Genomic DNA, 230686 nt, shown 5'->3' on the forward strand with positions numbered 1-230686 from the left:
TCGCCGCTGAGCAGTTCGTCGAGTTTCAGACCCAGTTCTTTCAGGTGCGGACCGAAGTGCGCGACGTCACGGGCAGCGTTCTGCTCGTTGCGGCGGGCACGCAGGAACCAGCGCGTGGCGCGACGGCCCAGACGCATCAGCTCGTCCATCAGCTCCAGCTGCACGTCAGCGGAAACCTGGTAGTCCAGCGCTTCGATCTGACGGAACCAGTGCGGGAGGTGGAAGATGTCACGCACGATCACGTAAGCGCCAGCCACATTCGCCGGGCTCATGCCGGTCGACTCTTTGAGTCGTTGCACGAAGGTGATGCCCATGTGGTTGACCAGATCGTTGGCGATCTGGGTGCTGACGATCTCGCGCTTCAGACGGTGACGGCGCATGGCTTCGGAGAACTTGCTGACCAGGGTCGGCGGGAACGCCGTTTCCATGTCGCGGGTCAGGTAATCGTCGTCCGGCACCAGCGAGCCCAGCAGCTGCTCTTTCAGGTCGATCTTGCTGTAGGAAATCAGCACCGACAGCTCAGGACGGGTCAGGCCGTGGCCCTCAGCGACGCGCTCGGTCAGTTGCTCTTCGGTCGGCAGGAACTCGATGGCACGGTCCAGCTTGCCACGACCTTCCAGATCGCTCATCAGACGCTTGTACTCAGCGATGCGCGCGTAGGCACGGCGCGCCGCCAGGGAGAGGGCCTGAGTCTGCTTGTAGTTGTTGCCCAGCACCAGATTGCCGACTTCGTCGGTCATGCTCGCCAGCAACTGGTTGCGTTGCTTGTCGGTCATGTCACCGGCCTGAACCACTTCGTTCAGCAGGATCTTGATGTTCACTTCGTGGTCGGAGCAGTCCACGCCACCGGCGTTGTCGATGAAGTCGGTGTTGGAACCGCCGCCATTGAGACCGAATTCCACACGACCCAGTTGGGTCATGCCAAGGTTACCGCCCTCGCCCACGACTTTGCAGCGCAGCTCGTTGCCGTTGACGCGCAGTGCATCGTTGGCCTTGTCGCCGACATCAGCGTGGCTTTCGGTGCTGGCCTTGACGTAGGTGCCGATACCGCCGTTCCACAACAGATCCACCGGCGCCTTGAGCAAGGCGTTGAGCAGTTCGGTCGGGGTCAGCTTGTCAGCCTGGATGTCGAAGCGTTCTTTCATCTGCGGCGAGATCGCGATGCTCTTCGCGCTGCGCGAGAAGATACCGCCACCTTCGGACATGATGCTGGTGTCGTAGTCGGTCCAGGCCGAACGCGGCAGGTCGAACAGACGCTGACGCTCGACGAAACTGGTCGCCGGGTTCGGGTTCGGGTCGATGAAGATGTGCATGTGGTTGAACGCAGCCACCAGTTGCAGCTTGTCGGACATCAACAGGCCGTTACCGAACACGTCGCCGGCCATGTCGCCGACGCCAACTACGGTGATGCTGTCTTCCTGAACATTGATGCCGCGTTCGCGGAAGTGGCGCTGCACGCCTACCCACGCGCCCTTGGCGGTGATGCCCATTTTCTTGTGGTCGTAACCGGCCGAACCACCGGACGCAAACGCGTCACCCAGCCAGAAGCCGTAATCGATGGCAATGCCGTTGGCGATGTCGGAGAACGTCGCAGTGCCCTTGTCCGCCGCGACCACCAGGTACGGGTCATCGTCGTCATGACGCACGACATTGACCGGCGGCACCAGTGCGCCGTCCTTCAGGTTGTCGGTGATGTCCAACAGACCGGAAATGAAGATGCGGTAGCAGGCGATGCCCTCGGCCGCGATCTCGTCACGGCTGCCGCCCAGTGGCAGACGACGCGGCAGGAAGCCGCCCTTCGCGCCCACTGGCACGATGACCGAGTTCTTCACTTGCTGGGCTTTTACCAGGCCGAGCACTTCAGTACGGAAGTCTTCTTCACGGTCGGACCAGCGCAGACCACCCCGAGCAACGTTGCCGAAGCGCAGGTGCACGCCTTCGACGCGTGGCGAGTAGACGAAGATTTCGAACTTCGGCACTGGCTTGGGCAGCTCAGGGATGGCATGCGGGTTGAACTTGAAGCTGAAGTACGACTTGTTCTGGCCGTTGGCGTCAGTCTGATAGAAGTTGGTGCGCAGGGTGGCTTTGATCAGGTCGAGGTAACGACGCAGGATGCGGTCTTCGTTGAGCACCTGAACATCGTCCAGTGCGGTCAGAATCGCTTGTTCCAGACGCAGTTGCTTGTCTTCCAGATCGTCGCTGCCGAGCTTGCGCGCCAGGTAGAAGCGGGTCTTGAACAACCGGGTCAGTTCGCGAGCGATGTCGGTGTGGTTGTTCAAGGTGCTGGCGATGTAACCCAGGTCGAAGCCCAGACGAATCTGCTTCAGGTAACGGGCGTAGGCACGCAGCAGCGCGACGTCGCGCCATGGCAGACCGGCGGTCAGCACCAGGCGGTTGAACGCATCGTTCTCGGCATCGCCACGCACGATGTGCACGAACGCGTCCTGCAGGGTGTCGTTGAGTTGCTGGATGTCGAGGTCCAGACCTTCAGCGGCGGTGAAAGCGAAGTCGTGAATCCAGAATTCGCGGCCGTTGGTGTGGCGCAGACGGTACGGGAATTCACCCAGTACGCGCAGGCCGAGGTTTTCCAGAATCGGCAAGACGTCGGACAGCGCCAGCGGCGTGTCGGCGTGATACAGCTTGCAATGCAGCTCGCGCTGGCCGGAGACCTGACCGAGCGGCTGATAGAAGCTCATCACCAGCGGATTTTTTTCGTTGAGGCTCAGCAGGTGCTGCATGTCGACCACAGCCGAATGCGCGGCAAAACGCTCGCGGTAACCGGCCGGGAAGCCTTTCGGGAAGTCGGCCAGCACGTTGGTGCCGTGGGCTTCGCCGAAGCTTTCGACGGTCAGTGCGGCGTAGTCGTCCTGCCAGCTGCGGCAGGCCTGGACCACTTCTTTTTCCAGCAGCAGCGGGTCGATGTCGAGGCGGTTCTTCGGATCGACACGCAGAATCAGCTGCACGCGGGCCAGCACGGATTCCGAGAAGAAAGTCCAGAATTCGCAATCGGACGCCTTCAGGCGCTCCATCAGCACTTGCTGGATCTTCTGGCGCACTTCAGTGGAATAGATGTCGCGCGGCACGTAGGCCAGGCAGTAGCAGAAGCGACCGTACGGGTCTTTGCGCAGGAACACGCGGATCTTGTTGCGCTCCTGGATCTGCACGATCGACATCACGGTGGTGAACAGTTCGTCGACCGGGGTCTGGAACAGGTCGTCACGCGGCAGCACTTCGAGGACCTGTGCCAGTTCCTTGCCCAGGTGAGCCTTGGACTGGAAGCCGGAGCGGCGCTCGATTTCTTCGACCTTGCGGCGGATGAACGGGATGACCCGCACGCTCTCGCCGTACACCGACGAGGTGTACAGGCCCATGAAGCGGTGTTCCTTGATGACTTTGCCGTCGGCGTCGATCTCACGGATCGACACGTAATCCGGGTAAGCCGGACGGTGTACGCGGCTCGGGTGCGCAGCCTTGGCGAACGACAGCAGGGTCGGTTCGCGCAGATAGGACACGGCGTAGTCTTCGATGCGCAGGTCTTCGTAGGTCAGGCCGGTGCGCAGCAGTTTGGTCAGGCCGAGGAAGGAGTTCCGGTCGTACTCGATGTGGCCGCCATCGGCCTGATCGGTGACCACGAACTCTTCGTAGCCAAGGAAGGTGAAGTGGTTGCCCACCAGCCATTCCAGGAAGCTCTTGATTTCGTTCTTTTCGTCGGCATCGACCGGATAGGCGCTGTTGTCCAGCTGGGTGAGGATGTCCTGCACCTTGGCTTTCATCGGCTCGAAGTCAGCGACGGCGACGCGCACTTCACCGAGCACCTGCTCAAGCTCTTTGCTCAGCACATTCAGCTCGGCCGCGTTGGCGCAACGGTCGATTTCCAGGTACATCAGCGATTCGTGCAGCACGCCTTCGCCGGTGCTGCCCTTTGGCAGGACTTCCAGCAATTCGCCCTTGCTGCCACGACGCACGCTGAGCACGGTGGTCTGCAGGGTATGGATGCTGTAGCCGCGACGGTTCAGCTCGGTACGCACCGAGTCGACCAGAAATGGCAGGTCGTGGTGCAGCACTTCGACCGCGGTGTGGGTCGACTGCCAGCCGTGGCGTTCGTAATCGGGGTTGTAGACACGCACTTGCGGTTGCGCGTGATCGAAGCGCTCAAGCAGGCGCCACGCAGAGAGAGTACAGCCAGCGAGGTCGGAGAGACGACGTTGAGTCAGCTCGTCCAGGGAAATGATGCCGAAGAATTGTTCAGCGAACAGCGCCACTTGTGGCAGTGCCTGTTCACTGATGTGCTGCGCCAGTGCCGCTTGCAGTTGGTGCTGGAAGTCGGCTTTGCTGGCTGCGGTGAAGAACGCCATCTGTGGTACTCCGCTTAAGCTTGTTATTGATGGAAAGCGTCGCGTGCAACACCCCTTTCGGGGCTGGTGTCGCCCTGTTCCTGATTCTCGGGCAGAGGAAACAGGGAGACAGGTGGGTGAAGCTGGACGGGACACTCAGGTCACATTCACCTTCCATGAATGAGCATCTGCAAAAGCGACTGCCAGCACTGCCGACAATGCCTTTACGGGTGCTCATCCGTTGCGCAGCTTAATGGGTGCGACAATGTGTCTGCTTGCGGTGCTGCGACATATTCGGTCATTGGCACGTAAATGCAGGGTTTGGCCTGCATCAACACTAGCAGGCGTGCGCCGAAATGCAGGTTCGAAACCCCGGTTTCACGGGACTTTCGTGCCAGGTCGGTCGCCGAGGACGTTACATATCCGGAAACGAAAACGCCCAAGGCCCTGTTATCGACCCTGAGCGTGGCATCCGGTTCAGCGCTGGCGGTTGACGCGGATCAGTCCGGCAGTTCCTCAAAGGCTCTGAATTTGCTCACCGTGGCGCAGTCGTAGCACATCGTCTGCAGGATCTGCTTGTCCATGCTGGCGTCAATGTTGCTCGAATCGCATTCGCGGCAGAAGAGGCGCAGATTGCCCAGCAAGTCGCTGTCGAACGCTACGGCGCTGAAGAATTGCGGAACCAGTTCGTCGCGCCAGTACATGCCCGGCGATTTGGAGAATCCGGCGCCGCTGTCCTTCAGCACCACGTCGTAGAGCAGTCGCTGCAGGGCCGTTTGCGGTACTCGCGCATCGCGATGGGCGTTCTTGCGCCAGTTACGATTCAGCGCGTCCTGCGCCGTGCCGAGCATGTTGCGCGGAATGGTGTTGGAGGCGTGACTGCGCCCCTTGGAATTGCCGGTGGCATAGAAATGCGCGGCGTTTCTCACGGCCAGCCGGGCAAAGTAATACAGCTGACTGACCGAGAAGTCCTGCAGCAACTGCCCGACCACCTCGTCGGCACGGGCTTCGGCCGTGAAGGCGAAATCCACCTCACTGGCCAGCACACGAATGTATTGAAGCGACTCTTCGCGGGCGAGACTGAAGACCAGGGAATAGATTTCGCTCTTCCATGCAGCCTTCACGCTGCCCGACAATTCCTGATACAGCGCCAGATACAGATTCTCTCGGTTACTGCGCGCCGCGCCATCCAGCGTGACGTTGGGCAGCCAGCGCACGGCGCTGTACTCGCGAATACTGCAGCCCTCGCTGCGATCGAAGGCGTTGATATCGGATTCGGTGGAAACCGCCAGCACCCCGGCTTCGTGCAGGTCTTTGAGCAACTCTTCCCGCGCCTCGAAGGTCAGGTCGAGCAGCTCCTCTCGGGATGGCGCGTTCAACGGCGCAATCCATTCAACGTTTGCGCCGTAGCCATCATCGAGCAAGGCGAGCAACGTCAACTTCTGCACAAAGCCCAGATTGGCGTAAGGCACTGCGGGGAGTTGCGCGCCATATCTGGCCTGCAACTCCAGACGGTCCCGCGCTGCCCGAGCGGCCAGTTGCTGCTGGCGAACCTTGAAACATTCTGTGCAGTTGCACGCTGTGTGGCGGCCATTGGCGCCGGGGACACTGTGCTGGTGCTCACAGCGGACGCATTTGAATGCACTGCGCAACGAAAGCGGAGTTCCCCTGGCGTAGCGGCGCATCCACATCGGCAGTTCACAGTAAGGACAGGTGAGGTCTGTGCTGACGATCGGTGGCAGAACCTTTAGCAGACTGCGCACCGTGGAAGGAATCTGGAATTGCTCCATCAGCTGCGAAGTTTTCTCACCTTCCAGATAGCGCTTGTAGATCTCTTCGATCTGTTCATCAGACAGGTGGCGAATTTCTTCGGCGCGTTCGAAATATCGGGTCATGGCAAAGGTCCTTTTTTGGGGTTTTGGTAACGCACTCCGTTGCGCAAGAGCGGCGAAACTAACGGCAAATTGGTGGCGATCACAAGCGAAAAATCGCAATTTCGGGTGGATTTTGCGCATCCGGTAATTGCCTTACGCTGGCGTCGGATTTTCCCTTCTCGCTACTCGGAACCGGGCGACGGAAATGTCCTGCTTTGCGACTTTTTGCCGATGCAGGCAGCGCGAACGAGCAGAGACTGGCAAAATCGCGCCTTCGAACAGATTCACCGCCGCCACTGCCCAGGATTTCCCCCATGCAAATGACCACCGCCCTACTGATCGTCAACCCGTGCGACGACGAAGAAGACAACATGGCCATGCTCTGCTGCCACAGCGACAAGGGCGAGATGTTCCTGATGAGTCGTTATCCGGATGAGGATGAGCTGGAGATCACGCTGGATGGCGAGCCGTCGACGCTTGACGGGGTGAAGGTCACGCTGACGTCGAAACTGCTGAAGATCGAGATTGCTGCGGCGGATGCCGATGCGTTGAATGGCGATGATGTGCTGGAGATCAGTTTTAATCCGGACATGGTGGATATGGATGAGGTTGTTGAGACTTTGAAGAATATTCTCGATGGGACAGGAACTTTTGTAATTAATCTGGAATAACCAGTTCGGCTCACATGGCAAGAAAATTGACGACGGCATTTGATCACCCCTTATGCCATCGTCATTAATTCTACGCTGATCGATACCTCTACAAGTTCTAAACAGCTGCAAACCATAATTTGCGCTGATTTTCCGCATAGAACGCCGCCGTGTTTAACAGCACGAAGTTCGATCCTACTACTCCTCAAGACGCGCCCTACGCAATCATCGGAAGCCGTCTGATTGCGGGCCCAACCCTCCCTTGTTATTACTCGTTCCGCTTGCAAAAAAACATGCAGGCTCGGCGCACGAAAAAGTGCCGACAACGTGATATTCAATGGAGTCATATGTAATGGGTAGAAAACGTTCTGAAATAAACACCTTCGATGATTTGCCTTATGGCTCGGGCCACTTTGAAGGTTTCCTGGCGACGGAATTGGACTTCTTCGCGTCACTGACCCGCTGACTCGGCCTCCCGATCAGCCAATCCTGAAAATGCCGAAAGTCGATCTTTCGGCATTCAAGCCTACGAGGTTCACCATGTCAGAGCGTGAGATTTCATCCAGCGAAGCGTTTGTCCGAATAAACAATGTTATCCAGACACTGGGTTTGAAAGCGCGAGTGCGCTATGTCGATGACGGTAATCTGGTCGCTACTGCCGAACTCTATAACGAATACGACACGCTGATTGAATCAGGCGCAGGCAAAGGTCCCGACGCGCTTGTAGGTGCACTTGCTGAAAGCCTTGAGCACTACGCGATGTTTCACGCCGAGCCGCCATTTTGCACAACGCTTGGTTGCAGTGACATCGCTTCGCAGAACGGGGTCGAGTCGGACGGCATTTTCACAAGTCTGCGAAAAAACATCGAGCCTCTACAGTGTCTGCAGCTTGCAGCACTCGACGGCTGCGCCGGGCTTTTTGTGCCATGCGCCCTGCTGTATCCGGTCAAAGATGAACGTAAAACAACGAGTCAACCGACGCGCTTTTTAAATCGCTACGCCTCTAACTCAGGAACTGCTTTCGGCTGCACGAAATCAGAAGCACTGCTGCACGGTACCTTGGAACTGATTGAGCGACACCTGTTGTCCCGGTTTTTCATGGCCGTCTGCAGACTGATACCTGCGATAGATCTCTACTCACCGTCGGCGCCCCTGCTTGCGCAAGCCCTGTTCAACAACTCATACGCGCTACGGGCTGCCGAAGCTTTGCAGATCATCATTATCAAAGACGAGTCAGAAGTTTATCTGGCGGTTGCATTCCCACGAACCGGCCCCGGCGACCGACATATATCCGCAATCGGCTCCGGCTGTTCTTTGGACATATTTATCGCCATCCAAAGAGCGGTAACGGAGCAATTCCAATCAAACGCCTTATACGACGCCAACGATGAAATCGCGGACCGAAAGGTACTTGATGTGCTTTGTCAATCCGAGAAACTGAAACAGCTGATAGACTTTGCACCCGTTAAAAACTTGAAACTCAATACCCTGGCGCCGCCAAAAAGCCTGCTTGCACTCTCTGTTCCTGAACAACTTGCCTTGCTCCGAAAAAACCTGAGCGGTATGAACAAAGTCCTATTTTTCAGAACAGTCATGGAGTACCCGGGGACCAACGTAGTTACCCAGACTTATATCCCGGGTCTCGACCGATTCAACATAATCAGAAATGGCCAACCCGTAGCTCCTCAGCACATTTTGCTCGGCACCAGGAGCACGCCAACGGCGTGATCCAAAACGACCACAGGCCCATACTCATGCAGACATTTATAAGAACAGCCTGCGAGAAACATCGACTCCTGCTGGTGATGACAATAGGCGCGACCATCACCCTGAAAATCCTGGCCCTGGCCCCTCCTTTGTTATTGGGCAAGATCGTCGATTCACTAAACGATGCCGATCACACAACGCTGCGTACGCTGCTTTTTTTCACCGCAGCTTTTACGCTGGCCGGTTGCATTCAGTCGATGACCACCCCCCTGCAAACGCTGCTGCTCTCAAAGCTCGTCCAGCGAATTGTCATGGATGCTTCCATCAATTGGATGGCGCGGTTGATGGGCAAGGATTTTTCCCAGTTTGGCACGTGGCGAGTAGGACACTTCATCAAGTCGGTCGAGCGCGGAATCACTGCCCACGAACAGTTGCTGATGTTCTTCGTCACTACGGGTTTTCCCCTGTGCCTGGAATTTCTTATTGTGGCCGGCGCATTCTGGTATATGGGCGGAGCCTGGGTTTTCTGCGCGCTAGCTGGCCTCGGTGGCTGTTATCTCTATGCAACTCACCGGATCATTCGATGGCGCAGAAAACACATCGATGCTGTTAATGACCAGGAGGATGAGCTGAGTGCAACCTTGGTCAATACTTTGAGGGCTGGTAAATCGATAAAACTGGAACGCGCCGAACGCACGGCCCTGCAACCCTTGAACCGAGCGTTTGAGCGCTACGCCAATGCTGCGGTGACCGTAGCAGGCTCGGGCGGACTGTTGAGCGCGGCGAAGATTTTGTTTATCAGCCTGTCCACCGGCGGTTTGTTGGCTTGGGGAGTCATGGATCAGACGTCCGGACAAGCAAGTATCAGCGTCGGTCAGTTGGTGGCCATTTCCTCTATTGCTGGTACGTTCCTGTTGAATGTATCGGCGCTGACCGAAGGCTATCGGGTGCTGGATCAATTTTCGGCTGATCAACGGCGACTCAAAGAATTACTTGCAACTGCTGACTTCGATAACGATCGCCGCAATGACTCTGATGCGTTGCATAACCTATCAACATTACGGCTCGAGCCCTGCGAGATCACCCATAACGGTGTTGCGCAGCTATCAATTGCCAGCCAGATCAGCTTCCGACAGGGCCAATCCGTTGCGATCATCGGGCCCAGCGGCGCTGGCAAATCGACGTTACTCGAAGCGCTGGCAGGACTGGATTTTTCGGTGCGGCCCCGGCTGTTCATCGACGAGCTGTGCATAGATCGCTTAAATGCGCGCGTTCATCTGGAAACGGTGCGTTACAGCCCCCAGTCTCCGCAGTTCCTGGAAGGAAGTTTTGAACAGTCCGTACTTTTCGGTGTTGAGCAGTCGAAAACATTGAACGAGGCAATTCAATGCCTCCAGCTTGATGAAATCATTGGCCGAGGTCACATCGCTGAAAACGCCACCAATATCTCCGGAGGTGAAGCGAAGCGGCTTTCGTTGCTGCGACTTCTGAATCGACCGGGCAAATTCAATCTGTTTGATGAGCCGAGTGCTTCGATTGAACCGAAACTCGCTACACCAGTGTGGGATTTGCTATTCAAGACATTCGCTGGACAGGGCTTTATATGTGTCACCCATGATGTTGAACATCTCCATCGTTTTGACCGCGTGCTCGTCATGCAGCAAGGCGTCATCGTTGATGAAGGCAAATGGTTCGAACTGCTTGAGCGCCCCGCCATCAAGGTCATATTGCACAGCTTGCACACGCAGACCTGAATCGCAAAAACGTCCAGAAACGGCCCCACACAGTGCAAACGAGGGCCGATACTGACAAATCGCGCAAATGCCGTTAGTCGCCGCCCCCCACGATGGATTAAAGTAACGCCCCCAGCCCCGGCGTTATCCGAACGCCCCGGCCACCCCCTTTCCAGGAACAGTCACCGATGGAACATCGTGAAGCGCTGCTGGCGCTGCGAACCTTTCTTTCAACGCAGATTCTCGGCCAGGAAAAACTCATCGAGCGCTTGCTCATCGCCCTGCTCGCCGACGGCCATATGCTGGTCGAGGGCGCTCCCGGTCTGGCCAAGACCAAAGCGATCAAAGAACTCGCCGAGGGCATCGAAGCCCAGTTCCATCGAATTCAGTTCACCCCCGACCTGCTGCCGGCCGACATCACCGGCACCGAAATCTACCGTCCGGAAACCGGCAGTTTCGTCTTCCAGCAAGGGCCGATCTTCCACAACCTGGTGCTGGCCGACGAAATCAACCGCGCGCCGGCCAAGGTGCAATCGGCCTTGCTCGAAGCGATGGCCGAGCGTCAGGTCAGCGTCGGGCGCAGCACCTATGAGCTGTCGCCGCTGTTTCTGGTGATGGCCACGCAGAACCCGATCGAACAGGAAGGCACCTATCCGCTGCCGGAAGCTCAGCTCGACCGTTTCCTCATGCACGTGAAAATCGGCTTCCCCGACGCCGCTGTCGAAAGGCGCATCCTCCAGCAGGCCCGTGGCGAGGCGTTGAACGGTGAGACCAAGCCCGAGCGTCGGGTCAGTCAGCAGGCGATCTTCGCCGCGCGCAAGGAAATCCTTGGTTTGTACATGGCCGACGCCGTGGAGGAGTACCTGGTGCAACTGGTCATGGCCACGCGCAACCCGGCCAAGTTCGATCCGGAAATGGCCGAATGGATCGCTTACGGTGCCAGTCCGCGCGGTTCGATTGCCCTCGATCGCTGTGCCCGCGCCCACGCCTGGCTGGCCGGTCGCGACTTCGTCAGCCCGGAAGACATTCAGGCCGTACTGTTCGACGTGTTGCGCCATCGCATCATTCTGTCGTTCGAAGCCGAAGCCGCTGGCATCGATCAGGATCGCGTGGTGCAGCGGATTCTCGGCGTCGTCGCCGTCGCTTGACCCCCATGAACGCCGCCCTGCCCTCCGAACCCGGTATCCGCATCAGCCTCGCCGAGCTGATCGAGATGCGTCACCGCGTGCGCGAGGTACAGCTGTTTTCCACGCCGAGTCAGCGCAGCCCGCTGATCGGCCTGCATCACTCGAAATTCCGTGGGCGTGGCGTCGACTTCGATCAGGTGCGGGTGTATCAGGCCGGTGACGATGTGCGCACCATCGACTGGCGCGTCACCGCGCGCACGCAGGAACCGCACACCAAGCTGTTCCACGAAGAGCGCGAGCGACCGATTTTCATCATGGTCGAGCAAAGCACGCGGTTGTTTTTCGGCTCGGGGCTGATGTTCAAATCGGTACTGGCGGCGCAGGTCGCGGCGTTGATCGGCTGGGCCGCGCTGGGGCACAACGACCGGGTTGGCGGGTTGGTGTTCGGCGACAACGAGCACTACGAAATCAAGCCTCGCCGCAGCAAGCAGAGCCTGTTGCAATTGCTCAACCGTCTGGTCAAGGTCAATCAGTCGCTGCACAGCGAGCGCGAGCCGGATCGCGATGCCTTCGGCGTGGCCCTGCGCCGCGCGCGGGAAGTGCTGCGTCCGGGCAGTCTGGCCATCGTTATTTGCGATGAGCGCGCGTTGTCCGACAGCGCCGAGCAGCAGTTGAGTTTGCTGGCGCGGCATTGCGATCTGCTGATGTTGCCGCTGTCCGACCCACTCGATCACGCCCTGCCCGCCGCCGGCCTGCTGCGCTTCGCCGAACGTGGCGCGCAGCTGGAAATCGACACGCTGAACTTCGACCTGCGCCAGACCTACCGCGCCCAGGCCGAAGCGCGCATCGCTCGCTGGGAATTACTCGCACAAAAGCTGCGGGTGTTGCTGATGCCGTTGAGCACGCAGAGCGAAATGGTCGAGCAGATGCGCGAGTTCCTCAACCCGCAGCGTCCGGGGAAAGGTCGATGAACGGCCTCGAACAACTGCAACCGCTGATCTCGCCGCCGCCGATCGCCTTCTGGCCACCGGCGCCGGGCTGGTGGCTGCTGCTTCTGCTGTTGCCGCTGCTGGGTTTTGCCGTGTGGAAGCTGCGCCGTTTCATTCCGATGAAAGAACGCCCGGTGGTGCGCGCCGAGCAACCGCTGGACCCGGTACGCATCGCCGCGCTCGCCGAACTGGCGCAAATGCCCAAACCCTACGACGGCGCTCCGGCCGGCGCCTGGCTACAACAACTCAACGGCCTGCTCAAACGCCTGTGCCGCAACCACTATCCGTACAGCCAGAGCCACACCCTCAACGGGCGCAAATGGCTGGCCTTCCTCGATAACCGCTGCCCCGCTGCTGGCCTGACGCGCTGGATGGTGCTGGTCGAAGGCGCGTACAAGCCGGAATGCAAACTCGACGACAAAGCCATCGCCGGCCTGACCCAAGCGGTCGACACGTGGATTCGCAAACATGTTTGAGTTCGCCTGGCCGTGGATCTTCGTGCTGTTGCCGCTGCCGTGGCTGATGCGTCTTGTCCTGCCGGTGGCCGACAGCGGCGAGCCGGCGCTCAAAGTGAGTTTCCTCGCCGACCTCGAAGGCCTCGCCCGCCGCCGCGCCCGCGCCAACTTGCCGGCCTGGCGGCAGCAGGCGCCGTTTATCTTGCTGTGGCTGATTCTGCTGATCGCCGCCGCCCGCCCGCAATGGCTCGGCGAACCGCTGCCGATTGCCGCCAGTGGCCGTGATCTGCTGGTGGCGGTGGACGTGTCCGGTTCGATGGATTTTCCCGACATGCAGTGGCAGGACGAAGAAGTCAGTCGCCTGTCGCTGGTGCAGCACTTGCTCGGTGATTTCCTCGAAAGCCGCGACGGCGACCGCGTCGGCCTGATCCTGTTCGGCAGCCAGGCCTACCTGCAAGCGCCGCTGACCTTCGATCGGCGCACCGTTCGCATCTGGCTCGACGAAGCGCGGATCGGTATCGCTGGCAAAAACACCGCGATCGGCGATGCCATCGGTCTGGCCCTGAAACGTCTGCGTCTGCGCCCGGCGCAAAGTCGCGTGCTGATTCTGGTCACCGACGGCGCCAACAACGGCGGCGAAATCAATCCGCTGACCGCCGCAAAACTGGCCGCCAGCGAAGGCGTCAGAATCTATCCAATCGGCATCGGCGCCAATCCCGAGGACAGCGGCTCGACCGGCCTGCTCGGGGTTAATCCGAGCCTTGATCTGGACGAACCGGCGCTCAAGGCCATCGCCGAAATCACCGGCGGCCAGTACTTCCGCGCCCATGACGGCCTGGAGCTGCAAGCGATCAAGGACACCCTCGATCAGCTGGAACCGGTGACCCAGCAACCGACTCAGGCACGCCCGGCGCAAGCCTTGTATCAATGGCCGCTGGCCTTGGCGCTGTGGTTGAGCCTGTTGCTGGTCGTCCGTGAGCTGTGGCCGGACAATCCGCTGCAACGCCTGTTTACCAAGCAACTGTATTTGCAAAGTCCACTGCCGGACTGGCGTCAGCGCTTGCAGCGTTTGCGTCTGCGGAGGCGCCGATGATCGCGCTCTGGCCGCACTGGTTCCGCCCTTGGTGGCTGTTGCTGTTGCCGCTGCTCGGCTGGCTGCTCTGGCAACTCTGGCACCGACAGAAACGCGCCGGTCGCTGGCAGATGATTCTGCCGCCGGCGTTCCATGCCGCGTTGCTCAGCGGCGGCAGCGGTCGCCAGAGCAAACTGCCGTGGATCGCCCTTGGTGTGGCGTGGTTGCTGACCATTCTGGCCTTGCTCGGGCCGAGCTGGGAGCGCGTCGAACAGACCAGCCAGAAACCCGCCGACCCGCTGGTAGTCGTGCTCGAACTGACCCCGGAGATGCTCGCCACCGACTCGCCACCGACGCGTCTCGAACAGGCGCGGCGCAAGCTGTTCGACCTGTTGCAGGCGCGCAGCGATGCGCAGACCGCCATCGTCGTTTATGCCGGCAGCGCGCACACGCTGGTGCCGCTGTCGGATGATCTGGCCACCAGCCGCAACCTGCTCGACGCGCTGAAGCCGTCGCTGATGCCGGAAGCCGGCCACCGCGCCGATCTGGCCGTGGGCAAGGCGCTGGCCTTGCTCAAGCAAGGTGCGCTGGGACAGGGACGGATTCTGCTGATAGGTTCGTCGCTCAATGAAGAAGAACGGCGAGGCATTCGTCGCGCGCTCAATGGCGAGTCGACGCAACTGCTGATGCTCGGCATCGGCACCGCCGAAGGTGCGCCGATTGCCCAGGAGGACGGCAGTTTCCTCAAGGACGAGCAAGGCGCGATCCGCGTGCCGCAACTCGACAGTCCTGGTCTGGCGACATTCCTCAACAGCGTCGGCGGCGAGTACCACCCGGCGCGACTCGACGAGGCCGATCTCGGCGCCCTTGGCCTGCTCAACGGCCCGCGCAGCCTGCGCGACGACGGCCAGACCGTGCGCCTCGATACGTGGGCCGATCAGGGCTATTGGCTGCTGTTGCCGCTGTTGCTGCTGGCTGCGTGTGCCGGGCGCCGTGGCTGGCTGTTCTGCCTGCCGCTGCTGTGGTGCCTGCCGCAACCGAGCTACGCTTTCGACTTCGAAGACTTGTGGTTGCGCCCCGACCAGCAAGGTTTGCATCTGCTCAAGCAGAAACGCCCGGCCGAAGCCGCGCAGCATTTTGACGATCATCAGTGGCAAGGGGTGGCGTTGTATGAGGCCGGCGACTACAGTGGCGCCGCTCAGCGTTTTGCCGAGGGCAGCGATGCCCGCGCCCACTACAATCGTGGCAACGCCTTGGCCAAAGGCGGCGAGCTGGAAGCGGCGATCGATGCCTACGAACAGGCGCTGGAACTGCAACCGGATCTGCGTCCGGCGCAGACCAACAAGGCGCTGGTGGAAAACCTGCTGAAGCAGAAAAACGCCCCGCCGCCGCCCGAGCCGGACAACCAGCCGAACGAACAAAGTCTGCCCGGCGATGAGCCCTCGCCCACCACCGCGCCCCCTCCGGCGGTGAGCAGTGAAACCCAGAGCGAGGCGCAACCGGCCGAGTCGGCCAGCGAACCGCCGCCGACCGCCCCGCCGCTGCCAGGCCCCAATGAAATCCCCGGCAGCAACGAGGAAGAGGAAACCGACACGGTGCCGACCCTGCGCCCGAGCGAGAACAACCTCGAAGGCGAGCAGCGTCAGGCGCTCGAGCAATGGCTGGGCAAGATCCCGGACGACCCGGGCGAACTGCTCAGGCGCAAATTCTGGTACGAACAGCAACAACATCAGGATCAGGAAAACAATCGATGACCCGCTTCGCCGCTCTCTTGCTGCCCCTGCTGATCTGCACGGCCACCGCTCAGGCGGCCGAGCTGACCGCCAGCGTGGATCGCAGTCGCCTGAACTCCGGCGAGACGGTCGAGCTCACCCTCGAAACTGACGACGTCACCCAGTTCGGCAAGCCCGATCTGTCGGCACTGGAAGCGCTGTTCGAAGTGCGCGGCACGCGCCAGGTCAACCAGCTCAACACCCTCAACGGCGACAACCGCGCGACCACACGCTGGATCATCACCCTGCTGCCGAAAGAGAACGGCAGCGTAGTGATTCCGCCGCTGCAACTGGGCGAAGCGCAGAGCCAGCCGATCACCGTGCAGGTGATCGCCAGCGATAACCGCGAAGACAACAACAGCCTTGATCCGGTGTTCATCGAAGCCAGCCTCGATCAGACCAGCGTTTACGTGCAGGCCCAGGCCATCCTGACCCTGCGCATCTATCATTCAGTCTCGCTGTACGACGACAGCAGCCTCAGCCCGCTGCAAATCGCCGATGCGCGCATCGAGCAGCTCGGCGACACGCGCACCTACGAGAAAGACATCAACGGTCTGCGCCACGGCGTGATCGAGATGCGCTACGCGATCTATCCGCAACACAGCGGCCTGCTGACGATCGCCCCGCAGACTTTCAGCGCCACGCTGGTCGATACCGCGCCATCGGCAGACGCCTCGGGGCCGAAGCCCGGCAAACTGATGCGCGTCAGCTCGGCGTCGATTCCGCTGACGGTCAAACCGAAACCGCTGACCTACCCGGTCGATGCACCCTGGCTGCCGGCGCGCAACCTCAGCCTCAGCGAAAGCTGGAGCCCGGAACCGGATCACACCCAAGTCGGCGACTCACTGACCCGTAGCCTGACCCTGAAAGTCGAAGGCCTCGCCAGCTCGCAACTGCCAGCCCTGCCCGCCACCGACGTCAACGGCCTGCGCCGCTACCCCGACCAACCGGTGCTGAGCAACCAGAGCAGCGATCGCGGGATCATCGGCAGCCGCGAAGAACGCGAAGCCCTGGTGCCAAGCCGCAGCGGCGCAATCGACCTGCCAACCGTCGACGTGGTCTGGTGGAACACCTTCGAAGACCACCTCGAACACAGCAGCCTGCCCGCGCGCACCCTGCAAGTGGCGAACAACCCCAGCCTGCAGATCGACACCCCGGCCGGCACCCTGCAACCGAGCACGCCCGACAACGACACCCTGTGGTGGTGGAAACTCAGCACCCTGATCCTCGCCTGCACCACCCTGCTCGGCTTCGGCCTCTGGTGGCGCGCCCGCTGGCAACCGGCAATCCACCGCGCCGCCCAGACCGGCCCGAGCCCACGCACCCTGCTCGACGACATCAAACGCGCCAGCCAGGCCAACGACCCCCACGCCACCCGCCAGGCACTGGACGCCTGGGCGCGGCAACAACCGGAGACACTGGCAGACATGGCCGCGCGGTTCGTGCCGTTGTCGGATGCACTGGATGGGTTGAATGGTGCGCTGTACAGCGAGACCGGGCAGCACTGGCAGGGTGAGGATTTGTGGCGGGCGATTCGAACTATTCCCGCGGCGGAACGGGTGCAGGATCCGGTGGGTGATAGTGGATTGCCGCCGCTTTATCCGAAGTGAAAAGCGAAAGATCGCAGCCTTTGGTAGCGCCTACGGATTGTGTAGGGGGCTGCCGAAGGCTGCGATCTTTTGATTCTCATAAATACTGATCCATGAGTACCGTCGAACCTAGGGGAGCTTGACCAGCACAATTTCATCGGACCCCTTTGGCAATTCCAGCAAATACTTCCAGCTTTCAATAATTTTCTTCCACTCTTCCAAGCTGAATTTGCTTTCAGGCTGACCGATCCAGTCATCGTTTATGTTTATATCGACCTGTACACCACTCGCATCAATATTCAGGACAACATCATTTCCGCCTTCACAGACTGATAGCTGAGTGCCGTTCATTACTGACGTTAAGGACTCAAGCAGGCGATCACAAGCCCCGGAGTATTGGGCAATAGCGCCAAGAACAGAGCAGACATATAGCTCATACCGTTGAACTCCCTCTTGACCTGGGCTCACTTGCGCCATGTCATGAAAAACCTCACCCAATACTGGGTGAGTGCCAGCCCTATGATAAAAAAATTGCAATTCTATAAATGCGTTCTCAGCGAGTAATTAGGGAAAGCTACGCAGTCCCAGAAGATCTATGAGCCTGATTTTCTGGTGCGTCTTACACGGACAACTCTACGTAGACAGCCTCAACGATGGCGTCGCCTTCATCGAAATCAGGCACATAAAACCTTAAACCCACGCCAGTAACACTGAAGCCTGAATTATTGAAAACCAGAACCTCTCCTCGCTTGGCCAAAAACTGTCGAACCACAAGCGCATTCTCACCGACCAGTTTCTGGTTGTCCCAAACAAGCTCACTCCATTTCAAAAACTCAACGCCAACGACCCGGTAGCGCTCATCAAAGTAAATGTGCACGCCTAAATCATCGTAAGCGTCAGTCGGAACTGTCGAATCTTCGGCTTTGTAAAACGCCTCAAACCGACCACCAAGCGCCTTCCTTGATTCTTCTCGGGACATGCCAGCGTGAATCAACCCCAGATCACCGCGACTTGACAGATCAAACACCAACATCACTTCCTTTCAAAATCAACTGGGCACGGAACAATGTCCAACTCGTCCCACAGCATCGACAAGCCTATGCTTTCCATATAAGTCCCAAAATCCAGAAAAGGCGCAACGCCGATCGCCTCAACTGAAAACCAGGTAGCGTCGCACTCTGGGCACATGAATAACTCTTTCCCAGTGGCCTTGACATGGGCACAGACAATGTAATCCTGCTGACATCTTGGGCAGATGATCATCTCTGGCTCCTGTTAGAGCACGACGCCGTTGAATGAATTTTCGCGGCGCAGATTGACATATAAAGTGGTGATCAAGTCGTCGTCATCGTCAACGTAAAACCCCATACCCAACTCACCGACTTCAAATCCGTCATCGTCAATGACGGGATCAATACCGTGGCGACGAAACAAAGCCAACACGTCCGTGGATGTTTCGCCTACCAGCTTGTGGCCGTTCCAGGACACCGTGCTTCTTTCGAAAAACTCTACCCCTTTAACCATATCTCGCGCGTCGTAGTAGACATGAAGGTCGAGCTGAAAATAAGCATCCGTAGTATTCAGGGAGTCAGCGGTTTTCCAGAACACTTCGAAACCGGGCCCAAGAATGTCGCGCACTTGACCTTTGGACAACTTTCCATTCAAAGGGCCGACCGCTCCGTACTCCGCAATTGAAAAGTTCATTTGAAGCCTCTTGCTGGCGAATAATCCGGTTTCCACTCTTTCTCCGCAACGCATGTGGGCGCGTCCTAACGTACTTCCTTGGTATAGGAAGAAAATTGACCGCCACCTTGATCAATATGTAGCCGATCGCATTTATTGCAGCGATAAACAGTAGTAGCACCCGCACCTATCTGCTGATAGAACTCTTCCTCAGACAACCAACGATCTGCCAAGGCAGCACCCAGCTCATCTATCTTTCGCTCGGCAACTATTGAAAACTCTAACTCGGACGTACCATGAGACAAATTGATTATCTGACCGCACACACAGGAAAATTTAGGCATTGTATTGGTGGCTCAGCTCAAGAAACGTAAAAGCTCGCCCACGCTCTTGAGGTGGGCGCATCAAGACAAAAAATCTTTTATCAGCGAGGCATTGGGAAGGGATCAATCATTGTTTCACCTGATAAAACGTAACCACCGGGCCGTAATTCTCATCCGAGTTCGACACCTCGACAGTGAATAATGTGTCCGGGAATTTCTCCTTCAACACCATTCGCCAGGCAAACCCGATCATCTCGCACAGCTGAAGAAATATTCTGGGCAATACACCATTTCCGTATTGGCCAAAAACATCATAAATCTTCACATAATTCATAAGCCGCTCAACCTCCGCCATGTCGCCAGCGGCCAGGTTCACGCAGCGCGCGAACGCTTCGTGTGAAAAATTTCGCTCGAGGAAGACGCCTCCCTCAGACACGATGAACGTCGGGAACAGCAACGTGGAAAACATCAATATCTGTTCCGGGTGGCATTGGTCGTTGATATACGAATGAATATCCAGGCCTTCCTGATTTGCCCATTGCTGCTTCCACGCGTCATAGGGTTCAGTGTCGATGACGAAGGGTAAAGAGTTGATCAGATGCATTGCATGGGCTCCAGACACGATTTTCCGCCACGGGGGACCTCGGGGGGACAGACCTCTGTTTATCAGAACTTGTTTTGTCCCTGGTTCTGCTCCATTACCCGCACGATCCAGCGAGATACTGGGATTGGCAACGACGATGCCATCGGACTGCGCTCATAGTGGCTGCAAGACCATGATGTTTGCCAGCAGGAACGTCTGTCCGCGCTTGGGCATGCCAATGAACTGATGAGTTCGCCCACAGGGGCAGGAGACTGGTGCGCGAGAAATACGTACGACGAACGTCCATGTAGAAGATCCTGCAACGGGCAATAATCGGTCTGATCAGGTGCCATGCTCGGCCGGACAGCGGCGCGGATGAGCGCAAAGAGTCGCTGGCGTCTCTGCACTAGCGCACCAGCCGACATGATATTAGGTGGCCACCTTTTTGGCGTCAATCAATGGATTGGTTGAACAATCGGTTTCGATGAGCGGTACAGCTCGTATCCTCGGGCAATGCGCCTGTTAAAGGCTCTGTTTGCCCTGCGTCGGTTTGCGAGCGCGGGTACGCCTTCAGCGTTACTCACGATTCATCCGAAGTAACCTCTGTAAGATTTCAGACGATCCCTCGTAGGTTTCATCCCGAGTGTTCGATTCCTACGCAATACACAGAAAGATCTGACTGCTGTCGTTTTCCAGATACACGCACATTTCTCCGTCACAAACAGACACAGGGAAATGTGCTCAATGATGCACCCCGCCAACCTCGCGGCAGCTGCCGCCTCGAAAGCGCCCATTGGTGCACCCGCCGCCTGCCCCTTGCGCAACACCCACGTGCAACTGCTGCCCCTTGCGTACGGCCTGGTGGAAAAACCCTTCGACCCCAGCACCGAAATCACGCTGCCTTACACCCTGACCACGCGTCCCATGGGCATCCGCCGCCTGCGCGATGGTTGGCTGTACATCGTCGACAGTCTCAGCGGTGAGCTGTACGAATACCGCGTGCTCGACGGCGTGATCAGCGCATTGCTGCATCGCGGCAAAAGCGTCAGCGAGGATCAGCGCAGCGCCATCGAAGAACGTCCGGCTTTGATCTTCTCGCGTAAAAGCACCCTCTACGTGACCTTCGCCGATGTGCAGTTGAGCGCGGCGAAGTGCCGACAGGTGCTGGACAGCGCGGAGGAGCGCGAGCACTTCATGCAGGCGGTCGATCTCGGCCCGGTGCATTGTCTGATCGGCGGCGAGCATCTGCTCACCGTGGCCCAGGCCAAACAATGGCTGGCGGAAGTGGCCTGCACAGCGAAACCGCTGGCCGAGGCGGACGCCACGCGGATGCCGACGGTGCAGGTCAGCGACGCGCCGGAGCACGAACGCGAACCCTATCTGTGGGAAAACCCGCGACGTTTTCGCGAGGCGCATATCGGCGAATTTCTTGGTCGGGTGCGCGGACCATATCAGGACGACACGCTGTTTCTGCTGGTCCACGACGACCTCGGCGTGATGCGCGATCTGGCTGATTATCAGGACCTGGTGGTCGGCTGGATCGAGCAGTGGAGCAACACCGACAACAACGAGCGCGACTATCTGCTGGCCAGTTACATCGAGTCGCTGAGCCAGCTCGGCGCTCAGGATTTCGACTCCTTGGCCAAGGCCAGCGACGATCCGCGCGCCCAGGCATTGTTTGCTGAACTGGAGCAATTGCCCGAGCCGGATCGGGAAAATACCCGGCAGGCGCTGCTCGACTATTTGAACAAGGGTGGTGAGGTCGAGCCAGTTGCAGGCGAAGCCACGCCTGAGTTGCAACAGCTTCGCGAAAAGGCACTGGACGAGTCGCTGGCGCTGAACCGTTTCGACGGCGTCGCCCCGGATTTCACCGCACATGCTCGCGTCACCGCCGAGGCGGACCGACGCTTTTATACCCGTGAATATTTTGCTGAAGTCGCCCCGGCCGATTTCGTCGAGCGCCACCTCAGCACACTGGTCGAGCTCGGCAAGGATCAGAGCCGGCGCATGAAGGACGTTCTCGACGGCCCGCTGCTCAGCGGCAAGCGCGGCATCAACGACCTGATCGACCGCCCGGCCATGGACGAGGTGCTCAACAGTCATCGCGACAACCTCGGACGCTGGAATCGCCTGCTCGAACGCATCACCGCCGATCGCGCGCAACTGCTGTGCGCCGGGCGTTTCCATCGCTCGGCTTGGTATTTCGACGGCCAAGCGCAGATCGATCAGGCGCTCGCCAGCGAATACGCCTGCCTCAAGGACATCGGCCGCAGCGACGCGGCCAACGAACAAATGCTCGATTACCTCGAACAACACCCGCAACTGACCCGCCCGTTGTTCTACACCTTGTCGCTGCGTTTGCAGACCGAACAGGCCGGGCAATATTCAACGCTGTTCAACGCCGGCATGGCGATGTTCAACAACCTGCCGGACTGGCTGGCCAAATTGCAGAGCATCGAGCAGCCGCAGCTGCCCGCGCTGGATGATCTGCCGGCACACAGCCGCGTCCTCGCCGATGCCGTGCAGGACACCTACAGCCCGGCGCTGAACCTCGGCCTGAGCCGGGCGCTGGAAGGCTTTGATCTTGCCGGCGAGAAAATCCCCGACCTCGACGAACTGTTCCAGCGCTTGCCCAAGGCCCTGCGCCTGCGCGTCTTCGACGCCGCGCGAACCAGCGGCGTGACCTTCACCGTGTCCACCCCGGCGGAACAAGCGGCGCTGCAAGCCACGATCAAGGAAGTGCTGCGCGAACGCGACTACCTGAAAACCCTCAACCGCGAACGCAACCAGCTCACCCACAACAAAAACCGCCAGGGCCACAAAACCGCCCGGGCGGTGGAATTGCAGCAGGAAATCGTCCGCGTGCGCACGCAATTGGCGCTGTTCGAAGGCCGCCTCGCGGCGGCGTTGAGCCCGATTGACGAACTGCCGGATCGCTCGGCACGGCTGTACGGCGCCACCCCGGCGAAAGCGGGATTGACGGTGGTGTTTCCGCCGGCGCAGCACGGGGAATTGCGTGGGTTGCTGGAGAATATTCGCGCGGGGGTGGCGGGGGTTTCGAAGGCGAGTCTGGTGCGGACGGAGGGGATGGGGTTGTTGGTGGTGTTGGTGCAGGTGGTGAATTTGGCAGCAGTTTTCCATGAGTTGCGTAGGCAAACAGCGAATAAAAGGGTGTGGGGACCTTTCGCCAATGCGCTCGCTGCTACGGGGGCTGCTGGATTCACTGCAGGGCAAAGCCTTGCCAATACTGCGTTGCAGGCTCGTAGCGATGCGCTGATTGCCAGGGTTCAGCACGAGGCATTGCAAAGCGTACACATACAAATGGGCAAGTTGCACATCGGACTGGGCTTTCTTACCTACGGTCTGGGGTTGGTAACCTCAGCAGTCAATCTCGCAAAACAACTCGAAAATTGGCAACAGTCAATTCGCAGTGGTAATCCGTCGGCACAGAGGGCCGCCGCGCTCGCAGTTTTAGGCGCAAGTGGAATGACGTCGGCTAATGCCTATGGTCTGGGACAAACTTTGTCTGCAAGCTACAAGGTACTCACTGCATCAAACAGCGCTGCGAGAACAACTGCATGGGCCGCCGCCGGAACCCGTCTCTCTACAGTCTTTTTCCGGTTTAATCTTGCCGGCGCGTTGTTCACCTTGCTTGAGTTGAGCGGGGCCTGGCTGTTCAACCGCTACAACATCAGTGCTCATGACAAATGGTTACGGATCACACCATGGGGTAGAGATGCCGAGATGCGTGGCGATCATACACTTCACGACTATCAAAGTTATTTAGCCTTTCTGATCAACGCTCCCTATGTTCAGATCGGTTCGAACCAGGACGTGTCATGGTTGAGAAAACTGTTGCTCACACCCAAACCCGGCGATATCCATCTAGTCATACCCAGCCTGACACTAAGTGAATTACTGCCACCCTTTGGCGGAAAATCCAAGCACCGTTTAGGTATAGGAGCGCATCGTATTTCCGTTCCGCTGCATAGCCGAGGAGTGCTACGGGAAGAGCGAGAAGTTATCAGCGACGAGATTTTAGCCAGTCTAAGTATCGCTAAGTCTGATTCCGATGGATTAGTGCTGTGTCTTAAGTATCCAGTCAATCTCGATTCTGAATACACGCCCGCGAAAGAAACCCTTGAGTTGGCAGTTTGCATTGAGTCAACGAATGAAAAAGGTGAGGGGATATCGCGAACTCGTATCATTCAACTTGATCCACGGGGAAAGGGCCACTTTCCGGTGGTAGGAGCCCAGCAAATAAAAACGAAACCACCAATACTGCTGGTCGAAGTCCAGTTTCTTGAGCGGGCTGACCATGCAGATTAAACCCCACAAGCCGATTAACACGACGATCTGTGAGCAAGCCAGAAAAGCTGGAAGCATCAAACCATTTTCGAGTGGAAAAATCACTTATCTCGCACCACTTCCATTACCAACTTCCATACCCCCCTATGGGCCTCATATAGGCGAACTCAGTCAGGTCTACATGGATCTTGGCACAGGCTCACCACAGATATTTTCTTGGCAGATGACCTTGGGCGGTCCTTTCAGTCTTGCTTTCTGGTTCGTCTGTCTGACACCTGTGGCAGGAGGCATTCTTGGGCTGGCGTCCGGAGACGGGTGGGAAAGTTGGACCTACGTACAAGAGATTTTTCGAGAGTCCAAAATACTTGGCTTAAAGGTTTTATTTCTCACTCTAACAATCAGTCTAGGCGTCTGGCACCACCACCACAAAAAACGCCTCCACCTCATCCCAACCCGCTTCAACCGCCAACGCCGCGAAGTCTGCTTCATGCCCGAAGGGGCCTCCGAACCAGTCTTCGTTCCATGGGAATCGCTCAGCGCCTGGATCATCGAAGCCAAAGGCGCCACCCAGTTTGGCATCCACCGCCAATACGGCATGGGCATCGGTTTTCACCACGGCGAAACCCTCACCAGCCTCGAATTCCAATGCGCCGGCCTGGAGCTCGCGATCAGCCATTGGGAGGCGATTCGCGGTTACATGGAGTACGAAGTCAACGACCTCAAATCGATTCAGGACTTGCAGGATCTGCAAGGCCCGGACGACCCGCCTCACGAAGGCCTGCACACTTTCCGTAACGCCCGCGCGCGGATGCATCAGCAGATCCGTGAAGGCCGGCGCTCGCGGCTTTCGGGGTTCTTCTGGTACCTGTATCACGTCATGACCTTATGGACGATTCCAAACCGTTTGGTCGAATGGGAAGTACGGCGTCTGGAAAGGATCGGCAAACAGGCGCTGCCGGAAGTCATGCGCGAATGGTCCGAGCCATTGCCGAAAGAGCAAAGGGCCAAGCCGAGCGAAGAGTTGTTGCGGCTGAGCGAACAAGTGCGGCGGATGCACAAGCGTCAGCCGCATCGGCCGATTACGCAGATTTTCGCTGAGGTTTGCAGGCGGGCTGTGGACTGATGCAGAGCAGTTTTGTGACCAGAGGGAGGGAGGTTTTTTGCCTGTTTGCGCGCCTTCGCGAGCAGGCTCGCTCCCACAGGGGACCGCGTTGGATGCGGATGTTTCGGTTGATCTTGGCCGAGGTGGGAGACCCTCGGGGCGGCCATTTTTCGGTTGTTGCTACCGGGTCGGTCAAGGAAAACCCTCCGGTACTGCTGGTAGAAACTCAATACCTCGAATGGGCTGACCATGCTGAATAATCACAATGAGCCTGTTGTTGATGCGCAATGTGAGGTGATCAGAAAAGCGGGCGATGTGGAGCCGTTTCCAAGCGGAAAGATCACCTATCTCGCACCGTTGCCATTGCCTACCGTACAGCAACCCTTTGGACCGCAAATCGGTGAACTGAATCACGTCTTCATGGAATTCGGGATAGGACCGCCGCAAGTGTTCATGTGGCAGGTAACAGTAGGGTTGCCCTTTAGTGCAACCTTCATGATCACGTTCCTTTTTCCCGCAATTGCTGGTTTTATGTTTTTTCTGGCAGGTTCGGGGTGGAATGACATATGCGGCGCCATCGAAGGAGTTTTCGATGCTTTGATTGGTACGGGCTCTTTGACCATTTTTTGTTGTTTGTGTATTAACCTGGGCGTCTGGCACCACGTCCACAAAAAACGCCTCTCCCTCATTCCAACCCGCTTCAACCGCCAACGCCGCGAAGTCTGCTTCATGCCCGAAGGCGCCACCGAACCAGTCTTCGTTCCATGGGAATCGCTCAGCGCCTGGATCATCGAAGCCCAAGGCGCCACCCAGTTTGGCGTCCATCGCCAATACGGCATGGGCATCGGTTTTGATCACGGCGAAACCCTAACCAGCCTCGAATTCCAATGCGCCGGCCTGGAGCTTGCGATCAGCCACTGGGAAGCGATTCGCGGTTACATGGAGTACGAAGTCAACGACCTCAAATCGATCCAGGATTTGCAGGATCTGCAAGGCCCGGGCGACCCACCCCACGAAGGCCTGCACACTTTCCGTAACGCTCGCACGCAGATGCATCAGCAGATCCGTGAAGGCCGCCGCTCGCGGCTGTCGGGATTTTTTTGGTACCTGTATCACGTCATGACTTTATGGACGATTCCCAATCGTCTGGTCGAATGGGAGGTGCGCCGTCTGGAAAGAATCGGCAAGCAGGCGCTGCCGGAAGTCATGCGCGCCTGGTCCGAGCCGCTGCCGAAAGAGCAATGGGCCAAGCCCAGTGAAGAGTTGTTGCGACTGAGTGAACAAGTGCGGCAGATGCACAAGCGCCAGCCGCATCGGCCGATTACCGAAATATTCGCCGCTGTCGGTGCAAGCAGACACACGACAAGGCAAGGGGCGTGATTTGCCAGTAAACTCCCCTCCTCTCGCCGCCCTTTGTTCCTCGCGGCCACCCTCTTGATCAAAATGCGGAGTCCACCTTGCGTCTGTTCCACACCTCCGACTGGCACCTTGGGCAAAACCTGCACGGCCAGGAGCGCGATTTCGAGCACGCGTGTTTTCTCGAATGGCTGCTGCGCCAGTTGCACTTGGCGCAGCCGGATGTGCTGCTGATCGCCGGGGACATCTTCGATACGGTCAATCCGCCGGTCAAAGCGCAGGAACGCCTCTACGACTTCATCGTCAGCGCTCACGAACAGCAGCCGTTGCTGACCATCGTGATGATCGCCGGCAACCATGATTCCGGTTCGCGGATCGAATTGCCGGCGCCGTTGATGCGGCGTTTGCGCACTCACGCGTTGGGTCGGGTCTTGTGGCTGGATGACGGGCAGCTCGACGCCGAACGTTTGTTGCTGCCGCTGCCGAATGCGCAGGGAGAAATCGCCGCGTGGTGTCTGGCGCTGCCGTTCTTGCGCCCTGCGGAAGTCACTGGCGCGCATCTGGGTGACAACTATCTGCGCGGCATCGGTCAGGTGCATGAATGGCTGATCGCGGCGGCGAATGCCAAGCGTCAGCCCGGTCAGGCGTTGATCGCTATCAGCCACGCGCACATGGCCGGCGGTTCGGTGTCGGAGGATTCCGAGCGCAGCCTGATCATCGGCAATGCAGAGGCGCTGCCCGCCAGCCTGTTCGGCGAAAGCATCAGCTATGTCGCCCTCGGCCATTTGCACAAGCCGCAGAAGGTCAACGGTGAGGAGCGCATCCGCTACAGCGGCTCGCCGATTCCGCTGTCGTTCTCCGAAATCGGTTATCAGCATCAGATTCTCGATGTGGTCCTCGAGGGTGAAACTCTGATCAGCGTCGAGCCGAAACTGATCCCGCGCTCGGTCAATCTGCAGCGCATCGGCCCGGCGCCGCTGGCCGAGATTCTGCTGCAACTGGCCGACCTGCCGAACATCGATCTGCTCGCCGAAACCCAGCGCCAGCCCTGGCTCGAAGTGCGCGTGCGCCTTGACGAGCCGCAGCCGGATCTGCGGCATCAAGTGGAAACCGCACTGCAAGGCAAAGCCGTGCGACTGGTGCGCATCGCCGCTGAATACGCCGGCAATCGCGGCGCCGATGGCAGCGATGACGGCAGCACGCTGATCGAACTCGACCAGCTCACCCCGCAGGAACTGTTCAGCCGCGCCTGGCTCGACAACTACGGCAGCGAGGTCGACGAGCAGACGCTCAAGGACTTCGCCGAACTGCTGCAGGACGTGCAACTGGAGGGCGAGCAGCCATGAAAATTCTTGCCATTCGTTTGAAGAACCTGGCCTCGCTGGCCGGGCCATTCGAGATTGATTTCACCGCTGAACCGCTGGCCAGCGCTGGTCTGTTTGCAATCACCGGCCCGACCGGCGCCGGCAAAAGCACGTTGCTCGATGCCTTGTGCCTGGCGCTGTTTGGCGCTGTGCCGCGTCTGAACAATACCGGCCGTGATGCGAAAGTCCCGGATGCCGACGGTGAAATCGCCACTGGCGACCCGCGCACCTTGCTGCGACGCGGCACCGGTGAAGGCTATGCCGAAGTGGATTTTGTCGGCGTCGATGGCCGTCGCTACCGCGCGCGCTGGGAAGCCAATCGTGCTCGCGAGAAGGCTGGCGGCAAACTCCAGGCCAGTCGGCAGAGCCTGCGCGACATCGATCAGGATCAACTGCTCGCCAGCCAGAAAGGCGAATACAAAACCCAGCTGGAAGCCGCGCTGGGCCTGAACTTTGAACAGTTCACTCGCGCTGTGCTGCTGGCGCAGAGTGAGTTCAGCGCGTTCCTCAAGGCCGACGACAACGACCGCAGTGAACTGCTGGAAAAACTCACCGACACCGCGCTGTACACCCGCCTCGGCCGCCGCGCCTTCGACAAGACCAAAGAAGCCCGTGAAGCGCACAAGCAGTTGCAGGATCAGGCCACCGGTGTGACGCCTTTGGCGCCGGAAGCGCGCGCCGAACTCGACGAGCGTTTCAACACCGCGCAGCAACAGATGAAGGCGCAACAGGCGCAGCTCAAACAACTTGAGCAACAACACGTTTGGCTGAAGGATTTGCGTCTGTTGCAGGAAGCGCAGCAAGCGGCCAGCGAACAACTGCAAGCCGCGCAACAGCAATGGCAGACACTGGCCGGCGAGCGGGTAAAACTGACGCGTCTGGAACAGCTTGGCCCGCAGCGTCATCAGTTCGCGCGCAAGGCTGAGCTCGATGCGCTGCTGACGCCACTGGCGACACAGATTGCCGCGCACACCCAACAACACGCGACGCTGGGCGAACGCCAGACGCAGCTGGAACAGAACCTCGACGCTGCCAAAGTCGCCCTCAGCGAAGCGCAACAGCGCCAGAGCGAAAACACGCCGCTGTTGCGTCAGGCATTCGAAGAGCAAAGCACCCTCGCCCGTCTGATCAAGGACACTGCCAGCAGCGCCGAAGCCCGACAAACCGCCGAGCAAGCGTTCAAGGATGGCCAGAGCGCGATTCAGGCCTTGCAGGAAAAACAGGCTGAGGTCGCCGAGCGTTTGCAACGCATCGCCACCGAGCTTGAGCAGAGTGCGCATCTGGCGCCGTTGAGCGATGCTTGGAGCGCCTATCGCGACCGTTTGCAACAGTTGATGCTGATCGGCAACCGCTTGAACAAAGGCCAGACCGAACTGGCGTCCCTCGAACAGAACGCCGCGCACAGTGCTGAGCAACTGGCCTCGCACAAGCAGCAACTGGAAGTGCTGTTCAAAGAGGCTGGCGCAGAGCCGGACGCAGTCGCCGAACAGATCGGCCTGCTCGGCACATTGCTGCAGGACAACCGCAAGCAGCTGCGCGCAATCGAAGACCTGTCGCGCCTGTGGGCGTCTCAACAGGATCTCGACAAGCGCAGCGCTGAGTTGCAACAACGTCAGCTCGACGCGCAGCAGCAACGCGAACGCCTGACCCAAGACGGGGTGAAAACCAAGGCCGAACTGACCGTCGCCGAGCAGACCCTCAGCGTCACTCGCGAACTGCTTGAACGTCAGCGGCTGGCGCGCAGCGCTAGTGTCGAAGAGTTGCGTGCGCAGTTGCAGGACGATCAGCCCTGCCCGGTCTGCGGCAGCAACGAGCATCCCTATCACCAGCCCGAAGCGCTGTTGCAAAGCCTTGGCCGTCACGATGAAAACGAGCAGGCCAACGCCCAGCAAGTGGTCGATCAGCTCAAGGAAAAACTGATCGAGCTGCGCGGCGAAGTCGGTGGCGTGATCGCACAACAGAAAGAGCTGCTGCAGCAACAGGAACAACTCGCGGCGCAGCAACAAGCCCTGGCCCCGAGCCTCGACGCGCATCCGCTGGCCGCGCAACTGTTCAATCAGGACGCCGACAAACGCGACGCCTGGCTCAGCCGCCAGACCGAGCAGTTGAACCAGAGCATCACTCAAGACGAACAACGGCAAAGCGCCCTGCTCACCTTGCAACAGGACGCGGCGCGCCTGTCGCAACAATTGCGTCAGGCCGAAGTGGCGCATCAGCAAGCGGCGCAACAGCTGAGCCATCAGCAGCATGAACTCAACAGCGATCGTCAGCGCCTTGAAGAAGAACTCAGCGCGTTCGGCCCGCTGCTGCCCGCCAACACACTTGAGGCATTGCGCCTGGAGCCGGCGGCAACGTTCATGCAGCTGGACCGGCAGATCGCCGAGCGTTTGACCCAGCTCGAACAGCAAAAGGAAGAGCTGAGCGAACAGCAGCAACGCCAGCAAACGCTGGAGAAAGAACAGGATCGCCAGCAGCTGCGCACTCAGCAGCTGCACAGTGCCGAACAGCAATTCACGGCGTTGACCGAGCAGCAGCAAAGCTGTCAGGAAAAACTCGCGCAGTTACTTGGCGAGCACAGCAACGCCGAGCATTGGCAGCAGCAGTTGGAACACGCGGTGGAACAGACGCGTAGCGCCGAAACCCGTACAGCTGAGGAGCTGCAAAGCGTGCGCACGCAGCTGGTGCAAATCGCTGCAGAGCTCAAGTCTCAGCAGGAACGCCTGCAAGCACTGCAAGCTGAAGACCAGGCACTCGCCGGCAAGATCGCCGATTGGCGCGCCAGCCACCCTGAGCTGGATGACGGCGGCCTCGACGACTTGCTGCGCTTCGATGACGCTCAAGTCGCCGAACTGCGCCAGACCCTTCAGCACAACGAAAAAGCCATCGAACAAGCCCAGGTCCTGTTGCAGGAGCGCGATCAGCGTCTGCTTGATCACCAGGCCCGGCAGGACGGCAATCTTGACGCCGAACAACTCGACAGCGCCCTCGCCGAGCTGCAAAACCAGTTCGCCGTCAGCGAGCAGCAATGCGCCGAACTGCGCGCCGAGCAGGTTGAAGACCAGCGCCGACAGAACGCCAATCAGGCGCTGGCCCAGCAGATCGCCGACGCCTATGCCGAGTACCAGCGCTGGGCGCGACTCAGTGCCTTGATCGGCTCGGCCACCGGCGACACCTTCCGCAAGATCGCCCAGGCCTACAACCTCGACCTGCTGGTACATCACGCCAACGCGCAGCTGCGCCAACTGGTCAAACGCTATCGCCTCAAACGTGGCGGCAGCATGCTCGGCCTGCTGGTGATGGACACGGAAATGGGCGACGAACTGCGCTCGGTGCATTCGTTGTCGGGCGGCGAGACGTTCCTCGTATCACTCGCCCTTGCGCTGGGTCTGGCCTCGATGGCGTCGAGCACGCTGAAAATCGAATCGCTGTTTATCGATGAAGGCTTTGGCAGCCTAGATCCGGAATCCTTGCAACTGGCCATGGACGCGCTCGATGGCTTGCAGGCACAGGGACGCAAAGTCGCGGTGATTTCCCATGTGCAGGAAATGCATGAGCGGATTCCGGTGCAGATTCAGGTGCGGCGCCAGGGCAATGGTTTGAGCACGCTGGAGGTGAAATGAACACGCTGTTTTCCTTCCGCCGCTGCCCTTACGCGATGCGTGCGCGAATGGCGCTGCGTTATGCGGGCGTGCCGGTGGAGATCGTTGAGGTCAGCCTCAAGAACAAGCCGGCGGAAATGCTCGCGCTCTCGCCCAAGGGCACCGTGCCGGTGCTGAATGCCGATGGTGTGGTGATTGATGAAAGTCTGCAGATCATGCGCTGGGCGTTGGCGCAGAATGATCCGGATGATTGGTTGCTGGCCGGCGACTCGTTCGCAGCGCTGTGGATGGAAAAACTGATTGAGGGTAATGATCAGATTTTCAAATCGGCATTGAATCGCTACAAGTACGCCGAGCGCTACCCCGAGCAGCCGATGGAAGCTTATCGAGCTGAAGGTGCGTTGTTTCTGCAGAAACTGGATGAGTTGCTTGAAGGACGTGACTACTTAATGGCCGAGCATCCGAGCCTCGCCGACATCGCCCTGCTGCCCTTCGTCCGACAGTTCGCTCATGTTGATCGCGAGTGGTTTGCGCAGACACCTTACGTTCGCTTGCAGGTGTGGTTGCAGCGCTTGCTCGAATCCGAGCTGTTCATCTCGATCATGAAGAAGTAACCCTCTCCCCCTCTTGATCGTTCCCACGCTCCGCGTGGGAATGCAGCCGGGGACGCTCTGCGTCCCATTGGAACGCGGAGCGTCCCTTGAGGCATTCCCACGCAGAGCGTGGGAACGATCATTAGGCCAGTGCTTGGCACATGCCCAGCGCCATGCAATCCACTTCGAACGGTCCGAGGAAATCCACCGCGACCTTGACCGGTGGATTGCCGGCCATCAGCCCCAGCGTGTTGGCGCGTTCAATGTTGTGCGCGATGTTGTGGTTGGCCTCTATGGCCCGGGCCAAACCGCCCACCGAGCCCTGGCCAAATCCCAACAGTGAGGCGCCGTTGGTCATCAGCGCGAGGCTGGCGATGACCCAGAGTCTGTAGCCTTTCATGCGCCGCCGACTCCTGCGAGTTCGGCCCTGTCGACCATCGCGCTTTGCGAGCGCAGTTCGAACTGGATGCCGGGATGGGCGACGTCGATCGGGGCGTCGAAGCTGTGTTCCATTTGTGCGCCGATGCTGACAAACAGCACCACGGCCAGGTACAGACCGATGGCCAGGTAGGCGCCGCGTTTGGCGGAAGTGAGGATTGCGCTGGCCATGGTGTTCTCCGTGGGCAAAGGTTTCGATGGCCACAGAATCAATCAAAAAATCCGAAGCAACCACTCAGGGTTTGCAATGGTGAATATCAGCTTCGTTGATTATTTAGCGGCTCTATTTGCCCGCGAGAGAAAACCTATGAGTGGGGAACGCGTACGCGCGTAGGAGCTGCCGAAGGCTGCGATCTTCTGATTGATCGTTCCCACGCTCCGCGTGGGAATGCCTCAAGGGACGCTCCGCGTTCCAATGGGACGCAGAGCGTTCCAATGGGACGCAGAGCGTCCCGGGCTGCGTTCCCACGCAGAGCGTGGGAACGATCAGGTTACGCGCGCGCGTAGGAGCTGCCGAAGGCTGCGATCTTTTGATTTTGCTTTGCAGCCCGTGACGCTCCGCGTCACTGGACGCGGAGCGTCCCTAGAGGCATTCCCACGCAGAGCATGGGAACGATCAAGATCGCAGCCTTCGGCAGCTCCAACAAGGAGATGGCAATTTCAGGCTTGGGTTTTGTGATCCAGCGCGGCGTAGAAGTTGGCGCTTTGTTGCAGGTATTTCTGGGTGTAGCTCTGGGTATGGGATTTTTTGCTGGCGATTTCGACGTTGGCACCGGCTGGCAATACCACGGTGGCAGAAATGGCGGACGCGGCGATGACGGAGAAGAGATTGAAGTTCATGGCGGTAACCCTCGTGTTCGTTTGCTTGGTTTGCCCGGTCGGGCTGTGAAACAAACGTAACGCTCGAGGGTTGCCTCCTTGAAATCTTTTGTAGCATTAGCCGATATCAGTGCAATTAATACAACGATGCAGGCCCCGTAGAACGGGGCCTGTGGCTTATTGTCGCACCAGGAATTTCAGATCGCTTGGCGCGTCCATCGGCAGTTTTTGCACGGTTTTGCCCAGCAGACCGGTCTTGGCATCGCGTTCGACGACGACAATCTGGTTGCTCTTCTGGTTGGCAATCAAGACGAATTTACCGCTCGGATCAAGGGCAAACTCGCGCGGGTGATCACCTTCGACCGAGCGCTTTTGCAGCTCTTTGAGCTGACCGGTCGCAGGATCAATGCCGAACACTACGAGCTGATTGGCCGTGCCGCGATTGCTCACGTAGAGAAACTTGCCGTCAGCCGAAGCATGCAGCGCCGCGCCGGCCTTGTCCGAGGTTGGCTGGCCCGCCGCGAGATCGACCAGTTGCGTCTGGGTCAGCACGCCGTCGTTGTAGTCGAACACCGCAACCTGTGCACTCATCTCCATGGTCAGCCAGGCGTGTTTGCCATCAGCGCTGAACAGCAGATGACGCGGACCACTACCGGCCGGCAAGGCTACCGAGGCGGTTTTTGCCGGGGTCAGCGGCAGGTGTGGATTGGCCTTCGGGTCGTACTGATAGATGAAAACCTTGTCCGCGCCCAAATCATTGGAGAACACATAGCGCCCGTCCGGCGACGACACCGTCGAGTGCACATGATTGGAAGCCTGACGCTCAGGATTGACCCGGCTGGCCGGGTGGCCGCTCATCTGCACGACCGGTTTCAGCTGGCCGTCGGCATCGACCGGCAATACCGCCAGGGTGCCGCCCGGATCTTCCATCACCGAATAGTTGCTGACGAACAGGTGTTTGGCATCAGCGCTGAGGCTGGAATGGGTAGGCTCGTTGCCCAGGCTATGCACTTGATTGATCAGGCTCAGCGCATGGGTCTTCGGGTCGATGGCGAAGCTGCTGACGCGGCCGACCGGATCGTTCTGGCCCGGGCCGTTTTCGTTGACCACGAACAAACGCTTCTGGTCTTTCGAGAGGGTCAGCCACGAAGGGTTTTCGGTCTTGACCACTTGCAGTGGCTTGGCGTCGATCTGGCCGGTGGCGCTGTCGAACTGCATGCGGTAGATGCCCTGGCTGGAACCGGCGGTGTAGGAGCCGACCAGCAATTGCAGGGTTTCGGCAGAGGCGCTGGAAAGCCCCATCGCGCCGACGCTGCCGGCCATCAGCAAAGGCCAGAAGTTACGCATTTTCATTATTGTCATCCTCATCGTCGCTGCTGCTGACTACGTCGCCGAGGCACACCAGACGATGCTCGCCCGTGGTCTTGGTGTCGCTGGCGTAACCGGTGATCAGCCAGCTCTGCAGCGTCTCATCGAACGTCGCCGCCGCGACCTGCGCTGGGGTGAATTCCCAGTGTTTGGCTTCACGGCCATCGATGCATTCGATGTGCAGGTTATCGTCCTCGTCGAGGGCGAATTCGAAGGCGTGCAGGCCATCGATTTCGACCATACCGCAGTGTTCGAGGGCGTTGAGAAGGGCTTGGGCAGTCATGGCAAACAGTCTTTCTAGGGGGAAAGGGCCAATGATAGCCCAATGTGATCCAGAGGCCCCTGCTGGAACCTCTGTGGGAGCGAGCTTGCTCGCGAAGACGGTGTGCCAGCTGATCGTTCCCACGCTCTGCGTGGGAATGCCTATAGGGACGCTCCGCGTTCCAATGGGACGCAGAGCGTCCCGGGCTGCATTCCCACGCGGAGCGTGGGAACGATCAACTGGCTGATATTCCGCGTTCGCGAGCAGGCTCGCTCCCACAGGGGACATCGGCTTGGCGTTAGATCGCCTCACGCGATGGCTTGCCATCCACCAAACGCTGAATCCGCAGTGGGTTGGCGTTTTTCAGTGGTTCGGGCAGCAAGCTGTCCGGGTAGTTCTGGAAGCACACCGGGCGCAAGAAGCGATCGATCGCCAGCGTGCCGACCGACGTGCCGCGCGCATCGGACGTCGCCGGGTATGGCCCGCCATGCACCATCGAATCGCACACTTCGACACCGGTCGGATAACCATTGAGCAGGATGCGCCCGACTTTCTGTTCCAGCAGCGGCGTCAGCTCGGCGAATTGCTCGAAGTCCGACGGCTCACCAATGATCGTCGCGGTCAATTGACCGTGCAGGCCGTGCAGCGCCGCGCTCAGTTGTGCCTGATCGGCCACTTCGACGATCACCGTGGTCGGGCCGAACACTTCTTCCTGCAGCACTTCGTCACCGTTGATCAACAGGCTGACATCGGCCTTGAACAACTGCGGCTGCGCCTGATTGCCCTGCTGCGGATTACCGGCCAGATGCTCAATGCCGCTGTGCGCCAGGAGTTTTTCCAGGCCTTTGCCATAGCTGCCGAGGGTGCCGGCGTTGAGCATGGTTTGCGCCGGTTGATCACAGATTGCAGCGGCGACTTGTTGGACAAACGCGCTGAACTGCGGAGAGCGAATACCGATGACCAGACCTGGATTGGTGCAGAACTGACCGCAACCCTGAACCACCGAAGCGGTGAGGTCACGCGCAACGGTTTCCGAACGCGTGGCCAGTGCCTGCGGCAGCACGATCACCGGGTTGATGCTCGACATCTCGGCAAACACCGGGATCGGTTGCGGACGTGCGGCTGCCATGTCGCACAGGGCGCGACCGCCTTTCAGCGAGCCGGTGAAACCAACGGCCTGAATCGCCGGATGCTTGACCAGCCATTCACCGACGCCGCCACCGTAGATCATGTTGAACACGCCGGCGGGCATGCTGGTTTTTTCAGCCGCGCGAATGATCGCGTCGGCGACCAGTTCAGCGGTGGCCATGTGGCCGCTGTGGGCCTTGAACACCACCGGGCAACCGGCGGCCAGTGCTGCTGCGGTATCGCCACCGGCAGTGGAGAACGCCAGCGGGAAGTTGCTGGCACCAAACACGGCGACCGGGCCGAGGCCGATGCGGTACTGACGCAGATCCGGACGTGGCAGCGGCTGGCGATCCGGCAATGCCTGATCGATCCGCGCGCCGTAGAAATCACCGCGACGCAGGACTTTGGCGAACAGACGCATCTGCCCGCTGGTGCGACCGCGCTCGCCCTGAATGCGTCCGGCCGGCAGCGCGGTTTCGCGGCAGACCACAGCAACGAAATCGTCGCCAAGCGCATCCAGCTCATCCGCGACTGCGTCGAGGAACTGCGCGCGACGTTCGGCGCTGAGGCTGCGATAGGTCGGGTAAGCCGCAGCGGCGGCCTTGGCGGCGGCGTCGACTTCTTCGGCCGTGGCCTGAATGAAATCATGCGGCAGGGCATCGCCCGTGCTGGCGTCGACCGAGTGCAGTTTGACGCTGCCGGCGGCGCTGCGCTGACCGCCGATGTAGTTGTGACCGAGAATCTGAGTCATGGGATCTCCTTAAAGGGTGCCGATGCTGTCCGGTTCAAAAGCCGCTTTGACCGGTGCGATACCGTTGACCAGCGCAGCGCCAAAATCGGCCTGGCTGATCTCGAACGTGTCGCCCGGCTGGGTGCGGATGCCGTCGGCAAACGACAGGGTCGCTGTACCGAAAAAATGAATGTGCACGTCGCCCGGACGCAGGAACTGACTGTATTTGAAGTGGTGGTACTCGAGGTTCGCCAGGCTGTGGCACATGTTGGCCTCGCCACTGAGGAACTCGTTCTGCCAGAGCACTTCGCCGTCACGCAGGATTCGGCTGGTGCCGGCAAGGTGTTGAGGCAATTCACCGGTACGAAGTTCCGGGCCATAACTGCAACTGCGCAATTTCGAGTGCGCCAGGTACAGGTAATTCTTGCGTTCCATGACGTGATCGGAGAACTCGTTGCCCACCGCGAAACCGAGGCGATACGGCTTGCCATCGTTGCCGATGACGTACAGGCCGGCCATCTCCGGCTCTTCGCCAGCGTCTTCGGCGAACGGCGGCAGCGGGAACGCCTGCCCCGGACGCACGACAATGCTGCCGTCGCCCTTGTAGAACCACTCTGGTTGCACGCCGGCCTGCCCCGCCGCCGGTTTGCCACCCTCCACGCCCCACTTGAAAATGCGCATGGTGTCGGTCATCGCCGCTTCATCGCCGGCCTGCTGGTGCATCTTGTCGCGGGCCGAAGCACTGCCCAGATGGGTCAGGCCGGTACCGCTGACCAGCATGTGTGCCGGGTCCGGGTGATCGAGTGGCGGCAGGATGCGCAGGTCTTTGAGCAACTGCGCGTAATCGTGGCTGGCACCGAGGCCGAGGCTTTGCACTTGCTGCTCAAGGGAGCTGCCGGCCTCGATTGCAGCCAGGGCCAGATCACGGACACTGCGGGCGTCCTCGACTTCGCGGACCTGACCGTTGTCGACCACGCCGACCCGGCGCTCGCCGTTGGGTAATTCGAATTGAACCAGATGCATATGTCCTCTCCTTTATCCAAAATTCCGAAACACCGCAAAACCCTGTGGGAGCTGGCTTGCCAGCGATAGCAACCTGTCTGACACATCAATGTTGGATGTGCCGCCGTCATCGCTGGCAAGCCAGCTCCCACAGGGGTGGTAATTGATCCATAGGTGTCAGGTTCGGGTCGCGCCACGGGCGCTGGCGGCGAACTGGTCGACGGGCAGCACGTGCTTGCGTTCCAGCACGCGGTAGACGATGCCGGTCAGAATCAGCCCGAACACCATCACGCCCGAGAGGAAGTACAACCCCGAAGCCAGATTGCCGGTGTATTCCTTCAACGCGCCGATCACGAACGGCCCGATGTAACCGCCGAGGTTGCCCACCGAGTTGATCAAGGCAATCCCCGCCGCCGCACTCGCGCCAGCAAAGAAGCGTCCTGGCAAAGTCCAGAACACCGCCGTGCACGAGAACAACGCAAACGCCACCAGACACAGCGCCGCCAGTTGCGCCACCGGCAGCGACAGCCAGGCACTGAGGAACAGGCCCAGCGCACCGAGTACATAGAGCACCGCCAAGTGGCCGTAGCGATCGTTCAAACGGTCGGAGCTACGCGGAATAATCAGCAGGCCGATGATCCCGAAAATGTATGGCACCGAAGAGACGAAACCGGTCACCAGATCGCTGCCGCCGAACTGTTTGATCAACGTCGGCAGCCACAGGCCGAGGCCATAAATGCTCAGGGTCACCGGCAGATAGAACAGCGCCAGCAGCAACACGCGTTTGTCTTTCAGCGCATGCAGCGGATTGCCGTGACGGGTCTGGCCGTATTCCTGCAGATCCTTTTTCAGTTCGCCGGTCAGCCAGTCTTTTTCCGCCTGATCCATCCACTTCACTTGCTGCGGGCCGTCCGGCAGCCAGCGCAGGACCGGCCAGGTCAGCAGGATCGCCGGGGTGCCGATGACGATGAACAGCCACTGCCAGCCATGCAGGCCGAGGATGCCGTCCATGCCCAGCAAGCCACCGGACACGGGACCTGTGATCATCATCGCGATCGGTTGCGAGAGGATGAACAGGCCGAGGATCTTGCCGCGATGGCGCACCGGGAACCATTGGGTGATGTAGTACAGCACGCCGGGGAAGAAGCCCGCCTCGGCCGCGCCGAGCAAAAACCGCATCACATAGAAGCTGTGCGGCCCTTGCACGAAGGCCATGCCGATCGTGATCGCGCCCCAGGTGATCATGATCCGCGCGAACCAGCGCCGCGCGCCGAAGCGTTCGAGCATCAGGTTGCTGGGAATCTCTAGAAGAAAGTAGCCGATGAAAAACAGCCCGGCACCGAGGCCATAGGCGGCGTCGCCGATGCCGATGTCGGCGCCCATGTGCAGCTTGGCAAAGCCGACGGCGGAGCGATCCACATAGGCGATCAGGTACAGCAGGATCAGGAAGGGAATCAGTTTCAGTGTGATGCGCCGGACAAGCCGCAATTCCTGGCTCATGAGATCGGTCTCCGATTGTTGTTTTTATAGAACCTCGGGGGACGCCTCTCGCCAAAACAGCCAGGGCCATCCCTCCGTCGAAAACGACTATATAGTAATACTAATTACCCAACAACACTTCCAAAGCGTCGATTTTGCGCTTAGATTAAGCGTCAGCCCGCAAACAATAGTCTTACAATAAGAGAATCGATCATGTCTGATAAGAAACCCACCCTGCGCTCCGCCCAATGGTTTGGCACGGCCGACAAGAACGGCTTCATGTACCGCAGCTGGATGAAGAATCAGGGCATCGCCGACCATCAGTTCCACGGCAAGCCGATCATCGGCATCTGCAACACCTGGTCGGAACTGACCCCGTGCAACGCGCACTTCCGCCAGATCGCGGAGCACGTCAAACGCGGGGTGATCGAGGCTGGTGGTTTTCCGGTGGAATTCCCGGTGTTCTCCAACGGCGAATCGAACCTGCGCCCGACGGCCATGCTCACCCGCAACCTGGCGAGCATGGACGTTGAAGAAGCGATTCGCGGCAACCCGATCGACGGCGTCGTGCTGCTCACCGGTTGCGACAAAACCACTCCAGCACTGCTGATGGGTGCGGCCAGTTGCGACGTGCCGGCCATCGTCGTCACCGGCGGGCCGATGCTCAACGGCAAGCACAAAGGCAAGGACATCGGTTCCGGCACCGTGGTCTGGCAGCTCAGCGAACAGGTCAAGGCCGGCACCATCACCATCGATGACTTCCTCGCGGCCGAGGGCGGCATGTCGCGTTCGGCGGGCACCTGCAACACCATGGGCACCGCGTCGACCATGGCCTGCATGGCTGAAGCGCTGGGCACTTCGCTGCCGCACAACGCCGCGATTCCGGCTGTGGATGCACGCCGTTATGTGCTGGCGCACATGTCCGGCATGCGTGCGGTGGAGATGGTTCGCGAAGATTTGAAATTGTCGAAGATCCTCACCAAGGAAGCCTTCGAAAACGCTATTCGTGTCAACGCTGCCATCGGCGGTTCGACCAACGCCGTGATCCACTTGAAAGCCATCGCCGGGCGCATCGGCGTCGAGCTCGATCTGGACGACTGGACCCGCATCGGTCGCGGCATGCCGACCATCGTCGACCTGCAACCGTCCGGGCGTTTCCTGATGGAAGAGTTCTACTACGCCGGTGGTTTGCCAGCGGTGCTGCGTCGCCTCGGTGAAGCCAATCTGATCCCCAACCCGAACGCACTGACGGTCAACGGCAAGTCCATCGGCGAAAATACCAAGGACGCGCCGATCTACGGCGAAGACCAAGTGATCCGCACCCTCGACAATCCGATTCGCGCTGACGGTGGCATCTGCGTGTTGCGCGGCAATCTGGCGCCGCTGGGCGCGGTGCTCAAGCCGTCCGCCGCTAGCGCTGAACTGATGCAGCATCGCGGTCGCGCGGTGGTGTTCGAGAACTTCGACATGTACAAGGCGCGGATCAACGATCCGGAGCTGGACGTCGATAAAGATTCGATTCTGGTAATGAAGAACTGCGGGCCGAAGGGTTATCCGGGCATGGCTGAAGTCGGCAACATGGGCCTGCCGGCCAAGCTGTTGGCAGAAGGCGTGACCGACATGGTGCGCATTTCCGATGCACGCATGAGCGGGACCGCGTACGGCACGGTGGTTCTGCACGTCGCCCCGGAAGCCGCAGCCGGCGGGCCTTTGGCGGCAGTTAAGGAAGGCGACTGGATCGAGCTCGATTGCGCCAGCGGCCGTTTGCATCTGGACATTCCGGACGCGGAACTGGCCGCGCGCATGGCCGATCTGCAAGCGCCGCAGCAGTTGTTGGTGGGCGGTTATCGTCAGCTGTACATCGACCACGTGCTGCAGGCGGATCAGGGTTGCGACTTTGACTTCCTGGTTGGTTGCCGTGGTGCCGAGGTTCCGCGCCACTCTCACTAACAGCGCAATTCCCCTGTGGGAGCGAGCCTGCTCGCGAAGAGGGAGTGTCAGTCGACATCTATTTGACTGATATGCCGCCTTCGCGAGCCGGCTCGCTCCCACAGTTGCTTTTGCGTATCGCCTCAAATCTGTGCCGTGCCTGCTATGATGCGCGGCATCTCCATCGCTCAGGATCGCGCCACTCCCCATGGATTACCGCAAACCTTCCGACCGTAAAAGCATGCACTCGCGCATCGTCCAGGAACTGGGCATGCAGATCGTCTCCGGACGCTTTTTGCCCGACGACAAACTGCCCGCCGAAGCCCTGCTGTGCGAGGAGTACGCGGTCAGTCGCCCGGTGTTGCGCGAAGCCACGCGGGTGCTGGTGGCCAAGGGTCTGGTGTATTCCAAACCGCGCGTCGGCACCGTGGTCAAGGCTCGCCGCGAATGGCACATGCTCGACCCGGACGTGCTGCACTGGTTGATGCAGAGCAGCCCGCAAAATGAATTCTTCAACGTGCTGACCAGCGTGCGCAGCATCATCGAGCCGGCAGCGGCCGCCCTCGCCGCTCAGCATGCAACCGATGCCGACATCGCCGCGATCAACGAAGCCTACCAACGCATGGAAGCCGCGCCGACTCCGGAAGCGCTGTTGCAGCCGGACCTGGACTTCCACAGCCGCATCGCCGATGCCACGCACAACGACCTGCTGGCGAACCTGTGCAACATGTTGGCGGTAGCGATCGCCGAGGCGTTGAAGCATTCCAATCAACGGCCGAATCTGCATGAACTGGCGTTGCCAAGACACAAGGCGATCCTGACCGCGATCGAGAACCGCGATGCTCTGGGTGCCCGGCATGCGACGCTGGTGCAGTTGGATGATGCGCGTAGTGCGTTGAGTGTGGTGCTGGGCGCTGAGCTTTCTTAGGGCTTGAGACCGCTTGCCCTCACCCTAGCCCTCTCCCAGAGGTAGAGGGGACCGATTGGGGAATATTTGAGATTTACGCCGACTTGAACGTTCTGCTGTGAATCCATAACCGACTCGGTATCTCAGGCCGATATATCTAGCCGCACCCCTCGGTCAGTCCCCTCTCCCTCCGGGAGAGGGCTAGGGTGAGGGGCTCTTGATCTTGATTCATAAAAAAAGCCGCAACCCCTCAAGGTTGCGGCTTTGTCGTTTCAGGCCTTCAGATCAGTGGGCAAACAGCGAATTGCCCTTCTGCCCTGCCAGCTTCTCAGGCTTGATCAGGAACTTCGCCAGCGCTGGCAGCAGCCACAGCGCACCGAACATGTTCCACAGCAGCATGAAGGTCAGCATCAGGCCCATGTCGGCCTGGAACTTGATCGCCGAGAAGATCCAGGTGCACACGCCGATCGCCAGGCACAGGCCGGTGAACAGCACCGCTTTACCGGTGGACTTCAGCGTCTGGTAATAGGCTTCCTGCAACGGCAGCCCCGCACGCAGGAAACTTTCCAGGCGGCTGTAGATGTAGATGCCGTAGTCCACGCCGATCCCCACGCCCAACGCCACCACCGGCAGCGTCGCGACTTTCACGCCGATGCCCATGAACGCCATCAGGGCGTTGCCGAGCACCGAGGTGAGTACCAGCGGCAGGACGATGCACAGGGTTGCTGCCCATGAGCGGAAGGTGATCATGCACATCACTGCCACGCAGATGTACACCAGAATCAGGATGGTCAGCTCAGCCTGTTTGATGACTTCGTTGGTGGCCGCTTCGATCCCGGCGTTACCGGCGGCGAGGATGAATTCCAGGCCGTCCTTGTTGTTTTCCTTGGCGAACTCCTGCACCGCGTTGACCGCACGATCGAGGGTCTCAGCTTTGTGATCGTTGAGGAACACCAGCACTGGCGCCAGCGAGCAGCTGTTGTTGTACAGGCCATCGGCGCGGGCGATCGAGTTATTCAGCACGTCCGGGTTGCGCGACAGGGTTTCCCATTTCAGGTTGCCCTCGTTCATGCCCTTGATCATCTGCTTGGACACGGTCACCAGCGAGATCGCCGACTGCACGCCCTCGGTGTTCTGCATCTTCCACATCAGCTGATCGATCGGCGCCATGGCTTCGTAGCGCGAGCAGCCTTCAGCCTTGGTCTTGACCATCACCACCAGCACGTCGGAGCTGGTCGAGTAGTTGCTGATGATGAAGTTGTTGTCCTTGTTATAGCGCGAGTCCGGACGCAGTTCCGGCGCGCCCTGGTCGAGGTCACCGATCTTCAGGTTCTGGCTGTACCAGAGGCCACCACCGAAGGCGATCAGCGCCAGCGCTACCGAAATCGGCGCGACTTTCGGGCTGGCGAAGTTCGACAGCAGGCGCCAGAACGGATGCTCGCGGTTGGCGTCCTTCTTGCTCTTGGCAATCGCGCGCTTGCTGATGCCGACATAGGAAATCGCCACCGGCAGCAGGATCAGGTTGGTGAACACGATCACCGCAACGCCGATGGACGCGCCGATCGCCAGTTCACGGATCACGCCGATGTCGATGATCAGCAGTGTGATGAAGCCCACCGCATCGGCCAGAATCGCGATCATCCCCGGCAGGAACAACTGGCGGAAGGTGCGCCGCGCAGCGGTCAGGGCGTTATCGGCCTCGCTGGATTGCAGGGCGATACCGTTGATTTTCTGCACGCCGTGGGAAATGCCGATGGCGAAAATCAGGAACGGCACCAGCATCGAATACGGGTCGAGCCCGAAGCCGAAGAAGTGCATCAACCCGAGCTGCCAGACCACCGCCACCAGCGTCGTGCTCAACACCGCAATGGTGCTGCGCAGGCAGTTGGTAAACCACAGCAGCAGAATCAGGGTGATGACGAAGGCGACCCCGAAGAACAGCACCACCATCACCAGACCGTCGATCAGGTCGCCGACCTTCTTGGCGAAACCGACGATGTGGATCTTGATGTTGGGGTTCTGCGCTTCGAACTTGTTGCGGATCTTGTCTTCCAGCTCATGGGAGAACTGGCGATAGTCCAGCGCCAGCAACTTGCCCTGATCCTGCGGGTCCGGGTAGGCCTCCAGCAGCGGGATGTCGACGATGCTCGACTTGAAATCGTTGGCTACCAGACGCCCGACCTGGCCGGACTTGAGCACGTTGTTGCGCAGCAGATCGAGACTGTCTTGAGAGCCGTTGTAGCTCTGCGGAATCACTTCACCGCCGGCGAAACCCTCTTCGGTCACTTCGGTCCAGCGTACGCTCGGGCTCCACAGCGATTTGAGGCCGGAACGATCGACGCCGGAAATGTAGAACACTTCGTCGTTGATCTGGCGCAGGGTCTCCATGTACTCCTTGGAGAAGATGTCGCCGTCGGTGGCTTCCACCGAAATACGCACGGTGTTGCCGAGGTTCGCCAGATCGTTGCGGTGCTCCATCATCTTTTCGATGAAGGGATGCTGCAGCGGGATCATTTTTTCAAAACTGGTCGACGGCCGAATCAGTGTGGCCTGCCAGAACAGGAAAATGCTCACCACCAGGCAGATCAGGATCACGGCCGGACGGTTGTTGAAGATCAAGCGTTCAAGAAACGTCGCCTTGTCTTGCTGAGGAGTGATCAAGGAAGTCATAGCCCCGCCTTCTTGTTATTGGTCTCGGCACCGTTTGGCTGGGTGATGTGCAAGCCACCCTGCCCGGTCAGAATCAGGTTGCCGTTGCCGGCGGCGGTGACCGACGACAGCGAAATGCGATCCGGGCGGTTGAACACGCTGAAGCTCTCGCCATTGTCGCTGCTGCTGATCACAGAACCGCCGTTACCGACGATGACGATCGAGCCGTCTTCCAGCAGCGTGCCGCCGGACAGGCCAAACTCCAGCGCACCGCGTGCGGCTTTGAGTTCGACCTGCTCCCAGTTGCTGCCGAAATCAGTGGAGCGATAGAGGTTGCCGCGCAAGCCGTAAGCCAACAGGGTCTGCGGCTGCGCCGTGCCGATCACGCCGAACAGTGAGCCTTCGTACGGGCCTTCAAGCTTTTCCCAGGTCTGGCCGTCATCGGCGGAGCGAAACATGCTGCCGGACTCGCCGACGATGAACAGCCCGGCGTCTTTCACGGCGGCGATGGCGTTGAGGTGGAACTGGTCTTCGTTGTCGAGGCGATCGCTGACGTCTTCCCAGTTCTTGCCGCCGTCGGAGGTTTCCAGCAGCGTGCCGTAGGCGCCCACGGCAAAGCCGCTGCTGGCGTCCTTGAACCAGACGTCGAGCAGCGGCGATTCGCGTGCGAGATCTTCGAATTGCTTGGTCCAGGTCAGACCGCCGTCTGCGCTGGCGAGAATCTGTGCGTCGTGGCCCACGGCCCAGCCGTTTCTGTCGTCGACGAAATACACGGCGGTGAGCAGTTGCCGGGTTGGCACCTTGGCCTGGGTCCAGGTTTTGCCCTGGTCATCGGAATAGACGATGTGCCCGCGATCACCGACCGCGACCAGACGCGCGCCAGCGTGGACGACATCAAGAATCAGGCTTTTTGCGGCCTTGGCCGATTCGGTGGCATAGACCACGTCAGCCGGGGCCTCGGCGGCAATCACAGGTGCCGATAACGTGGCGAAGCCCAGCAGCGAGAGTGCTGTGGCCAGCAACGCGGTGTTGCGTAACGCCGGCGGGCGGCAACGACTCATAGACCTTCCCCTATTTATTATTGTTGGGCCATCGGGCCTTCAAGGGCGCCGCAAGGGTGCTCGGCTAGTGGCAGATCAGAAGCATAGTCCTGAAACCCGCAATCCAGAGCCCCTTCGGAAGCTGGCTCATCCTATCGGGCTTTGCAAATGTCTGACAATCGGCGCCGCGTTATCTTTTGTTAACCGAAAGCGGCTCTCTGTAACCCATCATTTTCCCTGTGGGAGCGAGCCTGCTCGCGAATGCGGTGTATCAGTCACCCTGTTTATTGGCTGACCCACCGCTTTCGCGAGCAGGCTCGCTCCCACAGGGTTTGTAGTGATGGTTGGTTTTGCGACAAAGGGTGAATGCGCAGCCATTCGTAGGATGGATGACACAATTGTTGCGGAGGGGGACTTGCAGGATCGGTATTATGGTATACCATCAGACGCACAGACACTCTTAATCCCCCAACGGAGCAGCTCATGAGTTTCGAAATTCGCAAGATCGTCAGCTATGTCGAAGAAACCTTCATTGAAGGCGGCAAGGCTACTGACAAGTCGGTGACCATGGTCGGCCTCGCCGTGGTGATGAAGAACCCGTGGGTGGGCAATGGTTTTGTCGAAGACCTCAAGCCGCAGATCCGCGCCAACTGCTCCGACCTCGGCGCAATGATGGTCGAACGCCTGGTCGGCATCATAGGCGGTGCCGAGAAGATCGAGGCGTACGGCAAAGCGGCGGTCGTCGGCGCTGATGGCGAGATCGAGCACGCGTCGGCGGTGATCCACACCCTGCGCTTCGGTAACCACTATCGCGAAGCGGTAAAAGCCAAGAGCTACCTGAGCTTTACCAACAAGCGCGGCGGCCCGGGCACTTCAATTCAGATCCCGATGATGCACAAGGACGACGAAGGCCTGCGTTCGCACTACATCACCCTGGAAATGCAGATCGAAGACGCGCCGCGTGCTGACGAAATCGTCGTCGTGCTCGGTTGCGCCGACGGTGGCCGCCTGCATCCGCGCATCGGCAACCGCTACATCGATCTGGAAGAACTGGCCGCCGAAAAAGCCCAGTAATCACAACAAGAAAGGCATTGCAGGAGCGCTCCATGATTCGGCTCACCGCTGAACTCACCCCGGCTGGCACCAGTTACCTGGCGACCGGCCAAGGCCAGCCCGTGGTCTTGATCCACGGCGTGGGCCTGAACAAAGAAATGTGGGGCGGGCAGATTGTCGGCCTCGCCAGCCAGTACCAGGTGATCGCCTACGACATGCTCGGCCACGGCGCCAGCCCGCGCCCGGCCAGCGGCACCGACCTGCTCGGTTACGCCGATCAGTTGCTCGAGCTGCTCGATCACCTGAATCTGCCCCAGGCAGCGGTGATCGGTTTCTCCATGGGCGGTCTGGTCGCGCGGGCCTTCGCCCTGCACTACCCGGAGCGCCTGCAAAGCCTGGTGGTGCTGAACAGCGTCTTCAACCGCAGCGAAGAACAGCGTGCCGGCGTGATTGCCCGCACTGCGCAGGCTGCCGAACACGGCCCGGACGCCAATGCCGAAGCGGCGTTGTCGCGCTGGTTCAGCCGTGAATATCAGGCGGCCAACCCGGCGCAGATCGCCGCGTTGCGCCAGACCTTGGCCAACAACGATCCGCAGGGCTACCTGACCACCTACGAATTGTTTGCCACCCAGGACATGTACCGCGCCGACGACCTGAGCAGCATTCAGGCACCGACGCTGATCGCCACTGGCGAGCTTGACCCTGGCTCGACGCCGGAAATGGCCGAGCAACTGGCCCGACGCATCCCCGCTGCGAAGGTTGCCGTGCTGCCCGAGCAACGGCATATGATGCCGGTAGAGTCGCCGCGTCTGGTCAACCAGATGCTGCTGGAATTTCTCCAATTCGCACACGCCCGACAAAACCATATAAAGGGGATCGTTGCATGACACTCGCACGCTTCCAGATGTGCATCGGCGGAGACTGGGTCGACGCCCTCTCCGGCAAGACCTTCGAAAGCCTCAACCCGGCCTCCGCGCAAGCCTGGGCGGAACTGCCCGACGCCGATGAAGCGGACGTCGAACGCGCCGTGCAAGCAGCGCAAAATGCCTTCGACAGCCCGGCCTGGCGCGGCCTGACCGCCACTGCGCGGGGCAAACTGCTGCGCCGCCTCGGTGATCTGATCGCAGAAAACAAGGAACACCTGGCGCAGCTGGAAAGCCGCGACAACGGCAAGCTGATCCGCGAAACCCGTGGCCAGGTCAGCTATCTGCCGGAGTTCTTCCACTACACCGCAGGCCTCGCTGACAAGCTTGAAGGCGGCACCCTGCCGTTGGACAAGCCCGACCTGTTTGCCTACACCGTGCACGAAGCCATGGGTGTGGTTGCCGCGATCATTCCATGGAACAGCCCGCTGTACCTGACCGCGATCAAACTGGCCCCGGCCCTCGCCGCCGGCAACACGATTGTGATCAAGCCGTCCGAGCACGCCTCGGCGACCATTCTTGAGCTGGCACGCCTGGCCCTCGAAGCCGGGATTCCGCCGGGCGTGGTCAACGTCGTCACCGGTTACGGCCCGAGCACCGGCGCCGCCCTCACCCGCCATCCACTGATCCGCAAGATCGCCTTCACCGGCGGCGCGGCGACGGCACGGCATGTGGTGCGCAGCAGCGCCGAAAACTTCGCCAAGCTGTCGCTGGAACTGGGCGGCAAGTCGCCGAATATCATCTTCGCCGACGCCGATCTCGACAGCGCGATCAACGGCGCGATTGCCGGCATCTACGCAGCGTCCGGGCAGAGTTGCGTGTCCGGTTCGCGCTTGCTGGTGCAGGACGAAATCTACGACGAATTCGTCAACCGTCTGGTCGAGCGCGCCCAGCGCATCCGCATCGGCAACCCACAGGAAGACAACAGCGAGATGGGGCCGATGGCCACCGCGCAGCAACTGGCGGTGGTCGAAGGTCTGGTCGCCGACGCGATCGCCGAAGGCGCGCGTTTGCGCACCGGTGGCAAGCGTCCGGCGGATCTCGGTGAAGGCTGGTTCTACGAGCCGACGCTGTTCGAGTGCGACCGCAATTCGATGAAGATCATGCAGGAAGAAGTTTTCGGTCCGGTGGCTTCGGTGATTCGTTTCAAAGACGAAGCCGAAGCGCTGGCGATCGCAAACGACTCGCAGTTCGGCCTCGCTGCCGGCATCTGGACCCGTGACCTCGGCCGCGCCCATCGTCTGGCGCGTGATGTGCGCTCAGGGATTATCTGGGTCAACACTTACCGCGCAGTGTCGGCGATGGCGCCGATCGGCGGCTTCAAGAACAGTGGCTATGGACGCGAAAGCGGCATCGATTCGGTGCTGGCCTACACCGAACTGAAAACGGTGTGGATCAACCTCTCCCAGGCGCCAATGCCTGATCCGTTTGTGATGCGCTAGGAGTCCTGCGAAATGATCGAACCCGGCATTTACAAAGACGTCATGAGCTCGTTCCCGTCCGGCGTCACGGTGGTCACCACCCTCGACCCGGAGGGCGGCATCGTCGGTATCACCGCCAGCGCGTTCAGCGCGCTGTCGATCGACCCGGCGCTGGTGCTGTTCTGCCCTAACTACGCCTCCGACACTTATCCGGTGCTGCGCGACAGCAAGAAGTTCGCGATCCATTTGCTTTCCGCCGAGCAGACCGCCGAAGCCTACGCGTTCGCCGGCAAGGGCAAGGAAAAGGCCAAGGGCATCGAGTGGCATTTGAGCGATTTGGGCAACCCGATTCTGGCCAAGGCCACGGCGATCATCGAGTGCGAGTTGTGGCGTGAATACGACGGCGGCGATCACGCGATCATTGTCGGCGCAGTGAAGAACCTGATCCTGCCCGAGCAACCGGTGACGCCGATGATTTATCACAAGGGCAAGCTCGGTGCGTTGCCGCCCCTTGTTTGAGAACAATACAAAACCCTGTGGGAGCTGGCTTGCCAGCGATGGCGACGGAACATTCAACATCAATGCTGACTGAACTACCGCTATCGCTGGCAAGCCAGCTCCCACAGGATTGAGGTGAGGCGAAAGAAATGAGTAACGATAAGTATGAAAAAGGTCTGAAAATCCGCACCCAGGTATTGGGCGAAGCCTATGTTCAGCGCTCGATCGAGAACGCCGACGACTTCACCCGCCCGCTGCAGGAAATGGTCACTGAATACTGCTGGGGCCATGTCTGGGGGCGTGAGGGTCTGTCGCTCAAGGAGCGCAGCATGATCAACCTGGCGATGATCTCGGCGCTCAACCGCCCGCATGAACTCAAGCTGCATGTGCGTGGCGCCTTGCGTAACGGCCTGAGTCGTGAGCAAATACGCGAAATTCTGCTTCAGGTCGGCATTTATTGCGGCGTTCCGGCGGCCGTGGACAGTTTCCGGCTGGCCCGAGAAGCCTTTGCCGAAGCCGACGCCGAGGCCTCCAGTTAACCCTCGGCTGTTTTGATGCCCGTCTGGCATGGACAGCCAAGCTCAAGAGCGGACCCCATGAAACGCCAGCCACTCGACGACAGCTTCAAGGTCAATCGCAACCCCGTTACCCTGCGCGAAATCGTGCTGGACAAACTGCGTAGCGCGATCATGAATTTCCAGCTCATGCCAGGTGATCGTCTGGTCGAACGCGACCTCTGTGATCGCCTCGGCGTCAGCCGCACTTCGGTGCGCGAAGCCTTGCGTCACCTCGAATCCGAAGGTCTCGTCGAATTCGCCGATGCCAAAGGCCCGCGCGTGGCCATCATCACCCTCGCCGATGCCGTCGATATCTACGAATTGCGTTGCGTGCTCGAAGGCCTGATCGTGCAGCTGTTCACCCTGCGCGCCAAAGCCAAGGACATCAAAGCCCTGGAAAAAGCCCTCGATGACAACCGCAAGGCGTTGAAGGACGGCGAGCTGCAACAGGTGATCGACTCGGTGCAGGGCTTCTACGACGTGCTGCTCGAAGGCTCGGGCAACCATGTCGCCGCCACGCAATTGCGTCAGTTGCAGGCGCGCATCAGCTATCTGCGCGCGACCTCGGTCTCCCAGGAAAACCGACGCGGCGCGAGTAATCACGAGATGGAAAAAATGGTCGAGGCGATCAAGAGCGGCGATCCGCTGGCGGCGCATCAGGCGTGTGTCGATCACGTCCGCGCGGCGGCTACCGTGGCCCTCGATTACCTCAAGCGCAAACAGGAAGAAACCGGCGTCGCCGTCAAAGGCACCCCGGCGATCACCCTGCCGATCGCGCTGAAAGAACCCCGCATAGGTCAATGACATGTTCAGCCCGAGCTTTTGCCCGAAATGCGGTGGCCCTGACCTCGGTCAGCAGACGCCGCCGGGCGATACGCACGAGCGCCTGATGTGCCGCGGCTGCGGCTATATCCACTACGTCAATCCGAAGATCATTGCCGGCTGCATTATTGAGCAGGACGGCAAATACCTCTTGTGCCAACGGGCGATCCCCCCGCGCCCGGGCACCTGGACGCTGCCGGCCGGTTTCATGGAAAGCGGCGAAACCACCGAGCAGGCGGCGCTGCGCGAAGTCTGGGAAGAAAGCGGCGTGCGCGCGGAAATCGTCTCGCCGTATTCGATCTTCAGCGTGCCGAAGATCAGCGAGGTGTACATCATCTTCCGCGCCATCGCCCTGGAGATCACCGGGCAGTACGGGCCGGAGACCATGGATTACAAGTTCTTCGCCCCGGAAGACATTCCGTGGGAACAGATCTATTACCCGGCGATCCGGCAGATTCTCGAGCGCTATATCGAAGAGCGCCAAGCCGGGGTTTACGGGATTTACATGGGTAATGATGACAGCGGCAAGATCCATTTCATGCGCTGACATTTGCCTGAACACAAAACCTGTGGGAGCGAGCCTGCTCGCGAAGGCGTCGTGTCAGTCAATACAAATGTTGAATGTTCGAACGCATTCGCGAGCAGGCTCGCTCCCACATAGGATGGTGGTGTGGCTCAGTTCGGGGCAACGCCCTCGACGATGATGATCTCCGCCTTCGCCCATTCCTCGCGATAACTCTTCGCCTCCTGATACGCCGCCGAGCGGTAGCACGCCACGGCTGTTTCGTAGTTTTCAAACTCGATGATCACCGTGCGCTGTGGCGTCTGCCGTCCTTCCATCGCTTCGCTGCGCCCGCCTCTGGCGAGGAACTTGCCGCCAAATGCGGCAATCGCCTGCGGGGTGCGCTGGGTGTATTGGCTGTAGTGCTCGGCATCGGCTATATCCACATGTGCAATCCAGTACGCCTTCATAGTGACCTCTTTGTTGATTTTGTATTATGGTATACCAATATATTTCCAACGAACCCTGAGAGTCCAGCATGGCCTTCAACAGCATCGAAGAAATCATCGAAGATTATCGCCTCGGCAAAATGGTCCTGCTGGTCGATGACGAAGACCGCGAGAACGAAGGCGACCTGCTGTTGGCCGCCGACCGTTGCACGCCGGAGGCTATCAGCTTCATGGCCCGCGAAGCACGCGGGCTGATCTGCCTGACCCTCACCGACGAACATTGCCAGCGTCTGGGCCTGGAGCAAATGGTACCCGCCAACGGCAGCGTGTTCAGCACTGCATTTACCGTGTCGATCGAAGCGGCGGTCGGCGTGACCACCGGCATTTCCGCAGCAGATCGGGCCTGCACTGTTGCCGCCGCCGTGGCGCCAAATGCCCGCGCCGAAGATCTGGTGCAGCCAGGCCACATCTTCCCGTTGCGCGCCAAGGAAGGTGGCGTGCTGACCCGCGCCGGGCACACCGAGGCCGGCTGCGACTTGGCGCGTCTGGCCGGTTTCACCCCGGCCTCGGTGATCGTCGAAGTGATGAATGACGACGGCACCATGGCGCGCCGCCCGGATCTGGAGCAGTTCGCGCGCAAGCACGGGATCAAGATTGGCACCATTGCCGACCTCATCCACTATCGCCTGAGCACAGAGCACACCATCGAACGCATCGGTGAACGTGAGCTGCCGACGGTGCATGGCACGTTCCGTTTGATCACCTTCGAAGATCGCATCGAAGGCGGTGTGCACATGGCGATGGTCATGGGCGATCTGCGCCGCGAAGAGCCGACGCTGGTGCGCGTGCATGTGATCGATCCGCTGCGTGATTTGGTCGGCGCCGAGTACAGCGGGCCGACGAACTGGACCCTGTGGGCGGCGCTGCAACGGGTCGCGGCGGAAGGTCATGGGGTTGTGGTGGTGCTGGCCAACCATGAATCATCGCAGGCGTTGCTCGAGCGCGTGCCGCAGTTGACACAGCCGCCACGGCAGTTCAGCCGCTCGCAATCGCGGATTTATTCCGAGGTCGGGACTGGGGCGCAGATTCTGCAGAATCTGGGGGTGGGCAAGTTGCGCCACCTCGGCCCGCCGCTTAAGTACGCGGGGTTGACCGGGTATGACCTTGAGGTGGTTGAGAGCATTCCGTTCACCGAATAACCCGAGCCCAGCACAAACCCCATGTGGGAGCGAGCCTGCTCGCGAAAGCGATGTGTCAGTCGACTTGAATGTTGAATGATCCACCGCTTCGCGAGCAGGCTCGCTCCCACAAGGGTTTTGCATTTCAAATCCATTGTCCTGAACTCATCAAAAAAACAGATCCGCCAGATAACCGGTAAGGCAAAGTGCTTGCACAAAGTTTGGAATACCATAATATGATATTCCATAGACCGGACGAACCGAAGAACCGTCCAGCTACTGCTCCCGACAGGCGGGCAACAACGCAAGGCCCGCTCAAAAACACAACAATGAGGGCGTGAACATGGTGTTGAACAAAGCTGCAACCGCGATCTTTTTCGCGGGACTGCTCAGCGTTACCGGCCAGGCTGCAATGGCTGCCGAAAGCGTGAATTTTGTCAGCTGGGGCGGTAGCACCCAGGATGCGCAGAAACAGGCCTGGGCCGATCCGTTCAGCAAGGCCAGCGGCATCACCGTCGTCCAGGACGGCCCCACCGACTACGGCAAACTCAAAGCCATGGTCGAAAGCGGCAACGTGCAGTGGGACGTGGTCGATGTCGAAGCCGATTTCGCCCTGCGCGCCGCTGCCGAAGGCCTGCTCGAACCCCTCGACTTCAAAGTGATCCAGCGCGACAGGATCGACCCGCGCTTCGTCAGCGATCACGGCGTCGGCTCGTTCTTCTTCTCCTTCGTCCTCGGCTACAACGAGGGCAAGCTCGGCGCCAACAAGCCGCAGGACTGGAGCGCGCTGTTCGACACCAAGACCTACCCGGGCAAACGCGCCCTGTACAAATGGCCAAGCCCCGGCGTGCTCGAACTGGCGCTGCTGGCCGACGGCGTTGCGGCTGACAAGCTCTACCCGCTGGATCTGGATCGCGCCTTCAAGAAACTCGACACCATCAAGAAAGACATCGTCTGGTGGGGCGGCGGCGCGCAGTCGCAGCAACTGCTGGCGTCCGGCGAAGCGAGCATGGGCCAGTTCTGGAATGGCCGTGTGCACGCCTTGCAGGAAGATGGCGCGCCGGTCGGCGTGAGCTGGAAACAGAACCTGGTCATGGCCGACATTCTGGTCATCCCCAAAGGCTCGAAAAACAAAGATGCGGCGATGAAGTTCCTCGCCAATGCCAGCAGCGCCAAAGGCCAGGCCGACTTCTCCAACCTGACCGCCTACGCGCCGGTCAACCTCGACAGTGTGGAGCGTCTGGATTCGACGCTGGCCCCCAACCTGCCGACGGCTTACGCCAAGGATCAGATCACCCTTGATTTCGCTTACTGGGCCAAGAACGGTCCGGCTATCGCGACACGGTGGAACGAATGGCTGGTCAAATGAAAATCGCGGCCACTGCGCCCCGTCCTTCCACTGCCACCGGGAGCGCCGCCGGCGCTGCCGGTTCGGCTTTCAAGCAACGCTGGCGCGGCGCCGGCAACCTCGTTCCGGCGCTGCTGTTCCTCGGCCTGTTCTTTCTCGCGCCGTTGATTGGCCTGCTGCTGCGCGGTGTGCTGGAACCTGTACCTGGCCTTGGCAACTACGAACAACTGTTCGCCAATTCGGCCTATGCGCGAGTGCTGCTCAACACCTTTTCGGTGGCCGGGCTGGTGACGCTGTTCAGCCTGCTCCTAGGTTTTCCGCTGGCCTGGGCGATCACCCTGGTGCCGCGCGGTTGGGGGCGCTGGATCCTCAACATCGTCCTGCTGTCGATGTGGACCAGCCTGCTCGCCCGCACCTATTCGTGGCTGGTGTTGCTGCAAGCCTCGGGGGTGATCAACAAGGCGCTGATGGCGCTGGGCATCATCGATCAACCGCTGGAGATGGTGCACAACCTCACGGGCGTGGTGATCGGCATGAGCTACATCATGATCCCGTTCATCGTGCTGCCGTTGCAGGCGACCATGCAGGCCATCGACCCGATGATCCTGCAGGCCGGCTCGATCTGTGGCGCCAGCCCGTGGACCAACTTCTTCCGGGTGTTCCTGCCGCTGTGCCGGCCGGGTCTGGCGTCCGGCGGCTTGATGGTATTCGTGATGTCGCTCGGTTACTACGTCACCCCCGCTTTGCTGGGCGGGGCGCAGAACATGATGCTGCCGGAGTTCATCATTCAGCAGGTGCAATCGTTCCTCAACTGGGGCCTGGCCAGTGCCGGCGCCGCGTTGCTGATCGCAATCACCCTGGTGTTGTTCTACTTCTACCTGAAGCTTCAACCGGAATCCCCGGTTGGCGCCAGTAATGCGAGGTAAGCCGACATGCTCCTGACCCCCAATGCCATGAGCCGGCGCATGCGTTTCGGCCTCTACGCTACGACTGGACTGATCGGTCTGTTCCTGCTGTTGCCGATCGTGTTCATCGTGCTGCTCTCGTTCGGCTCCTCGCAGTGGCTGGTGTTCCCGCCACCGGGCTGGACGCTGAAATGGTACGGCCAGTTCTTCTCCAATCCCGACTGGATGAACGCCGCTGCCGCCAGCCTCAAGGTTGCCGTGCTGACCACGATCTGCGCCGTGGCCCTCGGTTTGCCGACCGCGTTTGCGCTGGTGCGCGGGCGCTTTCCCGGCCGCGAGATGCTCTACGGCCTGTTTACCCTGCCGATGATCGTGCCGCTGGTGATCATCGCCGTGGCGGTGTATGCGCTGTTTCTCAAGCTCGGCTACACCGGGACCATGTTCGCCTTCGTCGTCAGCCATGTGATCGTCGCGCTGCCGTTCACCATCATCTCGATCATCAACTCGCTGAAGCTGTTCGATCAGTCGATTGAAGACGCGGCGGTAATCTGCGGTGCCTCGCGCCTGCAAGCGGTGTTCAAGGTGACGTTCCCGGCGATCCGCCCGGGCATGGTCGCCGGCGCCCTCTTCGCCTTCCTCGTTTCGTGGGACGAAGTGGTGCTCAGCGTGATGATGGCGAGCCCGACTCTGCAAACCCTTCCCGTGAAAATGTGGACCACTTTGCGCCAGGACCTGACCCCGGTGATCGCCGTCGCTTCGACGCTGCTGATCGGCCTGTCGGTATTGGTCATGGTGATCGCCGCCGCCCTGCGCCGGCGCAACGAAATCAGCGCCTGAGCGCCCAGGAGTACGACATGAGTGCCGTGATCAAAGACGCATCCCAGCAGAGCGACAAACCCCTGGTCAGCCTGCGCAACCTGAACAAGCACTACGGCGATTTCGCTGCCGTCGATAACATCTCGCTGGACATCAAGGACGGTGAATTCCTCACGTTCCTCGGCTCCAGCGGCTCGGGCAAAAGCACCACGCTGTCGATGCTCGCCGGTTTTGAAACACCGAGCAGCGGCGAGATCCTCGTCAATGGCCAGTCGCTGGTCAACGTGCCGCCGCACAAGCGCGACATCGGCATGGTCTTTCAGCGTTACTCGCTGTTCCCGCATCTGTCGGTGCGCGACAACATCGCCTTCCCTTTGGCGATTCGCAAACTGGCTGCCGCCGAGCGTGAAAAACGCGTCGATGCGATGTTGAAGCTGGTGCAGCTCGAACAGTTCGCCCATCGCCGCCCTTCGCAACTGTCCGGAGGCCAGCAACAACGTGTTGCCATCGCGCGGGCGCTGGTTTACGAGCCGCGAATCCTGCTGATGGACGAACCATTGGGCGCGCTGGACAAGAAACTGCGCGAGGACTTGCAGGATGAACTGCGCCAGCTGCACCGGCGCCTGGGCATCACCATCGTGTACGTGACCCACGACCAGGAAGAAGCCATGCGGCTGTCGCAACGCATCGCGATTTTCAGCCACGGCAAGATTGTCGGCTTGGGCAGCGGGTATGACCTTTATCAGAATCCGCCGAATGCCTTTGTCGCGTCGTTTCTGGGCAATTCGAACTTCCTCAAGCTCAAGGCACAAGGCAATGCAGCGGCGAGTTTCGAGGGGCAGTCATTGTCGATTCGGCTGACGTCCGGGTTGCACACTGATCAGGATGTGCTGCTGATGGTGCGGCCGGAACAGGCCTTGGCGCTGAGCACGCAGCAGGCGCTGGATGAGCCGCTGGCGGCGGGCTGGAATGAGGTGTCGGCGAACGTTGTGGAGGTGCTGTTTCTCGGTGAGAGCCAGACGTGCAGCGTGGTGACTGCGGGCGGGACGTCGATGACGGTGAAAGCCCTGTCGGCAGCGGGCATGACGCTCAAGGCCGGCGATCCGGTACGGGTGCGCTGGGCGACGGCGGATGCTTGTGTCTATACCGAATGGACCGAGAGCGATTTGAACAAGGCTGCCGGTGCCCACTAAAATTTTCAATCCACTGAAATCCCCCTGTGGGAGCGAGCCTGCTCGCGAATGCGGTGTGTCATTCAACATTAATGGTGACTGACACATCCTTTTCGCGAGCAGGCTCGCTCCCACAGGTTCGGGATTGTTCAATTGATCGGGGAATACCCTTCAATCTCATCCGGCCAAGCCGTCAGCACTTCAAACCCGCTCTCCGTCACCGCGACCATATGCTCCCACTGCGCCGACAATGAGCCATCCTTGGTCAGCACCGTCCAGCCATCCGGCATGTTCTTCACATGGCGTTTGCCGGCGTTGAGCATCGGTTCGACGGTGAAAATCATTCCGGCCTTGAGCTTCAGCCCTTGATTGGGAAAGCCGTAATGCAGGATCTGCGGTTCGTCGTGATAGACCTTGCCGATGCCATGGCCACAGTACTCGCGCACCACGCTGAAGCCCTCCGCCTCCGCCAGGCTCTGGATCGCATGACCGATATCGCCCAGCGTCGCGCCCGGTTTCACTGCACGAATGCCCGCGCACATCGCATCGTAAGTGGTCTTGATCAGGTGCTGCGCCTCGGGGCTTGCCTCACCCACGACATACATGCGGCTGGTATCACCGAACCAGCCATCCTTGATCACGGCGATGTCGAGGTTGACGATGTCGCCGTCTTTCAATGGCGTACCCGATGGAATGCCGTGGCACACCACATCGTTGACCGACGCGCAGACGGTTTTCGGAAAGCCGTGATAACCGACGTTGGCTGGCACCGCCTTCTGCACATTGACGATGTAATCGTTGCACAGTCGATCCAGCTCATCGGTGGTCACGCCAGCCTTCACATGCGGCACCAGCATTGCCAGCACTTCAGCGGCGAGTTTGCCGGCGGCGCGGGATTTTTCGATGTCGGCCGGCGTGTTGATCTTGATCTGGTTTCTCATGCGCTGACGGCTTCCTGAGTCAGTTGTTGCAGATCCAGTCCGCCGTTTTGTTCGGCGCGGATCAGCAGGCGGCAAATGGCGCTGTGGTCGAGATTGGGATGCAGCTCGGCGAGCATGCCGATGCGCATCCAGTGCTCGGCCTGCGCGTTGATCGAGCGGCTGAGGGCGTTGCTGGAGATGCGCAGGTTCTCGTGCATGTCCTCTGAAATCTTTACGATGCCCATATATGAATCCGATACGATGTGTATATGTATCGTATATTAGCCAAGCCTTACGCAGAATTGCAAATCAACCCAGCGCCGCATCAAAAAAGGATGAGATGAGCCGACTGGAACGCCGTTCGGCCAAACAGTACAGATACGTCTCGGTGAACAGCTCTTCGCCCTCGATTCTGATCGTGCGGATTCTCGGGTCGGCAATAAACTCCGCTTCTGACACCACCCCCAACCCCAGCCCACGCACCACCGCTTCACGTAGGGCCTCACGACTGCCGACTTCCATGGCGATACGCGGTTTGACCTGCGCCGCATTCAGCGCCTGTTCCAGCACCAGTCGGGTGGTCGAGCCGGGCTCGCGTTGCAGCAGCCTCTGCCCTTCCAATTCCTCCAGCCGCACGCTGCCACGATTAGCCAGCGGATGTTCATGGTGGGCAAACAGAATGATCGCGTGCCGCGCATAACGCACCGCGCACAACGCCGGATCATCTTGCCGCCCCGCCAGCACGGCGATGTCGGTCACATAGTTTTCCAGATCCGACAGCACTTGAGCCGAGTTGCCGACGCGGATCGACACGTCGATATTCGGATGCAGTTGCAAATAGCTGTCGACCATCTCGATCACATGAAACGGTCCCACTGCACCGACCTTGAGCTGGCCGCTGTCGAGCCGCCCGGAATCGCGCAGCAGGTTGTGCGCTTCCAGCTCCAGCAAGGCAAGTCGTTGCGCGATTGGCAGCAACTGCCGACCAACATCCGACAACTCTATCCGCCGCCCACGCCGGTGAAAAAGCTCGACGTTGTGCTGACGTTCCAGGCTTTGCACCTGCGTGGTCAGTGTTGGCTGGCTGAGCCCAGTCGCCCGCGCACCGGCACTGAAGCTGCCGTGACGGGCAACGGCGAGAAAGGCCCGCAATTTGGCGCTCGACATCCATAGACTCCATCAATAGTTAGCTGCTGTTTCCCATATTGAATTGATTGAATGACTGTCACGTGACAGACCTAGCCTGTGGCAACTCCCAACCAAACCGTGGAATGCCATGAAAACAATCAAACAGTTTCTGCGTGTCGCCAGCCTCACCGTCATTGCCCTCGGCGCCAGCCAGGTCTGGGCCAAAGACAAACTGACCATTGGTTTGATCCCCTCGGAAGACTCCCAGGCAATGATCGAATCGAGCAAGCAAGTGCTCGACGATCTGCAAAGCAAGATCGGCATGCCCGTGGTGCCGTTCGTGGCCACCGATTACAACGGCATCATTGAAGCGCTGCGTTCGGGCAAGCTCGATGTCGCTTACCTCGGGCCGTTCTCCTACGTGCTGGCGACCTCGGTGGCGGATGTCGAGGCGTTCTCAGTGGCGGTGACCAAGAAGACCGGCCAGAGCGCTTACAAAAGCGTGATTCTGGCGCGCAAGGACAGCGGCATTCATTCGCTGGCCGACCTGAAGGGGCATACGTTTGCATTCGTCGACCCGAGCTCAGCGTCCGGGCATCTGTTTCCCAAGGCTGGCCTTGAGCAGGCCGGTTTTGCTCCGGACAGCCTGTTCAAACGGGTAATTTTCTCCGGTTCTCACGACGCCAGCATCCTCGCGGTGGAGAACAGGAAAGTCGACGCAGCGGCCGTGGCTGACCGCATCTTCGCCAGTGCCGTGGCCAAAGGTGTGGTGAAGCAGGATGACTTCGAAATCGTCTGGAGTTCCAGGCCGATCCCCGAATCGCCGATGGTCTGGCGCAAGGCGCTCGATCCACAATTGAAGAAGAAGGTCGCCGACGCGCTGGCTTCAATCAAGGATGTGCCGTGGGGTGATCAGGGCGTGCTCAATGGTTTCCAGCCGACCACCGACGCCTCTTACGACGTAGTGCGCGAAACCGCCAAGGTGCTCGATCTCGATTTGCGGAGCATGAAATGATCAGCATCCGCCAGCTGACCAAACACTACGGCAGCAACCCGGTATTGCGCGGCATTGACCTTGAGGTGGGTGCAGGGGAATTCGTCGTAGTGCTCGGTCAGTCCGGCGCCGGTAAATCGACCTTGCTGCGCTGTATCAATCGCCTGGCACAGGCCGACAGCGGCACGCTGAACGTGGCCGGCATCGATGCCCTCGCCTGCCCTGACACCAGCGTTTTGCGCCGTGAAGTGGCGATGATTTTCCAGCATCACAACGTCGTGCCGCGCCTGAGTGTGCTGAAGAATGTACTGACCGGTCGCCTCGGTTCCGTCGGCACGCTCGCCTCGATTCTGCAGCTGTTCCGCCGTGACGATGTGGCACTGGCCATGCAATGCCTGGAGCGTGTCGAACTGGCGCACAAGGCTGGCGAGCGCACGGATTCGCTGTCCGGCGGACAGAAGCAGCGCGTCGGCATTGCCCGCGCCTTGGCACAACGGCCGCAGGTGATTCTGGCCGATGAACCGATTGCCAGCCTCGACCCGAAAACCGCGCGCCTGGTGTTGCAGTATCTGCGCGATGCCACCCGCGAGTTGGGCATCACCGTGCTGTGCAATTTGCATCAGGTCGAATACGCCCGTGAGTTTGGCGACCGCGTGGTCGGCTTGGCCAACGGCAGTCTGGTGTTCGATGGCAAAGCATCGAGCATGACCGACGCCGATCTGGCGCGAATCTACCCGGGGCAATCGGCGCAAGCCTGCGCTGACACCCCGACGCCCACCCTGTCCTACCGCACCGCCTCGAGGGCCTGAGCATGCAATCGCAAAATTATCAGTGGGTCGGCGATCGTCCGCGTGGCCCGCGCAGTTGGCTGATCACCGGCGCCGTCGTCCTGATCGTGCTGTGGACGCTGAACTGGAGCGCACAAGGCGCGCAGCTCAGCCTGGGTGAACTGGCGGCGGGGTTGCCGCAGATCGGTGATTTCCTTTCGCGCACCTTCCCACCGGATCTGAGCATTCTTGCGCGTCTGGTCGCGCCAGCGGTGGAAACCCTGCAGATCGCCATCTGGGGCACCTTGCTTGGCGTGTTACTGGCAGTCCCGCTGTCGTTTCTCGCCGCACGTAATCTGAGCCGCAACCGCTGGCTGTTTCACGCCACGCGTCAGGCACTGAATTTCACCCGCAGCATCAACGAACTGATTCTCGCGCTGATCTTCGTCTCGGCAGTCGGGCTCGGCCCGTTTCCCGGCGTATTGGCGCTGGCGCTGCATGGTCTGGGCATGCTCGGCAAGTTTTTCGCCGAAAGCATTGAAGAAATCGACCAAGGTCCCATTGAAGCGCTGCAAGCGACCGGTGCGCGGCCATTGCAGGTGATCGTGTTTGGCGTTTTGCCGCAAGTCATCACCGCATGGATTGCAGTGATTCTGTACCGCTTCGAAGTCAATCTGCGCTCGGCCACGGTGCTGGGCATGGTCGGCGCCGGCGGCCTGGGGTTCGAGCTGGTGAGCAGTCTCAAGCTGTTCAAATATCAGGAAACCGCGACCTGCATCATCGTCATTACCTTCATGGTGATCGTCGCCGACGCCATCTCCAGCCGCCTGCGCGCGGCGATCCAGAGCGGTTCGGCGCACTAGCATACAGCTGCTATCGGCTGAGCCGATTCAAACCTGCGAATTATCGATTTGAGCCGTTGTCGACGCGCGCTGAGTATGGCGCCACACGACAACAACAAGAAGGATTCACCATGACTGCCCGCTTCCAGAACCCCGTCGATACCCGTTTCGGCTGGGGCAGCCTGCAAGACCTCGCCGCCCTCACCGAACAGCAGACCGTGGCCCTCGTGACCTTTCCCGAAGCGCGGGGGCTGGGGCTGGTCGATCGCCTGCAAGCCTTGCTCGGCAAGCGTCTGGTCTATGTGTTCGAAGACGTTCAGCCCAACCCGGACGTCGCCCATCTGCGCAACACTTACGAGCATTTCTGGCAGCATGCAGGGGCTTGCGACGTGGTGCTCGCGGTCGGAGGCGGCAGCGCCATCGATACTGCCAAGGCGTTGATCGTCGGCACCGAATCCGGCCGTTTCGATGAACTGTTGAGCCTGCTGGCGACGGGCAAACCGTTCACCCCGGCCCGTTGCAAACAACTGATTGCCGCACCGACTACTGCCGGCACCGGCAGCGAAGTCACGCCGTGGGCGACGATCTGGGACAGCGCCAGCCAGAAGAAATACTCGCTGCACCTGGACTGCACCTGGCCACGGGTAGCGATCATCGATCCGCAACTGATGCTCACTGTGCCGGCCAGCGTCACCGTCTCTACCGGGCTTGATGCGTTGTCTCATGCGTTGGAGGCGATCTGGAACGTCAACGCCAACCCGGTCTCGGACACCTTCGCGATTTCCGCGATCGAGGACATTCTGGAATGCCTGCCGCGCCTGCACAAAGATCTCTCCAGTCACGAGTTGCGCAGCCGCATGGCGCTCGCTGCGCTCAAAGCCGGACTGGCGTTTTCCAACACCAAAACCGCGCTGGCGCATTCGATTTCCTATGAGATGACCTTGCGCCACGGCTTACCCCACGGCATCGCCTGCTCCTTCACTCTACCAATGGTTTTGGGACTGGCCTGGGGCCACGACGCCACTCGCGACCGTACATTGCAACGCCTATTCGGCGCGGACCTGGGCAAAGCCCAGCAGCAATTGCGCGAGTTCTTGCACAGCCTCGGGGTGAAGACCGAGTTTGCCGATTACGGCGTTTCGGCCAAGGACGCCGAAGCCATCATCCAGCTCGCAATGCAGGGCGCGCGCGGCAAGAACTTCATCGGTTCGCAAGCCGCCTGACGCCTGAAAACGCCCGAGTCACCCAAGCACCGCCAGCGGCATGCAGCCGCGGTGATTTCCTGTCGCACCAAAAAAGAGTGCACCCCGCCGACGACACCCGACGGGAACCGACAACAATAAGGAAAAGATCATGAATCGTGCCGAAACAATGCCTGGTCTCGCCGAACGTTCTGCCTCGTTCCGGGTCGCCCAGTGGCGCATGCTGCTGGCGGCGATGTTCTGTTACCTGTTTTTTTACACCGGTCGGCAGACCTTCGGTTTTGCCATTCCGGGGATTCAGGCCGAGTTCGGCCTGAGCAAGGAAACCCTCGGCTGGGCCTCCGCGGTGATGCTCTGGGCCTACGCGATTGGTCAGGCGATCAACGGCAACCTCGCCGACAAATTCGGTGGCCGACGCATCATGACTCTGGGGGCTGTGCTGTCCTGCGCGGCAAACTGGGTGACCAGTTTCGCCAGTGGTTTCACCAGCCTCATTCTGCCGTGGGGCGTCAACGGCTACTTTCAAGCCTTGGGCTGGGCGCCGGGCGGTCGGCTGATTGCCAATTGGTGGGCGGCGGGCGAGCGCGGCAAGGTATATGGCTTCTACACTTTCGCCGCCGGCTGCGCGTCGGTTCTGTCGTACGTCACCTCTATCGTCGTGCTCGAAGTACTGCAACTGGAATGGCGATGGATCTTCCGTTTGCCGGTGCTGCTGATGCTCGCCGGCGGGATCATTTTCTATCTGGTTGCCCGCGAACGCCCGCAGGATCTGGGCTTCGAACCGGTGGGTGATACCGGTGTGGCCAACGCTCACGACAAACATCAGGAAGCGGCACAGGGCGAAGTCGAATCCTCGGCACAACGCTACAAAGCCGTACTGAAGAACCCTCGCCTGCTCATCGCCGCGCTGTCACTGGGTTTTCAGAACGCGGCGCGCTACGGCTTGATCGTCTGGGTGCCGGTGCACTTTCTCGGCGCTGACTGGAAAAGTGGTGACGGCATGATCGATCCGAAATGGATCACCGTCGCCCTCCCCGTCGGCATGGCGGTTGGCGCGTTGAGCAACGGTTGGGTGTCAGACAAGTTGTTCGGCTCCAAGCGGTATCTGGCGATCATGCTTTATATGTTCCTCGGCGCCGCGACCAGCCTGTGGATGTGGAGCCTGCCCCCACACAGCGTCATCGGCCTGATCGCCCTGTTCCTTTGCGGCTTTTTCGTATACGGCCCGGCCTCGAGTTTCTGGGCACTGTGCCCGGATCTGGTCGGTGCCAAACGCGCCGGTACGGCGACCGGAATCATGAACTTTTCCTCCTATCTGTTCGCCGGATTGGCCGAACCATTGATCGGTCGTTTGCTTGACACCACAGCAAACACGTCTCTCATCTTCATAGTGGTCACCAGCGCCTGCCTGTGCAGCGCGGCAGTGGCATTGTTCATTCGACGCTGACGGGGCTTGCATGTACCAGTATCACAAGTGGTTACGTTCGTTTCATGCGGTAGCCAAGACCGGCAGCTTCACCCTTGCTGCCGAGTACCTCTGCGTCGGTCAGCCGACCGTCAGCGAACAGGTCAACGCACTGGAGAACACCTTCTCGGTCGAACTGTTTCATCGCCGTGGCCGCTACATCGAAATGAGCGCCGCCGGGCACAAGCTCTATGCGATCACTCAGGGCCTGTTCGGTCAGGAGGATGAAGCCGTGCAACTGTTGCAGAGCTTCAAGCAGCGCAAGACCGGCATGCTGCGCCTCGGCGCGGTGTCACCGCCGATTGCCATGAATCTGACCTATGAGCTGATGCAGCGCCACCCGGATATCGAACTGGAAACCTCGTTTTCCTCGAAAAAGGACACCCTGGCGCGGTTGTTCAACTTCGATATCGACGTGGCGATTCTGGCCTTGTCGGAATTCGATGAGCGCTTCCACACGCGGCTGTATCACCGTTATCCGATCATCGCCGTGGTCCGCGATGACCATCGGTGGGCCGGTCAGGCGCAGGTTCACGTCAGTGAAATCAGCGGCGAAAAATGGGTGATGCGCGAATCCAGTGCGCGCACCCGGCAACTGGTGGAAGAAAGCTGCAAACGGCTCGATATCGAGCTCAATTGCGTCATGCAACTCAACAGCCGCGAAGCCATCGTCCACGCGATCGTCAAAGGCATCGGTATCGGTTTTGTCTCGGCCGTGGAATACGCCGAGACCCCGGGCACCACGCCGATCACCTTTGTCGATCACCCGTTCTTCATCGAATACCACCTGTGCTGCCTCGGCATCCGCAGGAACCGGCCAGTGATTGCCGAACTGTTTGATGCGAATCCACCGCTGACCTGATCAGCCCTGACCCTTGAACCGCCTACCTCATTGCCGAGGGACGGCCCACGCTTACCTGAAAACGGAGATTGACCATGCAGTACCAACAACCGACTCATCTGCAAGCCGCGATCCTCGACTGGGCCGGCACCGTTGTCGATTTCGGCTCATTTGCGCCGACGCAGATTTTCGTCGAAGCCTTTGCCGAGTTCGGCGTCGCCGTGTCGCTGGAGGAAGCGCGCGGGCCAATGGGCATGGGCAAGTGGGATCACATCCGCACCCTGTGCAACCTGCCGCAGATTGCCGAACGTTACCGCGCGGCGTTTGACCGCTTGCCGAGTGACGACGATGTGACGGCGATCTACGAACGCTTCATGCCGTTGCAGATCGAAAAAATCGCACTGCATTCGGCGTTGATTCCGGGCGCACTCGAGGCGATTGCGGCGTTGCGCGACAAGGGTCTGAAAATCGGTTCGTGCTCGGGCTATCCGGCGGTGGTGATGGCCAGGGTCGTTGAACTGGCAAGGAAAAATGGCTACGTCGCCGACTATGTCGTCGCCACTGATGAAGTGCCAAATGGCCGGCCGTATCCGGCGCAGGCGTTGGCCAACGTGATTGCCTTGGGCATCGATGACGTGGCCGCCTGCGTCAAGGTCGACGACACCTGGCCGGGAATTCTCGAAGGGCGCGCCGCCGGAATGTGGACGGTGGCGTTGACCTGTTCCGGCAACGCACTGGGCCTGACCTATGAGCAATACAAGGCGTTGGCGTCGGATCGACTGGCGGAAGAACGCGCGCGGATCGGCAAGATGTTCGCCCCTTCGCGCCCGCATTACCTGATCGATACCATCGCTGAACTGCCTCAGGTGATCGACGACATCAATGCGCGTCTGGCCCGGGGTGAAACTCCGCAAGCCAGCTGAGTCCGCCCTGCCCGTGATCGTTCCCGTGCTCAGCGTGGGAACGATCCCATCACTCCCTTGAACTGTCGGAAACAAGGTTGGCGTGACAGCAGACGCCTGCTGCTAATGCTCGTCGCGATAGATTGGTCTCCCCTTCAGCGGCTCGATCGACTACCATGCCGCCGCCGGTTTCCACACGGAATTAATAGGGAATCCGAAATGCTTGCACAGCATCAATCGGAACTGCCCCCGCAACTGTAGGTGCCGAGCCTGCTCCTTGACTGCCACTGGGTGAATCCCGGGAAGGCCGGAGCGTGGCGATGACGCATCAGTCAGGAGACCTGCCGGCACAGTGACTGACCAACCGGCGGGGTGTCCGGGAAGGACATCGTGCCGTGCGCATTTTCACCATGCCGGCCTTGCGCAGTTTCCACGACCGCGCCCGAGGTGTGTTTCCGAACCGTACCCGCCCACTCCCGTACGGTTCCCTCTGGAGACTGCCCCATGCTGCTGCCCCGCGTTGCCACCCTGCTCACCGCTCTGAGCCTTTGCCCCCTGGCGCAAGCGGCGCCGACTGCGTATCCACTGACCGTCGAAAACTGTGGCAGCAGCCTGACCTTTCAGCACGCGCCCGCGCGTACGGTGACCATCGGCCAGGCCGGCACCGAAATGCTCTACGCCTTGGGCCTGGGCGACAAAGTCGTTGGCACTTCGCTGTGGTTCAACGACGTGCTGGGCACATACAAAGCGCAGAACGACACGATCGAGCGCCTCGCCGACAACGAGCCGAGTTTCGAAGCGGTGATCGGCAAACGCCCGGAGCTGGTCGCCGTCGAGCTGGAATGGATGGTCGGCCCGCAAGGCGCGGTCGGCACCCGCGAGCAGTTCCATGAACTGAAGATTCCCACCTACCTGCTGCCCTCCGATTGCGAAGCCAAGGACAACCTCGTCGGTTCGGACGGCACGCGGCTGGCGCCGTTTCGCATCGACAGCATCTACAAAGCCGTGAGCCAGCTCGCAGCGATTTTCGATGTGCAGGCGCGTGGCGAGCAGCTCAATGAGCAGCTTAAAGCCAGCCTCGCGCAGTCGATCGCCACCGCGAAAAAGCAGCAGCGCAAAGACGTCAGCGCCCTGGTGTGGTTCTCCAGCGCCGAGATGGACATCGAGCCGTTCGTGGCCGGGCACAAAGGCGTTCCCGATTTCATGCTCAGCACCCTCGGCGTGCGCAACGTGGTCGAGTCGGATGAAGAATGGCCAACCGTCGGCTGGGAAACCATCGCCAAGGCCAACCCGACATTTCTGGTGATCGCGCGCATGGATCGTCGACGTTTCCCGGCGGACGACTATCAGAAGAAACTCGCCTTCCTGCGCAGTGATCCGGTGACGCGCAACATGGACGCGGTCAAACACAACCGCATCATCATCCTTGACGCCATGGCCATGCAGGCCAGCCTGCGCACCTTCGACGGCCTCGCACAACTGGCCAGCGCCATCAACGGCTACGACCTGTCGCCATGAGCAGACGCCTGATCCGTTTGCTGCTGGTGCTGTTGACGCTGTCGGTCGCGCTGATCGGCGGCGTGGCCATTGGTGAGACTTCGATCGAGCCGAGCGTGGTATTGCAGGTGCTGGCCAACAAGCTGTGGGGCGCCGGTTATGTGCTCGACCCGATCGACGAAGGCATCGTCTGGAACTATCGCCTGACCCGCGCGCTGGTCGCGGCGGCCTGCGGCGCCGGCCTGGCGACGTGCGGGGTGATCCTGCAATCGCTGCTGCGCAATCCGCTGGCCGATCCGTATCTGCTGGGTATTTCTGCTGGCGCCTCGACCGGCGCGGTGATGGTCGCCCTGCTTGGCGTCGGCGCCGGGGCGATTTCATTGTCGGTCGGTGCTTTTGCCGGCGCGGTGACCGCGTTCGTATTGGTGATCCTGTTGGCGCGGGTCAGCGGTTCGGCCAGCGGTACCGGGCAGATCATTCTGGCCGGGATCGCCGGCTCGCAATTGTTCAACGCCCTCACCGCGTTTCTGATCACCCGCTCGGCCAGCTCCGAACAAGCGCGCGGGATCATGTTCTGGCTGTTGGGCAATCTCGGCGGCGTGCGCTGGCCGTCGGTGTGGCTGGCGGTCCCAGTGGCCTTGCTCGGGCTGGTCGTTTGTCTGTGGCACCGCCGGGCGCTGGATGCGTTCACCTTTGGCGCGGACTCGGCGGCCTCCCTCGGCATTGCCGTGCGCCGTGTGCAGATTCTGTTGATTGGCTGCGCCGCGCTGGTGACGGCGGTGATGGTGTCGATTGTCGGCTCGATCGGCTTTGTCGGTCTGGTGATTCCCCATGCCGCGCGGTTGTTGCTCGGCACCGGCCATGCGCGTCTGTTGCCCGCCAGTGCGCTGGGCGGCGCGGTGTTTCTGATCGCCGCCGATGTGCTGTCGCGCACCCTGATCAAGGGTCAGGTGATCCCGGTCGGCGTGATCACTGCGCTGGTCGGCGCACCGGTGTTCGCGCTGATTCTGGTGGGCCGGAGATCGGCGCGATGAACACGGTTCTGAGTTGTGCGGGTGTGGGCTTCAAAGTGCGCGGTGCCGAGTTGCTCAATGGTGTTAGCCTCGACGTTGAGCGCGGCGAGACCCTGGGCATTGTCGGGCCGAACGGGTCGGGGAAATCCACGTTGCTCAAATTGCTGGCCGGGCTGCGTGAACCGAGCGTGGGCCATGTGCAGCTCGGCGGTCAGGCGCTGGGCAAGATGTCGCGGCGCACTATCGCGCAGACGCTCGCGGTGGTTGAGCAACAGGCCGATACCGACGATGGCATTCGCGTGTTCGACGCGGTGGCGCTGGGGCGCACGCCGTGGTTGTCGGCGCTGCAACCGTGGTCGCCCGCCGATGACGCCATCGTCGAGCAAGCGCTGGTCGACGTCGACGCCGTGCACCTGCGCAACCGCCTCTGGCGCAGCCTCTCCGGCGGTGAACGCCAACGCGTGCACATCGCCCGCGCACTGGCGCAGCGCCCGCAGGTCCTGCTGCTAGACGAGCCGGCCAACCACCTCGACATCCAGCATCAGTTGAGCATTCTGCAAGTGGTGCGCGCACTGCCGGTGACTACGTTGATCGCCTTGCACGACCTCAATCAGGCGCTCAAGTGCGATCGCCTGGCGGTGCTGGAGCGCGGGCGTCTGGTGGCGTTGGGCGAGCCGCTGCACGTACTGACGCCGGAGCGGTTACAGACGACTTTCGGCGTCAGGGCGCACTATCTGACGGACCCGTTCGATGGTGCGCCGATATTGCGCTTCCTTGCTTGATGCATGTGTAGCTGACACACCGCTTTCGCGAGCAGGCTCGCTCCCACAAGGGGTTTGTGTGTTGCCGTGAGTGACAGGGAAACGCGAATTCTGTGGGAGCGAGCCTGCTCGCGAAGGCGTCAGGTCATCCAACATTGATGTCGACTGACACACCGCTTTCGCGAGCAGGCTCGCTCCCACAAAGGTTATGTATTCCAGGGCGATAAAGGGTCAGGTCCACTCTTTACGCAGTTGCCGCGCGGCGCTGACCATGTGCACCAACGCCGCTTCGGTCTCTGGCCAGCCTCGGGTCTTCAACCCGCAATCCGGATTGACCCACAGCCGCTCGACCGGAATGCGCTGGGCAGCTTTGCGCAGCAGGCCGACCATTTCCGTCACATCGGGAATACGTGGCGAGTGAATATCGTAGACGCCCGGGCCGATGTCGTTCGGGTAGGCGAATGCTTCAAATGCCTCAAGCAGTTCCATGTCCGACCGTGAGGTTTCGATGGTGATGACATCGGCGTCCATCGCCGCGATCGACTCGATCACATCGTTGAATTCGCTGTAGCACATGTGCGTATGGATCTGCGTTTCATCGCGCACCCCGGAGGCGCACAGGCGGAACGCTTCGCTTGCCCAGTCCAGATACGATTGCCACTGCGCCCGGCGCAACGGCAAGCCTTCACGGAACGCCGCTTCGTCGATCTGGACGATTTTGATTCCTGCCGCTTCCAGATCATTCACCTCGTCACGAATGGCCAGCGCCAGTTGTCGTGCCTGCACCTCGCGGCTGACGTCTTCGCGCGGGAACGACCACATCAGCATGGTCACCGGGCCGGTCAGCATGCCTTTCATGACCTTGTCGGTGAGGCTTTGGGCGTAGCGGATCCACTCGACCGTCATCGCTTGCGAACGGCTCAGGTCACCGAAAATCACCGCCGGTTTGACGCAGCGCGAACCGTAGCTCTGCACCCAGCCAAAGCGGGTGGAGGCATAGCCGTCGAGCTGTTCGGCGAAGTATTCGACCATGTCGTTGCGCTCTGCCTCACCGTGCACCAGCACATCCAGGCCGAGGCGTTCTTGAATTTCCACCGCGTGGCGAATCTCCGTGTGCATCGCATCGGTGTAATCGGCCGCGCTGAGCTTGCCTTGCTTGTAGGCCTGACGCGCCAGACGGATCGCCGCCGTCTGCGGAAACGAACCAATGGTGGTGGTCGGGAATAACGGCAGGTCGAGCTTGCCGCGCTGTTTGGCAATACGCTGGGCAAACGGCGATTGGCGTTGCGCATCCTTGGCAGTGATCGCCGCGACCCGCGCTTGCACCGCCGGTTTGTGAATACGCGGCGAGGCAGCGCGGCTGGTTTGTACCGAGCGGCTTTGCGCCAGGGCACGCAGTACCTTCGGCGCTTCCGGCTCGCTGACCGCTTGAGCGAGCACGGCGACCTCTTCGCACTTCTGCACGGCAAATGCCAGCCAGCTTTTCAGTTCGGCATCGAGCTGGTCTTCGCGGCCCAGATCAACCGGGCTGTGCAGCAATGAGCAGGACGGTGCTACCCACAGACGATCACCCAGACGCTCATGAGCATGGCGCAGCGTCGCCAGCGCGTTTTGCAGATCGCAGCGCCAGACGTTACGACCGTTGACCACACCCAGCGACAGCACTTTATAGGCCGGCAGACGATCCAGAATGGTCGGGTATTGATCCGGCGCGCGCACCAGATCGATGTGCAGGCCGTCGACCGGCAGGTTCGCCGCCAGACCGAGGTTTTCTTCCAGACCACCGAAGTACGTGGCGAGCAGTTTCTTCAGCGGATCGCGCTGGATCTGGTTGTAGGCGCGCTCGAAAGCGTTCTTCCAGTCCTGCGGCAGATCGAGCACCAGAATCGGCTCGTCGATCTGCACCCACTCCGCACCCAATGCCGCCAGCCGCGCGAAGATCTGGCCGTACAGCGGCAGCAGGCGATCAAGCAAATCGAGCTTGTCGAAATCGGCGCCTTTGGTTTTGCCCAGCCACAGATAGGTCAACGGGCCGATGATCACCGGCTTGACGTTGTGCCCCAGCGCGCGGGCCTCTTCGGTTTCTTCAAACAGCTGCTCCCAACCCAGCTGAAATTGTTGATCGACGCTGAATTCCGGTACCAGGTAGTGATAGTTGGTGTCGAACCACTTGGTCATTTCCTGAGCGTGGCCTTCGCCGCAGCAAGTATTGCTGACGCCTCGGGCCATGTTGAACAGGGTTTGCAGCGTGGCTTTGCCGTCATGCGGGAGGAAGCGCTCGGGGATCACGCCGAACATCAGCGAGTGGCTCAGCACCTGGTCGTACCAGGCGAAATCGCCGACCGGCAGCAAGTCGATGCCGGCGTTTTTCTGCAAGTCCCAATGGACCTTGCGCAGCTCACGCCCGACGTCACGCAGGCCCGCCTCGTGCAGTTCTCCTTTCCAGAACGCCTCTTGCGCTTTCTTCAGTTCGCGGTCGCGACCGATGCGCGGAAATCCAAGGGAATGGGCCAGTGCCATGACAAACAACTCCAGATGCTTATTCGATGGCGGGTATTGTCGGGAACCGGACTTGATGAAACAAACTCAATAAATTCTAGATCATCACAAGTTCTACTCATGCACAGACGCCCCTTTAGGAGCTGCCGAAGGCTGCGATCTCAAGACCGTAGGGACGCAGAGCGCACAAGGCTGCATTCCCACGCGGAGCGTGGGAACGATCAGAACACCTCAGGGCAACATGCAGGTTTTCGTTCTATCGTTAGATCCAAATGGCTGGATTTTCCAAGGATTAGAGGTTGCGAGAGAGGATGTCTGCGCCTAAGTTGCACGCGAGTCTTTTCCCCGCGATTGGAACGCGATCAACACCATAAAGAGGTGAAGAAATGTCGAAGGAATCACGCCCTGCCGTGCTTGGGCTGATAGGCAATACTCCGCTGGTGCAGGTCACCCGCTTCGATACCGGACCGTGCACGCTGTTTCTCAAACTTGAATCGCAGAACCCCGGCGGCTCGATCAAGGACCGTATCGGTCTGGCGATGATCGACGCTGCGGAACGTGACGGTCGCCTGCAACCGGGCGGCACGATTGTCGAGGCCACCGCCGGCAATACCGGTCTGGGTCTGGCGCTGGTCGGCCGCGCCAAAGGCTATCGCGTAGTGCTGGTGGTGCCGGACAAGATGTCCACCGAGAAGGTCCTGCACTTGAAGGCCATGGGCGCCGAAGTGCACATCACCCGCTCCGATGTCGGCAAGGGCCATCCCGAGTATTACCAGGACGTCGCCGCCCGCTTGGCCAAGGACATTCCCGGGGCGTTTTTCGCCGACCAGTTCAACAATCCCGCCAACCCTCTGGCCCATGAATGCAGCACCGCGCCGGAAATCTGGGCGCAGACCGAACATGATCTGGACGCCATCGTCGTCGGCGTCGGATCGGCCGGCACGCTGACCGGGTTGAGTCGTTTTTTCAAGCGCGTGCAGCCGGATCTGGAAATGGTCCTCGCCGATCCGGTCGGCTCGGTGATGGCGCAATACAGCCGCGACGGCACCTTGCCGACGCCCGGTTCGTGGGCCGTCGAGGGCATCGGCGAAGACTTCATTCCGTCGATCACTGACCTGTCCAGCGTGCGTCACGCCTACTCGATCAGCGATGCGGAAAGCTTCGATCATGCCCGCCAGTTGCTCAAGGCCGAGGGCATTCTCGGCGGCTCATCGACCGGCACCCTGTTCGCTGCCGCGCTGCGTTATTGCCGCGAACAGACCGAGCCGAAACGCGTGGTCAGTTTCGTCTGCGACACCGGCACGCGGTACCTGTCGAAGGTCTACAACGACCAGTGGATGACCGATCAGGGCCTGTTGCAGCGCAAGGGCTACGGCGATCTGCGCGATTTGATCGCACGGCGTTTCGAGGACGGCCGGGTGATCAGCGTCGGCCCGGACGACACCCTGCTCACGGCCTTCCAGCGCATGCGTCTGGCGGACGTTTCGCAACTGCCGGTGCTGGTCGAAGGCAAGCAACTGGTGGGAGTGATCGACGAGTCCGACATCCTCCTCGGCGTCCACGAAGATGCCGCGCGCTTCAGCCAGTCGGTGTCGAGTGTAATGACCGACAAACTGCAAACCCTCGCCCCGGCTGCGACCCTGGCCGAGCTGGAAACAGTGCTCAGCCGTGGCCTCGTCGCGATCATCGCCGACGCCTCCGGCTTCCATGGCCTGATCACCCGCACCGACATGCTCAACCAATTACGGAGATCCCTTGCATGAGTCAGCACGACGATAAATCCCAAGGCTTCGCCACCCGGGTGATCCACGCCGGGCAAGAGCCGGACCCGACCACCGGCGCGCTGATGCCGCCGATCTATGCCAACTCCACGTACCTGCAAGACAGCCCCGGCGTACACAAGGGTTTCGACTACGGCCGCTCGCACAACCCGACGCGTTTCGCCCTGGAGCGCTGCGTCGCCGACCTCGAAGGCGGCACCCGCGCGTTCGCCTTCGCCTCGGGGCTGGCGGCGATTTCCACGGTGTTGGAGCTGCTCGACGCCGGCTCGAACATCGTTTCCGGCAATGACTTGTACGGCGGCACGTTCCGCCTGTTCGACAAGGTTCGTCAGCGCAGTGCCGGGCACCGTTTCAGCTTCGTCGACCTGGCCGACCTGTCGGCGTTCGAAGCGTCGCTGCAGGACGACACGCGCATGGTCATGGTCGAAACCCCGACCAACCCGCTGCTGAGCCTGTCGGATCTGGCCGCGATCGCGCGCATCTGCCGCGCGCGCGGGATCATCTGCGTGGCCGACAACACCTTCGCCAGCCCGTACATCCAGCGCCCACTGGAGCTGGGTTTCGACATCGTCCTGCACTCGACCACCAAATACCTCAACGGCCACTCCGACGTGATCGGTGGCATTGCCGTGGTCGGGCAGAACGCCGAGCTGGCGGAAAAACTCGGTTTTCTGCAGAACGCCGTTGGCGCGATTTCCGGGCCGTTCGATGCATTCCTGACCTTGCGCGGGGTGAAGACCCTGGCGCTGCGCATGGAGCGCCATTGCAGCAACGCCCTGGACCTGGCGCAGTGGCTGGAACAGCAGCCGCAGGTCAAGCGCGTCTACTATCCGGGCCTGACCTCGCACCCGCAGCACGAACTGGCCAAGCGGCAGATGCGTGGTTTTGGCGGGATGATTTCTGTTGATCTGAACAGCGATCTGGCCGGCGCACGGCGCTTTCTAGAGAACGTGCGGATCTTTGCACTGGCGGAAAGTCTGGGCGGTGTGGAGAGCCTGATCGAACATCCGGCGATCATGACCCACGCGACCATCCCGCCGGAAACTCGCGCGAAGCTGGGGATTGGCGATGGGCTGGTGCGGTTGTCGGTGGGGGTTGAGGATGTTGAGGATCTGCGGGAAGATTTGACGCAGGCTTTGACTAAAATGTGACTCTTTGAAGGGGGCTGCATCGCAGCCCAACGGGGATAAATACCCTCGCCACACGGGGAACCCCCCTGTGGCCTTTCGATCTTTCGTTTTTATTGTCATACAAGTCTTTTTGAAAATGGCATCAAGTCTGCCGAATGAAGAGCTCCGTGCTGCTGCGCAAACTCGACAACACAAGTGTCGCAACATTCGCCCACCTCATTTCGCATCTTGGTGTCAAACAGCATATGGAATACGGCGCTCGCTTGTTAATTACACAGGGAAGAAAATGTATCATTATAAAAATCTAATCAAATCGATTTTAAGTTTACTTTTTTTATTTAACTCAGTCACCGCATCGGCAGTGCTTTCACAGGAGCAGCAGGCAGCCAAGGAACGCGGCATTTCATTATATAAACAAGAGAAAAATGCAGAGCGTGAATTGCGCATTGCCGCTGAGGCTGGCGATGCAGAAGCACAATTTTATTTGGCGCAACAACTTCGCCAAATGGAACTTAGTAAAGCGCTAGACTCGATAGAATCTGTAAAGTGGTTCGTGGCTTCTGCCAATCAAGGCAATTTATTCTCCCTATATCAGTTATCTCACAACGTCAAGCTGTGTGTTATTGCTTCATTTTGTCCCAAAGGGGAAAAAAGCCGAGGTGAATGGGATCAAGAGTACAGAAAAACTTTAATGGAGAAATTTGCCTCAAATGATTTGCAACAACTAGGCGAACTAAATGATTGGGTAGCCAAGTCGGATGTTGTAGGAGAGTGGTTTCATCTACAGGATGAGCTTCGTTATGCAAAAAACCACAGGGTGGAAGATACGCGCGAATGGCTAGTACATTCTGCTAATCAAGGAAATTTTAACTCCCTACTTCGTCTGGCTCTTGATGATGGAGATAAATTATGCACGATCGTTGAGAACTGCCCGAAGGGAGATAAAACTCAGCGCGAGTGGAAATCAGAATTTGAGAAGATTGCGCGAGAAAAAATTGCTTCCGGTGACATGGAAGCTGCCTATTTGTTATACGTAGGCAATTCTGACTTTAATATGCTGATTAAATCAGCAGAGGGAGGGTACCCATTCGCACAATATCAGCTTGCCGAGAGTTATTCAGCTGGTGATGGATTTTTTTGGTGGTTTGGGCAGCGCCGCAAGGAAATCAACAAATGGTATAAGCGAGCGGCTGAAAATGGCTATCCAAAAGCAATGATTGCCTATGCAGCCTCCATTTATGAAGATAACGGAGACCTATCAGTTTCCCGGTATTGGCTAGAGGAGTCTGCGAAGGCGGGTGACGGCAGTGGCATCGGTTTGCTTGCTCGAGAGTATGCAAGTAATCCAAATTACTATGGCTTTCCATTTGATATGGTGAAGGCTTATGGCCTTACGTTGCTTTTAGCAGGCTTAGATAATGATGAGTCTGATAAAGACTATGATCGGGAAAGATTAGAAGAATATTCTAAAAAAATGACACCCGAACAAATCGAGCAAGGCAAAGCTTTTGCCGAAAAATGGAAGGTCACTCACCGGATTGAAGGCGTTTAATCTCAGCGGCCAGCGGGACCGGAAACAGGTGTCAAGCTTCGTGCTTCAAGTCGCTGAGGCCATCGTTGCAATGGTCGCATGCGATCAGTGATGGCTTACTGCCGATCCTGCCATCTGACGTTCCCTGCGGGCCGGACTTTCGCGGTGCGCGTTGAGCCAGGCCAAACAGCCGGCCCGTTTCACCCTTTCGGGCTTCAATCCCAAACGTTTCCGGCCTTCGGCCTGCGCTCACCAATTAGCTTGAGCCGAGCCAGTGAGTCGAACGCCTGTGGTTGATTGGCGAATTGCTCAACTACGTCGTGGCTGAAGGCTCTGATCAGTGCGGTTGTCAGTCGGGGTTGAGGACGTTGAAGACCTGCGCGCCGATCTGGCTCAGGCACTGGCAAAAATGTAAACAGCTCCACACCAAGAAGCCCGCGCAATGCGGGCTTCGTCTTTTTTTGTCCGTCGATCTTTCTGCCGTGGCAGTTCCCGAGGCCGATCCTATACTCAATCGGCTCGATCAGAATTATCTCGACACCCGCACGCCGCTCGGTGTGCCCGTGCCTTTCGCCAACCAGGTAAAACCCAAGCCAATGAGTCACTGCGCCGGGCATACGCAACGGACGACATCTCATCGCATTCTGGCTGCTGGGTCGTGGAGAAAACCATGAAATACAAGTTGTTGTCAGGCGTGCTTCTTGCGGTAGCGGCCAGCGTTGTGGTGCCGAATGTCTTGGCGGCGCAACCGCAGGCGTTGGCTTCGGATGGGGCTGATCGTGTTGGTGCTGGGGCGGTGGCTGCCGATGGTGCTGATCGCGTCGGCGCGGGCGCGGTGGCTGCCGATGGCGCCGATCGTGTCGGTGCCGGCGCGGTGGCTGCCGATGGCGCTGATCGTGTCGGCGCAGGTGCAGTGGCTGCCGATGGCGCTGATCGCGTGGGCGCGGGCGCAGTCGCTGCTGACGGCGCCGATCGTGTCGGCGCGGGCGCAGTGGCTGCCGATGGCGCTGACCGTGTCGGTGCCGGCGCGGTGGCTGCCGATGGCGCTGATCGTGTCGGCGCAGGCGCGGTGGCCGCCGATGGCGCTGATCGCGTCGGTGCCGGCGCGGTGGCTGCCGATGGCGCTGATCGTGTCGGCGCAGGCGCGGTGGCTGCCGATGGTGCTGATCGTGTCGGTGCCGGAGCATTGGCAGCGGATGGGGCCGACCGCACCGGCGTCAACCGAGTGGCCTACTCCCGGGTCGGAGTCGGTTCTGATCGCGTGGCATCGGCGCTGATGACCGGCAGCTATTCCGACCAGTTCAACAGCCCACAATAATCGCCGCGAAATAACGGGCGAGCTCCTGAGCCGCCCGTTTACATCGGCCTTTACAGCATCTGTTCAACCGCTGCGCCTTGTCGATCACGCAGGGCGCGCAACGTCGCGCGTAACTCGGCCGGCCGCACAGGTTTCGACAGAATCGCAATCTGCCGGTCATGCAAGGCTACCTGAATCTTCTCGACGTCATGCCCGGTGATGATCATCGCCGGCACTGCCCAACCGCGCCGCCTGCGCACTTCGTCAATGCATTCGATGCCAGTGGCGTGGGTGCCGAGGTCATAGTCGGCGACGATGATGTCGCAGTCGGTGACCAGATCTTCAGCCGACGACTCGGCCTGCACCACGCAGCCCCAGCGCTCAAGCAAAGCTGAAGTCGCCAGCAGCACGTTGCGATCATCCTCGACCAGACACACCTTCAGTCCGGTCAACAAACCCATCTGCCGCGCTTCACTGCGAACCACCAGTGACTGCGGCGCGGCCACGATCGGCAACCCCGCAAGCGTCACAGCTGTGCCGCGCCCCAACTGTGAACGCAGAGCAACGCGCACATCGATCAGTTCACCAAGACGCTTGATGATCGACAGGCCCAGCCCGACGCCCTCGACATCTTTGTCGCGCACTTGCCGCACGCGATAAAACTCCTCGAAGACCTTGTGCAGATGCTCTTCGGCAATGCCGTTGCCACGGTCATGGATGACGATGGCCAGCCCTGCCCCACGTTTACGCACGCCAATCAGCACCGGCCGCTGCGCGCCGTATTTGAAGCAGTTGGAGAGCACGTTCTGCAACATGGTCGCGAGCAGCGCCGGGTCGGTTCTGACCCAGTGGTTGCACGGTCGCAGCCGCAGTTCGACGCCTGCCCAACGGGCCGCTTCCTGGTGTTGGCGTATCAGATCCGCAAGCCATTCACCGAGATTCAGCGTTTGCATTTTCGCTTCGACCCGACCGTTATCGAGGGTGTAGAGGTCGAGAATCGAGCGGAACAATTGCGAAACGTTAAGCAGCGAGCGGTCGATGTTGTCGACCAGCCGCCGCTCGTCATCGCCCAGGCGCGACTCTCGCAGACACGCGGTAAACAGACCGATGGAATGAATCGGCTGACGCAAGTCATGACTGGCCTGCGCCAGAAACCGCGACTTTTCCAGGTTAGCCGCCACCGCTTCTTCCGACGCCTTGCGCGTACGCTCGAGCAGCAAGTGCGCATAAAACGGAATCACCGTGCTGGTGATCAGCAGCATCAGCACCATGAACGGCTGCGCCTGCCAATACGGCGTCAGGCGATAGACCACCAGCAGCGCCACCAATGCAAGGCCGGTGGCGATTGCCAGATAGCGCGAGCCGTAGCGCATGCCGTTGCCGAGATTGACCCAGACCATCACCGCATACAACGGCAGCGCCGCTTCGCCGCCGATCACCAGTCCAAAACAGGTGCCGGTGTAATCGTGGACCATGGCAAAAATCCGCCGCGCCGGATAATGCCCGGGCCAACGCGCAATGGCTTGGCGGAACGCGATCGAAGCCAGCAGAAACAAGACAATGTAAGTGATGACCGGCAGGTAGGTATCGAAGCGATGGCCCGGCAGAAAACCCAGCACGACCATGTAAACCACCGCAATGGCAGCGATGATGATGCGCAGGTTGGCTTGGTCGAGTTCGGAATTTTTTTCGAACTTCATGGTAAACGTCCTTGTGCAGCAATCGTCAGTTTCGGAAGCAGCCTACAGGCAACCTTCGCGTCCGATGCTAAGGTGCAGGCCTTGAATCACGCCTGACCCAGGGAGGGTCACGCCATGACATGCCGGATCATCATAGCCGACGATCACCCACTGTTTCGCGAGGCGATGCTGCGCACCGTACAGCGCGTCCTGCCCGGAGCGAATATCTGCGAGGCCGGCGACTTCGACGCTGTGCTCGAGCTGCTGCCACAGGGCGACGAGCCGGATACGCTGATGCTCGATCTGCGTTTTCCCGGGCTGACCTGCATCACCCAGCTCGCCGACTTGCGAAGACGATTGCCGCGCACCACGCTGATCGTGGTGTCGATGGTTGACGATCAGACGCTGATCAGTGAAGTCATGGCGGCGGGCATTGACGGTTTTATCGGCAAGAACATTGCGCCGGATGAAATTGGCCAGGCGATTCTGGCGATCCGTGAAGGTGAGGTGCTGGTGAAGTCGGCGCCGTCCGGCTTGTTGCCGCTGGAAACCGCGACGACGCTGACGCCGCGTCAGCAGGACGTGCTGCGGTTGATTGCGCAAGGCAAGACCAACAAGGAAATCGCCCGTGAACTGGATATTTCGCCGTTCACGGTGAGGATCCACGTGTCTTCGTTGTTGCGCACGCTGGACGTGCCGACGCGGGCGGCAGCGGCGGTCAAGTATTCGGGTCTGTGAAGCGTTTTACGGGTCCACCTGCGCCATCAGATCCGGCACCGACTCTGGCCGCTTGGCATAGCGCTGCGCCAATACCGCGCAGACCATCAGTTGAATCTGATGGAACAGCATCAGCGGCAGAATCAGCACGCCGATGGTGCTACCGGCAAAGAGTACCTGCGCCATCGGCACGCCGGTGGCCAGGCTCTTTTTCGAGCCGCAGAACAGGATGGTGATGCGGTCTTCCTGATTGAAGCCGAACGCTTTGCTCAACAGAATTGATGCCACCAGAACCAACGTCAGCAGAATGCAGCAGACCACCACCAAGCCGAGCAACTCGAACAACGGAATCTGCTGCCAGATGCCTTCGTTGACCGCCTCGCTGAATGCGCCGTACACCACCAGCAGAATCGAGCCCTGATCAACGAATTTCAGCCAGTTCTTGTTGCGCCCTACCCACGCGCCGATCCAGCGGCGGGCGATCTGCCCGGCAATGAACGGCAGCAGCAATTGCACGCTGATCTTCACGATCGCATCGAGAGTCGAACCGCCGTCACCGTGAACGTTGAGCAGCAGCGTTACCAGCAGCGGCGTCAGAAAAATCCCGAACAGACTGGAAGCCGCCGCACTGCAGATCGCCGCCGGAATATTGCCTCGCGCCAGCGAAGTGAACGCGATCGCCGACTGCACGGTGGCCGGTAATGCGCACAGATAGAGCATGCCCATGTACAGCTGATCACCGATCAGCGGTGACAACAGCGGTTTCAGCGCCAGACCGAGAATCGGGAAGAGCACGAAGGTCAGGCCGAACACCAGCAGATGCAGACGCCAGTGGCCAGCGCCGGCGATGATCGATTCGCGCGACAGCTTGGCGCCATGCAGGAAAAACAGCAGGGCGATGGCGATGTTGGTCAGCCAGCCAAAGCCGACGGCGACTTGACCGCTGGCGGGAAGGAAGCTGGCCAGCAAGACGACGCCGATCAAGGTCAGCGTGAAGTTATCGGGCAGAAAACGTGGGCGCGTCATGAGATTCATCCGGGGGTTGCCAGTGCGTGCCGACGACTCTAACGTGACTGGCAATTACCGACTAACGCCGAAGAGCCGCAAGATGCCGCCTAAAGGACATAGCAAAAGCGTTCGCCGCAGTGTTCCCGGGCTGCACAGCCTGCCGCGTCCCGTGTATGGACGCACTGAATCGCTGCCCAACCGCGCCCTCACCCGCCGTCATAGCCATCCGTGGGTGCAGTTGTCCTATGCGATTCAAGGCGTACTCGAAGTGCAGACCAGCGCCGGCCGTTTTGTCGCGCCGCCGGAACGTGCGGTGTGGATTCCAGCGGGCGTGCCGCACCGGGTATTCAGCGCACCGCATACGGAAATGCGCAGCCTGTACATCGATAGCAGCGTCACTGGTTGGGCGGCTGAACATTGCCATGTGCTCGGCGTCAGCGATCTGCTCAGGGAGTTGATCCGCGCTTTCAGTCAGGTCCCGGTGGAATACAACGAAAGCGGCCCTGACGGACGCTTGGCCCAGGTGATCCTTGATCAATTGGCCGACGCGCCGACCATCGACTTGATGCTGCCGCTGCCGCAAGACCCGCGCTTGAAGCAGATCTATCAGAGCCTGGAGCAACACCCGGAGCAGCAGACCACCCTGAGCCACTGGAGCGAAAAATTCGGTGTCACCGAAAAGACTCTGACACGGCTGTTTTTGCGCGACACCGGCCTGACCTTCCGCGCCTGGCGCCAGCGCCTGCGCTTGCTCGGAGCTCTAACGCCGCTGGAGAAAGGTGAGCGTGTGACCGACGTTGCACTGGCTTGTGGATACGACTCGACCTCGGCGTTTATCGCCGCGTTTCGTCAGCAGTTTGGCGAGACGCCGGGGGAGTTTTTCCGCTGACACTTCGTTTTTGCCGAACTGTCAGTCAGAAATAAACGATTTTTCTTTGCTCCAGATCCGTCGCTAGCATGGCCCCGTCAGACGTTGATCGAGAGGGTGCAGTGATGCCTGTGGGAGCGAGCCTGCTCGCGAACGCGGTGGGTCAGCAACCTCAACTTCACTGTTCCATCGCATTCGCGAGCAGGCTCGCTCCCACAGGGGATGCGCTTGCTGCAAATAAAAAGACAGGGAGCGTGCCATGCCTGCCACGAACATCAACATCGGCGAACCCTGGATGTGGGGTGCCTTCATCATCTTCGTTCTGGCCATGCTGGCCCTGGACTTGTTTGTCTTCGGCGGGCGCAAGGCGCACCGGGTGTCGGTGCGGGAAGCGTCGGCCTGGGTGATTGCCTGGTGCCTGCTCGCGCTGAGCTTCTCCGGGCTGCTCTGGTGGTATCTGCACGGCGAATTCGGCAGTGAAATCGCCCGACAGAAAACCCTGGAATTTCTCACCGGTTACCTGATCGAGCAGTCGCTGTCGATCGACAACATGTTCATCTTCGTGATGATCTTCAGCTACTTCGCCGTGCCGCCGGAATTGCAGCGGCGGGTGCTGCTGTACGGCGTGCTCGGCGCGATTGTCATGCGCGCGATCATGATTTTTGCCGGGGTGTGGCTGGTGTCGCAGTTCGAATGGCTGCTGTATGCCTTCGGTGTGTTCCTGATCATCACCGGGATCAAGATGCTGGTGTTCGCTGATCATCAACCGGATCTGGAAAAGAATCCGATATTGCGCTGGGTTCGCGGGCATGTGCGCATCACCAGTGGCTTTCATGGCGAGAAGTTTTTTATCCTGCAGAACGGCGTGCGATGGGCAACACCGATGTTCCTGGTGCTGGTGCTGATCGAGGCCAGCGACCTGATGTTCGCGGTCGACAGCATCCCGGCGATCTTCGCCGTCACCACCGACCCGTTCATTGTCTTCACCTCGAACATCTTCGCGATCATGGGCCTGCGCGCGCTGTACTTCCTGCTGGCGGACATGGCTGATCGCTTTCACCTGCTCAAATACGGGCTGGCGATCGTGCTGGTGTTCATCGGCGGCAAGATGGTGCTGATGCCGTGGTTCCACATGCCGGTGGAATGGTCGCTGGCAATCGTCGGCTCGGTGATTCTGGGGTCGGTGCTGTTGAGTCTGGCGACCAGCCGCGAGGCAGAACGCCGCACCGAATGACACAACCCACCCCCACCTGTGGGAGCGAGCCTGCTCGCGAATACGCCGGCTCATTCAACATAGGAGTTGAATGACACACCGCTTTCGCGAGCAGCCTCGCTCCCACATTTGAAGTGCGGTGCTCTTATTTATCGGATTTGATACTTGTCCACACGCGCGTGCGCACCCGTTCCATTTTCTGCGGCAACGGTTGCACCACATACAGGGTTTTCAGCGCTTCGCTGGTCGGGGTCAGATTGGGGTTGTCGGTGATGTCCTTGTTGACCAGCGGCATCGAGTCCTTGTTGGCATTCGGGTAACCGAGGAAATCGCTGATCGGTGCGATCACTTTCGGGTCGAGCAAGTGGTTGAGGAATTCGTGGGCCTCGGCGACGTTCTTCGCGCTATTCGGAATGGCGAAGGTGTCGAACCAGATTGGCGCGCCCTCCTTCGGCAAACGCCAGTCGACCACCACGCCATTGCCCGCCTCTTTGGCGCGATTGCCGAACTGGTAGAAGCTGCCGGAATAACCGATCGCCACGCAGATGTCGCCGTTGGCGATGTCGGTCATGTACTTGGCCGAGTTGAAGTAGGTCACGTAAGGGCGAATCTTCATCATCAAGGCCTTGGCCTTTTCATAGTCCGCCGGGTTCTGGCTGTTCGGGTCGAGGCCGAGGTAATGCAGGGCCAGCGGCAGGATCTCCGACGGCGAATCGAGCATCGCCACGCCACAGGCCTTGAGCTTTTCCATGTTCTCGGGCTTGAACACCAGATCCCAACTGTCCACCGGCGCATTTTCGCCCAGGGCGGCCTTGACCTTGGCCGGGTTGAAGCCGATCAGCACGGTGCCGTACATGTACGGCACGCCGTACTGGTTGCCGGGGTCGTTGGCGTCGAGCAATTTGAGCAGGGCCGGATCCTGGTGCTGCCAGTTCGGCAATTTCGACTTGTCGAGTTTCTGGAACACGCCGGCCTTGATCTGGGTTTCGATGAACTGATTGGACGGCACCACCAAGTCGTAACCGGAGTTGCCGGTGAGCAGTTTGGCTTCCAGTGATTCGTTGGTGTCGAAGGTATCCCAGGTCACTTTGATCTTGCTTTGCTCGGCGAAGTCCTTGGGCACTGACGGCAGAATGTAATCCGCCCAGTTGTACACCCGCAGTTCGCGCTGCTCGGCCTGGACGGCGCTGGCCAGCAGCGTCAGGCCACACACGGTGGCGCCCAGAATGCGTTTGATCGTGACCATGGTTGTTTCCCCGAATGCGACGTGAGATCGATGGTTTTTATGTTCTGTACACGGCAGTGGCTGTAACGATAGCCAAGGGTAAAAAAGGTCGAGCCTGTTGTTATGGTTTCGATTCTTGCTGACAGCGTAGCGCGATGACAGTAGGCGGCGGGCCAAAAGGGGATCGATATGGCCAATTTGCTTGACCGCCGTGATACGCAAACAAAAATGCCCGGCGCTGGGCCGGGCATTGCTGTGTTGCCGTTTCGATCAGTCGGTATAGCCGAGTCTGGCCGCCCTGCTCTGCTGCGCCTGACCACGGGTTGCGAGGCAGTAATACAGCGGCACCGTTACCACCAGACCGACCAGCCAGGACAGGTCGGCACCTTCCACCAGATTGGCGTACGGCCCCACGTACAGCGAGGTGTTGGCAAACGGCAGCTGCACGATGATGCCGATGAAATAGGCAATGATCGCGTGCAGGTTGAAGCGCCCGTAGATCCCGCCGTCAGCGCGGAAGATCGAGGCGATGTCGTAGTTGCCGCGCTTGATCAGATAGAAATCGATCAGGTTGATCGACGCCCACGGCACCAGCACCAGCAAGAGCGCGAGAATCAGTCCGATGAATTGGGAAATGAAATCTGCCGAAGCGCCGAGGGCGACCACACAGCATCCCGTCAGGATCACGCTCGACAGCACCACGCGCACCTTGATGCTCGGCGTCCACTGGCTGGCGAAGGTCTGAATCGAGGTGATGATCGACAACACCGCGCCATACAGATTGAGCGCGTTGTGGCTGATGATGTTGAGCAGAAACAGCACCATCAGTATCGGCCCTAGCCAACCAGTGGACTGCTTGACCGCTGCCATCGCTTCAGTGCCTTCCGGCGTCGCCAGTACCGCCACCGCGCCAAAACTGAACGACAGAATCGTGCCCAGCGTCGCACCCAGATACGTCGCCCAGAAGGGTTTGGCGATACCGATGTTTGCTGGCAGATAACGCGAATAGTCGGAGACGTACGGCGAGAAGCTGATCTGCCAGATGATCCCTAGCGACACCGTCGCCAGCCAGCCGGAGAGATTGAAACTGCCGCGCGTCAGGAAGTCCGCCGGCAAGTCATGGGCGAAAATGTAGATGAAGCCGGCGAGCAACGCGCCGCCCATCACCCAGGTGCCGATGCGGTTGAGGGTGTGGATGAAGTTGTAGCCGATCACACCGATCGCCGTAGCAGCCAGCGCGCCGATCAGAATGCTCAGCGGCGCCGGTACTGACGGCGCAATGCCGACAATGGATTTACCGGCCAGCACGATGTTGGAAATGAAGAAACCGATGTAGATGAGCGCCGCGAAGAACACGATCAGCAGTGCGCCATAACGGCCGAACTGACCGCGACTCTGGACCATTTGCGGTATGCCCATGCGCGGGCCTTGGGCCGAGGCCAGCGCAATCACCACGCCGCCGATCATGTGCCCCAGCGCAATCGCCAGCAGCCCCCAGAACAGATTCAGATGGAACACCTGAACCACCATGGCGCCGGTGACGATGGGCAGTGGCGCGATGTTGGTGCTGAACCAAAGAGTGAACAGATCGCGGGCCTTCCCGTGGCGTTCCGCGAGTGGGACGTAATCGACCGTATGATTCTCGATCAACGGATCTTGCCGGGACATCTGGGACATATGCATGAACTCGAGTTTGTCTGTTTTTATCTTTGTATGAAGCCAAACCGGGAGGACTCTTGGGTCGCCCCTCAGATGCAGACCATATTATGGTATTCCAAACTTTGCACAAGCCTGATCCGCTGATTCTGTCGCTGGCTGATCCGCTATCCTCGCTGATCCCACCCCTGACCGGCTAGCTGAACGCCCCGTAAACATTGAGTTTCCGACGACAGTGGCACGTTTATCGGTTCACCAGAAAAGCTCTTGCAAGATATGTATTACGGTATACCATCAGACCTACAAATCATAGAAACCGCGTCACACCACCCGAGGACCACCCAATGATCGATGCTGCCATTTACAAACAAGTCATGGGCTCGTTCCCGTCCGGCGTCACCGTCATCACCACGCTGGACGACGACGGCCAGATCGTCGGCCTGACCGCCAGCGCGTTCAGCTCACTGTCGATGGACCCGGCGCTGGTGCTGTTCTGCCCCAACTACAGCTCCGACTCCTATCCCGTGCTGATCAAGAACAAACGCTTTGCGATTCACCTGTTGTCCAGCGTGCAGCAAAGCGAGGCCTATGCCTTCGCGCGCAAAGGCAAGGACAAGGCGCAGGGCATCGAGTGGACGTTGAGCGAACTGGGCAACCCGATCCTCGCCAATGCCACGGCGGTGATCGAGTGCGAGTTGTGGCGTGAATACGAAGGTGGCGACCACGCGATCATGGTCGGCGCGGTGAAGAACCTGATCGTCCCCGAGCAGGTCGCCGGACCGCTGGTGTATTGCCACGGCAAGATGGGCGCGTTGCCGGTTGTGGCGTGATTTCACCAGATCTCGGATATCCCATGTGGGAGCGAGCCTGCTCGCGAAAGCGATGGGTCAGTTGTTACATTTTTGACTGACCCGACGCCTTCGCGAGCAAGCTCGCTCCCACAAGTTTTGGTGTTGCCTGGGCTACCGTGTCAGGTCCTAAACCGGCTCACCAACTGATTCAACGTCTGCGACAACGCCGTCAGGTTCTGCGCATCCTGGCGAGTCGAATCCGCCAGGCTCGCCACCAACTGCGCATCACCATGAATCTGGCTGATGTGCCGATTGATGTCCTCCGCCACTTGATGCTGTTCCTCCGCCGCCGTGGCGATCTGGGTGTTCATGTCGCGGATCACGTCGACCGACTCACGAATCAATTCAAAACTCGCCCGCGCCTCGTTGATCGACACCACGGTTTCCTGTGACACCTCAAGGCTGGCGTGCATCTGCTTGCCCATCTGATGGGTGCGCCGCGCCAGATTGCCCAGCAGTGCGTCAATCTCACCGGTGGAATCCGAGGTGCGTTTGGCCAGCGCGCGGACTTCATCGGCGACCACGGCAAAGCCCCTGCCCTGTTCACCGGCGCGCGCGGCTTCGATGGCGGCGTTGAGCGCGAGCAGATTGGTCTGCTCGGCAATCGAACGAATGGTGCCGAGGATGGACTGGATGTCGTTGCTGTCCTGCTCCAGTTGCTGCATCGACTCGGCACTGTGGCCGATCTCCTGGCTCAAGCGCCCGACGTTGCTCACCGCCGCATCGATCTGCTGCTGCCCGGTGTGTGCCTGACGCTGACCGTTGTCTGCCGAATCGGCCGCCTGACTGCACGAACGCGCGACCTCGTTGGAAGTGGCGACCATTTCGTGAAACGCCGTAGACACCATGTCCACCGCCTCACGCTGACGCGAAGCGACGTCGGCCATTTCCGCCGAGACTTCGGTGGCGCTGCCAGAGCTGCTGTGAATCTGCCCCGCTGCCTGGCCGATGCGTTGAATCAACGTGCGAATCGCTTCGAGAAACTGGTTGAACCAGCCCGCCAGTTGCGCGGTTTCATCCTGCCCACGTACTTCCAGTCGCGCAGTCAGATCGCCCTCGCCCTGGGCAATGCCTTCGAGTCCGCTGGCGACACCACGAATCGGCTTGACCATCAGTCCGGCAGACCACGCGCCGGCCATCGCGAACAACAATGCGCAAACCACAGCGATAGCGCCGATCAGCCAGGTCAAACGCGTCGCCCCGGCCATCACTTCGCTCGCCTTGACCAAGCCGACAAACCGCCAGCCCAGCGCCTGCGACGGCCAGACCAGCGCCATGTAATCCTCGCCGGCCAGTTGCACCTCGACCAGGCCTTTGCCCGCCTCGGCCAGTTGCTGATAACCGTCGCCGAGATCGCTGAGTTTCTTGAAGTTGTGCGCCGGATCGCTCGGGTCGACCAGCACGGTGTTGTTGGCTTCCATCAGCATCAGATAACCGCTCTCGCCGAGGCGGATCTGCTTGACCAGGTCGGTCAACTGCTTGAGCGACACATCGATGTTGACCACGCCGGCATTGCTGCCCAACTGGTTGTTGAAACTGCGCACGGTGCTCACCAGCACCACGTCATCCGCCGCCCAGTAATAGGCCTCGGTGCGCAGGGTTTTGCCGGGATTGGCCATCGCGGTTTTGTACCAAGGCCGGGTACGCGGATCGTAGTTGGCCAGTTGCGCATCGCCCGGCCAGAACAGGTAACCGCCCTGTTCGGTGCCGACAGATAGATAGGTGTAAGCCGGGTGCGCCTTGGCCAGACCGTTGAACAGCTTGAACAGCTGTTGATCCTGCGGCCCCATCGGCACTTGCGCGGCGTCGCTGCTCAGGTAGCGTTTGAGGCTGGCGTCGATGCTCTGCAGTTGCGGATGCTCGGCCAGATAGGCAACGTTCTGGCTGATGCCCTCGAAAAACAGCTGCATCGCGTTTTCCACCTGACGCACCTCGCGCCCGGTGCTGTCGGTAAAGGTGTCGCGCGCGCCCTCGCGGACATTGAGGATGATCAGCGCTGCCACCAGTAACACCGGCAGGCTGGCGATTACCGCAAACGCCAGAGTCAGTTTTTGTTTTATGTTCATTGCTTGCGCCTTCCTTGTTCGAAGTGTCGGTCAGAAATATTTTGCGGATATTCCGTATTATGGTATACCAATATTCAATCAACCGAACAGCCGTCCTCGAAGGCGTGCTTGAATGGTGAGAAGACTCGCGAGCGCGCAGCGTTCACGTCAGTTCGACAGGCCCGCACACGACCGGCCAATTACAAAAGACTCGAGGTAGCGTCATGAAATTTTCCCTGTTCGTACACATGGAACGCTGGGACGAAAGCGTCAGCCACCGCCAACTGTTCGAAGACCTGACCGAACTGACCCTGATGGCCGAGGCTGGCGGTTTCAGCACTGTATGGATCGGCGAACACCACGCCATGGAATACACCATCTCCCCAAGCCCGATGCCGCTGCTGGCCTACCTCGCAGCGAAAACCACGACCATCCACCTCGGCGCCGGCACCATCATCGCGCCGTTCTGGCACCCGCTACGCGTCGCCGGCGAATGCGCCCTGCTCGACGTGATCAGCAACGGCCGCATGGAAGTCGGTCTAGCGCGCGGCGCCTATCAAGTTGAATTCGACCGCATGGCCAGCGGCATGCCCGCCTCGAGCGGTGGTCAGGCCCTGCGCGAAATGGTCCCGGTAGTCCGCGCCCTGTGGCAAGGCGACTACGCCCACGACGGCGACATCTGGAAATTCCCCACCTCCACCAGCGTGCCGAAGCCGATCCAGAAGCCCAACCCACCCATGTGGATCGCCGCCCGCGACCCGGATTCGCACAACTTCGCCGTCGCCAACGGCTGCAACGTCATGGTCACGCCATTGATGAAAGGCGACGAAGAAGTCCTCGACTTGAAGAACAAATTCCAGACTGCACTGGACAACAACCCAGACGTACCGCGCCCACAACTGATGGTGCTGCGCCACACCCACGTGCACACCGCTGATAACCCGGACGGCTGGAAGGTCGGCGCGAAAGCCATCTCACGTTTCTATCGCACCTTCGATGCGTGGTTCGGTAACAAGCAGACACCGGTCAACGGCTTCCTCGCGCCGAGCCCGGAAGAGAAGTTTGCCGGACGTCCGGAGTTTGAGCTGGAAAGCCTGCACAAGACGGCGATGATCGGCACGCCGGAAGAGATCATTCCGCGGATCAAGTACTACCAGGAACTGGGGGTGGATGAGTTCAGTTTCTGGTGTGACAACAGCTTGCCGCATGAGGAGAAGAAGAAGTCGTTGGAGTTGTTTATCAGGGATGTGGTGCCGGCGTTTCGCTAAAGGTTTCGCAGGTTAAACCCAAAAAAACGCCCCGCTTCAGACGGGGCGTTTCTTTGGAAACAGCATCGACTTGTGCAACCTGGCTTTCGCAGCCTATTCGCCGCTGCCACGGTCCTCGCTGAGCACTTTGAAGGAGTGGAAGTTGAAGGCTATTTTTTCTTCTTCCTCATCAACCAGCTCATACCGGATACGATCCAGTCCGCCTTCAACCCGCGACACGCAAAGGTCCATGAACTGTGTCAAGCCACCACCAAATCCCCGCACGTTCAAACCGCCCACGTTAAAAAATATGACCGCGATAGTCGCTGCTCCAGGATCCGAAGACTTCGCCAGCGTCATCAACAGGTTGTAACCGGTAAGTCCATCTTCGGAATCCAGGCGAAGACTTTCCACATGAACGTATTCACGCAGAAAGCCATTCAGTGCTTCAACATTGCTCAATGGTTGATCCTCGTATGTTGTTCATTGTCACCCTTGCCCGGCCCGTACTGGTAGGTATGAGTATGAGGATCCGTATGAAATTTATAACGCGAAGAGCGATTTATTTGTTCCACCTCACGAAAGGAAAACTATTCACAATCTATATTTTTTCAAAATAGGCATGAAAAGCTGCAATTATTTCATCCAAGGTTTTATCGTAACCTCTAAGACTCTGAAACTCTGCAGAGCTGATCAAGTTGCAGCTTAAACACTCAGAAAACTCACTAGAAGCATGCCGTGAATCGAAAGCCAGCAAACCGTACTCTTCGCAAGCACCTTCAAACAATAGCCAATCAAAAACTCACATTACCCATGACAACCGGATAATTTACTGTACCCTTGAAAAAATCTCGAAACCCCACGCTTAATTTCTCAACACCTTCTTGAATATTCTCCCCATCAAAAAGATAACAAGTGCTAGTCAGCGGTGCACTGAACAGGGCAAACGCGCGCGTCGAAAAAACTTTAAAGCTAGAACAGAGCAAATCATAGAGTACATCAACATTACTCAACAGAGGCCTTTCAAAAAAATAAAACTCTAACCCGGAGTTTCGAAAAACCATCTCGGGCAAATCTTTATTCAGCTCAAGACGATTCGATAACATCGCGACTATCTGACTCAGCTCTTGATGTTCGAGTTTGGTGAGGCTCATTTATTCACTCTCGAATCGAATTTTAACAATCGCTTTAATGATACCCGCAATGAAAAATGGACAGTCCCCTTGCCCCTCAACTTAAAAGGGAACTGCCCACAATCATCCACAACAACTTCAACCAGTTCAATAAGCGTTACGACAAGTCTGACTCATGCGCAGAGAACTATCTCGGTATAAATCTTTTGCGTAAGAATGGCTTGTAACTTGAAGGCGCAATCGCAATCAGCGATTCAGGGCTCGCCCCCCGGACAATAGAGTGATCAATTATCGACTCTACAAAATAATAGAGTTGCTCGGGATTTTCGCCGAGCAACGCTTCATTAACGGCTAAGAATTCTTTGATAACGTCGAGCGGATTTTTCTCGACTAAGGCACAACCTAGCAGTTCATAAGCGGAAATGTATAAATCGTTCTCAATTACCCCACTGCTCCCTCCCAAGGAGGCCAACAATTGCTCCATGTCATGATTCGAAAAATATGACGAGGATTTTAGCCAAGAAAAAAAACCTATAAAATTACTACTTGAGGAGCGCATTCTCGATATCTCCAATCAGCTCTCTGGCAAAATCAATATCTCGCTGAGTATATGGGTATTTACCAGGGGGCTGGTTATCCGCAATTCGCACGAAATCCGATAATCGTTTACTCACTTCGATTGCTTTCTGTTCATGGCCGGCAGGAGACAGCAGATCCCCAGTGGTTTTTTCATAGCGAACGGCGTCGGCCAATCCACCATTGCCTACTCTGCTGCCAGTTTTATCTGCGCCGTAGTATGACGTCAAAATCTTTTCTAGCTGCTCGCTATCTGCTGGCCGGTAGGTAGGACCAAAACCGCCCTTCGGCGGAATAATTCCTGGCTTTATACCATCACTTCCAGAAGGACCACTTTTATCCGCTTCCGTGCTACTACCCTTGGACGTTCTCTTGCCGCCATTGCTAGCGGTCTTTATCGTCGGAGCCATCCCAGACACTGACATCGCCAAGCCTTCAACAGCAGCCATCGCCATTTCGTGGCTGATGCCAAGTGTTTGGACCAGTGTGTCCGCAATCGCAGCGACTGAATGTCCAGCGGTGATGCCCGCCAGCATGTTCTGGAACCCGTGATTTTCCGCGATCAGCAGATCGAACATCTTGGCTGCTTCGGGTGATGCCGAGGCTGCCAGGTCTTTCAATTTATGAGTTTTCGCCTCGGCCTCCGCAACAATCCTTGAAAGGCCTTCGCAGCTACCAGAATTAGACGCACATTGAGCAACTGCCTCGATGTCTTGCTTTTGGCTCAGAGCGTGATATTCGGCGTACTTCGTATTCGCGCATGCAGCGTCATTGCCACAGGCGGACAAATCGTGCGCCGCTCGCTCGAGGTCAGAATGCGAGAGGTAATTGTATTGGGTCGCAGTAGCCGCGATATTTGCTGCTATGTTTGGGTCTGTGTCGGCAATCACGGCGGAGAGCACTGCGATCAGTTGCGACATCGCCAATAGATTAGCTTTGGCCTGATCGGCTCCCGGCATGTTTGGGTCGTAATTTTCCGGCAGTATCAGGTCCGCAAGATACTGAACCATTGCTTCGTTGGCGCCTCCAGCCAACGCGCCTGTCTTGAAGTCCCCGCCCAAGGCCATGGACTTCAATCCGCCCACCAATGCATGGGCTGCAATCTTCGTTGGACTGCCTTCCACCAGGTTAAGGTTACCAACCTTATTGGCGGCGATAGCTCCGCCAATATCGATTACAGCTCCTAATAGATTGTTGACGAAATTGTCGCCCAGGCTTCCGCCCTGCAATGCGGTTTGAGCCAACGTATCAGCGCTGGTTTTGAGAATCACTTGGCCTGCACTATTCCAGTCAAAACCAAGTTCTGTCGGGTTATAACCCAGGCCATTCCCAATGCCGCCCAACATCCCGGAGAGCACATACCCCTGAAGATTTTCGCTGCTGAAAACGTCCTTGAGAACTGAGCCCAGATCGCCTTTGTTGCTGATGGCGCTGTTTGCAGCGGTAGTTTCGACTGCGATCAACACAGCGTTGGCGAAGCCCGCAGAGAACGTGCCAGCAGTTGCGCCTATCAATCCTGCGCCTGCCCCCCCGGTGACAGCAGCTAGCAGGATAGCCAGGACCAGTTGTGCGGCGACACCAAGTCCAGATGTCGAGTATTTGAAACTCTTGTGAATTTCTTCGACACGACGCCAGTCAACATCGCCACGTAACTCAGCTTCCTTTAGCCAAGCCAACTGCGGATCAGCCTTGACCATCGCATCAATGGTCTGGCTGACGGACTCCTGACTCACATCCTTGATATCAATCTTCAGCCCATCGACCGCTTTCAGGACGATGTTGCCCTTGGCGATCATCTGCGTCTGGCGCAGGGTTTCGTCGGTGTTGCCGCGACCCTTGGCCGAGACCCATGCGGCGTTGTTGTTGGTTTTGGTATGGCTCTCGTCATGCAGGTCCTTCACCCCTTCGAAGGTGATGGCGCCGCCGCTGTCGAGGAGGATGTCCTTGCCGCTGTCGAGTTTGGCCACCTGGTAATGCTGGTCGCCCAGGCTGACCAGAGACAGGTTGCCGCCGGTCTTGATTTCGCTGCCGACGTGGGTGACCTGGGTGACTTCGTCGCGCTGGAGTTTCAGGTTGCCGAAACCGCCCTTCTCCTTCATGTCGTAGAGCGTGTGGTCCTTGTTCTGCGCGGCCAGAAGACTGAGGTCGTTACCGGCGTAGACGTAGGCTTCATTGCCTGCGCTGATTTTGCTCGAGATCAGTGTGGTGTCACGGCCGGAACTGGTTTTTACGTCGCCGCCGGCGATGAACTCAGCGGCTTTCTGAACAGTGTGGTCATCCTGTTCATGGACACGTTTCTTGCCGTCCTTGCTATGGGTTTCGACGTTGTGTTCATCACCGGCCGAGGACATGTTGATGTCGCGCTTGGCCTCGGCGGTGAGGTTGCCGGTGGCTTCGGCTATGCTGGCGACGACGTTGATGTCGCGACCGGCATCGAGCTTCAGGTCGCCGCCGGTTTTCACTGTCGACGCGAGGTTTTCCACCGTGGTGGTAATGACTGAGCGGTGGCCGCCATCGAACGATTCGTGGAGTTCGTCTTCGTCGCGTGTCGCCAACAGGTTGATGTCGCGCGCTGCACTCAGGCTGGCGTCACCGCCGCTGCTGATGGCAGACGCGTTGGTCAGATCCTGTCCGGACTTGATGGTCAGGCTGTCGCGAGCGCTGATGAAGCCGCCGTCGTCGACAAGGGTGCGCATGCCGCTGCCATCACGTACAGCGATGGCGGTGCGATCGTTGACGATATCGCCCTTGAGTGTCGTCAGTTCGACCTGATTGCCGCGGATTTCGCCGGCCAGTGCGTTGCGGATGCTGTCGGTGGCCATGAGTTTGATGCGCTCATCGGCTTCGACCAGACCGCCCTGATAGAGACTGCCCTTGACGTCGACGGACACGTCGTTGCTGGCCTTCAATGTGCCGACGTTGACCAGATCGCTACCGGCCAGCATTTCCAGATCTCGGCCCTGAATCAGGCTGCCACCGCGCACGTTGCGCGACTCGGCCTGCGCCAGATACAACACCGGCACCAGCACTTTCTGGCCGTCGACGATGCGCTCTTCCATCCAGACAATGTCGTGGGTCAGCGCAGCGACCTGCGCCGAGGTCAGGCTGACGCCGACTGAGAGGTTCAATTGATTTTTGCTGGCGAGCGCGTTATCCATCAGATAACGAAATTGCTCGTAGTCGTTCTCCAGGCCACCGGCGAGAAAACGCTGGCCGGTCTGGGCCATGACGGCGTCGCTAATCAGCCGCGATTCATAGCGACCGTCACCGAGGCGACGCGCCGCTTCGTCGGCGCTGAAGTCGAGCTTACCGAGCAGGTAGTCGGAGCTCATGAACGCCGTCGTCTGAGTCAGCTCTGGGTTGGTTTCGATCAGATAACGGCTCTGCGGATTGGTGCTTTGCACGAACATGCCGTACGGGCCTTTCGGCAACCGGAAGGTCGAGGAAGCCGTCGGGTCGACTGCGGCGAACGGCACACCTTTGAAGTCCACCGGGGTGAAGCTGATCTGCTTCACGCCATCGGCGTCGACATGCTCGATACGGGTAACGGATCTGGAGGTTTGGGCGACAGCGTCGGTGCTATGTTTGCCCAGGTTGATGTTGATGCCGCCGACCGCGTCTGTCTGGTCGCTGGCCAGGGAACCTGTCAGTTGACCATAAGTGTTGTCGTATAGCGTGCCGTTCTGGATGCTGTTGGTGACGTCGAGCTTGACCTTGCCGCCGGCCTGCATCACCGCAGCGTAAACGGCGTTGCCGTTTGCATTCCAGGTGGTGACGTCACTCATCAAAGAGAATCGCGAATCACTGGAGCGACTGATCAGTTCATCGAACCGCGCCTGATCGAAGTTGCCGGCCGCGGTAGCCGCGTTGAACGCCGGAACATCGACGAACTCCATCTTGTCCCAGAGGCTGTTGTCGATACGCCCAGGGGTGCCCCTTTTCACCACTCGCGTCCCCGAACGCGACTCCGCGCCCTGGTTCAGCAGGCTGTCAGCCGTCACGGTCAGGTCGCCGTTGGCGGCCAGCAGGCTGTAACGGTTTTCAACCTGATTGGCGTGGATGGTGAAGTTCTTGCCTGCCACGAATCGCGCCGCGCGCGAGTCCTTGAGCACCTCGTCGTTGAATTGGGTAGTGATGGTGATGGTGCCGCGCTTCCAGCCATCACCACCATCGCAGTGCTGACCGCATACCCAGCTCAAACTGCCGGACGACTGACCGGAAGTCAGCTCGAACTCGGCTTTGGCGTTTTCGAAGGAAACCGCGTTGATATCGACGTCACCCTCGCCTTCGATGGTGCCCGACAAGTTGCTGAACAACGCCGCGCGCCCGCCATCGACAGCGTCGACGCTCATGTTGCCGCGGCTGTAAATATCGCCGTAATAGTTATTCAGGCTGTTGCCGTGCAGCTTCATCGTGCCGCCGCTGAACAGCAGCGTGTCGGCATCGTTGTAGAGACCGTTGGCGGCGGTGAATTCGAGATTGCCTTGGGCGCCGAGGGTGCCTTTGTTATTGATCCGTGCCGCCGTCACCGTGAGGTTCTGGTTGGCGATCAGGCGACCGAGATTGTCCAGTGTGCCGCGCAAGGTCATCACGGTGTCGCCGCCGCTAACCAGTCGCCCGTCCTGCTGGATCACGTCGTTGGCGCTGATCGTGAGTTTCTGCTGCGCGGAGACTTTGCCGCTGTTGAGCAGATTGCCGCCGAGGGTCAGCGCCAGATCGCCGCCGCTGAGCAATTGTCCGGCATTGTTCAGGTTGGCCACGTTGAGGCTGAGCGCCGAAGTACTGGCGATCCGTTCGCCAGCATTGAGCGTCAGGTTCTGCGCACTGGTGTAGGTCAGCCCGCCGTTCAGTTGCCAGGTACCAACACCGTTGACCGAGCCGACATCCCATACACCATTGCCCAGCCCGGTGAGACTGCCCTGGTTGTTGGCCAGTTGGCTCACATCCAGGTCGAAAAGGCCCTGTGCCGCGTGGCGCACATTGCCGCTGAAGTTATTGATTTCGGCACCCGACAGCAGCAGGTCCTGACTGCCGATTTCGATCACGCCGCTCTGGTTGTTCAGATTGCCGGTCAGCTTGATTTGACTCGCAGCGCCACCGAGGGCGCGGAGCTGGCCGCCGGCGCTGTTATCCAAGCCGCTGGCAGTCAGCTTGAGGCTGTTCGCCGATTCGATCAGGCCGCCCTGATTGAGGACCTGCCCGACGGCTTCGAGCCCCAGCTGATTACCGCTGATCTCGCCGCTGGTGTTGTCCAGGCTGGTACCAGTAAAGATCACCTGATCCTTGCCGAACATTTTGCCGGCGCGGTTGGTCAGGCGCGTTACCGTCAACGTCAGGTCATCGATCAGGCTGGAAATCAGCCCGGCCTTGCCGCTGGCTGCACTGTTGTCGAGGTCGGCACTGGTGATGCTCACCGAGTCGGCTTGCAGCGTGCCGCCCTGGTTTTGCAAATTGCCGTTGTTCAGCGCCAGTTCGGCATGGCTGCCGTTGGCCAGAATCACACCTTGCTGGTTGAGCAGTGTTTTGCCAGTAATCTTCAGGCCGTCGCTGCCAGCGATGATCTGCCCGGCAGCGTTGTTGTTGATCCAGACGCTATTGATGTCCAGGCGCTTGCCCTGCAGGGTGCCGCCCCGGTTATCCAGCGAGGTCAGTTGATCAAGGAGCAAGCGCTGTGCGCCAGCATCGACCAGACCGGTGACGTTGCTGAAGACTCCGGCAATGTTGAGGACGACATCGCCGCCATTACCGACGATGCCGCCCTTGTCGTTGTTGCCAAGTTGTTTGGCATTGATGTCGATAGCGTTGCCGAGCAGGACACCGGCGCTGTTGTCGATCTCGTCACCGTCGATGTGCAACTGACCTTCGCTCTGAATCCGGCCCTGTTGATTCAGCAGTTGCGACTGGCTTGGTGCAGTTTGCTTGAGGATCAACCGCGCGCCATCGGCACCTGCGGCCAACAACCCGTTGGCACGGTTATCAAGGCTGGCCGCGTGCAACTCCAGGTCGTCGGCGATCATCCGCCCGCCACGGTTGTCGACGTATCCGTCCTTGGCCACCACCAGCAATTGCCGGGCGGCGACTACACCGCCACGGTTATCGATAGAGCTGGCACGCAGTTCCACATCGCCTTTGATGGATTGCAGACGGCCCAATGCGTTGTTCAAGTGCTGCTGGACGAGGAGCGTCAGTTGCCCGGTTTCGGCGCTGAGCGTGCCGTCGTTGTTGCCGGTCAGATTGCGCAGGTTTGCGTCGACGATGCCGCCCAAAAGTTGGCCGCTGGCGTTTTGCAGATCTTGCGCGGTCAGGCTCAGGCGATCGGTCCCCTGGATCAGGCCAAGGCTGTTATCCAGGTCTGCACTGGAAACCACGCTGTCATCGGACGAAATCGTGCCTTGCGTATTATCCAGCGTGCCGCGACTGGCCACCTCGAGGGTTTTGCCCGTCAGACTTGCGTTGCGGTTGTTGATGCTCTGCGCAGTGACGGTCAAGCGATCCGAGGCTTGCACCTTGCCGTCGTGGTTGTCGAAATCCTGCATCAGCGTCAGATCAGCAGCACCGTTTTCCGCGCTGATCACACCCTTGGCGCTGTTATCAAGGCGAGTGGCCGTGACGTGAATGTCGTCGGCAGCCAGCGTCCCACCCTGATTGAGCAACTCCCCTCCCGACAGTGCCAGCGTGGTTTTCGCCTGGATCTTGCCCGCGCCGTTATTCAGACGTTCGCGGGCGACAACCTTGGCCTCACCGTCGCTGGCGCCGATCAGGCCGCCGCTGTTGTCCAGTTGACGGGCGTCCACGTCGAGGCGACCGGCGATCACTTTGCCGCCGGTGTTTTTTACCTCCTGAGCATTGAGCTTGAGGCTGCCGCCGGCGATTTCGATACGGCCCTGACGGTTGTCGATACTGTCGACCACCAGTGTTGCCGCTTGCCCATCGGCGAAGCGAATCAGGCCGCTGAGGTTGACGATGGCCGGCGCGCTCACGACCAGACGGGTTTCACCATAAACACGCGCATTCACACCTTGGTTGACCAGGCGCGCCGCGTTCAGAGTGAGGTCTTGAGCCTGCACGGTACCGTTCTGGTTCTCGAACGTGTCGGCTGCGCTGGCGTGCAATGTGCGGCTGGCCAGAACGCTGCCACTGTTGCTCACCGAAGCACTGTTGATCGACAGATCACCCTTGGCGTTGCGGCTGTTGTCTGCGTTCACCCCGGCTTCAATCACACCAGCGTTGGTCAGCCTGCCGCCGCTGCTCAGGCTGACGCTGTCACGAGCAGCGAGGCTTTGGCGATTGATCAGGTCTTCGGCGGTTTGTACGGTGACCTGCGTACCGGCATAAACCGCGCCCTGGGCATCGAGACTTTTGGCCTTTACATCGACGGCATTACCCGCCGTGACTTTGGCCAGGGTCAGTTGGCCATTGGCGTCGATCCGGATGTCACCTGCGCTGGCGGCAAGATCCCCTGCCAGCTTCACGCCAACGCCCTGCTCGGTGCCGACCAGTTTGATGGCGCCGGCATACATGCCGCCGAGCGCCGAGGAGTCGATGGCCAGTTGTGGTCTGGCGCTGCCGTCATCGGCACGGGCGGTGGCGCTGAGCGTGTCGGCGTTGACGTCGTTGCGGCCGGTGGTGATGTTCAGGTTTTTTGCGTGGATCTGTGCATTGATCTGCGCACTGCGGGTAATGATTTCGAAACTGTCGACGTTGCTCGCATCAAGACCGACGCCGTCAATCGAAACGCTTCCCTGATCGACCTGAAAGCGCTCCAGGCGACCGTTGTCGAGCACCGGTTTACCGGTGGTCAGCGTGACACGTGGCGTGTTGATGAAACCGCAACCGTTGCAACTGATGCCGTAAGGATTGGAAACGATCACCCGTGCCGATTGCCCTGCGACTTCGGTGTAGCCGCGCAACTGGCTCGGGCTGCCGCCATTGACTTCGTTGAGGATGGTTTGTGCCGCTGCGCCACGCAGGTTCGGGTTGCCGAGAATGATCCCGCCCAGTTGCGTCTGTTGCATGCGGTCGGTGGCGTTGTTGAGGATGACGCCTTGCGCACCGACGTTGTAGTCGTGGAACTGGTTATGCGACAGGCCACTGCCATTGGGCGCTGCGATGTTGACGATTGGCACGCCATTGCCGGCGCGATCCAGACTGGTGCCGGGGGCACTGACAACGATGCCGTCCGCCTGCGCCCACACCGGTTGCCAGAACATGACGTTCGCCAGCAAAAAGGCCAGACCACGCTTGGGCATGCCGCAGAATTGCTCGCGCTTTTTTACGGCTGCAGAAGGTTGGCTGGCCAGGAAGGCCAGGTGGCGAATGTCCATATCAGAATCTCGATGCGGGCAAAAATTAAATGAAGAAATCCAGGCGGAAATAAATCGGCGCTTCGCGCTCGGTCAGCGCGTCCGGTCGTTCCAGGGAATGGGCGAAAGTCACGCTGGCGGCCACATGCTGACCACGTGCGAACAACTCCAGCGAGTTGCTCGACATGCGCCCGTGCTGGTCGCCGTTGTAGCGATCGCCGCGAATTACGCCCTGGTCGTATCCGAGGCTGGTGCCGTATTCGGCGAACACCGGTTGCAGCCATTCGGCCGTCACCGGGCGGCTCCAGCGCAGGTCGTTGCGCCAGTAGCCACCACTGTCGCCGGACAGCGATTGATCCTTGTAGCCGCGGATCGACGCCGAGCCGCCGAGGCTGGTGCGCTGTGGGCTGAACAGCACATCTTCGCTGCGCTGGCCGGTCATCAGGCTGCTGAAGCTGAAGGATTCACCGAGCAATTTGAACGGCTGCAAATAGCTCAGGGTTGCGGTGTATTTGCGGTAGCGTGCGTCCGGTTCGCCGGGGCCGGGATCGTGACTGCCCTGCGCATCGAAAGCACCAATGCCCTCCTGCACGCCAGCATCGAAGTTGACGAACGCGCTGCCGACACGACGGCCGTGGTTGAAGCCGAATTGCGCTTCGCTGATGCGATTGCTGCTCAGTTTGAGTTTGCTGTCTTCGATGAAGTTGTTGCTGCGCAGGTACGAAAGTCCCGCACTGAGGGAGGTCTTGCTGACCGCGTCGCGATGGATCACGCGCTCGGCGCGCAACTGATGGTTTTCGCTGTCGCCGGTCTGCTTGAAGTTGTAGCCGTTGGCGGCGATCTGCGAGCGGTACTCGCTCTGGCTGTAGGTGTAACTGAACGTCCACCAGCCCCACGGCAGGCTGTAATTGAGCATGGCGTTGTTGGAAGTGTGCTGGTGATCGGTCATCGCATCGTGACCGCCGCGCAGGCTCAATTGGTCAGCCAGACCCAGCGGGCTGTCCCAGTCGAACGACGTGCCCCACTGCTGCTCGCCGGTGCTGCGCTGGCCATCGTTGCTTCGGGACAGGCCGGCGCGCCATGGCTTCTGCGGCGTGTTGGTCACGCGCACTTCACTGCCGCCGACATTCTGCCCCGGCGCCAGCTCCATTTTGGCCTGGTTGGACGGCAGGCGATTGAGCTGGTCGACCATTTGCTCGATCTCGCGCAGGTTGACCAGTTCACCGCTTTTGCCGGGAAAGGCCATGGCCAGTTCGCGATCCGAGAGCCGGCTGTTTTCTGCGCCTTTCATGCCTTCGAGTTTGCCTTCGACCACGAGCACTTTCAGGTGCCCGGCGGACAGATCCTGTTGCGGCAGATAAGCACGGCTGGTGACCAGACCTTTTTCGATGTAGTGATCGGTGATGACTTTGAGCAACTCGTTGAGCTGCGGCACGCCGAGGCATTCGCCGATATAAGGCTTGAGCAGCCGCGTCTTCTCGCGCTCCGAGAGGCTGTCTGCACCTTTGAGTTCGATGTCCTTGATGGTGAAGCAGCGCGTATCGGCGGGTGCTGTCGGTTGCGCCGGTTTGGCGTCTTTGCCGGGCAGATCCTTGAGTTCTTCGAGGCGCCGCTGCTGCTCTTCGAGCAAACGGTTCTGACGTTCGCGGATCAGGTCGGTTTCACCGGGAGTGGGCGCGGCCCAGGCAGAGTCAAGCGGAGAAAGGCAGAGCAGCGCCAGGCACAACCGCGCCGTGAAGGCGGGTGAAAACATGTTCGATCCCTCGACATAAAAAGTGACATCAAAATAGTGGCGCGATATTAGAGGGCCATCATTTTGACGTCAAACTTAAGTTTGTTCCGCTCATCGGGATTTGCCGCGCTTTCATACGGGTGAAACCAGCACCTGCGTACAAGTGGCGGGCGCGTTTTGCGCGGATAGTGGCCGTTGCCCATTCGGCATCTATTCTTGCCACACACGATCACAAGGAGTTTGCATGAGCACCTTCAAAACCCAAGACGGCACCGAGATCTATTACAAGGACTGGGGCAGCGGCAAGCCCGTGCTGTTCAGCCACGGCTGGCCGCTGGATGCCGACATGTGGGAATACCAGATGGAGTACCTGAGCAGTCGCGGCTATCGCACCATCGCCTTCGACCGCCGTGGTTTCGGTCGCTCGGAGCAGCCGTGGACCGGTTATGACTACGACACCTTCGCCGATGACATCGCTGGCCTGATCAACCATTTGGACCTGCGCGACGTAACCCTGGTCGGCTTCTCCATGGGTGGCGGCGACGTCAGCCGCTACATCGCCCGCCACGGCAGCGAGCGCGTTGCCGGCCTGGTATTACTCGGTGCGGTCACGCCGCTGTTCGGCAAGAAAGCCGACTTCGCCGATGGCGTCGACAAATCGGTGTTCGACGGCATCAAGGCTGGCCTGCTGAAAGATCGCGCGCAGTTCATCGCCGACTTCAACGCGCCGTTCTACGGCACCAATCAGGGCCAGAAAGTCTCTGACGGCGTGCTCACGCAAACCCTGAACATCGCGCTGCTGGCGTCGCTCAAAGGCACCGTCGACTGCGTGACCGCGTTCTCGGAAACCGACTTCCGCCCGGACATGGCCAAGATCGATGTGCCGACGCTGGTGATCCATGGCGACGGCGACCAGATCGTGCCATTCGAAACCACCGGCAAGCAGGCCGCCGCACAAATCAAGGGCGCTGAGTTGAAGGTCTACGCGGGCGCGCCGCACGGGTTTGCCGTGACCCATGCGCAGGCGTTGAATGAGGATCTGCTGGCGTTCCTCAACCGGTAATCCCGCACGGCACACGCCGTAGTCAGATGCTGATGAACCAAGGCCCGCGCGATGCGGGCCTTGTGTTTTGCGCTATGGTATTTTCCTGCGTCCACCACCCGGAGAAGGAAATCCCATGCTGCGAATACTCGGCAAAGCCTCATCGATCAACGTGCGCAAAGTGCTGTGGACCTGTGCCGAGCTGGACATTCCCTTCGAGCGCGAGGACTGGGGTTCGGGCTTCCAGTCGCCGAACGCTCCGCAGTTTCTCGCGCTCAATCCCTGCGCCATGGTGCCGGTGATCCGGGACGGCGATTTCACATTGTGGGAATCCAACACGATCATTCGTTATCTGGCGACGCGTTACGGCGGCGCTCACTTGTATCCGGCCGAGCCCATTGCCCGGGCGCGGGTCGATCAATGGATCGACTGGCAGGCCTCGGAGCTGAATCGCTCCTGGTCGTATCCGTTGATGGCGCTGGTGCGCAAGTCGCCGGACTATCAGGACCGCGATGCCTTGGCCGCCGGCTGCCGGGACTGGACGCGCAACATGCAAATCCTCGATCGCCAACTGGAGAAGACCGGCGCTTACGTCAGTGGCGAGCAATTTTCCCTGGCGGACATCCCGATCGGGCTGTCAGTGAATCGCTGGTTCGAAACGCCGCTCGATCACGGAGATCTGGCTGCGGTGCGCGCCTATTACGATCGCTTGAATCAGCGCGACGGTTATCGTTTGTACGGGCGCAACGGCACGCCATAAAGACACGCTCGATCAGGCTTGCTCACGCACCACGCCCCGCTCTTCAAGCAAGCGCACGAACATGCTCAGACTGCGCGACACCGTGCCCCGGCGCCACACCAGCCAGGTGGTCAGATAGCGGAAGTCCGCCGTCAGCGGCCAGACGCTGACCGTCGCGCTGCCGGGCATGCCTTGCAGCATTTTGCGCGGCATCAGTGCCAGGCCGGCACCGGCGCTGACGCAGGCGAGCATGCCGTGGTAGGACTCCATTTCGAAGATCTTGCCCGGTACGGCAGCGTCGGTGCTGAACCATTTTTCGAAATGATGCCGGTAGGAACAGTTGGATCGGAAGGCGTAGATATTCTCGCCGTTCACGTCCGCCGCACGTTCGACCGGTGAATGATTGAGCGGCGCGATGATGACCATTTCCTCCTCGAACGCCGGCACACCTTCCAGGGCCGGATGCAGCACCGGGCCGTCGACGAATGCCGCAGCCAGGCGCCCGGACAGTACGCCGTCGATCATCGTCCCCGATGGCCCGGTCGAAAGATCGAGATCGACCTTCGGGTGCTGCTGGTTGTACGCCGCCAACAGTTCTGGAATGCGCACCGCTGCGGTACTTTCCAGCGAGCCCAAGGGGAACGCCCCCTGGGGTTCTTCGCCTGCCACCGTAGCGCGGGCTTCCTGCACCAGATCGAGAATGCGCCGCGTGTATTCGAGAAAACTCCACCCGGCCGGCGACAGGCGCAGACGGCTCTTCTCGCGGATGAACAGATCGACGCCGAGATCCTGCTCAAGCTGTTTGATCCGTGTGGTCAGGTTCGACGGCACGCGGTGGATCTGCGTGGCGGCGGCGCTGATGCTGCCGTGCTCGGCCACGGCCTTGAAGATTTCCAGTTGCACCAGATCCACAGTCATTCTCCAATCGTGAAGGAAACGCTCTTTATTATTCAGTTTCCAGAAAACTAGCGCCACCCTACTCTAGGCCCATCCGACGAACCTACAGGACAACGTCATGAGCCAGATTTCCAGCCAGACCCACGCCATCTCGATCAACCCTGCCACCGGCGAGCAGATCGGTGACTACGCGTTTGAATCCGCCGCTGCCCTTGATGCGGCACTGACTCGCGCTGCCTTCGCTTTCGGCAAGTGGAAGCGCAAGCCGCTGCAGGATCGTTCGCGCCTGTTGACCGCCCTCGCCGGCGCGCTGCGTGAAACCTCAGAAGCGGTGGCAACCATGATCACCCAGGAAATGGGCAAGCCGATCGCCCAAGCCCGTGGCGAAATCGAGAAATGCGCCAAGCTCTGCGAGTGGTACGCCGAACACGGCCCAGCCATGCTCGACGCCGAGGCGACTCAAGTGGAAGGCGGCAAGGCGCGTATCGAGTACCGCCCGCTGGGGCCGATTCTGGCAGTGATGCCGTGGAATTTCCCGATCTGGCAAGTGCTGCGCGGCGCGGTGCCGACGCTGATCGCTGGCAACACTTACGTGCTCAAGCATGCGCCGAACGTGATGGGCAGCGCTTACCTGTTGCGCGATGCGTTTGTTCGCGCCGGTTTCCCCGAGGGCGTGTTTGAAGTGATCAACGTCACCCCGGAAGGCGTTTCCAGCGCCATTGCCGATTCGCGCATCGCCGCTGTGACGCTGACCGGCAGCGTCCGCGCCGGTATGGCCATCGGCGCTCAGGCCGGTGCGGCGTTGAAGAAATGCGTGCTGGAACTCGGCGGCTCCGATCCGTTCATCGTGCTCAACGATGCTGATCTGGATGAGGCGGTGCACGCGGCGGTGGTCGGTCGCTATCAGAACTCCGGCCAAGTCTGCGCGGCTGCCAAACGCCTGATCATCGAACAAGGCGTGGTCGAGGAATTCACCCGCAAGTTCGTTGAAGCGACACGCCAGTTGAAGATGGGCGATCCGCTGAACGCCGACACCTATATCGGGCCGATGGCGCGTTTCGATCTGCGTGATGAATTGGATCAGCAAGTGCGTGACACGTTGGAGGAAGGCGCGAAGCTGCTGCTCGGCGGCAGAAAAGCCGAGGGCGCCGGCAACTACTACGAACCGACCGTACTGGCCGATGTGACCGACCGCATGACTTCGTTCAAGCAAGAGCTGTTTGGCCCGGTCGCTTCGATTATCACCGCCCGCGATTGCGCACACGCCGTGGCCTTGGCCAACGACAGCGATTTCGGCCTGACTGCCACGATCTACACCGCCAACGTCGCGCTGGCCGAGCAACTGACCAGCGAACTGGAAACCGGTGGCGTGTTCATCAACGGCTACTCCGCAAGCGACCCGCGCGTGACCTTCGGCGGCGTGAAGAAGAGCGGCTTCGGTCGCGAGTTGTCGCACTTTGGCGTACGGGAATTCTGCAACGCGCAGACCGTGTGGCTGGATCGTAAATAAGCCAAAAACAGTAGCAATTGTGGGAGCGAGCCTGCTCGCGAAAGCGGTGTATCAAGCGATGAAGATGCCGAATCCACCGGAGCCATCGCTGGCAAGCCAGCTCCCACAAATACTTCGGTGGACACTGATACAGCAAACACCATAGAACCCTGTGGGAGCTGGCTTGCCAGCGATGGCGGTGCATCAGCCAGCATTTATACCGACTGATTCACCGCTTTCGTGAGCAAGCTCACTCCCACAAGTCCGCTTAAGTTACAGATATTTCAGCCAGCTGATGTCGCGGCGCCGCGCTTTCAGTGCCGAAAACCAGCGCACTGCCGGGAACAGCACCACGGCAAGAACCACCGCCGCCAGCCACACCGCCGTCACCGTCGAAAAGCCGAAATAGCTGCCCTGATTCAGGCCGAACAGCGCCACAGCGATCAGGTACAACACCTTCAACACATACAAGTGCAGCAGATAGAAAAACATCGGCGCCGAGCCGAACACGGTCAGCCAGCCAATACAGCGGCGACTCTGCACACGCTCAAAGGCGAGCAACAGCAACAGCCCTAAGCTCACAGTCAGCGCGAGAAACAGCAGCGATGGCGGGTATTTGGTGATGTTGAAAAAGCTCATCAGTGTCTGCACCAGGGAATCGCTGATCGCCCACGGTTTTTCGCCGTAGCCATTGATCAAGCGCAGCACCACAAATCCCAGCAAACCAGCGACCCCGGCAATCAGCAAACGACGCTGACGCACCGCCGCGTCCATGCCCCGAGCAAACCACGGCCCCAGCGCATAGCCCAGGCCGATTACACCAATCCACGGCAGCAGCGGGTACGAGGTGCGCAGGCGCAAGGTGTCGCTGATCTCGATCCAGCCCCGATCATGCAGAACCGCCCAAGGCACATGCATCGCCGACTCGACCGGGAAATGCACCGCGTCGAGCAGGTTGTGCCCGGCGATGATCGCCAGGCTCAGCGTCAGCAGCAGCGCACGTGGCAACCAGACCAGCAGCGCCAGCGCGATCATGCTCAGGCCGATCGCCCAGATCACTTGCAGGTAGATCACGCTGGGCGGCAACTGGAAGGTCCAGGCGAAGTTGACCAAGGTGAACTCCAGCGCCACGAGGAACAATCCACGCTTGAACAGAAACGCGCTGACATCGGCTTTGCCGGCGTATTTTTCACCGTACAGCCATGCCGACAGACCGGTCAGCAAGACGAATACCGGCGCGCACAGGTGCGCCAGGGTGCGGCTGAAGAACAGCGCCGGTTCAGTGCTGGCAATGTCCATCGGGTCGGACACCTGGCGGTGCAAGAGAAAGGTTTCACGTACGTGATCGAGCAGCATGAACAGGATCACCAGGCCTCTGAGCGCATCAATGGATAGCAGCCGGCCAGTCGTCAATGGGGCAGAACGGGGAAGCACTGGGGTCATGGATCTTTCGCAATCGAGAGGGATAACACCGGACAGCCACAACGCCGCCCGCAAATTTCGCGTTACCTTATAACATCAGAATAACAAAACCCAAACATCCAGCATCGAAGTTGCCCATCAGCGCCAGCCTTCTATAGTGAACAGGTCCGCCCTGCCCTTGAGCGCTGTCCATGGTCAACATCGAACACCTGATAATTTGCGAGCACTGTGATTGTGTGTACGAGAAAGTCGTGCTCGCCAAACACCAGAAAACCCTGTGCGTGCGCTGCGGTGGCGTGCTGCAGCGCTTCAACGGCCTGACCATCGAGCAGCGTCTGGCGCTGACGTTCACGGCGGCGATGCTGTGGCTGTTTGCCAATTTCTACCCGGTGATGAGCATCAGCCTCAAAGGCATGAAAAACAGCGCAACCCTGTGGGATTCGGTGCTCGCGCTGAGCCAGGGACCGATCACCTTTATCGCCATGGTCGCGGCGATCGCAATCATCATCGCCCCGGCATTTCAGTTGGTGTTGCTGGTCTGGGTGTTGAGTTTTGCCCTCGGCCTGCGCCGGGCACCGGGGTTCAATCTGTGTATGCGCTGGCTGGAAACCCTGCGCCCGTGGAGCATGCTCGAGGTGTGTCTGCTGGGGGCGATGGTCGCGGTGTTCAAACTCGCCGGCCTGCTCGATGTGCTGCCGGGAATCGGCCTGTTCGCCCTGGCGGTGCTGAGCCTGATGATGATCCGCATTGCCGGCCGTGACATCCGCGAACTGTGGGACATTTTATGAAGCGTCCACCGACCGCCAGTGAACTCAATTTATGCCTGTGCCACAGCTGTGGCCTGGCCTGCGATATGACCGACGAGCCACACGAGTGCCCGCGCTGCGATGCGCCGCTGCATCGGCGCAAGACCAATTCGCTGGCGCGCACCTGGGCGTACATGCTCGCCGCGCTGGCGTTTTATGTTCCCGCCAATCTGCTGCCGGTGATGAATACGGTGATGCTCGGCAACGGCGCCGACAGCACGATCATGAGCGGCGTGCTGGAGTTCTGGGAGGCCGGGGCGTGGGACATTGCCCTGATCATTTTCATCGCCAGTATCGCGGTGCCGGGGGTCAAGTTCGTCGCCCTGACTTTGCTGCTGGTTACCGTACAGCGCAACAGCGATTGGGCGCGCAGGGAGCGTTCGAAGCTGTACCGCTTCGTCGAACTGATCGGCTACTGGTCGATGCTCGATGTGCTGGTGGTCGCGCTGGTCGCGGCGCTGGTGAAGTTCCAGGCGCTGGGCGATATCGAGCCACGACCGGGCATCCTGTTCTTCGGCCTGGTCGTGGTGTTCACCATGCTCGCGGCGATGAGTTTCGACCCGCGCCTGATCTGGGACAGGGACACCAGCGACACGGTCAGCGACGCAGCGTCTGGAGCAGCACCTGCAACGGATGGCGCAGCGCCTGATCCGACTGGCGCTTGACCTGGCTGCGGCAGGAATAGCCGGTCGCCAGCGCCTCGCCCTTCTCCGCCGAAGCCTGCACCTGACGCGCCCACGATTGCTCATAAATGACTGCCGAGGTCTGCCGATTACGCGCTTCGTGGCCGTAGGTACCGGACATGCCGCAGCAACCGGTGGCTTGCGTGGCCAGCTTCAGACCGGCACGTTCGAAGACCTGTTCCCACTGGCGGGTCGCGGCCGGCGCGTTGGTTTTCTCCGTGCAATGGGCGAGCAGACGGAATGCTTTGGGCTGAGCATCAGGCGTCCGTTCTGGCATGACCTTGAGCAACCATTCCTGCACCAGCGCCACTTCAGGACATTCATTCAGGCCCGGCACTTTCAGGTATTCCTGGCGATAGACCAGAGTCATCGCCGGATCCAGCCCCAGCAGCGGCACGCCGGTCTGCGCCAGCGCCTGCAACTGCTCAGCGTTACGCAACGCCGCGCGATTGAACGCCGAGAGAAAGCCCTGCACATGCAGCGGTTTGCCGTTGGCGCTGAACGGCGCCAGATACACCTGATAACCCAGGCGCGAAATCAGCTCGACCAGATCAGCCAGCAGCGGCGCTTCGAAGTAGCGGGTGAAGGCATCCTGCACGATGACCACGCTGCGTTCGCGCTGCCATGGGGTCAGCGCCGACAACGTTGCGACGGTTGCCGGCTGCACCTGCCAACGGCGCATCGCCGCATGGAAATCGAAACGGCTGAGCAACGGCACATCGACCATGCCACCAATACGCGCCAACGCGCTGCGCACAAAGTCCGCGCCCATGACACCGTTGTACAGCGCCGGAATCCGCGCCATGTACGGAACGGTGTATTCCAGCGAAGCAATCAGGTAATCCCGTGCCGGCCGCAGATAACGACTGTGATACAGCTCGAGAAAACGCGAGCGGAATTCCGGCACGTTGACCTTGACCGGGCACTGCCCCGCGCAGGATTTGCAGGCCAGACAACCGGCCATGGCGTCATACACTTCATGAGAGAAGTCTGCCGACGGATCGCGGCTGTTGCGCCAGCGCTGCCACAGCGTGCTGAAAAACGCCGGTTTACGGATTGCGTCCGAGAGCACATCGACGCCCGCCTCGCCCTGCAACCGTAGCCATTCGCGAATCAATGACGCGCGGCCCTTGGGCGACTGCGCGCGTTCGCGGGTGGCTTTCCACGACGGGCACATCGCGTCATCCGGATCGAAGTTGTAGCAGGCGCCGTTGCCATTGCAGTGCATGGCCGCGCCGTAGCTTTGCCAGACTTTCTCGTCGATCTGTCGATCCAGCTCGCCGCGCAGGGTCACTTCGTCGATCTTCAGCAGTGCTGCGCCGCTGTTGGCCGGCGTGGCGATTTTGCCCGGATTGAACTGGTTGAACGGGTCGAACGCGGCTTTCAAGGCTTGCAGCGCCGGGTACAACTCGCCGAAGAATGCCGGCGCGTACTCCGAACGCAGGCCCTTGCCATGTTCGCCCCAGAGCAGGCCGCCGTAGCGCTGGGTCAGCGCCGCTACGCCATCGGACACCGGGCGTACCAGCGCCGCTTGCTGCGGATCTTTCATGTCGAGAATCGGCCGCACGTGCAGTACGCCGGCGTCGACATGGCCGAACATGCCGTACTGCAAACCGTGGCTGTCGAGCAGGTCGCGCAGCTCGGCGATGTATTCGGCCAAATGCTGCGGCGGCACTGCGGTGTCTTCAACGAACGGCTGCGGGCGGGCTTCGCCGGCGACGTTGCCGAGCAGGCCCACCGCCCGTTTGCGCATGCCATAGACCTTGTTCACCGCTGCCTGACCGATCGCCAGCGTATGTCCCAGGCGCTCCACGGTGCGGTCGCTTTGCAGGTGTTCGAGAAACGCTTCGACGCGGCGCTGCAGGTCTTGGGGATCGTCACCGCAGAACTCGACCAGATTGATGCCCAGAGTCGGTCGCTCAGGGTTTTCGGGAAAATATTCGGCAACGCCGTGCCAGACGATGTCCTGCATCGCCAGCAGCAAGACTTTCGAATCGACGGTTTCAATCGACAACGGCTTGAGCGCCATCAACGCCCGCGCATCGCGCAAGGCATCCATGAACCCGGCGTAGCGGATGTTGACCAGCATCGTGTGCTTGGGAATCGGCAGTACGTTCAACCGCGCTTCGACGACGAAGCCCAGCGAGCCCTCAGCGCCACACAGCACGCTGTTGAGGTTGAAGCGCTGGTCGGCCTCACGCAGGTGCGCCAGGTCATAACCGGTCAGGCAGCGGTTGAGATCGGGAAAGCGTGCCTTGATCAGATCGCCCTGTTCATCAATGATCTGCCGCGCACAACGGTAGACTTCGCCGACGCGATCGTCGCGTGCGCACTGCGCTGCAAGCTCATCCTCCGCCAGCGGCAGGCCGTGCAGACGCTCGCCGCCGCGCAGGATCATCTCCAGCTCCAGCACATGGTCGCGGGTTTTGCCGTAGGTGCAACTGCCCTGGCCACTGGCGTCGGTGTTGATCATGCCGCCGACCGTGGCGCGGTTCGAGGTCGACAGTTCCGGGGCGAAGAACAGCCCGGCGGATTTCAACGCGGCGTTGAGCTGATCCTTGACCACCCCGGCCTGCACCCGCACCCAGCGCTGTTCGACGTTGATCTCCAGAATGCGGTTCATGTGCCGCGACAGATCGACGACGATGCCATCCGTCAGCGATTGGCCGTTGGTGCCGGTGCCACCGCCACGCGGGGTGATCACCACTTTCTCGTACGCCGGTTCGGCAATCAGCCGTGCGACACGTGCCACATCGTCCGCATCCAGCGGAAACACAGCGGCTTGCGGCAAGCGCTGATAGATCGAGTTGTCGGTCGCGAGCACCACCCGGCTGGCGTAATCAGCGCTGATTTCACCGCGAAAGCCGCTGTCTTTCAGGGCGGCGAGGAATTGTTGGTAATCGCCGGTCAGGGCTTTGGCGGGCGACAGCTGGGCAATCATCGGTCAGGTCATCTCGGTCAAATCGGGCTGTGTGGCGGTGAACAGTTGTGCGCAAGGAATGATTGCGTCAGGCTCCGCCATCTGATTGCGCCCATGTTCATTGCTGGCCAGCCATGGAACAAGCGTAATTTCGACCCGCTATCGATGAGTTTTACGAATGAATCCGCGCACCCTCACACCGTCCATGTCGCTGCTGCTGGCTTTCGAGGCCGCCGCTCGCCACGAGAGCTACACCCGCGCCGCCCATGAGCTGTCACTGACGCAGAGCGCGGTCAGTCGCCAGGTACAGATTCTCGAGAAGATGCTCGGCATGCGCCTGTTCAGCCGCGAAGGCCGGCAGGTGGTGCTGACCGATGTCGGGCGCATGTATCAGCGCGAGCTCAGCGAAGCCCTCGGACAGATTCGCAGCGCAACCTTGCAGGCAATGGCGTTTGGTTCGGGCATCCATAGCCTGCGCCTGGCGACGCTGCCAACCTTCGGTTCGAAATGGCTGCTGCCACGGTTGAAGGATTTCTACACGGCGCACCCGGGCATGACCGTGCACTTGCACTCGCGGATCGAAACCATCGACTTCGACACCAGCGAAATCGACGCGGCCATCTGCGTCGGCGGCGGTGAATGGCCAGGCCAGACCGCCCTGCCCCTGCACACCGAAGAATTGGTGGCGATTGCCAGCGCGCAGCTGTCGGCGAATGAACGCGACGAGGCCGAGCGGCACATTGCCGGGCAGTTGCTGCTCAACGTCAGCAGCAATGCCCAGGCATGGGCGGAATGGTTCAGCCATCACCAACTGCCGCATCGCAGCATGCGGATCGGGCCAAGCTTCGAAATGACCTCGCACTTGATCCAGGCGGTACGCGCCAATATCGGCGTCGGCCTGGTGCCGCGGATTCTGGTCGAGGAGGAATTGCTCAAGGGCGAATTGCTGCAACTGGGAGAGCCGATTACCAGCCGACGCAGCTATTACCTGGTGTACCCGCCGCGTAATGAGAATTTGCCTTCGTTGAAGGCGTTCAGGGATTGGCTGATTGATACCCTCTGAAGGATCGAGTCGCGGCCATTCGCGAGCAGGCTCGCTCCCACAGGGAAATGTATGCCAAGTGTGGGAGCGAGCCTGCTCGCGAAGAAGCCAGTCGCAACGACCTTAAAACCTCGGTTTGACCGCCCGCCAGTCCGCCTTGTACCGCTGCATCTGCCGCACATCATCGCGCTGGCGAATCCCGCACGTCAGGTACTGGTCATGCAGCTTGGCCAGTTGCTCATGGTCAAGTTCCAGCCCCAACCCCGGCGCACGGGTGATCTTCACGCAGCCATCGACAATCGGCAGCTTGCCGCCCTTGATCACTTCCTCGTCCGGCTCCTGCCACGGGTAGTGGGTGTCGCAGGCGTAATCCAGATTCGGCACCGCCGCCGCGACGTGCGCCATGGCCATCAGGCTGATGCCCAGGTGCGAATTGGAATGCATCGACACGCCGAGGCCGAACACGTCGCACATTTTCGCCAGCGTCTGTGTATCTCGCAGGCCACCCCAGTAATGGTGGTCGGCGAGGACGATCTGCACGCTGTTCTGCGCAACGCTGCGGCGGAACTCGTCGAAATCAGTGACCACCATATTGGTCGCCAGGGGCAGACCGGTGCGCCTGTGCAGCTCGGCCATGCCATCAAGCCCCGGGGTCGGGTCTTCGTAATACTGCAGATCATCGCCGAGCAGTTCGGCCATGCGAATCGCCGTCTCCAGCGACCAGTTGCCGTTCGGATCGATGCGTAGCGGAAAACCCGGGAAGGCTTTTTTCAGTGCCTTGATGCAAGCCACTTCATGCTCCGGCGGCAAGGTGCCGGCCTTGAGCTTGATGCTCTTGAATCCGTACGCCTCGATCATCCGCGCTGCCTGCGCGACGATCTGTTGCTCGCTCAGCGCCTCGCCCCAGTTGTCCGGCTTGTAGGGGGAGTCGATATGCTCGGCGTACTTGAAAAACAGGTAAGCGCTGAACGGCACTTCATCGCGGATCGCGCCGCCGAGCAGGTCCACCAGCGGCACGTTCAGGTAGTGCGCCTGCAAATCGAGAAACGCCACTTCGAATGCCGAGTAGGCATTGCTCACCGCTTTGCTGGCGTGGGAACCGGGGGCCAGTTCGGCGCCAGCGACGCTGGCGGGTTTATTCGCCGCCACGGTGGCCTGCACGATCGCACGCAATTGATTGAGGTTGAACGGGTCGAGGCCGATCAACTGGCTCTGCAATTGTTGCTGGATCGCCAGCGCCGGGGCATCGCCGTAGCTTTCGCCAAGGCCGATGTAGCCGTTGTCACTCTCGATTTCGATGATCGAGCGCAGGGCAAAGGGTTCGTGGATGCCACTGGCGTTGAGCAGTGGCGGATCGCGGAAGGCAATCGGGGTGACGCTGACACGGGTGATTTTCAAGATAACGCTCCTGACAGATCAACAATCGATTCAGTGGCTCGCAGCCGGACGAGCCGGCGCCACAGCGGCGGCTTCGGCACTTGGCTTCGCCGGGGTTTGGCCTTTGGCGCCAGGCGCCGTGCGGGCGAAGAAGATCACCACGGCGGCGATCAGCGATGTCGCCGCCAGGCCATAGAGGCCGCCCTCGATGGAGCCGGTGGTTTGTTCAAGAATGCCGAACGCGGTCGGTGCGACGAAGCCGCCAAGGTTGCCGATGGAGTTGATCAGCGCGATCACCGCCGCAGCGATGCGCGCATCCAGATAGCTTTGCGGAATCGGCCAGAACAGCGCCGACGCCGCTTTGAAACCGATGGCCGCAAAGCAGATGGCGACGAAGGCAAACACCGGGCCGCCGGTGGTCGACATGAACATACCGATGGCGGCGATTACCAGGGTCAGCGCGACCCAGGCCTGCTGGAATTTCCACTTGCTTGCCAGCGCCGCGAAGCCGTACATGGCGACGATCGAAATGATCCACGGAATGGAGTTGAGCAACCCGACCTGGAAATCACCTAGGTTGCCCATCTTCTTGATCATGCTCGGCAGCCAGAACGTTGCGCCGTAGATGGTCAGGGCAATGGAAAAGTAGATGAAGCAGAACAGCGCGATCTGCCGGTCAGCCAACAGCTTGAACATCGACGGCTTGGCGACTTGTACCGCTTCGCGAGCGCGCTGCTCCTCGGCAATCGCCGCGACCAGTGCGTCTCGCTCTTCCTCGCTCAGCCACTTGGCTTGACGCGGGTGCGATTGCAGCCAGAACCAGACGAAAGCACACAGCACCACCGACGCTGCGCCTTCGATCAGAAACATCCACTGCCAGCCGTGCATGCCCAATCCGCTGATATGCAACAGCGCACCGGACACCGGGCCGGAAATGACCGAGGCAATCGCCGAGCCGCTGAGAAACACCGCCATGGTTTTGCCGCGCTCGGACGCTGGCAGCCACTGGGTGAAGTAGTAAATGATCCCCGGGAAGAACCCGGCCTCAGCCGCGCCAAGAATAAAGCGCAGTACGTAGAAGCTGGTTTCGCCCTGAACAAACGCCATGGCCATGGCCGCAGCGCCCCAGGTGAACATGATTCGGGTCAGCCAGACCCGCGCGCCGTAGCGCTGCAACAGCATGTTCGACGGCACTTCGAACAGCGCATAACCGATGAAAAACAGTCCGGCGCCAAGTCCATAAGCCGCTGCGCCAATACCCAGATCGGTCTCCAGATGACTGCGCACGAAACCGATATTGACCCGGTCGATGTAGTTGACGATGAACATCACCACGAACAGCGGCAGTACGTGGCGTTTGACCTTGGCGGCGGCGCGAGCGAGCACCGTGATGTCCGGCGGACTCTGGAGGGTTTTCAAGGGGCGACTCCCGATCTTGTTTTTTTAGGGATGACTTGAAGCAATGAGTCGATCATGGACGTCGCGCATTGATCCCGTCTAATCTAAACAGGCATTCGATTGATACCCGGATTAGATCAATGTTCGAACTCACCCAACTGCGCTGCTTTACCACGGTCGCCACCGAACTCAACTTCCGCCGCGCCGCCGAGCGTCTGAACATGACGCAGCCGCCGCTGAGCCGGCAGATCCAGTTGCTGGAGCATCACCTTGGCGTCGAATTGTTTACTCGCAGCACCCGAAGCGTTGCGCTGACGGCGGCGGGCCGGGCGTTTTTCGTTGAAGCGCAGAATCTGCTGGAGCGCGCCCAGCAAGCAGCGATCACCGCACGCCGGTTTGCCGAGGGCGATATTGGTTCGGTAAACATCGCGTTTGTCGGCAGCGCGGTGTATGAGTTTCTGCCCAAGGTGATCGCCGAAGCGCGACTTAAGCAGCCCCAGGTGAAAATCGATCTGGCAGAGATGAACACCTATCAACAGCACGAGGCGTTGCGAGCTCGCCGTATCGACCTGGGCATTGCCCGAGCGCCATTGCAGGAACCGGGCTATGCCACCGAATGCCTGGTGCGTGAACCGTTTGTCCTGGCGGTGCCCAGCGGGCACAAGTTGGCAAACGCGACTGAAGTGTCTGTCGCCGATCTGGATAAACAACCGTTCCTGATGTACTCCCATGAAGCCTATCCGCCGTTCAACGAACTGTTGACCGGCACGCTGCGCTCAGCGCGGGTGGCGCCGGATTACGTGCAATGGCTGGGTTCATCGCTGACGATTCTGGCGTTGGTCAACGCTGGCATGGGCCTGGCGCTGGTACCGCGTTGCGCGACCAGCGTGGTGTTCAGGAATGTGGTATTTCGCGAGATCGATCTGGGCGAAGGGGTGCAGAGCGAACTGCATCTGATCTGGAGGGAGAACAATGACAACCCGGCGTTCGCGATGTTGCTGGAGGCGATTCGCCGGGCGGTGTTGCAGGGTTGGGGCTGAAAATTATTGTGGCAACCTGTATTTGAGCGGAGGCGGAGCGCTCGGGGCTTTGATCAACGGCTCCTCCAGCGGCTTGCCGTCAGGCCCTGTGAACAGGCGTTCGTATTGCTTTGGCATTGGTCGCGGTGCTCTTGCAGTCGTCATGATGAACCCTCTGATACCGGGCTGAATTCAACCCACTTAACTTGCGCGGAATCTATCAGCAAAATTTCGGCACCAAAAGGCGTCGACTTGCCATCGTCATTAACCCAACGTGGATTCTGCATCACGAACTGGCCGCAACTGGATTCGGACGGCCACTCGACAGGCCAGCCAAACACGCGCCTCTCGTCATGTAAATGCAGGGTTATGAACCGGTCGAATTGGGCGAAAGCGCAGAACCATTCACTGGGGAAAGAAGATTGTTTCGTGACGTTTCGCTTACGTAACCAGCCGTGCAATTTGTCACTCGTAGCCAGGTAACAGGCAAACAAACCCAGCATCAGCGAAAACATAAATGCCCAGAGCGTTTGCGCCCGATCATCCCAGTTTCCTAATGAAAAACCCTTCGAGCCAATCCACAAACAGAGGTTGCCCACCGCCAACACCGCGCCCTGAATCACAAATGTGAATATCAGCGCCTGCACGATCTGGCCGAACGTATCCGGTCGCTTGAATGCCGTAAGTGAATAGAAGATCCAGGTCGATAGAAACCCGGGGATGAGGTAGTGCAACAGCGGAATGATGTCCTTGACCAGATCATCCATGATCCGAGGCTCCTTTCAGTCATGCCGAACCCGTCACGGGCCGACATTCAAAGCCTAGTCAAGGATCCTGCTGCGCCTCGCGGGCAACTGTCACAGCTCATTGCGAGCGTTTGGCTGGAGTCTCCATCCGATGAAAAAAGGCAGACACCGAACTTCAGTGTCTGCCTTTTTTGAGATCCGGGCGCCCGGTTACAGGCAATTACGCACCGATTGGCGAAGCGACCCGGACTTGGCCCACGGCGGCCCCTGATAGAGGGACACTTTGCTGCCGTCCTTGTATTTGACGATATCGAGAATCTCATCCGCCGTGATAATGCTCGGCGCGGTAATCCGGTAGCCGTTGGAAATCGACGTCTGCGAAGTCTTGGCCACGTCCTTCTGCCACAACGGTAACAAACACGCAGCATATTCCTTGGGTGGCTTGTCACTGGTCTTGCTGAGGTTTGGCTCGCCCGGCACCAGCGACGCCGGTAACGAGCACCCCGTCAACAGAGCAAGTGCCAGACTGCCGATCCATACGCGCATGTTGTTTACCTGTGCGAAAAAAAGCTGAATGTACCGTTTAACCGCTTGCACATCCATCGTGGCAACCCGCCGTTACCGGCGTTTGGACAATTTTTCACATCGGTTCAGCCGGGCGTCAGATGACTTGGCCGCATCCGGGAAAATGCGACTACTCTTTTCTACCGAGAACGTTCAGGAGGTGATCATGCGGCTCAATGAATACGAACACGAACTTCAACGGGATTTGCAAAGCGTGGCGTCGGACCTGAGATGGTCGGCGGTCGATCTCAAGCGCATCGCTGAACAACTGCGCAAATCCGGCAACGAGGCAGACGCCCAGACCGTGTTGCGGTCGTGCGAAATCCTGCAAAGCGACGAAGAGAGATTGCAGATCTATGCCAAGGAGGTAAAAGCCCGGACCATCAGCCGAATCAAGGTGCACTGACAAGCGTTCCAAAGCCACAAACAAGAAGCCCCAGTCGAAACCGGGGCTCTTTCGTTACACAGCCTCAACCGCTGCTGTGGCTTTGCCCCTGCCGGGAGCGCTTTTTGTAACCGGGAAGCGCCGCCGCATAGGCCATCGCTTCCTCCCTGCTGGTGAATGACGCCAATCGGTCGCCTTGGGTGCAGACCCGCCACGGGCCGTTGTTCACGCTTAGCACGTCATAACCGTTCATGCGCAGCTTGTTCAGCATTGGAATGCTCATGAGCACCTCCCTTTTGCCAACGGTGTTTTCGGGGTACGGGCTTACCTTACACCCGCTTCTTGCTGCGGTGTAAACCCGATTCGCCCTGATACATGTCAATTCACCGGCACTTTTTGCTGTGCAAATGGCTCCTTAATCAATAGGGAACCTTTAAATCCGCCTGCGGCTCGAATATTGCAGTTTTATGACATCGATCAACAGGGCAATCATGAAAGTACGCGCCACCGTCATTTGCGAACAGGATCGACATATCCTCCTGGTACGCAAACCCCGCCATCACTGGTCATTACCCGGGGGCAAAGTCGAACCCGGGGAAACCCGTGCGGCGGCAGCGGTGCGCGAGTTGCAGGAGGAAACCGGGCTCAATGCTGAGAACGTCCTGTACCTGATGGACTTTCAAGCGGGCACTACGCGCCATCATGTGTACGAGGCTTCGGTGGTCAACCTCGACGACGTGCGCCCGCAGAACGAGATCGTCGATTGCATCTGGTACCCGCTCGATGCCGTGCACAATCTTGAAACCAACGACGCGACACGGCGCATCGTGCAGGCCTTTCAACGGCGTTTATAACGATCAGCCGGCGAACGCCCGGCGACCCGCGCTGATTTCCGTTCGCAACTCACCGATGAAATTTGAAATATCGCGAATCGTCACCAGATGTTCGGGAGAAACGCCGTCAAGCAACAACTCGACACGCCCACTGCCCGGCTCATACACCTTGATCCGCAACAGACCTTGTCCGGTCGGTGTGCAATCACACTTGAACGTGGGGAAGCCTGACTCGACGATCCGGCAAATATCGGCAATGGCAAGCATGGACGGGCGCCTCGCAGGCGGAGAATCGATCCATCGAGCATAGACCCACGGTCTGTTGATTGCCCGCTCGGGAATGCCAAGCCGATCACAACTCACTCACGCCATTCAATGCGCGTCGTGATCCCAGATCCAGTTCCATATACCGGGCAGATTCACCGGCTCAGCGCTTTGCTGAACCGTACGCGCCAACGCGGCTTTTTGCAGTGCGGCCTGATCGTCGTAGAACGGCTCGTCCGCCAGTCTGACCCCGGTCGCCGCCGCGCTATCGAGCAGAATCTGTAGATATTCGCGAGTGTGGCGCGCGGTGTAGCGATTTAGATCATGGAACGTCACCACGACCGGGATCACGCCATCCACGGTCGGCAATTGACCAACAGCGATGCGCTCGCGCACTTCCGATAACTGCCGCAGCATGTTCGCCCGACGCCGAGGACTGGCGTTGAAGCCCCATATCTTGCCGTCGTTGGCACTCATGTCCGTGAGCAAGACATGCAAGCCGTGTTTTTGATAGGCCGCAAATGTGCGCTTGTCGTAGTTCCAGAACGGTGGGCGCAACAGCTTGGGCGGCGCTCCGGTGATGGCGGCAATGTCAGCGCTGCCATCGGTCAGCGATTGCTCCAGCTCTTGCGGATCGAGCGAGCGATGGTTGGTGTGCCAGTGAGTCGCTGTGTGAAACGCGAGAATATGTCCCTCGGCGTGCTCACGACGCATCAGGCTGCGACCGATCTCGCTGTCACCCGCCCTCGGCGCACGGGTCTGCACGAAAAACACGGCTTTGATGTCTGCCTGCAGCGGATTGCTTTTGAGGCTGTCGAGCACCGTCGCCGTGGGATTCCACCATCCTGAAGCGCTGGGGCCATCATCGAACGTCAGGAGAAAACGTACGGGCGCCTGGGCCATCAGGCGCGTTTCGGTTTGCGTGGTCATGTCGATCGGCGCGGCGATGCAACCGGCCAGACCGAGCGCGATGAGCGCAACACAAAGAAGTTTGCATCCGGATGTCATGTCTTGCCCTGAGTCCGGCCGAGGCCGTCGTATTGTCGAATGGCAAAACTCCATCGCCTTTGTCCATCCCTGCGCGGCTATCCGCGAGCGCAGGTTGGATAAGGTACACAGGGTTTGGTTCCGGTGCTGGTTTCAGTGCGTCATAGGCAAGGCACATCGGCATGTCCGACTAGACTCAAATTTCCTCAAGGAGATTTCAGCCATGTGCGGAAGACTCACGCAGTACCGTGGGATTCACGATTTCGTCGCGGTGCTCAGCATCCCCGATGCGTTGATCAATCACGTTGGCGATGCGCCGCTCAATCGCTACAACGCAGCGCCCACCACTGCGCTGGCGGTTCTGCATCAGCACGAACAGGCCATTCATGCCGACAATCTGCATTGGGGCTGGCGGCCGCATTGGGCCAAGGATCGTGCCCCACCTATCAACGCTCGGGTGGAGAAAGTCGCCCACGGCGCGTTCTTCCGGGCAATCTGGCGGCAGCGGCTGATTGTGCCGGTCGACAACTGGTTTGAGTGGGTTGATACCGGGGAAAAATCCCGCCAGCCCTGGTTGATTCGTCGGGCGGATCAGGCTCCGGTTTTCTGTGCTGGTATCGGCCAGTTTCCGGCACCGGGGGTTGCGCCGAGGGAGGACGACGGATTCGTCATCATCACCGCTGACAGCCTGGGCGGCCTGCTCGATATTCACGATCGCCGCCCGGTGGTCTTCGATTCGACGCGGGCTCGGGAATGGCTTGATCCGGCTGCGCCACTGGAGCGCGCCGAGCAGATGCTGCTGTTTGAAGGCGAGCCCAGTGATGCCTTCGAATGGTACAAAGTCGGCAAAGCGGTCGGTAATACGCGTAATCAAGGTGCGCAATTGATAGAACGAGTCGACTAAATAATTACTTCACTGCTGCGTTAATCAAGCGAGCCCGTCACTGAATCCCGCGCGTTACAAAAAGTGTTTCAACCGCGATACAGCCCCCCGTAAAACAGCCGTTTGAGCGAATCAACCGCCTGTCAGACATTTCGACAGTCATACATACATTTCCCCGCGCTGCGGATAGCATGCGCGCCGCCTTTCCGATTGGTATACCAGTTGACCAAAGAGTCAAAGAAATCAGGAATCCATCAACAACTTTCAAGCCTTGCAGAGAAATAAGTGAGCGACGATTTTGCAATCAAACAGGTCAGCGGCCTGAAGTGTGTCCATCTGTCCAAGACAGAACGCCTGGAACTCGACTGTTTTATCGGCCATTACATCAAGACCCGAAACCTGCACAGCGTGCCCGATATCGAACGCACCTTGCGCAGCACTCTCGAGGGTTATCCCGGCCATCCGCCGGTGATGGTCAATGAGCTCAATGCGTGGATCGATCGAACGTTGGGGTATCGAGCGACCTACCCGGATTTCACGCAGCTGGAAGACTTCTGAAACGCGAAGAGCCCCGCTGATGCGGGGCTCTTCGTATGCGCTGTTCAAGGTTTCAGCGGACGCTCCTGATCGCGGTCCGACAGCTCGCGGCTGTCATCATGCTTCCAGGTTTTTTCCTGCCTCTTCTGCTGCTCGATTTCTTCTTCCGTTGGCTCATCATCTTCCGCACGCGTTTGCTCAGTTGCCATGTGCACCTCACCTCAGAACAGTTGATGATCGTTAAAGGGTAGAACACTTTTGCGCGCCCAGATTCACCAACGCATTTTGTCCCGCGCGGCGTACCATAGCGTCATCTCCCCTTACGTCAGGAAGACGCCATGCTGTACCGAATCGCCGCCGACGGGCTGGTGCTGTTTCACTTGTGTTTCATCTTGTTCGTACTGTTCGGCGGGCTGCTGGTGCTGCGCTGGCCACGATTGATGTGGCTGCACCTGCCGGCGGCTGCCTGGGGCGTGGCGGTCGAGGTGCTGCACCTGACCTGTCCGTTGACCTACTGGGAAAACCTGATGCGCCACGCGGCCGGGCAGACCGAATACGCCGGCGGTTTCATTGAGCATTACATCTGGCCGATCATCTACCCGGCCGGTCTGACGCCGCAGATTCAACTGGCACTTGGCAGCGTGGTGCTGGCGGTCAACCTGTTGGTGTACGCACGACTGCTGCGCTCGTGGAAACTGCGCCGCGCCCGGCGCATTCCGTTTTAACGCGAGGCCGGTTTCAACGTTTCCAGCCACTGCGGATCGAAGCGTGGCTGGTCAGGATCAAGTCCTAGCGCCTGCATCCGCGCCTTGTGCTGTGCGACTTCGTCACGCAGTTGTCCGTGATCGCTGGAATTGCCGTCCAGCTCATGCATTTGCAGCAATCCGAGGTGATAGAAACGCAACACCTTCATCGCCGTCGGATCGTCGTTCTGCACCGCCGCTGTTACCTGATGCATCACGTTGGTGATGCTCATCAGATTGCGCTTGAGGCGCCAGCTGTACACCGCCGGGGCCATCCAGGTCTGATGCCAGAAACGCCCGCGCAACAGCGCCGCCGTCAGCAGAAACGCCACGAATACGCCGCCGACATTGAAACGCAGGTTATCCCCGTCGGGTTCACCGAACACTGCCACCGCAACCGACGAAAACAGCATGGCCAGCAGCAGGAACAGCACGGCGATGATGATCGTGCTGCGGCGGGTCTGCTGACGAAAGGTAGCGGGGTCTATCGGCTGAATCTCGAACATCGAAAATGACTTCCCTGGGTGACGAAAGGCGCAACGGAAAAAACTCGCCGGCGCATTATCGCATCGCACCGGGTTTTAGCTATGCTGGGGCTCCTTTTCATCTTTTCAGCGTCCAACGGGGACATGGCGGTATAGCGCAGATCGTGCCATCTTCATTCATGGATACACACTATTCGGATGCCATCCGCTGCGTTGTGGATGACATCGTTTTAAGGATCACTGCATGACCCAACGACACGTAATCAATGCCTCGGTCAGTCCGAAAGGCAGTCTGGAAACCCTTTCTCAACGTGAAGTTCAGCAACTGAGCGAAGCCGGATCCGGCAGCACTTATACCCTCTTCCGCCAGTGCGCCCTGGCCATCCTCAACACCGGCGCGCATGTCGACAATGCCAAGACCATCCTCGAAGCCTACAAGGACTTCGAAATCCGTATACACCAACAGGATCGCGGTGTACGCCTGGAGCTGCTGAACGCTCCGGCCGACGCGTTCGTCGACGGCGAGATGATCGCCAGCACCCGCGAAATGCTCTTCAGCGCCCTGCGCGACATCGTCTACACCGAGAACGAACTCGACAGTCAGCGCATCGACCTGAGCAATTCCCAAGGCATCAGCGACTACGTATTCCACCTGCTGCGCAACGCGCGCACCCTGCGCCCGGGTGTCGAGCCGAAAATCGTGGTGTGCTGGGGCGGCCACTCGATCAATACCGAAGAGTACAAATACACCAAGAAAGTCGGCCACGAACTGGGCCTGCGCAGCCTCGACATCTGCACCGGTTGCGGCCCTGGCGTGATGAAAGGCCCGATGAAAGGCGCGACCATTGCCCATGCCAAACAACGCATTCACGGCGGTCGCTACCTCGGCCTGACCGAGCCAGGCATCATCGCCGCCGAAGCGCCGAACCCGATCGTCAATGAGCTGGTGATCCTGCCGGACATCGAAAAACGTCTGGAAGCCTTCGTCCGTGTCGGCCACGGCATCATCATTTTCCCGGGCGGCGCCGGTACGGCCGAAGAGTTCCTGTACCTGCTCGGCATCCTGATGCACCCGGACAACGCAGGCCTGCCCTTCCCGGTCATCCTCACCGGGCCGAAGCATGCCGCGCCGTATCTGGAACAGCTGGATGCGTTCGTCATCGCGACCCTCGGCGAAGCGGCGAAGCAGCATTACGAGATCATCATCGACGACCCGGCCGAAGTGGCGCGGCAGATGACTCAAGGCCTGAAAGCGGTGAAGCAGTTCCGCCGCGAGCGTAACGATGCGTTCCATTTCAATTGGCTGTTGAAGATCGATGAGGGCTTTCAGCGCCCGTTCGATCCGACCCACGAAAACATGGCCAACCTGAAACTGCACCGCGACCAGCCACCGCACGAACTGGCGGCCAATCTGCGTCGGGCGTTTTCCGGGATCGTCGCCGGTAACGTCAAGGACAAGGGCATTCGCCTGATCGAAGAACACGGGCCGTATCAGATCCGTGGCGATGCGGCGATCATGCAGCCGCTTGATGCACTGCTCAAAGCCTTCGTCGCCCAGCACCGGATGAAGTTGCCGGGTGGCGCGGCGTATGTGCCGTGTTATCGCGTGGTTGCATAATCTCAAGCCGTCACAAAAGCCCAATGTGGGAGCTGGCTTGCCAGCGATAGCGGTCTTTCATTCAACAGAGACGTTGAATCAGATGACGCTTTCGCGAGCAAGCTCGCTCCCACAGGATTTATGGTGTGCCGCAAATTGTAGTCACAACCTGAATCCCCTTGTGGGAGCGAGCCTGCTCGCGAAGGAGCTCAAAAGACCACATCAATCTTTCGGGCTGTCCACCAACCGCCAAGCCAACGCTTTAGCCTGCGCAGCGACGTCCGTTACTGCCGTACTCTCCCACCACATCCCGCGCAACGGCGGGCCCATGGCGAACAACCGAGCACTTACCTGCCCTTCGGCATCTACCACTGCGCCGTCATTTGCTGTGATCCCCAGCGCCAGCGGCCCCGGCTGCACCAGCCCCCGCGCCAGCAATTGCTGCGGCAACGGTCGTGCGACTCGCCGCCAGTCGTATTCAATACCGCTGGAGTTGATCAGCGCCGCACCACTCACAGTAGATGTTTCAGTCTCACCACGAGGACGGATGCGAATGGTCACAGCATCGCCAGCGCCGGGCTCAATGCCCTTGAATGACGCGGCGTGAATGCGCAAGCGTCCTTCCTTGTGCAGCCGTTCGATCAACTCGGCACTCAGTGGCGGCGAACGATGGTGATGACTCTCCCACCATGGCCGCACATGCCGTACGAATTGTCGACGCTGCACGTCAGTCGCCTGACTCCACAACCGCGCGATGTGCGCGCGAACCGTATCCAGCGGCGCCTGCCAGTCGATGCCTTGGGCGACTGCGTCGCGACAATGTCGACGCAATTCGCGCACCAACTGGCGTGGCGTGCGGATGCTGTGATCTGCTGCCAGAAAATCCACCCAGGTCGGCGGTTGACGGCGCACGTGCGGGAGCAGGCCATGCCGGGAGAATACCTCGATCGGCCCGCGATGCCCGGCCTGCTCCAGCGATACCACGGCATCGACCATGGTCAGACCGGAGCCGATGATCAGCACGTTGGACTGCGGGTCGAGTTCGCGCATGGCCGCCACATCCCAGGGATCAAGCGCTGCGGCGTTAAGGCCACTGGATTGCGTCTGCGGCGTGCGGGCGGCGGGAAACATGCCGGTGGCCAGCACTGCCAGCGATCCACGCAAAGTCCGGCCATCACTCAAGGTGAGCTGCATTGAGCCGGAATCGCTTTGCAGGTCGACGGCTTCAGCACAAATATGTTCAACGGTCGAACCTTGCAGAGCCCCCACTGCCCTGGCTTCGGCCAGACGCTGTTGCACATAGACCCCGAACAGGCCACGCGGCGGAAACAGCTCACTGACCGGCACGTCCTGCTCGGCAGATTCCAGCCAGCCGCCGCCGGCAATATGCGCGGTCAGCCACTGCGTCAGATCATCAGGATTATCCGGGTCGACGCTCATCCGCGCCGCGTTGCCGTTCAGCGTATGTCCCAACTCGACTGCGCTGTAAGCCTCGCCACGTCCCAGTTCAGCACGCGGCTCGATAATCGCAATTTTTCGTTGTCCAGGCAGGCGTAACAATTGCACCGCCAGCATGGTGCCACTGAGGCCGCCGCCGATGATCAGAATGTCCGCAGGCTGCTCCATTCAGATCACCACATTACGCACGAACCGCGCAGCCACATCGCCATCGTTGCGGTAGGCATGCGGTTGATTGCTGGCGAACATGAAAAACTCTCCTTTGTTGATGTACTGCGGCTGATCGCCGAGCATCAGCGTCAGGCAACCCTCAAATACGTAGATCTGCTCGCTCCAGCCATCGGCATCCGGTTGCGACGGGTAGACCTCGCCCGGTTGCAGGCACCACTCCCATTGCTCGACTTCGCGGCTCGCGGTGGCTTTGGACAGCAGCACGGCCCTGCTGCCCGCAATCGTGCCAGCCCAGGCAACCTCGTTGATACGGCTCGGGTCGCGCGCATCGTGCGCCTGGATCAGATCACTGAACGCAACGTCGAGCGCTTCGGCGACGCGATCAAGCGTGGTCAGGCTGACATTCTTTTCCCCCGCCTCGATCGCCACCAGCATCCGTCGGCTGACCCCGGACTTTTCCGCCAGTGCGGTCTGGCTCATATCCGCCGCATGGCGCAGGCGTCGAACGTTCTGGCTGACGTGTTGCAGGACGGAGGCTCGCTGAGTCGAATCTTTGTGCACTATATTGCTCACTCGGTAGGGTTGGGCAGTATACTGCGCAACGTTGGCGGCATTGTGCGGCCTCCCTTTTAATGTGCGCAAGGTCATGATGTCGCCAAACAATTCTGCGTCCCGAATCCGCTTTTCCCGCTTCAGCAAAGCCGAGTGCGTGCTGGTGCTGATCACCATGATCTGGGGCGGCACGTTTCTGATTGTGCAACATGCCATGACGGTCAGCGGCCCGATGTTTTTTGTCGGCCTGCGCTTCGCCGCAGCGGCGGCGATCGTGGCGATGTTTTCCTGGCGGCACCTGCGCGAGTTGACCTTGTTCGAAGTCAAGGCAGGGTCATTCATCGGCGTGGCGATCATGCTTGGTTATGGCTTGCAGACGGTCGGGTTGCAAAGCATTCCGAGCAGTCAGTCGGCGTTCATTACCGCGCTGTATGTACCGTTTGTGCCGCTGCTGCAATGGCTGGTGCTGGGACGGCGTCCGGGGTTGATGCCAAGTATCGGCATCATGCTGGCGTTTACCGGTTTGATGTTGTTGTCGGGTCCTTCGGGGGCGGCGCTGAATTTCAGTCCCGGAGAAATTGCGACATTGATCAGCGCCGTTGCGATTGCTGCTGAAATCATTTTGATCAGCACTTTCGCCGGGCAGGTGGATGTGCGGCGAGTGACGGTGGTGCAACTGGCGGTGACGGCGGTGTTGTCGTTCTTGCTGGTGGTCCCGACCGGTGAAGTGATTCCGGAATTTTCCTGGTTGTTGCTGGTGACCGCTCTGGGTCTGGGCGCAGCAAGTGCGGCGATTCAGGTGGCGATGAACTGGGCGCAGAAGAGCGTTTCGCCGACTCGGGCGACGTTGATCTATGCCGGTGAACCGGTGTGGGCCGGGATTGTCGGACGGATTGCCGGAGAGCGCTTGCCGGCGATTGCACTGGTGGGCGCCGGGCTGATTGTGGCGGCGGTGATTGTCAGTGAGTTGAAGACCAAGGGAAGGTCCACCGAGGCAGAAGCTGAGCTGGAGCGGGAAACGCAGGCGTGACCCGCAATCTTCTCTCGTTGTACCCATGCTTTCGCGAGCAGGCTCGCTCCCACCTTTTGAAATGCATTCCAGTGTGGGAGCGAGCCTGCTCGCGAAAGCGCCGCACCATTGTTGCCCCTGAAACAACGCCAAACACAAAATTCCAGACTACTTTGTAGGATTCTGAGACATCCTCGCGTTTGGTGATCAGGGAGCTGGCACGTATGATGCTTCACAAACTTCCGCAGATTAGAAGCCTATGTCCCTGATAGTTCTACTGCTTCTGCCGTTCATCGGTAGCTGTCTGGCAGCGGTGCTGCCGCACAATGCGCGCAATGCCGAATCGCTGCTGGCGGGTCTGGTCGCTTTGATCGGCACCGTTCAGGTCGCAATGCTGTACCCGCAAATCGCCCACGGCGGCGTGATCCGCGAAGAATTCATGTGGTTGCCCAGCCTCGGGCTGAACTTCATTTTGCGCATGGACGGCTTCGCCTGGCTGTTCTCGATGCTGGTGCTGGGCATCGGCACACTTGTCTCCTTATATGCCCGTTACTACATGTCGCCGGACGACCCGGTGCCACGTTTTTTCGCGTTTTTTCTGGCGTTCATGGGCGCCATGCTTGGCCTGGTGATCTCCGGTAATCTGATTCAGATCGTGTTTTTCTGGGAGCTGACCAGCCTCTTCTCGTTTCTGCTGATCGGCTACTGGCACCACCGCGCCGATGCGCGGCGCGGTGCTTATATGGCGCTGATGGTCACCGGTGCCGGCGGATTATGTCTGCTGGCGGGGGTCATGATTCTCGGCCATGTCGTCGGCAGCTATGACCTGGACAAGGTCCTGGCCGCCGGCGATCTGATTCGCGAACATGCCCTCTACCCTGTTCTTTTGCCACTCATCCTGATCGGCGCGCTGAGCAAAAGCGCGCAATTCCCGTTTCACTTCTGGCTGCCCCACGCGATGGCGGCACCGACGCCCGTCTCGGCCTATCTGCACTCGGCGACCATGGTCAAGGCCGGGGTTTTCCTTTTGGCACGTCTGTGGCCGTCGCTGTCCGGCAGTGAGGAATGGTTCTACATCGTCAGCGGAGCGGGCGCCTGCACTCTGTTGCTTGGCGCGTACTGCGCCATGTTCCAGAACGATCTCAAAGGTTTGCTGGCCTACTCGACCATCAGCCATCTGGGTCTGATCACTTTGCTCCTGGGCCTGAACAGTTCACTGGCCGCGGTGGCGGCGGTGTTTCACATTCTCAATCACGCGACGTTCAAAGCTTCGCTGTTCATGGCCGCCGGCATCATCGACCACGAAAGCGGCACCCGTGATATCCGCAAGCTCAGCGGTCTGATCAAACTGATTCCCTATACGGCAACACTGGCCATGGTCGCCAGTGCCTCAATGGCCGGCGTGCCGCTGCTCAACGGTTTCCTGTCGAAAGAGATGTTTTTCGCCGAAACCGTGTTCATCAACGCCACGGCGTGGGTCGAAACCAGTCTGCCGATCGTCGCGACCATCGCCGGCATGTTCAGCGTCGCCTACTCCCTGCGATTCACCGTCGACGTGTTCTTCGGCCCCACCGCCACTGACCTGCCACACACGCCGCACGAGCCGCCACGCTGGATGCGCGCACCCGTCGAGTTGTTGGTATTCACCTGTCTGCTGGTGGGGATTTTCCCGGCGCAGATCGTCGGGCCACTGCTCGCCGCTGCAGCGCTGCCCGTAGTTGGCGGGGAGTTGCCGGAATACAGCCTGGCCATCTGGCACGGCTTGAACGCGCCGATGATCATGAGCCTGATCGCCATGTCCGGCGGCATCATCCTCTATCTGCTGCTGCGCAAGCAGTTCAAGCTGGGCCGTTTCAAGTACCCGCCGCTGGTGGGCCGCTTCAACGGCAAGCGTTTGTTCGAGCGCAGTCTGGTCGTAATGATGCGCATCGCCCGGCGCGTCGAGCGGCGACTGGGCACCAAGCGCTTGCAGATGCAGTTGTTCCTGATGGTTTCGGCCGCCGTGCTCGCCGGTCTGATTCCGATGCTGCACAGCACGCTGACGTGGGGTGACCGGCCGAAAATCCCAGGATCCATTGTCTTCGTGACCCTGTGGCTGCTGGCGATCGCCTGTGCGCTTGGCGCCGCATGGCAGGCCAAATATCACCGTCTCGCCGCCCTGACCATGGTCAGCGTCTGTGGCCTGATGACCTGCGTGACCTTTGTCTGGTTCTCGGCGCCGGATCTGGCGCTGACACAACTGGCAGTCGAAGTGGTGACCACGGTGTTGATCCTGCTTGGCCTGCGCTGGTTGCCGCGACGCATCGAAGAGGTCTCACCACTGCCAGGCAGCCTGCGCAAGGCGCGTATCCGTCGTCTGCGCGACTTGCTGCTGTCGATTGCGGTCGGTGCGGGGATGGCGCTGTTGTCCTACGCCATGCTCACCCGGCAGACGCCCAACCATATTTCCTCTTTCTACCTCAGTCGCGCCCTGCCCGAGGGCGGCGGCAGCAACGTGGTCAACGTGATGCTGGTGGACTTCCGTGGCTTCGACACCCTCGGCGAAATCACCGTGCTGGTCGCCGTGGCGCTCACCGTGTTCGCCCTGCTGCGCCGCTTCCGCCCGCCGAAAGAAAGCCTGCAATTGCCGGCGCAGCAACGTCTGCTGGCACCGGACGTGGTCACCGATCTGGTCAACCCGCGTTCGGCCAGCGACACCGCGCTCGGCTTCATGATGGTGCCGGCTGTGCTGGTGCGCCTGCTGCTGCCTGTCGCACTGGTGGTGTCGTTCTATCTGTTCATGCGTGGGCACAATCAGCCGGGCGGCGGTTTTGTCGCCGGGCTGGTGATGTCGGTGGCCTTTATCCTGCAATACATGGTTGCCGGCACGCAGTGGGTCGAGGCGCAAATGAGCCTGCGCCCATTGCGCTGGATGGGCACCGGTCTGCTGTTCGCCACCGCCACCGGTCTCGGTGCGATGCTGGTCGGCTATCCGTTCCTCACCACTCATACCTGGCACATCAGCGTGCCGTTGCTGGGCGATATCCATATCGCCAGTGCGCTGTTCTTCGACATCGGCGTGTACGCCGTGGTGGTCGGGTCGACGCTGCTGATTCTCACCGCCCTCGCCCACCAATCGGTGCGCGGCCACAAGACGGCCTCGCTGCCCAAGTCCGTCGCCAGCAAAGGAGCCGTCTGATGGAAGAAGTCATCGCAATCGCCATCGGCATTCTCGCCGCGTCCGGGGTCTGGCTGATCCTGCGGCCGCGTACCTTTCAGGTGGTCATGGGCCTGTGTCTGTTGTCGTATGCGGTCAACCTGTTCATTTTCAGCATGGGCAGCCTGTTCATCGGCAAGGAGCCGGTGATCAAGGACGGCGTGACCCAGGACTTGCTGCACTACACCGACCCGCTGCCCCAGGCGCTGGTACTGACGGCTATCGTCATCAGCTTCGCCATGACCGCGCTGTTCCTCGTCGTATTGCTCGCCTCGCGCGGCTTGACCGGCACCGACCACGTCGACGGCCGGGAGCCTAAAGAATGATGGCGATGACTCACCTGATCGCCGCACCGATCCTGCTGCCGCTGCTGACCGCCGCAATCATGCTGATGCTCGGCGAGAAACACCGGCCGCTGAAGGCGAAAATCAACCTGTTCTCCAGCCTCCTCGGCCTGTTTATTTCAGTGATGCTGCTGCAATGGACGCAGACCACCGGGGTGCCCGGCTCCATCGGTGTGTACCTGCCGGGCAACTGGCAGGCACCGTTTGGCATCGTCCTGGTGGTTGATCGCCTGTCGGCACTGATGCTGGTGCTGACCGGCGTTATCGGCGTCAGTGCGTTGCTGTTTGCCATGGCCCGCTGGGACGGCGCCGGCTCGAGCTTTCACGCTCTGTTCCAGATCCAGCTGATGGGCCTGTATGGCGCCTTCCTGACGGCGGATCTGTTCAATCTGTTTGTGTTCTTCGAAGTGTTGCTTGCTGCATCCTACGGCTTGTTGCTGCACGGCTCGGGCCGGGCGCGGGTGTCGTCGGGGTTACATTACATTTCGATCAACCTGTTGGCCTCGTCACTGTTCCTGATCGGCGCGGCGTTGATCTATGGGGTGACCGGCACGTTGAACATGGCCGATCTGGCGATGAAGATTCCGCTGGTGCCGGAAGCTGATCGTGGCCTGCTGCATGCTGGCGCGGGGATTCTTGCGGTAGCGTTTCTGGCCAAGGCTGGGATGTGGCCGCTGAATTTCTGGCTGGTGCCGGCTTATTCATCCGCCAGCGCGCCGGTGGCGGCAATGTTCGCGATCATGACCAAGGTCGGCGTGTACACCCTGCTGCGCTTGTGGACCCTGTTGTTTTCCGGTCAGGCAGGCGCCTCGGCATTCTTCGGCGGCGACTGGCTCATCTACGGCGGCATGGCGACCATGGCTTGCGCAGGGCTGGCGATTATCGCCGCGCAACGCCTGGAGCGCATGGCCAGCCTGAGCATTCTGGTGTCGGCGGGGATCCTGCTCTCGGCGATCGGCTTCGCCCAGCCAAACCTGATCGGTGCTGCACTGTTCTATCTGGTCAGCTCGACCCTGGCGCTGAGCGCGCTGTTCCTCTTGGCCGAACTGATCGAGCGCTCGCGCTCGGCCAACGAAATTCCGCTGGAGGACGAAAGCGAACTGCTTCCGCGCCCGCAGGAATCGCTGCAACCGCCCAAGGGCATCAACCTCGACGACGAACAGAAAGCCGTGGTCGGTCAGGTCATCCCGTGGACCATGGCCTTTCTCGGTTTGAGCTTCATTGCCTGCGCGCTGTTGATTATCGGCATGCCACCGCTCTCCGGATTTATCGGCAAGCTCAGCCTGATCGGGGCATTGCTCAACCCGTTGGGACTTGGCACTGCGGCGCCGCTGCCTCCCGGCGCATGGGGATTGCTGGCCCTGTTGATCCTGACCGGTCTGGCCTCCCTCATGGCCTTCTCCCGCCTCGGCATTCAGCGTTTTTGGACACCGGAGGAGCGCCCGTCACCACTGCTGCGCAAACTCGAATGCGCGCCGATATTTCTGCTGCTCGGGCTGAGCATTGTCCTGACGTTCAAGGCTGAACCGCTGTTGCGCTACACCCAGGCTACGGCCGATGCGCTGAACAATCCGCAGCAATATGTGCTCGCAGTTCTCGGTACACGTGCGGTGCCGAGTCCGCAAGCCAGAGCTGACATGCTCGAGGTGCAGCCATGAATCGACTGTTTCCGGCTCCGTGGCTATCGCTGGCGCTGTGGGTCTTGTGGCTGACCCTGAACCTGTCCGTCAGCCCGGGCAACCTGTTGCTCGGTGCCGCGCTGGGTTTCGCCGCGCCGCTGATGATGCGCAAATTGCGGCCGAAACGTGCACGCATTCGCAATCCGATGGCCGTGCTGCGCCTGTTTCTCCTGGTCGGTCGTGACGTGATCATGTCCAACCTGATCGTCGCCTGGGGCGTACTCAACGCCGGACGGCGCCCGCCCAACTCATGCTTTATCAAGGTGCCGCTCGATCTGCGTGATGCTCATGGTCTGGCGGCACTGGCGATGATCTGCACCGTAGTCCCCGGGACCGTATGGTCGGAGCTGGCGCTGGACCGCAGCGTCCTGTTGCTGCATGTCTGGGATCTGCACGACGAAGCGCAGTTCATCGAGCACTTCAAAAGCACCTACGAGCGACCGTTGATGGAGATTTTCGAATGAGCCCATTGCTGTCGAATGCGATTCTGCTGACGCTGTTTCTGTACTGCGTAGCAATGGCGCTAACCCTGGTGCGCCTGTTCAAAGGCCCGTCAGCGCAGGATCGGGTACTGGCGCTGGATTACCTGTACATCGTCGCCATGCTGATGATGCTGACCCTGGGCATTCGTTACGCCAGTGATACCTACTTTGAAGCGGCGCTGTTGATTGCGCTGTTCGGCTTCGTCGGCTCGTTTGCCCTGGCGAAATTCCTGCTGCGTGGCGAGGTGATCGAATGAATGCCGAATTGTCTTTGTGGGTCGAGATTCCGGTAGCGGTGCTGCTGGTGCTCAGCGGCGTGTTTACCCTGCTGGGCGCGACCGGATTGCTGCGCATGAAGGATTACTTCCAGCGCATGCATCCGCCAGCTCTGGCGTCGACAATCGGTGCCTGGTGTGTGGCACTGGCGTCGATCATTTGCTTCTCAGCGCTGAAGTCCGGGCCAGTGGTGCATGCCTGGCTGATTCCGATTCTGTTGGCGATCACCGTGCCAGTGACCACCCTGCTGCTGGCGCGGGCGGCGTTGTTCCGCAAGCGGATGGCCGGGGATGATGTGCCGGCTGAGGTGAGCAGTCGTCAGACTGAAAGTGGTAGCTGATGATTTTGTGGCGCCTATGATGGCGCCATCGCTACACCAGGAATGCGCTCTCCCATGTGGGAGCGAGCCTGCTCGCGTAGAGCCAGTCGGGTCGTCGCAAATTCCGCATCAGCTCAAACCCAAGCCACCGCCAACAACCCCGCCCCCAGCAGCGCACACAACGGCGAATACACCCAGGTATCCAGCCGCGCAAATCGCGAATCCTTCACTTCCTTGAAGAACCCGACCAGATTCGAATCACCGATCGCCCGAGCGAACATCAGCAACGCGATCGCGCTGATCACCCATTGCAGTGCCTTGTGCTGCACCGCCGGCATGCCCCAGCCGACCCGCATACAAACCAGCGCCGCAATGACCAGCAGCGCAGCGGCGACTGCCAGCGTCAGCCAGCCTGAGGGCTTGAAGGCCGGGCGTACCGAGGCCACGAAGCCCGACACCGGCACTTGCGGCACCACCACCGCAGCCGCCCATTGCCCACCCAACGCCCAATACACGTGCATCAGGCCGATTGCCGCAAACACAGTCACCAGCCATTGAGCCAACACAAAGGTCATGGTTGAAATCCTTCAAAGGGATTTGAACAAACCATCGTAGTCGGATTTTTTGCCCCTGCACGACCGGTCGGCGGTACGCTGCGTTGACCGCGTTATTTCAGATCAGCCGTCACCTTGTCAGCCACATCCTTGGGTAACCAGGCCTGCCACACGTCTGGATGCGCTTTCATGAACGCGACCGCCGCCTCACGAGGCGCGGTGTGCTTGTCACTCATATCCGCCAGTGCTTTATTCAGCGGCTCGATGGGAAAATCGACCTTGCTGAAGAACTCGGCAATTTGCGGGTTCTGCTTTTGAAACGGCGTAGACACGCCAATCGACAGCTTCGATGCCAGCGAGCGGGTTGGTTTCGGATTGGGATTATCGGCGTCGGTCAGCGTCTTCCACGCCTCGGCATCGAACGGCGGCTCTTCCAGTTGCACCAGTTTGAATTTGCCAAGCAGTGGCGTCGGCGACCAGTAATAGAACAACACCGGTTTGCCGCGACGAATCGAAGAGCTGATCTCGGCATCCAGCGCAGCGCCGGAACCGCTGCGGAAGTTGGTGTAGTCGTCCTGCAAGCCATACGCCGTGAGCTTCTGCTTGTTGACCACTTCCGAAGTCCAGCCGATCGGGCTGTTGAGGAAACGCCCTTTGCCTGGGCTTTCCGGGTCTTTGAACACGTCCTTGTATTTCTTCAGATCAGTGACACTGCGCAGATCCGGCGCCAGCGGCTTGATGCCTTTGGCCGGGTCGCCCTTGATCACGTATTCCGGCACCCACCAGCCTTCAGTGGCGCCCTTTACCGTATCGCCCAGACCGACGACCTTGCCCTCGGCTTCGGCCTTGACCCAGACCGGACTGCGCCCGGCCCACTCCTCGCCAATCACCTGGATGTCATTGTTGGCCAGCGCGGTCTCAAGGGTAATGGTGGTACCCGGCAAGGTATCGGTCGGCAAGCCGTAGCCTTTCTCGACGATCACCCGCAGCACCTCGGTGATCAGGCTGCCGCTTTCCCAGTTCAGGTCAGCAAAGTGGATAGGCGCCTGAGCCGCCTGCAGCGATTGCGCTGACGTCAGCAAACCAAAGGTGGCCACGCTGGCGGCCAGTAACCGTCGAAATCCGTTCATGCATCACACCTCATGCTGTTCACAGCAATGGCAGTTGGCCTGACAGAAACGCAAGCCTCTGAATGACTCAGTCAACTGACTTTAGCCGAGGTTCCTGCTTTTTCCGGGGTCTGCTGCGCGCGGTGTTACGTTTCAGACTTTTCCTGCAGGCTTTGCAGCTCACGTCTGACCATGCTGGCGTAAGCTGCCGGTTGCAATGCATAGAGCTGCGACGCTACCCAACTCAGCCAGGCACCTTGCAGTTCGGCCTTGCGGGCGAACAAGCGCTGAGCTTCTTCGCGTGCGCTGTCGAGATTTTGCGCATGGAAATCCGCGCGCTTCACTCGCTGGCCTTGAAGGTCACCAGTTCACCCTTGCGCCATTTGGCGGCTTTGGCAGTGACGGCTTTGAGGGTTTTGGTCAGACCTTCCTGCAGCTGCTCATTGGCGGCGAACACGGTGACGACGCTATGGCCTTCCTTGAACAGGATCGCGTGCCCGTCGGCCGTGCTGACAAAGGCGTAATCGCCCAGGCCGTAGACCGTCAGTTTGATGTCGCGAAAACGAATGTCCATCTTGCCGCCTTCACGGCTGGGCAAAACTGACGCGATGAAATGGTCGCCAACCTTGAGTTTGAGTCCCGGTTTGTCATCGACTACCAATGCACTTTCGGTGTCGATTTCGGCGATGTAAATGCCTTCGGCGTTTTGCTCGGTGATGTAAACAAAACGTGATTGGAATTGCTTGACCAGCTTTGCACGCAAATCACCCAGCACGAACAAAGCATGCATATCGAGGTTACTGACTGCCAAAGAAACATCCCCACATTTGAAAAACCGCGCAGCGAAAAACGCCCACGGCAAAGAAACGGCCAGGCCGATGAAAACTGCAAAATCACTCAAAAACCCGAAGCGAGCGAAGCATTCTTGATCGCGAGGTTCGTAGACTACTGGATTGTCATTAGTGAAACCCGCTCTGAAGTCGGCAAACCTTGAAGGAAAAAGCATCAAGCGCGACAGAGCAAAATCTGACTACGAACTTCAGGGAAATTTCTCACGAAAAAAAGCACTTTTCCGACATATCGCTGGCGAAAAATTGCTTTAGATAAGCCCGGTCGTCAACAGGTACTGGCGATTCTAGAGCAGCGATGCTCATTACGACTACCCGCAACGGCCGTTAAATCCCGGCCGACTGATGAAAAGGACTTCATATGTGCACTTTGACTCATTTTGCCACGTCGGCCGACGCGCGAATCAACACACCTCTGACGATGAAGGTTGCCGACCTCGACAACCTTCCGACATCTTCTAACAATCATCGAACCCCGCACTTTCAAGTGGTGCCGGCAGGTATTGCGTTCTTTCACATCAAGGAGATATCCACGGGACGTGTCAGAGGTTTCCGCGGCAATCACAACGAAGCCTGCGCCCTTGCCCGCTCGCTTGAATCAAAAATCGAACTCCACGCCAGCGCCTGCCTCTGATAAGGGGAGTGAACGAACAAGCCGCACCGGCACCGACCCAGGAGTAGATGATGGAACTGCCAACCGAGCTTAACCTGACCACCCTTTTCGAACAGCTGGGCCTTCCTTCCGATGAAGCGTCGATCAATGACTTTGTCGAAGCCCATCCGCTGGACTCTGATACCAAACTCATCGAGGCCGATTTCTGGTCGCCTCAACAGGCGCAATTACTCAAAGAGTGGCTGCGTGCTGACGGTGAGGAAGCGGTAATTGTCGATGAGCTGAACGTCCGCCTGCATCGCGGTAAATAAGGGCGATCAGTGCAGGCTGTCGCCGGGCTCGATGTTCAATTGTTCGAGCCAGGCAGCCTTGCACTCCTCCGCTTCATCGCGACTGGCGAAGGCTGTGCCGCGTCGCTCACCGTTGAGCAAAACCACCCAGCACACACTGCGCCCCATCGCGCGTAAACCGGCCGGAACGCCGCTGCCGATCATCACTGCCACATCCACCCTGCACTGCATGTGCCCTCCGAAATAATTAGCTACCTAACTAAGTCGTCAGATTAAAGCTTTCCTTCGAGAGGAAACAGCAACAGCCGTGCACAGATTCATTGCGTCAACGGTAACAATCTCAGTGCGGATTCTCGGGTTTGTAACCCAGACGCAACCCGCCCCAGTGTCGGCCGTTGATCACGATCGGCACCGATAAATCATGCATCAGCTCACCCGTATCGCGCGTGTAAGTCTGCAACAGCACCGGTTGCTGATGGCTGCCGCAGCGGATACCGGTGCGGTCAGCGAATTTGCGTTTGGTGCGGTTATTTACCGTGTCGACCTGCACATCACCGGTCAACGGCTGGCTGAATGCCTGGTTATGCGTCGGTACATAACCCTGCTGCGTGCAGGCGATCGCGAAAACCAAACCTTCATGACGCGCTAACAGAGGCTCTTGAATCGCGGGCAAGACCTGATCTGTGTATCGATCAAAGCGGGTTTGGAATTTGGCTGGTTCGGTACCCGGAATCGGCTGGTAGCTGCGATCGAACAGGTCATCCAGACTGATCCGCCCCTGCTCCACATCCGCCTCGAAGCGCGCTGCGATCAGGCTCGCACCTTCGCGCGCCAGGTCATAAATACGCTGGTGATAGTCGTCCAGACCGACTTCGGCCAAGCGTTCGCTGATGGTTTCCGCCTGCCCTTCCATCTGCACCGCTGCCTCGGCGAGGCGGCGGGTCTGCTGATCGCTGATCGCCAGATCGCTACGCATTTGCTCAATCGCGCTGAACAACGCATCAAGCTGCTCGCGATTGGTTTGCGCGCCACGGGCGATTTCGCTGACCTGGGTTTCCACTCCAGCGGCAAGTCGCGCGATGTTTTCCAGATGCTGACCGGTGTGTTCGACCTGTTCGACGCCGGTGTGCAGATCGCTCGACAACTCGCGAATCTGCGCTACCACTTGCGCGGTGCGTTGCTGAATGTCCGCAACCATCTCACCGACTTCGCCCGTGGCCGCCGCCGTCCGCGCCGCCAATCCGCGTACTTCATCGGCGACCACGGCGAAACCGCGACCATGCTCACCGGCCCGGGCAGCTTCGATCGCAGCATTCAAGGCCAACAGATTGGTCTGGCTGGCAATCGACTGAATCACCAGCGTCACCCGCTGAATGTCGTCGCTGCGGACGCTCAAGGCCTCGATCAATTCGCGGCTGGCGTTGGCGCGCTGACTGAGTTGCTGCATGCGCGAAATCGAGTCGAGCAGTTCGCTGCGCCCCGCCGCGCTGCTGTGATGCGCTTGGCTGGCGGCGTCCAGTGCGTCGCGACTGAGCTGTGAAGTCGCCTGTTCCGTGGCGATCATCACTTCGGCGTTGCTGACGATCTGCGCCGCCGCGTCGAGTTGCGATTCGAGTTTGTTCGCCAGCGCCTTGACCGAGAACGCCACGCCGGCGGCAGACAGTGCGTTGTGACTGGTGGTGTAGGAAAGATCGCGGGTCAGTGCGGACAATGCGCTCACACTATCGACCGGGACAGCAACAGGAGCGCTGCGCGAACGCAGGCGCGGCAGCCAGACAATCAGTATCGCCAGCGGCATGCCGAGGTAGAGCGACCACTCGGCCATGGCCATGCCGGCCAGCAACAGCATCAGGGCGATGCTTTGCAGGGTCGGCGCGATCCAGCGATTTTTCGGCAAAAGCACTGGTGCAGGCAGCGCCGCAACCAGAGATCCATCTCTCGTCATCTTGATCACCCCACGTTTGTTCTCATTGTTGTGACTTCATTAAACGCCACTACAACGCCATTATCCATGGTCCGTTAGTCGTGAGGTCTGTGCCAGGTCAAGGGAACGACGGGGAAATATCGCAGACGAGCAAAAACAAAGATCGCAGCCTCGCGCAACTCCGTGTAGAAGCTGCCGAAGGCTGCGATCTTTTCAAGGCGCCCCTGTTGAAAGGGTCACCCCACAGAATCAGGCCTGACGCTGGTGCTTGTCGATCTGCTCGTGACGCTCTTGAGCTTCGATGCAGTACTTGGTGGTCGGGCTGATCAGCAGGCGCTTCAGGCCAATCGCCTCGCCGCTGTCGTCGCACCAGCCAAAGCTGTCGTCCTTGATGCGCTCAAGAGCTTGTTCCAATTGCGGCAGCATGCGCTGGTCGCGATCGATCGCGTTGACCAGCCAGGTGCGCTCTTCTTCAACCGAAGCCGCGTCCGCCGGGTCAGCCGGGGTGTCCAGGCTTTCGATGGCGATACGGTTTTGCTCAATGCGCTCGTGGGTTTCGACTTTCATGTTCTGCAACAGCTCAGTGAAGAAAGCGTGTTGCTCTGCATTCATGTAGTCATCTGCCGGCATAGCCAGCAACTTGTCCTTTGTCATTGATATCTCTATAAAAAAACGTGCATTAAGGCGAATAAGGGAGCGTTTCGGCGAACCGTGTCGGCCGTCGAAAAGGCATCGTTTTATTGCAAACGCCACCCGGCACTCAATTTACGAGGGGCGGCAGTCTAAGGCCCGATCAAGACCTCAGCAACTGTAAATACAGGGAATTTGTCCGACAGGACCTGGAAACTGCTCTGACACAGGCTTCACACGGCCATCGGAGTGCGTTTATAGCAAGAAATTCACTCCAGCGGCTGTATATAGAAGACAAACGGCTAACCATCCCGCCGTCGACAGCAGAAATTATTCTCGCAAGGTGCATCGATTCAGCCCGGCAGAGCCCGCGCAGCCCTTCTATGATCAGGCTCACCGCGTGTTCAACCCGCCCGAAGGATGTCCTATGCCCCGCCCCGATCTGCCGGCCGCCGACGAACTTTCGCTCGCCAGCCCCCCGATCACTGCCGAGCGTCTGCTGCAAACGATTAGCGACGAATATGACGCCCTTCCGCGTCAGCTCAAACGTATCGCCAGTTACATCAGCCAGCAGAGCGAGCGAATCATGGTCGATCGCATCAGCGACATCGCTCGTGAATGCGAGGTGCATCCGTCCGCCATCGTGCGTTTTTCGCAGCGCTTCGGGTTCAGCGGCTTCAGCGAAATGCAAGCGCTGTTCCGCCAGGCCTGGACGCACAAGGCCACGCCGGCGCAGAACTATCAACAACGCATCCGCAGCCTGATCGCCAACAAATCGCAGACCGCCAACAGCGGCGAGCTTGTCCGCGAGTGTATCGACGCAACGCTCTCGGGCATCGAACGCTTGGGCCGCGAACTGGATGGGGCTGCGTTCGACAAAGCTGTCGATCTCATCGTCAATGCCGACGACGTCTATGTGGTCGGGGTCCGCCGTTCGTTCGCCGTCGCCGATTATCTGGTTTACAACCTGCAGCACACGCAGAAGCGCATTCATCTCGTCTCCGGCATCGGCGGCAGCTATCGTGAGCAAATGCGCAGCGTGCGCGCCAATGACCTGGTCATCGCCATCAGTTTTGTGCCCTACGCCAGGGAAACCCAGCACTGCCTGCGATTCGCACAACAGCAGAACGCCAATGCCCTGATCATTACCGACAGCCCTCTGTCGCCACTGGCAAAACTTGCCAACAGCGTGTTGCTGGTCAATGAAGGCAGTGCGCTGGCCTTTCGTTCGCTGAGTGCGACGCTATGTTTGTGCCAGGCGCTGTTTGTGGCGGTGGCCTATCGGCTGGAACTGAATGTCGATGAGATTCACGAACAACCCGGATTCGACGACTGACAATTGTCTCAGGCTCGGCTAGGTTATGCGTTCTCACCGGTTCGACTTGAAGGAACGCGTCATGAAACTGATCGGCATGCTCGACTCCCCTTACGTGCGCCGCGTAGCAATCTCCGCCAAATGCCTGGGGATTGACCTCGAACACGAGTCGGTCTCGGTGTTCCGCCACTTCGAGCAATTCCAGCAGATCAACCCGGTGGTCAAAGCGCCCTCGCTGATCCTCGACGACGGCGTGGTCCTGATGGACTCGACCCTCATCCTCGACTACCTCGAAACCAGCTCCGGCAAGAGCCTGCTGCCCAGCGATCTCAAACAACGCGCCCACGCCCTGCGTCTGATCGGCCTCAGCCTCGCCGCCTGCGAAAAAGCTGTGCAGCTGTATTACGAACGCAACTTGCGCCCGGCCGACATTCAATATCAACCTTGGGTTGAACGCGTTGAAGGCCAACTCGCCGCCGCGTTTACCGTCCTGGAAAAAGAACTTGAGCACAATGACTTGCCGGTCGACGGCTCCCTCGCCCAGACCGGCATAAGCCTGGCGGTTGCCTGGAGCTTCACCAACCTCGTCGTACCCGATCAGATCGACGCAACACGCTTTCCGCGTATCGCCGAGTACACCGCCTACGCAGAAGGCACCGATGCGTTCATCAGCACACCGATGAACTGATCATGAGCTCCACCGACACCGCCGCCCCGGCGCTAAAGGAAATCTTCAACGCCGAACGCCTGCAGCACATTGCTGTTGAAATGAGCGCCGTTTACCCGGCGTTCAAGGCCAAGGCGTTTCTCAAACACGCCCAGGACGGACTCGCTGAATTATCAGTGATGCAACGCGTGGCCCGCGTCGCCGAAAGCCTGCACGCCGTGTTGCCGCTGGACTACGAAGATTCCCTCCAAGTGCTGTTCGAACTCGCGCCACGGCTGAACAGCGGGTTCGTCAGCATGTGCCTGCCGCATTACGTCGCGAGCTATGGCGGGCACGCCTTCGATACCTCCATGGACGCCCTGAAGTACTTCACCACCTTCGGCTCCTCCGAATTCGCCATCCGCTACTTTTTGCGCAGCGACCTCGAGCGCTCGCTGGAACGAATGCATGACTGGACCCGCGAAGAAAACCACCACGTCCGCCGCCTCGCCAGCGAAGGCAGCCGCCCTCGCCTGCCGTGGTCGTTCCGCCTGGAAGCGGTGCAGGCTGATCCGCAGCTGGCCGCCGGGATACTGGATCGGTTGAAGGCGGATGAGAGCTTGTACGTGCGCAAGTCCGTGGCGAATCATTTGAATGATGTGACGAAAGTGCATCCGGAGTGGGTGTTGGACACGATTGAAGGTTGGTCGCTGGACAACAAGCACACGGCCTGGATTGCCAAGCATGCGCTGCGCAGTTTGATCAAACAGGGCGACGTGCGCGCGCTGACGGTGATTGGCGCGGGCGCGAAGGCTGAGGTTGAGTTGTTGGATGTGCGGGTCGAGCCGGCGGTGGTGAGATTGGGGGAAGCGATTACTTTGTCGTTTATGGTGAAGTCCATGGTGGCGCACGAGCAAAGGCTGGTGATTGATTATGCGATTGAGTATGTGAAGGCGAATGGCGGGGTTTCGAGGAAGGTTTTCAAGTTGAAGACTCTGGGATTAGCGGGGTTCGGGACTGAGGTAGTGCGACGGAATCAAGTCATCAAGGATTTTACGACGCGCAAGCATTTTGCCGGGAGACATGGGGTGCAGGTGATGTTTAATGGGGAGGTGTTGGGTAGTGCGGCGTTTGAGGTTTTGATTTGAGGTGAGTTGTTTATTCACCAAAACAGCCGGTAGCGGATCAGTGCACTGGCAGCCGTGCATCGATATTGAGCGCGGCGGCACAGTGGAAGAAGCACGGTTTCAGCGCTTACCAACTTCCGTACGGAATGCCGAATTTCTCGATATAGCGCTTGGACTTTTCGCTGACGGGATATGCGTAGCGACCACCGTTTTTCCCAAGCTCCGGCCCTAGCGGCTCAATCTCGCCTTGCGCTCGAGCAACCTTTATCGGTCGATGACATGAGTCTCTCACCCACACCTGAACAACACCGCCCGGAGCAAGTCCCAAGTAAACAGAGGCCATGAAGCGTGCTGTCCTGTCAGGTCTCTCGGGGCACCGTTGACTGGTAGAAGTCACCATTATCTGTCTGGCATTCTCTGGAATATCCACCCACGCTTGCCACGTTTTCTGTTCAACGATTGATTGCCAGCGAACATAGATACGAATGGGTAGATCGGCCCCCACCACTCTTTTACCGCTGCCCCCCACCCCTGTCCAGCCGCGAGCAGAGTCAGTACCGTCTTCAGGCTCTCCGCCCGCAGCAGTCCCTCCACCGGTTCTAAAGAAAACTCTGCCGGTTATGTCCTGCACCGAACTGTCCTCCACCCATACCTTCATGTAATCGGGCTCAGTGAAAGCCAGCTCCCACCATTTCGATTTTGGATCGCTCTTGGCTGAGAGCAGATCAGAAGACTGGCAACCCGTTATGCATACGCCAAGTAGCAGGGCGACAAATAATTTCATTACCAAAGAGTCCAGTCAGGTACGTGAGGATGCTGCACGCGAATCGCGTCTGCGGTGGGCGCATTGATATAGACGGCGCGGACTCCGCTGCCGTCTCTTCTTCCAAGAGGGTGATTCCAATTTGCGGACATGTGAATGTATTTCAACCTCAGCAGGTTCTCCTCTTGCTGAGTTGTGGTGTAGTCACCTGCGACAAATCGATCGCACAACGCTTGAAGCTCTGACGGGACCGCCAGAGCAGCCGTGGCTGGAATATCATCGAAGCGAACCCCCTTCTCTTTTGCCAAGCTATGCATCACCCGAAGATATACCCTCGACAACAACCCGCTTACGGGACGTTTGAGTTGCAGAGCTGCATAGACGCGCTTTCTGCGGGGACTGAGCCGGTCCTGTTGATCCACAGGCAGGAGAAGCGCGTCCGGCGTAACAATTTCCAGCAGATCTTCGGGCCACCCCCTTGAGATCCACTCATTTTTAATGACCATGGCATCGCGGTAGATCGACGTAGTAGATACATCGGTAAACTTCGAGACCTCAAGCGTTTGCATTGGACTGACGAGTACACACTCTTCAATGTCATCGCGGTAACCGCCGCCGATGTCGGAATGCACCCCTGGAAGAATGACTTCCAAGTGGTCGGCTTTAACGCGACTCAATGCAAAATTAGCGCGATATTCGTCCCGCGCCGACAGCTGAACGACGTCAGTAAAAAACCGCCGGTCGAGGTAGAGCTTGATACCCGTGGCCACAGGACTTTTAACGTTGCCAAAATTCGACCAGCCAGCAACCGACGGCACAGTGTCGAACAGCCCGATGAATCCCATATTGATGCTGCCTTGGTACTGATCGATGAAGGTGCGACTAAAGTCGCTCGCATTGTTGCGCAATACATCTCCGAGTGGCCCTTGTTTTCCGCGGACGACTGCATTGGCAAAATGCCTCGCGGCAGCTGCGCCTCGACTAAATCCGAACGTATCGAAAGTCAGCGAGGTAATTTCACTGTTTGAATTTTCGTTAATTACATCTTCAATACGCGATTTGATCTCGCTAAATGATTGTTGGACACGACCCGCTATACCCGTGTCTCCGCGGCCCGTGCCCGCTCCGAATGTACTGTCCTCTTCTCCCGATTGAGTGCCAATCCCCTCTATGTACACCCTGCGAAACGCCCGCTTGTGCGAGCCGTCTCCTTCGGCTTTCTGAGGTGCGAAGTACAGTTCGCTCAGTTTGTAAACGTTGGTTGTTTCATTGGCATAGCTGCTATCTGGATTGCGCATATAGGGCTTGCAACTGGCATCGATATCCTCAGGCGCAATCGGATACTGAGCACCACACAACAACCCCGCAGCTGAGTTGTTCGCGTTGTTGCCCGTGCCATCAAAGAACACCCCGATCCTCAACGCAATCCCGATTTTCTCAGGCTCGCGCACGGGCTCTTTCCCATGCTTCTCATACTCGGCCCAATGCTGGGCGTGTATGTCGACGGGTTTGGCTTCTTCGTAGCGATAGTTTTTCGGCGGGTTTGGAACGTAGCCACTCAATCCTTGATTCCTTCTGATCCTTGAAGAACGGCCAGAAGGGTGACAGTCGGGAGGGGGCGGTGCAAGCCGTGGCGGTGTGCCAGCCATGGAGCGTTAGTGCGAGCAGGCTCTCTCCAACAGGGGAATGAGCCTGACTGGGGATGGCGGGTCAAATCGACCGCTGATTCACCCGCGCCATCAACTGTTCAGCACTTTCCTTGCGCTCGGAATAGCGGTCCACCAGATGCGCCTGCTGCCGACGCAGCAGCACGGTGAACTTGACCAGTTCTTCCATCACATCCACCACACGGTCGTAGAACGGCGAAGGTTTCATTCGCCCTGCTTCGTCGAACTCCATATAGGCCTTCGGCACAGAGGATTGGTTGGGGATGGTGAACATGCGCATCCAGCGGCCGAGGACGCGTAGTTGATTGACCACGTTGAACGACTGCGAGCCACCGCAGACTTGCATCACCGCCAGGGTTTTGCCTTGGGTCGGGCGCACAGCGCCGAGTTCCAGCGGGATCCAGTCGATCTGTGCTTTGAACACGGCGGACATCGCGCCGTGGCGTTCCGGCGAGCACCAGACCTGGCCTTCCGACCACAACACCAGATCGCGCAATTCCTGGACCTTGGGATGGTCGCCCGGAGCGTCGTCGGGCAATGGTAGACCGGATGGGTTGAAGATCCGCGTTTCGGCGCCTAAGTGTTCGAGCAGGCGCGCGGCCTCCTCGACCAGCAAGCGGCTGAACGAGCGCTCGCGGGTCGAGCCGTAGAGAAGAAGGATGCGCGGTTTGTGTTCGCCGACATTCGATGGCTTGGCCGCGACGAACAGGCTTGCGTCGAGGTTGGGCAGATGGTCTGACATGAAGCCTCCTTACAGCGTGCCGATGCGGTCGAGTTCGGCTTTCAGTTGCTCGCGACTGAGCGAGTGAAACGGCAGATCGAGGAAGGCTTGGCAGCGCTGGCCGATGCGCATCAGAGTGGCTTGGAATGCCGCGTCGATTGCCGCTTCGTCGCCCTGCACTTCGGACGGATCTTCCAGTCCCCAATGCGTTTTCAGTGCCGGACCGAAATACACCGGACAGGTTTCGCCGGCGGCTTTGTCGCAGACAGTGATGACGATATCCGGCGGGTTGTTTGCGAAGGCATCGTTGCCTTTGCTGTGCAACCCGTCGATGGCGATGCCGTGCTTTTGCAACGTCGACAGGCTGCGCGGCAGAACCTGGCCTTTGGGAAAACTGCCGGCACTCACCGCTTGGAAACCAGCGGGAGCCAGGTGATTGAACATGGCTTCGGAAAGAATGCTGCGGCAGCTATTGGCCGTGCACATGAACAGGACTCGCATCGATGCGCTCCGTAGATAGTGGAAGATTCAGCAGCAGGCGCGTTCGCGCACGGGACGGCCATCCATGTTTTGCAGGCGCGCGGCGTTGTCCTTGAGCCAATCGGCATTGGCCTTGGATGTCAGCTGGAGGATTTCGCCAATCCATGCCGGCAGTTCCGGATTGAGGCGGTAATACACCCACTGGCCCTGACGGCGGTCGAGCAGCAAACCATTACTGCGCAGTTGCGCGAGATGGCGGCTGATTTTCGGCTGGCTGTCGTCGAGCGCACACATCAACTCGCAAACGCAGAGTTCACCTTGCTCGGCGATGAGCAGGATGGCGCGGACGCGGGTTTCGTCGGCGAGGCTTTTGAAGACTTCGGTGGGGGTGATCATGGTGATCGGCTCGCCATATGCGGGAAATCGAATATACGGATATCCATATATTTATCAACCCGTGAAAGCAGCCACGGTGAATAACCGTGTGGGAGCGAGCCTGCTCGCGAAAGCGGTGGGTCCGTCAGCATCGATGTTGCTGAAAGATTGCCTTCGCGAGCAGGCTCGCTCCCACAGGGGGATGGGTTGCATCAGGCTAACCGCGCAACAGGCCCTGCTCGGCCTCACACAACCCCACCACATAATCCCAGACCACCCGCAACCGCACGGATTTGTGCAGCTCCCGGCGGGTGCTGATCCAGTAGCTGCGTTCGATGCTTTCATCCGGCAACAGCGCCACCAGATTCGGGTCGGAAGCGGCCATGTAACACGGCAGCACGGCGATGCCCAACCCCGAGCGCGCCGCTTCCTGTTGGGCAATGACGCTGGTGCTGTGAAACACCACGCGCGGGCTGCGGCAGAAGCTGTTGAGGAACATCAGTTCCTGACTGAACAGCAGGTCGTCAACGTAACCGATCCACGCATGTCGGCCCAGGTCTTCGCGGCTGTGCAGCGGTGGCGCCTTGTCGAGGTAGGTCTGGCTGGCGTAAAGCGCGAGCCGATAGTCAGTGAGCTTGCGCGTGACCAGCATGTCGGCGGATGGCCGTTCGAGGTGGATGCTGATCTCCGCTTCACGGTTGAGGATGCTGACGAAGCGCGGCACGGCGACCAGTTCCACTTCCAGCCCGGGATAGCGCTCGAACAGACCGATCATGCGACTGGCGAGGAATTTGATGCCAAGGCCTTCGGTGACGCCGACGCGGATCTTGCCCAGCGGCGCGGTGGACTGGGTGATTTCTTCCTGCGCCAGCAGCGCGACGTTTTCCATCGCTTCGGCGTGCTTGAGCAGCGCCTCCCCCGCCGGGGTCATTTCATAGCCCTGGGCGTGCTGGACGAACAGCGCCGTGCCGAGGCTTTTCTCGATCGATTCAATATGCCGCGCCACTGTCGCGTGGGTGGTGTTGAGCCGGCGCGCGGCAGTGAGCAGGCGGCCGCTGCGTTGCAGCTCGAGAAAAAAGCGTAGGTCGTTCCAGTCGAACATGGCGGGTCCTTGTCGGCTATCGTCGTTGCACGCTGTTTGAAAACGCACAGCGGCTGCGCAAAAACTAACATTCTTTTAACGAAAGCTAACAACTAGAGTGTCCGACAATAAAAACAAAAAGCGAGGTCAGGGCATGCAGACGTCCCTGGATGAATTCGACTACATCGTGGTCGGCGCCGGCCCCGCCGGTTGCTTGCTGGCCAACCGGCTCTCTGCGGATCCACAGCAACGGGTGTTGCTGCTCGAAGCCGGCGGACGCGACAACTACGCCTGGATTCACATTCCTGTGGGTTACTTGTTCTGCATCGGTAATCCGCGCACCGACTGGTGCTTCAAAACCGAACAACAACCGGGCCTCAATGGCCGCGCGCTGAGTTATCCGCGCGGCAAGGTGCTGGGCGGCTGTTCGTCGATCAACGGCATGATCTACATGCGCGGCCAGGCCGGCGACTATGACGGTTGGGCGGCGGCGGGCAATCCGGGCTGGGCCTGGAAAGACGTGCTGCCGCTGTTCAAACAGAGCGAAAACCACTTTGCCGGCGGCGCTGAATTTCATGGCGATCAGGGTGAATGGCGGGTCGAACAGCAGCGCCTGTCGTGGCCGATTCTGGATGCCTTTCGCAGCGCTGCCGAGCAAAGCGGCATCGCCAGCATCAATGACTTCAACCAGGGCGACAACGAGGGCTGCGGTTACTTTCAGGTCAACCAGAAAGCCGGGGTACGCTGGAACGCGGCCAAGGCCTTTTTGAAACCGCTGCGCAGCCGGGCGAACCTGACTGTGCTGACCGGCGTCGAGGTTGATCGTGTCTTGCTGGAGAATGGCCGCGCGGCGAAAGTCAGCGCGCAGCATGAAGGCCAGACCAGACAGTTCAAGGCGCGCAAGGAGATTGTTTTGTGCGCCGGCTCAGTCGGCTCGCCGAGCATTCTGCAGCGCTCCGGCATCGGTCCGCGGCCGCTGCTCGAACGCTTGGGCATCGGCGTGATTCATGAGCTGCCGGGGGTCGGCGGCAACCTGCAGGATCACCTGCAACTGCGGCTGATCTACAAGCTGGAAAACGCCCGTACGCTGAACCAGATCGCCGGCAGCGTGTGGGGCAAGATGGGCATGGGCCTGCGTTATCTGTACGACCGCAGCGGGCCGCTGTCGATGGCGCCGAGCCAGTTGGGCGCATTCGCTCGCTCCGGCCCTGAGCAGACCTCGGCGAACCTGCAATATCACGTGCAGCCGCTGTCGCTGGAGCGCTTTGGCGAGCCGTTGCACAGCTTCCCGGCGTTCACCGCCTCGGTGTGCGACTTGCGCCCGCAGAGCCGTGGGCGCATCGAGATCCGCTCCGCCGATCCGCAAGCGACGCCGCTGATCCAGCCCAATTACCTCAGCCATCCAGAAGACCTGCGCGTCGCCGCCGATGCGATTCGCCTGACCCGGCGCATCGTCAGCGCCCCTGCCCTGCAAGCGTTCAAACCGGTCGAATACCTGCCCGGCGACAGCTTGCAAAGCGAAAAACAATTGCATGAAGCGGCGGCGAAAATCGGCACGACGATTTTCCATCCGGTCGGCACCTGCCGCATGGGCAATGACGGTGACGCAGTGGTCGATGCGCAATTGCGCGTGCATGGCGTGCCGGGTCTGCGCGTTGCCGATGCGTCGATCATGCCAAGAATTACCTCGGGCAATACCTGTTCGCCTACGCTGATGATTGCCGAGAAGGCGGCACAACTGATTTTGTCCAGATCTGCAGATATTTCCCATGTGGGAGCGAGCCTGCTCGCGAATGCGGTAGCTCACTCAGCCTAGGAGTTGACTGACAGAAAGCTTTCGCGAGCAGGCTCGCTCCCACAGCAATCATCACCAGACTCAGGCATCGCGCATTACCGGACACGCAACACCAGTGGAACAACAAAAACAATCACTGTGAGGGATACCGATATGTCAGAACACGTTCAGCCGCTGGACGCTGCGGGCAGCGCCGAGACCAGCAACGCCACGCAGAAAGTCATCTTCGCTTCATCACTCGGGACGGTGTTCGAGTGGTATGACTTCTTCCTCTACGGCGCCCTCGCGGCGGTGATCAGCAAGCAGTTCTTTGCCGGCGTCAACGACACCACGGCGTTCATCTTCGCGCTCATGGCGTTCGCCGCCGGCTTCATCGTACGGCCGTTCGGCGCGTTGGTGTTCGGCCGCCTGGGCGACATGATCGGGCGCAAATACACGTTTCTGGCGACGATCATTCTGATGGGCGTGGCGACGTTCTGCGTCGGCCTGCTGCCGACCTACGCCAGCATCGGCATCGCCGCGCCGATCATTCTGGTGGTGCTGCGCATGCTTCAGGGCCTGGCGCTCGGTGGCGAATACGGCGGCGCGGCGACCTACGTGGCCGAACACGCGCCTATCGGCAAACGTGGCTTCCACACCAGCTGGATTCAATCCACTGCGACCCTCGGCCTGTTGCTCTCGCTGCTGGTAGTGCTCGGTTGCCGCTACTTCACCGGCGACCAGTTTGAGGTGTGGGGCTGGCGCATTCCGTTCCTGCTGTCGATCGTGCTGCTGGGTATTTCCACCTGGATTCGCCTGAGCCTGCACGAGTCGCCGGCCTATCTGAAGATGAAGGAAGAAGGCAAAACCTCGAAGGCACCGATCCGCGAATCCTTCGGCAAATGGGAAAACCTCAAAGTCGTGCTGATCGCGCTGTTCAGCATCAACGCCGGGCAAGCGGTGACCTTCTACGCCGCGCAATTTTATGTGCTGTTCTTCCTCACCCAGTTCCTGAAAATGGACCCGGCGGTGGCCAACAGCCTGTTGATCATCAGCGTGGTGATCGGCGCGCCGTTCTTTATCTTTTTCGGCTGGCTGTCGGACAAGGTCGGGCGTAAACCGGTGCTGATGCTCGGCCTGCTGCTGGCCACCGCGCTGTACTTCCCGATCTTCAAATCCCTGGCCCACTACGCCAACCCGGCGATCGATCAGGCCAGCCGCCAGGCGCCGATCACCGTCCTCGCCGACCCCGCCACTTGCACCTTCCAGTTCGATCCGGTGGGCAAGGCCAAATTCGACAGCCCCTGTGACAAGGTCAAGACCTTCCTGGTCAAGCAAGGCCTGCCCTACTCCAGCGTCGCTGCTCCTGCGGGCAGCGCCGTGCAAGTGAGTGTCGGCGACGTGAAGCTGGATGGTTTCGATGAGGCGGCACTGCGCGGCGCGATCACCCTCGCCGGCTACCCGCAACAAGCCGATATGCAGCAGATCAACAAACCGATGATCGTCGCCCTGATCGTCGCCCTGATCATCATCTCGGCCATGTGCTACGGCCCGCTGGCCGCGTTGATGGTCGAACTGTTCCCGACCCGCATTCGCTACACCTCGATGTCGCTGCCCTATCACATCGGCAACGGCTGGTTCGGCGGATTCCTGCCCACCGTGTCGTTTGCGCTGGTGGTGTACACCGGGGATATTTTCTACGGGCTGTGGTATCCGGTGCTGATCACCGGGGTGAGCCTGGTGGTGGGGATGATCTGTCTGCGTGAGACGAAGAATATCGATCTCGACAAGAACTGAACAACCCGCTGACAGCAACGGCGAGGGAAGCGATTCTCTCGCCATTTTTTTGCTTCAGACGTCCGTTTGATCACTTCGAATTTTACCTGGTCCGGATAAAACGCCACGTAGTCGCGGATCGGTGCGACGGAGACCTTCGGGTTTTCGTACGTCCACACCGCGTTAGCGCCTTCATGTCCGGGCACTTGCAGGCTGAAGTAATTGGCGTCGCCCTTGTACGGGCAATAGCTGGTGTGGTCGGTGCGGGCGAAGTATTTTTCGTCGATGTCTTCGCGCGGGATGTAGTACACCGGCGGATAGTTGGCTTCGTTGAGGATCATCGCGTGAGAGGACGCGGCGACCTGGATGCCGTGGAACTTCACCAGCAGGCAGCCGCTGAGTTGTTCAACGCTGATCACGGGGCTGGGGCTTTTCATGGGGTTCTCCTGAAGACGGCGAAGAGACCGGTTCAGGTATAGCTGATGGTTGCGCAGCTCGACTGGATTACGGCCGAACGGCTAAACCTCCTGCAACGCTTTTATCTGTATATCCATACAGATAAAAGTTGCTCCCGCCGCGAACTCCCGCCATCCTGTGCCCTCTCCACACACCAACCAGCGATGGTAGCTATGCGGCTGTACCTCTGTGAAAAACCCTCTCAGGCCAAAGATATTGCGGCCGTGCTCGGCGCCAGGCGTCGCGGCGACGGCTGCTGGTTGGGGACGGACGTCACAGTGACCTGGTGCATCGGCCATTTGCTCGAAACCGCGCCGCCGGACGCCTACGACGCGCGCTACAAGCGCTGGGTGCTGGCTGATCTGCCGATCATTCCCGACAAATGGAAAATGACCGTCAAGCCGCGCACCGCCAGCCAGTACAAAGCGGTGAAGCGTCTGCTTGGCGAGGCAAGCGAACTGATCATCGCCACCGACGCCGACCGTGAGGGCGAGATGATCGCTCGGGAACTGGTCGAGCACTGCCGCTATCGCGGGCCGATCCGCCGCTTGTGGCTGTCGGCGCTGGACGAGGCATCGATTCGCAAGGCCCTCGCTGCGCTGAAGCCGGGGGCCGAAACCTTCAGCCTGTATCACTCGGCGCTGGGCCGTTCACGCGCGGACTGGCTGATCGGCATGAACATGAGTCGACTGTTCACCTTGCTGGGCCGGCAGTCGGGTTATCAGGGCGTGCTGCCTGTGGGCCGAGTGCAGACGCCGACCCTGCGACTGGTGGTCGACCGCGACCGCAGCATCGCCGATTTCGTCCCCGTACCGTTCTGGGCAATCGACGTGGATTTGCTGCACAACGGCACGACGTTTACCGCACAGTGGCGCGCACCATCAGACGTTTGTGATGATCAGGATCGCTGCCTGAATCAGGCGTTGGCGCAGCAAGCGGCGGCGGCGATCAGCAGTGCTGACAGCGCACGGGTGATCAAGCTGAAGACCGAGCGCATGCGCGAAGTGGCGCCGCTGCCCTTCGATCTTGGCACCTTGCAGGAAGTCTGCTCGAAAAAGCTTGGCCTTGGCGCGCAGGAAACCCTCGACATCGCCCAGGCCCTTTACGAAACCTACAAAGTCATCACCTATCCGCGCAGTGATTGCGGCTTTCTGCCGTTGAGCCAACACAGTGAGGCGCCATCGATCCTCACAGCGTTGCGCCAGGCCGATCCGGGCCTTGAAGCCTTGCAGGGTTATCTCGAACCGCAAAGGCGCTCGCGGGCGTGGAATGACGCCAAGGTTAGCGCTCACCACGGCATCATCCCCACCATCGCCGCGAAGAATCTTGAACGCCTGACCGGCAAACATCGCGCGGTGTACACGCTGATTCGCGCGCGCTACCTGGCGCAGTTCCTGCCCAATCACGAATACGATCGCACCCAGGCCGATTTCGATTGCAACGGGCAGGCGTTGCGCGCGGTCGGCAAGCAGATCATCGAACCAGGCTGGAAGCGCGCATTGCCCGAAGCACTGGCACCGGCCAAGGGCCGCGAAGCACCAGCACCGCAAACCTTGCCGACCCTCAGCCAGGGCGTCGAATGCGCTGTGGCGAAAGTGAATCTCAAGGATCTGTGGACGCAGCCACCAAAACCCTACACCGAAGGCGATCTGATCAAGGCGATGAAGAACGTCGCCAAACTGGTCGAGGATCCGCTGCTCAAACAGAAACTCAAGGACACCACCGGCATCGGCACCGAAGCCACCCGCGCGTCGATCATTCAGGGTTTGCTTGATCGTGGTTATCTGGTCAAGAACGGCAAGGCGCTGGCCGCCACGCCTGCCGCGTTCAGCCTGATCGATGCGGTGCCGCGCGCCATCGCCGACCCTGGCACCACGGCGATCTGGGAACAGGCGCTGGACATGGTGCAGAGCGGCGAGATGAGTCTGGAAGAATTCGTCACCAAACAGGCCGCGTGGATGAGCAAGCAGGTCAGCCGCTGCTCCGCCCTCAGCCTGACCATCAGCGGCCCGCCGCCTGCCGGCAAAGCCGCAGCGCCGTGGAAAAAAAAGCGTAAGTCGACGGCCAGCAAAGCCGCCGGTACGCGCAAACGCACGGCGCGTCCGACGACTCGCTGAATCCCTCGCGGTTCCCTTCTCGACGTTGTCGAAACGGATCTTTTCTCATTCCAAAACAGCTTTGTCCGACAATATGTAGTGCTTGAAAATAATCACTACAAAACCGTTGACGGCGTCGTTTTGCTTTTGCATGATGAAGACGTTCCCCGATCGGGAACACTGGTAACACGCTTGAGCAAACTCGTCTGACCGCCGAGTTGTTTTTTCCGGATACACGCTGCCCACAAGGCAGATTGAAGAAGCTGACCTGGCCTGAACGTCCAGTACAAGGACGAGAAGCGCTGGCGAAAATTCTCAAGACGCTTGTGGCCGACACTGGATTGTCGACAAGGAGCCTCCCGGTTTTCGCTGCTTCTCCTCGTTGTGACGCTATTGCGTAGCAGTTATTCAACACGACTACATGCAACAGATGCACGACCCCGTACTTCACACGGGCGAACGCTGACGTCCTGGTTTCGGTGCCAGGGATCAACTAACCGATGGGCTACCTGTATTAGCGAATCAACTTTGAAAGATCACCAGACTGGTCAAGGGGCATAACAATGAATCTGAACAATCAACCCACCATCGAAGAACTGGCTCGTATGTTCGCGGCGCAAAAAGACAGCCACGACAGCCATATTCTCTGGATCAGCAAGTCGGGGCAGGTACACATTGACTGCCTGTCGCCTCACGCTGGCGAAGAAGAATTCGACCGCAACCACCAGAACCTGCTGGCCCGCCTGAAGATGTACCGCCGCGGCCACGGTTATGTCGGCAAGAAGGCTGCGGCCGACAAGGACTTCATTGGAAGTGTGCTGCAGACGCTGAAACAGGCGTGGGATTCGATGCAGAATCAGAATGAAGTTCGGGTGATTGATCGGTTGTATTGAATAACACTTCAGTAAAAAAGGGCCTGCTTTGATAAGAAACAGGCCCTTTTTACATCCAGAACTCACCCTGCAACTTTGTGGGAGCGAGCCTGCTCGCGAATGCAGTCTTCAGGCGCAAACATCAGTGTCTGACACACCACATTCGCGAGCAGACTCGCTCCCACAGGTCTTGTTCATGTCATATGCGTTTCCAGGACAAGATCAACAAACGCCAACGCCGCCGCGCTGTGATAATTATTCCTGCGCCGCAACAACGCCGCTCCCCGCTGCGGCGCCTCCCCTTCAACACGCAAGCGGCGCAACGCGCGGTCTTCGCTGGCAATCGCCTCGGGCAGCATGGTCGCCAGCGGCGCATGCCGCACCACTTCCAGCAACGTACTCACCGAATTCACCTCGATGCGCACCTGCGGCGTAATCCCGTGCTCACGGAAATACTCATCCACCGACAACCGCGTAATGAAGCCCGGCGCCAGCAAGGCGAAATCCAGTGAAGCCAATTCCGTCGGCGTCAACACCGAAGGGCTGTCATAGAGCGGGTGCCCAGGCCCGACCATGATCCCCAGCGTCTCGGTAAACGCCGGTATGCATTCGATATCGGCATTGCGTACCGGCGTAAACGCGATCGCGACGTCCAGCGAGTCATCCGCCAGCCCGGCCTCGATGTCGTCCATCGACAATTCGAAGATTTCCAGATGAATCCCGGGAAACCGTGCCCCGTAGTCGCGCACCAACGGCCCGACCAGATACGCCATGAACGTCGGCGTCATCGCCAGGCGCAGGGTGCCGCGTGACAAATCCTTCACGTCGTGCAAGGCGCGCTGCCCGGCTTCCAGCTCCACCAGCACGCGCCGCGCGCACTCGATATAAGCCAGGCCGGCATCCGTCGGCTTCACCGTGCGTGAGGTGCGATCGAACAGGCTCACGCCGAGGGTTTCTTCCAGTTGCCTAATCTGCTGCGACAACGTCGGCTGCGACACATGCAGCGCTTCGGCGGCGCGGGTGAAGCCACCGTGATCGGCAACGGCGAGCAAATAACGCAAATGTCGCAACAGCAAGAGGACACCATCTATAGGCAGGACTTATGCGAAGCATTGTATATCGGTCTTGGACGCTATGGATTGGCCGGCGCAACATTGCTTCCACACAGCAAGCCATACCTTGAAAGGAGTGACACCATGCAACAGTCCCACGCCTACAACGACAACAGCCTGGCCCTGACCACCCGCGTTCTCGACGCCAAGGCGAAAAAAGCTCTGTCGTGGCAGGATCTCGCTGACGGCACCGGCCTCAGCCTGGCTTATGTCACCGCCGCCCTGCTCGGCCAGCATCCGCTGCCGGAAATCGCTGCTCAAGTGGTCGGCGACAAGCTTGACCTCAGCGCTGATGACGTCGCCGCACTGCAGATCATTCCTTTGCGTGGCAGCCTCAGCGGCGTGCCGACCGATCCGACCATCTACCGTTTTTACGAAATGATCCAGATCTACGGCACCACGCTGAAAGCGCTGGTTCATGAACAGTTCGGTGACGGCATCATCAGTGCGATCAACTTCAAACTGGACATCAAGAAAGTCGAAGACCCGGAAGGCGGCTCCCGCGCTGTGGTGACCCTCGACGGCAAGTTCCTGCCGCTGCGTCCGTTCTGATACGCCCGGCCCGCACCCTGCGTGCGGGCCATCTCATTTCTGCCACGAGGACATGCCATGAAAGCCCTGATCGACGGCTTCCTGAAATTCCAGAACGAAGCCTTCCCGCAACGCAGCGAACTGTTCAAACATCTGGCCACGACTCAGCAACCCGGCACGCTGTTCATCACCTGTTCCGACAGTCGCGTGGTGCCTGAGCTGCTGACCCAGCAAGAGCCCGGCGAACTGTTCGTGATCCGTAACGCCGGCAATATCGTGCCCTCCTACAGCCCGCATCCGGGCGGGGTGTCGGCGACGGTGGAGTATGCGGTGGCGGTACTGGGGGTGACCGATATCGTGATTTGCGGCCACTCCGATTGCGGCGCGATGACGGCGATTGCCCAGTGCAAATGCATGGATCACCTGCCCGCCGTCAGCGGCTGGCTGCAGCATGCCGAATCGGCGAAGGTAGTGAACGAAGCGCGCGTGCATGGCAGCGACGCGGGGAAATTGAGCTCGATGGTGCGCGAGAACGTGATTGCGCAACTGGCGAATATTCAGACCCACCCGAGTGTGCGCCTGGCGCAGGAGCAAGGGCGGCTGAATCTGCATGGCTGGGTGTATGACATCGAGACCGGCTCGATCGACGCGCTGTCGGCCGACCGCCGCACGTTTGTGCCGCTGGCCGAGCAACCTGAGACTTGCGCGATCAGCGCGCAAGCCAGCCACGCTGCCTGACTCCCCACCGTGATCGTTCCCACGCTCTGCGTGGGCACGATCAACAACAGGTTTCAAGTCAGCGTTTCACCCTGAGATCAACCTGAGTCATCCGGCTACGTACGGTAAACACGCCATCGCCGGAAAGAATCGCGCTGCGCGCAAACAGGCGCCCGCTCTCCCAGTTCGAAAGACCCAGCTCAGGCTTGTTCAACGCGTACTGGCCATCGACCCAACGGGTGATGCCGTTGCCTACGAACGGGGCATTCACCGCGTTGTAGAAGCGTTCCTGAACCGCCGCATCCTCGCTGATCAACGACACGGTGAATTGCGGGCTGTAGCGGTTGAACAGCGCAATCGCCTGATCCAGATTGTCGACAATCATCAGGCTGACTTCCGGGGTTTCTTCCCATTCCCACTCGCGGCCCAGGTCCGACTCGGGCAAAGACTCGGCCAGCGCTTCGGTCTGGTAACCCTCGGCGCGATAAACCTCGACTGTTGCGTTCTGCCATTCGCTTGGCAGGCAACTTTCACTGCCCGCGACGATGTGCAATTTGCAGCCTTGGCCGCGCGCAGTACCGGCGTCTTTCAAAGCTTCGAGGAACAGCGGCACCAGCTCATCGGCGCGTTCGCGCTGAATCAGGCAGACGTTCAGGGTATTGCAGACCTTGCGGTCCAGCGAGTTGCGCACCACCGCCGCGAAGCGTGTGGCATCGGCATCACGGTCGGCGATCAGCCACGCACCGCCGGTGCCGTGCAGGCTGACGGCGGTACCGGCCTGCTGGGCAATGCTGCCCAACTGGCTGACCGCACGGCCCGAGCCGCGCGCCACCGCCAGCGACAGACGCCGGTCGGCGAACATCGCCCAACCGGCGGCGTGATTGACGCTTTCCACCAACGACACCGCGCCAACCGGCAAGCCGGCTTCGGCCAGTGCTGGATTCAGCGCGTGAGTGACGATGGCTTGCGCAGTGCCCAACGCATCGCTGCCGATGCGCAGCACAGCCGTATTGCCGGTGCGCAACACCCCGGCGGCGTCGGCAAATACGTTGGGTCGGCCTTCGAAGACAAACGCGACGATGCCCAGCGGCGAGACGACTTGCTCAACCTTCCAGCCATCGTGCTCGACACTGCTGATCACTTTGCCCCGGGTCGGTGGCGCATCACGCCAGGCGCGCAGCCCGGCGATCATGTCGCGGCGCATGCGTTCATCGGCGAGCAAGCGTGTGGTCGAGCGACCGCGCGCCTTGGCCCGTTCGATGTCGGCGCGGTTGGCGGCTTCGATCTGCGTCCAGCATTCAGGGTTTTCCAGGCGCTGAGCGAATAGATCGAAAAATCGGCTGATGGCTTCATCGGACACCGCCGACAACGTTGTGAATGCCGCAGCCGCACGCTCGATTGCCACCGAGGCGGCCTGTTGATCGGCCACGGGGATCAGCAACAACTCGCCACTGACCTGCTCGACCAGCAGATGGTCACCGGGCTGAAACCGCGCGGCCAGTTCGGGGCTGACCACGGTGACGCGGTTACCAGCGAAAGGGATCGGCGTGCCAGCGACTAGACGTTCGAGCGCAAGAGACATGAAGCGGATTCACCATGCAGAGGGCGGCCGGAAAATGTAGCGGATTACTGGCTGAAATACACCTCCTCAAACACTAAAGAAACCTGTGGGAGCTGGCTTGCCAGCGATAGCGGTGGTTCAGGCAAATTTATAGTGACTGACAGGGCCTCATCGCTGGCAAGCCAGCTCCCACAGGGTCATGTGGTGTTCAGGTGGGTCAGAACACCGACCAGCCAATCCTTGAGCTCAGCAACTCCAGCGCCGCCATCCCCGCCAGCGAGTTGCCGGCGGCATTCAGCTCGGGCGACCACACGCACACGCTGAACTGCCCCGGCACCACCGCAACGATGCCGCCGCCGACCCCGCTCTTGCCCGGCAGGCCGACGCGATAGGCGAAATTGCCCGCCTCGTCGTACAAACCGCTGGTGGCCATGATCGAATTGACCTGCTGGGTCTGGCGGCGCGTCAGGATCTGCTCGCCGCTGTGCTTGCAGAACCCGTCATTGGCCAGAAAGCAGAACGCCCGGGCCAGATCGATGCAATTCATCCGCAGTGCGCAGTGGCTGAAATAGCTGCGCAACACCGCCTCGACATCGTTGTGAAAGTTGCCGAACGACTGCATCAGATAGGCCATCGCCGCATTGCGCGCGCGGTGCTGGTATTCGGAGTCGGCGACCTTGCCGTCGATCATGATCTGCGGGTTACCGGACAGACGCCGGACGAAGTCGCGCATCGACAGTGTCGGCGCAGCGAATCGCGACTGGTTGATGTCGCAGATCACCAGCGCCCCAGCATTGATGAACGGATTGCGCGGGCGGCCGCGCTCGAATTCCAGTTGCACCAGCGAGTTGAACGGCTGGCCGGACGGCTCGTGGCCGAGCCGCTCCCAGATCGCTTCGCCGGAATGATCGATGGCCTGCACCAGGCTGAATACCTTGGAAATACTCTGCACCGAGAACGGCGTTTCAGCGTCGCCGGCGCAATACATTTCGCCGTCGTTACTGTACACGGCGATGCCCAACTGGTTGGCCGGCACCGTGCCGAGGGCGGGAATATAGTCAGCAACTTTGCCCTGCCCGATCAGGGGCCGGACGGCGTCAAGGATCTCGTTCAACAGCGCTTGCATGCCGGGTTCCGAAAGTCTCGCCCCATGGGATCGCGGGGACACTGGGCCTAGACGCTGCGCCCGCCGGTCGCATCACACCGGCAAGCGCTTCGCAAAATGTTCTAGGCTGAAGCGGACCATTCAGACACGGGAGAGCACCATGCACCTCGAAGGCTCCTGCCATTGCGGCGAAGTCAATTTCAGCCTCGACAGCGCCCATCCTTATCCCTATCAACGCTGCTATTGCTCAATCTGCCGCAAGACCCAGGGCGGCGGCGGTTATGCGATCAACCTTGGCGGCGACGCGACCACTCTCAAGGTTCGCGGACGCAAAAACATCAGCATCTATCACGCGAAGATGAAAGCTGAAGGCGATAAACGCGCCCATCGCAGCAGCGCCGAACGCCACTTCTGTTCGCTGTGCGGCAGCGGCCTATGGCTGTTCAGCCCGGAGTGGCCAGAGCTGATTCATCCATTCGCCTCGGCAATCGATACGCCGCTGCCGGTGCCGCCGGAACGCACGCACCTGATGCTTGGTTCGAAAGCGCCGTGGGTCGAGGTCGAGGCCAAGCCGAAGGATCAGCAGTTTGATGAATATCCCGATGAATCGATCGCCCAGTGGCATGAGCGACTCGGCGTGACTCGCTGAATACCGTCCCTTGTAGGAGTGAGCCTGCTCGCGATAGCGTTGTGTCAGTCGACTCAACATTGAATGACCTAACGCTATCGCGAGCAGGCTCACTCCTACAAAGGGCCGGGTCAGGCAATATCAATCAGTCCGGATGCGCCCAGGTCATCCTGAACAACGCCCCGCCCCACACCGATTCGCCAACCTCAACCTGCCCGCCATGGGACTGCGAAACCCGCCGCACCAGCGCCAGGCCCAGCCCGAAACCGCCAGTACGCCGATCCCGGCTGGCATCCAGTCGGGAAAACGGTTCGAAGATTTTCTCCCGTCCCTCCAGCGGCACGCCCGGCCCGTCATCGCTGACCCGCACTTCATAGTCATCGCCATTGCGCTGCAGCGACACATCAACGCGCTGCTCGGCATAGCGAATGGCATTGCGCAAAAGATTGATCACCGCCCGCGCCATGAAGCGCGGTTCGATGCTTACAGTGTCGACCTGGCAACCGGCGATCGACAACTGCACGCCCACTGCTTCGGCCTCAAGCGCCACACTGCCGACGACGCTGTCGAGCCAATCGGCCGCGTGAATATTTTCCCGTTTGATCACCGTCGCGCCATGCTCGAGGCTGGCGTAGGTCAGCAATTCCGAGACCATCTCCTCCAGCTCACCGAGGTCGGCATACATGTCGGCGATCAGCTCGCGATTCTGGCTCGCGTCGGGTTGCTGTTTAAGCTGATCGAGCTCGAACGAAAGCCGCGCGATTGGTGTGCGCAGTTCGTGAGACACGGCGTTGGTCAGCTCGCGCTGATTGGCAATCAGCCCCTCGATGCGCGCCGCCATCAGATTGAAGTGCTCGGCCAGATCGCGGATGTTCGAGCGCCGCGACAACTGGATGCGCACCGACAGATCGTTGTCGCCGAAACGCTCGGCCGCCAGCCGAAGCTTTTCCAGGTCGCGCCAGTGCGGGCGCACCCAGAAAAACAGAACGATGCCGATCAACACCGCGAGCATCATGTACGCCGCGGTGATGTAGAACGGCATCAGGCTCGGCTCTGGCGGCAGCTTGATGCTGAGCAACTGCGAGCCACCATCGATGTTGCTGATGAACTGCGTGTAATCGTCGCGGATCACCAACAGGTTCCGCGCGAGCTCGGCTTTTTCCTGCGGTGTGAGGGCCAGTTGATCGGCCTCGACCAGACTCAGCGACAGACCGTAATGCGCACGCAATGAATCGAGTTTCTGTTCACGCTCGGCGCCCTGGCGGCCGTGCAGATGATCGACCAGCGACCACGCCTGACCGCGCACAGCTTCACGGTTGTAATCCTGCGTCTGGCTGTCGAGCAACGCGTTGAAGGTGTGCTCGACCGCCTGCAAGGCCAGCACCAGACCCACCGTCATCACCAGAAACAGGCCGAGGAACAAACGCAGCATCTACAACTCCCATGCGAACGGATTGAACAGATAGCCCTTGCCCCATACGGTCTTGATGCACACCGGCTCGCGAGGGTTGTCCTTGAGCTTGTTGCGCAACTTGCTGATGTAGACATCGACGCTGCGATTGAGGCCGTCGAAGGCAATGCCGCGCATGCGATTGAGAATGTCATCGCGGGAAAGAATCTTGCCCGCCGCGCTGGCGAGCAACCAGAGCAATTCGAACTCCATGGTGGTCAGCTCGATCAGCTCACCGGCCAGGCGAACTTCACGGCAACTGCGGTCGATGCTCAATTGCCCGAACTCAAGGAAACTGACCACGCTGGTCTCCGGCGTCTGCCGCCGTTGCAGCGCCCGCAGCCGCGCGAGCAATACCGGAGGTTTGATCGGCTTGATCACATAATCGTCAGCGCCGGACTCCAGACCGAGAATGTGATCGAGATCGTCTTCCTTGGCGGTGAGGATCACGATCGGCGTGTCCGAGACACTGCGAATTTCCCGGCAGACCTGCAAACCGCTCTGCCCCGGCAACATCAGGTCGAGCACCAGCACTTTCGGCTTGAATTCCAGGAATGCAGCCATGGCGAGATCGCCGCGATGCACCGTGCGCACCTCGTAGCCGTGTTGCTGTAGAAAGTGTGCGATCAGTGCGGCGAGACGCTCATCGTCTTCGACCAGCAGAACTTTGCCGAAACCCAGGTTATCCATAACAACCGTTGCCAAGCCAAACGTGGAAGGGCCGATATTATGCTGGCATTCATCGAACAGGCGATGACGGCAGACAGCAAAAACCGGCCACTTGGGCCGGTTTTCGGTGATGTTTCATACTCTTAAGAGTTTTTAACAAATTCAGGCGGGCACACCGCTGTGGAAGCGGAATTCCTCGTCCGGCGATTCGATCAGTTCCTGCTCGGCCGCACGGACGCGCTCGATCACCTGCGCGACATCCTTGGCATCACCATACTGATAGGCCAGTTTCAGATAACCCTGAAAGTGCCGCGCCTCGCTTTTCAGCAAACCGAAATAAAACTTGCCCAGCTCTTCGTCCAGATGCGGCACCAGTGCTTCGAAACGCTCGCAACTGCGCGCTTCGATGAAAGCGCCAACCACCAGCGTGTCGACCAGTTTCACCGGTTCGTGGCTGCGCACCACCTTGCGCAGGCCCGAGGCGTAGCGGCCGGCGTGCAGCTGACGCAGGTCGATCTTGCGCCGTTTCATGATGCGCATGACTTGCTCGTGGTGCACCAGTTCTTCCCGGGCCAGGCGCGACATCATGTTGATCAGGTCGACATGGGCGTGGTACTTGGCAATCAGGCTCAGCGCCGTGCTGGCGGCCTTAAACTCGCAGTTCTTGTGATCGATCAGCAGGGTTTCCTGATCGGCCAGTGCCGCCTGGACCCAGGCGTCGGGCGTGCGGCAGCCAAGGAATTCGTGGATTTCGGGAAGGATCATGGGGCTCACGGTAAAAGGTGTTCGAGCGAAGGGCGCCGATTATACCGGCCTGCCCGCAGACCACCAGCGGCGGCTGTTGATATGCATCAAGTCGCAGACGTTCGGGTAGCAACTATAGTTGTGCAACGCCGTGCCTTTTCTTTGCTGGAGACTCCGCTCATGCAAGCCATTCGCAGCATTCTGGTGGTCATCGAACCTGAACATGCAGAAAGCCTGGCGCTCAAGCGCGCCAAGTTGATCGCCGGTGTCACCCAGGCCCACCTGCATCTGCTGGTGTGTGACAAGAAGCATGACCACGCCGGCCTGCTCAGCGTGCTCAAGGCGGCATTGCTCGCCGAAGGCTACAGCGTGACCACCGAACAGGCGTGGAACGAGAGCCTGCATGAAACCATCATCGATGTGCAGCAGGCCGAAGGTTGCGGCCTGGTGATCAAACAGCACTTCCCCGACAGCTCGCTGAAAAAAGCCCTGCTGACCCCGGCCGACTGGAAACTCCTGCGCCACTGCCCTACCCCGGTGCTGCTGGTAAAAACCGCCGGTTCGTGGAAGGACAAAGTGATCCTGGCTGCGGTCGATGTCGGCAATGCCGACGGTGAGCATCGGCATTTGCACAGCACCATCATCGATCACGGCTATGACATCGCCAGTCTGGCCAAGGCGCATCTGCATGTGATCACCGCGCATCCGTCGCCGATGCTCTCGGCGGCGGATCCGACGTTTCAGCTGAAATCGACCATAGAAGCCAAATACCGCGAGCAGTGCCGGGCGTTTCAGGCGGAGTTCGATGTCGATGACGAGCACCTGCACATCGAGGAAGGCCCGGCGGATGTGTTGATCCCGTTCATGGCGCACAAGCTGCAGGCGGCGGTAACGGTAATTGGCACGGTAGCGCGCAGTGGCTTGTCAGGCGCGTTGATTGGCAATACCGCTGAAGCGGTGCTGGATACGCTGGAAAGCGATGTGCTGGTGCTCAAGCCACAGGAGGTTGAGGATCATCTGGTGGAACTGACGGTTAAGCATTAAACATTTGGAATGCGGCCCCTTGTAGGAGTGAGCCTGCTCGCGATAGCGGTGGATCATTGAATGATGCGTTGACTGACACAACGCCATCGCAAGCAGGCTCACTCCTACAATTGAAAAGCGTCTTTGAGGAATCCGGGGGCGATGTAGCGCTGATAATGCGCTTCCGACAGCAGGAAGAATTCCCGATCAATGGCATCACGCAGTTCCGGCAGGTTCCAGTCGCGGAACTCCGGCAGCAATACCATCCCGTACGCCTCAAGATTAATGATCACCCGCGCGCCGCGGGCAATCAGCTGATAGGCCCAGCAATATTCCGACTGATGCGGTACGAAGCGGATCTTGCGCTGTTCGAGCTGCTCGCGCAGGCGCGCCGGATCGAAGATCTCGACTTTGCTCGCCATCACTTGTGACAGCAATTGCTCCAGACGCAGCCACACCGCACGCTTTTCCTCCTCGTTGTATCCGTTCCAATGGATCACTTCGTGGTGGAAACGCTTGCAGCCACGGCACACCAGGTCACCGTAAACGGTGGAGCAGAGGCCGACGCAGGGGGTCTTGATGGTCTGATTGGGCATAAATGGGCAGAACACTGAAACGCGGAACAGGCCGGCATGTTAGCCCTTTGTCGGGCATTGATCACCCCTCAAACAGCAAGGTCTCGCCAGCGTCGCAGGTTTGCTCCGGCCGCGCTGATTGCCACGAAAGTCCAATAGAGCGCGACTTACCTTTAAAATTTTTTTGCCGTAGAATCAGCCAGCCTTTTAAGGCGCCAATGTCCGTTAGAAGCTGTTTTCAAAGCGTCACGAGCACAGTCGTTCCTTCAGAGCGGTGTTGGCGAGGGGTTTTTCCAGCGGGGAAAAGCCCAACGCCAACCCTCATCAGCTCCCCGTTCTGCAGGCGTAAAACTTTGAAAGCAGCTTCTGTAAGGAATTGCCGGTAATTCTGGCCGAACGACCCACAACGTCGTGAGGCGCATGAGTACGGCAATTTCGGGATGAGCGTCCCGGACACCCATTTGGGACCACTGATGAGGGTAATAACTGTGCTTGAAGCCTACCGCAAACATATCGAAGAGCGTGCAGCCCTGGGTATCGTTCCCCAGCCGCTTAACGCCGAACAAACAGCAGGCCTGATCGAGCTGCTGAAGAACCCTCCGGCTGGCGAAGAAGCTTTCCTCGTTGACCTGATCACCAATCGCGTACCGCCTGGAGTGGACGAAGCCGCTTACGTCAAGGCCGGTTTCCTGTCTGCCCTGGCCAAGGGCGAAGCCTCCTCCCCTCTGCTGGACAAGAAACGCGCTGTAGAACTGCTCGGCACCATGCAGGGCGGCTACAACATCGTCACCCTCGTTGAACTGCTGGACGACGCCGAGCTGGCGCCAGTCGCCGCCGAAGAACTCAAGCACACCCTGCTGATGTTCGATGCCTTCCACGACGTCGCTGAAAAAGCCAAGAACGGCAACGTTCACGCCAAGGCCGTGCTGCAATCCTGGGCTGACGGCGAGTGGTTCAAGAAGCGCCCGGTCCTGGCCGACAAGATCAGCCTGCGCGTATTCAAGGTCACCGGCGAAACCAACACCGACGACCTCTCCCCTGCGCCAGACGCCTGGTCGCGTCCTGACATCCCGCTGCACGCCCTGGCCATGCTGAAAATGGCCCGTGACGGCATCGTTCCGGACGAGCAAGGCAAGACCGGCCCGATGAAGCAGATCGAAGAAATGCGCGGCCAGGGCTTCCCGATCGCCTACGTCGGTGACGTGGTCGGTACCGGTTCCTCGCGTAAATCGGCGACCAACTCGGTGCTGTGGTTCTTCGGCGACGACATCCCGTACGTGCCGAACAAGCGCGCTGGCGGTTTCTGCTTCGGCAGCAAGATCGCTCCGATCTTCTACAACACCATGGAAGATGCCGGCGCCCTGCCGATCGAGTTCGACGTGTCGAACATGAACATGGGCGACGTGATCGACCTGTACCCGCACGCTGGCAAAGTCTGCAAGCACGGTACCGACGAAGTCATCACCACTTTCGAAATGAAAACCCCGGTGCTGCTGGACGAAGTCCGTGCCGGCGGTCGTATTCCGCTGATCATCGGCCGTGGCCTGACCGAGAAGGCTCGCGCAGAGCTGGGTCTGCCACCGTTTGACCTGTTCAAGAAGCCGGAAGCTCCGGCTGAAAGCACCAAGGGTTTCACCCTGGCGCAGAAAATGGTCGGCAAGGCCTGCGGTCTGGCAGAAGGCCAGGGCGTGCGTCCTGGCACCTACTGCGAACCGAAGATGACCACCGTGGGTTCTCAGGACACCACAGGTCCCATGACCCGTGACGAACTGAAAGACCTGGCGTGCCTGGGCTTCTCCGCCGATCTGGTGATGCAGTCGTTCTGCCACACCGCGGCTTATCCAAAGCCGATCGACGTGACCACCCACCACACCCTGCCTGACTTCATCATGACCCGCGGCGGCGTTTCCCTGCGTCCGGGCGACGGCATCATCCACTCGTGGCTGAACCGCATGCTGTTGCCGGACACCGTCGGTACCGGTGGTGACTCGCACACCCGTTTCCCGATGGGCATCTCGTTCCCGGCCGGTTCCGGTCTGGTCGCGTTCGCTGCAGCCACTGGTGTAATGCCACTGGACATGCCGGAATCGATCCTGGTGCGCTTCAAAGGCAAGATGAAACCTGGCATCACCCTGCGTGACCTGGTTCATGCCATTCCGTACTTCGCTATCCAGAACGGTCTGCTGACCGTCGAGAAGAAAGGCAAGAAAAACGCCTTCTCCGGCCGCATCCTGGAAATCGAAGGTCTGGAAGGTCTGACCCTGGAGCAGGCGTTCGAACTGTCCGACGCCTCGGCCGAACGTTCGGCTGCCGGTTGCACCATCAAGCTGTCGAAAGAGTCGATCACCGAGTACCTGCAGTCCAACATCACCCTGCTGCGCTGGATGATCGGCGAAGGCTACGGCGATGCGCGTACCCTGGAACGTCGTGCTCAAGCGATGGAAGCCTGGATCGCCAATCCTGAGCTGATGGAAGCCGATGCCGACGCCGAATACGCCGAAGTCATCGAAATCGATCTGGCCGAGATCAACGAGCCTGTGCTCTGCGCGCCGAACGATCCGGACGACGCCCGTCTGCTGTCCAGCGTTGCTGGCGAGAAGATCGACGAAGTGTTCATCGGTTCGTGCATGACCAACATCGGTCACTTCCGCGCTGCCGGTAAACTGCTGGATCAGGTCAAGGGTCAGCTGCCAACCCGTCTGTGGCTGTCGCCGCCGACCAAGATGGACGCTCACCAACTGACCGAAGAAGGCTACTACGGCATCTACGGCAAGGCTGGCGCTCGCATGGAAATGCCAGGCTGCTCGCTGTGCATGGGTAACCAGGCACGCGTTGAGCCGAACAGCACCGTGGTCTCGACGTCGACCCGTAACTTCCCGAACCGTCTGGGCGACGGCGCGAACGTCTACCTGGCCTCGGCCGAGCTGGCGTCCGTTGCTTCGATCCTGGGTCGCCTGCCGACCGTCGAGGAGTACATGGAATACGCTGGCAAGATCGACAGCATGGCGGCCGATGTCTACCGCTACCTGTCCTTCGACCAGATCGCCGAGTTCCGTGAAGCTGCTGCGAACGCCAAGATCCCGGTCGTTCAAGCCTAACGCTGCAAGGCCATAAAAAACGCCGCCCATCGTGAGATGAGCGGCGTTTTTTTATGCTGATCGCCTATCGCCTGATCGTTCCTACGCTCCGCGTGGGAACGATCAGTCATCAGTGACAGGTCAGACAGCCAGCTTGTAAACCAGCGCCGAAATCGCCACCAGTCCCACTGCGGTAACAAACACATTCGACGCCTGACCGCGAAAGCGCGCCATCGCTGGCACCTTGCGAATCGCGTACATCGGCATCAGGAACAGAATCGCCGCAATCACCGGCCCACCGACGGTTTCGATCATGCCCAGGATGCTCGGATCAAGCGTCGCGACGATCCAGCAGATCACCAGCATGAACGCCGCCACGATGCGATCCAGCGTTTTGGCACCCGGACGTCTGCCGCTCTTGACGATCAAGCCCTTGAGGCCTTCGCTGGCCCCGATGTAATGACCGAGGAACGACTTGGAGATCGCCACAAACGCAATCAACGGCGCCGCAAACTCGATGGTCGGGTTGTTGAAGTGGTTGGCCAGGTACGACAGGATCGACAGATTCTGCTCTTTCGCCTCAGCCAGTTGCTCTGGCGACAGGGTCAGCACGCAACTGAATACGAAGAACAGCACCAAAATGACCATCAATGCATGAGCGCGCGCGAGGATCTGTGAGCTGCGCTCGTCGGCGTGCACACCGTAACGACGCTTCTGGTCCATCGCGAACGCCGAGATAATCGGCGAATGGTTGAACGAGAACACCATCACCGTAATCGCCAGCCACAGCGTGTGCAGCAGCGCTGAAGGCGCCGGCACTTGCGAGGCAGTGGCGAGAATGCCGCCATTCCAGTGCGGAATCAGATACACGGCAAGGAACAGCAGCGCAACGATGAACGGATAGACCATCAGGCTCATGGCTTTGACGATCGCCTGCTCACCGCAACGAACCACGGCCAGCAGGCCGAGAATCAGCACGAACGACAGCAATGCGCGCGGTGGCGGCGTGATGTGCAGTTGGTGCTCGAGGAAACTGGCGACCGTGTTGGTCAGGCCGACGCTGTAGATCAGCAGGATCGGGAAGATGGCAAAGAAGTACAGCAGCGTGATCAAGGCACCGGCCTTGATACCGAAATGCTGCTCGACCACTTCGGTAATATCGGCACCTTCGCGACCGGATAGCACAAAACGGGTCAGGCCACGGTGAGCGTAAAACGTCATCGGGAATGCCAAAAGCGCGAGGATCACCAGCGGCCAGAAGCCACCCAATCCTGCGTTGATCGGCAAAAACAGGGTGCCGGCGCCAATGGCCGTCCCAAACAGTCCCAGCATCCAGGTGGTGTCCTGGCGATTCCAGCTCGAAAGTTCAGCGGGTGCTGCTGCGTCGAAGCGCTTTTCGAGGCTATTGGCCTGATCATTCATCCGGTCGGATCTCCGCATTCCGGTCACTTGCCACTCGGTCAGGACGCGTCGGAAAAAACCGACAGACATGCTCCGGCCGAAACAGGGGCGCGATTCTCCGCGATAAATCAATGCAAGCAAAGACTTAGCTGAGGAATGGTTGTGCGGAGCAGATCCAAGGATGGTCGTTTATGGAAAAAACAAGGTCGTTTATGGATACGTCAGATGCCGCAAACGGATACGTTTTGCACCCACCCAGGCGTCACCGAATGCGCCTAGAGCGATATGCCGAGCATGAAACCCAATAAAACGCAGTACAGCCCGAAGCCGAAAAGCAACCAGAGCTTGCCATTTTCGCGCTTGTCTCTATTGCGCACCGCTTCGTCGTATTCTGCGAACTCTCGCTCAATTTGCTCCAGTCGTGCCTTACGGTCATATGTGCTCATACTGATTAACCTTTGAATAATGCGCCTGACGGTCGTGAAGCATGAAGACTCACAACTTGAAGAAAAACCCTGCCACTGCGGTGATTGCAGTCAAGACTCCACCAAACACTGCAATTGGATAGAGCTTCGTCTCCCTTGATAACTTTTTCTCTTCAGCCTGAAGCTTTTTCCATTCAGCCACGAGTTTCCTTGATTCGTTTTCCAGCCTGTCGAGCTCCAGATTTTCGCGATCGTTATGGAACATTTGCCCTCCTTGGCTGCTGGCGGATCGGTGTCAGCATTTGCATGCACATCGACGGCTATCGTCATGCCCTTATCATCAAACTGTTCCATTCACGCTGACCAGCAGACGCATCTGCCATCCCCGTAGGCAAAATCCGCGAGTCACGTAAGCCGCCTCATACACGGAATTTGCGATATTCCAGACCAATTAACTGCCAGAACCCTGCCCTTGATCTAGCGTGTGAGAAGCCATAACCCAAGGAGCCTCCCATGCCACTGGTCCGCGTCGACATCCAGCAAAACCCCGACCCCACTTTCGCCAGGCGCATCGGCGAACAGATCTACGCCGCCTTGCGCAGCTGTATCGATGTGCCCGAGCACGACAACTTCCAGATTCTCAACGAACATGACGCCCAGCATTTCGTTTATGACCCGCAATACCTCGGCATCCAGCGCAGCGACGGCGTGGTGTTCATCCAGATCACCATCAGCGAAGGGCGCAGCGTGGAAAAGAAACAATTGCTGTTCAAAACCATTGCCGAGAGCCTGCATGCGCAACTGGGTATTCGCCTGGAGGATGTATTCATCAATCTGCTGGAGGTAAAGAAAGAGAACTGGTCGTTTGGCAACGGCATTGCGCAATACGCCAGCTGATTCGCAGCGCCCATGCCTGCGTGCTTGCTTGTTCCACGAACCCGTCCAGAATCAAAGCACCACTGCGCGAATGCAACGATTGCCAAGCCGCTGCGGATTCAGCACTCTGAGTCGACTTTCGCGACCCACCCGCCGCCAATCACAGGAGCCGCGCAATGCCCGCAACCGTTCTGGTACTGGTTGAAACGATCAATGACTATCTGCCGATTCTTGAGCATCAGGGATTCCACCTGATCCTTGCACCAACGCCAGCCGAACGCGCGCAAGCCATCGCCACTCATGGCAGTCGCATCGACGCCGTGCTCACTCGCGGCCCACTGGGCCTGACTGCGCAAGAGATCAGCGCCCTGCCCGCCCTGAAAATCATCACGGTGATCGGTGCAGGTTATGAACAGGTCGATCTGCAAGCAGCCAGTGACCGTGGCATCACCGTCACCAATGGCGCCGGCGTCAACGCCTCGTCAGTGGCCGATCATGCGATGGCATTGCTGCTGGCATTGGTCCGCGACATCCCGCGCTGCGATGCCGCCGTGCGCCGCGGTGAATGGCCGAAAATCATGCGCCCGTCGCTGGCCGGCAAGCGTCTGGGCATCCTCGGGCTGGGCGCAGTGGGCATGGCGATTGCCAAACGTGCGGAGCTGGGTTTCGACATGCAGATCAGCTACCACAGCCGCCAGGTGCGCAGCGAAGTCGCTTATGCGTTCTGCTCGACACCCACCGATCTGGCGCGAGCCTCGGACTTTCTGGTCGTTGCCACGCCCGGTGGCATTGGTACGCAACATCTGGTGACGCGAGCCGTGCTCGATGCCCTCGGCCCCAAGGGTTTTATCGTCAACATCGCCCGCGCCAGCGTTATCGCAACGGCAGACCTGATCACCGCACTTGAACAACGTCGTATCGCCGGCGCTGCACTGGACGTGTTCGATCACGAACCGGAAGTGCCTGATGCCTTGAAACACCTCAGCAACGTTGTGCTGACTCCCCACGTCGCCGGGCTCTCCCCTGAAGCCACGCAAGGCACCGTTGAACTGGTGGGGAAAAACCTGATGGCGTTTTTCTCCGGGCAACCGGTGCTGACTCCCGTCGCCCTGCCGCCCAAGTTGAACAACCAGCGCGTGCATTAGCGCGCGTGGCATCGTCGAACCGCGCCGATCTTTGCCCCATTCTCAAAGTTGATTATCCAGCAACACGCTAACCTATAAGACCGACCCGTGCTTGTGAGCACCCGAGCGCGCCATTAGATTAGCCAATGATGTCTGGCCTCCAAAATAAGCAGAAGGGATAAGCATGGCGCTTACTGACCAGTCCACCCGGATCCGCGCGGGCGAAGAACTCGATGCCAGCCTGATCGATCCGTACCTCAAGGCGCACATTCCCGGCCTGACCGGCACTCCGCAGATCAGCCAGTTTCCCGGCGGCGCGTCGAACCTGACCTACCTGCTGGAATACCCCGAGCAAGAGTTCGTTCTGCGCCGTCCGCCGTTTGGCCACAAAGCCAAATCCGCCCACGACATGGGCCGTGAATTCCGCATTCTCAACCAACTGCGCGACGGCTTTCCGTATTGCCCGAAGGCCTACGTGCATTGCACCGACGAAGCCGTTATCGGCGCCGAGTTCTATGTGATGGAACGGGTCAAGGGCATCATCCTGCGCGCGGAACTGCCGCCGGAGCTGGGCCTCGATTCGGCGAAAACCGAAGCGCTGTGCAAAAGCTTCATCGACCGTTTCGTCGAACTGCATCGGGTCGATTACAACGCCTGCGGCCTCGGCGATCTGGGCAAGCCTGAAGGCTACGTCGCCCGGCAGATCAAGGGCTGGAGCGAGCGTTACGAAAAAGCCCTGACCCCGGACGCGCCGCACTGGGAAGCAGTCAAAGCCTGGCTCAACGACAAGATGCCGGCCGACCACCCGACGTCGAGCATCGTCCACAACGATTACCGCTTCGACAACGTCATTCTCGACCCGGCCAATCCGATGCAGATCATCGGCGTGCTCGACTGGGAACTGACCACCCTCGGCGACCCGCTGATGGATCTGGGCAACACCCTCGCCTACTGGATCGAAGCCGGCGACCCGGCACCGGTGCAACTGATGCGCCGCCAGCCAAGCCACGCGCCGGGCATGCTGACCCGCCGCGAATTCGTCGACTACTACGCCGAGCGCTCGGGCATCCGCATCGACAATTTCGACTTTTACTACACCTACGGCCTGTTCCGCCTGGCCGGCATCGTGCAGCAGATCTACTACCGCTTCTACCATGGCCAGACGCAGGACAAACGCTTCGCGCAGTTCATTCACATGAACAAACTGCTGGAGCAGATGAGCCTGCAGGTCATTCAGAAATCCAGCCTCTGATCCGGGCCAATAACAAGACTTTCAACAAGGGAAACCCATGTCCAAGACTCAGTTGTTCGACCTCGACGGCAAAATCGCTTTCGTCTCCGGCGCCAGCCGTGGCATCGGTGAAGCCATCGCTAAACTGCTGGCCCAGCAAGGCGCCCATGTGATCGTCTCGAGCCGCAAGCTCGAAGGCTGCCAACACGTCGCCGACGCCATCACCGCCGCCGGCGGCAAGGCGACAGCCGTGGCCTGCCACATCGGTGAGATGGAGCAGATCAGCCAGGTCTTCGCCGGGATCAAGGAACAATTCGGCCGCCTCGACATCCTGGTTAACAACGCCGCGACCAACCCGCAATTCTGCAACGTGCTCGACACCGATCTGGGTGCGTTCCAGAAGACCGTCGATGTGAACATTCGTGGCTACTTCTTCATGTCGGTCGAAGCCGGCAAGCTGATGCGCGAAAACGGTGGCGGCAGCATCATCAACGTCGCCTCGATCAACGGCATCTCGCCGGGCATTTTCCAGGGCATCTATTCGGTAACCAAAGCGGCGGTCATCAACATGACCAAAGTCTTCGCCAAGGAATGCGCGCAATTCGGCATCCGCTGCAACGCCCTGCTCCCCGGCCTGACCGACACCAAATTCGCCTCGGCGCTGGTCAAGAACGATGCGATTCTGAAACAGGCACTGACCCAGATCCCACTCAAACGCGTAGCCGACCCAAGCGAAATGGCCGGCGCGGTGTTGTACCTGGCCAGCGATGCGTCGAGCTACACCACCGGCGTGGCGCTGAATGTGGATGGCGGATTCCTGTCCTGATTTCCAGGGCAAATTGCTAACCCGTGTGGGAGCGAGCGTGCTCGCGAAGGCGTTGTGTCAGTCAGCTATGTTTTGACTGATACCACGCATTCGCGAGCAGGCTCGCTCCCACAGGGTCACTGCAGGATTCCAGGCCTCGTGCAATCGAGGAATCGCGAGTCTTACTGGGTTATGCAACGGGTAGTGGTGATGTGGCGCGTCACCTGCCCATCCACGTACACATCCCCGGCAACCTCAGTATTTTCCAGCACCTCACACCGACGTTCCGGCGGTGGCGGCGGCGCGACAGGCGCAGGAGGTGGAGGACTGGCACAACCGGCCAACAGCACAGCAAGAAAAGCCAACGGCAATACGCGTTTCCCAGGATTATTCATAGGACGACCCGCGGTAAAGGGAGACAAACTCCCGCAACCCAACCGGCCGCGGAAGACCTGACCACTCATTCTTTATAGCTGAGCGCCTTGTTAGCGCCAGTGGATTGGGGAGATTGGGTGGGATTGGCTGTCGGTTTTGCGGGGTGTTTCCGGTAGAGGGCTGGATTGGGATTATGGTCGTCGGCGAGGGCCTCATCGCGAGCAGGCTCACTCCTACAGTTTTGATCGAGTGAGTTCAGTAACAACCAGGTCGGCTGTCAGGCCGCCTTCGCGAGCAGGCTCGCTCCCACAGAAAGCAAAAGCAGCGCAGCTGCCCGCGGCGAAGCCGCACCACTCAACAATGAGCGCAAGCTCGAGTAGCTTTTGATCTTGATCTGGGAGCCCGTCGGCAGGCTGAGTGAAGGGATTGATCCGGGCGTGGGAGCGCAGCGACCGTACGACGCAGTCGTACACAGCGAGTGTAGGTGCAGCGAAGCAAACCGGAGCCGCTGCGCCAGGATCGATCCCGGAGCGAAGGAACCCCGAGCCTCAGCGAGCGGGCCGAACGTCAGGGCGAAGCCTTTTTGGGTACTTTTTCGGCGTCTGGAAAAAGTGCCTCGCCGTAAGGGCGAAACCGTAAGTTGCAGCACCCGCAGAAACGGATATACACCCAACCCCCCAGAGCATGGCCGGCCCAAAGGCCGCCAAGACCCAAAGCGCGCTTAAGCCAAATCCGGATCCCGCGAAGAACGCAAGGAATTGCTCTCAAGCTCATACCGCAACTCATCCACCAACGCCTCAACCGCCCCAGGCGTACGCAGCGAAGCCAGATCCAGCCCGCTGATCACCAGATCCACCTGCCCCGAATCCCGGTGATACAACTTGACCGTCAGCGAATGATCACCATCCACCGAACACTCACAAGCCAGCGGCGCAAAACTGTGCTCGAGCCGAGCGCGCAACTGCGCAAGATTCATCATTGACGTTGTTCCTATGACTGTTTCAAAAGGGGCACGATCGCAGGCCCGAAATGGCCCACACCGCACCCCATCAGCCTAAGAACACAACGCCTTGGCCAATACATGAATTTGCACCCTTGTAACTAGTGCATTTGCACCCCTCAACGCTGGCCCTTGGTGCCCCACTCTCCCGAAAACAAACCGCGCTCCCGAGCCCAGACGATCGCCTCGCTGCGGCTATGCACATCGATTTTCGAGTACACAGTGGCAACATGATTGCGCACGGTGTTGGGCGCCAGTTTCAACCGCGCGGCGATCTCCTTGTCCGCCAGTCCTTCACAGATCAAGCCGAGCACATCGCGCTCACGTGCCGTCAGGTCAGTGAACGAGGCACTTGGCAGCTGCGGCGAGTTGATCTTCTTCACGTTGGCCAGCTTCTCGATCAACGTTCGGCTGAACCACGACGCATCCTTCATCACCTCTTCGATCGCCGCGACCAGCTCAAGCTCAGTGCGCTTGCGCTCGGTCATGTCCATCAACACCAGCAGATAGCAGGACGTGTCGTGAATGTTCACCGTGTCGGCCGAGACCGCACACTCCAGCAACTCCTCGTCCTTCTTGCGCACCGGCACATCGACCCGATCGACCCGACCGTTCTTCGCCAACGCCGACAATAACCGGGTGCGCGCGCCGTCATCGTGGATGAAGCTCAATTGCGTCACGGTTTTGCCGAGTACGTCATCGCTGTCATAGGCCAGGGTATCGAGGAACGCCTGATTGACGTCGATAACCTCCTGCTTTTCCGCGGTGCAGATCAGAATCGGCACCGGCGTCAGACGAAAAGCCTTGGCAAAGCGCTCCTCGCTCTGACGCAAGGCAACTTCCACCCGGCGCCGAGGCTCCATGTCGACGAAGGAGAACAGCATGCAATTCTCGTCATTGAGCAGCAACGGCTGACCGGCAACGATCACCTGTTTACTGCCACCGTCCGGAAGGCGCAGTTCCGCCTGCATCTGCGGAATGGTCGCGACATCGCGCAAGCGCTGAACGGCCAGATCGCGCTGATCGGCCTGTTCGAAAATATCGATTTCATACGCCGAGGTGCCGATCACCTGATCGCGGGTATAGCCGGTCATTTCCAGAAAGCCCGGGTTGACCTTGATGTAGCGCAAATCGCTGAGACGACAGATCACTGCCGGCGCGGGGTTGGCGTTGAAGGTTTTTTCGAAACGCTGCTCGGCGTTGGCCCAGTCGGTAACGTCGCTCATGATCAGCACCAGCGACTCGGGCTGGCCGACGCGGTCGGTCAGCACCATGCTGCGCACGCTGTGCACCCAGACCCGCTCCGGGTCGTCCACGGACGAGACTTCGATCAGCACATCATTGAACGCCTCGCAGCGGGCGACGCGGCTGATCGGGTAGTTGTCCGACGGCAAGACATGATTGTTGCGATAGCGAAGCGTAAAGCGTTTGGCGTACTCGTCGGCGTTGCTGCCCAGATCACCGATGGTGCTGACACCGTGCATGGTCAGCGCCGCTTCGTTGGCCCAGAGAATGCTTTTGTCGAGTTCCAGCAGAATCACCCCGTCCGACAGCCCGGCGATGATCTGCTGCAACTGGCGACGGTTGGTTTCGGTGGTCAGGACTTCCTGGCTCATTGGATCTCCACACTGTGATGCGGCTAGGTGAAGAGTACGACCGCAGCGGCTCGGGATCGTGCCACGGCCTCAAAATCGCCAGAAAACACCTGTGCGAGCGAGCCTGCTCGCGAAAGCGCTGGCTCAGATAGACCATTCGGTGACTGACCCGGCGCATTCGCGAGCAGGCTCGCTCCCACAGGTTTACTGGGTGTGTTTACCTTAGGCGGCACGCTCGCTGGCCGCCACGATCGCCGAAGCCGCGAGCATCGCCCTTAGCAACACCGCGCACCCCGCCGCCAGATCATCCGGCGCTGCATTTTCGATTTCGTTGTGGCTGATCCCACCCTCGCATGGCACAAAAATCATTCCCGCCGGGCCTAACTCGGCGAGGAAAATCGCGTCATGCCCGGCGCCACTGACAATGTCCATGTGCGACAGACCCAGCCCTTTCGCGGCACCGCGCACCGCCTCCACGCAGCCCTTTTCGAAGTACAGCGGCGGGAAGTCGGCGGTCGGGGTCAGTTCGTAGGTGAGGCCGTGCTCTTCGCAGGTCGCCTCGATCACTTGTTTCACTTCGGCAATCATCGAATCCAGCCGCGCCGGCTCCAGATGCCGGAAGTCGAGGGTCATGCGCACTTCGCCGGGGATCACGTTGCGCGAGCCGGGATAGGCTTGCAGGCAGCCGACCGTGCCGCAGGCGTGAGGCTGATGGCCGAGGGCGGCGCGGTTGACGGCGCCGACGATCACCGAGGCACCGACCAGGGCGTCCTTGCGCAGGTGCATCGGCGTCGGACCGGCGTGGGCTTCGACGCCGCGCAATTTCAGGTCGAACCACTTCTGCCCGAGCGCGCCGAGTACCACGCCGATGGTTTTCTCTTCATCTTCAAGGATCGGGCCTTGCTCGATGTGCGCTTCGAAATAGGCGCCGACCGCGTGCCCGCTGACCTTGCGCGGGCCGGCGTAGCCGATCGCATTCAGTGCTTCGCCGACCGTGACGCCGTCGGCATCGACCTTGGCGAGGGTTTCTTCGAGGGTGAATTTCTCGGCGAAGACCCCGGAGCCCATCATGCACGGGGCGAAGCGTGAGCCCTCTTCGTTAGTCCAGACCACCACTTCCAGCGGCGCTTCGGTTTCCACGCCGAGGTCGTTGAGGGTGCGCAGCACTTCGACGCCGGCGAGCACGCCGAAGCAGCCGTCGAACTTGCCACCGGTGGGTTGAGTGTCGATGTGGCTGCCGGTCATCACCGGCGGCAGGTTCGGGTTGCGCCCGGCACGCCGGGCGAAAATGTTGCCGACGGCATCGACCGTGACGTTGCAACCGGCGTCCTTGCACCACTGCACGAACAGGTCGCGCGCCTGGCGGTCGAGGTCGGTCAGGGCCAGGCGACAGACGCCGCCCTTGACAGTGGCACCGAGTTTCGCCAGTTCCATGAGCGAGGCCCAGAGGCGATCGCGGTTGATGTGCTGATGGGTGGATTGCAGAACGTCTACGGCTGCGTTCATGGGGATCTCCTCAATGCTGATGCCGATAGTGCCCATGCTCTGCGTGGGCATTCATCCATGGACGCTCTGCGTCCGCTGTTGGGACGCGGAGCGTCCCGGGCTGCGTTCCCACGCAGAGCGTGGGAACGATCAGTTTCGGCGGTGTATGGAGCATCGCATTCGCGAGCAGGCTCGCTCCCACAGTGAGAATGCATTTCCAATGTGGGAGCGAGCCTGCTCGCGAAAAGGCCCTTGCTCACACCGCTGTTTTCACGGCAGAAGGCTGCGCCCGCATCACGCACAACCCGTAATAAATAATCCCGCCCAACGCCGAGCCGGTGAACCAGCCATAGCTGTAGAACCAGCTGAAGACGTCGCTGCCCAGCGACAGCAAGGTCAGCGCCACCGGCACGCCAAAGGCGAGAAAACCGGCCCAGTTCCACGCCGGATACACGTCATCGCGGTACAGCCCGGCGAGGTCCAGTCGCTGTTTCTTGATCAGGAAATAATCCACCACCATGATTCCAGCGATCGGCCCCAGCAGGCTCGAGTAGCCCAGCAGCCAGTTTGAGTACACGGTTTCGAGGCTGATGTCGGAAACGATCAAGCCAAGCTTTTTCAGCAGTTCATGGCCCATCAGCACCAGCCCGACCAGACCGGTGAGTAACACCGCTTTGGTGCGGTTGATCACCTTCGGCGCGATGTTCTGGAAGTCATTGGTTGGCGAGACGATATTGGCGGCGGTGTTGGTCGACAGTGTGGCAACGATGATCAGCGCCATGGCCACAGCGACCCACACCGGGCTCTGGATATGGCCGATCAGCGTGACCGGATCGGACACGGTGACACCGACCAGTTTCACCGATGCGGCGGTCATCACCACGCCCAGCGCAGCGAACAGGAACATGGTCAGCGGCAGGCCGAAAATCTGCCCGAGGATCTGATCCTTCTGGCTCTTGGCGTAGCGACTGAAGTCGGGAATGTTCAGCGACAGCGTGGCCCAGAACCCGACCATCGCCGTCAGCCCTGCCGCGAAATAACTGACCACGCTGGCGCCTTCCGGACGCTTGGGCGGGATCGCCAGCAATTCAGTCATCGACACATTGGGCATCGCCCACACCAGCAGGCCGATGCCCACCGCCACCAACAACGGCGCCGACAAGGTTTCCAGCCATTTGATCGACTCGGCGCCGCGAATCACCACCCACAGATTCAGCGCCCAGAACACCATGAAACCGATCACCTCGCCGGTGCCGCCGAGGGATTTCCAGCCCTCGAACACCGAGCCGAGGAACAGGTGAATCGCCAGTCCGCCGAACATGGTCTGGATGCCGAACCAGCCACACGCCACCAACGCGCGGATCAGGCACGGCACGTTGGAACCGAGAATGCCGAACGACGAGCGCAGCAGCACCGGAAACGGAATGCCGTACTTGGTGCCGGGGAAGGCATTGAGGGTCAGTGGAATCAACACGATGACGTTGGCAAACAGAATCGCCAACAGCGCTTCGCCGACGCTCAAGCCGAAATAGGCGGTGAGCACGCCGCCGAGGGTGTAGGTCGGCACGCAAATCGACATGCCGACCCACAGCGCGGTGATGTGCCATTTGTTCCAGGTGCGTTCGCGCACCTTGGTCGGTGCCATGTCGTGGTTGTAGCGGGGACTGTCGAGGACATCACTGCCCGCTTCGAGCTCGTACAAGCCGTCGCGCTCGGTCACTTGTGATCTGGTCTGTTGCATGGCCGCTCCACTGTTCTTCTGATTATTTTTTGCTCATCAGGCGGCTGGCGCATACGGCGCCAACCGGACGATGGCCGGAGGAACTGACAACTTTCATGCACCGGCCACGGTGTCAGCGGCGGCATCAATAAACGTGCCGGTTCTCGCGCTGAACGCTTGGGCGGTGCACTGCACGCTTTGCAACTTTCTGATATTCATCAGTTTTAATTGAATATCCGATGAGTCCGGGAAAACTTGTCTGAACGCTCAGGCTAAACGTCGGGCAAGTTGTCCGAAGTGTCAGGACTCAAACTGGTGCACTGCATTTATTTTCGTCGGTGAACCCGCAACCGCGGCACAACTTCAAGCGGCTGATTTCACATAGGAAATCTTGCTCATATTTCCATCCTGTCAAGTGCGTCAAAATGGTGAACGGCCTCACCATTTTGGTGATTTCTCTTTTTTATCTTTATTTATCAATATGTTGAAACAGCTATAAGCTTATAAAAAATATTCTTGATCATTCTTGAAATCGCGACTAGTTTCTATTCCTGACAGCGATGACAGGAATACGAACTGCGCCGCTGTACTTCAATAAAACATTTAGAACCGGCACAAGTCGGTCATGCCTGCGAGGAATCCGGAATGTCTCTGTTGATCCGTGGCGCCACCGTTGTTACCCATGATGAAAGTTACCGCGCCGACGTCTATTGCGCTGACGGCGTGATTAAAGCCATTGGGGAAAACCTCGACATTCCCGCCGGCGCAGACGTGCTCGACGGCAGTGGCCAATACCTGATGCCCGGCGGCATCGACCCGCATACGCATATGCAACTGCCGTTCATGGGCACCGTTGCCAGCGAGGATTTCTACAGCGGCACCGCTGCCGGCCTGGCCGGCGGCACCACCTCGATCATCGATTTCGTGATTCCCAATCCGCAGCAATCGCTGATGGAAGCGTTTCATCAGTGGCGCGGCTGGGCGCAAAAGTCTGCGTCGGACTATGGCTTCCACGTCGCGATCACTTGGTGGAGCGAACAGGTGCGCGAGGAAATGGCCGAGCTGGTCAGCCACCACGGCATCAACAGCTTCAAGCACTTCATGGCCTACAAGAACGCGATCATGGCCGCCGACGACACTCTGGTGGCGAGTTTCGAGCGCTGCCTGGAACTTGGCGCGGTGCCGACCGTGCACGCGGAAAATGGCGAGCTGGTCTATCACCTGCAACGCAAGCTGATGGCTCAGGGCATTACCGGGCCGGAAGCGCATCCGCTGTCGCGACCTTCGCAGGTCGAAGGTGAAGCCGCGAGCCGGGCGATCCGCATTGCCGAAACCATCGGCACGCCGTTGTACCTGGTGCACGTTTCCACCAAGGAAGCTCTGGACGAAATCACCTATGCCCGCAGCAAGGGCCAGCCGGTTTACGGCGAGGTGCTGGCCGGGCACTTGCTGCTTGACGACAGCGTCTATCAACACCCGGACTGGCAGACCGCCGCCGGCTACGTGATGAGCCCGCCGTTCCGTCCGCGCGGCCATCAGGAGGCGCTGTGGCACGGGCTGCAGAACGGCAATCTGCACACCACCGCCACCGACCACTGCTGTTTCTGCGCCGAGCAGAAAGCCGCCGGCCGCGACGACTTCAGCAAGATTCCCAACGGCACCGCCGGTATCGAAGACCGTATGGCGGTGTTGTGGGATGAAGGGGTCAACTCCGGACGATTGTCGATGCAGGATTTCGTTGCGCTGACCTCCACCAACACCGCGAAGATTTTCAATATCTATCCACGCAAAGGTGCGATCCGCGTGGGCGCCGACGCCGATCTTGTGCTGTGGGATCCGCAAGGCACGCGGACCATATCCGCCAAGACCCACCATCAGCAGGTGGACTTCAACATTTTCGAAGGCAAGACCGTGCGCGGCGTGCCGAGCCACACCGTCAGCCAGGGCCGCGTGGTCTGGGCCGACGGCGACCTGCGCGCCGAACGCGGCGCCGGACGCTACATCGAACGGCCGGCCTACCCGGCGGTGTTTGATTTGTTGAGCAAGCGGGCGGAGTTGCATAAACCGACTGCCGTTAAACGCTGACAGCCAGGCCTTCGGCCTTCGCGAGCAGGCTCGCTCCCACAGGTGAGCGCATAGCAAATGTGGGAGCGAGCCTGCTCGCGAAGAGGCCCTCCCTGACGCCATAAAACCACTGCCCACCAGAGGCAGCACCTCAATTAGCCATGAGGCCATAAACTGTGATCGAGACCCTGAACCACCTTCCCCACCCGCACGAAAGCGCGGCCGCCCTCGCCGGCCATTTCACTGATCTGGCGCCGCCGCTCAATTCACGGCAAGCGCATCTGGAAGCCTCGCGCTGCCTGTATTGCTACGACGCGCCTTGCGTCAATGCGTGCCCCAGCGAAATCGATATCCCGTCGTTCATCCGCAACATCCATCAGGACAACGTCCAAGGCGCGGCGCAGAAAATCCTGTCGGCAAACATCCTGGGCGGCAGTTGCGCGCGGGTCTGTCCGACGGAAATTCTTTGCCAGCAGGCCTGCGTGCGCAACAACGCGCAGGAGTGCGCGCCGGTGCTGATTGGTCTGCTGCAACGTTATGCCGTGGACAATGCGCATTTCACTGAACACCCGTTCCAGCGCGCCCCGGCCACGGGCAAACGTATCGCCGTGGTCGGCGCCGGGCCGGCCGGCTTGTCCTGCGCCCATCGCAGCGCGATGCACGGGCATGACGTGGTGATTTTCGAAGCGCGGGAAAAGGCCGGCGGGCTCAACGAGTACGGCATCGCCAAGTACAAACTGGTCGACGATTACGCGCAGAAGGAGCTGGACTTCCTTCTGCAGATTGGCGGGATAGAAATCCGCCACGGCCAGAAACTCGGTGCAAATCTTACTCTCAGCGAACTGCATCAGCAGTTTGACGCGGTATTCCTCGGCCTCGGCCTGAATGCCAGCAAGCAACTCGGTCTGGCCCACGAAGACGCGCCGGGCCTGCTCGCCGCCACCGACTACATCCGCGAACTGCGCCAGGCCGATGACCTCACGCAGTTGCCCTTGGCCGAACGCTGCATCGTTCTCGGCGCTGGCAACACCGCGATCGACATGGCCGTGCAGATGGCCCGCCTCGGCGCGCGCGACGTCAATCTGGTGTATCGCCGTGGTGCGGCAGACATGGGCGCCACCCACCATGAGCAGGACATCGCCAAAGCCAATCAGGTGCGATTGCTGACCTGGGCGCAGCCGGAGCAAGTGTTGCTCGATGATCAGGGCCGTGTGCGCGGCATGCGTTTCGCCCGCACCGATCTGGTTGAAGGGCGTCTGCAAACCACCGGAGAAACCTTTGAGCTGGCTGCCGATGCGATCTTCAAAGCGATCGGCCAGAGCTTCGATGACAACGCCCTCAGCGATCCGCTGGCGCGCGAACTCAAGCGTCAGGGCGAACGCATCGCGGTCGATGAACACCTGCGCACCAGCGTCCCCGGCGTGTATGCCGGCGGCGACTGCACCAGCCTCGATCAGGACCTCACCGTGCAAGCGGTGCAGCACGGCAAACGCGCCGCCGAGGCGATCAACGCTCAACTGATGCTCAACGTGGAGGCTGCGTAAATGGCCGATCTCTCGATAGTCTTCGCCGGTATCAAAGCGCCCAACCCGTTCTGGCTGGCCTCCGCGCCACCCACCGACAAGGCCTACAACGTGGTCCGCGCCTTCGAAGCGGGCTGGGGTGGCGTGGTCTGGAAAACCCTGGGTGAGGATCCGGCGGCGGTCAACGTTTCCTCGCGTTATTCGGCGCATTACGGTGCCAATCGCGAAGTGCTGGGCATCAACAACATCGAACTGATCACCGACCGTTCACTGGAAATCAACCTGCGCGAAATCACTCAGGTGAAGAAGGATTGGCCGGATCGCGCGCTGATCGTGTCGCTGATGGTGCCGTGTGTCGAGGAGTCGTGGAAACACATCCTGCCGCTGGTCGAGGCCACTGGCGCCGACGGCATCGAGCTGAATTTCGGCTGCCCCCACGGCATGCCCGAACGCGGCATGGGCGCAGCGGTCGGCCAGGTGCCGGAGTACGTCGAGCAGGTGACCCGCTGGTGCAAGACGTACTGCTCGCTGCCGGTGATCGTCAAACTCACCCCGAACATCACCGACATCCGCGTCGCTGCCCGGGCGGCGCATCGTGGTGGCGCCGATGCGGTGTCGCTGATCAACACGATCAACTCGATCACCAGCGTCGACCTGGACCATATGGTCGCCCTGCCCACCGTCGGCAGTAAAAGCACCCACGGCGGCTATTGCGGTTCGGCGGTCAAGCCGATTGCGCTGAACATGGTCGCGGAAATTGCCCGTGATCCGCAGACCCAGGGCTTGCCGATCTGCGGCATTGGCGGCATCGGCAGCTGGCGCGACGCAGCGGAGTTCATGGCGCTGGGCAGCGGCGCGGTGCAGGTGTGCACGGCGGCGATGCTGCATGGTTTCCGCATTGTCGAAGAGATGAAGGATGGCCTGTCGCGGTGGATGGACAGCCAGGGCTACGCCAATATCGCCGAGTTCTCCGGGCGCGCCGTGGGCAATACCACCGATTGGAAATACCTCGATATCAACTACCAAGTGATCGCGAAGATCGACCAGGAGGCGTGCATTGGTTGCGGGCGTTGCCACATCGCTTGTGAGGACACCTCACACCAGGCGATCGGCAGTCTGAAACAGGCCGACGGTACGCATAAATATGAAGTGATCGATGAGGAATGTGTGGGCTGCAACCTGTGCCAGATCACCTGCCCCGTGGCCGACTGCATCGAGATGGTACCGATGGAAACGGGCAAGCCGTTTCTGGACTGGAATCATGATCCGCGCAACCCCTACCACGTCAGTGTCTGAGGTCAGCAGCGTCTGATCCGGCGCCTTCGCGAGCAGGCTCGCTCCCACAGTTGGAATGCGTTTTCCTGTGGGAGCGAGCCTGCTCGCGAAGAGGCCAATCCGGCCACTACAGGGTTCAAGGCTCCAGCCCGATCCCGCGCAAAATCACCCCCGTCACGGTCTGCACCGCCCGCTCGAACTGCATATCCGACAACGGCTGATGATCATTCAGAATATTCACCTGATGATCAAAGTCGGCGTAGTGCTGCGTCGACGCCCAGATCATGTACAGCAACCCCGACGGCTCCACCGGCAGGATCCGCTTGTCCTCGACCCACTGGCGAATCTTCGCTTCCTTCATCTTCGCCCAGTCATACAGGCTCGCATCCAGCGCCTCGCCCAGGGTCGGCGCGCCGTGGATGATCTCGTTGGCCCAGACTTTCGAGCCATAGGGCCGGCTGCGTGAATGATTCATCTTGGCGCGGATGTAACTGCTCAGCACCACGCGCGGGTCGTCGAACATCTCGAAGCACAGCGCGTCCTGCTTCCACACTTCCAGCAGATCGAACAGCACCGCGCTGTACAGCTCGCTTTTGGTGCTGAAGTAGTAATGCAGATTGGAACGCGGCAACTGCACTTCGGCAGCGATGTCCGCCATGGCGGTGCTGCCGAAGCCTTTCTCGGCGAAAACCTTTTCCGCCGCCAGCAGGATTTTCTCGACGTTACTGCGGCGAATCTCGATCTTGTGATTGCCCATGTGGGCTCCCTGACAACAGCGTTGCGCAAGACTAGCATCCGCTCTGATCCGGGCGCGACCGCCGCCAGTAAAACTTCGCAGGTACAAGCGCTATGGCACAGCGCTCACATCGATAGGCGTGGGTTCACTCACGCCCAGATTACCTTCGACCTGCCCGGCCATGTGCAACGTGCCGGCCATCACCCCCGTGGTCGGGTTCTGCAGCAGCTTCTGCCAGGCTTTGTCGAAGGTATTGCCGAGGCTGCTGCGAATCAGCGCTTCGCTGTCGGGGCGGTCGTTGGCCTGGATGATTGCGCGTATGCCGGCCACGCCGACCGAAATCATCGCTCCGGCGAGCTTGCCTGCTGCTGCCGCCACTGCACTGGCGGCGCCGCGCGGGGCCATTTCTGCTTCGATGCGCTGGCTGGCGCGCTTGGCCACCGGGGCCATCGCCGCGTCGGTGGAGGAAATGCCCTTGGCGCCGCCGTCGGTGTGGATCTTGTCGATCAGTGCGGCGTACGCCGGGAGGGTGTTCAGCGGCTCGGTGCTGATGACTTTGAACAGCGAAGCATCCCGCGCAGGCGGCGGGCCTAGGGCGATGGCCGGGATCTTCTGCAAGCGTCCGTTGAGCTGCGCAATCGGCACACCGTGACGCTGGGCGATGAGCGGCATCTGCTGCGCCATCAACTGTGCATAGAACGCCGTGGCCTGCGCCAGAATCGCATCCGGATCGATCTCCACGGCGACCGGCGCGAGGACTTTTTCCTGATATTGCTCAAGCAGATACGCCGCCAGCCGTTTCGCCGAAGCGTCCTGCTCACCGCCGGCGCTGATCGTGTACCAACTGACCTTCATCGACAGCCACTCCTGGGTCCAGTAGCTGCTGAACCAAGGGATGAAATTTTCTTCAGTTTGCTGATAGACCCGAGTGCGCCAATGTTCCATCGAGCCACGGGCGAACAGCTTGACCTGCTCGGTGGCCTGTTGCGATGCGCTGAGGATCTCGCGGTCGATCTGCTGCCAGGTTTGCGCCGACACCACCACCGCCTGCGGCGCACTCACCGGTGCCCGGGCCGAGGTGGCGCAGCCGGCCAGCAAAAGCAGTGCGGCGACGACCAGCGCGCGTGGGTTCACGGTGGCGGTGTCCTTTGGCTTGGGGAGGTGCTGGTTTGAGTATAGGCAGGTCAGTCGATTTCGATGCTGAAGGTTCCGGCCTCTTCGCGAGCAGGCTCGCTCCCACATTTGAATGCCTTGCACCTGTGGGAGCGAGCCTGCTCGCGAAGGCGCCAACAGCAGCACCACAAACCTCAACCATCACCACCATCGATATCCACCATCGCCACGATTGCCTTCCGCCCTCCCATGATGAAAGGCACGATTGACCCATCCGAAACACAACGAGGCGTTCACACCATGATCCACACCCAAGTCACCCTCTCCGTGAGTTTCCCGGTGTTCGGCAGCAACTACTACCAACAGCACGTCGTGCCGCGCAAGGCGCAGACGCTGGTGTTCAACGAAGATTTCGACGATCTGCTGATGCCCGCCGCCAGCAATCATTTCAGCAATGAAGTGGTCGGCCTCAACGATCAGTTCCGTTTTCTGAGCGAAATACTCGCCACCCATTTGCTCGATCACGAGGCCTCGGTGCCTGCGCGATCCCGCGTCCAGGCGAACGCTCGTTTTTTCAACTGAGGCTGATGCACAGAGGGCGTTCCTTTGATGGGAACGCCCTCTTCATTCAGTCAGTCATCATCGCGATCACGGTGATAACGACGGCCATCGCGGCGGTCGTCATCGCGGTCGTCCCAGCGCTGGTCATGGTCGTAGTAACGGCCATGGTCGCGGTCGTAATGCCGGCCATGCCGGTGGTCATCATCAAAATCCGCAATACAGCCGCTGAGCAATACGGCGGCGGTCACAGTGAGCAGCATGGTTGTCGCTTGCTTCATTCAACACTTCCCTAAAAACCAAGGTCTTGACGACGGAAATCGCCACGCTGTCCGCGTCTTCGGGACGCAGTGCGCGCAGCCGCAGATACGACCGGGCATAAACGCGTTGATTCAGTGGCCACTATCGACCGTTTGTCGGCTCGTTCGTCGCAGCCGAACAGCGGCGTAACGCCACCTATACTGCTTGCAACCTACCCCCATGCAATGGATCTGCGCCCTCAATAACAATAAGCAGAGGTGGATCATGGTCTGGCAGCAAATCTACGACCCGTTCGGCAACCCGGTGCTCTCCACGCTGATGGCCGCCGTGCCGGTAGTGGTGATGCTCGCGGCGCTGGCGTTCTTTCACGTCAAGGCGCATCTGGCGGCGCTGTTGGCGCTGGCCTCCGCCCTGCTGATCTCGATTTTCGCCTTCGATATGCCAGCAGGCATGGCCGGTTCGGCGGCGCTGTTCGGCGCGGCGAATGGCTTACTGCCGATTGGCTGGATTGTGCTCAACATCATCTTCCTGCATCGCCTGACCACGGAGAATGGTTCGTTCAAAGTGCTGCAGGATTCCCTCGCGCGCATCACCGATGACCGACGCTTGCAGTTGCTGCTGATCGCCTTCTGTTTCGGTGCGTTCTTCGAAGGCGCGGCAGGCTTTGGCACGCCGGTGGCGGTGACCGGTGCGATTCTGATCGGCCTGGGTTTTTCGCCATTGGCCGCATCGGGTCTGGCGCTCATCGCCAATACCGCCCCAGTGGCTTTCGGTGCGCTGGGCACGCCGATCATCACCCTGGCCAAAGTCACCGGGCTGGACGAGATGGAGCTGTCGATGATGGTCGGGCGGCAGTTGCCGTTCTTCTCGGTGCTGGTGCCGTTCTGGTTGATCTGGGCGTTTGCCGGGTGGCGCAAGATGCTCGAGGTGTGGCCGGCGATTCTGGTGGCCGGGGTAAGTTTCGCCATCCCGCAATTTCTCGTCTCGAACTATCACGGGCCGATGCTGGTGGACGTCATCGCTGCGCTGATTTCCATGGCCTGTCTGACGCTGTTCCTCAAGGTGTGGAAACCGGCGACCATCCACACCTCGGCAGCGCTGTCCGGGCGCGTCGACAACTCCAAGGTCGACGAAGAAACAGTCACCGCCAGCGCCGCGTTCAGCGATCAGGCGCGCCCGGCAGTGATGCGCGCGTGGATGCCGTGGATCATTCTCACGGTGTTCGTGTTTGCCTGGGGCACGCAGGGCTTCAAGAACATGTTCGATACGCGCCCGGTGATCGACCCGGTCACGCAATCGGCCAAGCTCGACCCGCAAGGCAAACCGGTACGCGAGGCCAATCCGATCTTCGCCCCGGCGGTGACCTTCACCGGTCTGCATCTGCAAATAGAAAAAGTACCGCCGGTTGTCGCAGCGCCGAAAGCCGAGGAAGCGATTTACAAGTTCACCTGGCTGACCGCGACCGGCAGCGGGATCTTGCTGGCGGCGATCGTTGGCGGCTTGCTGATGGGTTATTCGATCCCGCAATTGATCAAGCAGTACCTGCGCACGTTGTGGGTGGTGCGATTTTCGTTGATCACGATTGCGGCGATGCTCGCGCTGGGCTTCCTCACGCGCTATTCGGGGCTGGATGCGACCATGGGCCTGGCGTTCGCGGCGACGGGGATTTTCTACCCGATGTTCGGCACGCTGCTCGGCTGGCTGGGGGTGGCGCTGACCGGTTCCGACACCGCTTCGAACGTGCTGTTTGGCGGCTTGCAACGGGTGACCTCGGAACAGCTGGGTATCAGTCCGGTGCTGATGGCGGCAGCGAACAGTTCCGGTGGGGTGATGGGCAAGATGGTCGATGCGCAGTCGATCGTCGTCGCCTCCACCGCGACCCGTTGGTACGGACATGAAGGCGAGATCCTGCGTTACGTGTTCTTCCACTCGATCGTACTGGCGATCCTGGTCGGGGGGCTGGTGACGTTGCAGGCGTATGTCGCACCGTTTACCTCGATGGTGGTGGGTGGGCCATAACTGCAAAACACATCTCCACTGTGGGAGCGAGCCTGCTCGCGAAGAGGTCGGCACATCCAGCAGCGGCTGGGTCTGGCCCGACGCTTTCGCGAGCAGGCTCGCTCCCACAGGTCAATTGATGAGCTGCGCACATAACTCTTTAGCGCAAATCCGACAAAACCTTTTCCCTCCCGCTGCGGTCACTCCTTTTACGAGACTGGCATGCATGCCGGCGCGCCCGTTTGGGCCTTTTGCAATCCTGCCGCCCGATGAGAGAAAAGGAATCGAACCATGCCGATTTCCCGACGCAATTTCATGATCCTCGGCGCCGTAACCGCGACGGCGTTCGCCATGCCCCCCTTTATCAGCCTCAAGGCCTACGCGGCCAGTCTGGAGCAACCGGCCATGAGTCAAGTTACCCTGCAAGTCAACGGTAAACCGCAAACCCTCGAAGTCGACACCCGCACCACCCTGCTCGACGCCCTGCGCGAACACCTGCACCTGACCGGCACCAAGAAAGGCTGCGATCACGGCCAGTGCGGCGCCTGCACGGTGATCGCCGACGGTCGGCGGATCAACTCCTGCCTGACCTTGGCGGTGATGCACGACGGCAGTGAGGTGACCACGATCGAAGGCCTCGGCATGCCGGACAAGCTGCACCCGATGCAGGCCGCGTTCATCAAGCACGACGGTTACCAGTGCGGCTATTGCACGCCGGGGCAGATCTGCTCGGCGGTCGCTGTGCTCAAAGAGATCCGCGACGGCATTCCCAGCCACGTCAGTCCGAGCCTGACCGAGCCGCCGAAGCTGATCGCCGCCGAACTGCAGGAGCGCATGAGCGGCAATATCTGCCGCTGCGGCGCTTACTCGAACATCATCGAAGCCATCACTGAAGTCGCGGAGGTGCCGGCATGAGAGCCTTCAATTACAGCCGCGCCGACTCACCTGCCGCAGCCGCTTCCCAGGCTGCGCAAGTCGAGGGCGCCAAGTTCATCGCCGGCGGCACCAACCTGCTCGACCTGATGAAACTCGACATCGAAACCCCGGTGCACCTGATCGATATCAACCACCTCGGCCTGGACCAGATCGAAGCAACACCCGAGGGCGGACTGCGCATCGGCGCGCTGGTGCGCAACACCGATCTGGCCGCCGACGCGCGCGTGCGCAAGGACTACGCCCTGCTCTCCCGCGCCCTGCTCGCCGGGGCTTCCGGGCAGTTGCGCAACATGGCGACCACCGCCGGCAACCTGCTGCAACGCACCCGCTGCCCGTACTTCTATGACACCCACCAGGCCTGCAACAAACGCAACCCCGGCAGTGGCTGCGCGGCGATCGGTGGCGTGACGCGGCAACTCGGAATCATCGGCGTCAGCGACGCTTGCATCGCCACCCACCCGAGCGACATGGCCATCGCCATGCGCGCACTCGATGCGCAGATCGAAACGGTCAAGCCTGACGGCAGCACGCGCAGCATTCCCATGGCCGATTTCCACCAATTGCCGGGCAACACGCCGCACATCGAAACCAGCCTCACGCCCGGCGAATTCATTACCGCAGTGACCTTGCCGGCGCCGGTTGGCGGCACGCACATTTATCACAAGGTCCGCGATCGCTCGTCTTACGCGTTTGCCCTGGTCTCGGTCGGTTTGATCCTGCAAAAGGACGGTACCGGCCGCGTAGCCGTCGGCGGTATCGCGCCGAAACCGTGGCGGGTCGAAGCCGCTGAAGCGCTGTTGCCCAAGGGCGCCAAAGCGGTCAGCGAACGCCTGCTGGAAGGCGCGACACCCACCGATGACAACCAATTCAAACTGACACTGGTCGAGCGCACGCTGGCTTCGGTGTTGGCGCAAGCGAGGGAAACCGCATGAAATTCGACACGCCCGCCACCACCAATCCCATCGACCGCCTAAAGGTCGTCGGCCAGCCCACCGAGCGCATCGAAGGCCCGTTGAAAACCAGCGGCCAGGCCACTTACGCCTACGAACAACATGAAGCGGCGGCCAATCAGGCCTACGGCTTCATGGTTGACTCGGCGATTGCCAAAGGCCGAATCAAAGCCATTCATCTGGGCGAGGCCAAAGCGGCGCCCGGCGTGCTGGCGATCGTCACTGCCGAGAACGCTGGCAAGCTCGACAAGGGTGATTACAACGCTGCGCATCTGCTCGCTGGTCCCGAAGTGCAGCATTACCAGCAAGCCGTTGCATTGGTGGTTGCCGAGACCTTCGAACAGGCCCGCGCCGCCGCGCAACTGGTCAAGGTCGATTACCAAACCACCGAGGGCAAGTTCGATCTGGCCAGCGTCAAAGACCTCGGCGTCGAGCCGAAAGACGAGCTGCCCGACGTCAATCACGGTGACTTCGACAAGGCCTTCACCGCCGCACCGGTGCAGTTCGATCAGACCTACACCACACCAGACCAGTCCCACGCGATGATGGAACCGCACGCCACACTGGCCGCGTGGAAAGGCGATCAGCTGACCGTGTGGACCTCGAACCAGATGGTCGCCTGGAGTGTCGGTGACATCGCGAAAACCCTCGGCCTGCCGAAGGAAAAAGTGCGTTTGGTCTCGCCGTACATCGGCGGTGGTTTCGGCGGCAAGCTGTTCATCCGCGCCGACGTGATCCTCGCCGCTCTCGGCGCGCGCATGGCGGGGCGGCCGGTAAAAGTCGCCCTCGCCCGCCCGCAAATGGCCAATAACACCACCCATCGCCCGGCTACGATTCAGCGCATCCGCATGGCCGCCGCGGCGGACGGCAAGCTGACCGCCATCGCCCATGAAGGCTGGTCGGGCAACCTTGCTGACGGCAAGGTCGAACTGGCCGCGCAACCGAGCCAGTTGCTCTATGCCGCAGAAAACCGCCGCGTCAGCATGCGCCTCGCGCCGCTCGACCTGCCCGAAGGCAATGCCATGCGCGCGCCGGGTGAAGCGCCGGGGCTGATGGTGCTGGAAATTGCCATGGACGAAATGGCCGAACAGCTGAAGATGGACCCGGTGCTGTTCCGCATCGCTAACGACACTCAAGTCGACCCGGTGAAAACCGAGCGGCCGTTCTCCCAACGCCAACTGGTCAAATGCCTGCAGATCGGCGCGGAGAAATTCGGCTGGGAGCAGCGCAAGGCGCAACCGGGCAGCCGTCGTGAAGGCCGCTGGCTGATCGGCATGGGCGTGGCGGCGGCGTTTCGCAACAACCTACTGGTCAAGTCCGGCGCCCGCGTACGCCTGGAGCGTGACGGCAAGGTCGTTGTTGAAACGGACATGACCGATATCGGCACCGGCAGCTACACGATCATCGCGCAGACCGCTGCCGAGATGATGGGCGTTGGTCTCAATGATGTAGTCGTGCGTCTGGGTGATTCGGACTTCCCGGTTTCGGCTGGGTCTGGCGGTCAGTTCGGTGGGAACTGCTCGACCTCCGGCGTCTATGCCGCCTGTGTGAAACTGCGTGAAGCGGTGGCGCAGAAGCTGGGACTCGCGGCGGATCAGGCGGAGTTCGCCGATGGTCAGGTGCGCGTCGGAAGCAAGAGCCTGCCGCTGCGCAACGCGGCTGAAGGCGGCGCGCTGGTCGGCGAAGACAGCATCGAGTTCGGTGATCTGGCCGAGAAATATCAGCAATCGACCTTCGGCGCGCATTTCGTCGAAGTCGCCGTCGATGCCGCCACTGGCGAAGTTCGCGTACGGCGCATGTTGGCGGTTTGCGCTGCGGGGCGGATCCTCAACCCGACGTCGGCGCGCAGTCAGGTCATCGGCGCGATGACCATGGGCGTCGGCGCCGCCTTGATGGAAGAACTGGCGGTGGACAAGCGCCTGGGCTTTTTCGTCAACCATGACCTGGCTGGATACGAAGTGCCGGTGCACGCCGACATTCCGCATCAGGAAGTGATCTTCCTCGAAGAAACCGACCCGATTTCGTCGCCGATGAAGGCCAAGGGCGTGGGTGAATTGGGAATTTGCGGCGTGAGTGCGGCGGTGGCGAATGCGATCTACAACGCCACCGGCGCAAGGGTCCGCGAATATCCGATTACGCTGGACAAGATTCTTGATTCGTTGCCGGAGATGATCTGAAGAAAGTCGACGTAAAAACACCCCTGTAGGATCTGCCGCAGGCTGCGATCTTTGATCTCCAAAGCAAGATCAAAAGATCGCAGCCTAGCTGCACTCGACAGCTACTACAGGGTGCCTCGCTTAGCGCGGATATTGCTCATCACTGACCTGCTCCATCCAGTCCACCACCTTGCCATCCAGCACTTCGGCAATCGCAATGTGACTCATCGCCGTCGTCGGCGTTGCCCCGTGCCAATGCTTGGCGCCCGGGGCAATCCACACGGTGTCGCCCGGGCGGATTTCACGCGCTGGCTGGCCCCACTCCTGCACGAACCCTGCCCCGGAAGTGACGATCAATGTCTGCCCCAGCGGATGGGTATGCCACGCCGTTCGCGCGCCAGGCTCAAACGTTACGGTCGCGCCACTGACCCGCGCCTCGTCGGTACCTTTGAACGGCGCATCCACCCGCACCGTGCCGGTAAACCAGTCAGCCGGGCCTTTGGCCGAAGGTTGCGAGCCATTCGGTGTGACCGTGACACGCGGATTTTCAGTGGCATACACCTCGCCAGCCAGCAGCGAGAGCGTCAGTGCGGAAGCAGCAATCGGGTTCATGGCATTTCCTCCAATAAATGATGCAACCACTGTAGCGATCCGCACTCTTTGGATAATCGACTAGAATCCGAAAAAACTTATGCAGGACGATCATCAATGCTTCGGGAAAACGCCACCGACCTGCTCGCCTTTCTTGCCGTCGCCCGTGAACGCAGTTTCACCAAGGCTGCGGCCAAACTCGGCGTGTCGCAATCGGCGCTTAGCCACACCATTCGCAGTCTCGAGGCGCGACTCGGCCTGCGCCTGCTGACCCGCACCACGCGCAGCGTTTCGCCGACCGAGGCCGGCGAACATTTGCTGCAAACCATCGGCCCGCGCTTCGAGGAAATCGAGGTGGAACTGGCCGCCCTGAGCAACCTGCGCGAAACCCCGGCGGGAAAGATCCGCATCAGCGCCACCGACCATTCGCTGAACTGGATCCTGCGTCCGGTGTTGCAGGATTTCCTGCCGCAGTACCCGGATGTGTCCGTCGAGGTTTGCTGTGACTATGGCTTCGTCGACATCGCCGGCCAAGGCTTCGATGCCGGTGTGCGCCTGGGCGAAGACGTCGCCCAAGGCATGATCGCCACGCGCATTGGCCCGGACATGCGCATGGCGGTGGTAGGCTCCCCCGCCTACTTCGCCCGGTGCCCTGCACCGCAAACCCCGCGCGACCTGACCGACCACGCCTGTAACAACCTGCGTCTGCCAACCAATGGCGGACTGTATTCGTGGGAGTTCGAAAAGGACGGTGAAAGCCTGAAAGTGCGCGTCTCCGGCCAGGTCACCCTGAATGGCGTGTACCCATTGCTCGACGCCGCGCTGGACGGTTTCGGTCTGAGCTACATCCCGGAAAACGTCGTTGCGCCCTTTCTGGCGGACGGTCGCCTGGTCCAGGTGCTGGGAGACTGGTGCCCGGCATTTTCCGGTTATCACCTGTACTACCCGAGCCGACGCCAGGCAGCGCCGGCGTTTGCGTTGTTGCTGGAGGCGTTGCGCTATCGCAGTTGAGTCACTTTTTATAGCAGCCGGCAGCCCCCCACGCTGCCTTGGCTAACTGGTTCGCCTCCAATAAAGAATTTGCCCGCACGATTGCGATTTGGCCTCTCTGGCTTCCCATGCACACATACTCTGCGGTTTCGCCGATTACCTTGAGGGACGTCAATATCAGGCAGACGCCTGCCAAACCAAGAAATCTCTGGTGTTTCACGTTCATGACTGTTCGGCCGTTTGGCTGGAACTGCATGATTGGCTTCAGGCACAGCTCAGCCAACTGTCAGGGTTGACAGTTTTTTAGAACAATTTGCAATTAATCAAAAGGGCTTCGCGAATTTTCAAGGCTGATCAGCCCAGCAACGCAATCAACTGATGCCGCTGCGCATCGGTCAACATCGGCCCAAAACCGGCTCCGGCGTTGTCAGCCATGTAGCGCGGATTGCTGGTCCCGGGAATCACACAGGTCACCGCCGGGTGCGCCAGGAGAAATTTCAGTGCCAGTTGCGGCCAACTGTTGACCTGTACATCCGAGACCCAAGCCGGCAGCGGCTTGCCTTTGAGCCGGGCGAGCAAATCGCCGCCGCCAAACGGCCGATTACAAATCACCGCCACCCCACGCTCACGGCACAGCGGCAGGATGCGTTTCTCGACCGCGCGATCATCGAGGGCGTAGTTGATCTGCAGAAAATCCAGCTTTTCGGCTTTCAGCACGGCCTCGACCTCGTCATAGGCCGACGAGGTGTAATGGGTGATGCCGATGTAGCGAATCCGCCCCTGCTCCTGCCATTCGCGCAGGGTTGGCAAGTGGGTTTGCCAGTCGAGCAGATTGTGAATCTGCATCAGGTCGATGCGCTCGGTTTGCAGCAAACTGAAGGACTGCTCCATCTGCGCGATGCCCTCCTTGCGCCCGCGCGTCCACACCTTGGTGGCGAGAAAAGCCGGCGAACGTGGTTCGTGGATCGACAGCAGTTCACCGGTGGTCTGCTCGGCGCGTCCGTACATGGGCGAGCTGTCGATCAGCGTGCCGCCCTTTCTGAACAGCGCTTCGAGGACGGCGGGCAACTGCCGGTAAACCGGATCGCCCGGCGCGACGTCGAAACCGCGATAGGTGCCCAACCCGACCATGGGCAGTGCCTCGGAGCTGGAAGGGATGGCGCGGGTCTGCATGGTCTGGTCTCCTGCCGTGGGCGGCGCAGTGGCGGTCGGCGCTACGCTGCTGGCCAACGCCCGATCAATGGTGAACAGCGCCGCAGCCTGGGCAGCCAGGGTGAGCAAGCGGCGACGGGAGTAACCCTCAGTGTGGCGCATGCGTGTCCTCCTGCTGCGCGGATCTGTTGCATGGTGTGTGCGCCGGCTGTCAGGCGCAGGCGCTGAACTACACTGCCACAGCCAACCTTTCTCCCCGTTAAAAGTAGCCGAATGTCCCGAACCCTGATGTCACTCGTCGTTTTCATCGTTGCCGTGTACCTGCTGCTGTGCGCCGCGCTGTTCGTGTTTCAGCGCTCGCTGATCTGGTTTCCCCAGCCTGCCGCCGTGGTTGCAGCGGACTCGCGAATGAAACTGTCGATGCCGGATGCCGAGGTCTGGGTGACAACCCGAGAGCGCAGCGGATCGCGCGCACTGATTTATTTCGGCGGCAATGCCGAGGACGTCTCGCGAAATCTGCCGCAATTCGCCGAGGCGTTTCCCGACTACGCGCTGTATTTCCTTCATTACCGGGGCTTTGCTGGCAGCACCGGCTCGCCATCGGAAGCCGCGATTGCCGAAGATGCACTGGCGTTGTTCGATCAGGTCTATGCCACTCATCCGCAGGTCGCCGTGGTCGGTCGCAGCCTCGGTTCGGGGGTGGCGGTGCGCCTGGCCAGTCAGCGGCCGGTGCAGAATCTGATTCTGGTGACGCCGTTCAACAGCCTCGAGGAAATCGCTGAACGGCAATACCCGTGGGTGCCGGTGAAGTGGTTGCTCAAGGATCGTTTCGAATCGGGCAAATACGCGGCGCATATTCGCGCACCGACGTTGCTGTTGGCCGCCAGTGATGACGACGTGATTGGAAGCAGCAGCACGCAGCGCTTGTTCGAGAGTTTTCCCGCGGGCGTGGCGACGCTGAAGGTGGTGCCGGACTCGGGGCATAACTCGATTTCCGAGCGGGGGGAGTATTTGCGGTGGATGGGGGATGTGTTGAATCGCTGAAGGATGTAGCGATCAGACGGACGCCATCGCGAGCAGGCTCACTCCTACAGGGGGAACGCATTTCAAATGTAGGAGTGAGCCTGCTCGCGATGACGCCGGTACAGACAACACCATTTCCAGCTACTGTCCAAAGCTAAGGCTGACTGCCGCTCCGGGCATTTTCATCGCCAGAGGTGGCCGAGCGCGGCGTGACGTGCTGATGCCCGGTCGGGTCGTTGAGCTGCACGGCGTTGCCCTTCTGCCACGCATCAGCCCCCGTTGCGACAGGCGCCGGTTTGATCTCGGCGCGGGCCTTTTTCTTTTCGGCGCTATCAATGCCCAGACGCTGATCGCGCTGGCGGACCATTTGCGCATCGGCCTGACCGTCAGCGGTAAAGCCCATCATCAGCTGCGGCACGCCCAGCGGCAGTTGCTTGTCCTGATCGGTGTGCCAGGTGTGCCAGGTTTTGCCGTAGGTATTGGCGAGTTTTTCCATCAAGCGCGTTTCTGCCACTTGCGGGATGCCCGGCGCGACCAACTGGCCAGAACTGACTTCGTGAGCGTGGCTGTGCCACAAGGCTTTCTCTTTTGCCGGCAATTGCGTGAACAGGCGCTGGCTGATGATGTATTCCACGCCCATCAACTTCGCTTCAGCGGTGTTGCCGTCGTAGATCACGCACTGGAACACTTCTTCGTTGAGCGCCGAGCAGTAGTGGTGCGCTTCCATCTGCGCGCCGGGATGACCGTTGTAAAAATGAAAGCCATCAAGGTACATGTTCAACGCGCGGATTGGCGGCTTGTCCTGCAACCACTGCGCGCCGACTTCAAGCATTTCAGTATCGGAGGCCTTGGCCTGGCCAGGCGTCTGCACCGGCGAATCGGTGTTGCTCATGGCGCAACCGGCCAATGCGGCGACCATCAAACCGATAGGAACCCAACGTCCCTGTGAGGTTGTCGTACGCATGTTTCACTCCTCGAACTGTCAGTGACGGGCGCGTGCTGGCCCTGTTCTGCAACTGAAAGCAGGAGAACGGCGGAGTTCGAAAAAAAGCGCGCGGATCAGACTGGAGAGATCGTCGCCAGCACGCCAATCAGAATGGTCAAGGTCAGAAAACCGCCGAGAAAAATTGCCATCTTGTACATGTCGCGCTCCTTGATGCGGGTGTGCGGTGCACCGGACGCTTCGGAATGAGGTCGGAGGGTGATTGGCCGCACTGCCGGGGCATTCTGAGCCTGTGGCTGTACTGAATACAGAGGCAGATGAAACAGAAAAATACGGATCAGATGCGCATCTGATCCGCTTCGGGCATGAACAGATATTCAGGCTGAGACTTGGGGATTCACTTTCGGCCCGGTTGATCTACAGTCATTGCCGACCGACAACAATAAAAACCGGAGTGACCATGCCCGACCTCGCCTTGCAGCCCAACGTCGCCGCATCCCTCGCGCGCTGGCACGAGATGATCCGCAGCGGCAATCTCAAAGCCCTGCCTGAACTGCTCGATCCGCAAGCTGTGTTCCGCTCGCCCATGGCCCACACGCCCTACCCCGGCGCGCCGGTGGTGGCGATGATCCTCAACACCGTGTTCGAAGTCTTTGAAGATTTCGCCTATCACCGCGAGTTGGCGACGGCGGATGGCCTGAACGTGATTCTCGAATTCAGCGCCAGGATCGGCAGCAAGGAACTCAAAGGCATCGACATGATTCGCTTCGATGAGCACGGCAAGATTGTCGAGTTCGAAGTGATGGTGCGGCCGCTGAGCGGGTTGCAGGCACTGGGGGAAGAAATGGGTCGGCGACTCGGTGCTTATCTCGCGTCTGCAAAAGCCTGAATCCACCCTGCATAAAAAAACCCACTGACCGTCGCCGGTTCAGTGGGTTTTGTGTGTCAGGGTTCTGCTTACAGAGCCATGTCACGTGCAGCGTTTTCCTTCGGCGCTACGGCTTTGTCAGCCGCAGGTGCCGCCGGAGCAGCTACCTGACCGATCGCTGGAGGCGTCGGCAGTTCGAGGATTTTCGCGGTGTAAGCCCACTCTGCAGCCACTTTGGCCGGATCGCTGTTCAGCTGGGTGCCGTAGCTCGGCACGATCTGGTGCAGCTTGGTCTGCCACTCAGGGGATGCGACTTTGTCTTTGAAGACTTTCTGCAGCACGCTCAGCATGATCGGTGCAGCGGTCGACGCGCCCGGCGATGCGCCCAGCAGGCCGGCGATCGAGCCGTCTTGCGAAGCAACGATCTCGGTGCCCAGTTTCAGCACGCCGCCAGCGGCTTCATCACGCTTGATGATTTGCACGCGCTGGCCGGCTTGCCACAGGCGCCAGTCTTCGGCCTTGGCGTTCGGGAAGTACTCCTTCAGCGCGTTCAGACGGTCTTCATCCGACAGCATCAACTGACCGGCAAGGTACTCGACCAGCGGGTATTCCTTGATGCCGACCTTGGTCATTGGCCAGATGTTGTGGGTTGTGGTGCTGGTCAGCAGGTCGAAGTACGAACCTTCCTTGAGGAACTTGGTGCTGAAGGTCGCGAACGGGCCAAACAGAATGACGCGCTTGCCATCCAGAACACGGGTGTCCAGGTGCGGAACCGACATCGGTGGCGCGCCAACCGAAGCTTTACCGTAGGCCTTGGCCAGGTGCTGCTCGGCAATCGTCGGGTTCTCGGTTACCAGGAACGAGCCACCAACCGGGAAGCCTGCGTATTCCTTGGCTTCAGGAATGCCCGACTTCTGCAGCAGGTGCAGAGCACCGCCGCCAGCGCCGATGAACACGAACTTGGCGTCGGTTTCGGTCTTGGTACCGTCTTTGAGGTTTTTGTAGCTCACACGCCAGGTGCCATCGGCGTTCTTGGTGATGTCTTCGACTTCGCTCGACAGTTTCAGATCGAAGTTGGGTTTGGTTTGCAGGTGAGCGGCGAACTGGCGGGTGATTTCGCCGAAGTTCATGTCAGTACCCAGCGGGCTCCAGGTGGCCGCGATTTTCTGGTTCGGGTCACGCCCTTCCATCATCAGCGGTACCCACTTCTTGATCACAGCCGGATCTTCGGAGTACTGCATGCCGGCGAAAAGCGGGCTCGCCTGCAGCGCTTCGTAGCGCTTTTTCAGGAACTTGATGTTGTCATCGCCCCACACGAAGCTCATGTGCGGTGTGGTGTTGATGAACGAACGAGGGTTCTTCAGCACGCCCTGCTGAACCTGCCACGCCCAGAACTGACGGGAAACCTGGAACGCTTCGTTGATCTCGACAGCTTTCGGGATCGTTACGTTGCCCTTGTCGTCTTCCGGGGTGTAGTTCAGCTCGGCGAGGGCCGAGTGACCGGTACCGGCGTTGTTCCAGCCGTTGGAGCTTTCCAGGGCGACGCCATCGAGGCGCTCGACCATTTCCATCGACCAGGTCGGTTCCAGCTCATTGATCCACACACCCAAGGTGGTGCTCATGATGCCGCCGCCGATCAGCAGGACATCAACTTTCTTGGCTTCGGCAGCATTGGCAGACGACATCCCCATCGCCAAAGCCAGACCGAGCAAGGCTGTGTTCACTTTCTTAAACATCTGTTGCACCTATGATAAAACGCCTTCCGCCCGTCGTTGTTATCAGTCTGCGTTGCGCTTTGTTGACGCTCAGGCTGGCGTCGCGCAATCCGGCACACTTCAATATTGACGGGTGGGCACACAAGGCCGACATGTGGCATCGACCTCAGTTAATGTCCCTTCTGAACTGACTTCTTATCGTTATTGGCTTCAGCTGCTTGAGCGACAGGGATCCCGTCGGCCCGCCCGAAAGGCCAGCCAACCGAATTAGGTCAAAGCAAATTTGGCGCGGAGAATATCACGTCAGGGCGAACCCGCGCGTCTGTTCCCGACTTGAAAGTCTTTTTCCGCTCTGGGGCTTATCGGCCATGGGCCACCAAACATGACCGTGATCAGGCATTGGCCTGCAAAGTTTTTTGCCAGATACCCATCGCAACTTGATAAATCAGTGCGAACGGCTCGTTGTTCAAGCAGAAAATAACCTGCTACGTTGTACGATGACTGATGAACAACGCCAGTCATCCCGACCCAATAACAACAAGGAAACAACATGACCAAATCCCGCCTCCTCATCGGTTTGTTCTGCGCCTTCAGCGCCTGCGCCATGGCCGCCCCTGCCCCAGCGGAAAAGGACGTTGCTCAAGCAGTTGATCACCTGACTCAGGCGATGCTGCATAAAGACATCGCCGAGTTGAACGCTCTGACCGCGCCGAACCTGACCTACGGCCACTCCAGCGGCAAGATTCAGGACAAGCAGGAATTCATCGCCGACATCGAAACCGGCCGCAGCGCATTCAAGACCCTCGAAATGCAGAAGCAGACCATCACGATGTCCGGCGATACCGCATTGGTGCGCCACCACTTCTCCGCGCAGGCGTTGAAGGGGACTGAGGTGATTCCGACCGAGATCGAAAATTTCCAGATCTGGCAGAAACAGGGTGGGAAATGGTTGTTGGTGGGACGACAGGCGTTCAGGTTTTGATTAAGGGAACATTGGCCTGATTCAGTGTTGCCCGAGCTGGCCTCATCGCGGGCAAGCCCGCTCCCACAGTGGATGATGGTGTACACACCGTTGCATTCACAACATCAAACCCTGTGGGAGCTGGCTTGCCAGCGATAAGGCCGTGATAGACACCAGTCCTACCGCTATCACAACCGAAACCGATCCACCGACCGCGCCAGCTGCCCCGCCAGATTCGACAATTCATCGGTGGTCGTCGCCGTTTGCCCGATCACCCGACTGTTGCCCTCGCTCATCCCGGCAATCATCTCCACCTGATGGGCGATCTCATTACTGGCCTGGCTCTGTTCGCCAATCGTGCGGGTGATGTCGTTGACCAGTTGCGTGGTGTTCAGCGTGGCGTCGAGGATCTCGCGAATCGCCCGCTCGACTTCCGCCGTCACCGCCATGCCCTTGTCGACCTGCGCCACGCCGGCCTCCATGCTGCTGACCGCCTCGCGCGTGCTGTTCTGGATGCGTGCGACCATTGCGGCAATTTCCTGGGTCGAGGCGCTGGTGCGTGCGGCCAGACTGCGCACTTCATCCGCGACCACGGCAAAGCCACGGCCCTGCTCTCCTGCCCGCGCCGCCTCGATCGCGGCGTTGAGGGCCAGCAGGTTGGTCTGGTCGGCGATGCTCTTGATCACCTGAATGATGTTGAAGATCGCCTCGGACTCCTGATCCAGCGTGCGGATCACCTGCGCCGACTGCTGTGCCGAGCGGGCGATGTCGTCCATGTCGCTGACCACTTGATGAATCACCCCGCCACCCTCCTTGGCCAGATTTTCCGCCTGATTGGCCATGCTCAGGGCACGTTCGGCGTGGCGGGTGATTTCTTCGATGCTCGCGGTCATCTGACTGGCGGCGGCCGCCATGGTCCCAGCGGCAACGCTTTGCTGCTGGCTGCTGTCGGCGACCTGATGGCAGCCCTGACTGAGCTGCTCGCTCATGCCGCTGACACCGTGGGCGTTGCGCCGGACCACGTCGATCATGTTGCGCAAGTCACGTTGCATGGTCGCCAATGTACGGATCAGCACGCTGGCTTCGTCCTTGCCGGCGGGCTCGACAATCGGTTCGCTGAGATTGCCATGGGCAATGCTTTCAGCGATGCGGCTGGCGGATTTGAGCGGCCCCATGATACTCAGGATCACCCAGCGCCCCTGAATCAGCAGCAGCAACAAACTGACGACCAGCACCACTCCCAGCGCGACATTGGCGTGGCGGATGGCCGCTTCAGTGCCTTCGCTGGTGTGCAGGGTGTTGTTTTCGATCAGTTCGCTGAGTGCGCCCATCTGCTCTTCGAGCTGAGTAAAAGCGCTATTGAAAGTACCAAGCTGTTGCTGGGCGGCATTCGGATTGTCCAGCGCCACGCCGACGATCTGCTCGGCGGATTTGATGTAGGTATCGAGGCTCGGCTTGATCTGCTCCAGCGCCGTGCGCAACTGCGGGTTGATTGGCAGCTTCAGGTTGTCATCCAGCACTTCACGAAAATGCCCGGCGTGCTCGGTGAGCGAATCGCGCACCTCGGTGGCGGTGGCGGTGCTTTTGCCCAGGCCGACCAGCATCGCCGAATAGACATCGGCGCGCAGGGCGTCGTGCATCATGTCCGCTTCCATGTGATTGCGCAGCGCGCTCATGCTCACCGTGTTATCGCCGACCGCCGTGGCCATCCGCAGATTGCCCACATAGCTGACCAGACTCACGATCAGCGCCGTCAGCAGGCTGGTCGCAATCAGCAACACCAAACGCAGTTTGATCGACACCGTGGAATCTCCCGTGGGCACGCTGGATTGCGCTTGTCGGATTTCAGTTAAGCCTATGTGCAGGGAACTGCCGACACAGAGCGTATCGGCTGATGTCAGCGGCGACTTGAATCCGGCAAAACTTTTCAAACGCGAACCCGGTCACACATTGCAGCGCCGCTGGATAATGCCTTCATCGCCGGTTAACCCCGGCAGGCTATCAATCCAGCGCTTCGAACATTCATGCAGCTGAAGGAAACGCTTATGAAACGCGCACTGTGGTTTGGTCTGCTCGGCACCCTGGCAATCGGCACCGCGCAGGCGGCAACGGAGAAAGTCGCAATCAATCTGGTCAGCGCCGACGGCGCGCCGCAGGCGATCGGCTCGGTAACAGTCAGTGAGACGCCATATGGCCTGCTGTTCACACCCGAGCTGAAATCGTTGCCGGCCGGCATCCACGGCTTCCATGTCCATGAAAACGGCAGCTGCGAAGCGGGCACCAAGGATGGCGTGAAAGGCGCGGCACTGGCGGCTGGCGGACACTTCGATCCGGCGAAAACCGGCAAGCACCTTGGCCCTTACGCCGACGGACATCTGGGCGATCTGCCGGCGGTGTATGTGACGGCTGATGGTGTCGCCAACTACCCAGTGCTGGCGCCACGCCTGAAGAAGATTTCCGAGATCAAGGGCCACGCCCTGATGATTCACGCCGGCGGCGATAACCATTCCGACATGCCCAAGCCACTGGGCGGTGGCGGCGACCGCATGGCCTGCGGGGTGATCTGAACCGACTGAGCGGTGAAAAACTCGGACTCACGGCTTTTCACCGCTCACGGAACTCCCGCGCGCCGTTCACCTCTGACGTTATGTAGTCCCTTCCCTTTTTGCTTAGCGCTTGTGGAGGAACACGTCATGCGCAAGTTAGTCCTGATTTCTTCTTTAATGCTTTGCCTGCCGGTCGGATCGGCGCTGGCCCGCGTTGACGCGGGTGACGTCGCCACCTCGGCAGGTGTCTCCGCGTCGCTGTACTCGACCTTCAAGGACGACAAAATGGTGATTCCGGCCCGTGACGACGTGTCTGCGTTCGTTGCCAGCGGCGGGGCCATTCGTGGGGTTTATCTTGAGTCGATACTGCAACAGGTGCGCCAGGCCAACCCTGGCTTGAACGCCAGTGATGAAGACCTGGCTAACGCCATTCTGGTGCAATACGAAGGCGTGCAGCAGTAGTCACGAGGGAAGCAGCGGCCGATGGACGGCCGCTGAATGCGCATAGGCAAACATGTCCGACGGCCTCTATGATGGAGGCCATGACGACCACCGTGCCCTTGCGCTCACCCTGCCCTCCCGGCGCCTGCATCTGCGGGCGCGAACCGTTGCTGGAAACGCCCGGCGCGGATGTGCGCATCCTGCGCCTGACGCGTGCCGAGGAAAAAATCCTCTTGGCACGTCTCGAACAACTCAAAGACCTCGCCGACCTCAAACGCCTGCAACAGCGTATGTACGAGCAACTCGGCATCCGTGTCGACGTCGCCCCCGGTTTCAACGAAGTCCGCACCATGCGCGGCATCGCCATTCAGATCGAAGAGCTGCCAGGCCTGTGTCGCAAGACTCGCGCGGCGATCCCGGCGGCGATTCGCAAGGGCCTGGAAAACCACCCGCAAATCGCCTTCGAACTGCTCAACGCCCACGACTTGCTGCGCGACACCTGATCACTTTTTCATGCCGACGCGTTTGCGCATCTCGGCGGTGATGGTCTGACGGGTTTTCTTCATGTCCGCCCAAGGTTCATCGCCGACTTCGGTCAGACGCTCGTGAACGTTGTAGATGTTCCAGTGATTACCACCCTTGATTTCAGCGACTTCCTCTCGGTACAGCGGCACCGACACCGGCATGCCTTCGCGCGCCCGTGCGGCGTAGGCGCAAATGGTGGTGGCACCGAGCCCGTTGCGCAGGTAATCGATGAAGATCCGGCCGACGCGGTTTTTCGGCCCGGACACCGCTGAAATGCGGTCCGGCAGCAACTTGGCCATGTGGCTGACGATGGCGTGGCTGAAGTCCTTCACTTCGTCCCAGCCATGCTTGCGCGTCAATGGCACCACCAGGTGAATGCCTTTGCCGCCGCTGGTTTTCAGGAAGGCTTTGAGACCCAACTCGTCGAGCACAGTGAGGGTCAGCGCGGTGGCTTCAACCATGCTTTTCCATGGCAGCGCCGGATCCGGATCGAGGTCGAGGACGAAGCGATCGGGCTTGTCCAGATCCACCTTTGTAGCGTTCCAGGTGTGCAGTTCGACGGTGCTCATCTGCACCGCGCCGACCAGCGCTTCGGGATTGTTGATCATCATCACTGGCTGGCCGGTGACATCCTTGTCCAGTGCAGTGATACCGGGGATAGCCAGGCGATCGGCGTTCTTCTGGAAGAACAGTTCGCCGGCGATGCCGTCCGGTGCACGCACTAAGGCCACGGGACGATCCTTGAGTTGCGGCAGGATGTGTTCGGCAACGCTGGCGTAATACTGCGCCAGTTGCATCTTGGTCGTGCCGCTGACCGCATCGATCACTCGATCGGGGTGAGTGATGCGTACCTTGCCGCCGGCCAGACCTGCTTGCGAAGGCGCGGTTTCGGTTTTTTTGCTGGCGGCGGTTTTCTTTGCCGGCTGCTTGTCGGCGGTTTTGGTCTTTTCGGTCTTTTCGGTCTTTTCGGACTTGGCAGCTTTCACAGGCTTCGCTCGCTCCTCGGTAATGTCCTTGGCCGGTTTGTCATCGCGCAAACCATGGAACACGGCATGACGCACCGAGCCGTCCTTGGTCATCTCGGCGAACGCCACCTCCGCCAGCAGTTTGGGTTTGAGCCAGTGCACGCCTTTGGCCTCGAAACCGCTGGGCGGATTGACCACTGCCGCGCTTTTGGTCTGTAACGGCTTGAGCTGCGCCAGGATGCTTTTCAACGTGGTTTCGTTGAACCCGGTGCCGACCTTGCCGGCATAGCGCAACTCGCCACTGTCAGCGTCGTGCAGGCCGAGCAGCAAGGCACCGAAGGCACTGCGCGCGCCTTTCGGATCGGTGTAGCCGACGATGACGAATTCCTGGCGATGCTTGCATTTGAGCTTGATCCAGTCGCCGCTGCGCCGCGATACATAAGGCGAACCGAGCCGCTTGCCGATCAGGCCTTCCATCTGCATTTGGCAGGCGCTGTTGAGCAGCGCGTCCGGGGTTTCTTCGAAGGCTTCGGAGAAGCGCAGCGTTGAGGATTCTTTCTGCGCACCGAGGATGGTGCTCAGCGCGGCGCGGCGTTCTTCCACCGGCACATCGCGCAGGTCGACGCCATTCAGATACGGCACGTCGAACAGGTAATAAACAATGTTGCCGCTGCGCCCGGCATCGAAGGCATTCTGTAACGCCTGAAAATCCGGCACTCCTTGCTCATTAGCCACGACCATTTCACCGTCGAGCCATGCCGATTCCAGACCCAACGCCGCCAGTGCCTTGGCCTGCTGCGGGAGTTTGTGCGTCCAGTCGTGGCCATTGCGGGTGAACAGCTGCACCTCATCGTGATCGATCCGCGCCATGATCCGGTAGCCGTCGAACTTGATCTCGTAGCTCCACTGCCCTTCGGGCGCGCTGTCGACCAGCGTCGCCAGTTCCGGCTTAATCAGCGCCGGCAACTTGGCCTTGCGCGCGCCGGTAAGCTGCCCGGACGCCTGCTTGCGCGGCTTGGCCGGGGCCTTTTTCACCGGTTTGGCTTTATCGGCAGCAGCAGCAGATTTACTGATGATCGTGCGCTCGCTGAGCACGCTGTCGGGCTCGGCGACCAGGACGTCGAAATCATCCTGCGGGCGCGCGGCGTTGTCCTGATGCTTGATCAGGAACCATTGTTCTTTCTTGCCCGGCATGTGCGTACGCACCAGATTCCACACGCCGCCGAGCTTCTCGCCTTGTAACTCAAACTTAAGCCGGCCCTTGGCATAGGCCTTGTGCGGATCCTCCAGCGGAATCCACACGCCGCGATCCCAGACGATCACATCACCGGCGCCGTAATGCCCCTCGGGAATGCTGCCTTCGAACGTCGCGTAATCGAGCGGATGATCCTCGACATGAATCGCCAGACGCTTGACCGACGGGTCCAGTGACGGTCCCTTCGGCACCGCCCAACTCTTCAGGGCACCGTCGAGCTCCAGGCGAAAGTCGTAATGCAGGTGCGATGCGTCGTGCTTCTGGATGCAGAACTGCAAGGCATGATCCTTGGCCGACTTACGGCCCGAGCGCTTGACTGCGGCCGGTTCCGACGTCGCGGAAAAATCACGCATACGGTTGTAATCGTCGAGGTTCCTGTTCATGAGCACACCGATGGCAGACGGGTTCTGTTATGCAGAAGAGCGACACGGCGGCGGAAAAATTCAATCGAGCTAAAAAAGCCCCGGACGGATGGAGCGGCCGGGGCTTGTAACGACACATCCAGTAATTGGCTGGGGCTGGCTAAACAGAGTGCAGACGCTAAGGTTTTTTCAAGTTCTTGAAAGGGAGGCAATGGAATGCCTGCTGCTGCAAAAGCCTGTCGTCTGAGAACAGGCCGATACTCTGAAACCGGAAGAGTTTATCTGCTGACCGCTGTGGTTAACCGACGTGAGCGTGTTTTTACCAATTGGCACGACGGGAGGCTGGTGGTCAACGAGCTGAGACGTTGCAGTGAAGCCGGGTTAGCCACCTCTCTGGCTTGGGTCGTAATGCCAGACCATCTGCATTGGCTAGTTGAGCTCAACGAGGGCTCGCTTGCAGATTTGATGTGTCGCGTTAAATCCCGAAGTTGCCAGGCATACAATCGAAGGCATGGTCGCCAGGGACAATTATGGCAGCGAGGCTATTACGACCGCGCCTTGAGGCGGGATGAGGATCTTAGAGCCGCTGCGCTCTATGTAGTCAAGAATCCTGTAAGAGCCGGTCTGGTGGCGCGCCTTGGGGACTACCCTTTGTGGGATGCCATTTGGCTCTGAAAATCAAACGATCGCAGCCTTCGGCAGCTCCTACAGGTGCACCGTATTTCAAAGGTAGGAGCTGCCGAAGGCTGCGATCTTTTGACGTTGCTTCAAGCTGGCCCTTTCGCCTGCTGTTCCAGATGCACCTGCAAGTCGGGATCGATGTTCAAGGCTGCGGCCAGCTCATCGAGATAGCTGCGTTCGGCGTCCTGTTGATCGTCTACCAGCATGACGCTGGCCAGGTACATTTCGGCGGCTACGGCCGGGTCGCCGTCAGCGGATTGCGCCACTTCCCGGGGATCCAGCGGTTTGGCGACTTCGGCGTCGAGCCATTGCTGCAACTGCGGGTCGGCGGTGTGTTTGCCGATTTCGCTGCTGATGAGATGCTTTTCTGCGTCGTCGATGCGGCCGTCAGCCTTGGCGGCGGCGATCAGGGCGCGCAGTACCGCGTGGCTGTGGGTTTCGATTTGCGGGCCGGCGAGCAGGTCGGCGGTTTGTGGCAGATCTTGCGGCGCGGTGCTGGCCTGGCTGCGTTGCCAGGCCTGGTACGCCTGGTAGGCCATCATGCCCAGCGAAGCGAGTGCGGCGTAATTGGTGCCCCCGGAACGGCTTCGGCTGCTGCCACCGAGGGCGCTTCCCAAGCCGCCACCGCCGAGCAAGCCACCGAGCAAACCACCCAGGCCGCCGAGGCCACCCGAAGCAGCCGCGCCGCCCGCTCCGGTCTGACTGCCGCCGCCCAACAGGCCACCGAGCAATCCGCCCAAACCGTCACTGGCCGAAGCCCCGCGTTGTTGTCCCGCCGAGGCCTGGCCTCGCAGCAGTTGTTCAAGCAAATCGCTGGTGTTCATGACGTTATCCTCCGAGGCCACGGCCCGATTGCGTCAGGCAACGATAGACCGACGCAGCCATAGCGCCAGCACCGTTGGGCTGACGCCCGATCACCATTGAATCGCCACGCGAGAAAATTTTCGCCGGCCAGCTAAGATTCAAGGGTGGTGAACCTTATCCCGGCCAAACCGGTCGATAGCTGCAACCCGACCCGGTTTGCCGACGCCCTTTCTGACGATGGGCGATACCCGGCTTGCTTCACTTTCTGGAGAACGCCCCCGTGATATCCACCGTACACATCGCCAGGCTGAAAGCATGGGGCGCCCATGGTTTTACCGCGACCGGCGTGGTCACCGCCTTCCTTGCCACCCTCGCGCTGCTGGAAAACCAGCCGATTCATTGCCTGATGTGGCTGGGCGTGGCACTGATCGTCGACGGCCTCGATGGCGCACTGGCGCGCAAGGTCAATGTGCAATCGGTGCTGCCGAGTTTCGACGGTTCGATCCTCGATCTGGTGATCGATTACCTGACTTATGTATTCATCCCGGCACTGTTTATCTACCGCTACATTCCCCTGCCCGATTACACCCTGTTGCTGACGGTGTCGGTAATTCTGGTGTCGTCGCTGTTCTGTTTCTGCAACGTCAACATGAAGAGCAAGGACAACTATTTTGTCGGCTTCCCGGCGGCCTGGAACGTGGTTGCGCTGTGCCTGTACATCATCGGCCCGGGGCCGTGGATCACCTTTCTCACCGTGATCGGTCTGGCATTGCTGACGGTGACGCGGATGAAGTTCCTGCACCCGTTTCGCGTGCGTCGTTTCATGCCGATCAATATCGCGGTGACGGCGATCTGGCTGTTGTGCAGCCTGTCACTGGTGCTCAATCACCCGGTGATCAACCCGCTGGTGATGGGCTTGTGGTTGCTGATGTCGGCTTATTTCCTGGGGATCTGCATCTGGCGCACGGCGCTGGAGTGGTTTGATCGCGGCCATTTGAAATAAGCACATCCCCCTGTGGGAGCGAGCCTGCTCGCGAATGCGGTGGCTCCATCAACATCAAGGTTGACTGGCACACCGCTTTCGCGAGCAGGCTCGCTCCCACAGAGATCTTCATCGACCAGGAAATCCGATGTGGACTACCGCTTGGTAATCACCACCTCCAGATACTCACTCGGCACCACCAGCGATGCGTCACCCGCCCGATTCGAGCGATTGAGCAGCTCTGTCAAATCATCCTCCAACGCCTGCCCCGCTTCCGCCGACAACACCGCAAAAGCCTTGTGCACCGGCCCGTACCAGTGGCGAAAGATGTCAATGAAATGCGCCGCCGAGCGGTAGCGGAAATTGAAGTGGCTGCGGGTCACGCGCACGACAAAATCGCGGTCATCGAAATGCTTGTGCAGCCACGCATCCGAGCCCCAGTTCGATGGAGGCTGTGCAACCGCTGGCGGTGGCAGATGCTGGCCGAGAATCTTGAACATCTGGCCGACGAAGCCCTCCGGCGTCCAGTTCGCCATACCGATCCGTCCGCCGCGACGACAGACCCGCCCCAGTTCAGCAGCGGCGGTGACCTGGTCAGGCGCGAACATCACGCCGAACGTCGACAACACGGCGTCGTAGCTTTCATCGGGAAAAGGCAAAGCCTCGGCATCGGCCACCTGAAAAATCACCTCCAGATGTTCGGCCCGGGCGCGATCCTGACCACGCTCCAGCAGTGCCGCCACATAATCGGTCGAAGTCACTACACACCCGCGTCGCGCCGCTGCCAGGGTTGCATTGCCGTTGCCGGCAGCGACATCCAACACCTGTTCATCACAGCGCAGATCGCAAGCCTCGGCGAGGTTTTCCCCAACGATTTGCAATGTGGTGCCGATCACGGCGTAGTCGCCACTGGCCCAAGCGACTTTCTGACGTTCCTTCAGGGCAGTGAGATCAAGCGGGGTACTCATGACAGCGAGCTCCGTGGCAGAGAGAATGCACAGTCGGCGGCGCAGACTGTGCTTGGTCACTATCGCGCCGAGACTGCCCGGCGTCCCTGTCAATCGTCCGCCAGCCCCCTAAACCCGGCACTTTGCCGATGAGCGGCGCAAATCTGTCAAGCGCCTGATACACCTTGCGCATTGCCAGCGTCGCGGGATTGGTTTCTGATGCGGGCTCGCCCACGCAAAGGACTCGACCGATGTCACTGCACCTCGACTGGCTCGCCGCGCACATGCAACACAGCGATCGCTACGCGGCGTGGATTCACCAACAATTCCACTACGAATACGCCGACCAGCCCCTGGCTCAATGGCAGCGCGAATTTGCCGAGGGCCAAAGCAATGGTGAATGGTCGTGCCTGATTGCCATGGACGGTGAACGCCTGCTCGGTGGTGCCGCACTGGCCCGCAACGACTTGACTGAACGCGCCGATCTCGGCCCATGGCTCGCCTGCGTATTCGTTGATCCCGAGGCGCGCGGGCAAGGGTTGGCGGAGCAGCTGATTGAAGGGATTTGCGAGGCAGCAAAGCAGCGTGGGGTGTCGCGCTTGTACTTGCACACGCAAGACAAACACGACTATTACCGTAAACGCGGCTGGCAGCTATTGGAGGGTTTCCAGGCGTGGGAAAAACAACAATGGCTCATGGTCCGCGACCTGTGAGCCATTGGTTTTTTTTGATCAGGCTGCCGGTGCTCTCGCCTCTTCCAGCAATTGCTTGATCATCTGCTCCTGCTCGGCATAGCGACCTTCGCCAAAGTGGCTGTAACGCATCTGGCCCTTGGCGTCGATCAGGTAATGCGCCGGCCAGTATTGATTGTCGAAGTTGCGCCAGATCGCGTAGTCGTTGTCGATCGCTACCGGGTAGGTGATGTCGAGTTTTTTCACCTGATCCTTGACGTTGTTGATGATGCGCTCGTAGCCGTATTCGGGGGTGTGCACGCCGATCACCACCAGGCCGTCCTTCTCGTATTTCTTCGCCCAGTCTTTGACGTACGGCAGGGTGTGCTGGCAGTTGATGCAGTCGTAAGTCCAAAAGTCCACCAGCACCACTTTGCCGCGCAGGGATTCGGCGCTGAGCTGCGGTGAATTGAGCCACTGCACAGCGCCCGACAGCGACGGCATCGCGCCCTGGGCTTCGTCCATCATCGAATCGGCGCGGACCTTGCTGACGAAGTAGTCGACCACTTTCGGCACGTTTTCCAGAACGTTTTTCTCAACGCTGGCCACGCCTTCCGAAGAGGTGCTGGCGAGCAGGGTTTTGTCGGCGCCCGTCGCAATCACCGCGACTGTAGCAAGCACCGCAACCCCGGCACCACGGCGCAACCAGCCGCTGAACGGGATCGACGGTTTCAGCCGATTGACCAGACCGCGTCCGGCGAAGATCAACGTGCCCAGCGACAAGGCACTGCCGACGCCGTAAGCCAGCAGCAACAGGCTGGTCTGGGCATTGGCGCCTTGCAACATCGCGCCGGTCAGAATCACCCCAAGGATCGGCCCGGCACAGGGCGCCCACAACAGGCCGGTGGCGACACCGAGCATGATCGAGCCCATCGGTCCGGCACGTTTACGCGTGTCCTGATCGAGACGATTGCCGAGCGCGACAAACGGCCTGGTCAGCCAGTCTCCGACCCGGGCCGAGATCAGCGACAAGGCGAACAGCGCCATGACGAACAAGGCGACGTGGCGGCCGGTGTTGCTGGCCTGGATCACCCACTCGCTGCTGACCACGGCAAGGCTGGAGATCAGCGCAAAGGTCAGCGCCATGCCGGCGAGAGTCAGGAAGATCGAGGAGCGGGTACGGTTGGCGCCAGCGAATAGAAACGGAACCACCGGCAGGATGCACGGACTGAGAACGGTCAGCAGACCGCCGAGAAATGCGATGAGGTACATAAGGGGTCACCTTGGAATGGGGGCTGGGCACACAACCGGGCAGCGAGGGAAACGTACCCTCGCTAGCTCGCTTTATTTACACCGTGGCTCATGCAGTCTGGCCGTCGAGCAACTGCCCTTGAGGCGTGCGACTGGCACCGTTTTCCGCGACCAGTTGGCCTTGCGGTGTACGGCTGGAACCATCAGCTGCAACCATCTGGCCTTGCGGTGTACGGCTGGAACCATCTGCGGCAACCATCTGCCCCTGCGGCGTGCGGCTGGAGCCGTCAGCGGCGATCAGTGCATCGCTGCCCTCCTTCGCCACGGTGGTCAGCTGGAAGCAGGTGCTGCTGGCGCAGCTGCTCTGCTCCAAGGCACTGTTGGCGTGGGCGGCGGCACCGGTGAAGGCGAAGGCTGCTGCGGTCAGAAAGCGCGAGACGTTGTTCATGGCAAAACTCCTTGCAGAAAAAGTAGGGATGACTCAGTTCTGGTTGTTGCAGCCGTCAGCGAATTTGCTGTAATCCAGCTCGCGGGTTTTGCCGGCGGAATCGAGGTAGGTCATGCGCGCCTCGGTGATGCCGCAGGTCACCGAGGTGTCTTCGGTCATCGACAGCACTTTCTGGATATCCAGATGCGTGCCGTAGGTGTAGGTTTGCCGGCTGACGTCAGCCTCGGCGTGGGCCGACAGGGTGCAGATGTTCAGAGCGGCGAACAGGCAGGCGGCGAATACGGATTTGTTGTTCATGGTGTAGTCCTCAAGGCTTCAGTGGGTTTGAGCCGAGGCGGTCTGTGTGTGCCTCGATGGAGCCTATTTGAGGCCTTCGAGGTATCGCGTCTGTGTCAGGAAAGGACGAGAATCACTCGTTGTGTATCCATGCAGTGTGTAGATACACAGCGATACAAAACCCCGAAAAAATCGTGATTTTGCGTCGGTGTGTATCCGCCGCTGCGGCAGATACACTGCAATACAAAGGCAGGCAGGCGTGCGGTCCACGGCGCTATAGACTGCACGGCATTCCCCCTTTGACAGAGGCTTGAACCGATGGAACATGTCGATCACATTCTCATCGTCGACGATGACCGCGAGATCCGTGAACTGGTAGGCAACTACCTGAAGAAGAACGGCCTGCGCACAACAGTGGTCGCCGATGGCCGGCAGATGCGCAGCTTCCTTGACGCCAACACCGTCGACCTGATCGTGCTCGACATCATGATGCCCGGCGACGATGGCCTGCAGCTGTGCCGCGAATTGCGCGTGGGCAAACACAAGGCGACGCCGGTACTGATGCTCACCGCGCGCAACGATGAGACCGACCGCATCATCGGTCTGGAAATGGGCGCCGACGATTACCTGACCAAACCTTTCGCCGCCCGCGAGCTGCTGGCGCGGATCAATGCCGTATTGCGCCGCACGCGTATGTTGCCGCCGAATCTGGTGGTCACCGAAGCCGGACGCCTGCTGGCGTTCGGTCGTTGGCAGCTGGACACCTCGGCCCGCCACCTGCTCGACAGCGACGGCACCATGGTTGCCCTCAGCGGTGCCGAATACCGCCTGCTGCGGGTGTTCCTCGACCATCCGCAACGGGTGCTCAGCCGCGATCAACTGCTCAATCTGACCCAGGGACGCGAGGCCGACCTGTTCGACCGTTCCATTGATCTGCTGGTCAGTCGCCTGCGTCAACGCCTGCTGGACGATGCCCGCGAGCCGGCCTATATCAAGACCGTGCGCAGTGAAGGTTATGTGTTTTCGCTGCCGGTCGAACTGCTCGGGGCGTCGGCATGAAACTCAAGCTGCAATGGCCGCGCACCCTCGCCTCGCGCCTGTCGCTGATCTTTCTGATCGGGCTGATTCTCGCGCAGGGCCTGTCGTTCGGCGCGCAGTATTACGAGCGATACCAGAGCGCGAAAAGCACCATGCTCGGCAACCTCGAAACCGACGTCTCGACGTCGATGGCGATCCTCGATCGCCTGCCCGCCGCCGAACGCGAGGCCTGGCTGCCGCGATTGGCCCGGCGCAATTACGGCTACCTGCTCAATGAGGGCGAACCGGGCATGCCGGTGACCTCGGCTGAAAAGTCCGTCGCGATCGCTTCGATCACTGCGGCCATCGGTGACACTTATCCAATCGTGTTTACCGAAGTTCCCGGTGGTCCGAGACAACATTTCCAAGGCCACTTGCGCCTGAGCGACGGCAGCCCGGTGACCATCGATATCCGTCCGGCGATGGTGCCGCTGTCACCGTGGCTGCCGGTGGTGCTGCTCGGCCAACTGGCGTTGCTGATCCTCTGCACCTGGCTCGCCGTGCGCATCGCCATCCGTCCCCTCACTCGCCTCGCCAACGCCGTGGAAACCCTCGACCCCAACGCTCACCCGATCAAGCTCGACGAGCAAGGGCCGACCGAAGTCGTCCACGCGGCACGGGCGTTCAACGCCATGCAGACGCGCATCGCCGCCTACCTGAAAGAACGCATGCAACTGCTCGCGGCGATATCCCACGACCTGCAAACGCCGATCACCCGGATGAAACTGCGCGCAGAATTCATGGACGACTCGGTCGAGAAAGACAAACTGAGCAGCGACCTGGGCGAAATCGAGCATCTGGTGCGCGAAGGCGTGGCTTACGCCCGCAGCGTTCACGGCGCCACCGAAGAAAGCCGGCGTACTGATCTCGACTCGTTCCTCGACAGCCTGGTCTTCGACTATCAGGACATGGGCAAGGACGTGCAGCTCGGCGGCAAAAGCAAAGCGGTAATCGAAACCCGCCCGCAGGCCCTGCGCCGGGTGCTGGTGAACCTGACCGACAACGCCCTGAAATTCGCCGGCGCCGCGCAATTGCAGGTCGAAGCGCAGGGCAACAGCCTGTCGGTGAAAGTCCTCGATCGCGGCCCGGGCATCGCCGAGGCCGAACTGGCGCAAGTAATGGAACCGTTCTATCGCGTGGAAAATTCGCGCAATCGCGATACCGGCGGCACCGGGCTCGGGCTGGCGATCGCCCAGCAATTGGCAATGGCGCTGGGTGGCTCGCTGCTGTTGAGCAATCGTGAAGGTGGCGGGTTGTGCGCTGAACTGAAGTTGCCGCTGCCACGCTGAGAAAAACACCGGCTAGACTCATTCATTACCCAGTCGAGGGGGCCGCAGGACGTCTGCTGTGCCCTGCCCCAATCCGTGACCACCGCCCGGTGGCGCCTGCCTCGACATTCAACGCCGCCGGACGGTGATCCTGTTTCAGGAGCACACGTGATGAATGAGGCGAAGCTCAACGAATTCATGGGCAAACTGGTCAACGACATGGGCGGCGCGGCGATGCTGGCCAATGTCATCGTCGGCGAAGAACTCGGTCTGTACCGGGCAATGGCCGACAGCCAACCGATCAGCCCCGAAGCCCTCGCAGCAAAAACCACCTGCAATCCCCGCCTGGTGCGCGAATGGCTCAGCGCCCATGCCGCGTCCGGTTACATGGAACACTCTGACGGTCAGTTTCGTTTGCCCGAAGAGCAGGCCTTGGCGCTGGCCGTGGAGGAATCCCCCGTGTACGTCGCCGGCGGTCTCGGCGTGGTGGCGTCGTTTTTCCATGACAAGGACAAACTGGTCAAGGCCATGCGCGGCAATGGCGCCTTGTCTTGGGGCGATCACCATCCGTGCATGTTCAGCGGCACTGAACGCTTCTTCCGCCCCGGCTACAAAGGTCACCTGATTGCCGAATGGCTTCCGGCCTTGGACGGTGTGGTGGCCAAGCTGGAACACGGTGCCAAGGTTGCCGACATCGGCTGCGGTCACGGCGCCTCAACGGTGATCATGGCCCAGGCGTTCCCCAAATCGCAGTTTGTCGGCTTCGACTTCCACGCGCCGTCAGTCACCGTGGCCACGCAACGGGCCGAAGAAGGCGGCGTGGGCAATCGCGCCAGATTTTTTGAGGGCACGGCGAAAAACTATCCTGGCGGCGACTACGACCTGATCTGCTTTTTCGACTGCCTGCACGACATGGGCGACCCGGTCGGCGCCGCTCGCCACGCTTATGAGTCGCTGAAGGACGATGGCACGGTGTTGCTGGTGGAACCGTTCGCCAACGACAAACTGGACGACAATCTCAACGCGGTCGGGCGCCTGTTCTACGCCGCCTCGACATTTATCTGCACACCCAATTCGCTGTCCCAGGAAGTCGGCCTCGGGCTCGGTGCGCAGGCTGGGGAAATGCGCCTGCGCAAAGTCTTTGTCGAGGCCGGGTTCAAGCAGTTCCGCCGCGCCACGCAAACGCCGTTCAATCTGATTCTGGAGGCGCGCAAGTAACCCGTGCGGATCGCGTGCTAACCTGCGGGCACTGCCCATTCTGGAGTGCTGAGCATGCTCGATAGCCCGATCCGCGAACATCTCGATACGCTGCTGCAGGCCATGGTCGACGATAAATTCCTGATATTGACCGGCGCCGGCATCAGCACGCCTTCGGGCATTCCGGACTATCGCGACAGCGACGGCGTGCGTCGTGGACGGCAGCCGATGATGTATCAGGAGTTTCTCGCCGCCCCGGAATCACGCCGGCGTTATTGGGCGCGAGCGATGCTCGGCTGGCCGCGCGTGCGTCAGGCCCGACCGAATGCCGCGCATGAGGCGCTGGCGACATTGCAACAGCGTGGCCGGATCAGCGCTTTGATCACGCAGAACGTCGATACCTTGCACGATCAGGCCGGCAGCCACGATGTGATCGAACTGCACGGCAGCCTGCATCGAGTGCTGTGCCTGGATTGCGGGCAGCGCAGCGAGCGCGACACGATCCAGCAGCAGATGGAGACACACAATCCCTACCTGAGTGGTGTTGATGCGGTGCAGGCGCCGGATGGCGATACCTTGCTCGACCCGGCATTTGAAGCGCGCTTTCAGGTACCGCAGTGCCCGCATTGCGCAGGTGAGCGGATGAAACCGGATGTGGTGTTTTTCGGTGAGAACGTGGCGCAACCGACGGCCGCGCGGGCGCTGGCCGCCGCCGAGAATGCGGCGGGCTTGCTGGTGGTGGGATCGTCGTTGATGGCGTATTCGGCGTTTCGCTTGTGTCGGGTGATTGCCGAGCGTGGCAAGCCGTTGATGGCGATCAATCTGGGCAAGACCCGGGCGGATGATCTGCTGGATTTGAAGATTGAAGGCTCGTGTGAGGAGCTTCTGCCGTGGTTGGTGGAGGAGCTGGATCGGTGAATTTTCGAGTATCGCGCTCGACTTGAGATTTGCCCCTCACCCTAGCGCTTTACCTGCACGTACCAGCCTGATGAGGCCGGGAGTGGCCGACCTTGATGCCTTGGCTCATCAGCCAGACCGCCCCTTTGACTATATTAAAAAAGTGAAACCATCAAAACTCAGAGTATCGCCTCTGCTCGATGTTATTTTCATCTTCTTTACATTGGCGGCACTAAATTCAACCAACTGAGACCCAAAAGGATTTACTTCCAAATTTGCACTTCCCAAATGATTATCCGCCCGATCAAAAAAATTAACCACGTTAGCAAAGTCTGCTCCAGCGCAATAAAAACTGACTTTTGAATAGCTAAATTTAAATTCAAATCTGATCTCGGAAAATAGCGACGCCACCAAAAATTTCCCCCGAATTTGCGTTGGTGAGCCTGCGGACGCTTGGTTAATCAAAACTTTAGAGGGGGGCGATGCAGTTATTTCCATTCCAGGAGTATCGATATAAGAGGCGTAATCTCCGACATCAAGAGTTTCAAAATTTTCTCCCAACACCGGAATTATCACGTTGAAAACTCTTGGTGGAGCTGAAACCGGCCCGTTGCCATACAAAGCTTTGGCGGTATAGACATATGTCACAGCAGACAAGTCATTTACTTGTCGAGTCCAATTACCGTCAGCGTTTACAGTGACCGCTGATCCAACCACAGCCGCGCCATTGTAGAGCTGGATTTTCTGGCTTGCCGACGCCGTACCACTCAGGACGACACTCGTCTCGACCGTGTCTTCTCTGTCACGAATTTCCTCACCACTCAGCAAGCCTTTTACCGAGGTGATTACCGGAGTCAGCGCCACTAAGGCCTTGACGGTGTATCTCATCTCCTGAAACGTCAGCGCATCCGCCTCCGCCTGGCTCCCCCCCAACCCAGCCTTGAACTCCACGGTCAACTCGCTCCCATCCTTCAAATTCTGCAGAGTGGCCAGTGGAATCGGGTGGGTGTAATAGCCTTGGTCGATCCATCTCTGGTTGGTCTGTGAACTCGGTGGCTGCCAGAACGTCTGGGCGCAGGGACTGCCGTCGCTATTGGTGCCGCTCAGGCGCAGCCAGACGTACTGACGCAGCGCAATCAGCGGCCAGCTGTTCATCCTGATGGTCGCGTCGCTGGTCGACTGACTGACGTCGAACTCCGGTCCCTCACCGCCGTTGGCCGCCTGCACGATCCGCGGACGGCCCATCGCCGGGTCCTGCTGTGCAATCGGTTGCACCGCCAGAGTGAATAATTTGGAATCCTCGGGTGAGCCATTGCGGATCACGGTGTAATGCACCGTCACCGGCCTGTTCAGATTGAACGCCAGCACCGAATTGGGCAGCGGGATTTCGCGTTCGCCCTGGGTCGTCACCTGGATGGGGTCGGTGGTATGGCTACCGCCACCAGGCGTACCTGCCCATGTCACGGTTAATTGGGTACCGACCATGTTGTCGTAGGCGGGGACAATGGCGGTCAACGCGTCCTTGGCCTTGAGCGGATCAAGGCTGTTATCGTCGGCTTCCTTGATGCGAGGAGCGTGCAGCTCCACGGCCGTGCCTATCAGCAGCGGCTGTACCACCGACGCCGGCAACGGTTGTCCGCCACGGGTCACGATGTAAAACACCTTCACCGTTTGATCCCTGTTCAGATCGACGTATCTTTTCGCCACCGGAAATTCCACCTCCTTTGCGCCCCAGTTGGCCGGCACCTGAAACCAGTCGGTGAAGTCCAGCACACCGTCCCAGTGGGCATCGATGCGGTCGGCAGTTTCCATGCTGTAGTTGACCCGAATATAGGTGCCGTCGGCCGGCACCGCTTCCGGATCCAGGGTGTCGCCCTGGGCGTAATCCACCGTTGGCCTTGGAAGTTGGGTACCGAGGCTTTTGACTTGTAGCGGCAATTGATAGGAAGGCAGGGTTTCACCGCCGCTTTTGGTCAGGGTGTAGCTGACGGTGAGCGTGCCCCCTTGCAGCGGAGTGATGTGGATCAGCGAGACACGACGCTCGATGCCGTTTTGCGCGCCGCTGCCCGTCACCGGGACAGGGAGGGTGTGTGGCAGGCTGGCGCCGCTCGCCGTCTTGCCGTCCAACAGCAGCAGCAGAGTGTCGCCGGCCTCGATAAGATCATGCTTTTTGACGCGCACCAGGGCGCCTTCCGGCGGCAGGCTGGCCGGGTCGAGTACATTGCCCACGACCCCGTCGACGCTCGGTGCCGGCAGTTGTTCGACCTGACCGATGACCTCCACCGTAGTCCGGCGCGAGCGACGGAGGGTGCCGGCAAGTGGAATCACCTCATAGCGCACCACGGCGTTGCCTTGGGCAATGGCTCGAACCTTGTCGTTGGGAATATCGAAATCAAGTGGCCAACCGATGTCTTCGGTCTTCACTTCCCTATCGAGCTCGACCTTCACCTCCAAGCCTTCGGCGGTGTACCCGAGCCAGTACAGGTACACCCGATCGCCCGCCTCCATACGCTCGGTGTATACCGGGGTTTGCACCTTGACATCCCGGTTGCCCAACTCGGCCAGGTCGATGATACCGCTGACGGCATCCACCACACGTGGGGCGACGAGCAGGTTTTCCCCGGCCTCGACATCGGTCGTGACATGCAGCGACCAGCGCGACCAGTTGTTGACCTCGTCACGGATGTCATAGCGCACGATGACCCGGCCAGGGGCGGCAATCAGCGTGGCCTTTTCCACCCTGAAGTGCACTGGCTGGCCAACCTCGGCGAGGGTCAGTGGCGGGCGGGTCAGGCGCAGACCGCCCCAGTCAATCTGGAGGCGGTCGCCGACGGCCATGTTGTCGTACACGCCGACGGTCACGGTAATGCCGAGTTCGGCGATGACATCATCGATCAGCGCCGGAATGCCGGTGGGCGCGCGCAAATTTTCGTTGATGTATTCGGTGCCGGCATCGTCACCGGTATTGCCGCCCGGGAGCAGGCGCTTGACCTTGACCGTGGCCGGCGGCGAGGAATCGGTCTGGCCGCCGATCGCGGCGGTGACAAAATATTGGTAGGTGTGCAATCCGTCGGCGTGTTCGAGGATGTCCGCAGGGTCGACATCCAGGGGGATAACGCCAGTGCTCAGATGATTGGCATCGACCGTGGTGCTTTTCGCCGGCAGGTCCTGCCACTTCAGCTCGACGAGGTCATTGAGTTGCACGGCGCCGGGCTGCAGGACAATCTGCACCCGCACCGGGCTCTTAGGATCGTTGAGGTCTTGCCAGCGCAAGCCACCGTTGGCAATCGCGGCTGGGATGGTAGGCGCATTGAGCGCCAGCGGCTTATTTTCGGAGAGCGCCGGGACAGACACTTCTTTGATGGTCATGATTACATTCCTTGTGAAAGTCCAGCGCGGCGACATGCCTCGCAGGCGGGCAACGCTAATAAAATTCCGGGCACCAACTGTCACCCGGCTTCTTGACGTCGCAATTCACTCGTTTTTTGCGCGAGGTCGTCGGCCCGCTCGCGTTGCTGACGATTAACCAGGCCTCGACACTGCCCCGGCTGCACACCGCGAAGTGGTGTCGCGCCGGCACTGGGAACTCGAAGTAGCCACGCGTGAGGTCTTCCTGAGTCATTACAGAGGGCGGCTGCGGGTTATAGGACGCTTTGGTGACCGGATTACCGCCGACATCCAGCGTGTCGTAGCCGACAAAAAATAGTTCGATGGCATCACCCACGGCTGCGTGGGTGTAAGTCAGGGCGATTCGAACCGGGTTATGCAGGCCGGCAGGTCCTTCGATCAACTGATTGAGGCCGATGGCGCCGTTGACGTTCAGGACCGGAAATTCCGGCTCGCCGATAAATCCGTCCCCCGGTAACTGACCGGAACCAATAACGGTTGCTGTGGCAGTGGCCGATTGGCCGACCAGCAGCCCCCCGCGCTTCACTACATAGGAGGCGCAAACATCGCTGCTGGTAACGAACAAGTTGTTCGGCACCTGTATGACACAACGCCGCAGTTGCCCACTGCCATCGGCCTCGATAATGCCGCTAAGCGGAAACGAATGACCGGGCGGGGTGACGGTGACCAAGCCACTGATGCTGTCATTCACCTGAAAGGTCGGTGATCGCGGATTGACGATGACCGACAGAGGCCTTCCCGCCAGCTCGTCGCGATCAATGATCTGCGCATCATCGGTTTCGTCATTGGGATTCTCACGGAAAATCGGCGCGTGAAACGCGACTCGGTCGAGGTCGACGTTGGCGACAATCGCAGCGGACTCACGGCTGTACTCGGTGGGGTTGTTCAATTGCGTGAGCACGGTATAGCGGATTTCGAACGAAGGGCTGTTACCCGCTTGTTCAAACATGGCTTGGGTCAGCGTAATGATGATCGGCTTGCCCTGCTCTTCAGGTTTGAGCACATGAGTGAAGCGACGGCCATTAAGCTTCAGGAGAATTTTGTCATAGGCATGATCATGCGGGTAATCCAGCGTCAACTTTACCCCGGCGGCGGCCTCGTCCCGGCCGATCTGCGGCGGGTTGCCCAGTTCAGGCGGTAGAGTGATTGCCAGAAAAGGATGGTCGCCAGTGCCCGGCACGTTTTTACCGCCGGGTGGCTGATAGTGATAAAGCGCCCAGGCGTGGGTCGATGGACTGCTGTTGCCGCTGCTGCGCTTGACCACGTAGTAGAAAACATTGATGCCTTCAACGAACAGCGACTCGGCAAGGTCGAAGATGATGGGCTCATCAGGAACGTCAGGAACGATGACATCAACCAGCAGCGGGACTTCCTCATCCAGTGCCACTGTGTATACCGATATCGATTGGTACTCCCCCCTCGGAGGGTCGATACGTACCGAGGTCGCGCTGACTTGTGGAGCATTATCCTTGAATGCGCTGTGGGCCAAGCCTTCCAACGGGACTCCGCCTGGCACATCCGGCTCGACAATTACCGGGGAGATGCCCGCCTCGAACTTGATGGGGAACAGGGTTGAATCTAAGTCGAAGTCCGACATAGGGGCGTCCTTGTTTGCAATTCGCTGAGCGTGCAATGCCAGGACGCTATTACCCCTCGGGGGTGTTGTGCCGTCTACTGTCAGAAATTACAGGTAGGCGGGGTAATCCGACGGATGGTCGGTTAGCCCCAGCAGCCCCTCACCCTGGCCCTCTCCCGAGGGAGAGGGCCAGGGTGAGGTGTTCTGGCTTAGTGCGCACGATCCAGCCCCGCCAGCAATGCGCTGTCGTGGCTGTAGATATCCGGCGCATAACGCACCTGGCCACTGCTGTCGACCTGCGCCGTCCAGTAGGTCATCAGGATCGGCACCGGCGCCGACAGGCGAAATTCATGGGTGGTACCGGTCGCCAGCAATGTCTCGGTGCGGGCTTTTTCTGCCGGGGACAGCAGCAGATCGCGCAGTTGCAGCGGGTGCTCGACGCGCACGCAACCGGAGCTGAACGCCCGTGGGCCTTTGTCGAACAGCGCCTTGCTCGGCGTGTCGTGCAGGTACACCGAGAACGGGTTGGGGAAACGGATGACCATTTGCCCCAGCGGATTGCGCGGACCGGCGTCCTGGCGCAGGAGGATGTTGCCGGGGTTGTCCCAATCGATATCGGCCGCTGCCAGAGGCTGACCATTGGCGTCGAGCACTTGCAGGTTCTGGCGGCTGAGGAAGGTCTGGTCCTTGCGGATTTCCGGCAGCTTGTCTTCCTTCCAGATGGTCGGCGGCACCGTCCAGGTCGGGTTCAGCGTCAGGCGGGTGACGCGGGATTTGAGCAGTGGAGTCTGGCGTTCGGCGCGGCCGACCTGGGTGCGGGTCTGCCACACCGGTTGACCGCTCTGATACAGCGTCAGCTCAGCGGCGGCCACGTTGACCACCAGACCACTGGGCTCCATGTCCTGGGCCATCCAGCGGAAACGTTCCAGATTGACGCGCAACTGATCGCGGCGGGTCAGCGGGCTGATGTTCAGCTCGGCAATGGTGCCCGGCCCGACCACGCCGTCAGCCTGCAACGAATGGCTGGCCTGAAAGTGCTTCACTGCCTCCACCAGCACGTCATCGTAGGCGTTGTCCTGCGGCACCAGTGCGTGTGCCAGATAACCTTCGCTGTACAGACGACGGGCCAGTTCCGGCACGCGCGGGTCTTCCATCGCCGGGCGCAGCAACGGGCCGTTGCCCACCGGCTGCCATTGCGGCAAGGCTTGCAAGCGTTGCGCGGCGTACAGCTGACGCAGGCTTTGATATTGCGGCAGATGCGGGCGCGCCAGGTTGAACGCCGCAGCAATATCGTTCATGCCCGGCACGGCAATGCTGAGCAGTTGCGCCTGACGGTCGGTCGGCGGGCCGTCGACACGCCACAGCGGTTCGAAATGCGACTGCAACAAACGGCCGTAATGCAGATCCTGCAAGGCCTGCAGATAGTTGCGGCTGATGTCGATGTCGGCACACAACTCGCCATCCTGCGGCGGTGTCGTCGCGACCGCATAGCGATTCGGATTTAGCCCGTCGTCGGCCAACAGCTGCAATTGCGCGCGCAATGCCGGCAAGCGTGCCGACTCACTCGCCCACACCGGCATCCAGTCCTGCTGTTCATAAAACGCCTGCAACTGGCTCAACGCCGGGCCATTAAGGCGCGGAGCAATGGCCGGGCACGACTGCGCCAGGCTGATCAAAACTGCCTGCAACGGGCTGCGCGGCTCGACCGGCAATTGCGTTTCCGGCGTCGGCAGGGTTTCGAGCGGGGGCAGCGGCTCATCGGCGCAAGCGACAAACGGCGCAGCGAGCAAACAAATGCTCAAGTAGCATGCGTACTTTTTGAACAACTGCTTTACTCCAATCCATGGCCGTCCAGATGACGGTCAACCTTACATCAGGTGCGCTGAACAGTCAGGCTCGAACCGCGAGCCTGCGGGTATTGACTGGGAGTCAGGAGCCAAAGTGCCGTTTATGTAGCAAGTTGAGGACACTTTATAAAATGTTGACGTTTTTGCGCCGACTTCTGTTGAGCACCGCGACCCTTGTCGCCGTGACCAGCCCAGTATTTGCCGCCGGCAAGCCATCGCCGGTTCTCTACAACAGCCTCGCCCACGCCGCGCCGGAACTCAATCCCCAAGCGCTCAAAGGTGCATTGAACGCCATGCAATGCGCGGTCAACAACGGCGCGAAACCCTCGCGGCATCTGGCGATCATCGATTACTCGCAACCGTCCACCGAACGCCGCCTGTGGATCTTCGATCTGAGCAAAAAGAAACTGGTGCTGCGTGATCTGGTTGCCCACGGTTCCAACTCCGGGGAAAACTTCGCCACGCAGTTTTCCAATCGCGAAGGCAGTTATCAGTCCAGCCTCGGTCTGTTCCGCACTCAGGAAAGCTACGAAGGTACTCACGGCTATTCGCTGCGCATGGATGGTCTGGAACCCGGTTTCAATGATCTGGCCCGTGATCGCGCGATCGTGATTCATGCCGCCAGTTACGTGAACCCGCTGTGGAGCAAGCGTCAGGGGCGTATCGGCCGCAGTCAGGGTTGCCCCGCCGTACGGCCGCAGATCGCCAAACAGGTGATCGATCGCCTGAAGAACGGCCAGTTCATGTTTTCCTGGTATCCGGATCAGCGCTGGCTGCAAAAGTCACCGTATCTGAACTGCCAGCCGCAACAGGTGGCGAGCATTCTCAATACCCACGCCAGTTAACGCGCGTCGCCGCCGGCGGGTTTGTAGAAGAGGAACCTGCCGGTCTGCGCCGTGTTGCGATAGGCCTTGGCCCAACTCGGGTGCACGCCGCGATCGTGAAAATACAGGGCACCGCGCGTGCGGTCCTTGAGCTGGCGGTTCAATGCCTTGCCGGCGATTTCCTTGGCCAGCGCGTATTCGGCGTCTTCCTTGACCTGATCGGGCCTGCCGTCGCACCACCAGGAAAACTGGCAATTGCCGCTTTCCGATCCTTGCTTGACCACCGCGCACACCGTGTCGGGAAAGCCGTCGTGGCCGAGGCGATTCATCACCACACTGGCGACGGCTTCCATTTCCGGGGTGTCCTTGCCCTTGGCTTCCCAATAGATACTGCGCGCGAGACAGGTCAGCGGATCGTCCAGCGGCGCGGCGCCGGCCGGGTCCACCGCCTGCGCTTCGGTCGGGGTGATCGCCTCGGATTTCGGCGCCGGCGCGGCGCTGACTTTGTCTGCCGCTTTCTCTTCGAGCACCTCGGCTTTCTGTTCGGCCTTGGCCTCGATCGGCGCCTGCGCCCCGGCCCATGCTGCGCCGGTCAGAAAGATCCACAACAAACCGCCCGCCAAGCCTTTCGATCCCATGTCGATTCTTCCGTCAGCGCCCGCCCGGGGCAAGATGTTACGTCGGTGAGACGCCCGGTTTGCGGGGTCTTCGCAGAGTGTAGCGAGCAAATGCGCGGGCACACCAGCGCAGAAAAAAATCCGCCGCAAAGAAAAACACATTCACTCACCGGGGGCCTTTCGCGCATCATGGGCGCATTCAGCTCAAGGGAGATTTCCATGCGCTTCATGCCGTCCGTTTTGCGTTATGCCGCATTGTCGCTGGGCGTGGTGTTCGCCACCTCGGCGCTGGCCGCCGATGAACTGCAATTGATCGAGTCGATCAACAGCTATCGCAGCCAGCCCCAGCGTTGCGGCACGCAGGCGTCAAACGAGTTGCCACCGCTGTCGGCCGATCCACGGCTGCGCCTGCCGGCCAGCGGCGCGGTCGATCTGCAGCAGGCCATGACCAGCGCCCAGTACCCGATGGTCAACGTGCAGGCGATCACCCTCAACGGCCCGCGCGATGCGGCGTCAGCAATGAAGGCGATTCAGGAAAGCTTCTGTCAGGTGGTGCTCGATCCGCAGTTTGTCGATATCGGTGTCAACCGCGTTGACCGCGACTGGCGCATCGTTCTCGCGCGGCCGCTGCTGACGGCGAAACTCGGCGATGCACAAAGCGAAGGGCAAAAGCTGCTGGCGCAACTCAATACCGCGCGCGGCCAGGCGCGCCAGTGCGGCGGCCAGTCCTTCGCAGCGGCAGCACCGCTGGCGTGGAATGCCACGCTGGGCACTGTCGCTCAGGATCACAGCCGCGACATGGCCAACAACAATTACCTCGACCACAAGGACCGCGACGGCCGCACCCCAGGCGACCGCGCCGAGCTGTCCGGTTACAGTGGGCAACTGGTCGGCGAGAACATCGCCGCCGGGCAAGACACCGTCGGCAAGGTCGTCGACGGCTGGCTTGCCAGCCCCGGGCATTGCGCCAATCTGATGAATCCGCAATATCAGGAACTGGGCGCCGCGTACGCGACCGACCCGAAAAGCAACGCCGGCATTTACTGGACGGCAATGTTTGGCGCACCGTAAGGCATCATCGACGCCGTCAATCACTCGGTCAGCCAGAGTGATTGGACGGCATGGCGGGCGCAGCCTACCCTGCGCGATCTGCGCCCGCTGACGGCGCTCCACATCCACGAGGCGAGCCCATGACACAGCGTGAATTGATCGATGGTCACAACCGCCGCGTGGATTATCTGCGCCTGTCGGTCACCGACCGCTGCGATTTTCGCTGCGTCTATTGCATGGCCGAGGACATGCAGTTCCTGCCGCGCCAGCAGATCCTCACCCTCGAAGAACTGTTCCAGGTAGCGCAAAGCTTCGTCGCCCTCGGCACGCGCAAGATCCGCCTCACGGGTGGCGAGCCGCTGATCCGCCCCGGCGTCGTGCAACTCTGCGAACAGATCGCCGCCCTGCCCGGCCTGCGCGAACTGTGCCTGACCACCAACGGCTCGCAATTGGGCCGACTGGCCCAGCCGCTGTTCGACGCTGGGGTCAAGCGCCTGAATATCAGCCTCGACAGCCTCGATCCGCAGCGCTTCAAAGAGCTGACCCGCACTGGCGATCTGGCGCAGGTCATCGACGGCATCGATGCCGCCCGTGCCGCCGGGTTCACTCGCACCAAGCTCAACTGCGTGGTGATGCAGGGCCGCAACGATCACGAGATCAACGATCTGGTCAGTTTCGCCATCGAGCGTGATCTGGATATTTCCTTCATCGAAGAGATGCCGCTGGGCGCGATCGCCGAACACAGCCGCGCCGAGTCCTTCTATTCCAGCGCGCAAGTGCGCGAACGCATCGCCGAACGCTTTACCCTGATCGACTCGACCGAATCGACGCAAGGGCCGTCGCGCTACTGGCGCGTGGCCGAAGCGCCGAACATTCGCCTGGGCTTCATTTCACCGCACAGCCATAACTTCTGCGGTACCTGCAACCGCGTGCGCCTGACCGTCGAAGGTCGCTTGCTGCTGTGCCTGGGCAACGAGCATTCGATGGACCTCAAAGCGGTGTTGCGCGCCCATCCGGGCCACCCGGAACGTCTGGAGAACGCGATCATCGAGGCGATGAAACTCAAGCCGTATCGACACAACTTCGAAGTCAACGACGACGTGCAAGTGGTGCGTTTCATGAACATGACCGGCGGCTGATTCGCCGCGCAACCGGGACCGCGAGATGATCGTCAGACCGAGACCCAATCAGTTCGCCGTGCTGTTCACCCTCCGAGGCTCGATCGCCAAACGCATCGCCGTGCGCACCTTGATGCTGACACTGCTGGCGGCGGCGATTGTGCTGATCGAACTACTGGTGCCGAGCTACTTCGCGCAGATCAATTCGACACCGTTCACCCTGCTCGGCCTGTCGCTGTCGATTTTCCTGAGCTTTCGCAACAACGCCTGTTACGACCGTTGGTACGAGGGCCGCAAGGCCTGGGGCGAGGTGCTGCTGCGGGTGCGCGCGGTGATGCGCGAAACCCAAGGCATCGATGACACGCGCCTGCGTGCACAACTGTTGCGCAACCTGTGCGGTTTCGCCCATGCGCTGAATGCGCGGTTGCGTGGAGACAGTGAGGAGCAGGCCAGCACCGACTGGGTCAGCCCGCCGATCGATGGGTCGGCGCCGGATCACTGCGGACAGATCCTTCATCAGCTCGGGCGCCAGTGTTCCGAGCTGGAAACGGCCGGTGTGCTGTCGCCTTGGCGTTATCAATTACTGGCCAATCACCTGACCTGCCTGAGCCAGGCCCAGGCCGTGTGCGACCGCATCAAGAACACGCCACTGCCCTTCCCTTACACCCTGCTGCTGCACCGCACCATCTACCTGTTCTGCCTGTTGCTGCCGTTCGCCA

206 protein-coding genes, 3 pseudogenes and 1 riboswitch (2 of these 210 running past the window's edge) are annotated in these 230686 nt (G+C 59.9%); of the genes and pseudogenes, 114 read left to right on the forward strand and 95 right to left on the reverse strand.

Features of this window, described 5'->3' with window-relative positions; genetic code table 11:
- Together KVG87_RS02440 and KVG87_RS02445 are read right to left on the reverse strand one after the other, a co-directional pair.
- Positions 1-4355, reverse strand: the 5' portion of a protein-coding gene (locus KVG87_RS02440) for an NAD-glutamate dehydrogenase (RefSeq protein ID WP_217849026.1). The gene continues 541 nt to the left of window position 1, outside the view; 4355 of the gene's 4896 nt are visible here — the first part of the coding sequence; it begins with the start codon at positions 4353-4355; the stop codon falls past the left edge of the window.
- 479 nt (positions 4356-4834) lie between these two features.
- The gene (locus KVG87_RS02445; RefSeq protein ID WP_217849028.1) at positions 4835-6229 is read right to left on the reverse strand and encodes a hypothetical protein; all 1395 of its coding nucleotides are present in this window, start codon (positions 6227-6229) and stop codon (positions 4835-4837) included.
- A gap of 293 nt (positions 6230-6522) precedes the next feature.
- On the opposite strand from KVG87_RS02445, the gene KVG87_RS02450 reads away from it, so the two are divergent.
- The 9 genes from KVG87_RS02450 to KVG87_RS02490 all read left to right on the forward strand — a co-directional run bounded on the left by KVG87_RS02450 (position 6523) and on the right by KVG87_RS02490 (position 17323).
- The gene (locus KVG87_RS02450; protein ID WP_110647060.1) at positions 6523-6879 is read left to right on the forward strand and encodes a hypothetical protein; all 357 of its coding nucleotides are present in this window, start codon (positions 6523-6525) and stop codon (positions 6877-6879) included.
- A 519-nt stretch (positions 6880-7398) separates the two neighbouring features.
- On the forward strand, positions 7399-8586 hold the full coding sequence (locus tag KVG87_RS02455) for a YcaO-like family protein (protein WP_082530321.1): 1188 nt from the start codon (positions 7399-7401) through the stop codon (positions 8584-8586).
- Between the two features lie 26 nt (positions 8587-8612).
- Positions 8613-10319, forward strand: coding sequence for an ATP-binding cassette domain-containing protein (locus tag KVG87_RS02460; protein WP_217849031.1), 1707 nt, complete (start codon positions 8613-8615; stop codon positions 10317-10319).
- Positions 10320-10486: 167 nt separating this feature from the next.
- On the forward strand, positions 10487-11446 hold the full coding sequence (locus KVG87_RS02465) for an AAA family ATPase (protein ID WP_217849033.1): 960 nt from the start codon (positions 10487-10489) through the stop codon (positions 11444-11446).
- Positions 11447-11451: 5 nt separating this feature from the next.
- The gene (locus KVG87_RS02470) at positions 11452-12396 is read left to right on the forward strand and encodes a DUF58 domain-containing protein (RefSeq protein WP_016774988.1); all 945 of its coding nucleotides are present in this window, start codon (positions 11452-11454) and stop codon (positions 12394-12396) included.
- Positions 12393-12890, forward strand: coding sequence for a DUF4381 domain-containing protein (locus KVG87_RS02475; protein ID WP_217849035.1), 498 nt, complete (start codon positions 12393-12395; stop codon positions 12888-12890). Before KVG87_RS02470 ends, KVG87_RS02475 begins: the two co-directional genes overlap by 4 nt.
- Positions 12883-13962 (forward strand): vWA domain-containing protein, encoded by a 1080-nt coding sequence (locus tag KVG87_RS02480; RefSeq protein ID WP_217849037.1) that lies wholly within the window; start codon positions 12883-12885, stop codon positions 13960-13962. The genes KVG87_RS02475 and KVG87_RS02480 overlap by 8 nt, the downstream gene beginning before the upstream one ends.
- Positions 13959-15695 carry a tetratricopeptide repeat protein gene (locus KVG87_RS02485; protein WP_217849040.1) on the forward strand — a complete coding sequence of 579 codons (1737 nt, stop codon included), beginning with the start codon at positions 13959-13961 and terminating at the stop codon, positions 15693-15695. Before KVG87_RS02480 ends, KVG87_RS02485 begins: the two co-directional genes overlap by 4 nt.
- Complete coding sequence (locus KVG87_RS02490; RefSeq protein WP_217849042.1) at positions 15692-17323, forward strand: BatD family protein; 1632 nt, start codon at positions 15692-15694, stop codon at positions 17321-17323. The genes KVG87_RS02485 and KVG87_RS02490 overlap by 4 nt, the downstream gene beginning before the upstream one ends.
- 108 nt (positions 17324-17431) lie before the next feature.
- On the opposite strand, the gene KVG87_RS02495 is transcribed toward KVG87_RS02490, so the two are convergent.
- From KVG87_RS02495 to KVG87_RS02515, 6 genes are all read right to left on the reverse strand, one after another.
- Positions 17432-17779, reverse strand: coding sequence for a hypothetical protein (locus KVG87_RS02495; RefSeq protein WP_225930736.1), 348 nt, complete (start codon positions 17777-17779; stop codon positions 17432-17434).
- Positions 17780-17921: 142 nt separating this feature from the next.
- Positions 17922-18335: a hypothetical protein gene (locus tag KVG87_RS02500; RefSeq protein WP_217849044.1), complete on the reverse strand. Its 414-nt coding sequence runs from the start codon at positions 18333-18335 to the stop codon at positions 17922-17924.
- A complete protein-coding gene (locus KVG87_RS02505) occupies positions 18335-18565 on the reverse strand; it encodes a hypothetical protein (RefSeq protein WP_225930737.1) in 231 nt (76 codons plus the stop codon). Before KVG87_RS02505 ends, KVG87_RS02500 begins: the two co-directional genes overlap by 1 nt.
- A 12-nt stretch (positions 18566-18577) precedes the next feature.
- A complete protein-coding gene (locus KVG87_RS02510) occupies positions 18578-19006 on the reverse strand; it encodes a hypothetical protein (RefSeq protein ID WP_217849046.1) in 429 nt (142 codons plus the stop codon).
- 65 nt (positions 19007-19071) lie between these two features.
- Positions 19072-19329: a DUF8617 domain-containing protein gene (locus KVG87_RS26405; RefSeq protein WP_496198648.1), complete on the reverse strand. Its 258-nt coding sequence runs from the start codon at positions 19327-19329 to the stop codon at positions 19072-19074.
- Positions 19330-19435: 106 nt separating this feature from the next.
- Positions 19436-19912 (reverse strand): hypothetical protein, encoded by a 477-nt coding sequence (locus tag KVG87_RS02515; RefSeq protein WP_122746075.1) that lies wholly within the window; start codon positions 19910-19912, stop codon positions 19436-19438.
- Positions 19913-20638: 726 nt separating this feature from the next.
- On the opposite strand from KVG87_RS02515, the gene KVG87_RS02520 reads away from it, so the two are divergent.
- From KVG87_RS02520 to KVG87_RS02545, 6 genes are all read left to right on the forward strand, one after another.
- Positions 20639-24220: a toxin VasX gene (locus tag KVG87_RS02520; protein WP_367616660.1), complete on the forward strand. Its 3582-nt coding sequence runs from the start codon at positions 20639-20641 to the stop codon at positions 24218-24220.
- Positions 24221-24686: 466 nt separating this feature from the next.
- On the forward strand, positions 24687-25322 hold the full coding sequence (locus KVG87_RS25835; protein WP_225930740.1) for a hypothetical protein: 636 nt from the start codon (positions 24687-24689) through the stop codon (positions 25320-25322).
- A gap of 228 nt (positions 25323-25550) precedes the next feature.
- Entirely contained in the window at positions 25551-26681 is a 1131-nt protein-coding gene (locus KVG87_RS02530; RefSeq protein ID WP_217849050.1) for a hypothetical protein, read from the forward strand.
- A 77-nt stretch (positions 26682-26758) separates the two neighbouring features.
- The gene (locus KVG87_RS02535; protein ID WP_217849052.1) at positions 26759-28003 is read left to right on the forward strand and encodes an exonuclease SbcCD subunit D C-terminal domain-containing protein; all 1245 of its coding nucleotides are present in this window, start codon (positions 26759-26761) and stop codon (positions 28001-28003) included.
- Positions 28000-31641 carry an AAA family ATPase gene (locus KVG87_RS02540; RefSeq protein WP_217849054.1) on the forward strand — a complete coding sequence of 1214 codons (3642 nt, stop codon included), beginning with the start codon at positions 28000-28002 and terminating at the stop codon, positions 31639-31641. Before KVG87_RS02535 ends, KVG87_RS02540 begins: the two co-directional genes overlap by 4 nt.
- Positions 31638-32234: a glutathione S-transferase gene (locus KVG87_RS02545; RefSeq protein WP_217849056.1), complete on the forward strand. Its 597-nt coding sequence runs from the start codon at positions 31638-31640 to the stop codon at positions 32232-32234. The genes KVG87_RS02540 and KVG87_RS02545 overlap by 4 nt, the downstream gene beginning before the upstream one ends.
- 121 nt (positions 32235-32355) lie before the next feature.
- On the opposite strand, the gene KVG87_RS02550 is transcribed toward KVG87_RS02545, so the two are convergent.
- From KVG87_RS02550 to KVG87_RS02585, 8 genes are all read right to left on the reverse strand, one after another.
- Positions 32356-32613: a hypothetical protein gene (locus KVG87_RS02550; RefSeq protein ID WP_016775000.1), complete on the reverse strand. Its 258-nt coding sequence runs from the start codon at positions 32611-32613 to the stop codon at positions 32356-32358.
- Positions 32610-32822: a hypothetical protein gene (locus KVG87_RS02555; protein WP_039763920.1), complete on the reverse strand. Its 213-nt coding sequence runs from the start codon at positions 32820-32822 to the stop codon at positions 32610-32612. Before KVG87_RS02555 ends, KVG87_RS02550 begins: the two co-directional genes overlap by 4 nt.
- Before the next feature lie 489 nt (positions 32823-33311).
- Positions 33312-33491 (reverse strand): hypothetical protein, encoded by a 180-nt coding sequence (locus tag KVG87_RS02560; RefSeq protein WP_016775003.1) that lies wholly within the window; start codon positions 33489-33491, stop codon positions 33312-33314.
- Positions 33492-33647: 156 nt separating this feature from the next.
- Positions 33648-34823, reverse strand: coding sequence for a lactonase family protein (locus KVG87_RS02565; RefSeq protein ID WP_217849058.1), 1176 nt, complete (start codon positions 34821-34823; stop codon positions 33648-33650).
- The gene (locus KVG87_RS02570; RefSeq protein ID WP_217849060.1) at positions 34810-35121 is read right to left on the reverse strand and encodes a DUF5629 family protein; all 312 of its coding nucleotides are present in this window, start codon (positions 35119-35121) and stop codon (positions 34810-34812) included. Before KVG87_RS02570 ends, KVG87_RS02565 begins: the two co-directional genes overlap by 14 nt.
- Positions 35122-35398: 277 nt before the next feature.
- The gene (locus tag KVG87_RS02575) at positions 35399-36979 is read right to left on the reverse strand and encodes an aldehyde dehydrogenase (NADP(+)) (RefSeq protein ID WP_217849062.1); all 1581 of its coding nucleotides are present in this window, start codon (positions 36977-36979) and stop codon (positions 35399-35401) included.
- A 9-nt stretch (positions 36980-36988) separates the two neighbouring features.
- A complete protein-coding gene (gene araD1, locus KVG87_RS02580) occupies positions 36989-37981 on the reverse strand; it encodes an AraD1 family protein (RefSeq protein WP_217849064.1) in 993 nt (330 codons plus the stop codon).
- Between the two features lie 156 nt (positions 37982-38137).
- The gene (locus tag KVG87_RS02585) at positions 38138-39460 is read right to left on the reverse strand and encodes an MFS transporter (protein ID WP_024013183.1); all 1323 of its coding nucleotides are present in this window, start codon (positions 39458-39460) and stop codon (positions 38138-38140) included.
- A 192-nt stretch (positions 39461-39652) separates the two neighbouring features.
- Between KVG87_RS02585 and KVG87_RS02590 the strand changes: the two genes are divergently transcribed.
- Positions 39653-41389 (forward strand): IlvD/Edd family dehydratase, encoded by a 1737-nt coding sequence (locus KVG87_RS02590; protein ID WP_071172698.1) that lies wholly within the window; start codon positions 39653-39655, stop codon positions 41387-41389.
- A gap of 187 nt (positions 41390-41576) precedes the next feature.
- The gene (locus KVG87_RS02595) at positions 41577-42296 is read left to right on the forward strand and encodes a FadR/GntR family transcriptional regulator (protein ID WP_024013185.1); all 720 of its coding nucleotides are present in this window, start codon (positions 41577-41579) and stop codon (positions 42294-42296) included.
- A 264-nt stretch (positions 42297-42560) separates the two neighbouring features.
- Here KVG87_RS02595 and KVG87_RS02600 read toward each other — a convergent pair whose 3' ends face one another.
- Together KVG87_RS02600 and KVG87_RS02605 are read right to left on the reverse strand one after the other, a co-directional pair.
- Positions 42561-44945 carry an efflux RND transporter permease subunit gene (locus tag KVG87_RS02600; RefSeq protein ID WP_076562517.1) on the reverse strand — a complete coding sequence of 795 codons (2385 nt, stop codon included), beginning with the start codon at positions 44943-44945 and terminating at the stop codon, positions 42561-42563.
- Positions 44942-45985 carry a WD40/YVTN/BNR-like repeat-containing protein gene (locus tag KVG87_RS02605; protein ID WP_217849066.1) on the reverse strand — a complete coding sequence of 348 codons (1044 nt, stop codon included), beginning with the start codon at positions 45983-45985 and terminating at the stop codon, positions 44942-44944. Before KVG87_RS02605 ends, KVG87_RS02600 begins: the two co-directional genes overlap by 4 nt.
- A 462-nt stretch (positions 45986-46447) precedes the next feature.
- Here KVG87_RS02605 and KVG87_RS02610 point away from each other — a divergent pair, with 462 nt between their 5' ends.
- From KVG87_RS02610 to KVG87_RS02640, 7 genes are all read left to right on the forward strand, one after another.
- Positions 46448-47038 (forward strand): amino acid synthesis family protein, encoded by a 591-nt coding sequence (locus KVG87_RS02610; protein WP_217849068.1) that lies wholly within the window; start codon positions 46448-46450, stop codon positions 47036-47038.
- Between the two features lie 32 nt (positions 47039-47070).
- Positions 47071-47904: an alpha/beta fold hydrolase gene (locus KVG87_RS02615; protein WP_024013187.1), complete on the forward strand. Its 834-nt coding sequence runs from the start codon at positions 47071-47073 to the stop codon at positions 47902-47904.
- A complete protein-coding gene (locus KVG87_RS02620) occupies positions 47901-49382 on the forward strand; it encodes an aldehyde dehydrogenase (RefSeq protein ID WP_024013188.1) in 1482 nt (493 codons plus the stop codon). Before KVG87_RS02615 ends, KVG87_RS02620 begins: the two co-directional genes overlap by 4 nt.
- 12 nt (positions 49383-49394) lie before the next feature.
- Positions 49395-49880, forward strand: coding sequence for a flavin reductase family protein (locus KVG87_RS02625; protein ID WP_217849071.1), 486 nt, complete (start codon positions 49395-49397; stop codon positions 49878-49880).
- Positions 49881-50008: 128 nt separating this feature from the next.
- The gene (locus KVG87_RS02630; protein ID WP_003225716.1) at positions 50009-50398 is read left to right on the forward strand and encodes a carboxymuconolactone decarboxylase family protein; all 390 of its coding nucleotides are present in this window, start codon (positions 50009-50011) and stop codon (positions 50396-50398) included.
- Between the two features lie 57 nt (positions 50399-50455).
- A complete protein-coding gene (locus tag KVG87_RS02635) occupies positions 50456-51220 on the forward strand; it encodes a GntR family transcriptional regulator (protein WP_217849072.1) in 765 nt (254 codons plus the stop codon).
- 1 nt (position 51221) lies between these two features.
- A complete protein-coding gene (locus tag KVG87_RS02640; RefSeq protein ID WP_150635080.1) occupies positions 51222-51785 on the forward strand; it encodes an NUDIX hydrolase in 564 nt (187 codons plus the stop codon).
- A 128-nt stretch (positions 51786-51913) separates the two neighbouring features.
- Here KVG87_RS02640 and KVG87_RS02645 read toward each other — a convergent pair whose 3' ends face one another.
- Positions 51914-52210, reverse strand: a complete 297-nt coding sequence (locus tag KVG87_RS02645; protein WP_217849074.1) for a DUF1330 domain-containing protein — start codon at positions 52208-52210, stop codon at positions 51914-51916.
- A gap of 68 nt (positions 52211-52278) precedes the next feature.
- On the opposite strand from KVG87_RS02645, the gene ribBA reads away from it, so the two are divergent.
- The 5 genes from ribBA (at position 52279) to KVG87_RS02670 (ending at position 57629) form a co-directional block, all read left to right on the forward strand.
- Positions 52279-53388 carry a bifunctional 3,4-dihydroxy-2-butanone-4-phosphate synthase/GTP cyclohydrolase II gene (ribBA, locus tag KVG87_RS02650; RefSeq protein WP_016775017.1) on the forward strand — a complete coding sequence of 370 codons (1110 nt, stop codon included), beginning with the start codon at positions 52279-52281 and terminating at the stop codon, positions 53386-53388.
- Between the two features lie 322 nt (positions 53389-53710).
- Positions 53711-54736 carry an ABC transporter substrate-binding protein gene (locus KVG87_RS02655; protein WP_016775018.1) on the forward strand — a complete coding sequence of 342 codons (1026 nt, stop codon included), beginning with the start codon at positions 53711-53713 and terminating at the stop codon, positions 54734-54736.
- A complete protein-coding gene (locus tag KVG87_RS02660) occupies positions 54733-55641 on the forward strand; it encodes an ABC transporter permease (RefSeq protein ID WP_024013193.1) in 909 nt (302 codons plus the stop codon). The genes KVG87_RS02655 and KVG87_RS02660 overlap by 4 nt, the downstream gene beginning before the upstream one ends.
- Before the next feature lie 6 nt (positions 55642-55647).
- Positions 55648-56457, forward strand: a complete 810-nt coding sequence (locus KVG87_RS02665) for an ABC transporter permease (RefSeq protein WP_007918021.1) — start codon at positions 55648-55650, stop codon at positions 56455-56457.
- 17 nt (positions 56458-56474) lie between these two features.
- Positions 56475-57629, forward strand: coding sequence for an ABC transporter ATP-binding protein (locus KVG87_RS02670; RefSeq protein WP_217849076.1), 1155 nt, complete (start codon positions 56475-56477; stop codon positions 57627-57629).
- Positions 57630-57757: 128 nt separating this feature from the next.
- On the opposite strand, the gene map is transcribed toward KVG87_RS02670, so the two are convergent.
- The 3 genes from map to KVG87_RS02685 form a co-directional block, all read right to left on the reverse strand.
- A complete protein-coding gene (map, locus tag KVG87_RS02675; RefSeq protein WP_217849078.1) occupies positions 57758-58549 on the reverse strand; it encodes a type I methionyl aminopeptidase in 792 nt (263 codons plus the stop codon).
- Entirely contained in the window at positions 58546-58773 is a 228-nt protein-coding gene (locus KVG87_RS02680; protein WP_007918027.1) for a ParD-like family protein, read from the reverse strand. The genes map and KVG87_RS02680 overlap by 4 nt, the downstream gene beginning before the upstream one ends.
- A 64-nt stretch (positions 58774-58837) precedes the next feature.
- Positions 58838-59695: a LysR substrate-binding domain-containing protein gene (locus KVG87_RS02685; protein WP_217849080.1), complete on the reverse strand. Its 858-nt coding sequence runs from the start codon at positions 59693-59695 to the stop codon at positions 58838-58840.
- Positions 59696-59804: 109 nt separating this feature from the next.
- Between KVG87_RS02685 and phnD the strand changes: the two genes are divergently transcribed.
- From phnD to KVG87_RS02735, 10 genes are all read left to right on the forward strand, one after another.
- Positions 59805-60671 (forward strand): phosphonate ABC transporter substrate-binding protein, encoded by an 867-nt coding sequence (gene phnD / locus KVG87_RS02690; RefSeq protein WP_076562485.1) that lies wholly within the window; start codon positions 59805-59807, stop codon positions 60669-60671.
- Complete coding sequence (phnC, locus tag KVG87_RS02695) at positions 60668-61459, forward strand: phosphonate ABC transporter ATP-binding protein (protein WP_217849083.1); 792 nt, start codon at positions 60668-60670, stop codon at positions 61457-61459. The genes phnD and phnC overlap by 4 nt, the downstream gene beginning before the upstream one ends.
- Positions 61460-61461: 2 nt before the next feature.
- Positions 61462-62280 carry a phosphonate ABC transporter, permease protein PhnE gene (gene phnE / locus KVG87_RS02700; protein WP_217849085.1) on the forward strand — a complete coding sequence of 273 codons (819 nt, stop codon included), beginning with the start codon at positions 61462-61464 and terminating at the stop codon, positions 62278-62280.
- 110 nt (positions 62281-62390) lie between these two features.
- A complete protein-coding gene (gene psrA, locus KVG87_RS02705; protein WP_217849087.1) occupies positions 62391-63482 on the forward strand; it encodes an iron-containing alcohol dehydrogenase PsrA in 1092 nt (363 codons plus the stop codon).
- A 130-nt stretch (positions 63483-63612) separates the two neighbouring features.
- On the forward strand, positions 63613-64908 hold the full coding sequence (locus tag KVG87_RS02710) for an MFS transporter (RefSeq protein WP_076562479.1): 1296 nt from the start codon (positions 63613-63615) through the stop codon (positions 64906-64908).
- 10 nt (positions 64909-64918) lie between these two features.
- Positions 64919-65788, forward strand: a complete 870-nt coding sequence (locus tag KVG87_RS02715) for a LysR substrate-binding domain-containing protein (protein ID WP_217849089.1) — start codon at positions 64919-64921, stop codon at positions 65786-65788.
- Positions 65789-65862: 74 nt separating this feature from the next.
- Positions 65863-66690 (forward strand): phosphonoacetaldehyde hydrolase, encoded by an 828-nt coding sequence (phnX, locus tag KVG87_RS02720; RefSeq protein ID WP_076562475.1) that lies wholly within the window; start codon positions 65863-65865, stop codon positions 66688-66690.
- A 148-nt stretch (positions 66691-66838) separates the two neighbouring features.
- Positions 66839-67032, forward strand: a riboswitch (cobalamin riboswitch).
- Positions 67033-67173: 141 nt separating this feature from the next.
- The gene (locus KVG87_RS02725) at positions 67174-68187 is read left to right on the forward strand and encodes an ABC transporter substrate-binding protein (RefSeq protein WP_217849091.1); all 1014 of its coding nucleotides are present in this window, start codon (positions 67174-67176) and stop codon (positions 68185-68187) included.
- On the forward strand, positions 68184-69200 hold the full coding sequence (locus KVG87_RS02730) for a FecCD family ABC transporter permease (RefSeq protein WP_437180886.1): 1017 nt from the start codon (positions 68184-68186) through the stop codon (positions 69198-69200). The genes KVG87_RS02725 and KVG87_RS02730 overlap by 4 nt, the downstream gene beginning before the upstream one ends.
- Positions 69197-69961, forward strand: coding sequence for an ABC transporter ATP-binding protein (locus KVG87_RS02735; protein ID WP_217849093.1), 765 nt, complete (start codon positions 69197-69199; stop codon positions 69959-69961). Before KVG87_RS02730 ends, KVG87_RS02735 begins: the two co-directional genes overlap by 4 nt.
- 210 nt (positions 69962-70171) lie before the next feature.
- Here KVG87_RS02735 and metE read toward each other — a convergent pair whose 3' ends face one another.
- On the reverse strand, positions 70172-72460 hold the full coding sequence (gene metE, locus KVG87_RS02740; protein WP_217849095.1) for a 5-methyltetrahydropteroyltriglutamate--homocysteine S-methyltransferase: 2289 nt from the start codon (positions 72458-72460) through the stop codon (positions 70172-70174).
- A 365-nt stretch (positions 72461-72825) separates the two neighbouring features.
- Here metE and KVG87_RS02745 point away from each other — a divergent pair, with 365 nt between their 5' ends.
- The 5 genes from KVG87_RS02745 (at position 72826) to KVG87_RS02765 (ending at position 78199) form a co-directional block, all read left to right on the forward strand.
- The gene (locus KVG87_RS02745; protein WP_217849097.1) at positions 72826-74202 is read left to right on the forward strand and encodes a pyridoxal-phosphate dependent enzyme; all 1377 of its coding nucleotides are present in this window, start codon (positions 72826-72828) and stop codon (positions 74200-74202) included.
- Positions 74199-75371 (forward strand): cystathionine gamma-synthase, encoded by a 1173-nt coding sequence (locus tag KVG87_RS02750; RefSeq protein WP_217849099.1) that lies wholly within the window; start codon positions 74199-74201, stop codon positions 75369-75371. Before KVG87_RS02745 ends, KVG87_RS02750 begins: the two co-directional genes overlap by 4 nt.
- A gap of 265 nt (positions 75372-75636) precedes the next feature.
- Positions 75637-76902, forward strand: a complete 1266-nt coding sequence (locus KVG87_RS02755) for a tetratricopeptide repeat protein (protein ID WP_217849101.1) — start codon at positions 75637-75639, stop codon at positions 76900-76902.
- A gap of 284 nt (positions 76903-77186) precedes the next feature.
- Positions 77187-77555, forward strand: a complete 369-nt coding sequence (locus KVG87_RS26090; RefSeq protein ID WP_367616643.1) for a hypothetical protein — start codon at positions 77187-77189, stop codon at positions 77553-77555.
- Positions 77552-78199: a hypothetical protein gene (locus KVG87_RS02765; RefSeq protein WP_217849103.1), complete on the forward strand. Its 648-nt coding sequence runs from the start codon at positions 77552-77554 to the stop codon at positions 78197-78199. The genes KVG87_RS26090 and KVG87_RS02765 overlap by 4 nt, the downstream gene beginning before the upstream one ends.
- 50 nt (positions 78200-78249) lie before the next feature.
- Here the strand turns inward: KVG87_RS02765 and KVG87_RS02770 are convergent, their stop codons facing one another.
- The gene (locus KVG87_RS02770) at positions 78250-79878 is read right to left on the reverse strand and encodes an ATP-binding response regulator (RefSeq protein ID WP_217849105.1); all 1629 of its coding nucleotides are present in this window, start codon (positions 79876-79878) and stop codon (positions 78250-78252) included.
- A 114-nt stretch (positions 79879-79992) separates the two neighbouring features.
- On the opposite strand from KVG87_RS02770, the gene KVG87_RS02775 reads away from it, so the two are divergent.
- Entirely contained in the window at positions 79993-80595 is a 603-nt protein-coding gene (locus tag KVG87_RS02775; RefSeq protein ID WP_217849107.1) for a LuxR C-terminal-related transcriptional regulator, read from the forward strand.
- Positions 80596-80601: 6 nt separating this feature from the next.
- Here the strand turns inward: KVG87_RS02775 and KVG87_RS02780 are convergent, their stop codons facing one another.
- The gene (locus tag KVG87_RS02780) at positions 80602-81600 is read right to left on the reverse strand and encodes a bile acid:sodium symporter family protein (RefSeq protein ID WP_041480047.1); all 999 of its coding nucleotides are present in this window, start codon (positions 81598-81600) and stop codon (positions 80602-80604) included.
- 82 nt (positions 81601-81682) lie between these two features.
- Here KVG87_RS02780 and KVG87_RS02785 point away from each other — a divergent pair, with 82 nt between their 5' ends.
- Positions 81683-82471 carry an AraC family transcriptional regulator gene (locus KVG87_RS02785; protein ID WP_217849392.1) on the forward strand — a complete coding sequence of 263 codons (789 nt, stop codon included), beginning with the start codon at positions 81683-81685 and terminating at the stop codon, positions 82469-82471.
- A 238-nt stretch (positions 82472-82709) separates the two neighbouring features.
- Positions 82710-83684 (forward strand): TerC family protein, encoded by a 975-nt coding sequence (locus KVG87_RS02790; protein ID WP_217849109.1) that lies wholly within the window; start codon positions 82710-82712, stop codon positions 83682-83684.
- 124 nt (positions 83685-83808) lie between these two features.
- Here the strand turns inward: KVG87_RS02790 and KVG87_RS02795 are convergent, their stop codons facing one another.
- Positions 83809-84909, reverse strand: coding sequence for a polyamine ABC transporter substrate-binding protein (locus tag KVG87_RS02795; RefSeq protein WP_217849111.1), 1101 nt, complete (start codon positions 84907-84909; stop codon positions 83809-83811).
- Between the two features lie 249 nt (positions 84910-85158).
- A complete protein-coding gene (locus KVG87_RS02800) occupies positions 85159-86565 on the reverse strand; it encodes a purine-cytosine permease family protein (protein ID WP_217849114.1) in 1407 nt (468 codons plus the stop codon).
- A gap of 323 nt (positions 86566-86888) precedes the next feature.
- Here KVG87_RS02800 and KVG87_RS02805 point away from each other — a divergent pair, with 323 nt between their 5' ends.
- Positions 86889-87374, forward strand: a complete 486-nt coding sequence (locus tag KVG87_RS02805) for a flavin reductase family protein (RefSeq protein ID WP_016775037.1) — start codon at positions 86889-86891, stop codon at positions 87372-87374.
- Positions 87375-87514: 140 nt separating this feature from the next.
- Here the strand turns inward: KVG87_RS02805 and KVG87_RS26180 are convergent, their stop codons facing one another.
- Both KVG87_RS26180 and KVG87_RS26185 read right to left on the reverse strand, forming a co-directional pair.
- Positions 87515-88282: a methyl-accepting chemotaxis protein gene (locus tag KVG87_RS26180; RefSeq protein WP_370593578.1), complete on the reverse strand. Its 768-nt coding sequence runs from the start codon at positions 88280-88282 to the stop codon at positions 87515-87517.
- Positions 88283-88420: 138 nt separating this feature from the next.
- Positions 88421-89461 (reverse strand): annotated as a pseudogene (locus KVG87_RS26185) (cache domain-containing protein); the annotation flags it as partial.
- A gap of 203 nt (positions 89462-89664) precedes the next feature.
- Here KVG87_RS26185 and KVG87_RS02815 point away from each other — a divergent pair.
- Positions 89665-90708 carry an LLM class flavin-dependent oxidoreductase gene (locus KVG87_RS02815; protein WP_217849118.1) on the forward strand — a complete coding sequence of 348 codons (1044 nt, stop codon included), beginning with the start codon at positions 89665-89667 and terminating at the stop codon, positions 90706-90708.
- A 93-nt stretch (positions 90709-90801) separates the two neighbouring features.
- Here KVG87_RS02815 and KVG87_RS02820 read toward each other — a convergent pair whose 3' ends face one another.
- The 5 genes from KVG87_RS02820 to KVG87_RS02840 form a co-directional block, all read right to left on the reverse strand.
- Complete coding sequence (locus KVG87_RS02820; protein ID WP_217849121.1) at positions 90802-91149, reverse strand: hypothetical protein; 348 nt, start codon at positions 91147-91149, stop codon at positions 90802-90804.
- Positions 91150-91481: 332 nt separating this feature from the next.
- Positions 91482-91841 (reverse strand): hypothetical protein, encoded by a 360-nt coding sequence (locus tag KVG87_RS02825; protein ID WP_217849123.1) that lies wholly within the window; start codon positions 91839-91841, stop codon positions 91482-91484.
- Between the two features lie 166 nt (positions 91842-92007).
- Complete coding sequence (locus tag KVG87_RS02830; RefSeq protein ID WP_217849125.1) at positions 92008-92304, reverse strand: hypothetical protein; 297 nt, start codon at positions 92302-92304, stop codon at positions 92008-92010.
- A gap of 58 nt (positions 92305-92362) precedes the next feature.
- Complete coding sequence (locus KVG87_RS02835; RefSeq protein WP_217849127.1) at positions 92363-100720, reverse strand: two-partner secretion domain-containing protein; 8358 nt, start codon at positions 100718-100720, stop codon at positions 92363-92365.
- Between the two features lie 25 nt (positions 100721-100745).
- Positions 100746-102452 (reverse strand): ShlB/FhaC/HecB family hemolysin secretion/activation protein, encoded by a 1707-nt coding sequence (locus tag KVG87_RS02840; protein ID WP_217849129.1) that lies wholly within the window; start codon positions 102450-102452, stop codon positions 100746-100748.
- A gap of 223 nt (positions 102453-102675) precedes the next feature.
- Between KVG87_RS02840 and KVG87_RS02845 the strand changes: the two genes are divergently transcribed.
- Together KVG87_RS02845 and KVG87_RS02850 are read left to right on the forward strand one after the other, a co-directional pair.
- Positions 102676-103494: an alpha/beta fold hydrolase gene (locus KVG87_RS02845; RefSeq protein WP_150741022.1), complete on the forward strand. Its 819-nt coding sequence runs from the start codon at positions 102676-102678 to the stop codon at positions 103492-103494.
- A gap of 115 nt (positions 103495-103609) precedes the next feature.
- Complete coding sequence (locus tag KVG87_RS02850; protein ID WP_217849131.1) at positions 103610-104233, forward strand: glutathione S-transferase family protein; 624 nt, start codon at positions 103610-103612, stop codon at positions 104231-104233.
- A 12-nt stretch (positions 104234-104245) separates the two neighbouring features.
- Here the strand turns inward: KVG87_RS02850 and ptrR are convergent, their stop codons facing one another.
- Complete coding sequence (gene ptrR / locus KVG87_RS02855; protein WP_217849394.1) at positions 104246-105124, reverse strand: putrescine utilization regulator PtrR; 879 nt, start codon at positions 105122-105124, stop codon at positions 104246-104248.
- Positions 105125-105227: 103 nt separating this feature from the next.
- Between ptrR and KVG87_RS02860 the strand changes: the two genes are divergently transcribed.
- Positions 105228-106619 carry an aldehyde dehydrogenase family protein gene (locus KVG87_RS02860; RefSeq protein ID WP_217849133.1) on the forward strand — a complete coding sequence of 464 codons (1392 nt, stop codon included), beginning with the start codon at positions 105228-105230 and terminating at the stop codon, positions 106617-106619.
- A 252-nt stretch (positions 106620-106871) separates the two neighbouring features.
- Here the strand turns inward: KVG87_RS02860 and KVG87_RS02865 are convergent, their stop codons facing one another.
- Complete coding sequence (locus tag KVG87_RS02865) at positions 106872-108041, reverse strand: acetyltransferase domain-containing protein (RefSeq protein ID WP_217849135.1); 1170 nt, start codon at positions 108039-108041, stop codon at positions 106872-106874.
- 170 nt (positions 108042-108211) lie between these two features.
- On the opposite strand from KVG87_RS02865, the gene KVG87_RS02870 reads away from it, so the two are divergent.
- Positions 108212-108808 carry a paraquat-inducible protein A gene (locus tag KVG87_RS02870; protein WP_217849138.1) on the forward strand — a complete coding sequence of 199 codons (597 nt, stop codon included), beginning with the start codon at positions 108212-108214 and terminating at the stop codon, positions 108806-108808.
- Positions 108805-109491 carry a paraquat-inducible protein A gene (locus tag KVG87_RS02875; protein ID WP_217849140.1) on the forward strand — a complete coding sequence of 229 codons (687 nt, stop codon included), beginning with the start codon at positions 108805-108807 and terminating at the stop codon, positions 109489-109491. Before KVG87_RS02870 ends, KVG87_RS02875 begins: the two co-directional genes overlap by 4 nt.
- On the opposite strand, the gene ydiJ is transcribed toward KVG87_RS02875, so the two are convergent.
- A complete protein-coding gene (ydiJ, locus tag KVG87_RS02880; RefSeq protein ID WP_217849142.1) occupies positions 109424-112450 on the reverse strand; it encodes a D-2-hydroxyglutarate dehydrogenase YdiJ in 3027 nt (1008 codons plus the stop codon). The two genes, KVG87_RS02875 and ydiJ, sit on opposite strands and share 68 nt — an antisense overlap.
- Before the next feature lie 157 nt (positions 112451-112607).
- Here ydiJ and KVG87_RS02885 point away from each other — a divergent pair, with 157 nt between their 5' ends.
- Entirely contained in the window at positions 112608-113492 is an 885-nt protein-coding gene (locus KVG87_RS02885) for a LysR substrate-binding domain-containing protein (RefSeq protein WP_217849144.1), read from the forward strand.
- 102 nt (positions 113493-113594) lie between these two features.
- On the opposite strand, the gene KVG87_RS02890 is transcribed toward KVG87_RS02885, so the two are convergent.
- Together KVG87_RS02890 and KVG87_RS02895 are read right to left on the reverse strand one after the other, a co-directional pair.
- On the reverse strand, positions 113595-114869 hold the full coding sequence (locus tag KVG87_RS02890) for a glucarate dehydratase family protein (protein WP_217849146.1): 1275 nt from the start codon (positions 114867-114869) through the stop codon (positions 113595-113597).
- A gap of 30 nt (positions 114870-114899) precedes the next feature.
- On the reverse strand, positions 114900-116267 hold the full coding sequence (locus KVG87_RS02895; protein WP_217849148.1) for an MFS transporter: 1368 nt from the start codon (positions 116265-116267) through the stop codon (positions 114900-114902).
- Between the two features lie 119 nt (positions 116268-116386).
- On the opposite strand from KVG87_RS02895, the gene KVG87_RS02900 reads away from it, so the two are divergent.
- Positions 116387-117286: a LysR family transcriptional regulator gene (locus KVG87_RS02900; protein WP_217849150.1), complete on the forward strand. Its 900-nt coding sequence runs from the start codon at positions 116387-116389 to the stop codon at positions 117284-117286.
- 140 nt (positions 117287-117426) lie between these two features.
- Here KVG87_RS02900 and KVG87_RS02905 read toward each other — a convergent pair whose 3' ends face one another.
- Positions 117427-118032, reverse strand: coding sequence for a DUF6338 family protein (locus KVG87_RS02905; RefSeq protein WP_217849152.1), 606 nt, complete (start codon positions 118030-118032; stop codon positions 117427-117429).
- A gap of 189 nt (positions 118033-118221) precedes the next feature.
- Positions 118222-118557, reverse strand: a complete 336-nt coding sequence (locus tag KVG87_RS02910; RefSeq protein ID WP_217849154.1) for a hypothetical protein — start codon at positions 118555-118557, stop codon at positions 118222-118224.
- Positions 118558-118741: 184 nt separating this feature from the next.
- On the opposite strand from KVG87_RS02910, the gene KVG87_RS02915 reads away from it, so the two are divergent.
- The gene (locus KVG87_RS02915; protein ID WP_041480783.1) at positions 118742-118981 is read left to right on the forward strand and encodes a hypothetical protein; all 240 of its coding nucleotides are present in this window, start codon (positions 118742-118744) and stop codon (positions 118979-118981) included.
- Positions 118982-119045: 64 nt separating this feature from the next.
- Here KVG87_RS02915 and KVG87_RS02920 read toward each other — a convergent pair whose 3' ends face one another.
- On the reverse strand, positions 119046-119243 hold the full coding sequence (locus KVG87_RS02920) for a DUF2188 domain-containing protein (protein ID WP_217849156.1): 198 nt from the start codon (positions 119241-119243) through the stop codon (positions 119046-119048).
- 208 nt (positions 119244-119451) lie between these two features.
- Here KVG87_RS02920 and KVG87_RS02925 point away from each other — a divergent pair, with 208 nt between their 5' ends.
- Complete coding sequence (locus KVG87_RS02925) at positions 119452-119814, forward strand: NUDIX hydrolase (RefSeq protein ID WP_076562426.1); 363 nt, start codon at positions 119452-119454, stop codon at positions 119812-119814.
- A 3-nt stretch (positions 119815-119817) separates the two neighbouring features.
- On the opposite strand, the gene KVG87_RS02930 is transcribed toward KVG87_RS02925, so the two are convergent.
- Positions 119818-120060 carry a DUF1652 domain-containing protein gene (locus KVG87_RS02930; protein WP_016775073.1) on the reverse strand — a complete coding sequence of 81 codons (243 nt, stop codon included), beginning with the start codon at positions 120058-120060 and terminating at the stop codon, positions 119818-119820.
- A 105-nt stretch (positions 120061-120165) separates the two neighbouring features.
- Positions 120166-121065: a polysaccharide deacetylase family protein gene (locus tag KVG87_RS02935; protein WP_217849158.1), complete on the reverse strand. Its 900-nt coding sequence runs from the start codon at positions 121063-121065 to the stop codon at positions 120166-120168.
- A 202-nt stretch (positions 121066-121267) separates the two neighbouring features.
- Between KVG87_RS02935 and KVG87_RS02940 the strand changes: the two genes are divergently transcribed.
- Positions 121268-121948: an SOS response-associated peptidase gene (locus KVG87_RS02940; RefSeq protein ID WP_217849160.1), complete on the forward strand. Its 681-nt coding sequence runs from the start codon at positions 121268-121270 to the stop codon at positions 121946-121948.
- 264 nt (positions 121949-122212) lie between these two features.
- Positions 122213-122485 (forward strand): hypothetical protein, encoded by a 273-nt coding sequence (locus KVG87_RS02945; RefSeq protein ID WP_041480791.1) that lies wholly within the window; start codon positions 122213-122215, stop codon positions 122483-122485.
- A gap of 44 nt (positions 122486-122529) precedes the next feature.
- Here the strand turns inward: KVG87_RS02945 and KVG87_RS02950 are convergent, their stop codons facing one another.
- Positions 122530-122673, reverse strand: a complete 144-nt coding sequence (locus KVG87_RS02950; protein WP_164488351.1) for a hypothetical protein — start codon at positions 122671-122673, stop codon at positions 122530-122532.
- 129 nt (positions 122674-122802) lie between these two features.
- On the opposite strand from KVG87_RS02950, the gene KVG87_RS02955 reads away from it, so the two are divergent.
- Positions 122803-123189, forward strand: a complete 387-nt coding sequence (locus KVG87_RS02955; RefSeq protein ID WP_041480792.1) for a DUF2784 domain-containing protein — start codon at positions 122803-122805, stop codon at positions 123187-123189.
- On the opposite strand, the gene KVG87_RS02960 is transcribed toward KVG87_RS02955, so the two are convergent.
- Positions 123186-123713, reverse strand: coding sequence for a DUF3087 domain-containing protein (locus KVG87_RS02960; RefSeq protein WP_217849162.1), 528 nt, complete (start codon positions 123711-123713; stop codon positions 123186-123188). The genes KVG87_RS02955 and KVG87_RS02960 overlap by 4 nt on opposite strands.
- A 223-nt stretch (positions 123714-123936) precedes the next feature.
- Between KVG87_RS02960 and ppnN the strand changes: the two genes are divergently transcribed.
- A complete protein-coding gene (gene ppnN / locus KVG87_RS02965) occupies positions 123937-125310 on the forward strand; it encodes a nucleotide 5'-monophosphate nucleosidase PpnN (RefSeq protein ID WP_073471165.1) in 1374 nt (457 codons plus the stop codon).
- Between the two features lie 201 nt (positions 125311-125511).
- Here ppnN and KVG87_RS02970 read toward each other — a convergent pair whose 3' ends face one another.
- On the reverse strand, positions 125512-126915 hold the full coding sequence (locus KVG87_RS02970) for an FAD/NAD(P)-binding protein (RefSeq protein ID WP_217849164.1): 1404 nt from the start codon (positions 126913-126915) through the stop codon (positions 125512-125514).
- Complete coding sequence (locus KVG87_RS02975; protein WP_076562418.1) at positions 126916-127479, reverse strand: helix-turn-helix domain-containing protein; 564 nt, start codon at positions 127477-127479, stop codon at positions 126916-126918. It lies immediately after the preceding gene.
- 85 nt (positions 127480-127564) lie between these two features.
- Between KVG87_RS02975 and KVG87_RS02980 the strand changes: the two genes are divergently transcribed.
- The 7 genes from KVG87_RS02980 (at position 127565) to KVG87_RS03010 (ending at position 134796) form a co-directional block, all read left to right on the forward strand.
- Positions 127565-128500, forward strand: coding sequence for a DMT family transporter (locus KVG87_RS02980; protein WP_217849167.1), 936 nt, complete (start codon positions 127565-127567; stop codon positions 128498-128500).
- Positions 128501-128738: 238 nt separating this feature from the next.
- The gene (locus KVG87_RS02985) at positions 128739-131657 is read left to right on the forward strand and encodes a monovalent cation/H+ antiporter subunit A (protein ID WP_217849169.1); all 2919 of its coding nucleotides are present in this window, start codon (positions 128739-128741) and stop codon (positions 131655-131657) included.
- The gene (locus KVG87_RS02990) at positions 131657-132001 is read left to right on the forward strand and encodes a Na+/H+ antiporter subunit C (RefSeq protein ID WP_016775082.1); all 345 of its coding nucleotides are present in this window, start codon (positions 131657-131659) and stop codon (positions 131999-132001) included. Before KVG87_RS02985 ends, KVG87_RS02990 begins: the two co-directional genes overlap by 1 nt.
- Positions 131998-133677, forward strand: coding sequence for a monovalent cation/H+ antiporter subunit D (locus KVG87_RS02995; protein WP_217849171.1), 1680 nt, complete (start codon positions 131998-132000; stop codon positions 133675-133677). The genes KVG87_RS02990 and KVG87_RS02995 overlap by 4 nt, the downstream gene beginning before the upstream one ends.
- Positions 133674-134162, forward strand: coding sequence for a Na+/H+ antiporter subunit E (locus tag KVG87_RS03000; RefSeq protein WP_041480806.1), 489 nt, complete (start codon positions 133674-133676; stop codon positions 134160-134162). Before KVG87_RS02995 ends, KVG87_RS03000 begins: the two co-directional genes overlap by 4 nt.
- On the forward strand, positions 134159-134437 hold the full coding sequence (locus tag KVG87_RS03005) for a K+/H+ antiporter subunit F (protein ID WP_016775085.1): 279 nt from the start codon (positions 134159-134161) through the stop codon (positions 134435-134437). Before KVG87_RS03000 ends, KVG87_RS03005 begins: the two co-directional genes overlap by 4 nt.
- Positions 134434-134796 (forward strand): Na+/H+ antiporter subunit G, encoded by a 363-nt coding sequence (locus tag KVG87_RS03010; RefSeq protein WP_076562408.1) that lies wholly within the window; start codon positions 134434-134436, stop codon positions 134794-134796. Before KVG87_RS03005 ends, KVG87_RS03010 begins: the two co-directional genes overlap by 4 nt.
- A 113-nt stretch (positions 134797-134909) precedes the next feature.
- Here KVG87_RS03010 and KVG87_RS03015 read toward each other — a convergent pair whose 3' ends face one another.
- The 4 genes from KVG87_RS03015 to KVG87_RS03030 all read right to left on the reverse strand — a co-directional run bounded on the left by KVG87_RS03015 (position 134910) and on the right by KVG87_RS03030 (position 137249).
- Complete coding sequence (locus KVG87_RS03015; RefSeq protein ID WP_076562407.1) at positions 134910-135350, reverse strand: DUF3995 domain-containing protein; 441 nt, start codon at positions 135348-135350, stop codon at positions 134910-134912.
- Between the two features lie 92 nt (positions 135351-135442).
- The gene (locus tag KVG87_RS03020; RefSeq protein WP_076562406.1) at positions 135443-136459 is read right to left on the reverse strand and encodes an ABC transporter substrate-binding protein; all 1017 of its coding nucleotides are present in this window, start codon (positions 136457-136459) and stop codon (positions 135443-135445) included.
- A 125-nt stretch (positions 136460-136584) separates the two neighbouring features.
- A complete protein-coding gene (locus tag KVG87_RS03025; protein ID WP_076562405.1) occupies positions 136585-136782 on the reverse strand; it encodes a hypothetical protein in 198 nt (65 codons plus the stop codon).
- Positions 136779-137249 carry a hypothetical protein gene (locus KVG87_RS03030; protein WP_039763128.1) on the reverse strand — a complete coding sequence of 157 codons (471 nt, stop codon included), beginning with the start codon at positions 137247-137249 and terminating at the stop codon, positions 136779-136781. The genes KVG87_RS03025 and KVG87_RS03030 overlap by 4 nt, the downstream gene beginning before the upstream one ends.
- Here KVG87_RS03030 and KVG87_RS03035 point away from each other — a divergent pair.
- The 3 genes from KVG87_RS03035 (at position 137223) to KVG87_RS03045 (ending at position 138210) form a co-directional block, all read left to right on the forward strand.
- Positions 137223-137432 (forward strand): hypothetical protein, encoded by a 210-nt coding sequence (locus KVG87_RS03035; protein ID WP_172833992.1) that lies wholly within the window; start codon positions 137223-137225, stop codon positions 137430-137432. The two genes, KVG87_RS03030 and KVG87_RS03035, sit on opposite strands and share 27 nt — an antisense overlap.
- Before the next feature lie 275 nt (positions 137433-137707).
- Entirely contained in the window at positions 137708-137920 is a 213-nt protein-coding gene (locus KVG87_RS03040) for a hypothetical protein (protein ID WP_397427861.1), read from the forward strand.
- 50 nt (positions 137921-137970) lie between these two features.
- A complete protein-coding gene (locus KVG87_RS03045) occupies positions 137971-138210 on the forward strand; it encodes a DUF2789 family protein (protein WP_024013254.1) in 240 nt (79 codons plus the stop codon).
- A gap of 6 nt (positions 138211-138216) precedes the next feature.
- Here KVG87_RS03045 and KVG87_RS03050 read toward each other — a convergent pair whose 3' ends face one another.
- The 3 genes from KVG87_RS03050 to KVG87_RS03060 all read right to left on the reverse strand — a co-directional run bounded on the left by KVG87_RS03050 (position 138217) and on the right by KVG87_RS03060 (position 140767).
- Positions 138217-138420 (reverse strand): hypothetical protein, encoded by a 204-nt coding sequence (locus KVG87_RS03050; protein ID WP_016775093.1) that lies wholly within the window; start codon positions 138418-138420, stop codon positions 138217-138219.
- 109 nt (positions 138421-138529) lie between these two features.
- A complete protein-coding gene (locus tag KVG87_RS03055) occupies positions 138530-140134 on the reverse strand; it encodes a methyl-accepting chemotaxis protein (protein ID WP_217849173.1) in 1605 nt (534 codons plus the stop codon).
- A gap of 228 nt (positions 140135-140362) precedes the next feature.
- Positions 140363-140767, reverse strand: coding sequence for a TraR/DksA family transcriptional regulator (locus KVG87_RS03060; RefSeq protein WP_016775095.1), 405 nt, complete (start codon positions 140765-140767; stop codon positions 140363-140365).
- Positions 140768-141170: 403 nt separating this feature from the next.
- On the opposite strand from KVG87_RS03060, the gene KVG87_RS03065 reads away from it, so the two are divergent.
- The 3 genes from KVG87_RS03065 (at position 141171) to KVG87_RS03075 (ending at position 143852) form a co-directional block, all read left to right on the forward strand.
- Complete coding sequence (locus KVG87_RS03065) at positions 141171-142079, forward strand: MurR/RpiR family transcriptional regulator (RefSeq protein WP_217849175.1); 909 nt, start codon at positions 141171-141173, stop codon at positions 142077-142079.
- A gap of 61 nt (positions 142080-142140) precedes the next feature.
- Positions 142141-142746, forward strand: coding sequence for a glutathione S-transferase (locus KVG87_RS03070; protein ID WP_217849177.1), 606 nt, complete (start codon positions 142141-142143; stop codon positions 142744-142746).
- Between the two features lie 2 nt (positions 142747-142748).
- Positions 142749-143852 carry a DNA alkylation repair protein gene (locus tag KVG87_RS03075; protein WP_217849180.1) on the forward strand — a complete coding sequence of 368 codons (1104 nt, stop codon included), beginning with the start codon at positions 142749-142751 and terminating at the stop codon, positions 143850-143852.
- 106 nt (positions 143853-143958) lie between these two features.
- Here KVG87_RS03075 and KVG87_RS03080 read toward each other — a convergent pair whose 3' ends face one another.
- The 6 genes from KVG87_RS03080 to KVG87_RS03105 all read right to left on the reverse strand — a co-directional run bounded on the left by KVG87_RS03080 (position 143959) and on the right by KVG87_RS03105 (position 148939).
- Entirely contained in the window at positions 143959-144615 is a 657-nt protein-coding gene (locus KVG87_RS03080) for a DUF2931 family protein (protein WP_071172764.1), read from the reverse strand.
- The gene (locus KVG87_RS03085; RefSeq protein WP_217849182.1) at positions 144615-146156 is read right to left on the reverse strand and encodes a phospholipase effector Tle1 domain-containing protein; all 1542 of its coding nucleotides are present in this window, start codon (positions 146154-146156) and stop codon (positions 144615-144617) included. Before KVG87_RS03085 ends, KVG87_RS03080 begins: the two co-directional genes overlap by 1 nt.
- Positions 146157-146304: 148 nt before the next feature.
- Entirely contained in the window at positions 146305-147003 is a 699-nt protein-coding gene (arsH, locus tag KVG87_RS03090; protein WP_217849184.1) for an arsenical resistance protein ArsH, read from the reverse strand.
- Between the two features lie 9 nt (positions 147004-147012).
- Positions 147013-147483, reverse strand: a complete 471-nt coding sequence (locus KVG87_RS03095) for an arsenate reductase ArsC (RefSeq protein WP_217849186.1) — start codon at positions 147481-147483, stop codon at positions 147013-147015.
- Positions 147484-147510: 27 nt separating this feature from the next.
- Entirely contained in the window at positions 147511-147858 is a 348-nt protein-coding gene (locus tag KVG87_RS03100) for a metalloregulator ArsR/SmtB family transcription factor (RefSeq protein WP_016775103.1), read from the reverse strand.
- Positions 147859-148054: 196 nt separating this feature from the next.
- Positions 148055-148939, reverse strand: coding sequence for a LysR family transcriptional regulator (locus KVG87_RS03105; RefSeq protein ID WP_122703935.1), 885 nt, complete (start codon positions 148937-148939; stop codon positions 148055-148057).
- A gap of 133 nt (positions 148940-149072) precedes the next feature.
- Here KVG87_RS03105 and KVG87_RS03110 point away from each other — a divergent pair, with 133 nt between their 5' ends.
- Together KVG87_RS03110 and KVG87_RS03115 are read left to right on the forward strand one after the other, a co-directional pair.
- Positions 149073-150734 carry a GMC family oxidoreductase gene (locus KVG87_RS03110; protein ID WP_217849188.1) on the forward strand — a complete coding sequence of 554 codons (1662 nt, stop codon included), beginning with the start codon at positions 149073-149075 and terminating at the stop codon, positions 150732-150734.
- A 132-nt stretch (positions 150735-150866) separates the two neighbouring features.
- Positions 150867-152489 (forward strand): MFS transporter, encoded by a 1623-nt coding sequence (locus tag KVG87_RS03115; RefSeq protein WP_024013261.1) that lies wholly within the window; start codon positions 150867-150869, stop codon positions 152487-152489.
- Between the two features lie 65 nt (positions 152490-152554).
- Here KVG87_RS03115 and KVG87_RS03120 read toward each other — a convergent pair.
- Positions 152555-152905, reverse strand: a pseudogene (locus tag KVG87_RS03120) (DUF427 domain-containing protein); the annotation flags it as partial.
- Between the two features lie 192 nt (positions 152906-153097).
- Between KVG87_RS03120 and KVG87_RS03125 the strand changes: the two are divergent.
- Positions 153098-155041 (forward strand): DNA topoisomerase III, encoded by a 1944-nt coding sequence (locus KVG87_RS03125; RefSeq protein ID WP_217849191.1) that lies wholly within the window; start codon positions 153098-153100, stop codon positions 155039-155041.
- A gap of 542 nt (positions 155042-155583) precedes the next feature.
- The gene (locus KVG87_RS03130) at positions 155584-155913 is read left to right on the forward strand and encodes a hypothetical protein (RefSeq protein ID WP_041480831.1); all 330 of its coding nucleotides are present in this window, start codon (positions 155584-155586) and stop codon (positions 155911-155913) included.
- A 173-nt stretch (positions 155914-156086) separates the two neighbouring features.
- On the opposite strand, the gene cynR is transcribed toward KVG87_RS03130, so the two are convergent.
- Positions 156087-156968 (reverse strand): transcriptional regulator CynR, encoded by an 882-nt coding sequence (cynR, locus tag KVG87_RS03135; protein ID WP_217849193.1) that lies wholly within the window; start codon positions 156966-156968, stop codon positions 156087-156089.
- 120 nt (positions 156969-157088) lie between these two features.
- Here cynR and cynS point away from each other — a divergent pair, with 120 nt between their 5' ends.
- Together cynS and KVG87_RS03145 are read left to right on the forward strand one after the other, a co-directional pair.
- Entirely contained in the window at positions 157089-157556 is a 468-nt protein-coding gene (gene cynS / locus KVG87_RS03140; protein ID WP_217849195.1) for a cyanase, read from the forward strand.
- Between the two features lie 57 nt (positions 157557-157613).
- Positions 157614-158273: a carbonic anhydrase gene (locus KVG87_RS03145; protein WP_217849198.1), complete on the forward strand. Its 660-nt coding sequence runs from the start codon at positions 157614-157616 to the stop codon at positions 158271-158273.
- A 58-nt stretch (positions 158274-158331) separates the two neighbouring features.
- Here the strand turns inward: KVG87_RS03145 and KVG87_RS03150 are convergent, their stop codons facing one another.
- Positions 158332-159834, reverse strand: coding sequence for an aldehyde dehydrogenase family protein (locus KVG87_RS03150; protein WP_217849200.1), 1503 nt, complete (start codon positions 159832-159834; stop codon positions 158332-158334).
- Positions 159835-160030: 196 nt separating this feature from the next.
- Complete coding sequence (gene glsB, locus KVG87_RS03155; protein WP_024013269.1) at positions 160031-160939, reverse strand: glutaminase B; 909 nt, start codon at positions 160937-160939, stop codon at positions 160031-160033.
- Positions 160940-161078: 139 nt separating this feature from the next.
- Between glsB and KVG87_RS03160 the strand changes: the two genes are divergently transcribed.
- Complete coding sequence (locus KVG87_RS03160) at positions 161079-161567, forward strand: GFA family protein (protein ID WP_217849202.1); 489 nt, start codon at positions 161079-161081, stop codon at positions 161565-161567.
- Positions 161568-161691: 124 nt separating this feature from the next.
- Here the strand turns inward: KVG87_RS03160 and KVG87_RS03165 are convergent, their stop codons facing one another.
- From KVG87_RS03165 to KVG87_RS03175, 3 genes are all read right to left on the reverse strand, one after another.
- Positions 161692-162978, reverse strand: coding sequence for an ATP-binding protein (locus KVG87_RS03165; protein WP_217849204.1), 1287 nt, complete (start codon positions 162976-162978; stop codon positions 161692-161694).
- Positions 162979-163686 carry a winged helix-turn-helix domain-containing protein gene (locus KVG87_RS03170; protein WP_217849206.1) on the reverse strand — a complete coding sequence of 236 codons (708 nt, stop codon included), beginning with the start codon at positions 163684-163686 and terminating at the stop codon, positions 162979-162981. It abuts the gene before it with no gap.
- Between the two features lie 141 nt (positions 163687-163827).
- Positions 163828-164430 (reverse strand): MiaE family protein, encoded by a 603-nt coding sequence (locus KVG87_RS03175; RefSeq protein WP_217849208.1) that lies wholly within the window; start codon positions 164428-164430, stop codon positions 163828-163830.
- 159 nt (positions 164431-164589) lie between these two features.
- Here KVG87_RS03175 and KVG87_RS03180 point away from each other — a divergent pair, with 159 nt between their 5' ends.
- Positions 164590-165453, forward strand: coding sequence for a universal stress protein (locus KVG87_RS03180; protein ID WP_073471189.1), 864 nt, complete (start codon positions 164590-164592; stop codon positions 165451-165453).
- A gap of 104 nt (positions 165454-165557) precedes the next feature.
- Here the strand turns inward: KVG87_RS03180 and KVG87_RS03185 are convergent, their stop codons facing one another.
- Positions 165558-166028, reverse strand: a complete 471-nt coding sequence (locus tag KVG87_RS03185) for a DUF1289 domain-containing protein (RefSeq protein ID WP_217849210.1) — start codon at positions 166026-166028, stop codon at positions 165558-165560.
- Between the two features lie 467 nt (positions 166029-166495).
- Between KVG87_RS03185 and acnB the strand changes: the two genes are divergently transcribed.
- Positions 166496-169105 (forward strand): bifunctional aconitate hydratase 2/2-methylisocitrate dehydratase, encoded by a 2610-nt coding sequence (gene acnB / locus KVG87_RS03190; RefSeq protein ID WP_217849396.1) that lies wholly within the window; start codon positions 166496-166498, stop codon positions 169103-169105.
- A 120-nt stretch (positions 169106-169225) separates the two neighbouring features.
- On the opposite strand, the gene KVG87_RS03195 is transcribed toward acnB, so the two are convergent.
- The 3 genes from KVG87_RS03195 to KVG87_RS03205 form a co-directional block, all read right to left on the reverse strand.
- Positions 169226-170506 carry a serine/threonine transporter gene (locus tag KVG87_RS03195; protein ID WP_217849212.1) on the reverse strand — a complete coding sequence of 427 codons (1281 nt, stop codon included), beginning with the start codon at positions 170504-170506 and terminating at the stop codon, positions 169226-169228.
- A 254-nt stretch (positions 170507-170760) separates the two neighbouring features.
- Positions 170761-170931, reverse strand: coding sequence for a hypothetical protein (locus tag KVG87_RS03200; RefSeq protein WP_163032915.1), 171 nt, complete (start codon positions 170929-170931; stop codon positions 170761-170763).
- Between the two features lie 49 nt (positions 170932-170980).
- Entirely contained in the window at positions 170981-171175 is a 195-nt protein-coding gene (locus tag KVG87_RS03205) for an FtsB/FtsL family cell division protein (protein WP_056789207.1), read from the reverse strand.
- Between the two features lie 248 nt (positions 171176-171423).
- Between KVG87_RS03205 and KVG87_RS03210 the strand changes: the two genes are divergently transcribed.
- The 4 genes from KVG87_RS03210 (at position 171424) to KVG87_RS03225 (ending at position 174967) form a co-directional block, all read left to right on the forward strand.
- On the forward strand, positions 171424-171807 hold the full coding sequence (locus tag KVG87_RS03210; protein WP_217849214.1) for a tautomerase family protein: 384 nt from the start codon (positions 171424-171426) through the stop codon (positions 171805-171807).
- 155 nt (positions 171808-171962) lie between these two features.
- Complete coding sequence (locus KVG87_RS03215; protein WP_150635025.1) at positions 171963-172931, forward strand: 2-hydroxyacid dehydrogenase; 969 nt, start codon at positions 171963-171965, stop codon at positions 172929-172931.
- 163 nt (positions 172932-173094) lie between these two features.
- A complete protein-coding gene (locus KVG87_RS03220) occupies positions 173095-174162 on the forward strand; it encodes a phosphotransferase family protein (protein WP_095180255.1) in 1068 nt (355 codons plus the stop codon).
- A gap of 37 nt (positions 174163-174199) precedes the next feature.
- A complete protein-coding gene (locus tag KVG87_RS03225) occupies positions 174200-174967 on the forward strand; it encodes an SDR family oxidoreductase (RefSeq protein ID WP_024013283.1) in 768 nt (255 codons plus the stop codon).
- Positions 174968-176042: 1075 nt separating this feature from the next.
- Here KVG87_RS03225 and KVG87_RS03230 read toward each other — a convergent pair.
- The 4 genes from KVG87_RS03230 to KVG87_RS03245 all read right to left on the reverse strand — a co-directional run bounded on the left by KVG87_RS03230 (position 176043) and on the right by KVG87_RS03245 (position 181142).
- A complete protein-coding gene (locus tag KVG87_RS03230; protein ID WP_024013284.1) occupies positions 176043-176300 on the reverse strand; it encodes a DUF1652 domain-containing protein in 258 nt (85 codons plus the stop codon).
- A gap of 140 nt (positions 176301-176440) precedes the next feature.
- The gene (locus KVG87_RS03235) at positions 176441-177937 is read right to left on the reverse strand and encodes a helix-turn-helix transcriptional regulator (protein ID WP_217849216.1); all 1497 of its coding nucleotides are present in this window, start codon (positions 177935-177937) and stop codon (positions 176441-176443) included.
- Between the two features lie 201 nt (positions 177938-178138).
- A complete protein-coding gene (locus KVG87_RS03240) occupies positions 178139-179422 on the reverse strand; it encodes a Zn-dependent hydrolase (RefSeq protein ID WP_217849218.1) in 1284 nt (427 codons plus the stop codon).
- A gap of 235 nt (positions 179423-179657) precedes the next feature.
- Positions 179658-181142, reverse strand: coding sequence for an NCS1 family nucleobase:cation symporter-1 (locus KVG87_RS03245; protein ID WP_076563394.1), 1485 nt, complete (start codon positions 181140-181142; stop codon positions 179658-179660).
- A gap of 624 nt (positions 181143-181766) precedes the next feature.
- Here KVG87_RS03245 and hydA point away from each other — a divergent pair.
- The 3 genes from hydA to preA all read left to right on the forward strand — a co-directional run bounded on the left by hydA (position 181767) and on the right by preA (position 186004).
- Positions 181767-183206, forward strand: coding sequence for a dihydropyrimidinase (gene hydA / locus KVG87_RS03250; protein ID WP_217849220.1), 1440 nt, complete (start codon positions 181767-181769; stop codon positions 183204-183206).
- A gap of 155 nt (positions 183207-183361) precedes the next feature.
- Positions 183362-184729 (forward strand): NAD(P)-dependent oxidoreductase, encoded by a 1368-nt coding sequence (locus KVG87_RS03255; RefSeq protein WP_217849222.1) that lies wholly within the window; start codon positions 183362-183364, stop codon positions 184727-184729.
- Positions 184730-186004 carry an NAD-dependent dihydropyrimidine dehydrogenase subunit PreA gene (preA, locus tag KVG87_RS03260; protein WP_122602779.1) on the forward strand — a complete coding sequence of 425 codons (1275 nt, stop codon included), beginning with the start codon at positions 184730-184732 and terminating at the stop codon, positions 186002-186004. It abuts the gene before it with no gap.
- A 115-nt stretch (positions 186005-186119) separates the two neighbouring features.
- Here the strand turns inward: preA and KVG87_RS03265 are convergent, their stop codons facing one another.
- Positions 186120-186740, reverse strand: coding sequence for a TetR/AcrR family transcriptional regulator (locus KVG87_RS03265; RefSeq protein WP_024013291.1), 621 nt, complete (start codon positions 186738-186740; stop codon positions 186120-186122).
- A 90-nt stretch (positions 186741-186830) separates the two neighbouring features.
- A complete protein-coding gene (locus tag KVG87_RS03270; RefSeq protein ID WP_186566589.1) occupies positions 186831-187853 on the reverse strand; it encodes a hypothetical protein in 1023 nt (340 codons plus the stop codon).
- Positions 187854-188132: 279 nt separating this feature from the next.
- Between KVG87_RS03270 and KVG87_RS03275 the strand changes: the two genes are divergently transcribed.
- Positions 188133-188414 carry a hypothetical protein gene (locus KVG87_RS03275; RefSeq protein ID WP_217849225.1) on the forward strand — a complete coding sequence of 94 codons (282 nt, stop codon included), beginning with the start codon at positions 188133-188135 and terminating at the stop codon, positions 188412-188414.
- 50 nt (positions 188415-188464) lie between these two features.
- Here the strand turns inward: KVG87_RS03275 and KVG87_RS03280 are convergent, their stop codons facing one another.
- On the reverse strand, positions 188465-188671 hold the full coding sequence (locus tag KVG87_RS03280) for a hypothetical protein (protein ID WP_217849227.1): 207 nt from the start codon (positions 188669-188671) through the stop codon (positions 188465-188467).
- Between the two features lie 244 nt (positions 188672-188915).
- Between KVG87_RS03280 and KVG87_RS03285 the strand changes: the two genes are divergently transcribed.
- The 4 genes from KVG87_RS03285 (at position 188916) to paoC (ending at position 194712) form a co-directional block, all read left to right on the forward strand.
- On the forward strand, positions 188916-190670 hold the full coding sequence (locus tag KVG87_RS03285) for an L-lactate permease (RefSeq protein WP_056789178.1): 1755 nt from the start codon (positions 188916-188918) through the stop codon (positions 190668-190670).
- 270 nt (positions 190671-190940) lie between these two features.
- Positions 190941-191564, forward strand: coding sequence for an aldehyde dehydrogenase iron-sulfur subunit PaoA (gene paoA, locus KVG87_RS03290; RefSeq protein ID WP_041480864.1), 624 nt, complete (start codon positions 190941-190943; stop codon positions 191562-191564).
- Positions 191561-192517: an FAD binding domain-containing protein gene (locus KVG87_RS03295; RefSeq protein WP_217849229.1), complete on the forward strand. Its 957-nt coding sequence runs from the start codon at positions 191561-191563 to the stop codon at positions 192515-192517. The genes paoA and KVG87_RS03295 overlap by 4 nt, the downstream gene beginning before the upstream one ends.
- A complete protein-coding gene (gene paoC / locus KVG87_RS03300; RefSeq protein ID WP_217849231.1) occupies positions 192514-194712 on the forward strand; it encodes an aldehyde oxidoreductase molybdenum-binding subunit PaoC in 2199 nt (732 codons plus the stop codon). Before KVG87_RS03295 ends, paoC begins: the two co-directional genes overlap by 4 nt.
- A gap of 120 nt (positions 194713-194832) precedes the next feature.
- Here the strand turns inward: paoC and KVG87_RS03305 are convergent, their stop codons facing one another.
- A complete protein-coding gene (locus KVG87_RS03305; protein WP_217849233.1) occupies positions 194833-195303 on the reverse strand; it encodes a (R)-mandelonitrile lyase in 471 nt (156 codons plus the stop codon).
- A 96-nt stretch (positions 195304-195399) separates the two neighbouring features.
- Here KVG87_RS03305 and KVG87_RS03310 point away from each other — a divergent pair, with 96 nt between their 5' ends.
- Positions 195400-196293: a LysR family transcriptional regulator gene (locus KVG87_RS03310; RefSeq protein ID WP_217849235.1), complete on the forward strand. Its 894-nt coding sequence runs from the start codon at positions 195400-195402 to the stop codon at positions 196291-196293.
- A 333-nt stretch (positions 196294-196626) separates the two neighbouring features.
- On the opposite strand, the gene KVG87_RS03315 is transcribed toward KVG87_RS03310, so the two are convergent.
- Positions 196627-197586, reverse strand: a complete 960-nt coding sequence (locus KVG87_RS03315) for an aldo/keto reductase (protein WP_217849237.1) — start codon at positions 197584-197586, stop codon at positions 196627-196629.
- Between the two features lie 111 nt (positions 197587-197697).
- Here KVG87_RS03315 and KVG87_RS03320 point away from each other — a divergent pair, with 111 nt between their 5' ends.
- Complete coding sequence (locus KVG87_RS03320; protein ID WP_217849239.1) at positions 197698-198468, forward strand: alpha/beta hydrolase; 771 nt, start codon at positions 197698-197700, stop codon at positions 198466-198468.
- Between the two features lie 133 nt (positions 198469-198601).
- Here the strand turns inward: KVG87_RS03320 and KVG87_RS03325 are convergent, their stop codons facing one another.
- Positions 198602-199411 (reverse strand): OBAP family protein, encoded by an 810-nt coding sequence (locus KVG87_RS03325; RefSeq protein WP_217849241.1) that lies wholly within the window; start codon positions 199409-199411, stop codon positions 198602-198604.
- 439 nt (positions 199412-199850) lie between these two features.
- Here KVG87_RS03325 and KVG87_RS03330 point away from each other — a divergent pair, with 439 nt between their 5' ends.
- The gene (locus tag KVG87_RS03330) at positions 199851-200279 is read left to right on the forward strand and encodes a nuclear transport factor 2 family protein (protein ID WP_217849244.1); all 429 of its coding nucleotides are present in this window, start codon (positions 199851-199853) and stop codon (positions 200277-200279) included.
- Between the two features lie 68 nt (positions 200280-200347).
- Here the strand turns inward: KVG87_RS03330 and mqo are convergent, their stop codons facing one another.
- A complete protein-coding gene (mqo, locus tag KVG87_RS03335; RefSeq protein WP_217849246.1) occupies positions 200348-201994 on the reverse strand; it encodes a malate dehydrogenase (quinone) in 1647 nt (548 codons plus the stop codon).
- Between the two features lie 529 nt (positions 201995-202523).
- On the opposite strand from mqo, the gene KVG87_RS03340 reads away from it, so the two are divergent.
- Positions 202524-202955: a nuclear transport factor 2 family protein gene (locus tag KVG87_RS03340; protein WP_110645575.1), complete on the forward strand. Its 432-nt coding sequence runs from the start codon at positions 202524-202526 to the stop codon at positions 202953-202955.
- 167 nt (positions 202956-203122) lie between these two features.
- Here KVG87_RS03340 and KVG87_RS26190 read toward each other — a convergent pair whose 3' ends face one another.
- Together KVG87_RS26190 and KVG87_RS26195 are read right to left on the reverse strand one after the other, a co-directional pair.
- Positions 203123-203986 (reverse strand): methyl-accepting chemotaxis protein, encoded by an 864-nt coding sequence (locus KVG87_RS26190; RefSeq protein ID WP_418952311.1) that lies wholly within the window; start codon positions 203984-203986, stop codon positions 203123-203125.
- A pseudogene (locus tag KVG87_RS26195) lies at positions 203981-204757 on the reverse strand (MCP four helix bundle domain-containing protein); the annotation flags it as partial. The gene KVG87_RS26190 and the pseudogene KVG87_RS26195, both read right to left, overlap by 6 nt.
- Positions 204758-204979: 222 nt before the next feature.
- Between KVG87_RS26195 and sodC the strand changes: the two are divergent.
- From sodC to KVG87_RS03360, 3 genes are all read left to right on the forward strand, one after another.
- Entirely contained in the window at positions 204980-205501 is a 522-nt protein-coding gene (gene sodC, locus KVG87_RS03350; RefSeq protein ID WP_042609346.1) for a superoxide dismutase family protein, read from the forward strand.
- A 126-nt stretch (positions 205502-205627) separates the two neighbouring features.
- Entirely contained in the window at positions 205628-205942 is a 315-nt protein-coding gene (locus tag KVG87_RS03355) for a DUF2388 domain-containing protein (RefSeq protein WP_217849251.1), read from the forward strand.
- An 80-nt stretch (positions 205943-206022) separates the two neighbouring features.
- Positions 206023-206424 carry a hypothetical protein gene (locus tag KVG87_RS03360; protein ID WP_172833998.1) on the forward strand — a complete coding sequence of 134 codons (402 nt, stop codon included), beginning with the start codon at positions 206023-206025 and terminating at the stop codon, positions 206422-206424.
- On the opposite strand, the gene ligD is transcribed toward KVG87_RS03360, so the two are convergent.
- The gene (gene ligD, locus KVG87_RS03365) at positions 206425-209049 is read right to left on the reverse strand and encodes a DNA ligase D (protein WP_217849253.1); all 2625 of its coding nucleotides are present in this window, start codon (positions 209047-209049) and stop codon (positions 206425-206427) included.
- A gap of 195 nt (positions 209050-209244) precedes the next feature.
- Here ligD and KVG87_RS03370 point away from each other — a divergent pair, with 195 nt between their 5' ends.
- Entirely contained in the window at positions 209245-209703 is a 459-nt protein-coding gene (locus KVG87_RS03370) for an REP-associated tyrosine transposase (RefSeq protein WP_130900459.1), read from the forward strand.
- Positions 209704-209795: 92 nt separating this feature from the next.
- Here the strand turns inward: KVG87_RS03370 and KVG87_RS03375 are convergent, their stop codons facing one another.
- The gene (locus KVG87_RS03375) at positions 209796-210533 is read right to left on the reverse strand and encodes a tellurite resistance TerB family protein (RefSeq protein WP_217849256.1); all 738 of its coding nucleotides are present in this window, start codon (positions 210531-210533) and stop codon (positions 209796-209798) included.
- 260 nt (positions 210534-210793) lie between these two features.
- On the opposite strand from KVG87_RS03375, the gene pcsA reads away from it, so the two are divergent.
- The gene (pcsA, locus tag KVG87_RS03380) at positions 210794-211516 is read left to right on the forward strand and encodes a phosphatidylcholine synthase (RefSeq protein WP_039762346.1); all 723 of its coding nucleotides are present in this window, start codon (positions 210794-210796) and stop codon (positions 211514-211516) included.
- 134 nt (positions 211517-211650) lie between these two features.
- On the opposite strand, the gene KVG87_RS03385 is transcribed toward pcsA, so the two are convergent.
- Positions 211651-212463 (reverse strand): class I SAM-dependent methyltransferase, encoded by an 813-nt coding sequence (locus KVG87_RS03385; protein ID WP_076563415.1) that lies wholly within the window; start codon positions 212461-212463, stop codon positions 211651-211653.
- A 230-nt stretch (positions 212464-212693) separates the two neighbouring features.
- On the opposite strand from KVG87_RS03385, the gene KVG87_RS03390 reads away from it, so the two are divergent.
- Positions 212694-213155 carry a GNAT family N-acetyltransferase gene (locus KVG87_RS03390; RefSeq protein ID WP_217849258.1) on the forward strand — a complete coding sequence of 154 codons (462 nt, stop codon included), beginning with the start codon at positions 212694-212696 and terminating at the stop codon, positions 213153-213155.
- A gap of 18 nt (positions 213156-213173) precedes the next feature.
- On the opposite strand, the gene KVG87_RS03395 is transcribed toward KVG87_RS03390, so the two are convergent.
- The 3 genes from KVG87_RS03395 to KVG87_RS03405 all read right to left on the reverse strand — a co-directional run bounded on the left by KVG87_RS03395 (position 213174) and on the right by KVG87_RS03405 (position 215109).
- Positions 213174-214385 carry a cytochrome c biogenesis protein DipZ gene (locus KVG87_RS03395; RefSeq protein WP_217849260.1) on the reverse strand — a complete coding sequence of 404 codons (1212 nt, stop codon included), beginning with the start codon at positions 214383-214385 and terminating at the stop codon, positions 213174-213176.
- Positions 214386-214473: 88 nt separating this feature from the next.
- The gene (locus tag KVG87_RS03400; protein WP_056789129.1) at positions 214474-214812 is read right to left on the reverse strand and encodes a hypothetical protein; all 339 of its coding nucleotides are present in this window, start codon (positions 214810-214812) and stop codon (positions 214474-214476) included.
- Between the two features lie 33 nt (positions 214813-214845).
- Complete coding sequence (locus KVG87_RS03405; RefSeq protein ID WP_016775158.1) at positions 214846-215109, reverse strand: DUF2790 domain-containing protein; 264 nt, start codon at positions 215107-215109, stop codon at positions 214846-214848.
- A 297-nt stretch (positions 215110-215406) separates the two neighbouring features.
- On the opposite strand from KVG87_RS03405, the gene KVG87_RS03410 reads away from it, so the two are divergent.
- From KVG87_RS03410 to KVG87_RS03425, 4 genes are all read left to right on the forward strand, one after another.
- Positions 215407-216147 carry a response regulator gene (locus KVG87_RS03410; RefSeq protein WP_039762337.1) on the forward strand — a complete coding sequence of 247 codons (741 nt, stop codon included), beginning with the start codon at positions 215407-215409 and terminating at the stop codon, positions 216145-216147.
- Positions 216144-217454, forward strand: coding sequence for an ATP-binding protein (locus KVG87_RS03415; protein ID WP_056789126.1), 1311 nt, complete (start codon positions 216144-216146; stop codon positions 217452-217454). Before KVG87_RS03410 ends, KVG87_RS03415 begins: the two co-directional genes overlap by 4 nt.
- Before the next feature lie 150 nt (positions 217455-217604).
- Complete coding sequence (locus tag KVG87_RS03420) at positions 217605-218651, forward strand: class I SAM-dependent methyltransferase (protein ID WP_217849262.1); 1047 nt, start codon at positions 217605-217607, stop codon at positions 218649-218651.
- Between the two features lie 54 nt (positions 218652-218705).
- On the forward strand, positions 218706-219548 hold the full coding sequence (locus KVG87_RS03425) for an NAD-dependent protein deacetylase (protein WP_217849263.1): 843 nt from the start codon (positions 218706-218708) through the stop codon (positions 219546-219548).
- A gap of 129 nt (positions 219549-219677) precedes the next feature.
- On the opposite strand, the gene KVG87_RS03430 is transcribed toward KVG87_RS03425, so the two are convergent.
- From KVG87_RS03430 to KVG87_RS03440, 3 genes are all read right to left on the reverse strand, one after another.
- Positions 219678-222896, reverse strand: a complete 3219-nt coding sequence (locus KVG87_RS03430; RefSeq protein ID WP_217849265.1) for a hypothetical protein — start codon at positions 222894-222896, stop codon at positions 219678-219680.
- A 55-nt stretch (positions 222897-222951) separates the two neighbouring features.
- Positions 222952-224532 (reverse strand): hypothetical protein, encoded by a 1581-nt coding sequence (locus KVG87_RS03435; protein ID WP_217849267.1) that lies wholly within the window; start codon positions 224530-224532, stop codon positions 222952-222954.
- A 188-nt stretch (positions 224533-224720) separates the two neighbouring features.
- Positions 224721-226337, reverse strand: coding sequence for a L,D-transpeptidase family protein (locus KVG87_RS03440; RefSeq protein ID WP_217849269.1), 1617 nt, complete (start codon positions 226335-226337; stop codon positions 224721-224723).
- A 152-nt stretch (positions 226338-226489) separates the two neighbouring features.
- Here KVG87_RS03440 and KVG87_RS03445 point away from each other — a divergent pair, with 152 nt between their 5' ends.
- Positions 226490-227203 (forward strand): murein L,D-transpeptidase catalytic domain family protein, encoded by a 714-nt coding sequence (locus KVG87_RS03445; RefSeq protein WP_016775166.1) that lies wholly within the window; start codon positions 226490-226492, stop codon positions 227201-227203.
- On the opposite strand, the gene KVG87_RS03450 is transcribed toward KVG87_RS03445, so the two are convergent.
- Positions 227200-227820 carry a cell wall hydrolase gene (locus KVG87_RS03450; protein ID WP_130929693.1) on the reverse strand — a complete coding sequence of 207 codons (621 nt, stop codon included), beginning with the start codon at positions 227818-227820 and terminating at the stop codon, positions 227200-227202. The two genes, KVG87_RS03445 and KVG87_RS03450, sit on opposite strands and share 4 nt — an antisense overlap.
- Before the next feature lie 198 nt (positions 227821-228018).
- Here KVG87_RS03450 and KVG87_RS03455 point away from each other — a divergent pair, with 198 nt between their 5' ends.
- The 3 genes from KVG87_RS03455 to KVG87_RS03465 form a co-directional block, all read left to right on the forward strand.
- Positions 228019-228870, forward strand: coding sequence for a CAP domain-containing protein (locus KVG87_RS03455; protein WP_076563423.1), 852 nt, complete (start codon positions 228019-228021; stop codon positions 228868-228870).
- Between the two features lie 119 nt (positions 228871-228989).
- Entirely contained in the window at positions 228990-229988 is a 999-nt protein-coding gene (gene moaA / locus KVG87_RS03460) for a GTP 3',8-cyclase MoaA (protein ID WP_016775169.1), read from the forward strand.
- Between the two features lie 25 nt (positions 229989-230013).
- Positions 230014-230686, forward strand: partial view of a bestrophin family protein gene (locus KVG87_RS03465; protein ID WP_217849272.1) — the 5' portion only. Its footprint extends 227 nt past the window's final position; only the first 673 of its 900 coding nucleotides appear in the window; it begins with the start codon at positions 230014-230016; the stop codon falls past the right edge of the window.

It is taken from the genome of Pseudomonas siliginis (genome assembly GCF_019145195.1).
GTDB classification, from domain to species: domain Bacteria; phylum Pseudomonadota; class Gammaproteobacteria; order Pseudomonadales; family Pseudomonadaceae; genus Aquipseudomonas; species Aquipseudomonas siliginis.

Excerpts from the sequence above, each read along its gene's own strand:
- KVG87_RS02445 (WP_217849028.1), bottom strand. The coding sequence starts at position 6,229 with ATGACCCGATATTTCGAACGCGCCGAAGAAATTCGCCACCTGTCTGAT.
- KVG87_RS02450 (WP_110647060.1), top strand. The coding sequence starts at position 6,523 with ATGCAAATGACCACCGCCCTACTGATCGTCAACCCGTGCGACGACGAA.
- KVG87_RS02455 (WP_082530321.1), top strand. The coding sequence starts at position 7,399 with ATGTCAGAGCGTGAGATTTCATCCAGCGAAGCGTTTGTCCGAATAAAC.
- KVG87_RS02460 (WP_217849031.1), top strand. The coding sequence starts at position 8,613 with ATGCAGACATTTATAAGAACAGCCTGCGAGAAACATCGACTCCTGCTG.
- KVG87_RS02465 (WP_217849033.1), top strand. The coding sequence starts at position 10,487 with ATGGAACATCGTGAAGCGCTGCTGGCGCTGCGAACCTTTCTTTCAACG.
- KVG87_RS02470 (WP_016774988.1), top strand. The coding sequence starts at position 11,452 with ATGAACGCCGCCCTGCCCTCCGAACCCGGTATCCGCATCAGCCTCGCC.
- KVG87_RS02475 (WP_217849035.1), top strand. The coding sequence starts at position 12,393 with ATGAACGGCCTCGAACAACTGCAACCGCTGATCTCGCCGCCGCCGATC.
- KVG87_RS02480 (WP_217849037.1), top strand. The coding sequence starts at position 12,883 with ATGTTTGAGTTCGCCTGGCCGTGGATCTTCGTGCTGTTGCCGCTGCCG.
- KVG87_RS02485 (WP_217849040.1), top strand. The coding sequence starts at position 13,959 with ATGATCGCGCTCTGGCCGCACTGGTTCCGCCCTTGGTGGCTGTTGCTG.
- KVG87_RS02490 (WP_217849042.1), top strand. The coding sequence starts at position 15,692 with ATGACCCGCTTCGCCGCTCTCTTGCTGCCCCTGCTGATCTGCACGGCC.
- KVG87_RS02495 (WP_225930736.1), bottom strand. The coding sequence starts at position 17,779 with ATGGCGCAAGTGAGCCCAGGTCAAGAGGGAGTTCAACGGTATGAGCTA.
- KVG87_RS02500 (WP_217849044.1), bottom strand. The coding sequence starts at position 18,335 with ATGTTGGTGTTTGATCTGTCAAGTCGCGGTGATCTGGGGTTGATTCAC.
- KVG87_RS02505 (WP_225930737.1), bottom strand. The coding sequence starts at position 18,565 with ATGATCATCTGCCCAAGATGTCAGCAGGATTACATTGTCTGTGCCCAT.
- KVG87_RS02510 (WP_217849046.1), bottom strand. The coding sequence starts at position 19,006 with ATGAACTTTTCAATTGCGGAGTACGGAGCGGTCGGCCCTTTGAATGGA.
- KVG87_RS26405 (WP_496198648.1), bottom strand. The coding sequence starts at position 19,329 with ATGCCTAAATTTTCCTGTGTGTGCGGTCAGATAATCAATTTGTCTCAT.
- KVG87_RS02515 (WP_122746075.1), bottom strand. The coding sequence starts at position 19,912 with ATGCATCTGATCAACTCTTTACCCTTCGTCATCGACACTGAACCCTAT.
- KVG87_RS02520 (WP_367616660.1), top strand. The coding sequence starts at position 20,639 with ATGCACCCCGCCAACCTCGCGGCAGCTGCCGCCTCGAAAGCGCCCATT.
- KVG87_RS25835 (WP_225930740.1), top strand. The coding sequence starts at position 24,687 with ATGCCCGAAGGGGCCTCCGAACCAGTCTTCGTTCCATGGGAATCGCTC.
- KVG87_RS02530 (WP_217849050.1), top strand. The coding sequence starts at position 25,551 with ATGCTGAATAATCACAATGAGCCTGTTGTTGATGCGCAATGTGAGGTG.
- KVG87_RS02540 (WP_217849054.1), top strand. The coding sequence starts at position 28,000 with ATGAAAATTCTTGCCATTCGTTTGAAGAACCTGGCCTCGCTGGCCGGG.
- KVG87_RS02545 (WP_217849056.1), top strand. The coding sequence starts at position 31,638 with ATGAACACGCTGTTTTCCTTCCGCCGCTGCCCTTACGCGATGCGTGCG.
- KVG87_RS02550 (WP_016775000.1), bottom strand. The coding sequence starts at position 32,613 with ATGAAAGGCTACAGACTCTGGGTCATCGCCAGCCTCGCGCTGATGACC.
- KVG87_RS02555 (WP_039763920.1), bottom strand. The coding sequence starts at position 32,822 with ATGGCCAGCGCAATCCTCACTTCCGCCAAACGCGGCGCCTACCTGGCC.
- KVG87_RS02560 (WP_016775003.1), bottom strand. The coding sequence starts at position 33,491 with ATGAACTTCAATCTCTTCTCCGTCATCGCCGCGTCCGCCATTTCTGCC.
- KVG87_RS02565 (WP_217849058.1), bottom strand. The coding sequence starts at position 34,823 with ATGAAAATGCGTAACTTCTGGCCTTTGCTGATGGCCGGCAGCGTCGGC.
- KVG87_RS02570 (WP_217849060.1), bottom strand. The coding sequence starts at position 35,121 with ATGACTGCCCAAGCCCTTCTCAACGCCCTCGAACACTGCGGTATGGTC.
- KVG87_RS02575 (WP_217849062.1), bottom strand. The coding sequence starts at position 36,979 with ATGACTCAGATTCTCGGTCACAACTACATCGGCGGTCAGCGCAGCGCC.
- araD1 (WP_217849064.1), bottom strand. The coding sequence starts at position 37,981 with ATGCATCTGGTTCAATTCGAATTACCCAACGGCGAGCGCCGGGTCGGC.
- KVG87_RS02585 (WP_024013183.1), bottom strand. The coding sequence starts at position 39,460 with ATGAGCCAGGAATTGCGGCTTGTCCGGCGCATCACACTGAAACTGATT.
- KVG87_RS02590 (WP_071172698.1), top strand. The coding sequence starts at position 39,653 with ATGTCTGATAAGAAACCCACCCTGCGCTCCGCCCAATGGTTTGGCACG.
- KVG87_RS02595 (WP_024013185.1), top strand. The coding sequence starts at position 41,577 with ATGGATTACCGCAAACCTTCCGACCGTAAAAGCATGCACTCGCGCATC.
- KVG87_RS02600 (WP_076562517.1), bottom strand. The coding sequence starts at position 44,945 with ATGACTTCCTTGATCACTCCTCAGCAAGACAAGGCGACGTTTCTTGAA.
- KVG87_RS02605 (WP_217849066.1), bottom strand. The coding sequence starts at position 45,985 with ATGAGTCGTTGCCGCCCGCCGGCGTTACGCAACACCGCGTTGCTGGCC.
- KVG87_RS02610 (WP_217849068.1), top strand. The coding sequence starts at position 46,448 with ATGAGTTTCGAAATTCGCAAGATCGTCAGCTATGTCGAAGAAACCTTC.
- KVG87_RS02615 (WP_024013187.1), top strand. The coding sequence starts at position 47,071 with ATGATTCGGCTCACCGCTGAACTCACCCCGGCTGGCACCAGTTACCTG.
- KVG87_RS02620 (WP_024013188.1), top strand. The coding sequence starts at position 47,901 with ATGACACTCGCACGCTTCCAGATGTGCATCGGCGGAGACTGGGTCGAC.
- KVG87_RS02625 (WP_217849071.1), top strand. The coding sequence starts at position 49,395 with ATGATCGAACCCGGCATTTACAAAGACGTCATGAGCTCGTTCCCGTCC.
- KVG87_RS02630 (WP_003225716.1), top strand. The coding sequence starts at position 50,009 with ATGAGTAACGATAAGTATGAAAAAGGTCTGAAAATCCGCACCCAGGTA.
- KVG87_RS02635 (WP_217849072.1), top strand. The coding sequence starts at position 50,456 with ATGAAACGCCAGCCACTCGACGACAGCTTCAAGGTCAATCGCAACCCC.
- KVG87_RS02640 (WP_150635080.1), top strand. The coding sequence starts at position 51,222 with ATGTTCAGCCCGAGCTTTTGCCCGAAATGCGGTGGCCCTGACCTCGGT.
- KVG87_RS02645 (WP_217849074.1), bottom strand. The coding sequence starts at position 52,210 with ATGAAGGCGTACTGGATTGCACATGTGGATATAGCCGATGCCGAGCAC.
- ribBA (WP_016775017.1), top strand. The coding sequence starts at position 52,279 with ATGGCCTTCAACAGCATCGAAGAAATCATCGAAGATTATCGCCTCGGC.
- KVG87_RS02655 (WP_016775018.1), top strand. The coding sequence starts at position 53,711 with ATGGTGTTGAACAAAGCTGCAACCGCGATCTTTTTCGCGGGACTGCTC.
- KVG87_RS02660 (WP_024013193.1), top strand. The coding sequence starts at position 54,733 with ATGAAAATCGCGGCCACTGCGCCCCGTCCTTCCACTGCCACCGGGAGC.
- KVG87_RS02665 (WP_007918021.1), top strand. The coding sequence starts at position 55,648 with ATGCTCCTGACCCCCAATGCCATGAGCCGGCGCATGCGTTTCGGCCTC.
- KVG87_RS02670 (WP_217849076.1), top strand. The coding sequence starts at position 56,475 with ATGAGTGCCGTGATCAAAGACGCATCCCAGCAGAGCGACAAACCCCTG.
- map (WP_217849078.1), bottom strand. The coding sequence starts at position 58,549 with ATGAGAAACCAGATCAAGATCAACACGCCGGCCGACATCGAAAAATCC.
- KVG87_RS02680 (WP_007918027.1), bottom strand. The coding sequence starts at position 58,773 with ATGGGCATCGTAAAGATTTCAGAGGACATGCACGAGAACCTGCGCATC.
- KVG87_RS02685 (WP_217849080.1), bottom strand. The coding sequence starts at position 59,695 with ATGTCGAGCGCCAAATTGCGGGCCTTTCTCGCCGTTGCCCGTCACGGC.
- phnD (WP_076562485.1), top strand. The coding sequence starts at position 59,805 with ATGAAAACAATCAAACAGTTTCTGCGTGTCGCCAGCCTCACCGTCATT.
- phnC (WP_217849083.1), top strand. The coding sequence starts at position 60,668 with ATGATCAGCATCCGCCAGCTGACCAAACACTACGGCAGCAACCCGGTA.
- phnE (WP_217849085.1), top strand. The coding sequence starts at position 61,462 with ATGCAATCGCAAAATTATCAGTGGGTCGGCGATCGTCCGCGTGGCCCG.
- psrA (WP_217849087.1), top strand. The coding sequence starts at position 62,391 with ATGACTGCCCGCTTCCAGAACCCCGTCGATACCCGTTTCGGCTGGGGC.
- KVG87_RS02710 (WP_076562479.1), top strand. The coding sequence starts at position 63,613 with ATGAATCGTGCCGAAACAATGCCTGGTCTCGCCGAACGTTCTGCCTCG.
- KVG87_RS02715 (WP_217849089.1), top strand. The coding sequence starts at position 64,919 with ATGTACCAGTATCACAAGTGGTTACGTTCGTTTCATGCGGTAGCCAAG.
- phnX (WP_076562475.1), top strand. The coding sequence starts at position 65,863 with ATGCAGTACCAACAACCGACTCATCTGCAAGCCGCGATCCTCGACTGG.
- KVG87_RS02725 (WP_217849091.1), top strand. The coding sequence starts at position 67,174 with ATGCTGCTGCCCCGCGTTGCCACCCTGCTCACCGCTCTGAGCCTTTGC.
- KVG87_RS02730 (WP_437180886.1), top strand. The coding sequence starts at position 68,184 with ATGAGCAGACGCCTGATCCGTTTGCTGCTGGTGCTGTTGACGCTGTCG.
- KVG87_RS02735 (WP_217849093.1), top strand. The coding sequence starts at position 69,197 with ATGAACACGGTTCTGAGTTGTGCGGGTGTGGGCTTCAAAGTGCGCGGT.
- metE (WP_217849095.1), bottom strand. The coding sequence starts at position 72,460 with ATGGCACTGGCCCATTCCCTTGGATTTCCGCGCATCGGTCGCGACCGC.
- KVG87_RS02745 (WP_217849097.1), top strand. The coding sequence starts at position 72,826 with ATGTCGAAGGAATCACGCCCTGCCGTGCTTGGGCTGATAGGCAATACT.
- KVG87_RS02750 (WP_217849099.1), top strand. The coding sequence starts at position 74,199 with ATGAGTCAGCACGACGATAAATCCCAAGGCTTCGCCACCCGGGTGATC.
- KVG87_RS02755 (WP_217849101.1), top strand. The coding sequence starts at position 75,637 with ATGTATCATTATAAAAATCTAATCAAATCGATTTTAAGTTTACTTTTT.
- KVG87_RS02765 (WP_217849103.1), top strand. The coding sequence starts at position 77,552 with ATGAAATACAAGTTGTTGTCAGGCGTGCTTCTTGCGGTAGCGGCCAGC.
- KVG87_RS02770 (WP_217849105.1), bottom strand. The coding sequence starts at position 79,878 with ATGAAGTTCGAAAAAAATTCCGAACTCGACCAAGCCAACCTGCGCATC.
- KVG87_RS02775 (WP_217849107.1), top strand. The coding sequence starts at position 79,993 with ATGACATGCCGGATCATCATAGCCGACGATCACCCACTGTTTCGCGAG.
- KVG87_RS02780 (WP_041480047.1), bottom strand. The coding sequence starts at position 81,600 with ATGACGCGCCCACGTTTTCTGCCCGATAACTTCACGCTGACCTTGATC.
- KVG87_RS02785 (WP_217849392.1), top strand. The coding sequence starts at position 81,683 with ATGCCGCCTAAAGGACATAGCAAAAGCGTTCGCCGCAGTGTTCCCGGG.
- KVG87_RS02790 (WP_217849109.1), top strand. The coding sequence starts at position 82,710 with ATGCCTGCCACGAACATCAACATCGGCGAACCCTGGATGTGGGGTGCC.
- KVG87_RS02795 (WP_217849111.1), bottom strand. The coding sequence starts at position 84,909 with ATGGTCACGATCAAACGCATTCTGGGCGCCACCGTGTGTGGCCTGACG.
- KVG87_RS02800 (WP_217849114.1), bottom strand. The coding sequence starts at position 86,565 with ATGTCCCAGATGTCCCGGCAAGATCCGTTGATCGAGAATCATACGGTC.
- KVG87_RS02805 (WP_016775037.1), top strand. The coding sequence starts at position 86,889 with ATGATCGATGCTGCCATTTACAAACAAGTCATGGGCTCGTTCCCGTCC.
- KVG87_RS26180 (WP_370593578.1), bottom strand. The coding sequence starts at position 88,282 with ATGGCCGACGTCGCTTCGCGTCAGCGTGAGGCGGTGGACATGGTGTCT.
- KVG87_RS02815 (WP_217849118.1), top strand. The coding sequence starts at position 89,665 with ATGAAATTTTCCCTGTTCGTACACATGGAACGCTGGGACGAAAGCGTC.
- KVG87_RS02825 (WP_217849123.1), bottom strand. The coding sequence starts at position 91,841 with ATGAGCCTCACCAAACTCGAACATCAAGAGCTGAGTCAGATAGTCGCG.
- KVG87_RS02830 (WP_217849125.1), bottom strand. The coding sequence starts at position 92,304 with ATGGAGCAATTGTTGGCCTCCTTGGGAGGGAGCAGTGGGGTAATTGAG.
- KVG87_RS02835 (WP_217849127.1), bottom strand. The coding sequence starts at position 100,720 with ATGGACATTCGCCACCTGGCCTTCCTGGCCAGCCAACCTTCTGCAGCC.
- KVG87_RS02840 (WP_217849129.1), bottom strand. The coding sequence starts at position 102,452 with ATGTTTTCACCCGCCTTCACGGCGCGGTTGTGCCTGGCGCTGCTCTGC.
- KVG87_RS02845 (WP_150741022.1), top strand. The coding sequence starts at position 102,676 with ATGAGCACCTTCAAAACCCAAGACGGCACCGAGATCTATTACAAGGAC.
- KVG87_RS02850 (WP_217849131.1), top strand. The coding sequence starts at position 103,610 with ATGCTGCGAATACTCGGCAAAGCCTCATCGATCAACGTGCGCAAAGTG.
- KVG87_RS02860 (WP_217849133.1), top strand. The coding sequence starts at position 105,228 with ATGAGCCAGATTTCCAGCCAGACCCACGCCATCTCGATCAACCCTGCC.
- KVG87_RS02865 (WP_217849135.1), bottom strand. The coding sequence starts at position 108,041 with ATGACCCCAGTGCTTCCCCGTTCTGCCCCATTGACGACTGGCCGGCTG.
- KVG87_RS02870 (WP_217849138.1), top strand. The coding sequence starts at position 108,212 with ATGGTCAACATCGAACACCTGATAATTTGCGAGCACTGTGATTGTGTG.
- KVG87_RS02875 (WP_217849140.1), top strand. The coding sequence starts at position 108,805 with ATGAAGCGTCCACCGACCGCCAGTGAACTCAATTTATGCCTGTGCCAC.
- ydiJ (WP_217849142.1), bottom strand. The coding sequence starts at position 112,450 with ATGATTGCCCAGCTGTCGCCCGCCAAAGCCCTGACCGGCGATTACCAA.
- KVG87_RS02885 (WP_217849144.1), top strand. The coding sequence starts at position 112,608 with ATGAATCCGCGCACCCTCACACCGTCCATGTCGCTGCTGCTGGCTTTC.
- KVG87_RS02900 (WP_217849150.1), top strand. The coding sequence starts at position 116,387 with ATGTTCGAACTCACCCAACTGCGCTGCTTTACCACGGTCGCCACCGAA.
- KVG87_RS02905 (WP_217849152.1), bottom strand. The coding sequence starts at position 118,032 with ATGGATGATCTGGTCAAGGACATCATTCCGCTGTTGCACTACCTCATC.
- KVG87_RS02910 (WP_217849154.1), bottom strand. The coding sequence starts at position 118,557 with ATGCGCGTATGGATCGGCAGTCTGGCACTTGCTCTGTTGACGGGGTGC.
- KVG87_RS02915 (WP_041480783.1), top strand. The coding sequence starts at position 118,742 with ATGCGGCTCAATGAATACGAACACGAACTTCAACGGGATTTGCAAAGC.
- KVG87_RS02920 (WP_217849156.1), bottom strand. The coding sequence starts at position 119,243 with ATGAGCATTCCAATGCTGAACAAGCTGCGCATGAACGGTTATGACGTG.
- KVG87_RS02925 (WP_076562426.1), top strand. The coding sequence starts at position 119,452 with ATGAAAGTACGCGCCACCGTCATTTGCGAACAGGATCGACATATCCTC.
- KVG87_RS02930 (WP_016775073.1), bottom strand. The coding sequence starts at position 120,060 with ATGCTTGCCATTGCCGATATTTGCCGGATCGTCGAGTCAGGCTTCCCC.
- KVG87_RS02935 (WP_217849158.1), bottom strand. The coding sequence starts at position 121,065 with ATGACATCCGGATGCAAACTTCTTTGTGTTGCGCTCATCGCGCTCGGT.
- KVG87_RS02940 (WP_217849160.1), top strand. The coding sequence starts at position 121,268 with ATGTGCGGAAGACTCACGCAGTACCGTGGGATTCACGATTTCGTCGCG.
- KVG87_RS02950 (WP_164488351.1), bottom strand. The coding sequence starts at position 122,673 with ATGGCAACTGAGCAAACGCGTGCGGAAGATGATGAGCCAACGGAAGAA.
- KVG87_RS02955 (WP_041480792.1), top strand. The coding sequence starts at position 122,803 with ATGCTGTACCGAATCGCCGCCGACGGGCTGGTGCTGTTTCACTTGTGT.
- KVG87_RS02960 (WP_217849162.1), bottom strand. The coding sequence starts at position 123,713 with ATGTTCGAGATTCAGCCGATAGACCCCGCTACCTTTCGTCAGCAGACC.
- ppnN (WP_073471165.1), top strand. The coding sequence starts at position 123,937 with ATGACCCAACGACACGTAATCAATGCCTCGGTCAGTCCGAAAGGCAGT.
- KVG87_RS02970 (WP_217849164.1), bottom strand. The coding sequence starts at position 126,915 with ATGGAGCAGCCTGCGGACATTCTGATCATCGGCGGCGGCCTCAGTGGC.
- KVG87_RS02980 (WP_217849167.1), top strand. The coding sequence starts at position 127,565 with ATGATGTCGCCAAACAATTCTGCGTCCCGAATCCGCTTTTCCCGCTTC.
- KVG87_RS02985 (WP_217849169.1), top strand. The coding sequence starts at position 128,739 with ATGTCCCTGATAGTTCTACTGCTTCTGCCGTTCATCGGTAGCTGTCTG.
- KVG87_RS02990 (WP_016775082.1), top strand. The coding sequence starts at position 131,657 with ATGGAAGAAGTCATCGCAATCGCCATCGGCATTCTCGCCGCGTCCGGG.
- KVG87_RS02995 (WP_217849171.1), top strand. The coding sequence starts at position 131,998 with ATGATGGCGATGACTCACCTGATCGCCGCACCGATCCTGCTGCCGCTG.
- KVG87_RS03000 (WP_041480806.1), top strand. The coding sequence starts at position 133,674 with ATGAATCGACTGTTTCCGGCTCCGTGGCTATCGCTGGCGCTGTGGGTC.
- KVG87_RS03005 (WP_016775085.1), top strand. The coding sequence starts at position 134,159 with ATGAGCCCATTGCTGTCGAATGCGATTCTGCTGACGCTGTTTCTGTAC.
- KVG87_RS03010 (WP_076562408.1), top strand. The coding sequence starts at position 134,434 with ATGAATGCCGAATTGTCTTTGTGGGTCGAGATTCCGGTAGCGGTGCTG.
- KVG87_RS03015 (WP_076562407.1), bottom strand. The coding sequence starts at position 135,350 with ATGACCTTTGTGTTGGCTCAATGGCTGGTGACTGTGTTTGCGGCAATC.
- KVG87_RS03020 (WP_076562406.1), bottom strand. The coding sequence starts at position 136,459 with ATGAACGGATTTCGACGGTTACTGGCCGCCAGCGTGGCCACCTTTGGT.
- KVG87_RS03035 (WP_172833992.1), top strand. The coding sequence starts at position 137,223 with ATGCATATCGAGGTTACTGACTGCCAAAGAAACATCCCCACATTTGAA.
- KVG87_RS03040 (WP_397427861.1), top strand. The coding sequence starts at position 137,708 with ATGAAGGTTGCCGACCTCGACAACCTTCCGACATCTTCTAACAATCAT.
- KVG87_RS03045 (WP_024013254.1), top strand. The coding sequence starts at position 137,971 with ATGGAACTGCCAACCGAGCTTAACCTGACCACCCTTTTCGAACAGCTG.
- KVG87_RS03050 (WP_016775093.1), bottom strand. The coding sequence starts at position 138,420 with ATGCAGTGCAGGGTGGATGTGGCAGTGATGATCGGCAGCGGCGTTCCG.
- KVG87_RS03055 (WP_217849173.1), bottom strand. The coding sequence starts at position 140,134 with ATGACGAGAGATGGATCTCTGGTTGCGGCGCTGCCTGCACCAGTGCTT.
- KVG87_RS03060 (WP_016775095.1), bottom strand. The coding sequence starts at position 140,767 with ATGACAAAGGACAAGTTGCTGGCTATGCCGGCAGATGACTACATGAAT.
- KVG87_RS03065 (WP_217849175.1), top strand. The coding sequence starts at position 141,171 with ATGCCCCGCCCCGATCTGCCGGCCGCCGACGAACTTTCGCTCGCCAGC.
- KVG87_RS03070 (WP_217849177.1), top strand. The coding sequence starts at position 142,141 with ATGAAACTGATCGGCATGCTCGACTCCCCTTACGTGCGCCGCGTAGCA.
- KVG87_RS03075 (WP_217849180.1), top strand. The coding sequence starts at position 142,749 with ATGAGCTCCACCGACACCGCCGCCCCGGCGCTAAAGGAAATCTTCAAC.
- KVG87_RS03080 (WP_071172764.1), bottom strand. The coding sequence starts at position 144,615 with ATGAAATTATTTGTCGCCCTGCTACTTGGCGTATGCATAACGGGTTGC.
- arsH (WP_217849184.1), bottom strand. The coding sequence starts at position 147,003 with ATGTCAGACCATCTGCCCAACCTCGACGCAAGCCTGTTCGTCGCGGCC.
- KVG87_RS03095 (WP_217849186.1), bottom strand. The coding sequence starts at position 147,483 with ATGCGAGTCCTGTTCATGTGCACGGCCAATAGCTGCCGCAGCATTCTT.
- KVG87_RS03100 (WP_016775103.1), bottom strand. The coding sequence starts at position 147,858 with ATGATCACCCCCACCGAAGTCTTCAAAAGCCTCGCCGACGAAACCCGC.
- KVG87_RS03105 (WP_122703935.1), bottom strand. The coding sequence starts at position 148,939 with ATGTTCGACTGGAACGACCTACGCTTTTTTCTCGAGCTGCAACGCAGC.
- KVG87_RS03110 (WP_217849188.1), top strand. The coding sequence starts at position 149,073 with ATGCAGACGTCCCTGGATGAATTCGACTACATCGTGGTCGGCGCCGGC.
- KVG87_RS03115 (WP_024013261.1), top strand. The coding sequence starts at position 150,867 with ATGTCAGAACACGTTCAGCCGCTGGACGCTGCGGGCAGCGCCGAGACC.
- KVG87_RS03125 (WP_217849191.1), top strand. The coding sequence starts at position 153,098 with ATGCGGCTGTACCTCTGTGAAAAACCCTCTCAGGCCAAAGATATTGCG.
- KVG87_RS03130 (WP_041480831.1), top strand. The coding sequence starts at position 155,584 with ATGAATCTGAACAATCAACCCACCATCGAAGAACTGGCTCGTATGTTC.
- cynS (WP_217849195.1), top strand. The coding sequence starts at position 157,089 with ATGCAACAGTCCCACGCCTACAACGACAACAGCCTGGCCCTGACCACC.
- KVG87_RS03145 (WP_217849198.1), top strand. The coding sequence starts at position 157,614 with ATGAAAGCCCTGATCGACGGCTTCCTGAAATTCCAGAACGAAGCCTTC.
- KVG87_RS03150 (WP_217849200.1), bottom strand. The coding sequence starts at position 159,834 with ATGTCTCTTGCGCTCGAACGTCTAGTCGCTGGCACGCCGATCCCTTTC.
- glsB (WP_024013269.1), bottom strand. The coding sequence starts at position 160,939 with ATGCAAGCGCTGTTGAACGAGATCCTTGACGCCGTCCGGCCCCTGATC.
- KVG87_RS03160 (WP_217849202.1), top strand. The coding sequence starts at position 161,079 with ATGCACCTCGAAGGCTCCTGCCATTGCGGCGAAGTCAATTTCAGCCTC.
- KVG87_RS03165 (WP_217849204.1), bottom strand. The coding sequence starts at position 162,978 with ATGCTGCGTTTGTTCCTCGGCCTGTTTCTGGTGATGACGGTGGGTCTG.
- KVG87_RS03170 (WP_217849206.1), bottom strand. The coding sequence starts at position 163,686 with ATGGATAACCTGGGTTTCGGCAAAGTTCTGCTGGTCGAAGACGATGAG.
- KVG87_RS03175 (WP_217849208.1), bottom strand. The coding sequence starts at position 164,430 with ATGATCCTTCCCGAAATCCACGAATTCCTTGGCTGCCGCACGCCCGAC.
- KVG87_RS03180 (WP_073471189.1), top strand. The coding sequence starts at position 164,590 with ATGCAAGCCATTCGCAGCATTCTGGTGGTCATCGAACCTGAACATGCA.
- KVG87_RS03185 (WP_217849210.1), bottom strand. The coding sequence starts at position 166,028 with ATGCCCAATCAGACCATCAAGACCCCCTGCGTCGGCCTCTGCTCCACC.
- KVG87_RS03195 (WP_217849212.1), bottom strand. The coding sequence starts at position 170,506 with ATGAATGATCAGGCCAATAGCCTCGAAAAGCGCTTCGACGCAGCAGCA.
- KVG87_RS03200 (WP_163032915.1), bottom strand. The coding sequence starts at position 170,931 with ATGAGCACATATGACCGTAAGGCACGACTGGAGCAAATTGAGCGAGAG.
- KVG87_RS03205 (WP_056789207.1), bottom strand. The coding sequence starts at position 171,175 with ATGTTCCATAACGATCGCGAAAATCTGGAGCTCGACAGGCTGGAAAAC.
- KVG87_RS03210 (WP_217849214.1), top strand. The coding sequence starts at position 171,424 with ATGCCACTGGTCCGCGTCGACATCCAGCAAAACCCCGACCCCACTTTC.
- KVG87_RS03215 (WP_150635025.1), top strand. The coding sequence starts at position 171,963 with ATGCCCGCAACCGTTCTGGTACTGGTTGAAACGATCAATGACTATCTG.
- KVG87_RS03220 (WP_095180255.1), top strand. The coding sequence starts at position 173,095 with ATGGCGCTTACTGACCAGTCCACCCGGATCCGCGCGGGCGAAGAACTC.
- KVG87_RS03225 (WP_024013283.1), top strand. The coding sequence starts at position 174,200 with ATGTCCAAGACTCAGTTGTTCGACCTCGACGGCAAAATCGCTTTCGTC.
- KVG87_RS03230 (WP_024013284.1), bottom strand. The coding sequence starts at position 176,300 with ATGATGAATCTTGCGCAGTTGCGCGCTCGGCTCGAGCACAGTTTTGCG.
- KVG87_RS03235 (WP_217849216.1), bottom strand. The coding sequence starts at position 177,937 with ATGAGCCAGGAAGTCCTGACCACCGAAACCAACCGTCGCCAGTTGCAG.
- KVG87_RS03240 (WP_217849218.1), bottom strand. The coding sequence starts at position 179,422 with ATGAACGCAGCCGTAGACGTTCTGCAATCCACCCATCAGCACATCAAC.
- KVG87_RS03245 (WP_076563394.1), bottom strand. The coding sequence starts at position 181,142 with ATGCAACAGACCAGATCACAAGTGACCGAGCGCGACGGCTTGTACGAG.
- hydA (WP_217849220.1), top strand. The coding sequence starts at position 181,767 with ATGTCTCTGTTGATCCGTGGCGCCACCGTTGTTACCCATGATGAAAGT.
- preA (WP_122602779.1), top strand. The coding sequence starts at position 184,730 with ATGGCCGATCTCTCGATAGTCTTCGCCGGTATCAAAGCGCCCAACCCG.
- KVG87_RS03265 (WP_024013291.1), bottom strand. The coding sequence starts at position 186,740 with ATGGGCAATCACAAGATCGAGATTCGCCGCAGTAACGTCGAGAAAATC.
- KVG87_RS03275 (WP_217849225.1), top strand. The coding sequence starts at position 188,133 with ATGATCCACACCCAAGTCACCCTCTCCGTGAGTTTCCCGGTGTTCGGC.
- KVG87_RS03280 (WP_217849227.1), bottom strand. The coding sequence starts at position 188,671 with ATGAAGCAAGCGACAACCATGCTGCTCACTGTGACCGCCGCCGTATTG.
- KVG87_RS03285 (WP_056789178.1), top strand. The coding sequence starts at position 188,916 with ATGGTCTGGCAGCAAATCTACGACCCGTTCGGCAACCCGGTGCTCTCC.
- paoA (WP_041480864.1), top strand. The coding sequence starts at position 190,941 with ATGCCGATTTCCCGACGCAATTTCATGATCCTCGGCGCCGTAACCGCG.
- KVG87_RS03295 (WP_217849229.1), top strand. The coding sequence starts at position 191,561 with ATGAGAGCCTTCAATTACAGCCGCGCCGACTCACCTGCCGCAGCCGCT.
- paoC (WP_217849231.1), top strand. The coding sequence starts at position 192,514 with ATGAAATTCGACACGCCCGCCACCACCAATCCCATCGACCGCCTAAAG.
- KVG87_RS03305 (WP_217849233.1), bottom strand. The coding sequence starts at position 195,303 with ATGAACCCGATTGCTGCTTCCGCACTGACGCTCTCGCTGCTGGCTGGC.
- KVG87_RS03310 (WP_217849235.1), top strand. The coding sequence starts at position 195,400 with ATGCTTCGGGAAAACGCCACCGACCTGCTCGCCTTTCTTGCCGTCGCC.
- KVG87_RS03315 (WP_217849237.1), bottom strand. The coding sequence starts at position 197,586 with ATGCGCCACACTGAGGGTTACTCCCGTCGCCGCTTGCTCACCCTGGCT.
- KVG87_RS03320 (WP_217849239.1), top strand. The coding sequence starts at position 197,698 with ATGTCCCGAACCCTGATGTCACTCGTCGTTTTCATCGTTGCCGTGTAC.
- KVG87_RS03325 (WP_217849241.1), bottom strand. The coding sequence starts at position 199,411 with ATGCGTACGACAACCTCACAGGGACGTTGGGTTCCTATCGGTTTGATG.
- KVG87_RS03330 (WP_217849244.1), top strand. The coding sequence starts at position 199,851 with ATGCCCGACCTCGCCTTGCAGCCCAACGTCGCCGCATCCCTCGCGCGC.
- mqo (WP_217849246.1), bottom strand. The coding sequence starts at position 201,994 with ATGTTTAAGAAAGTGAACACAGCCTTGCTCGGTCTGGCTTTGGCGATG.
- KVG87_RS03340 (WP_110645575.1), top strand. The coding sequence starts at position 202,524 with ATGACCAAATCCCGCCTCCTCATCGGTTTGTTCTGCGCCTTCAGCGCC.
- KVG87_RS26190 (WP_418952311.1), bottom strand. The coding sequence starts at position 203,986 with ATGCAACGTGACTTGCGCAACATGATCGACGTGGTCCGGCGCAACGCC.
- sodC (WP_042609346.1), top strand. The coding sequence starts at position 204,980 with ATGAAACGCGCACTGTGGTTTGGTCTGCTCGGCACCCTGGCAATCGGC.
- KVG87_RS03355 (WP_217849251.1), top strand. The coding sequence starts at position 205,628 with ATGCGCAAGTTAGTCCTGATTTCTTCTTTAATGCTTTGCCTGCCGGTC.
- KVG87_RS03360 (WP_172833998.1), top strand. The coding sequence starts at position 206,023 with ATGACGACCACCGTGCCCTTGCGCTCACCCTGCCCTCCCGGCGCCTGC.
- ligD (WP_217849253.1), bottom strand. The coding sequence starts at position 209,049 with ATGAACAGGAACCTCGACGATTACAACCGTATGCGTGATTTTTCCGCG.
- KVG87_RS03370 (WP_130900459.1), top strand. The coding sequence starts at position 209,245 with ATGCCTGCTGCTGCAAAAGCCTGTCGTCTGAGAACAGGCCGATACTCT.
- KVG87_RS03375 (WP_217849256.1), bottom strand. The coding sequence starts at position 210,533 with ATGAACACCAGCGATTTGCTTGAACAACTGCTGCGAGGCCAGGCCTCG.
- KVG87_RS03385 (WP_076563415.1), bottom strand. The coding sequence starts at position 212,463 with ATGAGTACCCCGCTTGATCTCACTGCCCTGAAGGAACGTCAGAAAGTC.
- KVG87_RS03390 (WP_217849258.1), top strand. The coding sequence starts at position 212,694 with ATGTCACTGCACCTCGACTGGCTCGCCGCGCACATGCAACACAGCGAT.
- KVG87_RS03395 (WP_217849260.1), bottom strand. The coding sequence starts at position 214,385 with ATGTACCTCATCGCATTTCTCGGCGGTCTGCTGACCGTTCTCAGTCCG.
- KVG87_RS03400 (WP_056789129.1), bottom strand. The coding sequence starts at position 214,812 with ATGAACAACGTCTCGCGCTTTCTGACCGCAGCAGCCTTCGCCTTCACC.
- KVG87_RS03405 (WP_016775158.1), bottom strand. The coding sequence starts at position 215,109 with ATGAACAACAAATCCGTATTCGCCGCCTGCCTGTTCGCCGCTCTGAAC.
- KVG87_RS03410 (WP_039762337.1), top strand. The coding sequence starts at position 215,407 with ATGGAACATGTCGATCACATTCTCATCGTCGACGATGACCGCGAGATC.
- KVG87_RS03415 (WP_056789126.1), top strand. The coding sequence starts at position 216,144 with ATGAAACTCAAGCTGCAATGGCCGCGCACCCTCGCCTCGCGCCTGTCG.
- KVG87_RS03420 (WP_217849262.1), top strand. The coding sequence starts at position 217,605 with ATGAATGAGGCGAAGCTCAACGAATTCATGGGCAAACTGGTCAACGAC.
- KVG87_RS03425 (WP_217849263.1), top strand. The coding sequence starts at position 218,706 with ATGCTCGATAGCCCGATCCGCGAACATCTCGATACGCTGCTGCAGGCC.
- KVG87_RS03430 (WP_217849265.1), bottom strand. The coding sequence starts at position 222,896 with ATGACCATCAAAGAAGTGTCTGTCCCGGCGCTCTCCGAAAATAAGCCG.
- KVG87_RS03435 (WP_217849267.1), bottom strand. The coding sequence starts at position 224,532 with ATGTCGGACTTCGACTTAGATTCAACCCTGTTCCCCATCAAGTTCGAG.
- KVG87_RS03445 (WP_016775166.1), top strand. The coding sequence starts at position 226,490 with ATGTTGACGTTTTTGCGCCGACTTCTGTTGAGCACCGCGACCCTTGTC.
- KVG87_RS03450 (WP_130929693.1), bottom strand. The coding sequence starts at position 227,820 with ATGGGATCGAAAGGCTTGGCGGGCGGTTTGTTGTGGATCTTTCTGACC.
- KVG87_RS03455 (WP_076563423.1), top strand. The coding sequence starts at position 228,019 with ATGCGCTTCATGCCGTCCGTTTTGCGTTATGCCGCATTGTCGCTGGGC.
- moaA (WP_016775169.1), top strand. The coding sequence starts at position 228,990 with ATGACACAGCGTGAATTGATCGATGGTCACAACCGCCGCGTGGATTAT.